The organism is Rossellomorea sp. H136, assembly GCF_056838065.1.
Window position 1 is genome coordinate 3,878,662 of the sequence record NZ_CM166371.1, and the last position, 230,686, is coordinate 4,109,347.

The 230,686-nt window shown below is 41.4% G+C and carries 200 protein-coding genes, 22 tRNA genes, 3 rRNA genes, 1 pseudogene, 6 riboswitches and 1 other annotated feature (2 of these 233 running past the window's edge); of the genes and pseudogenes, 66 read left to right on the forward strand and 160 right to left on the reverse strand.

Going from position 1 to position 230,686, the window contains the following annotated elements; genetic code table 11:
• Positions 1–170 carry the start of a pseudouridine synthase gene (locus ACYH0O_RS19775; protein WP_482630038.1) on the reverse strand. It extends 550 nt beyond the left edge of the window, so only the first 170 of its 720 coding nucleotides appear in the window; the start codon lies at positions 168–170; its stop codon lies off the left edge, out of view.
• Positions 171–321: 151 nt separating this feature from the next.
• On the opposite strand from ACYH0O_RS19775, the gene ACYH0O_RS19780 reads away from it, so the two are divergent.
• Entirely contained in the window at positions 322–549 is a 228-nt protein-coding gene (locus ACYH0O_RS19780; RefSeq protein ID WP_113969815.1) for a hypothetical protein, read from the forward strand.
• Positions 550–662: 113 nt separating this feature from the next.
• Here the strand turns inward: ACYH0O_RS19780 and ACYH0O_RS19785 are convergent, their stop codons facing one another.
• Positions 663–2,282: a putative polysaccharide biosynthesis protein gene (locus tag ACYH0O_RS19785; RefSeq protein ID WP_482630039.1), complete on the reverse strand. Its 1,620-nt coding sequence runs from the start codon at positions 2,280–2,282 to the stop codon at positions 663–665.
• Between the two features lie 204 nt (positions 2,283–2,486).
• Here ACYH0O_RS19785 and ACYH0O_RS19790 point away from each other — a divergent pair, with 204 nt between their 5' ends.
• Positions 2,487–3,749 (forward strand): BaiN/RdsA family NAD(P)/FAD-dependent oxidoreductase, encoded by a 1,263-nt coding sequence (locus ACYH0O_RS19790; protein WP_482632620.1) that lies wholly within the window; start codon positions 2,487–2,489, stop codon positions 3,747–3,749.
• 50 nt (positions 3,750–3,799) lie between these two features.
• Here the strand turns inward: ACYH0O_RS19790 and ACYH0O_RS19795 are convergent, their stop codons facing one another.
• The 6 genes from ACYH0O_RS19795 to ACYH0O_RS19820 all read right to left on the reverse strand — a co-directional run bounded on the left by ACYH0O_RS19795 (position 3,800) and on the right by ACYH0O_RS19820 (position 11,652).
• A complete protein-coding gene (locus ACYH0O_RS19795; RefSeq protein WP_113969818.1) occupies positions 3,800–3,982 on the reverse strand; it encodes a sporulation protein Cse60 in 183 nt (60 codons plus the stop codon).
• Positions 3,983–4,315: 333 nt separating this feature from the next.
• The gene (locus tag ACYH0O_RS19800) at positions 4,316–4,630 is read right to left on the reverse strand and encodes a rhodanese-like domain-containing protein (RefSeq protein WP_149157069.1); all 315 of its coding nucleotides are present in this window, start codon (positions 4,628–4,630) and stop codon (positions 4,316–4,318) included.
• Positions 4,631–4,885: 255 nt separating this feature from the next.
• Positions 4,886–7,300: a leucine--tRNA ligase gene (leuS, locus tag ACYH0O_RS19805; RefSeq protein ID WP_482630040.1), complete on the reverse strand. Its 2,415-nt coding sequence runs from the start codon at positions 7,298–7,300 to the stop codon at positions 4,886–4,888.
• Between the two features lie 86 nt (positions 7,301–7,386).
• Positions 7,387–7,609, reverse strand: a binding site (T-box leader).
• Between the two features lie 272 nt (positions 7,610–7,881).
• On the reverse strand, positions 7,882–8,658 hold the full coding sequence (locus ACYH0O_RS19810) for a 3-hydroxybutyrate dehydrogenase (RefSeq protein ID WP_482630041.1): 777 nt from the start codon (positions 8,656–8,658) through the stop codon (positions 7,882–7,884).
• A 15-nt stretch (positions 8,659–8,673) separates the two neighbouring features.
• Positions 8,674–9,996, reverse strand: coding sequence for a GntP family permease (locus tag ACYH0O_RS19815; protein WP_113969822.1), 1,323 nt, complete (start codon positions 9,994–9,996; stop codon positions 8,674–8,676).
• Positions 9,997–10,293: 297 nt separating this feature from the next.
• Positions 10,294–11,652: a sigma-54 interaction domain-containing protein gene (locus ACYH0O_RS19820; RefSeq protein WP_482630042.1), complete on the reverse strand. Its 1,359-nt coding sequence runs from the start codon at positions 11,650–11,652 to the stop codon at positions 10,294–10,296.
• Between the two features lie 174 nt (positions 11,653–11,826).
• On the opposite strand from ACYH0O_RS19820, the gene ACYH0O_RS19825 reads away from it, so the two are divergent.
• Positions 11,827–12,336 carry a cupin domain-containing protein gene (locus ACYH0O_RS19825; RefSeq protein ID WP_482630043.1) on the forward strand — a complete coding sequence of 170 codons (510 nt, stop codon included), beginning with the start codon at positions 11,827–11,829 and terminating at the stop codon, positions 12,334–12,336.
• Between the two features lie 346 nt (positions 12,337–12,682).
• Here ACYH0O_RS19825 and ACYH0O_RS19830 read toward each other — a convergent pair whose 3' ends face one another.
• The 3 genes from ACYH0O_RS19830 to ACYH0O_RS19840 form a co-directional block, all read right to left on the reverse strand.
• Complete coding sequence (locus ACYH0O_RS19830) at positions 12,683–13,870, reverse strand: MDR family MFS transporter (RefSeq protein WP_482630044.1); 1,188 nt, start codon at positions 13,868–13,870, stop codon at positions 12,683–12,685.
• A 154-nt stretch (positions 13,871–14,024) separates the two neighbouring features.
• Complete coding sequence (locus tag ACYH0O_RS19835; RefSeq protein WP_044340322.1) at positions 14,025–14,189, reverse strand: hypothetical protein; 165 nt, start codon at positions 14,187–14,189, stop codon at positions 14,025–14,027.
• Positions 14,186–14,479, reverse strand: coding sequence for a YtzC family protein (locus ACYH0O_RS19840; protein ID WP_149157063.1), 294 nt, complete (start codon positions 14,477–14,479; stop codon positions 14,186–14,188). The genes ACYH0O_RS19835 and ACYH0O_RS19840 overlap by 4 nt, the downstream gene beginning before the upstream one ends.
• 201 nt (positions 14,480–14,680) lie before the next feature.
• Here ACYH0O_RS19840 and mnmL point away from each other — a divergent pair, with 201 nt between their 5' ends.
• Both mnmL and mnmM read left to right on the forward strand, forming a co-directional pair.
• Positions 14,681–15,646, forward strand: a complete 966-nt coding sequence (gene mnmL, locus ACYH0O_RS19845) for a tRNA modification radical SAM protein MnmL/YtqA (RefSeq protein ID WP_482630045.1) — start codon at positions 14,681–14,683, stop codon at positions 15,644–15,646.
• Positions 15,643–16,215, forward strand: a complete 573-nt coding sequence (mnmM, locus tag ACYH0O_RS19850) for a tRNA 5-(aminomethyl)-2-thiouridylate-methyltransferase MnmM (protein WP_482630046.1) — start codon at positions 15,643–15,645, stop codon at positions 16,213–16,215. The genes mnmL and mnmM overlap by 4 nt, the downstream gene beginning before the upstream one ends.
• Positions 16,216–16,302: 87 nt before the next feature.
• Here mnmM and ACYH0O_RS19855 read toward each other — a convergent pair whose 3' ends face one another.
• The 4 genes from ACYH0O_RS19855 to ACYH0O_RS19870 form a co-directional block, all read right to left on the reverse strand.
• On the reverse strand, positions 16,303–17,307 hold the full coding sequence (locus tag ACYH0O_RS19855; RefSeq protein ID WP_482630047.1) for an LLM class flavin-dependent oxidoreductase: 1,005 nt from the start codon (positions 17,305–17,307) through the stop codon (positions 16,303–16,305).
• 102 nt (positions 17,308–17,409) lie between these two features.
• Positions 17,410–19,797 (reverse strand): immune inhibitor A domain-containing protein, encoded by a 2,388-nt coding sequence (locus ACYH0O_RS19860; protein WP_482632621.1) that lies wholly within the window; start codon positions 19,795–19,797, stop codon positions 17,410–17,412.
• Positions 19,798–20,140: 343 nt separating this feature from the next.
• Positions 20,141–21,214: a tetraprenyl-beta-curcumene synthase family protein gene (locus tag ACYH0O_RS19865; RefSeq protein ID WP_482630048.1), complete on the reverse strand. Its 1,074-nt coding sequence runs from the start codon at positions 21,212–21,214 to the stop codon at positions 20,141–20,143.
• Positions 21,215–21,228: 14 nt separating this feature from the next.
• Positions 21,229–22,032, reverse strand: a complete 804-nt coding sequence (locus tag ACYH0O_RS19870) for an alpha/beta hydrolase (RefSeq protein ID WP_426892726.1) — start codon at positions 22,030–22,032, stop codon at positions 21,229–21,231.
• 84 nt (positions 22,033–22,116) lie between these two features.
• Here ACYH0O_RS19870 and ACYH0O_RS19875 point away from each other — a divergent pair, with 84 nt between their 5' ends.
• Positions 22,117–22,632: a gamma carbonic anhydrase gene (locus ACYH0O_RS19875; protein WP_149157057.1), complete on the forward strand. Its 516-nt coding sequence runs from the start codon at positions 22,117–22,119 to the stop codon at positions 22,630–22,632.
• Positions 22,633–22,876: 244 nt separating this feature from the next.
• On the opposite strand, the gene metK is transcribed toward ACYH0O_RS19875, so the two are convergent.
• Positions 22,877–24,079: a methionine adenosyltransferase gene (gene metK, locus ACYH0O_RS19880; protein ID WP_149157056.1), complete on the reverse strand. Its 1,203-nt coding sequence runs from the start codon at positions 24,077–24,079 to the stop codon at positions 22,877–22,879.
• A 213-nt stretch (positions 24,080–24,292) separates the two neighbouring features.
• Positions 24,293–24,436, reverse strand: a riboswitch (SAM riboswitch).
• A gap of 325 nt (positions 24,437–24,761) precedes the next feature.
• Here metK and pckA point away from each other — a divergent pair.
• Both pckA and ACYH0O_RS19890 read left to right on the forward strand, forming a co-directional pair.
• Positions 24,762–26,351 (forward strand): phosphoenolpyruvate carboxykinase (ATP), encoded by a 1,590-nt coding sequence (gene pckA / locus ACYH0O_RS19885; protein ID WP_149157055.1) that lies wholly within the window; start codon positions 24,762–24,764, stop codon positions 26,349–26,351.
• A 270-nt stretch (positions 26,352–26,621) separates the two neighbouring features.
• On the forward strand, positions 26,622–27,839 hold the full coding sequence (locus ACYH0O_RS19890) for an IS110 family RNA-guided transposase (protein ID WP_482629122.1): 1,218 nt from the start codon (positions 26,622–26,624) through the stop codon (positions 27,837–27,839).
• 655 nt (positions 27,840–28,494) lie between these two features.
• Here the strand turns inward: ACYH0O_RS19890 and ACYH0O_RS19895 are convergent.
• Positions 28,495–29,775, reverse strand: coding sequence for an IS110 family RNA-guided transposase (locus tag ACYH0O_RS19895; protein WP_482629260.1), 1,281 nt, complete (start codon positions 29,773–29,775; stop codon positions 28,495–28,497).
• Between the two features lie 274 nt (positions 29,776–30,049).
• Positions 30,050–30,199: a lmo0937 family membrane protein gene (locus ACYH0O_RS19900; protein WP_113969836.1), complete on the reverse strand. Its 150-nt coding sequence runs from the start codon at positions 30,197–30,199 to the stop codon at positions 30,050–30,052.
• Positions 30,200–30,441: 242 nt separating this feature from the next.
• Here ACYH0O_RS19900 and ACYH0O_RS19905 point away from each other — a divergent pair, with 242 nt between their 5' ends.
• The gene (locus ACYH0O_RS19905; protein WP_482630049.1) at positions 30,442–31,230 is read left to right on the forward strand and encodes a GNAT family N-acetyltransferase; all 789 of its coding nucleotides are present in this window, start codon (positions 30,442–30,444) and stop codon (positions 31,228–31,230) included.
• Between the two features lie 41 nt (positions 31,231–31,271).
• Here ACYH0O_RS19905 and ACYH0O_RS19910 read toward each other — a convergent pair whose 3' ends face one another.
• The 8 genes from ACYH0O_RS19910 to ACYH0O_RS19945 all read right to left on the reverse strand — a co-directional run bounded on the left by ACYH0O_RS19910 (position 31,272) and on the right by ACYH0O_RS19945 (position 39,727).
• Complete coding sequence (locus ACYH0O_RS19910) at positions 31,272–31,838, reverse strand: biotin transporter BioY (RefSeq protein ID WP_482630050.1); 567 nt, start codon at positions 31,836–31,838, stop codon at positions 31,272–31,274.
• 86 nt (positions 31,839–31,924) lie between these two features.
• Positions 31,925–32,107 carry a hypothetical protein gene (locus tag ACYH0O_RS19915; protein ID WP_482630051.1) on the reverse strand — a complete coding sequence of 61 codons (183 nt, stop codon included), beginning with the start codon at positions 32,105–32,107 and terminating at the stop codon, positions 31,925–31,927.
• A 119-nt stretch (positions 32,108–32,226) separates the two neighbouring features.
• Positions 32,227–34,527, reverse strand: coding sequence for a 5-methyltetrahydropteroyltriglutamate--homocysteine S-methyltransferase (gene metE / locus ACYH0O_RS19920; RefSeq protein ID WP_482630052.1), 2,301 nt, complete (start codon positions 34,525–34,527; stop codon positions 32,227–32,229).
• Between the two features lie 152 nt (positions 34,528–34,679).
• Positions 34,680–34,864: riboswitch (cobalamin riboswitch) on the reverse strand.
• 71 nt (positions 34,865–34,935) lie between these two features.
• A riboswitch (SAM riboswitch) is annotated at positions 34,936–35,046 on the reverse strand.
• Between the two features lie 97 nt (positions 35,047–35,143).
• Entirely contained in the window at positions 35,144–35,341 is a 198-nt protein-coding gene (locus ACYH0O_RS19925) for a hypothetical protein (RefSeq protein WP_482630053.1), read from the reverse strand.
• Positions 35,319–37,076 carry a phosphomethylpyrimidine synthase ThiC gene (thiC, locus tag ACYH0O_RS19930; protein ID WP_482630054.1) on the reverse strand — a complete coding sequence of 586 codons (1,758 nt, stop codon included), beginning with the start codon at positions 37,074–37,076 and terminating at the stop codon, positions 35,319–35,321. The genes ACYH0O_RS19925 and thiC overlap by 23 nt, the downstream gene beginning before the upstream one ends.
• Before the next feature lie 150 nt (positions 37,077–37,226).
• A riboswitch (TPP riboswitch) is annotated at positions 37,227–37,343 on the reverse strand.
• An 81-nt stretch (positions 37,344–37,424) separates the two neighbouring features.
• Positions 37,425–38,117 carry a copper homeostasis protein CutC gene (locus tag ACYH0O_RS19935; protein ID WP_482630055.1) on the reverse strand — a complete coding sequence of 231 codons (693 nt, stop codon included), beginning with the start codon at positions 38,115–38,117 and terminating at the stop codon, positions 37,425–37,427.
• 129 nt (positions 38,118–38,246) lie between these two features.
• Positions 38,247–39,185 (reverse strand): ABC transporter substrate-binding protein, encoded by a 939-nt coding sequence (locus tag ACYH0O_RS19940; RefSeq protein ID WP_482630056.1) that lies wholly within the window; start codon positions 39,183–39,185, stop codon positions 38,247–38,249.
• 20 nt (positions 39,186–39,205) lie between these two features.
• Positions 39,206–39,727, reverse strand: a complete 522-nt coding sequence (locus ACYH0O_RS19945; RefSeq protein ID WP_482630057.1) for a hypothetical protein — start codon at positions 39,725–39,727, stop codon at positions 39,206–39,208.
• Between the two features lie 164 nt (positions 39,728–39,891).
• Positions 39,892–40,078, reverse strand: a riboswitch (cobalamin riboswitch).
• Between the two features lie 129 nt (positions 40,079–40,207).
• On the opposite strand from ACYH0O_RS19945, the gene ACYH0O_RS19950 reads away from it, so the two are divergent.
• Positions 40,208–40,540, forward strand: a complete 333-nt coding sequence (locus ACYH0O_RS19950) for a hypothetical protein (RefSeq protein ID WP_149157045.1) — start codon at positions 40,208–40,210, stop codon at positions 40,538–40,540.
• A gap of 39 nt (positions 40,541–40,579) precedes the next feature.
• Here ACYH0O_RS19950 and ACYH0O_RS19955 read toward each other — a convergent pair whose 3' ends face one another.
• Complete coding sequence (locus ACYH0O_RS19955; RefSeq protein ID WP_482630058.1) at positions 40,580–40,822, reverse strand: DUF2584 domain-containing protein; 243 nt, start codon at positions 40,820–40,822, stop codon at positions 40,580–40,582.
• Between the two features lie 369 nt (positions 40,823–41,191).
• Positions 41,192–41,974 carry an alpha/beta hydrolase family protein gene (locus ACYH0O_RS19960; protein WP_482630059.1) on the reverse strand — a complete coding sequence of 261 codons (783 nt, stop codon included), beginning with the start codon at positions 41,972–41,974 and terminating at the stop codon, positions 41,192–41,194.
• 218 nt (positions 41,975–42,192) lie between these two features.
• Between ACYH0O_RS19960 and ACYH0O_RS19965 the strand changes: the two genes are divergently transcribed.
• The 3 genes from ACYH0O_RS19965 (at position 42,193) to ACYH0O_RS19975 (ending at position 44,823) form a co-directional block, all read left to right on the forward strand.
• The gene (locus ACYH0O_RS19965; RefSeq protein ID WP_482630060.1) at positions 42,193–43,194 is read left to right on the forward strand and encodes an ABC transporter substrate-binding protein; all 1,002 of its coding nucleotides are present in this window, start codon (positions 42,193–42,195) and stop codon (positions 43,192–43,194) included.
• 71 nt (positions 43,195–43,265) lie between these two features.
• Positions 43,266–44,042: an ABC transporter ATP-binding protein gene (locus ACYH0O_RS19970; protein ID WP_482630061.1), complete on the forward strand. Its 777-nt coding sequence runs from the start codon at positions 43,266–43,268 to the stop codon at positions 44,040–44,042.
• Between the two features lie 28 nt (positions 44,043–44,070).
• Positions 44,071–44,823, forward strand: coding sequence for an ABC transporter permease (locus tag ACYH0O_RS19975; protein ID WP_262481793.1), 753 nt, complete (start codon positions 44,071–44,073; stop codon positions 44,821–44,823).
• Here the strand turns inward: ACYH0O_RS19975 and ytkD are convergent.
• The 3 genes from ytkD to ACYH0O_RS19990 form a co-directional block, all read right to left on the reverse strand.
• Positions 44,813–45,286, reverse strand: a complete 474-nt coding sequence (ytkD, locus tag ACYH0O_RS19980; protein ID WP_149157039.1) for an RNA deprotection pyrophosphohydrolase — start codon at positions 45,284–45,286, stop codon at positions 44,813–44,815. The two genes, ACYH0O_RS19975 and ytkD, sit on opposite strands and share 11 nt — an antisense overlap.
• 96 nt (positions 45,287–45,382) lie before the next feature.
• Positions 45,383–45,721 carry a hydrolase gene (locus ACYH0O_RS19985; RefSeq protein ID WP_482630062.1) on the reverse strand — a complete coding sequence of 113 codons (339 nt, stop codon included), beginning with the start codon at positions 45,719–45,721 and terminating at the stop codon, positions 45,383–45,385.
• A gap of 56 nt (positions 45,722–45,777) precedes the next feature.
• A complete protein-coding gene (locus tag ACYH0O_RS19990; RefSeq protein ID WP_262481783.1) occupies positions 45,778–46,167 on the reverse strand; it encodes a phage holin family protein in 390 nt (129 codons plus the stop codon).
• Positions 46,168–46,395: 228 nt separating this feature from the next.
• On the opposite strand from ACYH0O_RS19990, the gene ACYH0O_RS19995 reads away from it, so the two are divergent.
• Entirely contained in the window at positions 46,396–46,641 is a 246-nt protein-coding gene (locus tag ACYH0O_RS19995; RefSeq protein ID WP_044340349.1) for a DUF6154 family protein, read from the forward strand.
• A gap of 441 nt (positions 46,642–47,082) precedes the next feature.
• Positions 47,083–47,256, forward strand: coding sequence for a YtzI protein (gene ytzI, locus ACYH0O_RS20000; protein WP_149157036.1), 174 nt, complete (start codon positions 47,083–47,085; stop codon positions 47,254–47,256).
• Between the two features lie 47 nt (positions 47,257–47,303).
• Here the strand turns inward: ytzI and ACYH0O_RS20005 are convergent, their stop codons facing one another.
• Positions 47,304–47,777, reverse strand: coding sequence for an S-ribosylhomocysteine lyase (locus ACYH0O_RS20005; protein WP_482630063.1), 474 nt, complete (start codon positions 47,775–47,777; stop codon positions 47,304–47,306).
• Positions 47,778–48,112: 335 nt separating this feature from the next.
• Between ACYH0O_RS20005 and yidD the strand changes: the two genes are divergently transcribed.
• From yidD to ACYH0O_RS20025, 4 genes are all read left to right on the forward strand, one after another.
• Positions 48,113–48,358 (forward strand): membrane protein insertion efficiency factor YidD, encoded by a 246-nt coding sequence (gene yidD, locus ACYH0O_RS20010; protein ID WP_223145726.1) that lies wholly within the window; start codon positions 48,113–48,115, stop codon positions 48,356–48,358.
• Between the two features lie 165 nt (positions 48,359–48,523).
• Positions 48,524–49,489 (forward strand): metal ABC transporter substrate-binding protein, encoded by a 966-nt coding sequence (locus tag ACYH0O_RS20015; protein ID WP_482632622.1) that lies wholly within the window; start codon positions 48,524–48,526, stop codon positions 49,487–49,489.
• Between the two features lie 253 nt (positions 49,490–49,742).
• Positions 49,743–51,101: a cytochrome ubiquinol oxidase subunit I gene (locus ACYH0O_RS20020; RefSeq protein ID WP_482630064.1), complete on the forward strand. Its 1,359-nt coding sequence runs from the start codon at positions 49,743–49,745 to the stop codon at positions 51,099–51,101.
• Positions 51,102–51,125: 24 nt separating this feature from the next.
• Positions 51,126–52,157: a cytochrome d ubiquinol oxidase subunit II gene (locus ACYH0O_RS20025; protein WP_482630065.1), complete on the forward strand. Its 1,032-nt coding sequence runs from the start codon at positions 51,126–51,128 to the stop codon at positions 52,155–52,157.
• 247 nt (positions 52,158–52,404) lie between these two features.
• On the opposite strand, the gene ACYH0O_RS20030 is transcribed toward ACYH0O_RS20025, so the two are convergent.
• On the reverse strand, positions 52,405–52,776 hold the full coding sequence (locus ACYH0O_RS20030) for a VOC family protein (protein ID WP_482630066.1): 372 nt from the start codon (positions 52,774–52,776) through the stop codon (positions 52,405–52,407).
• 262 nt (positions 52,777–53,038) lie between these two features.
• Between ACYH0O_RS20030 and ACYH0O_RS20035 the strand changes: the two genes are divergently transcribed.
• Positions 53,039–54,319: an IS110 family RNA-guided transposase gene (locus tag ACYH0O_RS20035; protein ID WP_482629260.1), complete on the forward strand. Its 1,281-nt coding sequence runs from the start codon at positions 53,039–53,041 to the stop codon at positions 54,317–54,319.
• Positions 54,320–55,173: 854 nt separating this feature from the next.
• On the opposite strand, the gene ACYH0O_RS20040 is transcribed toward ACYH0O_RS20035, so the two are convergent.
• From ACYH0O_RS20040 to ACYH0O_RS20070, 7 genes are all read right to left on the reverse strand, one after another.
• A complete protein-coding gene (locus ACYH0O_RS20040; RefSeq protein ID WP_482630067.1) occupies positions 55,174–55,626 on the reverse strand; it encodes a helix-turn-helix domain-containing protein in 453 nt (150 codons plus the stop codon).
• Between the two features lie 208 nt (positions 55,627–55,834).
• Positions 55,835–56,941, reverse strand: a complete 1,107-nt coding sequence (gene menC, locus ACYH0O_RS20045; RefSeq protein ID WP_482632623.1) for an o-succinylbenzoate synthase — start codon at positions 56,939–56,941, stop codon at positions 55,835–55,837.
• A complete protein-coding gene (locus ACYH0O_RS20050) occupies positions 56,931–58,421 on the reverse strand; it encodes an o-succinylbenzoate--CoA ligase (RefSeq protein WP_482630068.1) in 1,491 nt (496 codons plus the stop codon). Before ACYH0O_RS20050 ends, menC begins: the two co-directional genes overlap by 11 nt.
• Before the next feature lie 94 nt (positions 58,422–58,515).
• Positions 58,516–59,334, reverse strand: coding sequence for a 1,4-dihydroxy-2-naphthoyl-CoA synthase (gene menB / locus ACYH0O_RS20055; protein ID WP_044340358.1), 819 nt, complete (start codon positions 59,332–59,334; stop codon positions 58,516–58,518).
• A 15-nt stretch (positions 59,335–59,349) separates the two neighbouring features.
• Positions 59,350–60,159, reverse strand: coding sequence for a 2-succinyl-6-hydroxy-2,4-cyclohexadiene-1-carboxylate synthase (menH, locus tag ACYH0O_RS20060; RefSeq protein ID WP_482630069.1), 810 nt, complete (start codon positions 60,157–60,159; stop codon positions 59,350–59,352).
• Positions 60,156–61,898: a 2-succinyl-5-enolpyruvyl-6-hydroxy-3-cyclohexene-1-carboxylic-acid synthase gene (gene menD / locus ACYH0O_RS20065; protein ID WP_482630070.1), complete on the reverse strand. Its 1,743-nt coding sequence runs from the start codon at positions 61,896–61,898 to the stop codon at positions 60,156–60,158. The genes menH and menD overlap by 4 nt, the downstream gene beginning before the upstream one ends.
• Positions 61,891–63,300, reverse strand: a complete 1,410-nt coding sequence (locus tag ACYH0O_RS20070) for an isochorismate synthase (protein ID WP_482630071.1) — start codon at positions 63,298–63,300, stop codon at positions 61,891–61,893. The genes menD and ACYH0O_RS20070 overlap by 8 nt, the downstream gene beginning before the upstream one ends.
• A 302-nt stretch (positions 63,301–63,602) precedes the next feature.
• Here ACYH0O_RS20070 and ACYH0O_RS20075 point away from each other — a divergent pair, with 302 nt between their 5' ends.
• Positions 63,603–64,526: a 1,4-dihydroxy-2-naphthoate polyprenyltransferase gene (locus ACYH0O_RS20075; RefSeq protein ID WP_482632624.1), complete on the forward strand. Its 924-nt coding sequence runs from the start codon at positions 63,603–63,605 to the stop codon at positions 64,524–64,526.
• 729 nt (positions 64,527–65,255) lie between these two features.
• The gene (locus ACYH0O_RS20080) at positions 65,256–66,017 is read left to right on the forward strand and encodes a TraR/DksA C4-type zinc finger protein (protein ID WP_482632625.1); all 762 of its coding nucleotides are present in this window, start codon (positions 65,256–65,258) and stop codon (positions 66,015–66,017) included.
• 38 nt (positions 66,018–66,055) lie between these two features.
• Here ACYH0O_RS20080 and ACYH0O_RS20085 read toward each other — a convergent pair whose 3' ends face one another.
• The 30 genes and pseudogenes from ACYH0O_RS20085 to ACYH0O_RS20230 all read right to left on the reverse strand — a co-directional run bounded on the left by ACYH0O_RS20085 (position 66,056) and on the right by ACYH0O_RS20230 (position 82,665).
• Positions 66,056–68,461: a glycogen/starch/alpha-glucan phosphorylase gene (locus tag ACYH0O_RS20085; protein WP_482630072.1), complete on the reverse strand. Its 2,406-nt coding sequence runs from the start codon at positions 68,459–68,461 to the stop codon at positions 66,056–66,058.
• Entirely contained in the window at positions 68,451–69,896 is a 1,446-nt protein-coding gene (gene glgA, locus ACYH0O_RS20090; protein ID WP_482630073.1) for a glycogen synthase GlgA, read from the reverse strand. Before glgA ends, ACYH0O_RS20085 begins: the two co-directional genes overlap by 11 nt.
• On the reverse strand, positions 69,893–70,921 hold the full coding sequence (locus ACYH0O_RS20095) for a GlgC family sugar phosphate nucleotidyltransferase (RefSeq protein WP_482630074.1): 1,029 nt from the start codon (positions 70,919–70,921) through the stop codon (positions 69,893–69,895). Before ACYH0O_RS20095 ends, glgA begins: the two co-directional genes overlap by 4 nt.
• A 40-nt stretch (positions 70,922–70,961) precedes the next feature.
• Positions 70,962–72,119 carry a glucose-1-phosphate adenylyltransferase gene (locus tag ACYH0O_RS20100; RefSeq protein WP_482630075.1) on the reverse strand — a complete coding sequence of 386 codons (1,158 nt, stop codon included), beginning with the start codon at positions 72,117–72,119 and terminating at the stop codon, positions 70,962–70,964.
• 16 nt (positions 72,120–72,135) lie between these two features.
• Positions 72,136–74,073, reverse strand: a complete 1,938-nt coding sequence (gene glgB / locus ACYH0O_RS20105; protein WP_482630076.1) for a 1,4-alpha-glucan branching enzyme — start codon at positions 74,071–74,073, stop codon at positions 72,136–72,138.
• Between the two features lie 534 nt (positions 74,074–74,607).
• Positions 74,608–74,891: pseudogene (locus tag ACYH0O_RS20110) on the reverse strand (transposase); the annotation flags it as partial.
• Between the two features lie 362 nt (positions 74,892–75,253).
• Positions 75,254–75,325: transfer RNA gene (locus ACYH0O_RS20115), tRNA-Glu, on the reverse strand.
• 6 nt (positions 75,326–75,331) lie between these two features.
• A tRNA-Ser gene (locus ACYH0O_RS20120) sits at positions 75,332–75,422 on the reverse strand.
• Between the two features lie 7 nt (positions 75,423–75,429).
• Positions 75,430–75,504: transfer RNA gene (locus tag ACYH0O_RS20125), tRNA-Asn, on the reverse strand.
• A 9-nt stretch (positions 75,505–75,513) separates the two neighbouring features.
• Positions 75,514–75,590, reverse strand: a tRNA-Ile gene (locus tag ACYH0O_RS20130).
• A 15-nt stretch (positions 75,591–75,605) separates the two neighbouring features.
• Positions 75,606–75,679, reverse strand: a tRNA-Gly gene (locus ACYH0O_RS20135).
• Between the two features lie 20 nt (positions 75,680–75,699).
• Positions 75,700–75,775, reverse strand: a tRNA-His gene (locus ACYH0O_RS20140).
• Positions 75,776–75,797: 22 nt separating this feature from the next.
• Positions 75,798–75,873, reverse strand: a tRNA-Phe gene (locus tag ACYH0O_RS20145).
• A 51-nt stretch (positions 75,874–75,924) separates the two neighbouring features.
• Positions 75,925–76,001, reverse strand: a tRNA-Asp gene (locus ACYH0O_RS20150).
• Positions 76,002–76,080: 79 nt separating this feature from the next.
• Positions 76,081–76,154: transfer RNA gene (locus tag ACYH0O_RS20155), tRNA-Met, on the reverse strand.
• A 36-nt stretch (positions 76,155–76,190) separates the two neighbouring features.
• Positions 76,191–76,283: transfer RNA gene (locus tag ACYH0O_RS20160), tRNA-Ser, on the reverse strand.
• 16 nt (positions 76,284–76,299) lie between these two features.
• Positions 76,300–76,376: transfer RNA gene (locus tag ACYH0O_RS20165), tRNA-Ile, on the reverse strand.
• Positions 76,377–76,380: 4 nt separating this feature from the next.
• A tRNA-Met gene (locus ACYH0O_RS20170) sits at positions 76,381–76,457 on the reverse strand.
• An 81-nt stretch (positions 76,458–76,538) separates the two neighbouring features.
• A tRNA-Ala gene (locus ACYH0O_RS20175) sits at positions 76,539–76,614 on the reverse strand.
• 6 nt (positions 76,615–76,620) lie between these two features.
• Positions 76,621–76,697 (reverse strand) — tRNA-Pro (locus ACYH0O_RS20180).
• 6 nt (positions 76,698–76,703) lie between these two features.
• A tRNA-Arg gene (locus tag ACYH0O_RS20185) sits at positions 76,704–76,780 on the reverse strand.
• Positions 76,781–76,849: 69 nt separating this feature from the next.
• A tRNA-Leu gene (locus ACYH0O_RS20190) sits at positions 76,850–76,938 on the reverse strand.
• 9 nt (positions 76,939–76,947) lie between these two features.
• Positions 76,948–77,022 (reverse strand) — tRNA-Gly (locus tag ACYH0O_RS20195).
• 8 nt (positions 77,023–77,030) lie between these two features.
• A tRNA-Leu gene (locus ACYH0O_RS20200) sits at positions 77,031–77,115 on the reverse strand.
• A 41-nt stretch (positions 77,116–77,156) separates the two neighbouring features.
• Positions 77,157–77,232 (reverse strand) — tRNA-Lys (locus tag ACYH0O_RS20205).
• A 29-nt stretch (positions 77,233–77,261) separates the two neighbouring features.
• A tRNA-Thr gene (locus ACYH0O_RS20210) sits at positions 77,262–77,337 on the reverse strand.
• A gap of 115 nt (positions 77,338–77,452) precedes the next feature.
• A tRNA-Val gene (locus tag ACYH0O_RS20215) sits at positions 77,453–77,528 on the reverse strand.
• 10 nt (positions 77,529–77,538) lie between these two features.
• Positions 77,539–77,655, reverse strand: a 5S ribosomal RNA gene (gene rrf / locus ACYH0O_RS20220).
• A gap of 298 nt (positions 77,656–77,953) precedes the next feature.
• Positions 77,954–80,889, reverse strand: a 23S ribosomal RNA gene (locus tag ACYH0O_RS20225).
• Positions 80,890–81,113: 224 nt separating this feature from the next.
• A 16S ribosomal RNA gene (locus ACYH0O_RS20230) occupies positions 81,114–82,665 on the reverse strand.
• Together the 16S, 23S and 5S rRNA genes with 21 tRNA genes alongside form the textbook arrangement of a ribosomal RNA operon.
• Positions 82,666–83,007: 342 nt before the next feature.
• Here ACYH0O_RS20230 and ACYH0O_RS20235 point away from each other — a divergent pair.
• Positions 83,008–83,184, forward strand: a complete 177-nt coding sequence (locus tag ACYH0O_RS20235) for a hypothetical protein (RefSeq protein ID WP_187443431.1) — start codon at positions 83,008–83,010, stop codon at positions 83,182–83,184.
• 64 nt (positions 83,185–83,248) lie between these two features.
• Here the strand turns inward: ACYH0O_RS20235 and ACYH0O_RS20240 are convergent, their stop codons facing one another.
• Positions 83,249–83,749 carry a GNAT family N-acetyltransferase gene (locus tag ACYH0O_RS20240; protein WP_482630077.1) on the reverse strand — a complete coding sequence of 167 codons (501 nt, stop codon included), beginning with the start codon at positions 83,747–83,749 and terminating at the stop codon, positions 83,249–83,251.
• Complete coding sequence (locus ACYH0O_RS20245) at positions 83,730–84,659, reverse strand: DMT family transporter (RefSeq protein WP_482630078.1); 930 nt, start codon at positions 84,657–84,659, stop codon at positions 83,730–83,732. The genes ACYH0O_RS20240 and ACYH0O_RS20245 overlap by 20 nt, the downstream gene beginning before the upstream one ends.
• Positions 84,660–84,761: 102 nt before the next feature.
• Here ACYH0O_RS20245 and ACYH0O_RS20250 point away from each other — a divergent pair, with 102 nt between their 5' ends.
• Positions 84,762–85,454 carry an MgtC/SapB family protein gene (locus ACYH0O_RS20250; protein ID WP_482630079.1) on the forward strand — a complete coding sequence of 231 codons (693 nt, stop codon included), beginning with the start codon at positions 84,762–84,764 and terminating at the stop codon, positions 85,452–85,454.
• Between the two features lie 42 nt (positions 85,455–85,496).
• On the opposite strand, the gene ACYH0O_RS20255 is transcribed toward ACYH0O_RS20250, so the two are convergent.
• The 12 genes from ACYH0O_RS20255 to ACYH0O_RS20310 form a co-directional block, all read right to left on the reverse strand.
• Positions 85,497–86,228 carry an MgtC/SapB family protein gene (locus ACYH0O_RS20255; RefSeq protein WP_482630080.1) on the reverse strand — a complete coding sequence of 244 codons (732 nt, stop codon included), beginning with the start codon at positions 86,226–86,228 and terminating at the stop codon, positions 85,497–85,499.
• 106 nt (positions 86,229–86,334) lie between these two features.
• A complete protein-coding gene (locus ACYH0O_RS20260; RefSeq protein ID WP_482630081.1) occupies positions 86,335–88,206 on the reverse strand; it encodes a PTS fructose transporter subunit IIABC in 1,872 nt (623 codons plus the stop codon).
• Positions 88,207–88,218: 12 nt separating this feature from the next.
• Positions 88,219–89,130: a 1-phosphofructokinase gene (gene pfkB / locus ACYH0O_RS20265; protein ID WP_482630082.1), complete on the reverse strand. Its 912-nt coding sequence runs from the start codon at positions 89,128–89,130 to the stop codon at positions 88,219–88,221.
• Positions 89,127–89,879 (reverse strand): DeoR/GlpR family DNA-binding transcription regulator, encoded by a 753-nt coding sequence (locus ACYH0O_RS20270; protein WP_482630083.1) that lies wholly within the window; start codon positions 89,877–89,879, stop codon positions 89,127–89,129. Before ACYH0O_RS20270 ends, pfkB begins: the two co-directional genes overlap by 4 nt.
• 818 nt (positions 89,880–90,697) lie before the next feature.
• Positions 90,698–92,677 carry a lipoteichoic acid synthase gene (gene ltaS / locus ACYH0O_RS20275; protein ID WP_482630084.1) on the reverse strand — a complete coding sequence of 660 codons (1,980 nt, stop codon included), beginning with the start codon at positions 92,675–92,677 and terminating at the stop codon, positions 90,698–90,700.
• Between the two features lie 415 nt (positions 92,678–93,092).
• A complete protein-coding gene (locus ACYH0O_RS20280; RefSeq protein ID WP_482630085.1) occupies positions 93,093–94,100 on the reverse strand; it encodes an ABC transporter permease in 1,008 nt (335 codons plus the stop codon).
• A gap of 1 nt (position 94,101) precedes the next feature.
• Positions 94,102–94,977 carry an ABC transporter permease subunit gene (locus ACYH0O_RS20285; RefSeq protein ID WP_482630086.1) on the reverse strand — a complete coding sequence of 292 codons (876 nt, stop codon included), beginning with the start codon at positions 94,975–94,977 and terminating at the stop codon, positions 94,102–94,104.
• Between the two features lie 176 nt (positions 94,978–95,153).
• Positions 95,154–96,602 (reverse strand): C40 family peptidase, encoded by a 1,449-nt coding sequence (locus ACYH0O_RS20290; protein ID WP_482630087.1) that lies wholly within the window; start codon positions 96,600–96,602, stop codon positions 95,154–95,156.
• Positions 96,603–96,753: 151 nt separating this feature from the next.
• Positions 96,754–98,139: a Mur ligase family protein gene (locus tag ACYH0O_RS20295; RefSeq protein WP_482630088.1), complete on the reverse strand. Its 1,386-nt coding sequence runs from the start codon at positions 98,137–98,139 to the stop codon at positions 96,754–96,756.
• 21 nt (positions 98,140–98,160) lie between these two features.
• A complete protein-coding gene (locus ACYH0O_RS20300) occupies positions 98,161–99,579 on the reverse strand; it encodes a Mur ligase family protein (protein WP_482630089.1) in 1,419 nt (472 codons plus the stop codon).
• Between the two features lie 21 nt (positions 99,580–99,600).
• Complete coding sequence (locus ACYH0O_RS20305; RefSeq protein WP_482630090.1) at positions 99,601–100,995, reverse strand: UDP-N-acetylmuramoyl-tripeptide--D-alanyl-D-alanine ligase; 1,395 nt, start codon at positions 100,993–100,995, stop codon at positions 99,601–99,603.
• Positions 100,996–101,021: 26 nt separating this feature from the next.
• Positions 101,022–101,414, reverse strand: a complete 393-nt coding sequence (locus ACYH0O_RS20310; RefSeq protein ID WP_482630091.1) for a GNAT family N-acetyltransferase — start codon at positions 101,412–101,414, stop codon at positions 101,022–101,024.
• 273 nt (positions 101,415–101,687) lie between these two features.
• On the opposite strand from ACYH0O_RS20310, the gene ACYH0O_RS20315 reads away from it, so the two are divergent.
• The 3 genes from ACYH0O_RS20315 (at position 101,688) to ACYH0O_RS20325 (ending at position 105,964) form a co-directional block, all read left to right on the forward strand.
• A complete protein-coding gene (locus ACYH0O_RS20315) occupies positions 101,688–103,685 on the forward strand; it encodes a DUF2817 domain-containing protein (protein ID WP_482630092.1) in 1,998 nt (665 codons plus the stop codon).
• A 108-nt stretch (positions 103,686–103,793) separates the two neighbouring features.
• Positions 103,794–104,837, forward strand: a complete 1,044-nt coding sequence (locus ACYH0O_RS20320) for a YheC/YheD family endospore coat-associated protein (RefSeq protein ID WP_482630093.1) — start codon at positions 103,794–103,796, stop codon at positions 104,835–104,837.
• A gap of 20 nt (positions 104,838–104,857) precedes the next feature.
• Positions 104,858–105,964: a UDP-N-acetylmuramoyl-tripeptide--D-alanyl-D-alanine ligase gene (locus ACYH0O_RS20325; RefSeq protein WP_482630094.1), complete on the forward strand. Its 1,107-nt coding sequence runs from the start codon at positions 104,858–104,860 to the stop codon at positions 105,962–105,964.
• Between the two features lie 162 nt (positions 105,965–106,126).
• Here the strand turns inward: ACYH0O_RS20325 and ACYH0O_RS20330 are convergent, their stop codons facing one another.
• Positions 106,127–107,377: an ATP-grasp domain-containing protein gene (locus tag ACYH0O_RS20330; RefSeq protein WP_482630095.1), complete on the reverse strand. Its 1,251-nt coding sequence runs from the start codon at positions 107,375–107,377 to the stop codon at positions 106,127–106,129.
• Between the two features lie 404 nt (positions 107,378–107,781).
• On the opposite strand from ACYH0O_RS20330, the gene ACYH0O_RS20335 reads away from it, so the two are divergent.
• Positions 107,782–108,984: an ATP-grasp domain-containing protein gene (locus ACYH0O_RS20335; RefSeq protein ID WP_482630096.1), complete on the forward strand. Its 1,203-nt coding sequence runs from the start codon at positions 107,782–107,784 to the stop codon at positions 108,982–108,984.
• Between the two features lie 81 nt (positions 108,985–109,065).
• Positions 109,066–109,554: a CotY/CotZ family spore coat protein gene (locus ACYH0O_RS20340; RefSeq protein ID WP_482630097.1), complete on the forward strand. Its 489-nt coding sequence runs from the start codon at positions 109,066–109,068 to the stop codon at positions 109,552–109,554.
• 69 nt (positions 109,555–109,623) lie between these two features.
• On the opposite strand, the gene ACYH0O_RS20345 is transcribed toward ACYH0O_RS20340, so the two are convergent.
• Positions 109,624–110,445: a Cof-type HAD-IIB family hydrolase gene (locus ACYH0O_RS20345; protein ID WP_482632626.1), complete on the reverse strand. Its 822-nt coding sequence runs from the start codon at positions 110,443–110,445 to the stop codon at positions 109,624–109,626.
• A 275-nt stretch (positions 110,446–110,720) separates the two neighbouring features.
• Here ACYH0O_RS20345 and ACYH0O_RS20350 point away from each other — a divergent pair, with 275 nt between their 5' ends.
• Together ACYH0O_RS20350 and ACYH0O_RS20355 are read left to right on the forward strand one after the other, a co-directional pair.
• Positions 110,721–110,954 carry a YczI family protein gene (locus ACYH0O_RS20350; protein WP_482630098.1) on the forward strand — a complete coding sequence of 78 codons (234 nt, stop codon included), beginning with the start codon at positions 110,721–110,723 and terminating at the stop codon, positions 110,952–110,954.
• A gap of 53 nt (positions 110,955–111,007) precedes the next feature.
• A complete protein-coding gene (locus tag ACYH0O_RS20355; RefSeq protein ID WP_482630099.1) occupies positions 111,008–111,751 on the forward strand; it encodes an SIS domain-containing protein in 744 nt (247 codons plus the stop codon).
• 43 nt (positions 111,752–111,794) lie between these two features.
• Here the strand turns inward: ACYH0O_RS20355 and ACYH0O_RS20360 are convergent, their stop codons facing one another.
• Together ACYH0O_RS20360 and nagE are read right to left on the reverse strand one after the other, a co-directional pair.
• Complete coding sequence (locus ACYH0O_RS20360; RefSeq protein WP_482630100.1) at positions 111,795–112,520, reverse strand: GntR family transcriptional regulator; 726 nt, start codon at positions 112,518–112,520, stop codon at positions 111,795–111,797.
• 140 nt (positions 112,521–112,660) lie between these two features.
• A complete protein-coding gene (gene nagE, locus ACYH0O_RS20365; protein WP_482630101.1) occupies positions 112,661–114,040 on the reverse strand; it encodes an N-acetylglucosamine-specific PTS transporter subunit IIBC in 1,380 nt (459 codons plus the stop codon).
• Between the two features lie 230 nt (positions 114,041–114,270).
• Here nagE and nagA point away from each other — a divergent pair, with 230 nt between their 5' ends.
• From nagA to ACYH0O_RS20380, 3 genes are all read left to right on the forward strand, one after another.
• Complete coding sequence (nagA, locus tag ACYH0O_RS20370) at positions 114,271–115,479, forward strand: N-acetylglucosamine-6-phosphate deacetylase (protein ID WP_482630102.1); 1,209 nt, start codon at positions 114,271–114,273, stop codon at positions 115,477–115,479.
• Positions 115,466–116,215: a glucosamine-6-phosphate deaminase gene (gene nagB, locus ACYH0O_RS20375; protein WP_482630103.1), complete on the forward strand. Its 750-nt coding sequence runs from the start codon at positions 115,466–115,468 to the stop codon at positions 116,213–116,215. Before nagA ends, nagB begins: the two co-directional genes overlap by 14 nt.
• A gap of 163 nt (positions 116,216–116,378) precedes the next feature.
• A tRNA-Ala gene (locus ACYH0O_RS20380) sits at positions 116,379–116,451 on the forward strand.
• A 223-nt stretch (positions 116,452–116,674) separates the two neighbouring features.
• Here ACYH0O_RS20380 and ACYH0O_RS20385 read toward each other — a convergent pair.
• From ACYH0O_RS20385 to ACYH0O_RS20505, 25 genes are all read right to left on the reverse strand, one after another.
• Positions 116,675–117,505 (reverse strand): sugar phosphate isomerase/epimerase family protein, encoded by an 831-nt coding sequence (locus ACYH0O_RS20385; RefSeq protein ID WP_482630104.1) that lies wholly within the window; start codon positions 117,503–117,505, stop codon positions 116,675–116,677.
• Positions 117,506–117,622: 117 nt separating this feature from the next.
• Positions 117,623–120,973 (reverse strand): GH36-type glycosyl hydrolase domain-containing protein, encoded by a 3,351-nt coding sequence (locus ACYH0O_RS20390; protein ID WP_482630105.1) that lies wholly within the window; start codon positions 120,971–120,973, stop codon positions 117,623–117,625.
• A gap of 10 nt (positions 120,974–120,983) precedes the next feature.
• Complete coding sequence (gene bglX, locus ACYH0O_RS20395) at positions 120,984–123,152, reverse strand: beta-glucosidase BglX (RefSeq protein WP_482630106.1); 2,169 nt, start codon at positions 123,150–123,152, stop codon at positions 120,984–120,986.
• Between the two features lie 538 nt (positions 123,153–123,690).
• The gene (locus tag ACYH0O_RS20400) at positions 123,691–125,154 is read right to left on the reverse strand and encodes a sulfatase family protein (protein WP_482630107.1); all 1,464 of its coding nucleotides are present in this window, start codon (positions 125,152–125,154) and stop codon (positions 123,691–123,693) included.
• Positions 125,155–125,251: 97 nt separating this feature from the next.
• A complete protein-coding gene (locus ACYH0O_RS20405; protein WP_482630108.1) occupies positions 125,252–126,727 on the reverse strand; it encodes a sulfatase family protein in 1,476 nt (491 codons plus the stop codon).
• A 98-nt stretch (positions 126,728–126,825) separates the two neighbouring features.
• The gene (locus ACYH0O_RS20410; protein ID WP_482630109.1) at positions 126,826–127,620 is read right to left on the reverse strand and encodes an endonuclease/exonuclease/phosphatase family protein; all 795 of its coding nucleotides are present in this window, start codon (positions 127,618–127,620) and stop codon (positions 126,826–126,828) included.
• Between the two features lie 65 nt (positions 127,621–127,685).
• A complete protein-coding gene (locus ACYH0O_RS20415; protein WP_482630110.1) occupies positions 127,686–128,966 on the reverse strand; it encodes a hypothetical protein in 1,281 nt (426 codons plus the stop codon).
• 179 nt (positions 128,967–129,145) lie between these two features.
• Positions 129,146–130,618 carry a sulfatase family protein gene (locus ACYH0O_RS20420; protein ID WP_482630111.1) on the reverse strand — a complete coding sequence of 491 codons (1,473 nt, stop codon included), beginning with the start codon at positions 130,616–130,618 and terminating at the stop codon, positions 129,146–129,148.
• 235 nt (positions 130,619–130,853) lie between these two features.
• On the reverse strand, positions 130,854–132,278 hold the full coding sequence (locus ACYH0O_RS20425; RefSeq protein ID WP_482630112.1) for a sulfatase family protein: 1,425 nt from the start codon (positions 132,276–132,278) through the stop codon (positions 130,854–130,856).
• 23 nt (positions 132,279–132,301) lie between these two features.
• Positions 132,302–133,381 carry a glycoside hydrolase family 172 protein gene (locus ACYH0O_RS20430; RefSeq protein WP_482630113.1) on the reverse strand — a complete coding sequence of 360 codons (1,080 nt, stop codon included), beginning with the start codon at positions 133,379–133,381 and terminating at the stop codon, positions 132,302–132,304.
• A 50-nt stretch (positions 133,382–133,431) separates the two neighbouring features.
• The gene (locus ACYH0O_RS20435; RefSeq protein WP_482630114.1) at positions 133,432–134,130 is read right to left on the reverse strand and encodes a carboxylesterase family protein; all 699 of its coding nucleotides are present in this window, start codon (positions 134,128–134,130) and stop codon (positions 133,432–133,434) included.
• A gap of 142 nt (positions 134,131–134,272) precedes the next feature.
• Positions 134,273–136,684 (reverse strand): beta-galactosidase, encoded by a 2,412-nt coding sequence (locus ACYH0O_RS20440; protein WP_482630115.1) that lies wholly within the window; start codon positions 136,682–136,684, stop codon positions 134,273–134,275.
• A gap of 86 nt (positions 136,685–136,770) precedes the next feature.
• Entirely contained in the window at positions 136,771–139,143 is a 2,373-nt protein-coding gene (locus tag ACYH0O_RS20445; protein ID WP_482630116.1) for a beta-galactosidase, read from the reverse strand.
• 66 nt (positions 139,144–139,209) lie between these two features.
• Positions 139,210–139,986: a sugar phosphate isomerase/epimerase family protein gene (locus ACYH0O_RS20450; protein WP_482630117.1), complete on the reverse strand. Its 777-nt coding sequence runs from the start codon at positions 139,984–139,986 to the stop codon at positions 139,210–139,212.
• A gap of 47 nt (positions 139,987–140,033) precedes the next feature.
• Entirely contained in the window at positions 140,034–141,191 is a 1,158-nt protein-coding gene (locus tag ACYH0O_RS20455; protein WP_482630118.1) for a Gfo/Idh/MocA family protein, read from the reverse strand.
• Positions 141,192–141,470: 279 nt separating this feature from the next.
• Positions 141,471–142,415 (reverse strand): carbohydrate ABC transporter permease, encoded by a 945-nt coding sequence (locus tag ACYH0O_RS20460; RefSeq protein ID WP_482630119.1) that lies wholly within the window; start codon positions 142,413–142,415, stop codon positions 141,471–141,473.
• Positions 142,416–142,427: 12 nt separating this feature from the next.
• Positions 142,428–143,294, reverse strand: coding sequence for a carbohydrate ABC transporter permease (locus ACYH0O_RS20465; RefSeq protein ID WP_482630120.1), 867 nt, complete (start codon positions 143,292–143,294; stop codon positions 142,428–142,430).
• Complete coding sequence (locus ACYH0O_RS20470) at positions 143,291–145,570, reverse strand: DUF5696 domain-containing protein (protein WP_482630121.1); 2,280 nt, start codon at positions 145,568–145,570, stop codon at positions 143,291–143,293. Before ACYH0O_RS20470 ends, ACYH0O_RS20465 begins: the two co-directional genes overlap by 4 nt.
• The gene (locus ACYH0O_RS20475) at positions 145,563–147,584 is read right to left on the reverse strand and encodes a YIP1 family protein (RefSeq protein ID WP_482630122.1); all 2,022 of its coding nucleotides are present in this window, start codon (positions 147,582–147,584) and stop codon (positions 145,563–145,565) included. Before ACYH0O_RS20475 ends, ACYH0O_RS20470 begins: the two co-directional genes overlap by 8 nt.
• A gap of 17 nt (positions 147,585–147,601) precedes the next feature.
• Positions 147,602–148,477 (reverse strand): carbohydrate ABC transporter permease, encoded by an 876-nt coding sequence (locus ACYH0O_RS20480; protein ID WP_149157631.1) that lies wholly within the window; start codon positions 148,475–148,477, stop codon positions 147,602–147,604.
• A 43-nt stretch (positions 148,478–148,520) separates the two neighbouring features.
• Positions 148,521–149,411: a carbohydrate ABC transporter permease gene (locus tag ACYH0O_RS20485; protein ID WP_262481830.1), complete on the reverse strand. Its 891-nt coding sequence runs from the start codon at positions 149,409–149,411 to the stop codon at positions 148,521–148,523.
• Positions 149,398–152,334 carry an extracellular solute-binding protein gene (locus ACYH0O_RS20490; protein ID WP_482630123.1) on the reverse strand — a complete coding sequence of 979 codons (2,937 nt, stop codon included), beginning with the start codon at positions 152,332–152,334 and terminating at the stop codon, positions 149,398–149,400. Before ACYH0O_RS20490 ends, ACYH0O_RS20485 begins: the two co-directional genes overlap by 14 nt.
• Before the next feature lie 28 nt (positions 152,335–152,362).
• Positions 152,363–153,736, reverse strand: a complete 1,374-nt coding sequence (locus ACYH0O_RS20495) for an ABC transporter substrate-binding protein (protein ID WP_482630124.1) — start codon at positions 153,734–153,736, stop codon at positions 152,363–152,365.
• 442 nt (positions 153,737–154,178) lie between these two features.
• A complete protein-coding gene (locus tag ACYH0O_RS20500) occupies positions 154,179–155,147 on the reverse strand; it encodes a LacI family DNA-binding transcriptional regulator (protein WP_482630125.1) in 969 nt (322 codons plus the stop codon).
• Between the two features lie 179 nt (positions 155,148–155,326).
• A complete protein-coding gene (locus ACYH0O_RS20505) occupies positions 155,327–156,295 on the reverse strand; it encodes a formylglycine-generating enzyme family protein (RefSeq protein ID WP_482630126.1) in 969 nt (322 codons plus the stop codon).
• Positions 156,296–156,622: 327 nt separating this feature from the next.
• Between ACYH0O_RS20505 and ACYH0O_RS20510 the strand changes: the two genes are divergently transcribed.
• Entirely contained in the window at positions 156,623–157,174 is a 552-nt protein-coding gene (locus tag ACYH0O_RS20510; RefSeq protein WP_482630127.1) for a GNAT family N-acetyltransferase, read from the forward strand.
• 52 nt (positions 157,175–157,226) lie between these two features.
• On the forward strand, positions 157,227–158,219 hold the full coding sequence (locus tag ACYH0O_RS20515) for a potassium channel family protein (protein ID WP_149157624.1): 993 nt from the start codon (positions 157,227–157,229) through the stop codon (positions 158,217–158,219).
• Here the strand turns inward: ACYH0O_RS20515 and ACYH0O_RS20520 are convergent.
• The 3 genes from ACYH0O_RS20520 to ACYH0O_RS20530 all read right to left on the reverse strand — a co-directional run bounded on the left by ACYH0O_RS20520 (position 158,212) and on the right by ACYH0O_RS20530 (position 161,431).
• Positions 158,212–158,619, reverse strand: coding sequence for a YugN-like family protein (locus ACYH0O_RS20520; RefSeq protein WP_149157623.1), 408 nt, complete (start codon positions 158,617–158,619; stop codon positions 158,212–158,214). The genes ACYH0O_RS20515 and ACYH0O_RS20520 overlap by 8 nt on opposite strands.
• A gap of 92 nt (positions 158,620–158,711) precedes the next feature.
• Entirely contained in the window at positions 158,712–160,061 is a 1,350-nt protein-coding gene (locus tag ACYH0O_RS20525) for a glucose-6-phosphate isomerase (protein ID WP_482630128.1), read from the reverse strand.
• A gap of 206 nt (positions 160,062–160,267) precedes the next feature.
• Complete coding sequence (locus ACYH0O_RS20530; RefSeq protein ID WP_482630129.1) at positions 160,268–161,431, reverse strand: iron-containing alcohol dehydrogenase; 1,164 nt, start codon at positions 161,429–161,431, stop codon at positions 160,268–160,270.
• 199 nt (positions 161,432–161,630) lie between these two features.
• Here ACYH0O_RS20530 and ACYH0O_RS20535 point away from each other — a divergent pair, with 199 nt between their 5' ends.
• Positions 161,631–161,864 (forward strand): DUF378 domain-containing protein, encoded by a 234-nt coding sequence (locus ACYH0O_RS20535; protein WP_149157620.1) that lies wholly within the window; start codon positions 161,631–161,633, stop codon positions 161,862–161,864.
• 93 nt (positions 161,865–161,957) lie between these two features.
• Here the strand turns inward: ACYH0O_RS20535 and ACYH0O_RS20540 are convergent, their stop codons facing one another.
• The 4 genes from ACYH0O_RS20540 to pruA all read right to left on the reverse strand — a co-directional run bounded on the left by ACYH0O_RS20540 (position 161,958) and on the right by pruA (position 167,791).
• Complete coding sequence (locus ACYH0O_RS20540; RefSeq protein WP_482632627.1) at positions 161,958–163,349, reverse strand: aldehyde dehydrogenase; 1,392 nt, start codon at positions 163,347–163,349, stop codon at positions 161,958–161,960.
• 220 nt (positions 163,350–163,569) lie between these two features.
• A complete protein-coding gene (locus tag ACYH0O_RS20545) occupies positions 163,570–164,814 on the reverse strand; it encodes a Glu/Leu/Phe/Val family dehydrogenase (protein WP_148970825.1) in 1,245 nt (414 codons plus the stop codon).
• A 151-nt stretch (positions 164,815–164,965) separates the two neighbouring features.
• Positions 164,966–166,159 (reverse strand): ornithine--oxo-acid transaminase, encoded by a 1,194-nt coding sequence (locus ACYH0O_RS20550; protein WP_482630130.1) that lies wholly within the window; start codon positions 166,157–166,159, stop codon positions 164,966–164,968.
• Positions 166,160–166,246: 87 nt separating this feature from the next.
• Positions 166,247–167,791 carry an L-glutamate gamma-semialdehyde dehydrogenase gene (gene pruA, locus ACYH0O_RS20555; RefSeq protein ID WP_482630131.1) on the reverse strand — a complete coding sequence of 515 codons (1,545 nt, stop codon included), beginning with the start codon at positions 167,789–167,791 and terminating at the stop codon, positions 166,247–166,249.
• Between the two features lie 299 nt (positions 167,792–168,090).
• Between pruA and ACYH0O_RS20560 the strand changes: the two genes are divergently transcribed.
• Complete coding sequence (locus ACYH0O_RS20560; protein WP_482630132.1) at positions 168,091–169,473, forward strand: sigma-54 interaction domain-containing protein; 1,383 nt, start codon at positions 168,091–168,093, stop codon at positions 169,471–169,473.
• A 265-nt stretch (positions 169,474–169,738) separates the two neighbouring features.
• Here the strand turns inward: ACYH0O_RS20560 and ACYH0O_RS20565 are convergent, their stop codons facing one another.
• From ACYH0O_RS20565 to ACYH0O_RS20600, 8 genes are all read right to left on the reverse strand, one after another.
• On the reverse strand, positions 169,739–171,205 hold the full coding sequence (locus ACYH0O_RS20565) for a catalase (RefSeq protein WP_482630133.1): 1,467 nt from the start codon (positions 171,203–171,205) through the stop codon (positions 169,739–169,741).
• A gap of 211 nt (positions 171,206–171,416) precedes the next feature.
• Complete coding sequence (locus ACYH0O_RS20570) at positions 171,417–171,749, reverse strand: DUF779 domain-containing protein (protein WP_149157616.1); 333 nt, start codon at positions 171,747–171,749, stop codon at positions 171,417–171,419.
• 1 nt (position 171,750) lies between these two features.
• Complete coding sequence (adh, locus tag ACYH0O_RS20575) at positions 171,751–173,271, reverse strand: aldehyde dehydrogenase (protein ID WP_482630134.1); 1,521 nt, start codon at positions 173,269–173,271, stop codon at positions 171,751–171,753.
• 216 nt (positions 173,272–173,487) lie between these two features.
• The gene (gene yugI, locus ACYH0O_RS20580) at positions 173,488–173,904 is read right to left on the reverse strand and encodes a S1 domain-containing post-transcriptional regulator GSP13 (RefSeq protein WP_044338107.1); all 417 of its coding nucleotides are present in this window, start codon (positions 173,902–173,904) and stop codon (positions 173,488–173,490) included.
• Positions 173,905–174,114: 210 nt separating this feature from the next.
• Positions 174,115–175,368 carry a hypothetical protein gene (locus ACYH0O_RS20585; protein ID WP_482630135.1) on the reverse strand — a complete coding sequence of 418 codons (1,254 nt, stop codon included), beginning with the start codon at positions 175,366–175,368 and terminating at the stop codon, positions 174,115–174,117.
• Positions 175,361–175,480: a hypothetical protein gene (locus ACYH0O_RS20590; RefSeq protein WP_299743848.1), complete on the reverse strand. Its 120-nt coding sequence runs from the start codon at positions 175,478–175,480 to the stop codon at positions 175,361–175,363. Before ACYH0O_RS20590 ends, ACYH0O_RS20585 begins: the two co-directional genes overlap by 8 nt.
• A gap of 52 nt (positions 175,481–175,532) precedes the next feature.
• A complete protein-coding gene (locus ACYH0O_RS20595) occupies positions 175,533–175,922 on the reverse strand; it encodes an RNA polymerase sigma factor (protein ID WP_482630136.1) in 390 nt (129 codons plus the stop codon).
• A gap of 867 nt (positions 175,923–176,789) precedes the next feature.
• A complete protein-coding gene (locus ACYH0O_RS20600; RefSeq protein ID WP_149157611.1) occupies positions 176,790–177,074 on the reverse strand; it encodes a spore morphogenesis/germination protein YwcE in 285 nt (94 codons plus the stop codon).
• Between the two features lie 346 nt (positions 177,075–177,420).
• Here ACYH0O_RS20600 and ACYH0O_RS20605 point away from each other — a divergent pair, with 346 nt between their 5' ends.
• Complete coding sequence (locus ACYH0O_RS20605) at positions 177,421–178,749, forward strand: sodium-dependent transporter (protein WP_149157610.1); 1,329 nt, start codon at positions 177,421–177,423, stop codon at positions 178,747–178,749.
• Between the two features lie 443 nt (positions 178,750–179,192).
• Here the strand turns inward: ACYH0O_RS20605 and ACYH0O_RS20610 are convergent, their stop codons facing one another.
• A complete protein-coding gene (locus tag ACYH0O_RS20610; protein WP_482629122.1) occupies positions 179,193–180,410 on the reverse strand; it encodes an IS110 family RNA-guided transposase in 1,218 nt (405 codons plus the stop codon).
• 357 nt (positions 180,411–180,767) lie between these two features.
• Between ACYH0O_RS20610 and ACYH0O_RS20615 the strand changes: the two genes are divergently transcribed.
• Positions 180,768–181,139: a helix-turn-helix domain-containing protein gene (locus ACYH0O_RS20615; protein WP_482630137.1), complete on the forward strand. Its 372-nt coding sequence runs from the start codon at positions 180,768–180,770 to the stop codon at positions 181,137–181,139.
• 177 nt (positions 181,140–181,316) lie between these two features.
• Here the strand turns inward: ACYH0O_RS20615 and ACYH0O_RS20620 are convergent, their stop codons facing one another.
• Both ACYH0O_RS20620 and ACYH0O_RS20625 read right to left on the reverse strand, forming a co-directional pair.
• Positions 181,317–182,486, reverse strand: a complete 1,170-nt coding sequence (locus tag ACYH0O_RS20620) for an aminotransferase (protein WP_482630138.1) — start codon at positions 182,484–182,486, stop codon at positions 181,317–181,319.
• Positions 182,483–182,983: an Lrp/AsnC family transcriptional regulator gene (locus ACYH0O_RS20625; protein WP_482630139.1), complete on the reverse strand. Its 501-nt coding sequence runs from the start codon at positions 182,981–182,983 to the stop codon at positions 182,483–182,485. Before ACYH0O_RS20625 ends, ACYH0O_RS20620 begins: the two co-directional genes overlap by 4 nt.
• 199 nt (positions 182,984–183,182) lie before the next feature.
• On the opposite strand from ACYH0O_RS20625, the gene ACYH0O_RS20630 reads away from it, so the two are divergent.
• Both ACYH0O_RS20630 and ACYH0O_RS20635 read left to right on the forward strand, forming a co-directional pair.
• Entirely contained in the window at positions 183,183–184,091 is a 909-nt protein-coding gene (locus ACYH0O_RS20630; protein WP_482630140.1) for an alpha/beta fold hydrolase, read from the forward strand.
• 133 nt (positions 184,092–184,224) lie between these two features.
• A complete protein-coding gene (locus tag ACYH0O_RS20635; protein WP_482630141.1) occupies positions 184,225–185,388 on the forward strand; it encodes a MalY/PatB family protein in 1,164 nt (387 codons plus the stop codon).
• A gap of 146 nt (positions 185,389–185,534) precedes the next feature.
• Here the strand turns inward: ACYH0O_RS20635 and ACYH0O_RS20640 are convergent, their stop codons facing one another.
• The 3 genes from ACYH0O_RS20640 to ACYH0O_RS20650 all read right to left on the reverse strand — a co-directional run bounded on the left by ACYH0O_RS20640 (position 185,535) and on the right by ACYH0O_RS20650 (position 187,402).
• On the reverse strand, positions 185,535–186,065 hold the full coding sequence (locus ACYH0O_RS20640) for a superoxide dismutase family protein (protein WP_482630142.1): 531 nt from the start codon (positions 186,063–186,065) through the stop codon (positions 185,535–185,537).
• A 179-nt stretch (positions 186,066–186,244) separates the two neighbouring features.
• Positions 186,245–186,448 (reverse strand): hypothetical protein, encoded by a 204-nt coding sequence (locus tag ACYH0O_RS20645; protein WP_149157603.1) that lies wholly within the window; start codon positions 186,446–186,448, stop codon positions 186,245–186,247.
• A gap of 213 nt (positions 186,449–186,661) precedes the next feature.
• A complete protein-coding gene (locus ACYH0O_RS20650; protein WP_482630143.1) occupies positions 186,662–187,402 on the reverse strand; it encodes a peptidylprolyl isomerase in 741 nt (246 codons plus the stop codon).
• 95 nt (positions 187,403–187,497) lie between these two features.
• On the opposite strand from ACYH0O_RS20650, the gene kapB reads away from it, so the two are divergent.
• Positions 187,498–187,896 (forward strand): kinase-associated lipoprotein KapB, encoded by a 399-nt coding sequence (gene kapB / locus ACYH0O_RS20655; protein ID WP_482630144.1) that lies wholly within the window; start codon positions 187,498–187,500, stop codon positions 187,894–187,896.
• A 45-nt stretch (positions 187,897–187,941) separates the two neighbouring features.
• On the opposite strand, the gene kapD is transcribed toward kapB, so the two are convergent.
• Entirely contained in the window at positions 187,942–188,562 is a 621-nt protein-coding gene (kapD, locus tag ACYH0O_RS20660; RefSeq protein WP_149157601.1) for a 3'-5' exonuclease KapD, read from the reverse strand.
• 254 nt (positions 188,563–188,816) lie between these two features.
• On the opposite strand from kapD, the gene ACYH0O_RS20665 reads away from it, so the two are divergent.
• Both ACYH0O_RS20665 and ACYH0O_RS20670 read left to right on the forward strand, forming a co-directional pair.
• On the forward strand, positions 188,817–190,028 hold the full coding sequence (locus tag ACYH0O_RS20665) for an MFS transporter (protein WP_482632628.1): 1,212 nt from the start codon (positions 188,817–188,819) through the stop codon (positions 190,026–190,028).
• A gap of 16 nt (positions 190,029–190,044) precedes the next feature.
• Complete coding sequence (locus ACYH0O_RS20670) at positions 190,045–191,892, forward strand: transglycosylase domain-containing protein (RefSeq protein WP_482630145.1); 1,848 nt, start codon at positions 190,045–190,047, stop codon at positions 191,890–191,892.
• Between the two features lie 35 nt (positions 191,893–191,927).
• Here the strand turns inward: ACYH0O_RS20670 and ACYH0O_RS20675 are convergent, their stop codons facing one another.
• Together ACYH0O_RS20675 and ACYH0O_RS20680 are read right to left on the reverse strand one after the other, a co-directional pair.
• Positions 191,928–192,503: a DUF5366 family protein gene (locus tag ACYH0O_RS20675; RefSeq protein WP_482630146.1), complete on the reverse strand. Its 576-nt coding sequence runs from the start codon at positions 192,501–192,503 to the stop codon at positions 191,928–191,930.
• A 165-nt stretch (positions 192,504–192,668) separates the two neighbouring features.
• Entirely contained in the window at positions 192,669–192,935 is a 267-nt protein-coding gene (locus tag ACYH0O_RS20680; RefSeq protein ID WP_482630147.1) for a hypothetical protein, read from the reverse strand.
• A gap of 304 nt (positions 192,936–193,239) precedes the next feature.
• Here ACYH0O_RS20680 and ACYH0O_RS20685 point away from each other — a divergent pair, with 304 nt between their 5' ends.
• Genes ACYH0O_RS20685 through mnhG form a run of 7 tightly spaced genes read left to right on the forward strand, consistent with a single transcriptional unit; the run spans position 193,240 to position 198,998 of the window.
• Entirely contained in the window at positions 193,240–195,645 is a 2,406-nt protein-coding gene (locus ACYH0O_RS20685; protein WP_482630148.1) for a Na+/H+ antiporter subunit A, read from the forward strand.
• Positions 195,642–196,070: a Na(+)/H(+) antiporter subunit B gene (locus tag ACYH0O_RS20690; RefSeq protein ID WP_149157595.1), complete on the forward strand. Its 429-nt coding sequence runs from the start codon at positions 195,642–195,644 to the stop codon at positions 196,068–196,070. The genes ACYH0O_RS20685 and ACYH0O_RS20690 overlap by 4 nt, the downstream gene beginning before the upstream one ends.
• On the forward strand, positions 196,070–196,411 hold the full coding sequence (locus tag ACYH0O_RS20695; RefSeq protein WP_044338125.1) for a Na(+)/H(+) antiporter subunit C: 342 nt from the start codon (positions 196,070–196,072) through the stop codon (positions 196,409–196,411). Before ACYH0O_RS20690 ends, ACYH0O_RS20695 begins: the two co-directional genes overlap by 1 nt.
• A complete protein-coding gene (locus ACYH0O_RS20700; RefSeq protein WP_482630149.1) occupies positions 196,404–197,885 on the forward strand; it encodes a Na+/H+ antiporter subunit D in 1,482 nt (493 codons plus the stop codon). The genes ACYH0O_RS20695 and ACYH0O_RS20700 overlap by 8 nt, the downstream gene beginning before the upstream one ends.
• 6 nt (positions 197,886–197,891) lie before the next feature.
• The gene (locus tag ACYH0O_RS20705) at positions 197,892–198,368 is read left to right on the forward strand and encodes a Na+/H+ antiporter subunit E (RefSeq protein WP_148970746.1); all 477 of its coding nucleotides are present in this window, start codon (positions 197,892–197,894) and stop codon (positions 198,366–198,368) included.
• Complete coding sequence (locus ACYH0O_RS20710) at positions 198,368–198,652, forward strand: Na(+)/H(+) antiporter subunit F1 (RefSeq protein ID WP_113968950.1); 285 nt, start codon at positions 198,368–198,370, stop codon at positions 198,650–198,652. The genes ACYH0O_RS20705 and ACYH0O_RS20710 overlap by 1 nt, the downstream gene beginning before the upstream one ends.
• Positions 198,636–198,998 carry a monovalent cation/H(+) antiporter subunit G gene (gene mnhG, locus ACYH0O_RS20715; RefSeq protein ID WP_149157593.1) on the forward strand — a complete coding sequence of 121 codons (363 nt, stop codon included), beginning with the start codon at positions 198,636–198,638 and terminating at the stop codon, positions 198,996–198,998. The genes ACYH0O_RS20710 and mnhG overlap by 17 nt, the downstream gene beginning before the upstream one ends.
• 58 nt (positions 198,999–199,056) lie before the next feature.
• On the opposite strand, the gene ACYH0O_RS20720 is transcribed toward mnhG, so the two are convergent.
• Positions 199,057–199,425, reverse strand: a complete 369-nt coding sequence (locus ACYH0O_RS20720; RefSeq protein ID WP_482630150.1) for a DUF2188 domain-containing protein — start codon at positions 199,423–199,425, stop codon at positions 199,057–199,059.
• 84 nt (positions 199,426–199,509) lie between these two features.
• The gene (locus ACYH0O_RS20725; protein WP_482630151.1) at positions 199,510–199,893 is read right to left on the reverse strand and encodes a PaaI family thioesterase; all 384 of its coding nucleotides are present in this window, start codon (positions 199,891–199,893) and stop codon (positions 199,510–199,512) included.
• Between the two features lie 177 nt (positions 199,894–200,070).
• Here ACYH0O_RS20725 and ACYH0O_RS20730 point away from each other — a divergent pair, with 177 nt between their 5' ends.
• Positions 200,071–200,457: a YuzC family spore coat inner layer protein gene (locus tag ACYH0O_RS20730; protein ID WP_482630152.1), complete on the forward strand. Its 387-nt coding sequence runs from the start codon at positions 200,071–200,073 to the stop codon at positions 200,455–200,457.
• Between the two features lie 107 nt (positions 200,458–200,564).
• Here ACYH0O_RS20730 and ACYH0O_RS20735 read toward each other — a convergent pair whose 3' ends face one another.
• A complete protein-coding gene (locus ACYH0O_RS20735; protein WP_482630153.1) occupies positions 200,565–201,881 on the reverse strand; it encodes a Na+/H+ antiporter family protein in 1,317 nt (438 codons plus the stop codon).
• A 393-nt stretch (positions 201,882–202,274) separates the two neighbouring features.
• Positions 202,275–203,780: a leucyl aminopeptidase gene (locus tag ACYH0O_RS20740; RefSeq protein ID WP_482630154.1), complete on the reverse strand. Its 1,506-nt coding sequence runs from the start codon at positions 203,778–203,780 to the stop codon at positions 202,275–202,277.
• Positions 203,781–203,937: 157 nt separating this feature from the next.
• On the opposite strand from ACYH0O_RS20740, the gene ACYH0O_RS20745 reads away from it, so the two are divergent.
• Positions 203,938–204,417: a divergent PAP2 family protein gene (locus tag ACYH0O_RS20745; protein WP_482630155.1), complete on the forward strand. Its 480-nt coding sequence runs from the start codon at positions 203,938–203,940 to the stop codon at positions 204,415–204,417.
• Positions 204,418–204,427: 10 nt separating this feature from the next.
• On the forward strand, positions 204,428–205,216 hold the full coding sequence (locus ACYH0O_RS20750) for an ABC transporter substrate-binding protein (RefSeq protein WP_482630156.1): 789 nt from the start codon (positions 204,428–204,430) through the stop codon (positions 205,214–205,216).
• Positions 205,217–205,262: 46 nt separating this feature from the next.
• On the opposite strand, the gene ACYH0O_RS20755 is transcribed toward ACYH0O_RS20750, so the two are convergent.
• The 5 genes from ACYH0O_RS20755 to ACYH0O_RS20775 all read right to left on the reverse strand — a co-directional run bounded on the left by ACYH0O_RS20755 (position 205,263) and on the right by ACYH0O_RS20775 (position 208,820).
• Positions 205,263–205,967 (reverse strand): 3D domain-containing protein, encoded by a 705-nt coding sequence (locus ACYH0O_RS20755; RefSeq protein WP_482630157.1) that lies wholly within the window; start codon positions 205,965–205,967, stop codon positions 205,263–205,265.
• Between the two features lie 257 nt (positions 205,968–206,224).
• Positions 206,225–206,542, reverse strand: a complete 318-nt coding sequence (locus ACYH0O_RS20760; RefSeq protein WP_482630158.1) for a YuiB family protein — start codon at positions 206,540–206,542, stop codon at positions 206,225–206,227.
• 213 nt (positions 206,543–206,755) lie between these two features.
• Positions 206,756–206,881 carry a YuiA family protein gene (locus ACYH0O_RS20765; protein WP_172655674.1) on the reverse strand — a complete coding sequence of 42 codons (126 nt, stop codon included), beginning with the start codon at positions 206,879–206,881 and terminating at the stop codon, positions 206,756–206,758.
• Positions 206,882–207,039: 158 nt separating this feature from the next.
• Entirely contained in the window at positions 207,040–207,522 is a 483-nt protein-coding gene (locus ACYH0O_RS20770) for an NUDIX domain-containing protein (RefSeq protein WP_482630159.1), read from the reverse strand.
• Between the two features lie 80 nt (positions 207,523–207,602).
• The gene (locus ACYH0O_RS20775) at positions 207,603–208,820 is read right to left on the reverse strand and encodes an NAD(P)/FAD-dependent oxidoreductase (protein WP_149157583.1); all 1,218 of its coding nucleotides are present in this window, start codon (positions 208,818–208,820) and stop codon (positions 207,603–207,605) included.
• Positions 208,821–209,710: 890 nt separating this feature from the next.
• Here ACYH0O_RS20775 and ACYH0O_RS20780 point away from each other — a divergent pair.
• Positions 209,711–210,709 (forward strand): NAD(P)/FAD-dependent oxidoreductase, encoded by a 999-nt coding sequence (locus ACYH0O_RS20780; RefSeq protein ID WP_149157582.1) that lies wholly within the window; start codon positions 209,711–209,713, stop codon positions 210,707–210,709.
• 281 nt (positions 210,710–210,990) lie between these two features.
• Positions 210,991–211,635: an SDR family oxidoreductase gene (locus ACYH0O_RS20785; protein WP_482630160.1), complete on the forward strand. Its 645-nt coding sequence runs from the start codon at positions 210,991–210,993 to the stop codon at positions 211,633–211,635.
• A 50-nt stretch (positions 211,636–211,685) separates the two neighbouring features.
• Here ACYH0O_RS20785 and ACYH0O_RS20790 read toward each other — a convergent pair whose 3' ends face one another.
• Complete coding sequence (locus ACYH0O_RS20790; protein ID WP_148995260.1) at positions 211,686–212,048, reverse strand: HesB/IscA family protein; 363 nt, start codon at positions 212,046–212,048, stop codon at positions 211,686–211,688.
• A 216-nt stretch (positions 212,049–212,264) separates the two neighbouring features.
• Here ACYH0O_RS20790 and ACYH0O_RS20795 point away from each other — a divergent pair, with 216 nt between their 5' ends.
• A complete protein-coding gene (locus ACYH0O_RS20795) occupies positions 212,265–212,963 on the forward strand; it encodes a DUF2225 domain-containing protein (protein ID WP_482630161.1) in 699 nt (232 codons plus the stop codon).
• A 630-nt stretch (positions 212,964–213,593) separates the two neighbouring features.
• Here ACYH0O_RS20795 and ACYH0O_RS20800 read toward each other — a convergent pair.
• Entirely contained in the window at positions 213,594–213,830 is a 237-nt protein-coding gene (locus ACYH0O_RS20800; RefSeq protein WP_482630162.1) for a YuzB family protein, read from the reverse strand.
• A 330-nt stretch (positions 213,831–214,160) separates the two neighbouring features.
• Here ACYH0O_RS20800 and ACYH0O_RS20805 point away from each other — a divergent pair, with 330 nt between their 5' ends.
• Entirely contained in the window at positions 214,161–215,228 is a 1,068-nt protein-coding gene (locus ACYH0O_RS20805; protein ID WP_482630163.1) for an NAD(P)/FAD-dependent oxidoreductase, read from the forward strand.
• A gap of 106 nt (positions 215,229–215,334) precedes the next feature.
• On the opposite strand, the gene ACYH0O_RS20810 is transcribed toward ACYH0O_RS20805, so the two are convergent.
• Positions 215,335–215,661, reverse strand: coding sequence for a YuzD family protein (locus ACYH0O_RS20810; RefSeq protein ID WP_482630164.1), 327 nt, complete (start codon positions 215,659–215,661; stop codon positions 215,335–215,337).
• Positions 215,662–216,556: 895 nt separating this feature from the next.
• Between ACYH0O_RS20810 and ACYH0O_RS20815 the strand changes: the two genes are divergently transcribed.
• Positions 216,557–216,793 carry a NifU family protein gene (locus ACYH0O_RS20815; protein WP_034763763.1) on the forward strand — a complete coding sequence of 79 codons (237 nt, stop codon included), beginning with the start codon at positions 216,557–216,559 and terminating at the stop codon, positions 216,791–216,793.
• A 48-nt stretch (positions 216,794–216,841) separates the two neighbouring features.
• Here the strand turns inward: ACYH0O_RS20815 and ACYH0O_RS20820 are convergent, their stop codons facing one another.
• Together ACYH0O_RS20820 and yutH are read right to left on the reverse strand one after the other, a co-directional pair.
• Positions 216,842–217,804: a 2-hydroxyacid dehydrogenase gene (locus ACYH0O_RS20820; protein WP_482630165.1), complete on the reverse strand. Its 963-nt coding sequence runs from the start codon at positions 217,802–217,804 to the stop codon at positions 216,842–216,844.
• A gap of 90 nt (positions 217,805–217,894) precedes the next feature.
• Positions 217,895–218,896: a spore coat putative kinase YutH gene (yutH, locus tag ACYH0O_RS20825; RefSeq protein WP_482630166.1), complete on the reverse strand. Its 1,002-nt coding sequence runs from the start codon at positions 218,894–218,896 to the stop codon at positions 217,895–217,897.
• Between the two features lie 285 nt (positions 218,897–219,181).
• On the opposite strand from yutH, the gene ACYH0O_RS20830 reads away from it, so the two are divergent.
• Positions 219,182–219,682, forward strand: coding sequence for a phosphatidylglycerophosphatase A family protein (locus tag ACYH0O_RS20830; RefSeq protein ID WP_113968983.1), 501 nt, complete (start codon positions 219,182–219,184; stop codon positions 219,680–219,682).
• Between the two features lie 328 nt (positions 219,683–220,010).
• The gene (gene sda, locus ACYH0O_RS20835; protein WP_482632629.1) at positions 220,011–220,127 is read left to right on the forward strand and encodes a sporulation histidine kinase inhibitor Sda; all 117 of its coding nucleotides are present in this window, start codon (positions 220,011–220,013) and stop codon (positions 220,125–220,127) included.
• Here the strand turns inward: sda and ACYH0O_RS20840 are convergent.
• The 3 genes from ACYH0O_RS20840 to ACYH0O_RS20850 form a co-directional block, all read right to left on the reverse strand.
• A complete protein-coding gene (locus ACYH0O_RS20840) occupies positions 220,124–220,375 on the reverse strand; it encodes a helix-turn-helix domain-containing protein (protein WP_149157574.1) in 252 nt (83 codons plus the stop codon). The two genes, sda and ACYH0O_RS20840, sit on opposite strands and share 4 nt — an antisense overlap.
• A 579-nt stretch (positions 220,376–220,954) precedes the next feature.
• Positions 220,955–221,719, reverse strand: coding sequence for a TIGR01457 family HAD-type hydrolase (locus ACYH0O_RS20845; protein WP_482630167.1), 765 nt, complete (start codon positions 221,717–221,719; stop codon positions 220,955–220,957).
• Between the two features lie 126 nt (positions 221,720–221,845).
• A complete protein-coding gene (locus ACYH0O_RS20850) occupies positions 221,846–222,283 on the reverse strand; it encodes a DUF86 domain-containing protein (protein ID WP_482630168.1) in 438 nt (145 codons plus the stop codon).
• Positions 222,284–222,417: 134 nt separating this feature from the next.
• On the opposite strand from ACYH0O_RS20850, the gene ACYH0O_RS20855 reads away from it, so the two are divergent.
• Both ACYH0O_RS20855 and ACYH0O_RS20860 read left to right on the forward strand, forming a co-directional pair.
• Positions 222,418–222,687: a DUF3055 domain-containing protein gene (locus tag ACYH0O_RS20855; protein ID WP_149157571.1), complete on the forward strand. Its 270-nt coding sequence runs from the start codon at positions 222,418–222,420 to the stop codon at positions 222,685–222,687.
• Positions 222,688–222,763: 76 nt separating this feature from the next.
• Positions 222,764–223,066 (forward strand): cytosolic protein, encoded by a 303-nt coding sequence (locus ACYH0O_RS20860; protein WP_482630169.1) that lies wholly within the window; start codon positions 222,764–222,766, stop codon positions 223,064–223,066.
• A gap of 43 nt (positions 223,067–223,109) precedes the next feature.
• On the opposite strand, the gene ACYH0O_RS20865 is transcribed toward ACYH0O_RS20860, so the two are convergent.
• Positions 223,110–223,385: a YutD family protein gene (locus ACYH0O_RS20865; RefSeq protein ID WP_113968994.1), complete on the reverse strand. Its 276-nt coding sequence runs from the start codon at positions 223,383–223,385 to the stop codon at positions 223,110–223,112.
• Between the two features lie 111 nt (positions 223,386–223,496).
• Between ACYH0O_RS20865 and ACYH0O_RS20870 the strand changes: the two genes are divergently transcribed.
• On the forward strand, positions 223,497–224,213 hold the full coding sequence (locus tag ACYH0O_RS20870; RefSeq protein ID WP_482630170.1) for a YhcN/YlaJ family sporulation lipoprotein: 717 nt from the start codon (positions 223,497–223,499) through the stop codon (positions 224,211–224,213).
• A gap of 125 nt (positions 224,214–224,338) precedes the next feature.
• Here ACYH0O_RS20870 and lipA read toward each other — a convergent pair whose 3' ends face one another.
• Positions 224,339–225,256 (reverse strand): lipoyl synthase, encoded by a 918-nt coding sequence (gene lipA / locus ACYH0O_RS20875; RefSeq protein ID WP_148970786.1) that lies wholly within the window; start codon positions 225,254–225,256, stop codon positions 224,339–224,341.
• A gap of 268 nt (positions 225,257–225,524) precedes the next feature.
• Here lipA and ACYH0O_RS20880 point away from each other — a divergent pair, with 268 nt between their 5' ends.
• Complete coding sequence (locus tag ACYH0O_RS20880) at positions 225,525–226,484, forward strand: M23 family metallopeptidase (RefSeq protein ID WP_482632630.1); 960 nt, start codon at positions 225,525–225,527, stop codon at positions 226,482–226,484.
• A gap of 47 nt (positions 226,485–226,531) precedes the next feature.
• Here the strand turns inward: ACYH0O_RS20880 and ACYH0O_RS20885 are convergent, their stop codons facing one another.
• From ACYH0O_RS20885 to yunB, 4 genes are all read right to left on the reverse strand, one after another.
• Positions 226,532–226,639, reverse strand: coding sequence for a methionine/alanine import family NSS transporter small subunit (locus ACYH0O_RS20885; RefSeq protein ID WP_082197501.1), 108 nt, complete (start codon positions 226,637–226,639; stop codon positions 226,532–226,534).
• A 1-nt stretch (position 226,640) separates the two neighbouring features.
• Positions 226,641–228,167 carry a sodium-dependent transporter gene (locus tag ACYH0O_RS20890; protein ID WP_482630171.1) on the reverse strand — a complete coding sequence of 509 codons (1,527 nt, stop codon included), beginning with the start codon at positions 228,165–228,167 and terminating at the stop codon, positions 226,641–226,643.
• A gap of 320 nt (positions 228,168–228,487) precedes the next feature.
• Positions 228,488–230,053, reverse strand: coding sequence for a Na+/H+ antiporter NhaC family protein (locus tag ACYH0O_RS20895; RefSeq protein ID WP_149156682.1), 1,566 nt, complete (start codon positions 230,051–230,053; stop codon positions 228,488–228,490).
• Positions 230,054–230,168: 115 nt separating this feature from the next.
• A riboswitch (Lysine riboswitch) is annotated at positions 230,169–230,350 on the reverse strand.
• 79 nt (positions 230,351–230,429) lie between these two features.
• A protein-coding gene (yunB, locus tag ACYH0O_RS20900) for a sporulation protein YunB (protein ID WP_148970790.1) crosses the window boundary here: on the reverse strand, positions 230,430–230,686 show its 3' portion. 508 nt of this gene lie beyond the right edge of the window; 257 of the gene's 765 nt are visible here — the last part of the coding sequence; its start codon lies beyond the right edge, outside the window — the gene reads right to left on this strand; the stop codon is at positions 230,430–230,432.

The window sequence follows — 230,686 nt, forward strand, 5'->3', positions numbered from 1 at the left end:
TACTCAACCTGTTCTCCGTACAACAACACTGTATCCTTCTCCGTATTGATATGTACTTTCCCATCCTTAATGACATCTCCATTGACTTGAAGACCGCCATCCTTTAATAATTTCTTTACTTCTTTCCGGCTGCCATAACCCATATTGGCAAGCATTTTATCTATTCTCACATTAATCACGCTCCGTTTATGTTGAGTTTCTTTAATATTGATTTTATTAGTGATTTGACTAGTCCATGGGCACTTACCCATTCATGTTTCTATTCTTAACATAGGCTACTAAAGGTAAGCAACTTTGATAAAAATAAATGAGGTGAAGCGTATGTATCCATATCGACAACAAGGTTCAGGTGGATTGTTGATCCCTATTCCACTTCCTGGAGGTGGCGGACAGGGATATCCAGGTTTCCCTGGTCAAGGATATGGCGGCGGCATCAATGACCGGTTAGACCGGCTTGAGAGACAATACGAGCGTCTGGACCGTAAAGTAGACCGCTTGGAACGAAAAGTAGAGCGACTTGAAAGACAGCTTGGATATTATAATAATTAGCCCTTTCCTATTACAATGATTGGTGAAAGGTGCATGACCCAATAAATAGAAGCTGGGCTCACTCGCCATTCAATAAAAAAAGGGATGATCGGCATGTATCATCCCTTTTTCCTTTACCCTATGCGAAGTTTACTGCGAATCCTCGTGATTTTATCCCCGAATAAACGATCTGCCAATTTACTTCTTAAGCTTAAGTAGAAGTAAACGAGTGCTCCCACACCACCACAGATGGCAACGAGGAGAATCGATTGGAACCCGGACTCAGGATTGAGGAATTGCACCAGAATACCATATAGCACTAATACCACTACTGCCATGACGGCATTCAGTGCTCCAATGAACATGGTTCTTCTCATAATCAGTCTGAATTGATATCTCGCGTATTTCTTGATGACATATAAATTGATTAGAATCGCTACTGTATACCCAATCACAGTGGCGATGACAGCACCTTGAGTTTCGAACAAGCGGATCAACGGTATGTTCAGAACAAGCTTAAGAAGCAATCCGACAAGCAAGCTGAAAATTGTAAATTTCTGCTCGTCAATTCCTTGAAGAATCGCTGCCGTAACAGCAAATAAAGCAAAGAGAATCGCAACAGGTGCATATGATCTTAAAATAGACGTTCCTAATTCATCGCTGTGATAGAACATTGTGTACGTCGGCTCAGCTAAAAGCGCAATTCCTAAAGCTGCCGGAACAGTAAGAAACAATAGAATTTGAAACGTTTGGTCGATGTTTCTACGCATCGTTTTCCGGTCGCCGCTTGTATAAGACGTCGTAATCAACGGGATCAGCGTCATAGAAAAGGCGGTTGCCAATGACACTGGAATGATCACAAGCTTATGAGTATAGAAGTTCAATACGGCAAAGGCATGATCGGAAACTTTCGCATTTCCAATCGCAGACATCGCAGTGTTAAAGGTAATCTGATCGACCAGTTGAAATAAAGGATTGGCAAGTCCTACAAAAATAAACGGAATCGAATAGGCGATGATTTCTTTATACATCGACCGTAATGAAACCTCTTCCTGACCGCGATCTTCCTCTAATAGCTCATCTAAATGAGGCTTTCGTTTAAACCAATACCAAATCAATGCCCCGAGACTTGCAAGCCCCCCGACAAATGCAGCAAATGTCGCTACGGAAATGGCCGTAGTCACTGATCCATCTAAGATATTTAATACAACATAAATCCCGCCTAATAAGAAAACAATCCGGACAATTTGTTCAATCACCTGGGAAACCGCCGTCGGTCCCATAGATTGATGGCCCTGGAAAAAGCCCCTGATCAAGCTCATAAACGGAATGATGATCAGTGCAAAACTTACTGCTCGAATGACGGTCGTCACCTGTGCGACCGATATCACCTGTTCATCACTCTTGATTGTCATCTCTGCGAATATAGGTGCAAATGCATACATAATGAGGAATGATACAATCCCCGTCAGCGTCATCAGCACCAAACCCGACTTAAATAGCCTTCGTCCAACGGCATATTCACCTATGGCATTATATTTTGAAACGAATTTCGATACGGCCAGCGGCACACCTGCAGTCGCTACAGTCAGAAAAATTGTATAAGGTACATAACCATATTGATAAAGGGAAGCCCCTTCTTCATGGCCTTTTAACAAATCATCAAACGGTATAACATAAAAAAGACCCAGAAACTTCGAAATAAAGGTCCCTAACGTTAAAATAAACGTCCCTCTTATTAATTTAGATGACATAGTATCCCTCTCTATATATCTTGTTGCTCATTAAACAAACAAAATAAATTCCAGCACTCAAAATTTACACACTATCAGTAGTTTACTACTGTACGAATCGAATGACAATTTTTTTCGAATGTTGTATTTAAAACCCATCCCATTTAAAATAAGGAGAAACTTCTTTTGAGAAACGAAAGAGCAAAACTAAAAGTTGGTGGAAAAATGGTAAAGAAATACGATGTGATTGTCATAGGTGGAGGACCGTCCGGATTGATGGCCAGTATCGCAGCCGGTGAAAACGGGGCGAACGTCCTTCTTGTAGATAAAGGAACGAAGCTTGGAAGAAAGCTTGCGATTTCCGGAGGCGGCCGCTGCAACGTGACCAATCGACTTCCCATAGAAGAAATCATTAAGCATATTCCAGGAAATGGACGTTTTTTATATAGTGCCTTTTCTGAGTTTAATAATGAAGATATCATCGCTTTCTTTGAGAAGCTGGGAATCCAATTAAAAGAGGAAGATCACGGCAGGATGTTCCCCGTATCGAACCGGGCTATGGATGTTGTGGAAGCCTTATTGAAGCGCATGAAGGAGTTAAAGGTGGATACCCGGACGAGCACAAGCGTGGAGGAAGTTCTGTACGAAAACGGCGAGACGGTCGGTATCCTCTTGAAAGACGGGGAAACGATTGCAGCAAGGGCTGTCGTCATAGCGGTTGGAGGCAAGTCCGTCCCCCATACCGGATCGACTGGTGATGGATATCCGTGGGCTACAAAAGCGGGGCATACGATTACTGACTTGTTCCCGACAGAGGTTCCTCTTACATCGGACGAGCCTTTTGTTAAAAAGAAAGAGCTTCAAGGACTTTCTTTGCGCAGCGTTGGTTTGAGCGTATTAAATCCTAAGGGAAAGAAAATCATCACGCATAAAATGGATATGATCTTTACCCATTTAGGAATTTCCGGACCGGCTGTTCTTCGTTGCAGTCAATACGTGGTAAAAGCCATGAAGAAATCGAACCTGACCCATGTTGCCATGCAGATTGATTCCATGCCTGATCAAAATGAAGAGCAGCTATTCCAGTCTATCCATAAACAGGTGAAAGAAGAAGGAAAGAAAGCCGCAAAGAATATATTCAAAGGATTGGTTCCTGAGAGATATCTGTTATTTTTATTAGACCGTGCGGAAATCGATCACGATGAAAAAGGAGACCATATCTCCTCAGAGAAAATCCGACAGTTTACCAAGTTGTTAAAACAATTCACCTTCAATGTGAATGGAACATTATCCATTGATAAGGCGTTTGTAACGGGCGGCGGAGTCTCCATTAAAGAAATCGAACCGAAAACGATGGCTTCGAAAAAGATGAACGGACTCTTCTTCTGTGGGGAAGTGCTTGATATCCACGGATATACTGGTGGCTATAATATTACTTCTGCCCTTGTTACCGGAAGACTTGCCGGCTTTAATGCGGCAAAAGTATAATTCAAAAAGAAAGGTTGATCCCATCTGCAGCTGCAGTACGATCAACCTCTTTATTTTCTGTAAACAACCATGGCCGAGAAACAATAAATCTGATCTTCTACTTCCTCCGACAATGCTGCTACATGATATTTAATATCCACGATTTTTTTATCTTCCAGTTTACTGAGAAAATGATTCATATCTTTCTCCAAATCTTTCTCATGCTCATAATCGAAGACCTTCACTTGAATCATAGAGATCCCTCCCCATTTCTGAATTGGTATTAGTATCGTCAGAATTTTTAATTTTCAAACAATTGATGAGGGATTTTTTATTTTGGATTGAATGTTTCGTTGAGTTTGGTATTTTTTTGATTTCGCTGATATATTTTGAATTTCGCTGATATATTGTCAATTTCGCTGATAAAATGAAAATTTCGCTGATATATCTCGAATTCCGCTGATAAATCACCTTATATTCCACATAGAACTCTGTAGGGAAGTCACTTTTCATCCATTTTCCACTATATACATGAAAAAAACACACCCATTTCAAAAAAAGGATGTGCTTCTTCACAGAAAAACCAATTATTTCTTCTCTGCTGTCTCCCCAGCCCAGTTCATCATGCCGCCTTCCATATTCACAACTTTATATCCTTGTTCCTGCATGTAGTGAGCAACATTTCCACTGCGATTTCCAGAACGGCAGATAAAGATGTACTCTTTGTCTTTATCAAATTGTTCAAGTGACTCAGGAATTTCACCCATTTTGATATGCTTCGCTCCAGGAATCATACCTTCTGCCACCTCTTCATCTTCACGAACATCCACTAAAAGCAGATCTTCACCACTCTTCAACTTTTGCTCCAACTCATCAGTCGTAATCGTTTTAATCGTATCCATTCCTCTCAACTTCCTTTCAACATTCATTCACCACAATTATACCAAAGCCCGTCTCCCAAACAAAAAAATCAGATTGAAAGAGGGACGGACCTCAATAGAATGCTGATTTAAAGCGATTTGCGATTAAAATCCGGCCCATATAGAGGTCCGTCCCTCTAAATAGAAAAGAGGGACGGACCTTGGTGAAATACAGAATCCCCAATTGATAGCATTTCCTAACAATCAGATGCATTTCAAGGTCCGTCCCTCACAATATTAGTTAGCTACGATGTTCACTAGTTTGCCTGGTACAGCAATGACTTTGCGAATGGTTTTGCCTTCGATTTGGCTTTTGATTTCATCGTTTTCCATGGCGGTTTTTTCTAGATCCTCTTTGTTCATATCGCGAGGGATCATGACTTTCGCCTTCACTTTACCGTTCACTTGAAGAACGATTTCGACTTCGTTGTCGACAAGCTTCGATTCATCGAATGTCGGCCATGCTTCGTAGGAAAGCGTTCCTTCGTGACCAAGCTTGCTCCAAAGTTCTTCTGTCATATGCGGAGCGATCGGTGCCAGCATCTTAATGAAACCTTCCACATAGTTTTTAGGAAGTGTGTCAGCTTTGTACGCATCATTGATGAATACCATCAGCTGAGAAATTCCTGTGTTGAAACGAAGCCCCTCGTAGTCCTCTGTCACTTTTTTCACGGTTTGATTATATGTTTTGTCCAGGTCACTGTTCTGTGCATCTGTCACTTTCGAGGAAAGTGTACCATCTTCCTCGACAAGCAGACGCCATACACGGTCAAGGAAGCGACGGGCTCCGTCCAGTCCGTTTGTACTCCATGCGATGGAAGCTTCCAATGGACCCATGAACATTTCATAAAGCCTCAGGGTATCTGCTCCGTGAGATTCTACCACCTCATCCGGATTGACAACATTCCCTTTTGATTTACTCATTTTTTCATTATTTTCACCCAGGATCATTCCTTGGTTGAACAGCTTTTGGAACGGCTCTTTCGTTGGCACTACGCCGATATCATAAAGGAATTTATGCCAGAAACGGGCATAAAGCAAGTGCAGGACCGCATGCTCGGCTCCTCCGATATACGTATCGACCGGCAGCCAATTTTCCATTTTCTTCGCATCGGCTAGGGCTTCTTCGTTATGTGGATCGATATAACGAATATAGTACCAGCAGCTTCCTGCCCACTGAGGCATTGTGTTTGTTTCACGGCGGCCTTTTTTACCTGTTTCAGGGTCTTCAACATTCACCCATTCACTGATGTTCGCAAGTGGAGATTCACCTGTACCGGACGGTTTGATTTCAGTCGTCTTCGGAAGGACAAGTGGAAGCTCACTTTCTGGAACAGTCGTCGTTGTGCCATCTTCCCAGTGGATGACTGGAATCGGTTCACCCCAGTAACGCTGACGGCTGAATAACCAGTCACGCAGACGGTACGTTACTTTCTTGGTTCCGATATTCTTCTCTTCCAACCAGGAAATGGCTTTTGTTATTGCCTCTTCCTTACCCATTCCATCAAGAAAATCAGAGTTCACATGATCTCCGTCACCTGTATAAGCCTCTTTCTCAACGTTACCTCCAGCGACCACTTCCACGATTGGAAGATCGAATTCCTTGGCAAACTCATAATCTCTTTCGTCATGAGCAGGAACAGCCATGATTGCACCAGAACCGTAGCTCATTAGAACGTAATCGGCAATCCAGATCGGCATTTTGCTTCCGTTAGCCGGATTGATCGCATAGGCGCCTGTGAATACACCCGTTTTTTCTTTTGCAAGATCTGTACGTTCAAGATCACTTTTTGACTTGATCTTATCGATATACTCATTCACTTTCTCACGTTGTTCATCCGTCGTAATTTTTTCAACAAATGGATGCTCAGGGGCAAGAACTGCATATGTTGCACCAAAGATCGTATCAGGACGTGTCGTGAAGACATCGAATGATTTGTCATGACCTTCGATTATAAAGTTCACTTCTGCTCCTTCAGAGCGTCCGATCCAGTTGCGTTGCATATCTTTAATACTTTCAGGCCAGTCTACATCTTCAAGGTCTTCCACAAGACGGTCGGCATAAGCGGTGATCTTCAGCATCCACTGTTTCATTGGACGGCGCTCCACAGGATGCCCTCCGCGTTCGCTCTTCCCATCAATGACTTCTTCATTGGCAAGGACCGTCCCCAGTGCCGGACACCAATTCACGGCAACCTCATCCACATAAGCCAAGCCTTTTTCATAAAGCTTGGTAAAGATCCATTGCGTCCATTTGTAGTAGCCCGGATCTGTCGTATTGACTTCGCGATCCCAATCATATGAAAAACCTAGTGATTTAATTTGACGGCGGAATGTATCGATATTTTTTTGTGTGAATTCTGCCGGGTCATTCCCTGTATCAAGGGCATACTGCTCAGCGGGTAAACCGAATGCATCCCACCCCATCGGATGAAGGACATTGTACCCTTGCATACGCTTCATGCGGGAAAGGATGTCCGTTGCTGTAAACCCTTCCGGATGTCCTACGTGAAGACCTGCGCCTGATGGATACGGGAACATATCCAGTGCGTAGAAATTGGCTTTCCCTTCATCTTCAGTCGCCTTGAACGTCTTGTTTGCTTCCCAATACTTCTGCCATTTTGTCTCAACACTTTTATGATCAAAACTCATATTGAGATCCTCCTTTAATTGTCATTCGAAAGGCAGGTGCCTTTCTTTTTTTCAAAAAAATAAAAAAACCCTCATCCCAAATAAATATTTGGGACGAGAGTTTGTATTAACATTCTCCCGCGGTACCACCCACATTAGTGTACGCGCACTCAGCTTCATTCATCCTTAACGCGGAAAACGGCAAGTCTTACTATTGGTTCACACTTGCAACTCAGCAGGCGAGTTCATGATGCTTCTGGTTGACTTTCACCACCCGTCAACTCTCTACGACAGAAATCTTTCATTACTACTCCTGATCAACGTTTCAATATAGGTAAACAATATATGTATTCACTATTTTAGTGAAAAATATACAGAAGCGCAAGCCTATTGTTTGGTTTGCGAGGGAGATTTTTGTGAATTTATTGAATTGGTTGGGATTACAGGTGTCGCTTATTGGGAAGCTTGGTCCTCTTTGATGAAAATTCAGCCGTTTCTCGGGAAGTCCAGCCAATACTGAAGATAATCCAGCCGTTTTACGTTTTTACCCAAACCCTTACACCCCAGAAACGACCTCCTAACAGGCCGTTTCTCTCACCAGGCTATTGAACCGTATATCCTCCATCCAACACAACTGCCTGCCCGGTAATTCCCTTCGCTGCATCACTGCACAGGAACATCGTATAGTCTGCAATTTCTTTTACATCCAGCAATCTTCTCTGCGGTACGAGAGGATAGATGACTTCTTCTATCACTTTTTCAAACGGTATATTTCGCGTTTTGGCAAGGTCCCCCAGCTGATTGCGAACCAGCGGAGTGTCCACGTACCCCGGACAAACCGCATTCACGGTAATTCCATGCTGTGCCGCTTCCAATGCCGCTACCTTCGTCAGGCCGATGACTCCGTGTTTGGCAGAATTATAGGCTGCTTTGCCGGAAAAACCGACTAATCCATTAATGGACGCCATGTTGATGATCCGTCCCGCTCCCTGCTCCTTCATGTGAGGGAGGACATGCTTTATCGCGACAAAAGGAGCGGTCAACATCACTTTTATGAGGAGTTCAAATTTCTCAGTCGGGAACTCTTCAATATGGGACACATGCTGAAGCCCTGCATTATTGATTAATACATCCAACTTCCCGTAATGATCCACCGTTTTAGCGATAGCCTCTTTTAATTCGGCTTCCGATGTCACGTCACAGCGCAATCCAAGAACATCATATCCTTCAGCCTTAATGGCCTCAGAGGCTTTTTGAACGGTATCTTCCTGCAGATCCGTCAGTATGACTTTTGCTCCGTTAGCAGCGAATTCTTTTCCGATTTCGAAGCCGATCCCTTGCGCTGCACCTGTTATGAATACAACTTTATTTTCAACCATGATGATACTCCTTTCTTAGATCCCTACGCCAAATGAGAATAAAAGAATCGCTAATGCTAATCCGATAAGTGGGACAATGACGGTTACTGCACCTACCGCACCATACGCTTCTCCATGTGATTCATTACAGATCGAGCGGATCGTCGTCACGACATATCCATTGTGCGGCAATGAATCCAGTGCTCCTGAAGATATCGCCACTACCCGGTGAAGTGCTTCAGGATTCACACCCATATCAACGTAGTGAGGAGCGAGGATCGGCAATGCGATCGCTTGACCACCGGAGGCTGAACCGGTCATCCCTGCTATCACACTGACTGCGATGGCTCCACCGATCAATGGGGATCCAGGAATATTCGTCATGACATCAACGGCTGTACTAAAGGCTGGAACGGCTTTGGCTACTCCTCCGAATCCAACGACGGCTGCTGTGTTACCGATGGCAATCAATGCTCCGACCGTACCTTCGGAAACAGCACCCCAGAAGCCTTTGAAATATTTGCGATTTAACACATAAGCCGAGATCACGCCACCTAATAAGGCTATAATAAGTGCTGATTGTTTTAAAGAATCGTGGAAAGTGAAAGCCAGAATAAGTACGACTAATAATGGAACCAATCCCATAAAAGGGTTAGGTAAAGGTCTTCCTTCATCAATGACCGGATCTTCTTCACGTGAATGGAACTTCTCTCCTTTATTGACTGCTTTGGTGATCATACGCTTTAACCACCAGTAGCCAAACACCGCCATAAACACGGCTACGATCAAGCTGACTTCCCAGCCTGCATATGGTGTTGTACCAAGATATTCAATCGGAATCCAGTTTTGGATTTCCGGTGACCCTGCAGATGTCATCGTGAACGTAACCGACCCGAATGCTAATGCCGCAGGAATGAAACGACGCGGCAGATCCGCTTGTTTAAATAAACTAACGGCCATAGGATAAACAGAGAATGCCACTACAAAGAGACTGACTCCCCCGTATGTTAAAACCGCACAGGCAAGCACAATGGCGAACACGGCATACTTCATCCCTAGTTTTTCAACTACAAACCTGGAGACACTATCAGCGGCCCCGCTGTCTTCCATCACTTTTCCGAAAACGGCACCCAATAAGAACATCAGATACCAGGCAGCGACGAAGCTTGTAAAACCCGACATATAGTTTGAAACGAGATTCGCTTCCCCTTCACCCGCTAACTGCGGAAAGAGCGGCATTCCACTCAACACTGCAACAAATAAAGCCGATATGGGACCAACAATCAATATGTTCATGCCCCTCATAGTTAAAAAGATTAATAAAATGAGTCCTCCAATAAGACCGATCATGCTTAACATGATATTTCCCCCTTTGTTCTCTAAATATGATCACCTGAAAATGAAATCGTTTACATTTTTATCTAATCTTCTTCTCTCCTTTCCATAAAATACTTTCAAATAGAATACATGCAATAATTGTGCCAACTTTCAGATTACTAATCAATCACTCATTTTCTCACGCACACATTACAAGGATTCCAGGATTCTGGACAAATTCAGCATTTTAGTCACGAAATGTACATATTTACACGAAAAATAAAACAGTCCGGAAATATGGACTATTTTCCACATTTCCGGACTTCCGGCACAACCATATCATAGAAGCTGATATTTATTTAATTTCTCATACATGCTTGATTTACTTATCCCCAGTGTCTCAGCAACCTTTCGTTTGTCGTGCTGATGAGTTTGCAGACTTTGAATCAACACGGACTTCTCCGTTTCTTCAAGGATTTCTTTTAATGTTTTAGAGTCGACATCATATAAGTTTCTAACCTTCATATAAGAAGGCAGTGACTGAAGAGATATCCAGTTTTCATTAGACAAATAGGTGGAAGCGTTAATGACATTTTCTAATTCACGCAGATTCCCAGGCCAGCTATAGGAACGAAATATCTGCATCACTTCGTTTTCAAACCCTTGGATCCGTTTCCCTGATGATTTTGTGGATTTTTCTAAGAAAAAGGCAGCTAAATTCTCGATATCTTCCTTCCTCTCACGGAGAGGCGGAATTTGAAAGGGGACTACATTAATACGATAGTAGAGGTCGCTTCGAAATCGCTTTTCTTCCATCATTTTTTCGAGTGGGCGGTTCGTGGCTGCGATGATGCGGACATCCACATGTTGCACACGGTTTGAACCGACTGCCTCGACCTCCCCTTCCTGTAAAGCCCTGAGAAGCTTCGCCTGCATGTTTAGAGGCATGTCCCCGATTTCATCAAGGAAAAGTGTTCCCTTATGAGCCAGCTGAAACTTCCCTTTTTTCCCACCCTTTTTGGCTCCTGTAAATGCTCCTTCTTCGTAACCGAATAGCTCTGATTCCAGAAGCTGCTCTGGGATCGCGGCACAGTTCACTTTAATAAAAGGTTGTCCGCTTCTTTCGCTCAGCTGGTGAATACTATGGGCGAACAGCTCTTTACCCGTTCCACTCTCACCTCTGATCAAGACCGAAATATCACTGGGGGCAATCATTTGAGCTTTGTCCTTCAATTCATTCATTCCGGGTGATTCACCGATGATATCATTCAGCGTGTATTTCACGCCGGTATTGATATCCTGGATGTAGCTTTGAATTTTCGACATCATGTTCTTTACGTGAGAACTCATTTGCATCCATTCACTCGTATCCCGGAAGATCACCGATCCAAATGCTCCTATCACCTTCCCATCAACCCGAATCGGAATTCGATTGGCGATCATATAGTTTCCTTTTATATATTGAAGGTCCGCCACTTCCTCTTTGCCACTGCCTGCAACGATATGCATACGTGTGTTTTCGATGACGTTAGTCACATGTGAGCCGATTGCTTTATCTCGTTCAACCTCAAGAAAGTGACAGTAATTGTCATTTATATAAATAATCGTACCTTCGTTATCAACGACGACCAACCATTCAAAAGCGTTCTCAAGAATGATTTCAATCATTTCGACGGATACCTTTTTTAATAAGCTCATTTCCTTTGCCTCCTCTGTTTTGAAAGAGAACATATACATCTATAGTAGCACATACATTCACTGTCGTTGCGTAAATGAATGCGTTTTTCCAATCATTTCAATTACCAGTATAGAATCGGTTTAATGTATTCGGTATTAGGGAAACTTTTTAACAATGAATGGAGGAATGAAAGGATGAAAATCGCAGAACTGAAAATATTTTACTTCGAAGACGATGGAATCATCCCGAATAGCCCGGACCTGCCCGTACTCATTTACCGGAATGCACTTGATCATCCTCATGACACCGAAGAACTCTTTAACAGAAATCAATGGCTCAATAGCTGGACAAATGGCATATATGATTACCACCATTACCATATTAATGCACATGAAGTATTAGGAGTTATGGAAGGTGAGGCAACAGTTCAATTAGGTGGCGAACTTGGGAAAGAAGTGAAGATTCATAAAGGTGATGTGATTATTCTTCCAGCCGGGACCGGTCATAAAAAATTATCCTCACGTCCCGAATTTAAAGTCGCAGGTGCCTATCCGAACGGTGATGATTATAATTTAAAAAAAGGTTCATTACGAGAACGGCCGAATGTTTTGGTTGAAATTAAAAACGTCCCCCTTCCATCATTGGACCCTGTATTTGGGGATACGGGTCCACTCATAAAATATTGGCTCAAGAAAATCGTTTAACCTAACGTTCTTCATCCAATCGTTACGTTTTTATTCGATTTTCCCATTCCTATTTTACTATAGTAATGCTTCTTAGAAACGACTATGAATAATTCTAAAACTTTCTATAATCTAAGCGATTAGATTTTTTTTTGTGAAATAGTCTTGTTTTCTTATGAGTCCTATGCTATTCTATTATAGCGATGAGCTGAATTGTGTAAGTCGGGGATCACGTCCTTGTGACAACAAACGATGTGGCGTTTGCTGATCTCTCGCCTCAATTTTTTGCAAGTGGGCTTCCGTAGGAAACGGGAGCCCTTTTTATATGGAAAAAACAAACCCCAATGAATCCTCATTGGGGTTTTCTTTATTGTTGAACCGATACGGAGACTTGGCTTTTCTTTTTCAGCGGTCGGTCATATTGACTGGTAATGACTAATGAGACCATGAAGAAAGCGATCAACGTCAGAAACAGCACCTGCATGCTGAATACGTCCACTAATACTCCTCCGATAAACGGTCCGATCATTCTTCCTCCTGTTGCTGTACTGTTGACGATTCCCTGATAGAATCCTTCTCTCCCTTTTGGAGCAAGTGAGTTAGCAATGGTAGGAACAGCCGGCCATATGAGCATTTCACCAATCGTCAGGATGATCATCGCAATGGCAAACCATTGAAATTGATCAGCTATCGAAGCCACTGCGAACGATACCATGAAAATAATCGTCCCAATCATAATTTGAAGCTTTAAATTATGTTCAAAACGCTTGATTGCTTTTGATAAAAGTGGCTGTGCAAGCACAATCAGCGCTCCATTGATCGTCCACAATAAGCTGTATTGTTTCAGGCTGATATTGATCTCCTGGGTGTACGTTGCAATGGTGGATTGCCATTGTACATAGCCCATCCAGCATAATAAATAGGCAACACAAATGAAGAGCAGGGCCTTCAGTTTCGATTTATCCTTTATCACCTTAGACTCATTCAAAACGGATGTTTGATGACCGTTAACTGAAATGTTTCGATAACCCAATAAGGCAATGAAGAAAAAAACGATATACATACTAAGATTCGCTAAGAATATATAGTTAAAGGAAAACGAGGCTACGAATCCTCCTAATGCAGCTCCAACAGCAACTCCAATATTTTGCGCCACATAGACGGAATTGAATGCTTTTCGGCCACCTTCAGGCCATACCGAACCTGCCATGGCATACATGGAAGGAAAGACGATCCCTGAGCCAAATCCAACAATGGTCAAAAAGACCACATAGTGTGGCCAGCCATGCCAAATATTCATCCCTACCAGAGCAGTCAAAGTAATGGAAATTCCTACTAATATCGAGCGGTATCCACCAAACTTATCAAAAAGTGTTCCTCCGATCAGATTTCCTATTACACTCGCTCCAGCGTTCATCATCAGCACAATTCCCGCTACAGACAGTGATTTCCCTAAATTCTCATGAAGATAAATGGTATTAAGAGGCCATAAAAAAGAGGCACCTGTCACATTCACCATCATTCCAATGACAAGCAACCATAATGATTTGGGCATGATTCTGCCCCCTTTCCACTATTTTATTTCGAGTCCCAAAAGGATTTTACTCTTTTTTGTGAAAGGGGGCAAGAATTATTTCTTAAAATAGATGTCCTTTTTTCTACTAAAAAAACCAGGTGCCCCATTATAAAGAGCACCTAGTTTCAGTCCATTATTTTCCGTTATGATGATCTGATTTAACAGGCTGTCCCTTTTTTTCGTAGCGCTTTTTTGCAGCTTTGACAGGATTGTTTTCAGCTCCGAATTCTGTATCTAAATTACGGAAATCACTGCGGGTTTTTTGTTCAGGGTTTTTTTTATCAGAACGAGTGGTCAATGTAATTTACCTCCTACTACATTTGGATCATGATCTAACAGAATCATTTCATTTTGTAAGGCCTGAAGCTGAAGTCTCATGCGATGCAATTGTTCACGCTGTTGAGAGTTTGCGCTATTGGCCAAATGAGCCACATCATTCACCGCTGCTTCAAGTTGCTGCATGGCTTGAGTGTATTCCACATCGTGGTAATGCTCTTGCTGTGTCCCTGATTTATATTGTTCTTGAGCGTAACGAATGGCATCTTCACACTTTTGAATGCATTCATCAACCGAATTTCTTGTTGCCATTTCGACTACCTCCTTGACGTATAGAATAAAGAAGAGGAAGGTCCCATCCTTACTCTCCTCCATCTTAGTTTGAACCTGATTGCCCGTTTCAGAAGTGGTAATCTTCGCCTATTTCTCTATGCAGGATACATTTGACCCCGTGTTCATGTTAAAATCTTTTTGAGCGTCATACATACTGTTACACACATTGAAACGTAGGAGGTGTTTGTCATCGAGACAAACCCATTTCCATATGCCACAGATTTAAAGCGATATCATACATGGAACTACCATTTACGAAATCACTTTGGACATAAAGTCTTTAAGGTTGCCCTCGATGGCGGCTTTGATTGCCCGAACCGGGATGGCACGGTTGCCCATGGCGGCTGTACATTTTGCAGTGTTGCCGGCTCTGGGGACTTTGCCGGAAGCAGGGTCGACTCCTTAGAAAAGCAATTCAATGACATTAAAGAAAGAATGCATAAGAAGTGGAAAGACGGGAAGTATATGGCGTATTTCCAAGCATTCACAAACACTCATGCACCTGTGGATGTGCTAAGAGAGAGATATGAATCAGTTCTCGGGCAAGAGGGAGTTATAGGTATTTCCATTGCTACCCGCCCGGACTGTCTTCCTGACGATGTGGTCGAATACTTGGCTGAATTGAACGAAAGAACCTATTTATGGGTAGAACTGGGCCTGCAAACCGTTCATGAGAAAACCGCCGGATTGATCAATAGGGCCCACGATTATCAGTGCTATGTCGATGGAGTCAATAAATTAAGAAAACACGGTATACGGGTGTGTTCTCATATTATTAACGGACTTCCTCAAGAAGATGAAAAAATGATGATGGAAACGGCAAGTGAAGTGGCCAACCTTGACGTCCAGGGAATTAAAATCCACCTCTTGCATTTGCTGAAAGGAACTCCCATGGTCAAGCAATATGAAAAAGGATTGCTCGACTTCATGGATTTCGATCATTACGTGAAACTGGTTTGCGATCAGCTGGAAATCATACCACCTGAGATGATCGTTCACCGCATTACGAGGGACGGACCTATCGACTTAATGATCGGACCGATGTGGAGCGTGAATAAATGGAGTGTATTGAACGCGATTGACGATGAACTTAAACGCCGGGACAGCTGGCAGGGAAAATTTTATAAAGTGGATGTGAAAGCATGAAATTAGATCGAATATTACCTTTTGCAAGAGAGCTTCTGGAACGGGCTGTCAAACCAGGAGATATTACAATAGACGCAACACTCGGGAATGGACATGACACCTTATTCCTGGCTAGATTAGTCGGAGAAAATGGCCGGGTATACGGTTTTGATATTCAAGAGGATGCTCTAGAAAACACTAAAGAACAGCTCATCACCCATGATCTTGCTCACCGGGTGACACTCTTTCATCAAGGGCACGAGACAGTGATGAACGTCATTCCTCCCGTGCATCACGGAAAAGTGACCGGCGCAATCTTTAACCTTGGGTATTTACCCGGCGGCGACAAGGAAATTGTCACCCGCCCGAAAACAACGATACTCGCCTTGAATCAAATCCTGGAAATGATGGCACCTGAAGGGATCCTCGTCCTTGTCATTTATCACGGTCACCCGGAAGGAGCGGTCGAACGGGACTATATCCTTCGCTACGTGGAAAAACTGGACCAAAACTACGTCCACGTACTTCGCTATCAATTCATGAACCAGCTGAATAATCCTCCATTTATTGTGGCATTGGAGAAGAGATAAATAGAAAAGCGGCAGGGCTTTGCCTAGAGGCGGCCAATAAAAATAGGGACGGACCTTTTCGAGGTCCGTCCCTATTTTTTCTATTAGTTATAACATTTCGTTTGCTATTAATTCAAATGATTTGAGTTTGTCCTGGAAGTCGTATGTGATGCTGACGAGCATGATTTCATCTGTTTGGTACTGTTCACTGAGTGAAAGTAGTTGTTCTTTCACTTTTTTAGGATTTCCGACGACCATGCGTTTGCGATTTTCGCGCACTCTCATTTCTTCAAATGGGGTGTACTGATAAGCTGCCGCTTTCTCAGGACTAGGTGTCCCGTTTGAACGCATGCCTTGCTCAATCATTAAGATCGCCAAGTCTATGCTGGATGCGACCCTTTCTGCTTCTTCATCCGTTTCAGCACAGATGGCAAACACGGCTACGATGTTCTTTGGGTCCTTCAGGTATTTGGAAGGAACAAAGTTATTTCTGTACGCCTGTGTATATTGAGGGCCGCCTTCCCCGTTAATAAACTGGGCAAAGGTATAAGGTAATCCTTTTTGTGCTGCCAGCATCGCACTGGACGGACTTGAACCAAGCATCCATACTTCCGGCATCGTTTCGATCATCGGGGCTGCCGTTAATCCTTGATAGGGATGAGTATCCGGTAATGAATCGGTTAAATACCCCAGCAGATCATCGATTTGTTCAGGATATCGATTGACGTCCCTCGGCTTCCCGTCATGCAGGGCCATCGTTGCCATCGGCATTCCGCCAGGTGCCCTTCCTAATCCTAAATCAATCCGATTCGGATTCAACCCTTCAAGCAATCGGAAATTCTCAGCTACTTTGTATGAAGAGTAATGAGGAAGCATGACCCCTCCGGAACCGACACGGATCCTTGATGTATTCTGTGCCAGATGAGCGATCAATACCTCCGGCGAGGAACCCGCAAGTCCCGTTGAATCATGATGCTCGGATACCCAGAAACGTTCGAATCCGAACTTCTCGACATGTTGTGCTAATTGGACTGTATGATTTAAAGCCTCTTGTGGGCTCATTCCTTCTGAAATGGGTGACTGATCTAAAACACTTAACTTCAAAATGGACATCTCCTTTAATTGATGTGAGTATTATTATCAATTCAGTAGTAAAAAATGTCCAATAACATGCTTAAAGGGTGACTGCCGAGATGGCAGTCACCCTTTACTTACTTATTTTTTGTAGATTAACACTTTACCGACTGTACCGTCAGCACTTTCTCCTATTACTCGGAATTTCAATCCATAGTTCGGTACATTACGTCCGGCGTCTACCATACCTTTGTTGCTGTAATCCGCACTGTCGTCAAATAATGGGTTACGTTTGGTGTGGTTATCTTTCATCGTGAAACCGGTAATATCAGAGTAATCCAAGAACATTTTCTCAGATTTATTTAAGCTGAATGCAGCATCATGAACCTGGTAACGAGTCGATCCAGCTGTACCATCGCTCCAATAGTTTGTCTTTTGGTCTGCGTCGACAACACCGACGAATCCATCTCCAGGATGAGCTCCTGTCCAGTTTTCGCTGAATTGTTTGTCAACGTACCATACTACCAGACCACCATCATATTTCATTATGCTTGCACCACGGCGGATGTTGGCAAGACCTTCATCGACACCGTTGTGGCTACGCCACTCCAGTAGGTAGTAGTGTTCAGAGCGTTTGATACCGTCGTTTTTCGTGAAGCCGTCTAAATTGAGTTTAGCATCGCCTTCAGCGTCATCAAACAATATTTCTTCCCCATCAACGACTACAGCAAGATCGTCTGCATAGAAGCCTGGATTTGAAACAGCAGCATCTGTTACATACTCGATTGCTACTTCAACTTCCTGACCAGCATAAGCTGAAAGGTCGAATGAAGCGTCAATCCAGCCATTAGAAGAACCAGTGATTCCATTTCCAAGATTAGAGTCGTTAGGATTAGTATCAGTAGTTATGTCACTCGCTACCGGCTCACCGTTAACCGTTACATATGCATAATCCCAATCTGTTTCAATGTCATACCAAGCTTTGAAATTGAACTTCGCTGAAGTAGCATTCGTTAAATCAACAGTAGTCGATAAAGAATTGTGTAGCTCATCAGCACTTCCAGAGAAGTACTCATACTCTCCGCTTGCCGGCTCATTGATGACTGTTTCTTTTTCCGGAAGATTTACTTTCACTACGTCGTTGTTTGTTCCTTTTGTGTTTGCTTCGTCGAGTAATAGTTCTGTTCCTGCTTTAGTAATGTCTTCTAAGCTGGTTTCTGTTCCAGACAACCAGTTCCCTTCAGTACCTTCATTATCCACTACTGCAGAAGACTGCAGCATTTCCTTCATATAAGGACTGAACCCTGTAGGCTGAGTTCCAGGAATATCCCCGGCCCAGCTTCCGCTTGCCATGATGGACCAGTAGCTTACCGGTTCACCTGTTCCTGTGTACTGAGTATCGTACTCATCTGGAAGACCTAAATCATGACCGAATTCGTGGGCCATTACTCCGACAGCACCGTCTTCAGGTTCGATAGTGTAGTCGTAAGCATACATTGTTCCAGCACCCCAATAATCTACTTCAGGTGTCGGAGAACCTTCGATTGGGAAAATACCTCCTAAATTCCAACGATGGGACCAGATTGCGTCTGACCCTAACGATCCACCACCTGCTTCTTCACCCACACCAGAGTGAATAACCATTAAGTGATCAACAAGTCCGTCAGGCTCAAGATAATCTCCATCTCCATCTAGATCATATCGATCCCATTTGTCATAGTCAGCAAGGTTTACATCAGGATCTGCCGCTGCTGCTGCCAAAGCTTCTTTTACAAGGCCTCGTGCATTCACGTCACTACCATCAGGTTGTGGGTCATTACCACCATATGCTGCAGCTGGCTTACTCGCTGTATACCAACCTGCAACTTCACCTTCTACAGAATAACTTCCACCCGACTGTTGTTCATAATATTGCTTCATCGAGACATAGGTTTTACCATCTGGGCCTGTCCAACCACCTTCACCAAACAGCATGTCTTGATAATGTGCTCTTGAATAAGCATCCTCATCATCGTAATACATATCAGTTTCATCCGGAGTTAATGTATTATGAGGCTTGTCTGGATAATCCACTAGAAGAACTAACACTTCATCTGTTCGCTTCTCACCATCATAAGCTTCTTCTTCTACGGAAGCTGGTGCATTCTTCTTAGCTTTTCCAAGCTTATTTCCCTTACCTGAAGTCAAGCTGTTATTCTTCATTTCTTTTTTAAGCTTAAACTTCGCTTCTGCTTCTTCACCTTCTAGTTCGCCTTCTTCTGCTTCTTTTTCAGCAGATTCCGCTTTCGCTTTCAGGAACTTTTGCAATGCTTTTTCCGCTTCAGCAGTTGTCGCATTTTGCTTGATCTTGCCTTCTTCCTTCAGCATTTCAATCAGGCGTTCGTCATTCGCAATGCCTAAATCAAAAGGCCCTCCATGTTTATGATCATGTTTCACCGCCGGCTTCGCTAACACATTTTCAGGCACTGTCGTTGCAGCTGATGCAGGTACAGCAAATGCCCCTACACTCAATGCCGCAGCCATGGCCATCGATAATACTTTACGAGATTTCAAACACGATTCCCCCTCTTTTTATGTACTAAATTTTTACACTAATTAAAATATACTCCATTATTCTGAAAAGTAAATCTTTTCAGAATACATTAGTTATTTAGCCTTACGAAATAATGGATTTTTAGATAAATAGTATGATATTCCACCGAAAATCAGATGGGTAAATTGTCGTAACCGGAAAGAAATCAACGAATATCATTTGTATAAATTTGGGATTAAAGGTCGAATTTAGTATTTTCTCATATGACTTAAGTTTGATGAAAGAGACAAAAAGAGGGACGGACCTTCGACACTAGTGTCGAAGGTCCGTCCCTCTTTTTCAGGATGTTTTTTTGCGATTTCTCCATTTTCGGTATATTTTTCCATTGATGTAGAAGAATCTGGTGATCCAGCCGGCTTGTGCGATGAATTGTTTGGAGAAGGATTGTACTTTTTCTTGTTTGTTTGCCTTGTCGTCTGACAGGTAGACGCCGATGAGTCCTTTGTTAATCAGGCGGTGAAAATGGGCATGTGGCAGTTCATGGGTGTGTTCGTCTGCTTTTTGAAGAAAATGAAGCAGCCGTTCTTTTAAATGCTCATCATCCTCGTAATAAAAGCAGAAGTTCAAGTCTCCCCCCTCATGGTCCTCATCCTGGTCAATGAAGTAATCAAGAAGGATATGTAAGCCTTGAATATATGGAAAATATCCACGTTTGATTTTCTCTGTGTGCGACGGCTGAAAATCACTTCTGCATGCGTATGACACTAAACAGAAGATGCCGAGTGTTGATCCAGAGCAGGCGGAAAACTCGTACCAATTCATTTCCGGAAGGTTCGAACGGTGAGTTTCAAACCAATTCTGCAGCCTTCCTACCCTTTCTTCTTTTTTAACATGTTTATGTATCTGCAAGTCGCAGTAGTATTCACAAAGCTGTATAAGATCCTTTTTGATGTTCTCGTAGTGATGTAATGCTTCAAGAACGGACTGACAGGTAAGCACTAAATCTCTCAGATACCCCCCGTCGTCCTGATCGGCCCTTAAAGCATAGTAATTGGTAGGCACAGCACCCACCGTAAGGGCGTCTTTCATGGATTGATGAAGAAGGGCAAAATCGTTGGGATCCAGGGAAACGCTCCGATCACAGAGATTATCCAAATAATCGCTTATTGTCTGATAGGCGACGATAAATCGAATCGTGTCTTCTTTTTTATCCAGTGCCAACAGGGAAAGGATCGATCCACCTTCACAGTGAAACGTTTTATGTTCGATACTGGCTAGGGCCTGACTTCTTAATTCCTGATTGGGGATCGCTTCCGCCCGCCTCTTCCACTCATCTAATTCTTTATGAACAATCGGAAAAACATTTCGGTATACTCTTGTCATTAACGAAAAGGGATCACTTGGGATCGACACCTTTACCACCTCTTTTACAAAATGTATCCTAGCGCTTTCAAACGACTTTCAATGAAAATATTGGAGTATTCAAAGATATCTTCTCTTTCTGGTTCATTATAGATTTCATGATAGCATTTTGGCCATTCTTTGTAATGCATTTCAGATAAAGACAGTTCGTTGAACCATTTTTTCACTGCTTTTTTATCGACAATTTTGTCATCACCAGCCTGCAACACGAGCAGAGGAACGTCAGGCATTTTCTCCAGGTTTACAAAAGCCAGTTTTATCGCTTGGGCGAGCTCCCTGTACCAGCGGACAGACACCTTGGTGATATAGAGTGAATCGTTGCTGTCGATTTCACGTACATCTGCATTTCTCGTTGCCATATCGATCGTTAACCCTGATGGAAACTTCACCATGGGAGCAATTTTATTTAAACCGTGGGACAAGAGCTCGATCGGTTTTGATGGGGTTGTGACCAAACCTAAACAAGGTGAGGACAAAATCACCCCTGCCAGGTTTACGTGAGTTTCCTGAAGCATACGGACCGCAACAAGTCCCCCCATACTGTGACCAATCATAAATACAGGCAATTCAAATTGATACGCCGCCTGTACCCAATCTTTCACTTCCACTATATAATCATCAAACGAATCAATATGTCCTCTTTGACTTCTCGATGTCATACCCTGACCTGGTAAATCCCCCATGATGACATGGAAGCCTGCTGCACGCCACATTTCAATGAGCCAACCGTACCGACCATGATGCTCCATTGCTCCATGAATGATAACGATGACTGCCTTTGCTTCTTGATCTGTTTCCCATTTCCACATGGCAATTCCTCCTTAATAGTTCTCTATGTGTATAAATTCTGCTACCATTATTATAGTAAATATTATTGAAAGGGGAAGTAAAAAATGCTCTATCCATATCATGATAAAAAACCGATCATCGCTCATTCGGCCTACATTGCCGATTATGTGACCATCTCCGGGGATGTAGAGATCGGTGAAGAGTCCAGCATCTGGTTTAACACCGTCATCAGAGGGGATGTCGCTCCAACGAGAATCGGTAATAAAGTAAATATACAGGATAATTCCATTCTTCATCAGAGTCCAAATAACCCTCTTATTCTTGAAGATGAAGTAACCGTAGGCCACGGAGTGATTTTACATAGCTGCAAAATCCGAAAAAAGGCTTTAATCGGCATGGGGTCGATCATTCTCGATAATGCTGAAATTGGTGAAGGAGCATTTATTGGGGCAGGAAGCCTTGTTCCACAAGGGAAAGTCATTCCTCCCAACACACTGGCATTCGGTCGACCAGCAAAAGTAGTGAGAGAGTTAAATGAACATGATATTAGCGAAATGAAGCGAATTTCGAGAGAATACGCAGAAAAAGGACAATATTATAAAAGCATCAAACCATTTTAATATCCTATACTTGGGATACCCCAACCTTCCTGAGAATACTCATGGAATATTTTCTTGTTTGCGGTTCCCCGTTTCGGATTTATCTGCCATTTTCAAAATATATCTGCCAAAAGTAGGTTTTATCTGCGAAAATCGCGATATACCTGCCCTTCGACACAAAAAAATAAACTTCGCCACCGCCGTCCCATATCGTAAAAAGACCAACACCTTAATAAGTGTTGGTCTCTTCTATCTCTATCTTTCCTTATTCACTCAACGCTTCTGCTTTTAATGCTTCAGCTTTGTTTGTACGCTCCCAAGGAAGATCAATGTCGTTACGGCCAAAGTGTCCGTAAGCTGCTGTCTGCTTATAGATCGGACGGCGAAGGTCCAGCATTTTGATGATTCCTGCAGGACGCAGATCAAAGTTGTTGCGAACAACGTCAATTAGTACGTCTTCTGATACTTTACCTGTTCCAAATGTATCAACGGAGATGGATACCGGTTGAGCAACACCGATCGCATACGCTAATTGAACTTCACATTTTTCAGCAAGTCCTGCTGCCACAATGTTCTTCGCTACATAACGTGCTGCATAGGCTGCTGAACGGTCCACTTTCGTTGCATCTTTACCAGAGAATGCACCGCCACCGTGACGAGCGTACCCACCATATGTGTCAACGATGATTTTACGTCCTGTTAACCCTGCATCACCTTGTGGTCCGCCGATAACGAAACGACCAGTCGGGTTGATGAAGTATTTTGTTTGCTCATCGATCAGTTCTTTCGGTACAACAGGATCGATGACATATTCTTTTAAATTACGTTGGATTTGCTCAAGCGTCACTTCAGGGTGATGCTGAGTTGAGATTACGATCGTGTCGATGCGAACCGGCTTATCGTTTTCATCATATTCAACGGTTACTTGAGTTTTTCCATCCGGACGTAAGTAAGGAAGGATTTCTTCTTTACGAACTTCAGTCAGACGACGGGAAATTTTGTGAGCAAGGGAAATCGGTAGAGGCATAAGTTCTTTCGTTTCATTACAAGCGAATCCAAACATTAACCCCTGGTCACCTGCACCGATTGCATCGATTTCTTCATCCGTCATTTGACCTTCACGAGCTTCAAGTGCCTGATCTACACCTTGAGCGATATCAGCAGATTGCTCATCGATGGATGTTAATACAGCACATGTCTCGGCATCAAAGCCATATTTCGCACGAGTGTAGCCAATTTCACGGATCGTTTCACGAACGATTTTTGGAATATCGACATACGTACTCGTTGTAATTTCACCCGCAACAAGAACAAGACCCGTCGTAACAGACGTTTCACATGCTACACGAGCATTCGGATCATTTGTAAGAATTGCATCAAGAATTGAATCAGAGATTTGGTCACAAATTTTATCTGGATGTCCTTCGGTTACGGACTCAGATGTAAACAGACGACGATTAGTTGACATCAAGGTTCCTCCTTAAGCATAATTGTTAGATTTTTGATCTAACAAAACATTAAACAGATACGGTACTCATTCCCTAAGTAGTATGAAGTAAACATGGTTTTTTTATAAAAAAATCATGCATTATGTGCATTTGATCCACTATAAACAGAAAAAACCCTTCCTCATGATTAAAGCAATAGAGGAAAGGTTTCAGATCATAGCCGCGCCTTTTCTCTCTTATCGTTCAAGGTTCATAGACCTTGCCTCAGTTTAGCACCTTCGCTTAATCGGATCTTTCAGACAGAAAGAATCCATTCACTATTTAGCAGGTTGCTGGGTTTCATAGGGTCTGCTCCCTCCACCAGCTCAGGATAAGAGTATCCGTTCAAGGAACAATAATAACGTTTAGTACAAAGGGTGTCAACTTTTTTTCAAGTGACATGTTTAACCATTCAAGCTTACTCTTATCATGATTCCAACCTATCTTGCCCTCATAAAATAACCTAATTAGGCAATGAGGCTAAACATTATGATATTTTTTTCATATATATAAGAAGATACAAGCTATATTTGGACGAAAAATGTGACAATATGAAGACACATTATAAAAATGAATAAATAGTATAGACTAATGGTTCAATTGTGTTATACTATTTTTGTGAAGCAAACGAGATCATTAAATTTATATAAAGGAAGGGTTCTAATGAATTCAGTGAGCATGTCTAATGAATTAACAGAATTACTTAACGGTCAAAACATTCAGGAACAATTATCTGTTTCCCAACTAGTTGAAAAAGTCCTTCAACGAAATGAAGGCGTTTTAACATCATCAGGTGCAGTCAGAGCAGAAACTGGTAAATACACAGGACGCTCTCCTAAGGATAAATTCATTGTAGAAGAACCATCCACGAAGGATAAGATTGAGTGGGGTTCTGTCAATCAACCAATCTCTTCAGAATCATTCGATAAATTATATACAAAAGTATTAGATTACTTAAAAGAAAAAGAAGAAGTATTTTCATTCAAAGGGTTCGCAGGTGCTGACCCAAAACATAGACTACCGATTCAAGTGATCAACGAATTCGCTTGGCATAATCTTTTCGCTCACCAATTATTCATTCGCCCTACAGGAGAAGAGCTTAAGGGTCATCAATCAGAATTCACCGTCGTTTCTGCGCCGAACTTCAAGGCAGATCCAGCAGTAGACGGAACTCACTCTGAAACATTTATCATTGTATCATTTGAAAGAAGAATTGTCTTAATTGGCGGAACTGAGTATGCAGGTGAAATGAAGAAATCGATTTTCTCTGTTATGAACTACGTCCTTCCAGAATCAGATATCCTTTCCATGCACTGTTCTTCAAATGTGGGACGTGAAGGAGATGTGGCATTGTTCTTCGGTTTATCCGGCACAGGAAAAACGACATTGTCCGCAGATCCAAACCGTCGTTTAATCGGCGATGATGAGCACGGATGGTCTCCAAACGGTGTATTCAATATCGAAGGTGGCTGCTACGCTAAGTGTATCGGTCTGACACGTGAAAAGGAGCCACAAATCTTTGATGCGATCCGTTTCGGTTCTGTCCTTGAAAATGTGGTTCTCGATGACAATTCCCGCATCGCTGATTATGAGGATAACACTTTAACAGAGAATACTCGTGCTGCGTACCCTCTTCAAGCGATGGATAACATCGTTGAACCAAGTGTTGCAGGACATCCAAATACCATTGTATTCTTAACCGCAGATGCATTCGGGGTATTACCTCCAATCAGCAAACTGACGAAAGAACAAGCGATGTATCACTTCTTGAGCGGATATACATCGAAGCTTGCAGGTACTGAGCGCGGAATCACTTCACCACAAGCCACATTCTCGACTTGCTTTGGCTCACCATTCCTGCCACTCCCTGCAACTCGTTATGCTGAGATGCTTGGGAAGAAAATCGATGAGCACAATGCTCAAGTATTCTTAGTGAACACTGGTTGGACCGGTGGAGAATACGGTGTTGGTAACCGCATGAAGTTATCTTACACTCGTGCTATGATTCAAGCAGCGCTTGAAGGGGAACTGACACACGTTGAAACAGAAACGGACGACATCTTTGGTCTGAACATCCCAGTTCACGTTCCTGGTGTTCCAGACGAAGTGCTTCAACCAAAGAGAACATGGTCCAATGAAGCAGCCTATGAAGTGAAGGCAAAAGAACTTGCCCACAAATTCAACGAAAACTTCAAGAAGTTCTCAAACGTACCATCTGAAATCGAACTTAAAGGCGGACCAGCCGTTAAATAGTCTATATAATAAACATACTAAGATTAGTGGGTAAAGTCATCGACGGATGTCTTTACCCACTATTTTTCTTTTTAGAGTTATAGTGAGAAGTGAAAGAAAGCTCGACCAAAGCCTCAAGGATTTCGAATCCGTATCAAAAACCGAGCCTCTTCACTTTCATTTTTGAATCAGGTTTAAGTATGTTGGGGCCATGAGCTCGTGTATAGGAAATTAGAATCAAAATGAATAAGTGAAGGTCTTTCAAAAGGACAACGAAGAGAGGGAAAATATTTGGAATTAGTAATTGCTTTAGATATTTCTATGGGGAAAAGCTACAAAGTGATTTACGATGGTCAAACCTGTCTTTCGGAAGGGGAATTTCTTCATAATAAGTTTGGTTTTCAAACGCTGCTTGATGAGATCGGAAACCTTTCTGAAGAACCTATTCTTGTTTTTGAATCAACAGGTATTTATTCAAAACCAGTTGAAACCTTTTGTCAAAAGAACCAATTGCACTACTCTTTATTAAACCCTCTTGAGGCAAAAAAACAACTAGAACAAGGGACTCTAAGAAGCTGGAAAACGGACAAGCATGATGCTCACAAATTAGCACAAGTTCATCAACAAAATTGCCGAGTAGAAAAAATCCAACAACCAGAAATATATAGTCGACTCCGGGATCTTTCTCGCTTTTATCAGGAAATAGAGGAAGAAAAAAAACGTATGCGAATGTACTTGCATAATGCACTACAATTAAGTTTTCCAGAGCTTGAACACTTTTTCTCGAGTAAAATGACACCCTACTCCTTAACATTGATGGACCTATTTCCTCATCCAGACTTTGTCTTAGAAAAGAGCCAAACAAAAATCAAGAACCTTTTGAAAAAAAGTACCACGAAAAGAATTTCAGAAAATCGTGCTAAACAGAAGGCAAGTCAAATAATAGAATACGCCAAGGAATCCTATCCAGCTATTTCTTCAGCGAGTATTCAAACATCAAAAGTTCAATACTATGCAAAACAACTCCTCCGTTTATTAGAGGAAAAAGAACACGTTTCTAACCAGTTGATTAACGAGGCAAAAAAGCTTCCTGAGTTTGAAGTACTTATCAGTCTCCCTGGGGTGGGTGACATTAGCGCAGGACTTTTTATCGGTGAGTTTGGTGACCTCTCTCGCTTTTCTAATCATAAAAAAGTCAACGCATTTGTGGGTATTGATATTCGAAGATATCAGTCTGGAAAATACGCAGGACAAGATCATATTAATAAACGAGGAAATCCTAAAGGACGAAAAATTTTATATCTCATTGTTCGGAACATGATCCGCCAACAAAAAGCAGGATCAAATCATATCGTTGATTATTATTACAAATTAAAAAAGCAACCTATCTCCAAAAAGGATAAGGTTGCCACTGTAGCTTGCATGAATAAGCTACTAAAATGTATATATTCCATGGTCAGGAACAATACAAAGTACGATTACTCGCACGCGGTCTCTATGGACCAATAATATGTAGTTTAGTATACCATGAATATCCTCAGTTTAAAATTATGAATAGCTGAGGTTTATTTCCTATGCATAAATAATAGTGAATAATCCTTCAACTTATGATTTAGTACTTGACTAATCGTAGGAAAGAGGCTGGGACAAAAGTTTTTTATCCTAAGTCAAACCCGAACAAACCTGCTTCTTAGTGGGCAGATTTGTTCGGGTTTATTATTTATTTTCGAATCATTTGATTTTAGCTGTTTCCAGCGGTTGATTGGAGTGCAAGACGAAGACTCCCTCGGGAAAAGTTATTATGTCAGGGCTTTGAACCGTATTATTCTCTTTATAAAATTTTTTTTGCGTGACGTTAACCAGTTTTATTCCCTTCATTTTTCATTTGTTCAAAATAAAGGGAAATATACTTACGCGTTGCGTTAAGAGACTGGAAGGATCTCCCTTAAATTCATTATGGGCACTTTTGATCTCTGCTTATTAGGTGGACTCACCCTCCCATATCTCCTGGCATCTTGTGCCTACATTCCTTCGTTGGGTCTTTCCCTAACGCAGAGGCCGGCGTATGCTCCTGCATGGACTGATCAATAGATCGTCGAAAGTCGTGTATGGGCCGGCTTCTCAGTGTCTGGGTTGTAGAAGAACTACGTTTTATATCAGTAGTTTATGCTGCTTTATAAGGAGCGAGAAAAGGCATATCTTGTATCATTCGTTCGGCATCAAATTTCGTTTCATACTGGCTAAGACCGTGACAGATTTGAAGGAGTTTGCGACAAAGAATCACAAGTGCTTCTTTTTTCGTTACCGGCTTCTCTCGGTTTTCACTGTAATACTCATAAAGTGTCTTAAAGGCCGGATTGGCGTGAAGTAATGGCAACATCGCTTTGTATAATAGGGACCGAAGCCTTCTCCTCCCTCGCTTAGAGATTCTTTTTCTGCCTTTTGATTCACCGGATGAGTTGGTTACGAGTGTAAGTCCCGCGAGTTTGAATAGTTGGCGTGGATCTTTATAACGTTTCAATGAACCGGTTTCGGAAAGTAGCTCTAAAACGGTCGATTCGCTGATACCAGGAATGGACAAAAGGTAATCAAAATCAGTCAGCTCACGGGCAAGAGCGATAAGATTTTCAGTTAACGAGTTTATCTGTGATTCATACATGGACATTTGATCAAGTAACATCCTGATTTCCATGCGCGCCATCTCCGGACTGTCTTGAAGTCCAATTGAATACTCCGCTACTTGGAGTAGTCGTTCTACTTTCCTTTTCGACAGATAGCGAATCCCCTTTTCCTGAAGAAAACCAATCAGTTCTTCGGGAGAGAAAATCAAGAGATCTTCCGGTAAAGGCGCATATTTCAAGATAGCCTGAGCCTGTTTACCAAGCCCTTTGATTGCGGAGGTAAACTCAGGGAAGTAAAGATCGAGCCAGCGTCGGATGCGGTTTTGAATGGAGGCCGATTGGTCTTTTAAACGGGCTCGAAAGGCCGTCCCCCGGCGGAGTTCTGAATCGATTTTCGTCATTTCCCTTGGCAAACTATAATACCCTTGAGGCATCATCTTAGCGATGACACGGGCATCCTTTAAATCATTTTTACTCTGCAGGTTATCGTCCAACTCTTTGGATTGTTTTACGTGCAGAGGATTAACAAGGACGAATGGGATGCCTTGATTCGTTAGAAAAGCTGCGAGGTTCATCCAGTAATGACCGGTAGGTTCAAAGCCTATGATGACCTCTTTCTTACCATGTGTCTCCATTAACTTCATGAGAGTCGCGTAAAAGGTTTCAAAGCCGTTAAGCGATTGACGAATGACAAAGCTTTTCCTAAGTTCACGTCCGCGTTCATCTACGGCGCACGCATAGTGGTTGCGCTTGGCGATGTCGATGCCAATAACTAGTGTCGTTTCAGAAATTTGATTAATACGTCGATTTCGATTATCATGCATGTGAAGATCCTCCTTAGTTATGAGCGATTGGTTAGCACCTGCATCATAACGGAGGGTCTTTTTTTATGCAATAGTGACATTCTTATCTCACAGGAATAGCTCCTGCGGGAAAGTAGCTTATGTGAGACCCCGCAGGCTTGCCGAGGAGGCTCACGGGCTACCCGCGGAAAGCGTAGTCTTGCACGGAAATCATTAGCGGTATGAAGAACCTACACTTCTATTGTTCGTATTTATTTCGTGGTTTTTTAGTTTTGTCCCAGCATCTTTATTATCATTATAATCCTTTCTTACGGCCGGTGATTCTGTTAAATAAAAAGACAACAATGGCAATAACAAGTAAAACGTGGATGATGGCTCCTCCGATTTTAAAAATCAATCCGAGTAACCAAAGGACTAAAAGAATTCCAATAATGGTCCAAAGCATGAGTTTCCCTCCCAGTAACTGTGTTTGATGCTAAGATTCCCTATTTCGATGAATTTAAAACTACACATGATATTTCACCTGAAAAATTTTTCACCTATTCTTAACTTCTGTTAGTCCATATGAATTTATACAAATGACATTTTCACTGGCACTATCTGTTATCGAAATACCTCAAAAAATAATACTTTACTAAATATTTCTAATTTTGGTATGATAATGATTATTTACAAGGGGGGAACAAGATGATCAGACAGCTAACGGAACAGGATCATGATATTTGCCAGCAGCTCATTCAGCAGCAGCCGGCTGAGAATTTGTTTATTATCGGGGATATTGAAGCCTTTGGGTATGAACAGGATTTTCAGAAAATCTGGGGCGACTTTGATGCGGAAGGGAAATTGAGGGGAATCCTCCTTAAGTACAGAGAAAACTTCATCCCTTTTTCCATGGGGGAATTTAATGCGGAAGGATTTGCCGCAATCATTAATGAGACTGAAGACTACAGCATCGTTTCCGGATTAAAAAGGATCGTCACGCAGGTTGAACCCTTTTTATCCAGAGAAATTAAATCAATAAGACATATGCACTATGCGAAATGTGACAGCACGGAATCAATGGATCGACAAGACCTGCCTCATGTTAAACAGGCTACCCTCAATGATTTACCTAAACTTGTTGATCTTTTGAACTCTATCCCTGAATTTAGTGGTGGCGATTTTTCTATAGAAAAAAGAAAACATAGCATGGAAGCCGGAGTTTCGAGAAGCTATTACGTAGAAGAAGACGGGAAATTTGTTTCTTCTGCTTCCACAACCGCCGAAAACAGTATGTCTGCGATGATTGTCGCTGTCTGTACACATCCTGAGTATAAGAAAAAAGGATATGCGACCGAGTGCATGACAAAGCTTTGTCGAGACGTACTAGAAGAAGGAAAAGAATTGTGCTTATTCTATGATAATCCTGAAGCAGGAAAAATTTATAAGCGAATCGGATTCAAGGATATTGGATATTGGTCTTTGTATAAATTTTAGTCATAAAAAAGTTGACTCCCAAAAAAGAGTCAACTTTTTCATTATGCAGCTGCTTTCCGATTCCCGATTAACCTCGCCTGAACCAATCGTTGTCTTACAGTGATCCCAATCCAGCTGGCCAGGAATGCTTTGATAAGTCCAACTACGATAAATGGATATACACCTGCTGCCATTGCCTGATTCCAGCTAAGATCGGCTACAAATTTCAGTTGAATGGTACCCAGGATCAACGTAATGATCATTCCAACTGTATTGGCAATCATCGCCATTGGAATGGTGAATTTGGTTTTTTCAAGGATGAAGCCTGTAAAGAAAGCCGCTACGATAAAGCCGAATATATAGCCTCCCGTAGGCCCGACCAGTACCTGTGCCCCTCCACTGAAGCCTGCAAATACAGGAACACCGACTGCTCCCAGGGCTGCATAGCATATCATGGCAAACGCTCCATATCGGCTTCCAAGAATTGTCGCTGTAATTCCTACTGCTAATGTTTGCCCACTGATTGGAACGAGTGGCAGTGGAATCTCAATCTGAGCGAAAATCCCCGTAATCGCAGCAAAGATAGCACAATGAATGATCACCCTTAGTTTTTCTCCGTTCACTTTCAAATCCCCCTTGTGTATGTAAACTATGTATAACATTAAGTTAACACAATTCGAAGGATTTTGGGAAGCTTATTTTTTTCTCCCTTCCTTTAACTGGGAGCATAGACATTGCATATCTTCTCTTCTGCCTGCCATTCTAAAGCGGTTTTTAATGAAATCCTCCCTTGGGGGAACTCATCAATCCCCTTATCACTCACCAAATACAGGATGGTGCTATTTGGCTGATATTCATTAAATACTTGAATGATTCTTCCTATGGCTATGTATGGCATTTTCTTTTCTCTCCTTATGAGCAGGACGCAAATTTTTCAACTGCGTCCTGCGTTTTGAAAAGGAATCAATCGAACGTAATCACCTACACTCGATCATACTTCTCTCCGTTTCCCGTCTATTAACTTTCCTTTTTAAGCAGCATCTCTTCACGCACTTGTTCCGCCGCTTCCACCATTGTTTTAAGCGCTGATACCGTCTCATCAATTCCACGTGTTTTCAAACCACAATCCGGGTTGACCCAGAATAAATGGGGATCCAGCACTTCAAGAGCCCGATGTATATTACGGATTAATTCTTCACGCTTCGGCACCCGGGGGCTGTGTATGTCATATACCCCCAGACCAATCCCTTTGTCATACGTATTGTCTTCAAAAACATGGATTAATTCCCCATGACTTCTTGATGTTTCAATCGAGATGACATCAGCATCCAGATCATTGATGGCATCTATAATGTCTTCAAAATCCGAATAGCACATATGTGTATGGACCTGGGTTTGGTTCTGTACTGATGAAGTGGCTAATTTGAAAGCGTAAACGGCAGCCTTAAGATATTGCTCCCAATTTTTATTTTTTAAAGGCAGTCCTTCCCTAAGTGCCGGTTCATCGACTTGTATCATACGAATTCCATTGGCTTCTAATTCCTCTATCTCTTTTTGGAGAGAAAGCGCGATTTGATTAGCTACTTCATAACGTGATACATCATTCCGAACAAATGACCAGTTAAGAATTGTGATAGGACCCGTTAACATCCCTTTAACCGGTTTATCCGTTAATGATTGAGCGTATACGGTTTCTCTAACGGTCATGGGTTCTTTAAAATTCACATCACCATATATGAGTGGTGGCTTCACACATCTGGAACCGTATGATTGTACCCACCCATACTTCGTAAATTGAAAACCTTCTAATTTTTCACCAAAGAATTCAACCATGTCCGTCCGCTCGAATTCACCATGTACAAACACATCAAGGCCGATTTGTTCCTGAATTTCAACCCAACGTTTGATTTCTGCATGAATATATTGCTGATACTCCCCATCAGAAAGTTCTCCCTTCCTCCATTTCAACCTTTGCCTTCTCACTTCCTGGGTTTGAGGAAAACTGCCGATTGTAGTGGTGGGTAGAAAAGGTAATGAAAAGTACTTGGCCTGTTCCAGTTTACGAACTTGGAAAGGATCCTTTCTCCCGACATTGTCGGGATGCAATTCTTCAACCTCTTCCTCCACCTCCCTATTATTACGCAGCGGAGATTCATTTAAATTCTTAATCGCCGTTACACTTTGAGCGATATCATCTTCTATTGATTCAGCTCCATTACGTATCCCCTTTGTTAAAACAGTGATTTCATGTAATTTCTCATCAGCAAATGATAGAGCGTCAATGAGGGGGGGGCCAAGTGTTTCTTCATTCTGCAAGGTTACAGGTACATGTAGTAAACTGCATGATGGTTGTATGATCAACCGATCACTTGGAACATATCCTGCAATGAACGAAAGAAGTGAATGGGTATCCGCAAGATTACTTCTCCAAATATTCCTGCCATCAAGAATGCCGGCAGCCAAGAATTTATCCTTAGGAAAACCAAATTTCTTCAGCGCAGCCAAATTTTCTCCTCGATCATACACAAAATCTATCCCTATGCCATCTACCGGGAGTGTCAACACCCGCTGGTACCTTTCCAAACTATCATAATAGGTTTGAAGGATGATCTTTAACCCGGGGCAGGATTCTTTAAGTGTTTGATAGACTTCTTTGAATTGATTTATCTCCTCATCCCCGATGGATGTGCACAATATCGGTTCATCCATCTGTACCCACTCAACACCTTCTTCCTGTAATTCACGCAATACTTCAGCATAAAGAGGGACAAATTGATCAACATGGGTTTTATAATCCCCGGTTTCGTACCCTTTAGACAATTTCACAAAAGTGAAAGGACCTAAGATAACCGGTTTCCCTTTTATCCCTGTTTTTTCTTTTGCCTCTCTATAAAAATGCAGGGGACGATTTTCCACTAACTGGGGTACGATCCCATCAAGTTCAGGAACGAGATAGTGATAGTTGGTGTTAAACCATTTTGTCATTTCTAATGCCACCGCGTCCTTTGAGCCTCTAGCCATTTCAAAATACGTTTCAAGAGAGACCTTACCCCCACTATAATGAAACCTCTTGGGAACCAAACCGAACATGACGGCTGTATCAAGCACATGATCATATAGGCTGAAATCTCCAACCGGAACTAAATCAATCCCCTGATCTAATTGCTTCTTCAAATGGTTGACTCGTATTTCCTCCATTTGCTCTAAGAAGGAATCCTTTTCAATCTTCCCTGCCCAAAATTGTTCCAGCGTCTTTTTCCATTCACGCTTTTCACCGATCCTTGGATATCCTAAATTCGAACTGATCACCTTACTCATTCATTCCTCACTCCTTATCTTGATTTGATTGTCATCAACAAAAAAATCTCCCTTTCAAATGAAAGAGAGATTCATACGTATCACTAACTAGAGTTGAGACCAACTTGTATTCTCAACACGTATTCCTCACCCCTCTCTATATCCACGTAGAGCATAAGCGCATACAACAGGCAGGTCTCCTGACTTAGGTTCACAGTTCCTTATCCCTTCCCATTTCAACAGAAATAGTGGTTGAATGATAAGTCACTCCCCATCACAGTGGCGGGACCGTGCCGGATTTTCACCGGTCTTCCCTTTTAGCTGAGCATGACTCAGCACCTATTGCATTTTTCTATTAAATTTTTCTTTCATAAAAACGAAAAACCCTCTCTAACTACCATAGAGAGGGTTTCATGTTATTAGAATCCTCTCTTATTTTCCAAAGCAATTTGCTTTGCAGGAATTAGCACCTTTTCAACACATCGGTTGAATGGTTGCCGGGTTTCACAGGGCCAGTCCCTCCACCTCTCTCAATAAGAGTTACATACATATTCATCTACTGTTTCGAAATTTGTAATAATCGTAGCACGGTACATATGAGCTGTCAAAAGAAATTTAATCAATAACTTACACTTTTCTAATAATAGGTACTTTCTACATAATGACATTTGATACAAGACCTTGTTACATCAGTCTCATAGAAGACATGCCTGCAGTTTTCCTGAATGCTCTTCACTTCTTTTTCGAGTTGAATGATTCTCTGATTGAGTGTTACGATATCATTCTTCAATTTGAGTACATGACAGCTCGGTTTATCGATAGATGTTTGATCCATTTTCCACAAACTCCTTCGATTTTTCTATCAATCCTCTTTCTATATCCTTTTGGACATCGTCAAGATCGGTTGCCTTCATGCCCCTGATATCGTGTGAAATTCTCATTGAACAAAACTTTGGTCCACACATTGAACAAAAGTGGGCCGTTTTTGCCCCCTCAGCAGGAAGAGTTTCGTCATGAAACTCTCTTGCACGCTCAGGATCCATGGATAAATTAAACTGGTCATTCCATCTAAATTCAAACCGAGCCTTAGAAACGGCATTATCTCTAATTTGTGCCCCTGGATGCCCTTTCGCTAAATCTGCTGCATGTGCTGCGATCTTATAAGCAATGACACCTTCTCTCACATCATCTTTATTAGGTAATCCCAGATGCTCTTTCGGTGTTACATAGCACAGCATGGCTGTTCCAAACCAGCCAATCATGGCAGCCCCTATGGCAGAAGTAATGTGATCATACCCCGGTGCAATATCTGTCGTTAAGGGACCCAATGTATAAAAAGGAGCTTCATGACAGATTTCCATTTGCTTATCCACATTTTCTTTAATCATATGCATCGGTACATGACCAGGTCCTTCAATCATCACCTGTACATCATGCTTCCAAGCAATTTTGGTTAGCTCACCTAATGTTTCAAGCTCTGCAAATTGTGCTTCATCATTTGCGTCGGCTATTGACCCCGGCCTTAATCCATCTCCTAACGAAACGGAGATATCATAGGCTTTTAAAATCTTACATATATCTTCAAAGTGTGAATAAAGGAAGTTCTCCTTATGATGGGCAAGACACCATTGTGCCATGATTGAACCTCCACGGGAGACGATGCCTGTTGTGCGAGTAGCCGTCAGATGAATAAACCGCAATAATACACCTGCATGAATGGTGAAATAATCAACCCCCTGCTCCGCCTGTTCGATCAATGTATCCCTGTACACATCCCATGTAAGATTTTCTGCAATCCCGTTAACCTTTTCAAGTGCTTGATAAATCGGTACTGTACCTACAGGGACAGGAGAGTTTCGAATGACCCACTCCCTTGTTGTATGAATGTTTTTTCCTGTTGATAAGTCCATTATTGTATCGGCACCCCAACGAGTTGCCCACGTCATTTTCTCCACTTCTTCTTCAACGGAAGATGACACGGCCGAGTTTCCGATATTCGCGTTTATTTTCACATGAAAGTGACGACCGATGATCATCGGTTCACATTCAGGATGATTAATATTAGCAGGAATGATGGCCCTGCCATTTGCTACTTCTTCTCTGACAAATGAGGGTTCAACATTTTCCCGGATAGCGATGAACTCCATTTCCGGTGTAATGATTCCTTTTTTCGCATAATGCATTTGAGTCACATTACGACCCGGTTTTGCCCGCATCGGTGTACGTTGGATAGTAGGGAACGACTCTACGTTTGCACGAGGATCTTTTCCTTTATAACCGTTATCTTCCGGTTCGATTTCACGTCCCGGGTAAGCCCCGACATCCTGACGTTCCAGGATCCACTCTGTGCGAACGGAAGGTAATCCTTTATTAATATCGACTTGGTAATTCTCATCTGTATAAGGTCCGCTTGTATCATATACACGAACCGGTTCATTCTCTTCCACACCCAAGGTAACATTCGTCCTACTCAGTTCAATTTCTCTCACTGGTACATTTATGTCAGGCCTTGATCCACCAACATATACTTTTTTACTGTTTGTAAATTGCGATTTCAACTCGATTGCCACTTAACTTCTCCTCCTTTTGATTGGATCTTAGAAGTTACTGCGCCAGGCATTCCCCATTGTTCATAAAAAAGGACATGAAGACACAAAAAAGGGTCCTGAATAATCAGAACCCGAAATGTCAAAAAGTAGTATGCGCTAAAATACAGAAAAAACGCATCCGTACTACTTCCCTACGCTGGTATCATCCAGATCAGGTTCAAAGGGTCAAAGAACTTATGCGTTCTTCTCTCAGTCCAAGCAATGTATCGGACTCCCCTAGTAGAAATATTGATATTATTATGTTGTATTACATACTATTTTTACCATAATTCCTTCTTTTTTCAAATAGTCTTATAGTAACAAATCAAATTATGATGTGATCACCCGTTTGATTTTCATTACCTTTTCAGGGTCTATTCCTAAGTCATAGCTCCCGTCTTTACGAACACCTGATCCAACATGATATTCCCGTGCTTTTAGCTTATTGTGTATTTCTCCTATATTTTCCACGGTCAACCCTGATCCAGGCATGATAATGGGGCCGCCCACCTTTTCTATTTCCCTCATTGCACTAATCATGTCCAGCCCCCCGGTCACTTCAGGTTTTCCTCCAGATGTTAGGATTCGATCAACGTTCAAACCTGATTGGAATAATTCTTTGCATAAGTCTAATGGACCACAAGACACATCGATAGCCCGATGATAAGTAATCGATTGACCCTTCGCAGTTTGTACGATTTCCTTTAAAGCATGGGAATCAAGTTTCCCTTCCTTGGATAAAGCACCAAAAACGATGCCAGTGGCCCCTATTTCATTTATGGTTTTTACTTGGTCCATCATGATGTGCAATTCTTCGGCATCATACGAGAAAGATTTACTATGTAAACGAATCATAACCTGAACAGGAATCGATACAGCCCTCAATACGTTTTCTATCATTTGATATTCAGGAGTTAATCCTCCCTCGTGTATGTCAGATACCAATTCAAGTCGATCTGCTCCGGATGCTTCTGCAATTTTGGCATCTTTCTCATTCAAGACAATGACTTCCAGTTTGCTCATGTTGATTTCCCCTATCGCGATATTGTTACGTTTACTTTATCATAATGGCTCGAAAATTGTATAACTTGAGATAAAAAAGACAATGATTCCACATACAAATCACTGTCTTCTCCAATCTAATATCCTACTTTATTCAGAAAATAAATCCGGATACACCGTTTTTGCAGTTAGCAGAACGGCTTCTCCAATACGTGGTCCCGGTCTTGACATAATATCTGAATCCAGGAAATGAACCTGATCATTTTTCACTGCCTTTACATCTTTCCAGCTTTCCCGGGACTTGATTTCAGCTGTCGGCTCGTCGACATACCCCACTGTCGTTAAAATCATATTAGGATTCCGTTTAATGATTTCTTCTTCGCCTACTTTCACCCAGCCTTTTTGGTCTACAAAAATGTTCTCGACCCCAGCCGTTTCCAGTATTTCTTGCTGAAACGTTTCTGCTCCTGCTGTATAGATATCCGGGGAGGGACTGATTTCAAAATATACTTGTTCTCTTTCCTTTAACGTACTTACTTTTCCTTTCACATCTGAAATCTGTTGCTTGATGCCATCTACCAATTCGTCCCCCTTCTTCTCTACTCCCATTACCGTTGCAATCTGTTCAATATCCCCATAAACATCTTCAAAGGTTTGGGCAGATTGAATAACGAATACGTTTAATCCCGCCTCTTCAAGCTGCTTCACTCCGGCATCATCTCCAGTAGTATACGCAATGACAGCATCTGGCTTTAGCGCAATGACCTCTTCAGCATTGACCGTCATGGAATCCGATACTCTTTTAATCTTTTTCGCTTCTTCAGGATAGTTGTCGAATTCAGTTGCCCCGACTACCTTATCCCCAGCTCCTATTGCAAAGAGAATCTCTGTGTTACTCGGCTGTAAGGAAATAACGGTTTCCGGTACTTTCTCAAAGCTAATCTCTTCGCCCCTGTCATCGGTCACAGAATAAGACTCATTATCAGACTTAACTTCCTTTGTGGATGTTTCCCCTTCCCCATTGCTGCACCCTGCGAAAACAACCAGGATGAGTGATAGTAGTAAACTATTTAACCATAACTTTTTCATATTTCATCTTCTCCGCTTCTCTATATTTTGTCTTTATACGATTTACTCACAAAAGGAATTTCTTCAATCCCTTCACATTTATTCACATACACGGCCATCACAAACAGGACATTTGCCAGTAAATGAGCGTATTTAAATAAAATGCTCTCCACTTTCATTTCAGTACTGACTTTATGTAAGGCACGGACGGACTTTTTTGCTTCACTGCGGCAGGTATGAAGCACACATGCAGCTGTCGAGCCCTGTGGAAGGACAAAGGTTTGGATTCGGTCCTCGACTTCCAACACATAACGATCGTACATTTGGCTCAATGTATTTAAGTCCTCTTCCTTGATGGCTGTCATTCCACGCACCGACCCATTAAGATGGTACGACATCTCAGCTAAATACAGTAAATCATCGTTCACTTTCGGTAAGTGCTCCGTCAATGATGACGCGAGTCCGATTTTAGTCGACAGTGAATCGGTCCGGATCTCAAAATCTACGGTTGAAACAGATTCACGCATATAGGGATAACATAAGTAGCGGAAATCCTTTGCCATCTGTAAACTCCTCCTTTCTGAATAATGTTTGTGAAGCACCTATCGTATTTCCAGGGAGGATAAATAAACACAAAAAAACCACCCAAGAATATTGGCCGGCAGTTGTCATCCATAAAAAAAGAGATGTTAAATAGCCGCACCATACCCCTAACTTCCGAAGAGCATAATACGATGAAAAAAAGGCAGGTATCCTGGCTTGTGCGTCAGCCTACTCTAAGAACCTTCCCATTTGAATGTTCAAATAGTGGTTTTCTTCTTATTTCGTCAGCACTTACAGTTGCGGAAACAGCTTCGGACTCACACCGAATTCCCTTTAAGCTAAAGATCAGCACCTAATTTCTGCGGGAATTATTCACTTAAGGAACATTATACCACTTTATCCATTTCAAAGTTGATGAAGTTTTGCATAAAAAACAAACATGTCGGCGTACAAGCTTGAATATCTTTTGAGTATGTGAAGAAATGATAAGGAGGAATAACATGAAGCGATTGGTTGTATTGCTATTATGCGTATTTTTGTTAAGTGCATGCGGAGACAAAGAACCTGCATCCTATGAATTATGTGGATATGGGGATATGATGGTAGTGAACAAGAAGGAATATGTGAAGGTTTCTGAGGAGAAGAAGCTGGTCCTGGATGAGAAGCTCGGGGCTATTAAAGAAAAGATTGAGAGTCAATATCACCCCGTGAATGATTTTACGGCAAATACACTGAAAAAAGGGACTCCCATTTATAGCGTGAAAGATCACAGCAACTATCTAATCGCACAGACTGAGGATAATCGCTATATTTTATATGAGGAAATACAATAAAAGGAGGGCTGTAAGCGGATGTTTACAGCCCTCCTTTATTTAGTTCGTGGAATTCAAGGAAATCAATCGATACAGAATCATCGTTTTCTCATCCGTCCACTCCATCTTTTCGATCTTGCCGTAACCACTGGGATCACTGTGTTTCGTCTTTCTCACATCTATCGGAATATGCATAGGATAAAGCCGATATCCATCCTTTTGGAGCTCGAACAGGTTCTCTTCTTTCCTCACTTCTTTTCCTTTTGTCACAATCATCGTGTTTAATTCCAAGCCCATGCCCATTATGCTTAACCTCAATCCTTTTTTATTAAGTCGCTCTTTTCGTATACTTTGTTGCTTTTGAAAAAGAGAGTAGTGGTTGATTTTAGCTTGTATAGTGAAATATTGTTTCTTTCAATTGTTATTTGGCATAAATAAGCTCTGTCAAGAAAACTCTTAAAGATGGTGAGAGGAACCGCGTAGACTCCTGCGAAAGTACGGTCGTGCCGAGACCCCGTTCGGTAAGCTGAGGGGATTCCGTCGAACGCTAGCTGCAAGTGAAGCAGTTCCCATGACCATCCCGCACAAACTGGTTGGCAAGGTCCTGGCAGATTCTATGTTAGAAAACAACAATCTTTGCGAAAAGAGCTTTATTTAATCATACACCACTGTCTATTGATTTTTCATCCATGTGCATAACATGGAGACAATCTGTTGGTTCTTTCGTGGTGGAAAATAATGCGTAAACTCTTTGAAGTATCGGGATGAAACAGATTTCTCCAACTCTTTCAGTCTTTTTTCTAATCTATATGCATGCTCCACTGAAACGTTCTGATCCTTTTCACCGTGAATGATCAATACGGGAGCTTCAAGGTTTTCTAATTCGTATAGTGGGGTACGCCATTCGTATCGTTCCGGAACTTTATTGGGACTTCCTCCTATGACTCGTTTCATCATTCTCCTGAGATCCTTCCGTTCGTCATATGTTAAGAACATATCGGAAACGCCTCCCCATGTAACAATGGAGGTAACGTCACTGCGCTGGATGCCTGTCAGCAGCGCCATTACTCCTCCTCGAGAAAAGCCGAACACATGAATCCGGTTATCTGCCACTCTGTGATAGCTTTTGAGCAATTCAAGACCCGAAATGGCGTCTTCACGATCATCCCCCGCAAAATCTTCATTTCCTTCTCCTCCAAGATTGCCGCGATAATAGGGAGCAAAAACAATGAACCCGTGAGAAGCAAATTGAGCGATTCTCGCAGGGCGGACCATGCCGACGCCTTTGATCCCGCCTCTCAAATAGAGGAACCCGTCATACTTCCCAACTCCTGCAGGTTCAGCCAATAATCCTTTCACCCGGAGGCCACCGGATAGATAGGTAATTTCATATAGTTCCACACGAGGATTAGGTGAAGGAAACAATGTTTTCTTCACAATCGTTCCGTTTTTCATATTCTCTTCCTTTCAAAACGTGCTCTGGGTATTCACACATTTTTTATACTCTACATAGGATATTTTAGCAAATCTCATCATCAGCAGATGATTCAAGACCCTGCCTTTATGACCATCCTACCCTTTTAATATGGAAAGATAAACAAGGCAAAGAGAGATGCACTCATCCCCATTCTATCGATAAACGAGTTTCACAAAGCTTAGAGGAGGAATAGTGAATGAAAAAATGGCTTCGTAGTGGCTTTGCCGTATTACTCATAGGCATGTTGGCAATCGGGTTGACAGCATGTGGAGAAAAAGAAGAAATCGTACAGAAAGTTCGTGTAGCAGAAGTAACCCGCTCGATTTTCTATGCTCCTGAATATGTCGCAATCGAAAAGGGATTCTTCAAAGAGGAGGGGCTCGACATTGAACTAACCACTACCTGGGGTGGTGATAAGACAATGACCACCTTGCTATCCGGCGGTGCTGATATCGCCCTGGTCGGTTCAGAAACTTCGATCTATGTTCATGCACAAGGTTCGAATGATCCAGTCATTAACTTTGCTCAATTAACCCAAACCGATGGAACATTTCTCGTCTCACGTGAAAAAGTGGAAAACTTTGAATGGGATCAATTAAAAGGTTCCACCTTCCTAGGTCAGCGTAAAGGCGGTATGCCACAAATGGTTGGGGAATTTGTCCTGAAGCAGAATGGCATCGACCCGCAAAACGATTTAAACCTCATCCAAAACATTGATTTCGCGAATATCGCGAGTGCCTTTGCATCTGGTACAGGGGACTACGTTCAGCTATTCGAACCAACGGCATCCATTTTTGAACAGGAAGGAAAAGGGCATATCGTAGCTTCCTTTGGAACAGAATCAGGTCATGTTCCCTATACAACGTTCATGGCCAAAGACAGCTACATGAATGAAAACAAAGAAACCGTAGAGAAATTTACGAAAGCTCTGTACAAAGCTCAGCAATGGGTGGCGGAAAACAGTGCAGCAGACATCGCGAAAGTGATTGAGCCCTATTTTGAAGACACAGAACTTTCATTAATTGAAACGGTTGTTGATCGCTACAAATCACAAGGATCCTTCGCGACAGATCCGATCCTTGACGAAGAAGAGTGGAATAATCTCCAAAACATCATGGATGAAGCAGGAGAGCTTCCACAGTCCGTTGATCATGAAACGTTAGTGAACACTTCGATCGCTGAAAAAGCAGCAAAGTAGAACGATTCGGGGCTGACTTCACATGTCAGCCCTTCACTTATAGAAAAAAAGAAAATGGAGGCTTAAGTACAGTGAACTTTCTATCTTTAGATTCGATCCATCACACCTACTTTTCACCCAAAACGGCCACCCATGCTCTCTCAGACATAACGCTTGCAGTGAAAGAAGGTGAGTTTGTCTCGTTTATCGGTCCAAGTGGATGCGGGAAAACCACGTTACTCTCCATTATTGCAGGCCTTATCCAGCCGACAGAAGGAACGATTCTATTAAACCAACAACCAATTCGAAAAATGAAAGAGAAACTGGGATACATGCTGCAGCAGGATTATCTGTTTCCGTGGAAGACCATCGAAGAAAATATTTTTTTAGGTTTAACCATTACGGGGACCCTGACAGAAGAAAAGAGGAAAGAAGCACGTGCCTTGTTGATTGAAATGGGGTTAGAAGGTGTAGAAACATCCTATCCAAGGGAACTATCGGGAGGAATGCGTCAAAGGGTGGCGCTGATTCGAACTCTCATCACAGAACCCCAATTACTTCTCTTGGATGAACCTTTCTCAGCACTCGATTATCAAACCAAATTGAAGTTAGAGGATCTGGTGTACTCCACATTAAAGTCTTTTGGAAAAACAGCCATCCTTGTGACCCATGATATAGGCGAAGCCATCTCCATGAGTGACCGTATCATTCTATTCGGGACGAAACCAGGGTCTATACACACGATATTCGAGGTTCCGCCCCCGTTAAAAGAGTTGATGCCCTTTGAAGTTAGAAATCATGAGGTATACCCGGGATTTTTCCAATCCATATGGAAGGAGCTTGAGAAACTTGAATCACGAATCGATTAAAAAAAAACACCTTGAATACATTCAATCGATGAAGAAAGAACAGCGATGGGTCTGGTTTTATCAAGCGCTTATTTTCTTTGTGTTTTTCTCTCTCTGGGAGCTCGCGAGCCGAAGCAGCTGGATCGATCCACTCATCTTCAGCTCACCCTCAAAAATATGGAAACTGTTTCTCGTAAAACTGGGAGACGGAAGCCTTCTAGCCAACCTGTCTGTCACACTCGGTGAAACCATCATCGGATTCATTCTCGGCACCTTGCTTGGAACCCTATTAGCCGCTTTATTATGGTGGTCACCATTTCTTTCTAAAGTATTGGACCCTTATCTTGTGATCCTCAATGCCATGCCAAAAGTAGCGCTCGGTCCGATATTAATTGTGGGGTTGGGACCCGGCTTCACATCCATCATTGCCATGGGTACCGTCATTTCCGTCATCATTACCACGATTGTTGTGTATACTTCCTTCAGGGAAGTGGACCCGAATTATTTGAAGGTGATGCAGACCTTCGGAGCAAGAAGGGGGCAAATGTTCAAAGAGGTCATTCTTCCCGCCTCTTTCCCGACCATCATCTCCACACTGAAAGTCAACGTGGGCTTATCATGGGTCGGAGTCATTGTAGGAGAATTCCTGGTTTCCGCCAAGGGGCTCGGATATATGATCATTTATGGATTCCAAGTCTTTAACTTTACCCTTGTCCTGCTATCCCTGCTTGTCATTGCCGTATTCGCTACCATTATGTATAAGCTGGTTGAACAGCTCGAAAAGAAGTTGATCAAATCATAAGGTTGAGATCCTTTATTCTTTTGAGAGCCAAGTCCACCACTTGATCTTTCATGATAAAGCTAAAGGAAGGATCGTCATGAATGCTGGAGAAATCACCACTCCAAAGGACGGCTCCTTCTGTTTCCAGATAATCTTCCTTGTTTATGATCTCCTCAGCTTTAGCAAAGAAAATCGTTTTAATAAATGGTGAGTGATCATATACCTTATATTCCCCTATGCAAAATGGCTCCTTGATCACTCCTCCTGTCTCTTCATACGTTTCACGTACCGCAGCTTCCTCAAGGGTTTCTCCTTTTTCCCGCTTCCCCCCAGGAAACTCCAGACCTCTTTTTTTATGCCGTGTTAATAACCATTCCCCTTTGTAGCGGCATAGAACTAACACATGGTATGATTCTTGTTGAAACCTTCCCTTTTCAAAGGATATTTCTACTTGCTTCCCATTTTCATCGATAAACTGTTCCATCTGACTTCACCTCATCCGTACACACTTTCTTTCATCTAACCATAAATAAAAAGCATTGGTCCACAGATATCTCTTCTGAACCAACACTTTTAATCATTATTTATGATCCTCATAAGGCTCTGAATTCAAGATGCCTATACTCTCAATGAATTTCTTCGCTTCATCATCTCCAAGTCGATGAATCATTTCATACACTTGATGCAGGTTTTCATCATATGCATCATTTTCCCGGTCGAAATGATATTGAATATAAGGGACATGCGCACGATAGAAGTTCTGCCAATCGACTGAGTGATTGGAATCGAACACTTCCCTCAGCTGGGTGATTTCTTCATCAGTTGCAGATATTTTAAAGTTCCATGGCGAATCCGTTGAGCTTCTTGAAATCTCACCCGTGGCTACTTCAATATAATAATCGTGTCGTTCTTCGTTCATCTTCCCACTCCTTATCTGTGCTTACCCTTCATTTTCCTCAATTGACGAAATTCTATTCACTTTGATTTCTTCTTCAACACTTCAACCGCTTTCCGTAAAAACTCCGGCACCGGGACTCCCGCTCTACCGACATTTTCAATGATTGAAATCATTTCATTACATAAATAAAAAATAATCGTGGCATTACGAATAAAGTGTTGATTTGTTAGTATAGTATCAATAAGGTGGGCAACCGTGACAAGGGAGAAAATCAGCACTTTCCGGCCAATTCCTCTTAAACCGAATTTGCTGGATAACTTTCCTTCAATCCCACTTGCAATCATCCCGGTGAAATAATCCAAAGTCACGGCAATTAACAAAATAGTCAACAGCGAATTCCATTCTCCAAATAAATTTAAAATAATTGCACCCAGTCCCGATCCAACGATCAGCATACTTTTTTCCAAATAAAGCATCTCCTTTTTCTAATGGTTGGCTTTGTATCAAGTGAAGGGGAAACCAGGACTTCATCAGCTTTTGTAGCTGCTTTTGTCAAAAAGTGAGCAAATACCGTTTTATAGCCCCTGGTTAATAAGTCTTATAAAGGGTAAAGACAAATAAGAGTTGTCCTAGCATAATATGTAGAGTAATTCATAAACGTTCATGGTAAAATGAACGAAAGGGAGGTGAAGCGCATGAAGTTAATCGAAGAAATTTATGAAATGTACCGAGGAAGGATCAAAGGTACCGACGAAGACTTAGACCTCATTGCCCTTACAATCTTAGAAGATACCTCTAGGAACGAGCTACTGGAACTTATTCAAGAAATGGAAACAGAAGAATTACAATACTTCTTCCGCTTATACATATTCGAAACACTTAAAGAAAAATGGTCCAACAGTGAAGAACGAGTGAGACTCGAGAAAAAGAGCTTGCACTAATCGAAATTTTCAAACTGAAAGAAGAAGCCTTGATCCGAATTTTCCGGAACAAGGCTTCTTCCCATTTCATCCCTTCACATCAAGGACATGTCCTTTATCGGGATGCGGCGCAGGCTGACTGACCTACATTTCTTTCATCATTACGGTCACTTGAGCCGTTTGTGTCGCCATCTGGCTTTTCAATAAGTTCATACTGAGTGTTCGTTGAAGCTCAGCGACTTGCTTACCCATCATTGAAGAAACATCCATGGTAATTTCCCTCTCGTTTCGTTTATCAAAGCTGGTACATACTATAAAAAATTCATATACACCTTTGAGGATACCAAATATTACTAGTCATTAGTAGATAAACCTGCGTATTCACGTCATAAAAATGTTGAATTTTGTCCATGAACATCCCGTTTTTCTATGGTAAAATAGTGAAAAAAAGGGGGTTGCATAATGTCAGTAACTCTTGTTCTGATCATTGCTGTTGCTATATGTATTTTAGTGATATTCGTGAGTGCCCTTACGACTTCCAAAGCATATACAACGGTTAAACATACAGTAGATCCACTTGAAGATAATCCTCATTTGGAGAAGATGAAGCAAGAAGAGAAAAAGGAAGACAACTAAAATAAAATCCACCGTTCTAATGTAGAACGGTGGATTTTTTAATGTTTTTATGCAAAAACCTGCTTTAGCTCTTCATTACTTTGGCTGAGCCAGAAACGCATTAGTTTCTTTGCGCCTTCTAAATCATGGAGCTTCGCTTGGCCGCATTGTTTTTCATTGGCTGCCGGAATCTCTTCGATTTCTACAGCTTCTTTCATGGTTGCATTTAAGAGATCGATGATTTCTTCCACTTTCGGCTCTCCGCTTACAACTAGATAGTAACCTGTCTGGCATCCCATCGGGGAGATATCAATAATATCGAAATGAGCATATGACTCTGCATATTTACGGATGGTGAAGGCTAATAAATGTTCAAGTGTATGAATGGAATCAGGCTTCATCGCTTGCTTGTTAGGCTGACAGAAACGAATATCAAACTTGTTGATAAGTCCATCGCTGCCTACTTTATGGACACCGCAATGTCTCACAAAAGGTGCTTTCACTGCATTATGATCTAATTCAAAGCTTTCTACTGAAGGCATTAAAATCACTCCCATTAAGTTTCTAGTTATAAGTATAACGTAAATTCATAGTTATTTCATCAACTTAATCTGAATTAGGATGAAAACCTGTTTTTTTACAGGCTCTTTTCGCAAAGATTGTTGTTTTGTAACATAAGATCAGCCAGGGGCTCTGTCAACAAGCGTGTGCTGGATGGTGAGGGGAACCGCTCTGCTTGCAGCTAGTGTTCAAAAGAAATCGCAATTACATCGGAATATCCAGCTTGTGTGAAACTTGGACTAACAATAAGTCAAAAACGTTTTAATCCCTTAATCAGTTTTGATATAGTAAAAGAAAATCAATCAGGAGACAGATTATGAAAAGGTTATTGTTATTTGTATTTAAGGTGTACCAACGGGTCATCTCTCCTCTCAAGCCTCCCACTTGCCGGTTTTATCCAACCTGTTCCCATTATGGCGTGCAGGCAGTAAGTCGGTTCGGTGCATTACGCGGAGGATGGTTAACAGTGAAGCGGATTTGCAAATGCCACCCTTTTCATCCTGGTGGCATTGATCACGTGCCCGATAAATGGCCTTCTAAAAATACGAATCATTCCGACTAACTCCTATCCGGAGGTAGTCTTTCTTTTTTTAAAAGATAAAAATTAAAAAATCCATCCATTTATCTTGCTTATTCCCCATAACGGTAGTAAAATAACCTTTGTGCTAAATCGTAATCATTACAGTTATTAAACTATTACCTTAAAGGAGGATTCCTCTTGAACTATATTCGTATGAGTTTATTTTTATTATTGATTTTAGTATTATCCGCTTGCGGAGCCTCTTCAGATCAGGAAGAGGCTGAAAAGAAAGATAAATTGGAAGTGTACACAACCGTTTATCCACTGGAGGATTTCACGAAGAAAATCGGCGGTGAACACGTGGATGTGGAAAGTATTTACCCTCCAGGTGCCGATGAGCATACGTTTGAGCCTTCTCAAAAAGATATGATTAAAATGGCTGATGGAGATGTTTTCTTCTATATCGGAATGGGACTTGAAGGATTCGTTGAGGGATCGAAATCGATTCTAGAAAACGAAGATGTAGTCGTTGTACCGACGAGTGAACATGTTGAATTGAATCATGAAGAAGGTCATGGTGAAGAGAGTGCTGAAGAGCATGAAGAACATGAAGACTCTCATGAGGACGATCATGGCGATGAGCACAACCATGACGTTGATCCACACCTCTGGTTAGACCCGGTGTACTCTAAAGAAATGGCGAAAACCATTGCAGATACACTATCAGAAGAAATGCCGGAACATAAGGAAGATTTCCAAGCGAATCTGGATGCATTATCGAAAGATTTAGATGCGCTGGACGCTGAATTTAAGGACATGGCAGAAAATGCGCCAAAGAAAACCTTCTACGTTTCTCATGCTGCTTACAGCTATTGGGAAGAACGCTATGGACTGCATCAAGAAGCCATTGCCGGATTGAATACGGCTGATGAGCCATCACAGCAAGAGCTCAAGAAAATCATTGAAAAAGGGAAGGAAGACAATGTTCAATACATTCTCTTTGAACAAAACGTCTCTTCCCGTCTAACAGAAGTCGTACAAAACGAATTGGGTGCAAAAGCCCTGCACCTTCATAATCTTTCTGTTCTTACTGAAGAAGACAGAAACAATGACGAAGATTATTTTTCTCTCATGAAGAAGAACATAGAGACTTTAAAACAGGCATTACAATAGAACATTTTGATTGAGAGCAGCTGGTGAGCTGCTCTTTTTTAGTTTTTGCGATTAAATTTTCTGCTACATTATCGATTTTTCTAATTTATTATCGACTTTGCCTACAATATTATCAACTTACAAAAATCGACATTCCCTTGCAGTATTTTTAGATCTACACTCAAACTTTCTCCCCCTATTAATAATCATGAATATTATTTTCCATTAAGTGGACAATAAGGAAATGTTAAAGACTAGTAAGGGAGACATGAGAATGGATGAATTAGTAATTGCTCGTTCCTTGTTTGGTACTACAATGGCCTTTCATATCATTTTTGCGACACTTGGAGTCGGTATTCCGTTAATGATTCTTGTTGCAGAAATTATGTATCAGCGGACGAATGATCTGGACTATTCCGTGATGGCAAAACGCTGGACGAAGGCGTTCGCCGTGCTGCTGGGGGTAGGGATTCCAACAGGGACGATTGCAGGTGTTCAATTGTCGCTACTGTGGCCTGGATTCATGGAGGTTATCGGACGGGTGATGGCGCTGCCGTTCCAAATAGAAATCTATGCGTTCTTTGTTGAAGCGTTATTTATGTCTATCTATGTGTATGCAGCCAATCGGATCGCTCCCTGGATGAGAATCGTGAGCCTTGTACTAGTCGCCATCGGTGGACTTGCTTCAGCTGTATTAATCACGAATGTGCATGCGTTTGAAGGGACACCTGCTGGATTTGAAATGGTGAACGGAGAAATCACCAACGTGGATCCTTGGAAAGCTTTCTTCAATCCAAGCTTTTTCGTAACAGCGGGGCATGTAGCTCTATCTGCTTATGTAGTGGGGGCGTTCACGATTGCTACTGTTTCTGCCTTTAAAATGCTCCGAACCTCATTTGGGTCAAGGATTTATAAATTTCATCAAAAGTCCCTGATGATTTGTTTATTAGTCGGGGGTATCTTCTCCTTTTTCACAGCGATTAATGGACATGAATCGGCTCAAATGCTCCATGAGTATCAGCCTGAGAAACTGGCTGCAGCTGAGGGATTGTTTGAGACCCAAACCCATGCCCCGCTTGCGATTGGAGGATTCACGGATCCTGATGAGCAAGAAGTGAAATGGGGCATCGAAATTCCTTGGGCCCTTAGTTTCCTTGCTGGAAACAGCTTCGATACAGAAGTTATCGGATTAAACGACTTCCCTAAAGAATATTGGCCGCCTCTCTTCGTTCATACGTTATTCAACGCGATGGTGGGAATTGGATCTTTACTCATTTTACTTTCCCTCATTGCCTACGTATGGAATAAATTATTGAAAAAAGACCGATTCCCAAAATGGTTGATGTGGTCGTTTGTAGCCGGTGGTCCCCTATCGATCTTAGCCATCGAATTCGGATGGATTTTCGCTTGTACCGGCCGTCAGCCTTGGACGATTTACCGCATCCTGAGTACAGAAGACTCGGTTACCACGACAGGAAACTTGGCCGTACTGTTCGTTTTGTTCGTTTCCGTTTATGCGATTTTAGCCGTGTCCGTGGTTCTTGTTCTCTTGTATTACTTCAAACGGAATCCACCTGAAAAAGATATCAACAAAGCGGAAGGAAATCATAAGGATATTCCTCTATCCACATAACCAGCAAGAATTGGAGGTGAAGTAATGACACAAGCATTGATTGCCATCACAATATTATGGGGGTTCGTCTTTATCTATGCCGTCATGGCAACGATGGATTTCGGAGCCGGCTTTTGGTCGATGATCTATATTAATCATGACAAAACAAAAGCAACCAATATCGCCAACCGGTATCTGTCACCAACCTGGGAGGTGACGAATACGTTTATTGTTGCCCTGGTAGTGGCAGTGTATAGTATGTTTCCGGGTGCTGCCTATTCATTAGGAACGGTGTTGCTCATCCCGGGGAGTTTAATCCTGCTGCTTCTGGCTCTTCGAAGTGCATTTCTCGTCTTCTCTCATGTGGCAGATGATTACAGAAAGCCGCTGACCTATGTGACGGGAATTACAGGCTTGCTGATACCTGGTCTGCTCATCAGCGTACTGCCAATCTCTCACGGACCTTACATCGATTTTGAAGACGGACAAACTCTTCTTCTGGGGAAGTTGTTTACGAGTCCACATGAATATGCCTTCTTCGGATTTGCCGTTGCCAGTACGTTATTTCTTTCATCCTTACTTCTTGCTGACTACTCCAAAGCTTCCAAGGAATTTGAATCCTTTAAAGTGTATCGGCGAGATGCCATGATCATCGGTCCAATCTCTGTGGTCATGGCGTTCCTGATTATGCTCACCATGAAAAATGAGGCGTCATGGATCTATGAAAGAATGATGGAAGATCAGATTTTGTTATGGGTCTCCTTATTTGGGTTCCTGGTTGCCGGGGGAGCATTATTTCTACCCACCAATAAAGAGGGCATGAAGGGAATGCCCCGAGTAGCTGTCATCGCCGTGACATTTCAATATGTACTGGCAAGCTATGTTTACGGTAAAGCCCACCTGCCCTATATCATCTACCCGGAAGTTACGATCCAGTCCGGATTCACGGATCCCAACTCGTTTAAGGCTGTGTTCATTACCTATATTGTCGGATTCATCATTCTATTTCCAGGGTTTGTGTACTTTTGGAGTTTGTTTATGAATGATAAACGATATTTGAGGCAAAAAAGTGAATGACTGCACGATAGCTTCGATAATCTCGGAGCTATTTTTCTACCTTCCGAATAGATCAATTATTTGCTTATCCACTCCCCTAGCCTTAGACTAACGGTAGAAATTAACCGAACATATGGTTTCTCAGCTGAAATTATACCCTCGCATCTTTATCAAGCAGTCCCTGCAGTTGGCGACAAACCCTTTTTAATAAACAAGAAAGAAGAAAAGCTCAGATTCAGCTCTGAGCTTTTCTTTTCCACCATATTTTTTATCTATGTTGATCCACAAGAATCGGATTGCCATCAGGATCTTCAATTGTTAAACTTGCAGGGCCTTCGCTTGATTCATCTGCTTCAGACAATATTTTTACCCCTTGTTCTTTCAGCTGCTTTTGAAGGTCCCGAATGTCCGTAAATGAATCCAGATTTTCGGCATTTTGATTCCAGCCTGGATTAAAGGTCAGAATGTTCTTTTCAAACATGCCTTCGAACAGACCAATTACAGTACTTTCATTCTTCATGATAAGCCAATTTTGGGCAATGTCCCCTCCCAAAGTTTGAAAACCAAGTTTTTCATAAAATGCTTTAGATTTATTAATGTCTTTAACACTTAAGCTTACAGAAAATGCACCTAGTTTCATTTTTCCTCCTTATAAAAGGCTCTATTCGTAAAGTTTGTTGCTATTGTAGAGGAGAAAGTAATAGTTGATTTCCGCTACAGGATGCTCGCTTTCCGCGGGGCTGGCGGTGAGCCTCCTCGGCTGCGCCTCCGGGGTCTCACCTGTCCAGCTATTCCCGCAGGAGCTATTCCTGTGAGATAAGAATGTCACTATTGCATAAAAAAAGACCCTCCGTTATGATGCAGGTGCTAACCAATCGCTCATAACTAAGGAGGATCTTCACATGCATGATAATCGAAATCGACGTATTAATCAAATTTCTGAAACGACACTAGTTATTGGCATCGACATCGCCAAGCGCAACCACTATGCGTGCGCCGTAGATGAACGCGGACGTGAACTTAGGAAAAGCTTTGTCATTCGTCAATCGCTTAACGGCTTTGAAACCTTTTACGCGACTCTCATGAAGTTAATGGAGACACATGGTAAGAAAGAGGTCATCATAGGCTTTGAACCTACCGGTCATTACTGGATGAACCTCGCAGCTTTTCTAACGAATCAAGGCATCCCATTCGTCCTTGTTAATCCTCTGCACGTAAAACAATCCAAAGAGTTGGACGATAACCTGCAGAGTAAAAATGATTTAAAGGATGCCCGTGTCATCGCTAAGATGATGCCTCAAGGGTATTATAGTTTGCCAAGGGAAATGACGAAAATCGATTCAGAACTCCGCCGGGGGACGGCCTTTCGAGCCCGTTTAAAAGACCAATCGGCCTCCATTCAAAACCGCATCCGACGCTGGCTCGATCTTTACTTCCCTGAGTTTACCTCCGCAATCAAAGGGCTTGGTAAACAGGCTCAGGCTATCTTGAAATATGCGCCTTTACCGGAAGATCTCTTGATTTTCTCTCCCGAAGAACTGATTGGTTTTCTTCAGGAAAAGGGGATTCGCTATCTGTCGAAAAGGAAAGTAGAACGACTACTCCAAGTAGCGGAGTATTCAATTGGACTTCAAGACAGTCCGGAGATGGCGCGCATGGAAATCAGGATGTTACTTGATCAAATGTCCATGTATGAATCACAGATAAACTCGTTAACTGAAAATCTTATCGCTCTTGCCCGTGAGCTGACTGATTTTGATTACCTTTTGTCCATTCCTGGTATCAGCGAATCGACCGTTTTAGAGCTACTTTCCGAAACCGGTTCATTGAAACGTTATAAAGATCCACGCCAACTATTCAAACTCGCGGGACTTACACTCGTAACCAACTCATCCGGTGAATCAAAAGGCAGAAAAAGAATCTCTAAGCGAGGGAGGAGAAGGCTTCGGTCCCTATTATACAAAGCGATGTTGCCATTACTTCACGCCAATCCGGCCTTTAAGACACTTTATGAGTATTACAGTGAAAACCGAGAGAAGCCGGTAACGAAAAAAGAAGCACTTGTGATTCTTTGTCGCAAACTCCTTCAAATCTGTCACGGTCTTAGCCAGTATGAAACGAAATTTGATGCCGAACGAATGATACAAGATATGCCTTTTCTCGCTCCTTATAAAGCAGCATAAACTACTGATATAAAACGTAGTTCTTCTACAACCCAGACACTGAGAAGCCGGCCCATACACGACTTTCGACGATCTATTGATCAGTCCATGCAGGAGCATACGCCGGCCTCTGCGTTAGGGAAAGACCCAACGAAGGAATGTAGGCACAAGATGCCAGGAGATATGGGAGGGTGAGTCCACCTAATAAGCAGAGATCAAAAGTGCCCATAATGAATTTAAGGGAGATCCTTCCAGTCTCTTAACGCAACGCGTAAGTATATTTCCCTTTATTTTGAACAAATGAAAAATGAAGGGAATAAAACTGGTTAACGTCACGCAAAAAAAATTTTATAAAGAGAATAATACGGTTCAAAGCCCTGACATAATAACTTTTCCCGAGGGAGTCGAGCATCCTTCCGCTCCAATCAACTTTCTGAGCATGTATCCTTAATGGAAAACAATAAAAACAAGAATTTCAGCAAACAATCTCATTTAAGGTAAGTAGAGATTGATTTCCCTTTTAAGAAAGAAGCATTTTTTTGGTTTCTTTGTTTTCTTGCACACCTCGAAGATCTGTCAAAAAATTCTGTTAAAGATGGTGAGGGGAACTGCGCAGACTCCGGCGGATTTCGGGCGTGACGAGACCCCGTTCGGCTAAGCTGAGGAGGCTCGGCAAACCCTAGCTGCAAGCGAAGCAGTTCCCCTCACCATCCAGCATAAACTGGTTGATAGAGCCCTGGCAGATTCTATGCTAGAAAACAACAATCTATGAGAAAAGAGCCTTATAAAAAAATAATAATGAAGATTTAATTCATAGATTAAGTATAGTTCCAGATTTGGAAAAATACAACATTCGCCAGGGGATATCTGACGTATTAATCTTCTATATATTTTTCTTTAAGAATATCCGTACCGACCCCGCCACCTATCATTAAAATCAACGGTCCAAAATTCCAAATAAACGCATCTCCAATCATAGGTACATCAAAAGCAGTAAATTTATTAAGTAGAAAAATTCCTATTTTGGCCAACAAGAAAACAACACCAATTAAAAATAGTAATTCAAACATCGATTTTAGTTTTGGATGCGCCAATTGCTTACTATCCTTGATTACTTTCTCTGTCAATTCCTCATCACTCCTCAACAATTCATCGATTGTCACTCCGAATAGATCACTTACTTTAATGATGATTTCAATGCTGGGATAATTCTGACCAGTCTCCCACTTTGAAACCGATTGCCGACTGACAAAAAGCCTTTCTGCTAACTCTTCCTGGGACCAGCCTCTACCCTTTCTCTCACTTTTTAACTTCTCTCCAAAGATCATTCTACCAATCACCTTTCATTCATCTATCATTCATTATTGCCAATCACTATGTAAAAAGTAAAGATAACCATGGTTGCACCGCACCGCAACTACTGGTTGCCCCCTTTAAATAAAGTTACAATAATCATTAAATTGAACAAATAAGCAGGCCCTCGGACGGAACCTGCTTATTTGTTCGTTCGATTAATATTTTTTTGATTGGGGGTAATTACTGGTTAAACATTTCTTTACCGATTGTCACACTACTTAACCGTTTTCTATTCAACTCCACACCTATCCCAGGACCATCCAAACGATCCACAACACCATTTTTCACGACGATAGGAGAAGTAATGATATCTTCTTCCCAATATTTCGAGGAGGAAGAAATATCCCCGGGAATCGAGAATCCCTCGAGAGTGGCAAGAGTCAGATTATGTGCCCGGGAAACCCCAAACTCGATCATGCCTCCGCACCATACTTTGATGTGATTCTCCTGGCATAACCGGTAGATTTCCAAAGCGCTTGTGTAACCCCCGACTCTGCCAAGCTTGATATTGACCACTCCGCAGCTATTTAAATAGATAGCGCTCTTCATATCATGAGGGGTTACGATGCTTTCATCCAAACAAATCGGAGTCGACAACTCTTTTTGCAAAAGAGAGTGTTCCACTAAATCGTCAACTCCCAAAGGCTGTTCGATCATCTCCAGCCCAAACTCATCCAGTGCTTGAAGCCCGATTTTGTCTTCAAGGGAATAAGCTGAGTTCGCATCTGCCAGAAGAGAAAGCGAAGGAAAATGGTCACGCAATTCTTTTACAATCTCCACATCCGCTCCAGGAGAGATTTTCAGCTTTATGCGTTGATACCCTTCTTCCACTAGTTCGCCTGCCTGCTTGATCATTTCGTTCAAGGAGTTGGCACCTACGACTGCCCCTGCAAGAATTTCAGAACGCGTCCCCCCTATCATCTCCGAGAGAGGAACGTTATGCTGTCTGGCATAGAGATCCCATAAAGCCATTTCAAGTGCAGCCTTCGCCATAGCATTTCCCCTTACAGCTTTGAATCTTTTTCCGATTTCTTTAGGGTGTTTAAACGGGTTACTGTTCATTAAAGGAATTAATACATCTTTGAGCATATGATAGGATGTTTTCACGGTTTCTTCTGTATACCACGGTGTGGAAAAAGCAACCCCTTCTCCCAATCCAATCAATCCGTCGGCATCTTGAACCTCAACAATGATCCCTTCCCGTTTTTCAACGGTTTGCAGATGGGTCACAAACGGCTTTTTCAATGGCATCGATATGATGTGAAGCGTAATGGATTTAATCTTCATCGACATACAGTCCTTTTTCCCACTGATCTCTGAGCACTCTTCTCAGCAGTTTGTTCGAGGCATTTCGTGGTAACTCATCTACAAAGATTATTTTTTTCGGCTGTTTATATGATGCCAGATTATCGCTGCAGTAATTTAAGATCTCTTCACTTGGAAGACGCTCTTTCTTAACGATAAACGCACAGGGAATTTGCCCCCATGTGTCATTTGGAATTCCAACCACCCCGGCATCCACTACCCCGTCACAGCCTAACAGCACACTTTCAATTTCCGCAGGATACACATTTTCTCCCCCCGAAATGATGAGGTCTGATCGCCGGTCCAATACAAATAAGAATCCCTCTTCATCTACATAACCGATATCCCCTGTATGGAACCAGTCATCTTTAAAACTTTTCGCATTGGCTTCCTCTCTTCGGTAATAACCGTTCGTTACATTCGGGCCTTTCACCAGAATTTCACCCTCTTGATTTGCTTTAGCTTCTCCCTTTTCATTCTTGATTCTTAATTCGGAAGGAAAGAGTGGTTTTCCCGCTGAACCAAGCTTCGTCATACTGTATTCAGGTGATAACGTCACGATTTGAGAAGCCGTTTCCGTCATTCCATATGTCTGAAATACGGGCACTCCTTTTTCCTTACAAGCCTGAAGTAATGGAAGTGGTGCAGGTCCGCCACCTAACAGCATACAGCGGAAATCCGGATGATACATTCTGTGGCCCATGTCATTCAACAACCGCTGAAGCATATTGCTTACAACCGACATGATCGTGACCCTTCCACTTTCAAGCTCCTGATTAATCCCTTTCACATCAAAAGTTTCAAACAGTCGTACCTTCATTCCATAAATCAAACTTCTCATAAGGATCGAATATCCGCTTATATGAAAGAGAGGAACCGAGCAAAGCCAGGCATCATTTTCACTTATTCCGAGATTCAAAGAAGATCCAATGGCACTCCACCAATGGTTACCATACGATTGAAGAACTCCTTTGGGGGCTCCGGTCGTTCCTGATGTGTACATAACCGAGCAAGCTTGGTCTAACTGAAAATAATCCTTTACTTTAAAGCTTGTTCGGGCTGTTTGCAGCAACTGAGAGAATGGGATTCCATCAACGTCTTCCCCTAGAAAAGACAGCTTCCCTTCAAACTCATCGTCATAAATGACCGTCGATAACTCCATGTCCTGTACTTGAAAAGATAATTCATTCGAACTCAGTTTGTTGTTTAATAGTACAGTCGTGAATCCAAGTTGTTGAATAGCATGAATGACCAACACAGATTCCACTTTATTTTTAATCATGAGTCCCACAAAAGGATGTGCAGAAGATTTCACTATGGTATGAAGCTGCTCACCGATATGAATTGATTTTTCCCAGAGCTCTCCGAAGGTATATTCCACATCACCATTACTTATAGCCATCCGATCAGGGGTTAAAAACGCTCTTTGTTTTAGCCAGTTAGGCAGTTGCTGTGTAGTCATCCTCTCATTCTCCATTCCTTTCTTGTTTATGCTCTTTATAGCCTTTATAAAAAAAGCCTGACGAATCCGCAAAGATTCATCAGGCCACCTTAGATCAAGGGAAACGAGGGAATTGTCCAAAGTCCGGTTTACGCTTTTCTTTAAATGCGTCGCGGCCTTCCTTGGCTTCTTCCGTTGTGTAGTATAGAAGTGTAGCGTCTCCTGCAAGTTGTTGCAGTCCCGCTAATCCATCTGTATCTGCGTTGAATGAAGCTTTTAAGAAACGAAGGGCAGTCGGACTTTTTTCAAGCATTTCTGATGCCCACTGAACCGTTTCCGCTTCAAGCTGCTCATATGGAACGACTGTATTGACAAGACCCATTTCAAGCGCTTCTTGTGCGTTATACTGACGGCACAGGTACCAGATTTCTTTTGCTTTCTTGTGACCGACGATGCGTGCAAGATATCCTGCACCGTATCCTGCGTCGAAGCTTCCTACCTTAGGACCAGTTTGTCCGAAGATTGCATTGTCAGCAGCAATCGTAATATCACATACGACGTGAAGAACATGTCCTCCTCCGATGGCATAACCTGCTACCATTGCGATGACCGGCTTAGGTATCACTCTGATCAGACGCTGTAAGTCCAGTACATTCAGTCGCGGAATTTCATCTTCCCCGACGTATCCGCCATGTCCTCGTACTCTTTGGTCTCCCCCTGAACAGAATGCCTTTTCTCCAGCACCTGTTAAAACGATGACACCGACTTTGGAATCGTCACGTGCATAAGCAAATGCATCGATTAATTCCATTACAGTTTTAGGACGAAAAGCGTTGCGAACTTCTGGTCGATTGATCGTGATTTTTGCGATTCCATTATATGTTTCGTACAAAATATCTTCGTAGTTTCTTTCTGAAACCCATTCAAAAGCCATTGGTTTGTTCCTCCTTTATGTAGTTAACAGTAGATCCTCTATTATTGTACCAAACTTTCGCGGTTCTTCCACATGAATTGCATGACCTGTGTTATAAATTGTCATGATTTGAAAGTCTGGATTGAGTTTTTTCATTTCTTCCGCAATATAAACAAACTTTTGATCCAGCTCACCTACAAGTAAATGGACTGGAAGAGAGAGCTCACCCAGCTTGTCCCACCATGAGGCTTGAGCCCCTGTCCCCATTCCTTTTAAGCTATTGGATAAGCCTAAAGGAGACTGAGCAAGGCGCTGCTTACGAATCTTGGCACGCTCATCTTCAGTAAGTCTTTTTTGAGAAGCAAACAAAGGGATTTCCTCCCAAAAGTCGACAAAGGCTTCCATTCCTTCTCTCATGATCCTGTCGGCTAACGCATGGTCTTTTTTCCGCCGTTCCACTCTTTCTTCACTCGTTTTCAACCCGGGAGAAGCACTTTCAAGAATCAAACTCTTCACTTTTTGAGGATACATCATAGTGAAGTGAAGGGCCGTCCGACCTCCCATGGAATAGCCGATCAAGATCGCCTGGTCTACTTCAAGTACAGACAAAATGGAATCAAGATCATTTGATACATGATCCATTGTATATCTTGATGGGTCTTCAGGGGATTCTGTTCGGCCATGACCAATCAAATCAATGCTTATGCACCTATACGCAGTAGATAACTGATCGGTGATTTTTGACCATGTCGTCGTATCCCCGGTAAAACCATGAAGAAAAACCAAAGGCTCTCCTTCTCCTTTAACTTCTACGAAATAGCGAATATCATTCACCTGAAGAATCAATGATTTTCACCCTTATACTTCTTCATCATTTCCCGGGAAACAAAATTCCACAAATTACGATGATTTGCCACATTTTCTTCACGGTTCGTCATCACTTCAATGATTTTCAAGCCATTTCTGTGCTGTGCTTCCGTTACAGCAAGTGCAAATTCTTCTTCTGATTCCACTCGGAAATAACCGGTTTCGTAAAGCTTGGCAGCATGGGAAAAATCCAGATCCATCGGCGTGCCGAACAGATCTTCAAAGTATTCACCTTCACTCGCTTGCGGAAGGTAGGAAAAGATTCCCCCACCATTATTATTAAGGACCACTATGGTCAGATTCAGCTTATATTTTTTCCCAACGAGGAGGCCGTTTAAATCGTGGAAGAAAGCAAGATCACCTATTAATAGATACATGGAATCTGAGCAGGTGCTCATCCCAAGTGCTGTCGACACCACGCCGTCAATTCCGTTCGCTCCCCGATTGGCATAGATACCGATTGAGCGATCATTACTAAAGAAAAACGTATCGATGTCCCGTATCGGCATGCTGTTGCTGACAAATACATTCGACTTTTCTGGCAAGTGTTGAATAAGTTCACTTACTGCCATCCCTTCATCCCACGTCTGATGACCTTTAAGAAGCAGTTCCTTTGTGGAATGATTCACATTCTTCCAGTGATAGATCCATTCATTAGAACCATCACGACTCGCTTCATTGATCATGCTTTGACAGAATAGGCCCTCATCACAATAGATGTATTCCGTCCCTTTCGATATGGGATCCTGCCACTCTTCACCCGGACTCACGATCCAGTATGGGATTCCTGAAAGATTTTTTAGAAACAACGTGAGAGGTTTTGAAACAGGCATGGCTCCGAAACGAATCACGATTTCAGGATGCAGGCTCTCCTTTACTTCATCAATCTTCAGGAACGTATCATAGGTATCGATAATATGTGCCTTTGAATGAGAACCGCTCCTCATTTGGGAGAGGGGGTCAGCTGCGATTGGAAAACCGAATTGCTCGCTAAATTCAACGATGGAGTTGATCGAATCATGATTGAGGCCCGGCCCGCAAATTATCAAACCTCTCTCTTTAGTTCGGAGTATCCCTTGAAGCTCTTGAGAGACAGCGGGAGACAGGGTCCTTTCTCCGTGAAGAACCCTTTTTACTTTTGAACCTGTTGAATAAGAAACGTTCTTTAAATCAGGAATTAACGGTTCTCTAAATGGAAAGTTAAAGTGAACGGGTCCTTTCGGTTCTCCTAATGAAAGTCCTATTCCTCTGGATGCTGAAGATCTTGCATATTCAAGCATGGACGGACTATTTTCCGGCAGTGCCATATCCACTGTCCATTTCACATGTTTTCCATATAGATTCAGCTGATCAATTGCTTGCGGGGCACCTACCTCACGCAGCTCATGGGGACGATCAGCCGTCAGCACGATCAATGGCACTTTCGCGTAGCGTGCTTCAATAATCGCTGGATAATAATTGGCTGCTGCCGTTCCGGATGTACAGAGGATGGTGACCGGCTTTTTCTTTGCTTTCGCAATGCCTAGAGCAAAGAAAGCAGCAGAACGTTCATCTACATTAATGTACGTTTTCACTTCAGGATGATGGGCGAATAACAAAGCCAAAGGAGTAGAACGAGAGCCAGGGCTAATGACTACTTCATCTACTCCATTTCCAACCAATTCTTCAATAAATGCCACTAAATAATGAGTTAACTTCTGCTGATGTTCATCAATCATGTACGTTTCCCCCTAATGCTCTTAGCATCGGTCGAAATTTCATTTGTGTTTCTTTAAATTCACTTTCAGGTTCGGAATCTGCCACAATTCCACACCCTGCATATAAATAGGCCTTGTCTCCCTGAAGGAGACCTGAGCGAAGGGCAACGGCATACTCACCATTTCCATAGCCATCGATCCAGCCTACGGGACCTGCATATAATCCCCGATCCATCTCTTCCTCTTCCCTGATTACGTGCAATGCTTTATCCCTCGGAACTCCACCTAATGCAGGAGTCGGGTGTAATTTCCCCACCAATTCCAAAAGGGATGTATGTTCAGATGCCTGTCCAGTGACAGGAGTATATAAATGCTGAATGTCTTTCAGCTTCATCAATTGAGGCGATGTTGGAATCGTCAACGACTCACAATAAGGTGCAAGAGCGTCATGGATGCTATCAACAACAAGCTGATGCTCGTAACGGTTCTTCTCATCCTGAAGGAGCTCCGTTCCCAGTTTCTCATCGTTTTCCAACGTATCCCCTCGTGCGATGGATCCTGCTAAACAGGTGGAAAGAACATCATCTCCTGTTTTCTTGACAAGTCGTTCAGGTGTGGCTCCAATAAAACAGCTTTCTTCCCTTTCAAAACTGAAAACAAAGCTATCCGGCTGCTGCTTCCACAAATTATCCAATACAAAGTCAGATGACACTTGCGTATTAAACGCCACTTCACATTTTCTGGCAAGCACTACCTTATCCATCTCACCCTGTTTTAAACGATTCACCACATTTTGAACAGAATCCTTCCATTCTTGAGGCTTCATATCCCTGTTTTGCAGCCATCGGGGCTGTTCAGGTATAATTGGCATCCCCGCGTTTTCAAGTAGCTCTTCTTTGATCCTGAAAAGGTCATGGAATAAACTTTCTTCCGAATCTTCCGGATGGCAAATGAAATTCATCGTTAAATAATTGGTTTTCCCCGGCTTTGTCAGCATAAACATTGGTAATTGAAACGTACCGTTCGAGAATTGCTCCCACTCTTCTCCGATATCATTAAGCGGATCAAAGCTAAAGCCCCCAAATAACAAAGGTCCTGTGCCTGTCCATTCTTCCCCGGTCACAATCACTGAATCTTCAATTAAGCGCTTCCACTCTTTCTCAACCGTAAAAAATCGGTCATTTATATCATTTGCAGACATGATATGAGCTGCTCCAAGCCCTACCAGCGAGATGGTATGATCACGGTCCTTCCATAAAAAACGCTCTCCGATAAAAGAGCTTCCACCATAATAAAAAGAAAGAGGATCCACTGCATCTACTTCCTCCACTATGCTGAGAAGGACGGGGTGTTGTATTTGTTTAGCCTTCATTTTGGCTGTATCATATGCTTTTTCAATTTTGGTTTTATGAATGGTAACCAATTGAATTCCCCCAAACAAAATCACGTACGATATTCAAACTTATTTTAAGATACACCTGTCTTTAAGGTGTGTCAACGAAGTTTAAGACATGATACAATTTTTATCCTTATTATATATAATAAACCCTTTTTCCCCTTTTGAGAAACCAAAAGCGTTGTAAAAGTACTCAATTACTGGAAAATAGCACCTTCACGGATTTTGAGAAAATGATTGACAGTCCTCTTCCCTTTACCTACACTTTAATCTGTAAAGGAATTGTAATGTTTTCTGAAAATTCCTTATTGCGTAAGGGAGAGAGTATGATGGAACAACAAGCATCCAATGTTTTGGAATCAGATAAAGGGTGGAAAATCTGGTGGCAACTTACAAGGCCACACACTCTAACAGCAGCATTTGTACCTGTTTTACTAGGCACTGTTCTTGCACTGCAATTTTCTACGGTAAGCGTATCATTATTTGCCGCCATGCTTATTGCATGTTTGCTTATCCAGGCTGCTACCAATATGTTCAACGAGTATTATGACTATAAGCGAGGCCTGGATACAGAGCATTCTGTCGGTATCGGGGGAGCAATTGTCCGGAACGGAGTCAAACCCTCCACGGTCATAAACCTCGCCTTTTCACTGTACGGAATTGCACTTTTATTAGGAATTTATATATGTCTTTATAGCACATGGTGGCTGGCACTCATAGGTATAGTGTGCATGGCTGCGGGGTACTTTTATACTGGAGGACCTATGCCAATTGCTTACACGCCTTTTGGAGAAATCGTCGCAGGATTCTTTATGGGACTTGTGATCATTCTCATATCGTTTTACATTCAAACTGGTTATATCAATGGCGACAGCATCCTATTATCCGTTCCAGTATCCATTTTAGTCGGCGCCATACTTCTGGCTAATAACATCCGCGACCTGGACGGGGATAAAGAAAACGGTCGAAAAACCATCGCCATTCTTTTAGGAAGAAAAGGAGCCATTATCCTTTTGGGCGGCATGTTTGTCGTATCCTATGGCTGGATAATCGGGCTGGTCCTTGCTGGCGTTTCATCACCTTGGCTATTCGTTGCCTTTCTTAGCATCCCGAAAGCCATCAAGGCCACGACAGGATTCATCGGAAAATCACAGCCGATCGAAATGATGCCCGCTATGAAAGCCACCGCACAAACGAACACCATCTTTGGATTCCTGCTATCCATTGGACTATTACTTGCATATATGCTTTAAAAAACGTGAGTCGCCCCTCTATTTGGGGTCGACTCTTTTTTATTGGTGTTTTAAATAAGGTTTATGTAAGTACCCTGGATGATCCCACTGGCCGTGCATTGTTGTAAATGAAATTCATTAAGAGTATAAATATTACTACGTAGCAAAAAAGATAATTTACCAATATGGTTATTGGTTGTTACCATTTTCCCATCAGTTTAGCTACCGTTCTAAAATCTACTTCTTTTTTCGGTGACTAATTACTGATTTATCTTGAGCTTACATAATGTGTTTGATTAGTGCTCAATTCTAAAGTTTGTTTCAGGAAACATACTGGCTACAATAGGAGCTTTTTTGTGTTTGCCTATCCATAAGCAGGCAAGTCAGAATCTAGAAGCACAGAGTGGATTGCAGCGGAAGGCACTTGACTCCGGCGGGAAATAGAGGAAAGGTCGAGACCCCGCAGGGCAAAGCCCGAGGAGGCTCGACTTCCTCCCCGCGGAAAGCAAGTGCCTGGAGCGGAAAGGAACGGTCCATATTTTACCACTACCACTCATACAAAAGGTGAATAAACTATTATGGAAGTAATACATAGCAAGTTGGTGAACCACAAGTGGAAGGGAATCCTGTAGAGGCAATCAACCACTACTCTCTTTTGGTAAAATAGCATTGTGTTTTTTTATGTTTTAACATCCCCACTTTCGGATAAAGTATGGTTAGTACATTATTTAAGCGAACATAATGAAGGATGTGAAGAAATTGCTAACAAACAGCCAAAAACAGAGACTAAAACAAGAATTGGTTCAACAGGAAAAACAGTTACAAGAACATTTACATCAGGATTTAGATAATCTTCACCATACAAATGAACGTGATAACTCAGGCGAACTCTCCCTTTACGATAATCATCCTGCCGACATGGGAACCGAGTTATATGAACGTGAGAAGGATTTCGCCATAGATGATCACGCCAAACTGGAACTAAATAAAATTCACAACGCCCTGCAGGCGATCGAACAAGGAACTTATGGACAATGTAAAGAGTGTGGTCAGGAAATTCCTTATGAACGTTTGGAAGTCATTCCAACGACACTTTATTGTAAAGATCATTCACCGGAACAATCGACACCTCAGGATAGACCCGTAGAGGAAGATGTGCTGCAGCCGCCTGTTGATAATGAATTCAGGCACGAAACAGACGGAAATGTCCGGGATGATCAAGACAGCTTTCAGGAAGTAGGCCGTTTCGGTACATCCGAAACCCCTTCTGACTTCGAAGGTGATTATGAAGATTATTCGGGATTGTATCAGGATGAAGACACATCAGAAGGATTTACCGAGGATTTCGAGTCCTTTGTCGGAACCGACATGAAAGGCTCCAACCGCAAGGCATATCCTTCGAAAACCCATGAAGAATACGAGGATATGCTGGATGAAAACAATATGGAATCCACAATAGGTGATATTCCGTATAAAGATGGCGACAGTTATATTTCAGATAAGAAGAAATAATTTAAAAAGCTTGGGGAAACTTTTCCCCAAGCTTTTTTCTACTTTATTAAACTGCCCTGTGCGATGCCCCATATGTCCTTCGCATACTGCTCAATCGTCCGGTCACTCGAGAAGTAGCCGGAGTTAGCGATATTCTGCAAGCACATTCGTGACCAATGCTCTTTATTTTCATACGCTTTTCCTGCTTGTTCTTGAGCCCTGACATAGGAGTCGAAATCCTTCAGAACAAAGAATTGATCGTTCTCGGTTAATAAAGAGTCATAAATAGTTTCAAAATGGTCACCAGCATCAGGAAGTGTATCGTCAATCAATTGATTCAACACCCTCTTAATGCGGGTATCATAGTGAAAATACTCCATTGCATAATATCCACCGTGATGCTGATATTTCATCACTTCATTCGCCGTTAAACCAAATATAAAAATATTCTCTTTTCCTACTTGCTCAAGAATCTCAATATTCGCCCCGTCCAATGTTCCAATGGTCAAGGCTCCGTTCATCATGAATTTCATATTTCCAGTACCGGAGGCTTCCTTGCTGGCTGTAGATATCTGTTCTGACAGATCAGCTGCTGGAATGATTTCTTCAGCTAATGAAACCCGGTAATTTTCCAGGAATATGACTTTAATCCGCCCTTTTACAAGCGGGTGGTCATTCACCAGATCCGCTACAGAATGAATCAACTTAATGATTTTCTTCGCATAATAGTAACCCGGGGATGCTTTTGCTCCAAAAATAAACGTTCGCGGATGAAAATCAAAGCTTGGATCTTCCACACAGCGATTATATAGGTGAAGAATGTGTAAAACATTCATCAACTGTCGTTTATACGCATGTAGCCGCTTCACTTGAATGTCAAATATCGAAGTAGGATCCACTTTAATTCCATTACTTTCAAATATTCGATCTGCGAGCTTCTGTTTATTTTCCTGTTTTACATCATACAGGTCCTTAAGAAACGCCGTATCATGATGATACTTTTTCAAGTCCGCTAACTTACTGGGATCTTTAATCCACCCATCCCCGATGGAAGAAGATATCAGATTCGACAGGGACGGGTTGCTATTCAGCAGCCATCTTCTATGTGTAATGCCATTTGTCTTACTATTAAATTTATCAGGATAATATTGATAGAATAAGTTCATTTCTCTTAGCTTTAAGATTTCAGTATGAATCTTTGCCACTCCATTCACACTAAAGCTTCCTACGATCGCCAGATGAGCCATTTTCACTTCATCGTGGGAGATTATCGCCATATCCTCTATCCGCTTCCAATCACCGGGATACTCCTTCCACAGCTCCTGACAGAATCGCTCATTGATTTCATTCACGATCATATGGATGCGGGGGAGCAGGGGTTGGAAAATACGGATCGGCCATCTTTCCAATGCTTCTGATAGAGTCGTGTGATTCGTATAGGCAAATGTATTCGTAGTGATTTTCCACGCTTCTTCCCATTCAAAGTAATATTCATCAAGAAGGACCCTCATTAGTTCTGGTATCGCGAGGACTGGATGAGTATCATTGATATGGATTGATATATTCTCATGCAGTTCCTTCAGGTCCCCATTTCTATAAAGATAGGAATCAAGAATCGAACGGATGCTCGCTGATACCAGGAAATATTGCTGTTTAAGACGCAGGATTTTCCCTTCTTCATGGGTATCGTCAGGATAAAGAAATTCGGTGATCGCTTCAGTATCACGCTTATACTTCATCATATCTTTACCGGCTTTATAGGCAGCAGGTTCAGCACTCCATAATCGTAGAGTATTGACCGTCGACGTTTCATATCCCACAATAGGCATATCATAAGGAACGGCCGCTACTACTTCTGCATCCACATGGCGAAACTTCAATACATCATTTTCTGTATAGGACTCCACCTTACCCCAGAAAGGAACTTCGACGGTAAGATCTGACTTTCGAACTTCCCATACATGTCCATGACGCAGCCACTGCTCCGGAAGCTCCATCTGAAAACCGTTGACAATCTTTTGTTCAAACAATCCATGCTTGTAGCGGATCCCATAGCCATGACCAGGTAAATTAAGGGAAGCCAGTGAGTCCAGGAAACATGCAGCCAAGCGACCCAGACCACCGTTTCCGAGTCCCGCATCGTGCTCAACCTCTTCCATTTCAGCAAGGTCTATTCCCAGGTCCTTCAATCCCTTATCCACAATATCGTAGATTCCTAAATTCATCAGGTTCTGGCGAAGCAGGCGTCCCAGGAGAAATTCAATCGACAAGTAATACACCTGCTTTTGTTTACTGAACCGGTACTGCTCATTCGTATGAATCCAGTTCATCGAGATGTATTCCCGTATAAGATGACCCAATGTAAAAAACTGATCCTGACTGGTGGATTCAGGAAACGTCTTTCCATACATCATTTCAAGCTTCTTCAGAAACATTTCTTTAAATTCAATTGGATCAGAAAACATGGCTTTCACTCCTTGATACCAGGTCAGCATATAGTTGATTATACTTAAAGGCCGATTGGGCCCAACTATAATCTTTATTCATTGCAGTTCGTACAATATGATTCCATGTTTCCGGATCTTCGTAGAAATACGATAGAGCTCTGCGATAAGTGTAGAGCATATCGTGAGCATTAAAGTTCTTAAACGAAAAACCGTTCCCTGTCTTCGTTTCTTCATTATAGGATTCAACTGTATCGTTCAATCCACCGGTCTCCCGGACAAGTGGAAGGGCTCCATATCTCATGGCAATTAATTGACCCAGTCCACACGGCTCGAACTTAGAAGGCATCAGGAATAAATCACTGGCAGAATAGATCTGTTTTGCCAGTTCCTCATTAAATCCGATTTGCACTCTGACCTTATCCGGATACGTCCATTCCATCTCCCTGAAGAACTGTTCAAACTCCCAATCCCCTGTTCCCAACAGAACAAACTGAACATTTTCCTGGATCATTTCATGAAAGACGCCCCTGACCAGCTCAAGGCCCTTTTGGTTCGTTAACCTTGAAATGATGGATACAAGAGGGATACCTTCATTCTCCTCCAGTCCCAGGCTTTTTTGCAGATGGCGCTTTGCCTGCTTCTTTCCATGAAGGTTACCGCTGAAATAAGGAAACTCTCCCTCATCAGGATTGTACACTTCATCATCGATCCCATTCAGGATACCCAATAATTGGTTATACCGTTGACCAAGGATGTTATGAAGCTTTTCTCCATAATAAGGCGTGAGGATTTCCTCTTTATATGTAGGACTCACAGTTGTGACAAAATCCGAAGAAATGAGCGCACCTTTCATGAAATTGATGTTTCCATAAAACTCTAGGTATTCATGATGAAAATACCTCTCGGGGATGTCTAACAAGTCAGTCACCACCTGTTTAGGGTAAATTCCCTGAAATTGAAGATTATGAATCGTGAACACGCTACGGATAAATGAATAGCCAGGTCTCTCCTGATACTCGCTTCTCAATAAGAACGGAACCATGCCAGTGTGCCAGTCATGACAATGAATCACATCTGGATAAAAATCAAGAACAGCGATACTTTCCAATACGGCTCTTGTAAAGTACGCGAATCGCTCCCCATCATCAAAATAACCGTATAGACGATCACGATTAAAATAATATTCATTGTCGATAAAATAATACGTTACTCCATTTTCATTGTACTCTTCAATACCACAATACTGATTTCGCCAACCGACTGACACGAAAAACTCTTTCTTTCGTTTCATCTTTGAACGAAACTCATGAGGGATTCCACCGTATTTAGGCAGAATTACCCTGACATCCGTCCCTAAACTTCTTAACTCCTTAGGCAGGGCTCCTGCAACGTCCGCTAAGCCTCCAGATTTAATAAAAGGGACACACTCGGATACTACAAATAACACTTTCACGAATTCATCAGCGCTCCTTGAATCATCCCTTTGCGAATGACTATTGGGTTGTTTGGATCTCCGATAAGCTTTACTCCATCCTCAATTTTCACATCTTTATCTAAGATCACATTCTCTAGTACACAGTTATCTCCAATTTGGCTCTTCTGCATAATGATGCTGCCCGAAATCGTTGTGTTTTTTCCAACCTTGACCGCTCTGAACATCGTAGAATTCTTCACTTGGCCTTCAATGAAGCATCCATTGGCGATGATGCTATTTTTCACACTTGCAGCTGATGTATAGCGTGTAGGCGGCTCATCCTTCACCTTTGTATAGATCGGCATATCTTTCTTGAACAGCTCTTTCCAATAAGATAAGTTCATTAGCTTCATGCTGGCATCATAGTATTCTTCAATGCAATCAATCGTTTGAACAAATCCATCATGCTCATAGCCGCACACCTTAAAGCCGCTATCCATGTCCTCTACGACATCCTGCATACATGTATAGCCTGTTTCACGTCGTTTCTGGATCAAATCAATGAGCGTATTCGTTTTTACCAAGTACATGTCTAAAGAGTTTCCGTTATGACGCATTTCCGTTATATCACAGCCGATTCTTATATGGCGCTCCAGGACCGGTTGGTAGTCAATATTACATAACGTAAAGCAATTGCTGATCAACGCGTATTCCTGTGTACTTCGATTAAAATAGTCCAGGTGATGTGCGAAGTGATTAAATGCCCCCACACCCTCTTCACTTGCTTCCAAGCCTGGTGCCGGGAAGAAGAACAAGCCATCACGCTTTCGGTTCAGATCCCAGTTCTTCCCCGATCCAAGATGGTCCATAAGGGAACGGTATTGAAACTTAGGGAAGATCGCAACGGAACCAATATCTGAATTCACCATATTGGAGAGTACAAAGTCGATCAAACGGTATCTGCCCGCAATCGGAAGGGCTGCTAATGAACGATGTAACAGTAAATCCTCTAACGAATCATAGTAACTAGTAGCATCAATAACTCCAAGCATAGTATTTTTCAAAACACTTCCTCCTCTTATGTTGTAATGTGGTCCTCAACCTTTACACTTTTTCTTGTTCCAGTAGTGTTTCAATGAATGATTCCGTTACCAAAATGATTTCATCCGATTCTTCTTCGGGCATGATGCATAGACCGCTCGGCACCTTGACATTCGACGGTACGATCGCCTGCTCGATATAGGCATTTTCCCCAATGACAGCATCCGGCATAATGACTGAGCGACTGACATACGCTCCCTTTTTCACTGTGGTTCCTTGGAACAGGACGGATTTGCGGATGGTACCCTCAATCGTACATCCTTCGTTCACAAGAGATCCCTCAACAGAGGCTTCTTCAGAAATATATTGAGGCGGCTCATTTGGATTTACCGAATACACTCTCCAGTCGTAATCGAACAGATTCAGCTCATTTTCCTCATCAATCAAGTCCATATTGGCTTCCCATAGGCTCTTAACCGTCCCGACATCTTTCCAGTACCCTTTAAACGGATAAGCCATCAGCTTTTTCTTCTCATCAAGCAGCAAAGGGATAACATCCTTCCCGAAGTCATGGCTGGAATCGGGATTTCGCTCATCCATCTCCAAGTAATCTTTAAGCACTGAATAGTTGAAGATATAGATACCCATCGAAGCTAGATTACTCTTAGGAAAAGCCGGTTTTTCCTCAAACTCCGTGATTCTCATTTCTTCATTCGTGTTCATAAGACCGAACCTGCTTGCCTCATCCCAGCCTACTTCAACCACAGAAATCGAGACATCCGCTTTCTTCTCAATGTGATAATCCAGCATTTTGCTGTAATCCATCTTGTAAATGTGATCTCCCGATAGAATCAATACATATTCAGGATCATATTGCTCAAGATAATTCATATTTTGATAGATTGCACTGGCCGTTCCCGTATACCAGCGCATCTCAGATGATTCCGCATAAGGCGGCAGTACGGTCACTCCACCATTTTTACGATCAAGATCCCATGCACTTCCAATCCCGATATAAGAATTCAGCACTAATGGTTGGTACTGAGTAAGGACACCTACCGTATCAATCCCGGAGTTTGTACAATTGCTCAATGTGAAATCAATGATACGGTATTTCCCTCCAAACGGTACGGCTGGTTTTGCCAGGCTCTTCGTCAATGAGCTTAACCGGCTCCCTTTTCCACCTGCTAATAACATCGCTACACATCTACCTTTTCCCATCCTTCTCTCTCCCCTTTCAATCTATTGGTTTTAAATAAACGGCTGCGTATGGTGGAATCGTCATTTCCACATATCCATCTCTTCCGTGGTACGACTCATTGTGCACAATAAGAGGCAACGGATTCACCTGATGAGAACCACCAAATCGTTCATCATCGCTATTCCAAATTTCTTCATAAGAAGAAACCTTATTTACACCCACCTTATAATGATGATACACATGAGGGCTGAAATTACAGATCACTACAAGATGATCCCCCTTCTCTTTCCCATTTCTGATAAAAGAGAAAATCTGCTGCTCTCTATTATCCACATCCACCCATTCAAATCCTTCTGAACGGTGATCCATTTGGAATAATGGTTCAGCACCTTTATATAAATGCATTAGCTCTTTAAAATATGAATTGAATTTGTGATGAAAATCGTAATCCAATAAATGCCAATCTAATTGCTCTAAATCCTTCCACTCTGAAAACGGGGCAAGTTCACTCCCCATAAACAGAAGCTTCTTCCCTGGATGAGCCATCATATAGCTCAGGAGCAGCCGGTATTGAGCAAATTTCTGCCAGTAATCACCAGGCATTTTATTCAATAATGACTTCTTCCCATGTACCACCTCGTCATGGGAAAATGGAAGCACATAATTCTCTGAATACGCATATAACAATGAAAATGTTATAAGAGAATGTACATGCCTTCTTTCAGACGTATCTGTTTCCATATATTTAAGGACGTCATTCATCCATCCCATATTCCACTTGTAATTAAAGCCAAGTCCTCCATAATGAACAGGGGACGTCACCTGAGGCCAGTCTGTAGAATCTTCTGCTATCATCAAAATAGAAGAGTCATACTCAAAAACGGCCTTATTCAAGTTTTTTAAAAACTGTAAGGCTCCCTCATTAGGAGCGAGCTCTCCCTGGTTTGCCCAGTAAATAATATTGGCCACTGCATCAATCCGGAAACCATCAATATGATACAGATCCATCCAGAAACGTGCATTCGAAATCAGGAAGCTTCTCACTTCCCCTTTACCTAAATCAAAATTTGCCGTTCCCCACGTATAATTCTCACGGTCACGTTCCTCTCCATACTCATAAGCAAACGAACCATCAAATTCATATAACCCGTGGGCATCTTTACAAAAATGACCCGGGACCCAATCCAGAATCACGCCGATATTATGTAAATGACATTCATTCACGAACGCCATCAATTCATGAGGTGAGCCGTAGCGACTAGTCGGAGAATAATAACCAGTACCCTGATACCCCCATGAACGATCAAACGGATGCTCCGTGATAGGAAGCAACTCAATATGTGTAAATCCTTGTTCTTTCACATGAGGAATTAATTGCTGAGCTAATTCCTTATAAGAAAGAAACTTACCCGCTTTCTTCTTCCATGTGCCCAAATGCACTTCATAAATCGCCATAGGCTTGTCATAGACCGTCGAACTGGCTCGATTCTCCAGCCACTTCTCATCCTCCCAAGAAAATCCCTGCAGCTCATACACCACGCTTGCAGTATTTGGACGCTTCTCAGAAGCAAAACCGTATGGATCCGCCTTCAGCTTCTTTAAACCTGATAGAGTGATAATCTCGTACTTATACGTTTCTCCCGATAGGTCCTCATCAATGCGAATTGTCCATAAACCTTCGTTATTCCGCCGTGCAAGTTCATACCCGGCTCCATTCCAATGATTAAAAGATCCAACTACTGAAACATGTCTTGCTTTCGGTGCCCAAACGCAAAATTCTGTATAGGTCCCAGTGGAATCTCTTCTCACATGTGAACCCATAAACTGATAGGCCTGCTGCAAATTTCCCTCATGAAACAAAAAAACATCATAATCTGATATGGTCATTGCGTTCATCATCTCACCTACATTTTTCAATCTACTTACTACATTTCTTTGAACTTCATCAAAATCCTCTTTATTATCGTCGCTCAATTACGACAATTTCCTACATGCTTATGATAAAATGGTTCACTTTTGGAAAGTCTTACTAAATGGTAAGGTTTACATTGGAAGAACATAGGGGAAACGTGTTGAATTCATAGCGGAATTTGTCGAAAGTTTTTAAATTAAAAAAAGTGAAATTTGCTGTAAATGCAGAAGGATTCCGTTATTATGTATCGCTATTGGCTGGTTGTGAGGAGCATGGCGATGTCGAATTGAGGAGTAATTAGGAATGGATGATAAATATGCAAGCTGAATGCTTAGGGTGAATGAACTTTTTCTAATGAATCATAACGGGTAGCTGTGGAGAAATCATGCATAGTGTAATCTTTGTAGGCGGTTGGGGTAGTGAATACCTGGAGAAGATTAATGGAGAGATTAAGAGGTGATTGCTGCTTTTTACTCTTCAATGACAACTGAATGAATGTTTACTCAAATCCTCACATATTGTATTGAAAAATTGAGATGAAAAGTATAGTGCTGAAGTTGATAATAAACAAGGGAATGTTGAAAGTATAATGATGAATGTCGATAATATATCCCTCGTATCCTACTTCTCACACCATCAAGTACCCAATATTTATAGCGAACAAAGTGGAAGCGATCGGCCACAATGATGGGCTTACCCAGAGCTTGTTGTACAGCTGGCTTAAACGATTGGCTCATATCCATTACGACCACCTCCACTTGAGAACCATATCTTCTTAGGTAGTGTTTAATGGTGTTTTTATTACAATTGGGAAGGATATCGATCGGTTCTCTGGTAATCCCATCCCGATAATGAGCTGTTATTTCCCTTCTTTTGTATCCAGTAATCATGAACTTTCATTGTGCTGGTCGCACATTCTGGACATATGTGTGACTTAAGAGGAAGCTCTATATGTAAACAAAGTCGCACATCCACTTCTTCCATCTTCGTGATGTTTACTTCTTCAAAACCAGGCAACAATATGGTAGAATTCATTATGCACGAATCTCCAATCTTTACTTGTTTCTCGACAATTCAAGTATAAAAGGCTGGGCGATTACGTGCATTTATTGTATCTTCTAATTGTGTAAGAACCCCAACAAATATTATAGAACCGTTTTTATTCTATTTTTAATAAAATGACCACCATTTCTACTTTGTACAACAAAAAAAGACTATCAAAAATGATAGTCTTTTTTCAGATGACCCATACGGGATTCGAACCCGTGTTACCGCCGTGAAAGGGCGGTGTCTTAACCGCTTGACCAATGGGCCATAATATGGCGGAGAAGGAGGGATTTGAACCCTCGCGCCGGTTGCCCGACCTACACCCTTAGCAGGGGCGCCTCTTCAGCCACTTGAGTACTTCCCCGTATTATTGGCTCCGCAGGCAAGATTCGAACTTGCGACCGATCGGTTAACAGCCGATAGCTCTACCACTGAGCTACTGCGGAATAATGAAATGGTGGGCCTAAGTGGACTCGAACCACCGACCTCACGCTTATCAGGCGTGCGCTCTAACCAGCTGAGCTATAGGCCCATTAAGAGTAATAATTGGAGCGGGTGAAGGGAATCGAACCCTCATCATCAGCTTGGAAGGCTGAGGTTTTACCACTAAACTACACCCGCACAATTTATATAAGAAAATATGGGGCGACTGATGGGAATCGAACCCACGAATGCCTGAACCACAATCAGGTGCGTTAACCACTTCGCCACAATCGCCATAGTATCTTCAAATAGAAAATGGTGGCTCAGGACGGAATCGAACCGCCGACACATGGATTTTCAGTCCATTGCTCTACCAACTGAGCTACTGAGCCTTACTTAGAGTAAAATATTTAATTATGAACCATAATCTTATTAAAAGAAAATGGCGGTCCGGACGGGACTCGAACCCGCGACCTCCTGCGTGACAGGCAGGCATTCTAACCAACTGAACTACCGGACCAAAGTTTTTTGACGACAGTCAAAATAACTATCCATGCGTGACTTATGAAGGGAAATGCTACCCTAAGTCAACAATGGTATTGCGGGGACAGGATTTGAACCTGCGACCTTCGGGTTATGAGCCCGACGAGCTACCGAACTGCTCCACCCCGCGACGATATAAATATGAAATTTCCCATAAAAGGAAATATGGAGGAGGAAGGGGGATTCGAACCCCCGCGGGCTATGACACCCCTGTCGGTTTTCAAGACCGATCCCTTCAGCCGGACTTGGGTATTCCTCCGTATTGAAATGGAACTTGGTGGACCTTGTAGGACTCGAACCTACGACCGGACGGTTATGAGCCGTCTGCTCTAACCAACTGAGCTAAAGGTCCCTTTTGGTAGCGGCGGAGGGGATCGAACCCCCGACCTCACGGGTATGAACCGTACGCTCTAGCCAGCTGAGCTACACCGCCAAGATACATTTAATATCAAATTAATTGATAGATGGATTTCTCAAATATTACTTAAGTTTCTTTTGCTTTAACAAAAGAACTTGGTGGAGCCTAGCGGGATCGAACCGCTGACCTCCTGCGTGCAAAGCAGGCGCTCTCCCAGCTGAGCTAAGGCCCCAAGAAGTGGTCGGGAAGACAGGATTCGAACCTGCGACCCCTTGGTCCCAAACCAAGTGCTCTACCAAGCTGAGCTACTTCCCGATAATATGGCGCGCCCGAGAGGAGTCGAACCCCTAACCTTTTGATCCGTAGTCAAACGCTCTATCCAATTGAGCTACGGGCGCATAATTCTATTATTGCTCCTTATTTGCTGATGCAAATTAAGGAAGATTATTTTGCTCTCGCAAAAATCTTGGTGCCGAGGACCGGAATCGAACCGGTACGGTAGTCACCTACCGCAGGATTTTAAGTCCTGTGCGTCTGCCAGTTCCGCCACCCCGGCAAAGTCTTCTGGAGCGGAAGACGGGATTCGAACCCGCGACCCCCACCTTGGCAAGGTGGTGTTCTACCACTGAACTACTTCCGCAAAATGATTGGTGCGGGTGAAGGGACTTGAACCCCCACGCCTTGCGGCGCCAGATCCTAAGTCTGGTGCGTCTGCCAATTCCGCCACACCCGCATGATGTAAATGGTAAGATATTCTGCTTATGCAAAAATCTATGGTGAGCCATGAAGGACTCGAACCTTCGACCCTCTGATTAAAAGTCAGATGCTCTACCAACTGAGCTAATGGCTCATCTGAAAAGATGATATTTAAAACCGAAATGGTGCCGGCAAGAGGACTTGAACCCCCAACCTACTGATTACAAGTCAGTTGCTCTACCAGTTGAGCTACACCGGCATATTCACTTTCATATGAAGTCTTAATGGAAAGTTACTTCACAGAAGCAGTTCAAGGAAAGATATTTTGCTGGCGCAAAATAAAATGAAGTTTATTTTACTTTCGTAAAAAAACTTGGTGGAGGATGACGGGATCGAACCGCCGACCCTCTGCTTGTAAGGCAGATGCTCTCCCAGCTGAGCTAATCCTCCAAGATATAAAGCCTGGCGACGTCCTACTCTCACAGGGGGAGATCCCCCAACTACCATCGGCGCTGAAGAGCTTAACTTCCGTGTTCGGCATGGGAACGGGTGTGACCTCTTCGCCATTGTCACCAGACTATTTCTTGTCTCTTTTTTAAGGACAAGTACTATTATATCGCGTAGATATATTTTTTCAAGGCTTTTTTATATTTTCGTATAAAATTTATTCCCTGAAAACTAGATAAAGAATTGATGTCAAGAAAGCCGAATATCGACCAATTATTGCATCTACTTCTTCAAGTAGATAGCATTCCAGCTCCGGCGGCTAGAGACTCGAGGTCATTTCAGTTCAATCAGCTGAGGGTAAAAGGCACCCTCTTCTGATTGCTCAGAAATGCTTGTCGTCTCTGTTCAAGCCGCCTCCGCTTTATAGTGTGGTTAAGTCCTCGATCGATTAGTATCAGTCAACTCCACATGTCGCCATGCTTCCATCTCTGACCTATCTACCTAGTCATCTTCTAGGGATCTTACTCACATACGTGATGGGAAATCTCATCTCGAGGGGGGCTTCATGCTTAGATGCTTTCAGCACTTATCCCTTCCGCACATAGCTACCCAGCGATGCCTTTGGCAAGACAACTGGTACACCAGCGGTGCGTCCATCCCGGTCCTCTCGTACTAAGGACAGCTCCTCTCAAATTTCCTGCGCCCACGACGGATAGGGACCGAACTGTCTCACGACGTTCTGAACCCAGCTCGCGTACCGCTTTAATGGGCGAACAGCCCAACCCTTGGGACCGACTACAGCCCCAGGATGCGATGAGCCGACATCGAGGTGCCAAACCTCCCCGTCGATGTGGACTCTTGGGGGAGATAAGCCTGTTATCCCCGGGGTAGCTTTTATCCGTTGAGCGATGGCCCTTCCATGCGGAACCACCGGATCACTAAGCCCGACTTTCGTCCCTGCTCGACTTGTAGGTCTCGCAGTCAAGCTCCCTTGTGCCTTTACACTCTGCGAATGATTTCCAACCATTCTGAGGGAACCTTTGGGCGCCTCCGTTACTCTTTAGGAGGCGACCGCCCCAGTCAAACTGCCCACCTGACACTGTCTCCCACCCCGATAAGGGGCGCGGGTTAGAATTTCAATACAGCCAGGGTAGTATCCCACCGATGCCTCCACCGAAGCTGGCGCTCCGGCTTCCAAGGCTCCTACCTATCCTGTACAAGCTGTACCAAAATTCAATATCAGGCTACAGTAAAGCTCCACGGGGTCTTTCCGTCCTGTCGCGGGTAACCTGCATCTTCACAGGTACTATAATTTCACCGAGTCTCTCGTTGAGACAGTGCCCAGATCGTTACGCCTTTCGTGCGGGTCGGAACTTACCCGACAAGGAATTTCGCTACCTTAGGACCGTTATAGTTACGGCCGCCGTTTACTGGGGCTTCGATTCGCACCTTCGCTTGCGCTAAGCACTCCTCTTAACCTTCCAGCACCGGGCAGGCGTCAGCCCCTATACTTCGCCTTACGGCTTCGCAGAGACCTGTGTTTTTGCTAAACAGTCGCCTGGGCCTATTCACTGCGGCTCTCTCGGGCTTGCACCCTACCAGAGCACCCCTTCTCCCGAAGTTACGGGGTCATTTTGCCGAGTTCCTTAACGAGAGTTCTCTCGCTCACCTTAGGATTCTCTCCTCGCCTACCTGTGTCGGTTTGCGGTACGGGCACCTTTTTCCTCGCTAGAGGCTTTTCTTGGCAGTGTGGAATCAGGAACTTCGCTACTATAATTCGCTCGCTATCACAGCTCAGCCTTCACGATGATGGGATTTGCCTCATCATCAGCCTAACTGCTTAGACGCACATATCCAGCAGTGCGCTTACCCTATCCTCCTGCGTCCCCCCATTGCTCAAACGGAAAAGAGGTGGTACAGGAATATCAACCTGTTGTCCATCGTCTACGCCTATCGGCCTCGACTTAGGTCCCGACTAACCCTGAGCGGACGAGCCTTCCTCAGGAAACCTTAGGCATTCGGTGGATGGGATTCTCACCCATCTTTCGCTACTCATACCGGCATTCTCACTTCTAAGCACTCCACCAGTCCTTACGGTCTAGCTTCGCAGTCCTTAGAACGCTCTCCTACCACTGACACCTAAAGGTGTCAATCCACAGCTTCGGTGATACGTTTAGCCCCGGTACATTTTCGGCGCAGAGTCACTCGACCAGTGAGCTATTACGCACTCTTTAAATGGTGGCTGCTTCTAAGCCAACATCCTGGTTGTCTAAGCAACTCCACATCCTTTTCCACTTAACGTATACTTTGGGACCTTAGCTGGTGGTCTGGGCTGTTTCCCTTTCGACTACGGATCTTATCACTCGCAGTCTGACTCCCATGGATAAGTCTTTGGCATTCGGAGTTTGTCTGAATTCGGTAACCCGATGAGGGCCCCTAGTCCAAACAGTGCTCTACCTCCAAGACTCTTACACATGAGGCTAGCCCTAAAGCTATTTCGGAGAGAACCAGCTATCTCCAAGTTCGATTGGAATTTCTCCGCTACCCACACCTCATCCCCGCACTTTTCAACGTGCGTGGGTTCGGACCTCCATTCAGTGTTACCTGAACTTCATCCTGGACATGGGTAGATCACCTGGTTTCGGGTCTACGACCACATACTCAATTCGCCCTATTCAGACTCGCTTTCGCTGCGGCTCCGTCTCATCGACTTAACCTTGCATGGGATCGTAACTCGCCGGTTCATTCTACAAAAGGCACGCCATCACCCGTTAACGGGCTCTGACTACTTGTAGGCACACGGTTTCAGGTTCTATTTCACTCCCCTTCCGGGGTGCTTTTCACCTTTCCCTCACGGTACTGGTTCACTATCGGTCACTAGGGAGTATTTAGCCTTGGGAGATGGTCCTCCCAGCTTCCGACGGGATTTCACGTGTCCCGCCGTACTCAGGATCCACTCAAGAGAGAATGAAGTTTCAACTACAGGGTTGTTACCTTCTTTGACGAGCCTTTCCAGACTTCTTCGTCTACTTCATTCCTTTGTAACTCCGTATAGAGTGTCCTACAACCCCAAGAGGCAAGCCTCTTGGTTTGGGCTACATCCCGTTTCGCTCGCCGCTACTCAGGGAATCGCAATTGCTTTCTCTTCCTCCAGGTACTTAGATGTTTCAGTTCCCTGGGTCTGCCTTCCATACTCTATGTATTCAAGTAAGGATATTGTTCCATTACGAACAATGGGTTCCCCCATTCGGAAATCTCTGGATCAAAGCTCACTTACAGCTCCCCAAAGCATATCGGTGTTAGTCCCGTCCTTCGTCGGCTCCTAGTGCCAAGGCATCCACCGTGCGCCCTTCATAACTTAACCGAATTGGTTGTTACATCAGGTTTAAAACCTAAAATGGCGATACTCGGTAATTTCTTGACTATCAATTTATCTTTATCTAGTTTTCAAAGAACAAACACATTTTGATCTCGTAAGAGACAAAAAGTTTTGATGGATGGTTATTTTGCTTTCGCAAAAAACCTTATTAAACCATCAAAACTGAACAAAACTTCGACGTGTCAAACGTTTAGTTAAATCTTCCTTAGAAAGGAGGTGATCCAGCCGCACCTTCCGATACGGCTACCTTGTTACGACTTCACCCCAATCATCTGTCCCACCTTAGGCGGCTGGCTCCAAAAGGTTACCTCACCGACTTCGGGTGTTACAAACTCTCGTGGTGTGACGGGCGGTGTGTACAAGGCCCGGGAACGTATTCACCGCGGCATGCTGATCCGCGATTACTAGCGATTCCAGCTTCATGTAGGCGAGTTGCAGCCTACAATCCGAACTGAGAACGGTTTTATGGGATTGGCTAAACCTCGCGGTCTTGCTGCCCTTTGTACCGTCCATTGTAGCACGTGTGTAGCCCAGGTCATAAGGGGCATGATGATTTGACGTCATCCCCACCTTCCTCCGGTTTGTCACCGGCAGTCATCTTAGAGTGCCCAACTGAATGCTGGCAACTAAGATCAAGGGTTGCGCTCGTTGCGGGACTTAACCCAACATCTCACGACACGAGCTGACGACAACCATGCACCACCTGTCACTCTGTCCCCCGAAGGGGAAAGCCCTATCTCTAGGGTTGTCAGAGGATGTCAAGACCTGGTAAGGTTCTTCGCGTTGCTTCGAATTAAACCACATGCTCCACCGCTTGTGCGGGCCCCCGTCAATTCCTTTGAGTTTCAGTCTTGCGACCGTACTCCCCAGGCGGAGTGCTTAATGCGTTAGCTGCAGCACTAAGGGGCGGAAACCCCCTAACACTTAGCACTCATCGTTTACGGCGTGGACTACCAGGGTATCTAATCCTGTTTGCTCCCCACGCTTTCGCGCCTCAGTGTCAGTTACAGACCAGAAAGTCGCCTTCGCCACTGGTGTTCCTCCAAATATCTACGCATTTCACCGCTACACTTGGAATTCCACTTTCCTCTTCTGCACTCAAGTTCCCCAGTTTCCAATGACCCTCCACGGTTGAGCCGTGGGCTTTCACATCAGACTTAAGAAACCACCTGCGCGCGCTTTACGCCCAATAATTCCGGACAACGCTTGCCACCTACGTATTACCGCGGCTGCTGGCACGTAGTTAGCCGTGGCTTTCTGGTTAGGTACCGTCAAGGTACCGCCCTATTCGAACGGTACTTGTTCTTCCCTAACAACAGAGTTTTACGATCCGAAAACCTTCATCACTCACGCGGCGTTGCTCCGTCAGACTTTCGTCCATTGCGGAAGATTCCCTACTGCTGCCTCCCGTAGGAGTCTGGGCCGTGTCTCAGTCCCAGTGTGGCCGATCACCCTCTCAGGTCGGCTACGCATCGTCGCCTTGGTGAGCCGTTACCTCACCAACTAGCTAATGCGCCGCGGGTCCATCTGTAAGTGATAGCTAAAAGCCACCTTTCAACATTTCCTCATGCGAGGAAATGAGTTATCCGGTATTAGCCCCGGTTTCCCGGAGTTATCCCAGTCTTACAGGCAGGTTACCCACGTGTTACTCACCCGTCCGCCGCTGACTGATGGGAGCAAGCTCCCATCAGTCCGCTCGACTTGCATGTATTAGGCACGCCGCCAGCGTTCGTCCTGAGCCAGGATCAAACTCTCCGATAAAAGTTTGAATAGCTCTTTAAAAATAAATCTAGAATTAACGTTGACGTATTGTCTTGTTTTGTTCAGTTTTCAAGGTTCAAGGCTTGTCCGCTCCGCTCCGAAGCGACTTTACTAATATAACATATCTTCTATTCTCGCGTCAACAACTTTTTTCATTTGTTTTTTTCGAAATGATGTTTGCTGCATCAGCGACGTTTATAAATATAACATGCCGTTAATGTTATTGCAATATATTTTTAAGTGAAACTTTAAAAACTTAATCAATCACTTCTGTTGTTCTGTTTAACAGTAAACCTTCATATACATTATTACTACGCATTCCTGAAAGGAGATTTATTAATCATGCTTTCTAACGTCGCATTATCTCTATCCTTCATCATGGCTGTGTATCTGTTTGCGTATTCATATGTACAAGCTCTTAAGATAAGTGAAAGCACTACACCTGTAAGAGGAATGACCTTCATCTTTTCAGTCGTCATGGCGTTTGTATTTTCTGGTTTTACATACGTATTTTCTTAAAGAGGCTCTGGTAAAGTGAATAAAGTAAAAAGGAGTAAAGGAGCCGTCACTCCTCTACTCCTTTTTACTGCAGTTCCAGCAGCAACCCTTCTTCCTGGTGCGACTCACCACCAATCGTTAATACCTCTTCCTTAATGAGTGTAGGTTTTAAGGCATAATAGAAATGTTTCGATGGATTCTCCTTTAGCACCCAGATCCACATAGAGTTGTATCCTAGTTTTTTAAGACCTGTAGCGGCAATTCCGAAGAGCTCTTTCCCGATGCCTTTACCTTGGTATTCTTCTAGAAGATAAATGGCATACAATTCCCCTTCGTATTCCCCAGAACGCTCTTTCCCAAATGAAACAAAGCCAATGATTTCCCCATCATCTACTTCACATACATACGTATGATGAGATCCGGACAGGATTTGTACCCACTTTTGTTCTCTTTCTTCTATTGATAAAGACTGAAGATATTCTTCTGAAACGATTCCTTTGTACGTCGTTCTCCAGCTATGGACGTGTACGGATGCTAACCCGGGAGAGTCTTGAAGGTTTGCCTTTCTAATGCGGAAGTTCTTCATTCTTTTTCACCTCGTTGACTTTTTGGACCATCTTTTTTAATTTCCTTTCTTCTATTAAGAAGAAGGTAACGCCGATGATAATAACAAGACCTCCAACCACTTGAGTCATCATCACTTTTTCAGCTAAGAGCCAATAAGCAAGGATTGAAGCTCCTATTGGTTCAAAGAGGATGGCCATCGAGATGGTTGAGGTGCTTAACCACTTCAGGGACCAATTGAATAATGAATGACCTAATAGTGTCGGGATAATGGCAAGTAATAGAAAGTAGATCCAATCCTCTCTCGGATATGGCCCAAGGCTTTCGGAACGCATTATGACATATAAGAATAAAACGACTGAGCTTATCGCATAGACCAAGTACGTGTAGGTAATGAGGGATAGCCGTTTCCTTATTGTCTGCCCGAATAACAGGTATCCTGTTACAAGAGCGCACGCCACCAAGGCTAAAATATCTCCCCATAGCGCGCTTCCGCTTATTTTAAAATCTCCCCAGCTTATGATGAAACTCCCACTAACAGCTAAAACCGCCGAGATGATGGCTCTCCCTGTTATTTTTTCTTGAAAGAACAAGTAAGCCCCGATAAAAGCGAATAATGGCTGCAATGTAACGAGTACCGTAGAGCTGGCAACAGAAGTATAATTTAAGGATTCAAACCAGAGTATGAAATGAAAGGCAAGAAAGACCCCGGCTAAAATTGAAAACATCCAATCTCTTAGAGTAATAACTTTCAGTTCCCTCACATACTTTAAGAAAAATACAGGGGACATTAATAAAACTGTGAAAAACAACCGATAAAAGGCCAAAACACCTGCTGGTGCACTCGATACCTTTACCAGGATGGCAGAGGTTGATACTGAGATGACTCCGATTGCGAGTAAAAGGTACGGATTAAACTTCGTGTCCGACATGACAAACCTCCTGATATGTATTCTTTGCTCCTATTTTATAATCAGCATGGTTAAATTACTACATGAATTTTCAGGGATATTCGTTGAACTGGAGGGGGCTTGATGGAACTATTAGATACGACATTTATGATAAAGCTGGGTGTATCTGCGGTATTAGGGTTAATTATTGGGCTGGAGAGAGAATTAAAGCGAAAGCCTGTAGGTTTAAAGACGTCTCTCGTTATATGTATCGTGAGCTGTTTATTAACAATTGTCTCTATTGAGTCTGCTTATATTTCCGAGGGATCGGATAAAGTAAACATCACGATGGATCCATTGCGACTGGCAGCTCAGATTGTTTCAGGGATTGGCTTCTTAGGGGCAGGTGTCATTTTACGAAGAGGAAATGACAGCATTTCCGGGTTAACGACTGCAGCTATGATCTGGGGAGCGGCAGGAATCGGAATTGCTGTTGGAGCGGGCTTCTATATGGAAGCTACAGCAGGTGTGATTCTCTTGATTGTCTCCGTTGAAGTGGTGCCTATTATTATTACGTATTTAGGTCCGAAACGATTGCGGGAAAAAGAGCTGTCCCTACGTGCTACGATTTTGGAAAAACAAGAAATCAAATCGATTATTGAACGAATAAAAGCTGAGGAAATTTCTATTGAAAATATCCGGATCAAAGACTTGAAAAATCAGCAACACCTTCTGGAATTGAAAATCATTGTGGACTTCAGAAAAAAGACGGTAGACATTTACTATACGATTTCAGAAATCGAAGGGATAAAAGATGTAGAAATTGAAAGCTTATAAAAGTTAAGGAATGAGGATGAATGAACACCCTAGTTCCTTAACTTATTTTTTGTGAAGCTGGAATTTTTTCACACACTCTAAATCTTGGACAACTTCCAGTATTTCATTAAACTGAAGGGCACTTGGTGTTAATATAAGAAGGGAATATTTAAAGGCATCCACCCCCTCCATTTTATCTCCTTCTTCAATTTGGTATTGAGTGATCTCGATTCCATGATCATGAAGTGCGTCATTTATAGACGTGATATTACCCTTCCCCTTTTGCACGATCAGACTAAGGAGTAGGAGCTTCTTATGCTTCACTTTTTCCTTGTAAAAGCTTTCCAGGTTGTTCAAGAAAAATAACGTCACGACGATTATCAGTGTTGTAAAGATGGCTAAATAATACATCCCGATGCCGACTACCAACCCTAAGCCTGCAACAACCCAAATACTGGCGGCAGTGGTTAAGCCTCTAACCGTCACACCTCCATGGGCCATAATTGTTCCCGCACCTAGAAAGCCGATTCCGGAAATGACATAGGAAGGAATCCGACTTGGATCAAAACCAACTAATTGAGGGTGTTCGTCTAAAAACGGTTCAAATCCATATAGGGAAACAAGCATTAATAAACAAGAGCCGACACCCACAAGAATATGAGTGCGTAAACCAGCTGGATGATTTTTAAATTCCCTCTCTATACCAATTAAGCCGCTCAGTAGAACGATTAACATAATACGAATAAGAGCAGTGTAAAACTCATCTGGAATCTCCAGAAATTCTATCATCTCCATTGCCTTTCCCCTCCCCATCATCTACCTATACTTTTTACCTGGAATGAACCTTTTAAAACTCAAAAATCAAAAGAACCAGGTGGAGATCACCTGGTTCTTTCATTTATCATTTAATCGGTTTCTTTAATAACCCAACCATCACGGCTGTAATGACAGAACCAATCAGTACTGCTAACAGATATAAGAACGGATTCCCTTCTACTACCGGGAATACGAATAATCCACCGTGGGGGGCAGGTAAACCAATCCCAAAGAACATCGCTAGCGCTCCTGCAACCGCTGAACCTGTCACAATAGAAGGGATGACCCGAAATGGATCGGCTGCAGCAAACGGAATAGCTCCTTCAGTAATAAAAGATGCTCCCATAAAATAAGCCGCGAACCCAGCTTTTCGCTCATTATCATTGAACTTCTTCTTGAATATTGTCGTTGCTAGGGCCAGGCCTAATGGCGGCACCATACCTCCGGCCATAATGGCAGCATGGGGAGCAAGGTTTCCTCCTTCAATCATGGCAATGCCGAAAGTAAAGGCCGCTTTGTTGATCGGACCTCCCATGTCGATTGCCATCATTCCCCCAAGAACAAGTCCGAGTAAAATCAGGTTCCCTGTCCCTAATCCATCCAACCAGTTTTGTATACCCGTGTTGACTGCACTTAGAGGCTCCACCAAGAACTGAAGCATGATGAATCCAGTAATGAAAATTCCCAGTAGCGGATAGATCAATACCGGTTTGATCCCTTCCAATGAAGGAGGGAAATTGTTTGTTAAACGCTTGATTCCGAGAACTACATAACCTGCTAAGAAACCGGCGATAATTCCACCCAAGAATCCACTTTGACCAGTTGCAGCAATCAATCCACCCACCATACCAGGGGCAAATCCAGGTCGATCCGATATACTCATGGCAATGAATCCCGCTAAAACAGGAACCATTAAGTAGAAGGCATTATCTCCGCCGATTTTCATTAACATGGCGGCAAATTCATTGTACTCAGGAGAATCAGGATTGGCTGACTGAATGCCGAATAAGAACGAGATCGCAATCAGGATACCTCCACCTACAACGAATGGAAGCATGTTAGAAACACCATTCATCAGATGCTTGTAAAAGCCTGTCTTTTGTTTTTTCTCAGGACCAGCCCCAGTCTCACCAGATTGCTCTCTACCTTTATATAGAGGAGCATCTTGTTTCATAGCCTGATTCAATAATTCTTCAGGACGTCTAATCGCTTCTGCCACAGGAACTTCAATCACATGCTTTCCTTTAAAACGATTCACTTCCACTTTAGTATCGGCAGCTACGATTATAGCTACGGCATTTTCAATTTCTTCAGAAGTTAAGACGTTCTTTGCTCCACCAGAACCATTCGTCTCTACTTTTAGATTCACACCAATTTCTTTCGCTTTGGCTTTCAAAGCATCTGCCGCCATATACGTATGAGCAATCCCTGTAGGACATGCTGTTACAGCCAGGACCTTTCCTTCGTTTGTGGAAGTTTCAGCAGGAATCTCTTCCTCGTCCTCCCGATCATGAACATTAATAATCTCTAAAACTTCTTCTTTTGATGAAGCATTCACTAACGCTTTGCGGACCTCGGAGTCCATCAGCATAGAAGAAAGACGGCTTAATGCTTCAAGATGTGTTTGATTGGCCCCTTCTGTTGCTGCAATCATGAAGAACAAATGAGCAGGAGCCCCATCGAGAGATTCATAGTCTACTCCTTGTGCTGATTTGCCAAATGCAATCGCAGGTGCTTTAACGGCCGATGTTTTCGCGTGAGGAATGGCGATCCCTTCCCCAATACCCGTTGTACTTTGTGCTTCACGGTTAAGAATCGCTTGCTTGAATTCTTTAGGGTCCTCTAGCTTCCCACTTTTATCTAATACGGAAACCAATTCGTCAATAACGCCAGTTTTTGATATAGAAGTTATATTAATCTGAATTGTATCTTTCGTTAGTAATTCAGTAATTCTCATGTTTGTTCCCCCCTATTTTTTCGTAATCTGAATTTCTTCAAATAAGCTTTCCACTTTTTCCAATGAGCAAAGACCGATTGAATAAGCTGTGGCAGATCCAGCCGAGGTTCCTAAGCGGAATGCATCCTCAATGCTCCAGCCCCTTGATAGTCCCGCAAGAAATCCGGCAACGGTAGAATCTCCTGCACCGACCGAGCTTTGCAACTCTCCACTTGGTACGGAAGAATACAAGGTCTCTTTACCAGTCAGTAAGAGGGCACCCTTTTCCGCCATTGAAACCATCACGTTTTCAATCCCGTAATCTTTCAACTTCTTTCCGTAGTGAACCGCATCATCAACTGACTCAATCTTCACACCAAACATCTCCCCCAGCTCATGATGATTCGGTTTGATCAAGAAGGGATTCAAGGAAAGAACTGGTTGAATCAAGTTCTTCTCGGCATCGATAATCACTTTCGTTCCTTGTTCCTTACATTGTGCAACAATCTGCTGGTAAAATGATTTTGGTACCGATCCAGGTATACTCCCCGCCAGAACGATCATGTCTTCTTCTGTTAATGAAGATATCTGCCCAAGTAACTGTTGTATATGTTCCACGCGAATCGATGGTCCACTACCGTTGATTTCCGTTTCATCATCAGACTTAACCTTTACGTTAATCCGTGAAGCTTCTTCAACTTCTACAAAGTCATTTTGTATTTTTTCTTTCTTTAAAAAATGTTTAATGTACTCACCAGTAAATCCTCCTGCAAATCCAAGAGCAACGCTTTCTACATTCAGTACATGTAAAACACGGGAGACATTGATTCCTTTACCTCCGGGAAATGCACTTTCTTTCTCACTTCGGTTTAGACCGCCTTTTTGAAAGGAGTCAAGTTCCATAATGTAATCGACAGAAGGGTTAAGTGTTAAGGTATATATCATGGTGTCACAACCTTTATCGTAGTTTGTTTCATCATTGCCATGTCATGTTCGCCGTCCAGTGCGTTCGTTATAATAATGGCTTTATCGAGATCCACTATTTTGCTAAAAGCAATTTCTCCAAACTTGGAGTCATCCGTTAAGAACATGGCTTCTCTTGATAATTCAATGGCCATGCGCTTTACTTGAGCCTCCTCGGGATCCGGAGTCGTGAATCCATATTGAGCATGAACCCCGTTCGCCCCCATAAATGCTTTATCAAATCGATACTGGCGTAAGGATTCCATCGCTCCACTTCCGACCATCGCTCTTGTCACCGGCTTTACGTATCCGCCGATCATATACGTTTTAAATCCTTTTTGAATGAGCGCGTCCACATGGGTCAACCCATTGGTCACAACCACAATATCCATTTCCGGAAGATGGTCGATGAGACTCAATGTCGTTGTACCGGCGTCCAAGAAGATGCAATCGCCCTCTTCTACCAGGGAAGCAGCATATTGACCGATGGATTGCTTTTCATGAAAGCTTTTGGATGATTTTTCAGAAACGCTCAATTCCTTCAGTTTCCCTTGAAGCCTCGCAGCCCCACCATGTATACGTTTCAGAAATTTCTCTTGCTCGAGCTGTGTTAAGTCCCGGCGAATCGTTGACTCAGAAGCGTTCGTAACATCCACAATCTCTTGGATTTTTATCGCATCTTTCTCCTTCAATAAGTCTAAGATGATTCGATGTCGTTCCTCCGTTAACATAGCATTCTCCTACTTTCTCCGTTTCTTGTTACTTTCATTATAATGAGAACGGTTACAAAAATCAATCATTTTTAATCAAAAATAATCATTATCTATCATAAAACATTCAAAATCGATCAGATGTTTATCTTTTAATAACAATGTACCTTTGGCAAAGATTGTTGTTTTTTAACCAAAAGTCTGCTTCGGCTCTGTCAATTAGTATGTGTTGGATGGTGAGGGGAACTGCTTCGCTTTCCGCGGACGTTCGGCCGAGCCTCCTCAGCTTCGCTTCCGGGGTCTCGGCACGCCCGTATTTCCGCAGGAGTCTACGCAGTTCCCCTCACCATCTATAAGAGAATTTCGTGACAGAGCTTAAAGGTTACAATAGAAAAGGGATCACTACTCTCTTTACAAGTAGTTATATACCCGGTGAGATAATAGGACATTCTATAGATAAGATTGTTTGAACTTATTTTTTGTCATTCAAGGTCCCATATGCCTTGGGGATTGCTGCTCCATACAAAGACAAACAATACGAGCATTTTGTGTTGATTTTCTATACGTTTATTTGCAGTAAGAATGTAATAGCACAGAGTGGATTGTAGCGGAAGGCACTTGACTCCTGCGGGAGATAGAGGAAAGGTCGAGACCCCGCAGGGCAATGCCCGAGGAGGCTTGACTTCCTCCCCAGGGAATCTTGTGCCTGGAGCGGAAAGGAACGGTCCATGTTTTTCTCTGTGTAAATAGCAACAATGTTTACGAAAGAGTAAACAACAAAAAAAACAAGCTCCATCTCACCAAAATAGGTGGATGGAGCTTGCTTAAAGTTACTTATTTTATTCGTGGTTTTCTTCTTGTGAAGCTTCAGGATCTTCTGAGCTCTTTGGATTTGGATTATTATACTGATAATCTGAACGATCTATCGGTTTATATCCTTCAGGTTTATAGAAGCGAAGTAGATCTTCATAAACCACTTTATCGGAAAGCTCTAAACGCTTGTTTGCTTCCTTACTTGCTTCTTCACATGAATTATTTCCTTCTTCTACAGGTTGACCTGTTTCGTTATCGTAGCAGACTCCTTTAATTTCAGAGTACTTATCTGTAATGACATCACCATTACGGAAAGGTACGATTTGCTTTCGCTCTTCAGAAAGCAGGTCCTGACCAAAGCTTAGATAATCTTTTGTCTCTTCTCCAAGAAGGTGCATAATTGTAGGGCGAAGATCAATCTGTCCGCCATACGTATTGTTAACTCCACCTTCTGCACCAGAGTTAAGAATGAACAATGGCACTCGTTGGAGCTGAGCACTTTCGAAATTATCCACTTCTTTACCCAGTACCTCAGACATCGCTTTATTATGGTTATCAGAAATACCATAGTGATCACCATAAAGAACAATCATTGTATTATCATATAAACCTTTTTCTTTTAAATCGTTCACAAAGTCTTCCAATACTTGATCCATGTAATGTGACGTTTGGAAATATCGGTCCACTACACCGTTACCTGTTTCACCCTGAGGGAAATTAGCATCTTCCTCGTGGCGGTCAAACGGGAAGTGATTGGATAACGTAATGAATTTTGTGTAAAAGGGTTGTTTTAAGCTTTCCAGCATCGGAATTGAATCTTCGAAGAACGGTTTATCCTTTAACCCATAAGGAAGCTGTTCTTCTGGATTACTCATATCATAATACGTTGCATCGAAAAATTCGTCATACCCCATTGAACGGTACATCTCAGAACGGTTCCAGAATGTTTTGTAGTTACCGTGGAATACCGCTGAAGTATATCCTTTTCCCTTTAGAATCGAAGGAGCTGATTGATACGTGTTGTTAGCATGTGTCATGAATACAGCACCTTGGGGAAGAGGGAATAATGAGTTTTCAATAATAAACTCAGAATCAGATGTTTTCCCTTGACCTGTTTGATGGAAGAAGTTATCAAAGTACATAGCTTCTTTACTATCCACTAAAGAGTTCAAGAATGGTGTAACTTCCTCTCCATTTAACTCTCTGCCAATCATAAATGTTTGCAGGGATTCCATGGAGATGTAGATAACGTTTTTCCCTTTTGCTTTACCAAAGTATTCAGGATTTGGCTCTACTTTATTTGCTTTTACGTAATTTTCAACTTCTGAAACTTCATTACTGTCGGCCATAGCACGTTTTGCAGACGTTTTAGAGTTTTGAACAATATCATAAATCGTAAAGTTGTGAGTTCCAAGATACTTCACCAGATAGTTACGGTCAAAACTACGAGTCAATAATTCAGGACGATCAATGTTAGCTAACCCTAAGTTCAATAAGAACACAAGGACTGCAGATGTCATGACCGCAAATACTGAACGGAAACGCAATTTCTCTTGCGGCTTAACTTTCTTAAGAACCATTAATCCAATAATAATGAATAGATCTAAGAAATATAAAATATCAAGCGGACTGATTAACTCAAGTGCACTGCCACCAAGACCGTTATTTGTTTTAGCCTGTAAAATAACAGGTACTGTAATAAAGTCATTAAAGAATCGGTAATACACGACGTTTGCGTATAAAACGAAGGACATTAACAAATTAATAACGATAAACGCAATATATCGCCCTTTGCCTTTCCAGAATAATGCGAAGGCAAAGAATAATAGTGCAGAACTTAATGGGTTAAAAAATAAAAGAAAATGCTGAAGCGCATTTTGTATTCCCAGGTTAAATTCTGCTAAATATACGGCATAAGTCTTAATCCAAAATAGTATAACGACTGTAAAGAAGAACGATAACTTCCCAGTACGCATATCATCAAACTGTCTTTTAAAGAAGTTCATGCTTCATCACCTTTTTAATTAGAATTTATTTAAAACATGTATGACTGAAAATTTATTAAGAATTTGTTTAGCAAATGTAAATTCATTTGAATCAACAACGAGTATTATAACAAAAAATAATTTCATGTGTATAACAATTTGTTGTGAATCGTAACAAAAATATTTCATGAAAATTCGACATTCCGTAACAAACAAGGCAGGAAAGCTTGAGCTGTCAAGGCTTTATCCATTTTGAACGATTCGTGAACAACCCATACTTTCCCAATCTTGTGGATATATATACTAGAAATGTTAATAATGTCTCAGATTGTTTACTCAGTGTAAACTTATTCCCCGAAATACTCTTATACAAACCTAAATGCACTATGAATTTTTTACCATGTTTTCTTCCTCTATTATTATGCAACAAACCTTACTACATTTTTATCTTTTCAAAGTCAGCCTGCACCGGTGCATTTTTTCTTTCATTAAAGGGGTGAAAGGCAGCTTTGAATTTCCTTTTATAATACGAGTGACCGCTCGTTGCCTGGACATACCCCTCTATCATCAATGAAACAGAGAGCATTGTGGCAGAAAAGAATAGAATCGGTGTCAGTGGAACCCATGGTGCTCCTTGAAGGTATCTGAAGGAATCCCCGATCAGCCCCGACCATTCGTAGGTGATGGATCTTGGAGGGTCTTTGATCATTTGATAGTCCACAGCAGTTCCCCCGAGGAAAAGGGTCAGTAATCCTAAATGAATAAAGATGATCAGGGTCTGCATGAATTGCTGTCCAAATACGATCACAAGCTTTTCTTTCATTCCGGGTAAAATATGTTTGAAAATGATCCGCCATTTTCCCGCTCCAAGTGTTTTCGCACTCATGATGAATTCCTGTTTGTAGAGTATAGAGACTTCATTGCCAAAAAGAGCTGACAATATGGGCACAATAAGGAAGGTCAAAATCAGTATTTCAATGATGAAGCGTTCTACGATAGAATTAGGAAACCCATCAAATGGTTCCCAAAGAATCGGTTCCAACAAAAAATAGGCAAGAATCGTTAAGGGGATGTAATGGAAGGAATCGATCCAGCCATTGATGTATTTCTTATACTTCACAAGAAATGTCCCGAGAATGAGTCCGATCGGGATCGCTAATAATACTCGTAGAAAGGCAATCACTAATGCGGTTAAAATCGTGTACTTTGCTCCGATGATGATTTTACCGACCATATCAAGCCCCTGTGGATCGGTTCCAAATGGAAATAGCCATTTGGGTGAAATCGGGGAGGATTCCACGACAACACCATCAACACTAATGAAATACAATCTTCTTACTTCATTCCCCCACACCAACGAATACATAAAGCTGGCCACGAGCATGAGGGCAATAAACGTAAACCCGATAAGAAATAATGGATTTTTCCACACACTTTTCTTCATATTATATTTTCTCTCCCTTATTCGCTTTTTTAGAGAGAACAATTTCTCCCACCGTGTAGAAGACAAACAAAGGAATGAAAATGGAAAGAACTGCAATCGTAAACATTTTCGGTTGCAAAGTCGACATTAAGAAGCGGGTTATTCCGGAGATATTGAAAATCAGTTCCAGAACAAATAAATTAGAGAGCATAAACCAGATGGTCTTTTTTGACTGAAAGAACACGGAGATAACCGCATTCCTTAAAATATGAAAGGTCAAAATCACCAGTTTCCCGAGTCCAATGGATCGTGCCAATGTGACATAGTCTTTTCTTTCTTCAGTCTCAAATGAATGAATAGAAATCCTGAACAACTGAACTGTTGGCAAAATCGTCAATACAAGGACAGGAAGTAGGAATGCGCGTTCATTGCCGACTGAGGCAATTTCAAAAAACAGGATGTCAGTTTGCTTATACAGGGAGAGTACAAACAACTGTGAAAGCAAAATTACCAGAACATCAGGCACCGATTCGAACAAATAAAAGATGAACTTGATCCGGTCTCTGTTTTTTTGAGAAAACAACATGGTGAGGATCGTGAGGAGAATACTTAAGGAGCTGGCCAAAAGAAAGGCAGAAAACAACACGAGTAACGAATAGGTGATCGGCTCCCAAAAATAAGGAAACAAGTCGCGTTCCCTTTGGCCCCCGATAATGACATATGTTAAATCCCCCGGGTGAAACAGGGCAAACACGATTTCCTTAATGGACTGCCAATATGCCTGCAACCTTAATTCACGATGGCCTATGCCGGAAAGGAGAACGGGCAGTCCGCCTATAAAAATAATGCCTACTATAGAGAAGAAAAATTTAAGTAAAATACCGCCAATACCCCTCAATGGATTGTCCTCCTGTTGGATTATTATTTTTAATAGTATCATAGATCACCGATTTATATACATATTTTTCCTATTTAAAAAAACAAAAAAATGACCGAAATCCTTTAAAGGACTCCGGTCATTTTAGATTTAGACTTTGGAAAAGCTCTTGGAACACAAACTTTTCGAAGCTTTTGCTATTGAATAATTCTGCGGGCAGTTACGTAATTTTCTTGATACCAGCTTCTATCCAGGTTTCGCTTAACTACCCCCACGCTTTTGCCGGCAGACATGATTACTTCATTGTTGCCTACGTAGATCGCGGTGTTAACAATTTTTCCATTACTTGAAGAATTCGAGAAGAACACTAAATCGCCTTTCTCCAATTGGGATTTGCTGACGCTTTTGCCTTTTGTTGCTTGACCTGCTGCCGTTTTATCCTGAAGATCGATTCCGTTCTGTTTAAAGACATAATAAGCAAGTCCCGCACTGTTGAAGCTCATTGTACTTTCATCATAAGAATACCCATATTGAGCCTTACCCATTAGATCTTCAGCCAGGCTTGATACTTCTGTGCCTTTATCTTGAGCAGGGGCAGGCTTGTCTTCCGTGTTCTCCGGTTTTTCCTCAGGTTGAACATCAGTCTCTGTTTCAGGTTTTTCCTGAGGGACAGAAGGTGCTTCAGGTTCTGTCGTTTCAGGTTGATCTTCTGTATCGGCCGCTTTCACATCAATCACCCGGCGAGCTGTAACATAATGTTCGTCGTAGTAGCCGTTAAGAATAACACTCTTCTTGATTCCTGATTGAGAACCGGCAGCGTGGACGATTTGATCATTCCCGGCATAAACACCTACATGAACAATCTTTCCGTTACTTGAATTATTTGAAAGGAACACAAGGTCACCTTTTTGAAGGTCTTGACGTTTAACCGGTTCACCCAGTTTTGATTGTTCACTGGCTGTTTTTGATTTAAGATCGATTCCTACTTGCTTAAACGAATAATAAGTCATTCCTGCACCATTGAATGTCAAGGTTTCTTCATTATAAGGCGTGCCATAGGAAGCTTTTCCAATTAAACCTTCCGCAATTTCAACTACCTTTTCTCCAGTTGAGGAAGCTGCTTGATCAAACATAAAGGAAGGAAGTACACGGCGTGCTGTTTTATAGTTTTTCTGATAATATTCTTTTCCGTCTAAGTCTGAGATAAGAATATCATTCTCTTCGTCTGCCATATGAATGATCTTGTTATCGCCTATATATATTCCATTATGAGTCACAGGATCATTATCATTCGGATTTGAGTCAAAGAAAACAATGTCTCCCTTTTGAAGCTGATCCTTTGGTACATACTCACCTAATTGAGCCTGTACGTTTGTATCTCTTGTTGCAAGGTCGATACCGTTCTGTTTGAAGGCATAGTAAATGAATCCACTGCAGCCAAATTGATGTGGCGGATTATAAACATACCTTTCGTATGTCGCTTTACCTATTAAACTTTTTGCAGTCGATATGATATTATCAGCTTTCTGCTCTACCTCAGCTTGTTGGGGAGCTGTTGCTGCATTTGCTTGCTGCACAAGCGGAATAGACACAGAGCTGAACGTCAAAGCAACTGTGCAAACCGCTGTTGTCATTAATTTCTTCATGTTTCTACCTCCTGTGAATAAAGTGAAATTTTCTAATAATTATCCACAGAAAGTATAACATTGATTTTCACCCAAAAATGGATGTAATAATTGCCAAGGAAGCATTGTAATACATACAGGGGTAAGTGAATAGGTCTTTGTTCCCACCCGTTTATTCTTTCATTTTAAAAGACCTAGCAAGCCCTATTAATTCTGTATCCATCATAGAACCCTTAACTAAAAGAATGGTTTTTTCATCTAGCAGACTTTCAACATACTCCTTTACAAGAACGACAGAAGCCGTTGTATACACTCTTCCTTTAAACCCATATTTTTTCGCCTGATTTGCTAAATGCATTGTATTTTCCCCGACTGCAATTAAGATATCGATTTTTGTAGAGGCAATTAATTTTCCTAAATCATGATAAATTTCCCTTACATGACTTCCTAAATAGGCAATATCTCCTAATAACAAAGCGTTTGTTTTATTATTTCCCAGAGTTTCCAATACTTGAATGGCTGCTGCGACTGATGTGGGATTTGAACTCCACGTGTCATCGATGATCATAGAGGCATTGATGCCCTCTTCAACCTGGAGATGCCGTTCCAGATTTTCAAAAGCCTTCAATCGTATCACTGCCTTCGTAAGGTTCAACCCGATTTTATGGGCTGCTGCAAGAGCAAACAGCGCATTGTAAATCTGATGCTCACCATATCCCGGTAAATAGGTTCTATAAGTCTTCTCTTTATGGTGCAAAGTAAATGACATTCCGTTCTTTTTGTAAACGATATCACTTGCCCTATAATCAGCACTTTCACTTTTTCCACAATAAATGATATCTCCGGTGAAACCTGTGAGAGATATTTTTTTTGTGTTTTCATCCTCGCTGTTTAGGATAAGAGTGCCACCTTTCCTTACTCCTGATACGATCTCGGATTTTGCTTTAATATATCCGTTTAACGTCCTGCACTTATCCAAATGATCGACACCGATCGTCGTAATGATTCCAATCGTGGGCTGAAACACCTTGCAATGATAGTGAAGATTGCCCGGACCGTTCAGACCCGTTTCAAATACGGCAACATCTGTATTTTCATCGATTCCCATGAGATATTGGAAGGATTTCCTGGTGGAATTCCTGCTTCTGATGGTGGATTGAATGGAGTGTGTGGAGGATAAAAGGTGGGAAAGCATTTCTTTGGTAGTGGTTTTTCCACATGTACCTGTAACCGCGACGATCGGCAGTTCAAATAAATGCCGGTAATACCGGGTAAAAGCCCAGTAGGCGTCATCTGCATTTTGGACCCTTATCATACCGGCAGCTTCTATATCCTTCAGTTCTTCATCGCTTTTATCGGTTACGATGACATAAGGCGAATATCTTTTCACCTTATCAATGTGAAAGGCTTTGCGTTTCTTTAAAAAAATTAACGTATGTTTCTCTTTTATTCTGTGTAAATGTAAAACCATTGCATCCTTCACGATGAAATTTTCATCCCCGTATATGAGCTCTCCGTTCATCACACCGATCAATTCTTTCAGTGGCAGAGGTTTCATTGTCTCACTCCTGTCCTAAGGTTATCGTTCATCATGATGCTTCCTTTCCATTTCACCTTTCTTGATAATTTGTTCTTTAAGGCCCATTAGATCAATATCTGTATTTGAACACTTAAACAAACATAAACTATCAGGCGATAATAAAGAGCTGACCTTTTGATAGACGTCATGTATATTTAAATATGGGTATACTTGGATGTGCGTGTTTTTTTGTGTTACTCTTTCAGCAACTCTTTTAGCGTTATGTCCATAGGTGATCAGAACATCTATGTCTTGTTCCGAGATCATCTCCCCAACTTCTAAATGTGTTTTTATCGTATGATCTCCCAAGCGGCCGATATCTCCAATCAACACAATCTTCTTCTGGTTGTACGCAATGGATTGCAGAACTTTCAATGCTTCTTTTAATGCCCCGGGAGTTAAACTCCATGAATCATCAATGATGGTAGAATCATTGATCCCCTGCTTCACTTGTAAGTGTTTTTCCAGTACATTTAACGATTGTAATGCGTTGATGGCATTGGTGATATCCACACCAACATCCAGTACAGCCCCTATAGCTGCCAATGCATTATAAGCCTGATGCTCACCGAGACAAGGCAGAACCACGGGATATTGTTTATATTCATAAGTGACCGTGAATTTGGTTTGACTTGAATCCATTTTAATATTAGTAGCTCTCAAATCTGCCACTTCAGATTTCCCAAAGGAAACCAGCTTCCCCTTATAGTCTTTTAATGGAAGTGTTGCTATATTTTCATCGTCTCCATTTACCAGTAAAGTCCCTTTATTCTTTAAACCCTCAATAATTTCTCCCTTTGCCATAGCATAATTTTCCAACGTTTTACATTTATCCAAATGAAAAATTCCTATGTTCGTGATGATTCCGATGGTAGGCTGGAAAATATCACAATGATATCGAAGATTCCCGGGAGCCCCCAAGCCGGTTTCGAATACACCTACTTCTGTATTCTCATCGATTCCCATCAGATATTCGAAGGACTTCCTGGGCGCATTTCTGCTTCTTACAGTGGACTGAACGGAATACTGCTTTTTCAAAATATGAACAATCATGTCCTTTGTCGTTGTTTTACCATTCGTTCCAGTAATGGCAATAACGGGAATGCTGAATAAGCTTCTATAAAATTCAGCAAATGCAAATATGGCCTTTCTGATATTTTCCACCTCAATCACCGCAAAGGCTTCCTGATATTTCTCCCTGCTATTCCTTGCATCACTAATGATGACAAAGGGTTCCAGATGTTGTATTTTTTCATAGTTGAATGGCTTCCTTCTATCTAAAAAGATCATTGTGTGGCTCTGAATGATGGGATGGAGATGATAAATGACTGCGTCTTTCACCACTACATCCTTTGAACCATGAACCAAGCGCCCTCCCACCACCTCTATTACTTCCTTTAGTTGTAAACGTTTCACCATTCACCCCTCCCTTTTCCATTCTTACTCAGATTCCATCAAGCGTTTTCTTAATCTCATCAAGGGTCTACTGCCGGCCCGGCACTTCACCAACACGTATGTGTCTTCATCAAGATGATTCAAAATCGTTTTATCCATCCCTTTTATACTGGTAAAAGGATACACGATGATATCTTGACTCTCCTTTGCTGCCTGCTCCGCTATATACTGCGCTTTCTTTCCATACGTGATCAGGACATCAATGCCATATTCCACCACGTATTTTCCGATTTGCTTGTGTACATCCTTTGTTTCTGCGCCAAGCCTTTCGATATTTCCAAGAAGAGCAACCCGTTTCTTACCTTTTCCGATAATAGAAAGTGTTTTAATAGCTTCTCTTAAAGAGGTAGGGTTGACGTTCCACGTATCATCGATGATGGTAGAACCTTTCCGTCCTTTACGCAGTTCAAAATGTCTTTCAATATTTTTAAAGCTACTTAACCTTCTGATTCCCATTTCAATGTCTTCCCCGAGCTCCATCGCTGCCCGTAAAGCAGCCAATCCATTGTAGACGTGATGCTCCCCGATTTCAGGGATAAAGGCAGGGTATTCTTTGCCGTTTGCCTGTAAGGTGAAACGGGTTCCTTCTTCACTGATGGATATTGAGGTTCCCCTGAAGTCGGAATGCTTATGGATACTGAAATAATGAACGGTTCCTTTATACTCCTCCAAGCTGATTTTAGAAATGTTCGGATCATCTGCATTGAGCAATAGGGTGCCTTTATTCTGCAGTCCTTCAAGCATTTCCGCTTTTGCTGCAAGGTATCCTTCGAAGGTCTTGCAACGATCAAGATGGTAACTTCCGATGTTGGTAATGACCCCTATGTCCGGTTGATAAACGTTACAGTGATAGCGTAGATCACCCGGTCCGCCCAAGCCTGTTTCGAATATCCCGAAGTCTGTGCTTTCATTTATCTTCATCAGGTATTCAAAAGACCTATGGGGGGCGTTATCATTCCACTCCGTTGAAGTAACAGAATGATTCTCCTCCATAATATGTGTGAGCATCTCCCGGGTCGTTGTTTTCCCGCATGTCCCCGTGATGGCAACAATCGGGAGTGAGCATATTTTCCGGTAGTAACGTACAAACTCCATAAAGGCTTCTCTTACATTTCTCACTTGGATGATGGTCAATCTCTCCTCCCCGTTTACAGCATCTTGATCATGATCTGTTATCACGGCACAAGGAGCATTTCTGATCATCCTCTTCCATTTTTTCTCATTGATCGCCTTCCTTTTATCCATGAAAACCAGTGTATGACTCCTCTTTAACTTATGCTGATGGAATATGATCGCATCATGGATATCCATATTTTCTGAACCACTTACCAGTCTTCCATTCAACAGCCTTCTAATATCCGTTAATTTCAGCGTAATCATTTCGTTCCTCCTGCTCATCTAGTAATCTAATCTACAAACATCAAAACATCTGTATATTTCCTTGACCTGCTTTCTATTTTCTTAAAACCGTAAGATAAGAAGCACTCTAAAGACATTTTCGTACAGGAAGCTTTAATCTTTCTCACATTGAATTTCTTCACGTAGTTCAATCTCGTTTCAAAAAGTTTTCGATAGATGCCTCTCCGTCTGTATTCCCCCCGTACATAATCACTTTTAAATACCGCTTTTCCATGCTTCTCTCTTATATAACAAGAAACAAAGCCAGCCATCTCTCCATCCACTATTGCACAAAACCACACGGAGCCCGGTACGTCATTAACCCTCATTCCATCTTTACCAGCAAGTAGAATGAGAGGCTCCAGCTCCTTAAATGTAGATGTCTCAATCGATATATTCATGGGGATGCACCTCTTTCTAATCTGTTAATCCACTTATATGTATTAGTGTATGTACAAGTTTTCACTGAGGAAACGGCTAAAGGCTATTTATATAAGGCTGTTATCACAAGATGCTGTCCCTGATGGTTGTCAAGAAATCGACTGAGTAGAAGAGCGGGGGAGGTTTGCCAAGTCATCCGGCAGTGAAAATGCATCATTTTGTCCTAAAGGGACACTTGTCCATAGCAGAATACCATTCTCCTGAATTAACTATAGAAAGGAGGCTATGACTACATGGGAAGTACTATACTTTCTTATAGAAAACTAGAAGCATTAATAGAGAAGAAAACGAAACAATGTCCATTCCTTTCCCTCTCCTCAATCGGCAAGTCCATTGAAGGGCGGGACATTTGGTGTGTTACGATTCAAAAGCCTGCCGATTCCGGAACAAAGATAGTCCAAACAAGGAGAAACTCTTTAGGGGGACGCAAGAAAACACCAATCGTTATTACCGCTTCCATTCATGGACATGAAGCCACCGGATCGACAGCATTACTGCGTTTTTTGAATAAGATTCAAAAAGATGGCGATAGCACGAAATGGCTGGATGATTTGATTATATTTTGTGTCATTTGCTGTAATCCCGATGGATATGTGCATAAGACACGCTATAATGCAGAGGGCTTTGATATAAACAGGGATTTCATTACACAATCACAGCCTGAAACAGAGAGCGTCGTCAATCTCATTGTGAAAGAAAAGCCTGCCGTCGTTTTGGACTTACATGGGTATGTATGGAAAAAATCCACTCACATTGGATTGATCGAACCCTGTACCCCACCTCACAACCCGGCTTATGAATATGATTTATATCTGAAAGGGGCACTGCCTCTAGCTCAGTGCATGGAAGCCTTTCTAATTGAAGAAAAGGAAAGGTTTTCTTCAAAGAGGTTTAAATCGATAAAAGGGACGTACATTCCTTACCGTGATGGAAAAGGGGGATGGGATGACTATAGTCCATATGGCTGTTCGATGTATTCCATGCTGCATGGTGCCCTCGGGATTACCATTGAATCACCGAGCCGTTCAGAGGATGGGATCACCTGGCTTCTTTTAGCAATTTCAGCTGCTCTTACCCATATTTCAAAGCACAAAGAGGAACTAAACAAAAATCAAGCTGCCTTTTTCCAGCGTGGAATCAAGAATGTTCATCCCACTCACCCACATGACTATTTTCCAAAATACTACGTACTCACAGAAAAGAACGAACGCCATTCAGAGTTCAGTAAACTTACGCGACATCTCCAGAAGAATGGAATAAAGCTATACTCCTCTACGAAAGATTTCACGTATGAAGGACATTCATTTCCAGCTGGCTCCACCATTGTTCCAATGAATCAAGCACGGGCGAATATAGCTTACTGTTTCCTCACAAAAGGGGAAGATCTCTCGTCAGGATCTGAAAGAATATCCGAACTTTGTGCCTGGAGTCTTCCATTAAGCTGGGGAGTCAACTGTCAGCCTGTATTTGAAAAAGTAGATGCAGGTATGAAGTCTTTCAAATCTATGGAGAAAGACTCTAAACCCGAAGAAGCAGGTGCATCTGTTTCTGTAGGCATTCTCATAGATGACGGCCTTTTTCACAAAAAGGCCCATTCAGGGCTGAAGCTTGCCCTGCAGCAAATGAATATCCCGTTTCAGGAATTTAGGGCAAAGGATTTAGCTTCAGAAAAAGCATTATCCTCTGTGAATGTTCTTGTTTACAACGGGTATGAGCACTTATTTTATCCTCCATTAGAAATAAGAAGTGTTTACCGTGATTTCGTACTCGATTCCCCTGCTCAACAGGAAGCCTGCCGTAATCATCTACATGCCTTTGTACAAAAGGGTGGAAAAGTGATCGGAATAGGAGCTGGTGCTTCTAAGGCGTTGACCTCTATTCTTGAGCTGAGTGAATCTGAGGTTCATTCAGGCGGCTGGAATAAAAATGCATTATTGCAGATCCACTATGAGAACCACCCCATAACCAAAGGATATCACGCTGAAGATACCGGTTTTGTATACCGGCCAGCTTGGTTTACGAATACCGGCAATATGAAAGTAGTCGCAAGATTCAAGAATGACCCTGATTCGTTACTTGCAGGCTACTGGCCTGACTATCATCAAGCACAAGGAAAGGCTGCCATCATCGCAAGCCTTTCGGGAAATGTCATTCTCTTTGGGATGGAGATATGCTTCAGGGGACACACAAGGTATCTCTATAAACTTTTATGTAATGCCATCTATTCATGAGTTGAATGGTGTAAAAAAGGCGAAATTCCGCATCACAAGTGTCGTTCCCTAAACAGGACGACCATCATTTACTAGTAAGGAAGAAAATACTTTAAGGAGGTTAGTCAATTGATTCGAATTGGAATGCTGCACCACCGAAAGCATCCTGATAGTGTAATTAAATCATACGCTTATGCAGCTGTTGCCAAGGCAGAAGGAACGCAGATGGTCTATTTTTCTCCAGGTGGAGTAAATTTAATAACGAAAACCATTTCCGGATTTGAATATAAAGACGGAGAGTGGGTGGAAGGAACCTTTCCGTTTCCTGATGTTATCTATAACACAGGAAGCCCTGAAAAGCTTGCTAAATCCAATGACGTTATTCAGAAGCTGAAGAAGACTATTCCATTTACCACTCATTCGATCGGCAATAAAATGGCGGTATATAAACGACTGAAGGAAGCTGGAGAGTTCACACAATATTTGATTCCCTCTGAGGTCGTAAGAGGGACGAATCACTTTTTTTCTTTTTTGGAAGCCTATCGGAAGATTGTCTTTAAACCTGTAAACGGCCGTAAAGGTATCTCTATCATTTATATTGAACGTGTCGGAAATGATTTTAGATTGTTACTAAACACGGACGATCATCTTTATTCCTATGATGAATTAAAGGCATTTGTTTCAGATAATATTCAAGAAGAGGAATTTCTCGTCCAGCCTTATATCAATTGCCGGACAAAAGATGGAAGCGTATTTGACTTTCGGCTTCACGTTCAAAAAGACGGTGATGGGAAATGGGTCATTACCTCTATCTATCCGAGAATCGGCGCACCGGGAACGATTGTCTCAAACATTAACAACGGTGGTTCGATGAATTATCTGGTTCCTTTTTTGAAACAGGAATTTGGAGATCATGATTACTTTAATATTAAGCGCTATTTAGAAAACTTTTCTTTGATACTTGCCCGGCATTTGGACGAATTGCAAATGGAAAGGTATTCAGAAAGTATTGATGAGCTTGGAATTGATGTTGCTTTGGATGACCTGGGAAAAATATGGATCTATGAAGTGAACTGGAGACCAGGATGTCCCCCGACCTTTTATCTTGAGATGGATGTTGTCAAAAACACCATACATTACTGCATCTACTTAGCCAAGAAAAAATCCGAGTAAATAATGAAAGGAGGATTACTATGGATAAAGATTTCTCCGTTGAAAGACCGATCATTGCTGTAACCGGAAGCTCAGGTAAAACAACAACCAAATCATTCATCGCGTCTATTCTCAGAACCCGCTGGATTATCTTCGAATCCAGTGATTATTGGAACCGGACTGATCATACTGAAAAGCACCAGGATGAAATCAACTTCATTCATCGGGCTATTGTACTTGAATATGGAATGGCGTTTCCCGGCGTAATCAAAAAGCATTGCAAGATAATCCAGCCTAACATAGGAGCAATCACCAATATCGGTACTGCCCATATCGGTAACTTCAATGGCGATATCAGAGGAATAGCTGCAGCTAAATCGGAGCTCATTAAGGGAATGGATCGTGATGGTCACTTATTCTTGAATGGAGATGACAAGAATTCAAAGCTTCTTCATACTAAGGGTTTCTCAGGAGTACTGAAAAAGGTCAGCATTCATTCCCCTTCTGATTATCAGGCAAAGAATCTGCGGTACAGCGTGGAAGGTATCAGCTTTGACCTAAAGCTTTCTGGTAAATCACATACCTTTTCCATTCCATACCATGGAGAATTTTATGTTTACAATGCCCTTCTTGCCATCGCCATTGCGGACCTTCTCGGCTTTAAGCCTGAAGAAATTAAACAAGGTATGAATGAAGTTAAAAAGCCAAAGCACAGGCTTGATGTTATGCAGCTGAAAAACAATATCACGCTGATTGACGATACAGTCCATGCTTTTCCTGATGCCATGAAAGGCGCACTCGACGTACTTACGCAATTGGAGGGTGAAAAGAAAGTGGCAGTTCTGGGTAGTATGGCAGGCTTTGGAGACAAACATGAAGCCGTTCACAAAGAAATAGGAAGATACGTAGCTGAGAAAAAAATTGATTACCTCTTTACCTATGGCAACCTTTCCAAAAACATTGGAGCTGGCGCCAGGGAAGCTGGTATGAACAAGCAGCGAATCTTTCACTTTAACCGACATTATATGAATGAATTAAATGCGAAACTAGAAAAAATCATCCAACCAAACTGGACGATTCTGATTAAAGGAGCCAGCGGCCTGGAGATGGTGGATACGGTGGAATATTGCAAGAAGAATTTTGGTTAACAGCCTCCAGATTGAACACCATCACAAGAGAAAAAAATTGATATGAAAATGAAACGCCTTGCTTAAAGCCGTAAAAGCTTAAACAAGGCGTTTTAATTATTAGGTAAACATTTTTTGACTTATACGTAATAAAGGGAGGAAAATGTACACCCTCCCTTTTTCTTATTTAATGATCGTTGTAATCTTTTCCTTTGGAGACTCTTCAATCCAAAATTGAATTTCCGCAGCTGCCTTCTTCGCGTTCGCCTCGGCTTCTATTGCTGTATTTCCAATAGCGGTTACATACGCATATCGGTGTCCCATTGACAATGGTGGTGTAATCACTGATCCTTTACGGGGCTTGACGTAAACCTCTACTACGCCCTGGGACGCAAGTGCCTTGTTTTTTCCTGTGACTTTCTTAAGCGTCCCTTTTTTCTCCACCGTCACGTATTGCATGTACACATTCTTTTGAAACTTAGGCTTTAAATCCGGATCTTTTCCCAGTGCCATTTTTAACATTTCTTCGACCAAATTGATTCCATAGGCTGCTTTAATCATATTGTTCATTCCGGCACCTGAAATACGTGCATTTATTTCAATCAACTTCCACTGATTTCCTTTGCGGCGAAGCTCCAAATGACAAGGACCGGTCTCCAGTCCATGCTTAGCAACTATAACTTTTATCGCTTTCATCAGACCGTTAGAAAAGTTTATCCCTGGATTCAGTAATAATTTATACCCCATCACGATAAAGCGACGATTGTATTGAATATCCTGTTTGATGACTGCCATAATATGAACCTTTCCTTTGTGAACCACCACTTCCACCAGATATTGAGGTTCAGGGAGGTATTCTTCTATTAATATCGGCTGATTTTCATAGAGGTTAATCAACGTATTATATCGCTTCCGATACTCTAATAGATTTCCAACCTTATATACATCTTTTGAGCCGGTAGATTGGGGGGATTTCATGACCAGAGGGAACTTATTCTTGATTTTCGGTTCTAATGCCTCACTTTCCTTCTTTGTTGTAACTGTCCAATATGCTGGAGTAATTAATGAGTTCTTCAGCAGTTCCCGTGTTTGAATTTTATTTTGAATATTTTTCATTCCTTCAGTTGAAAAATGATTAATATTAAATTGATCGGCAAGAGTACATGCTGTGTAGCTATGCGGATCGACATAGCTCACAATAGCCGAAATTTCTATCCCTTTCAAAATCAGTGCTTTTACTTCCTTTTGCAGCACATTCATATCACTGAGATCACATAATTTCATCAAATGAACATCGGGAAATTCCTCCCTCTTCGCCACAAAATTAGGTCTTTCAGTAAACAGGACGGTATAAAATCCAAGTCTGTCTGCCGTCTTAATTGCTTCCCTACTTGAACCTGACTTAGTGGTTTCTATAAAAATGATAGACTTCATTCAAGGTACGCTCCTTCATTTATCATATTCTCTTTCAAAGCTCAGGATGGGTACGAGCATTGCATTACTGTACAGTTTATTCTGTTGATACTTGGGGGGTGTAGGCTGATTCAATGATGATCCCCCTAAATATTTTATGTATGTGAATAGTTTCTTCCCTCCTATTCACCATATCCTGACAAGGGCGGATCAAGCGGTTTCCATTATTGACAGAAGTCTAGTAAATGCCCTTCCAATCATCAGTGGCTAACATAACAAAGACAACCGGCGAAAAACACTCACTGTGTAATCTTTGTTCGAGGTTAGTCCAATTATCTGTTTTCACCTTTAATTGCCCATACTTATCCTAAAACAGCTCATATACTGAGTAGAGACTAAACACATAAAGGAGCTGCTTTTCCCCCATGAATGAACACATCATCTATATAGGTACAAACCAATCAGGCTCCTCACGGGACGGAATTGAAGCAGGGAAAAAAATGGGCTATTCTACTATTCTATTTACTAATCGCAGGAAGTTTATAAGAGAAAGAGAACTCTTTCAGGATGTCGACGAAATGTACGAAGTAGATTTAAGACATGAAGAAGCAATCAGGAGAGAAATATCTTCACTTCAGCAGGATGGAAAGAAAATAGCGTGCATCATCAGTTTTCTCGATTCTTACGTTTATGTAGCAGCCCGGCTTTCTAATGAATTCTGTAGAACCGAAATTTCCTTGGAACCGATTCGTGATTGTATGGATAAAACAGTGCTCCGCAAGAAACTGGCCGGAAAAGATTATTCTTCTGATTTCATGAAAATGGATCCTCCCTTTTCTAAAGAGAGTGTTAAGACCTTTTCCTATCCTGTTGTATTAAAATCACCCGTTTCTAACGGGTCAAAAGATGTCCTCCTTATTCGTAATGAGGATGAGCTGAAAGCAGGCATAAAAAAATTAAAGCGGAAAAAACCTCTAAGTCTTCTTGTAGAAGAATTCTTAGAGGGACCTCAATACTTAATCGAAGTGGTCATCAAAGAACGCAAGCCCGTGATCACAGTGGTCGTCAAACAGCAAATCGACTATCATAAACGATTCATTGTCACCGGGTATAGTGTTTCACCCGTTTACCATTATCCGGTACTAGTCAGAAAGGTCGGAGAGATTGTCAATGACCTGGGATTTGTGAACGGAAGCTGTCATTTAGAAATGCGGCTTGTAAAGAATAGATGGAAACTCATTGAAGTCAATCCCCGAATCTCCGGGGGAGCAATGAACAAAATGGTTGAAGAAGCATATGGACTGAGCATAGTGGAAGAAACATTAAGGGTATACCTTAAAAAGTCTCACCACAGCGAACGCAAATGGGAAAAACATATCTACACCTACTACATTACTGTCAACAAGACTGGCAGACTGTTAAAAGTGATTGGCAAAGACAGGGCAGAAGAACAAGAAGGCATCATTGAAGTTTATATAAAACCGAAAAAAGGAAAAACACTTCACACTCCAACTTCCATGGGGCATCGCTACGGGTATGTTATGGCGAGTGGGGAATCCGTGCAGGAATCAGAGAGGCGTGCAAAAAATGCCGCTAAAGACATTCAATTTTATTTAGAATCAATTTAATCCGTTATATATGCACTACACCACTTTTACAGACAAAAATACAATAATGGTAAGAGACAGGTGAAAGGAGGATTTGAGGCGATGATTTGTCATCACAATAGCTGTATATGCGAAACACTGAATGAATTATTACTGGAACAATTCCAATTGGCCACTCAAAAATTTAAGTTCATTTGTCAATACGACAAGGTAGACACCATTCCTTTTATTATATATACAAAGGAAGATAACGAGCCGTTTCGTGCACACTTACATTCTAACTGCACCATATTCTTTAAGCTCATCGATATCGATGATGGCTGTGCCACACTGCGGTTACTGGCCGGACTGGATATAGACGGATACATTACCGACGAGGTCGATGAATTATTTGCCCTATATCAAACCGACAAATGTATCAGCATCGACTGCAACTGTTTTCTCGGAATTCAGCCCCTTCCTCCGAAACTCGTTAACCGGAAGCTTCCGGATATCGATGGGGGATGCCCTAAAGAAAGCGGTTCAAGTAGGGAGCGGGGAATGGTTCCAGAGTATGGTTCGGAGTTTGATCGGGAGTGCGATCATAAGTAGGGGTTGGGGGTGAATCTGATTTTTGGGTTTGGCTCTTTTTTGGGGTGACCCTGAGCCACCCCTGGATCCTTAAACGCGGGATAATCTGTTCAATACAAACTCCTCAACTACTTCTGCTACGCCATCTTCCATATTAGAGGTTGTTACAAAATCAGCTTTCTCTCTAATATCTCCCGGAGCATTTCCCATTGCGACGCCAAGGCCGGCGAATTCAATCATGGCAAGGTCGTTATAGCTGTCTCCGATGGCGATGACCTCTTCCGCTTTAATACCCATTGGCTTGATCAGGTAGTCCAGGCTTGCCCCTTTCGTCACGCCAAGCTGCGTAAATTCCAGGAAGAATGGTTTGGAGCGCATCACACTCAGTTCACGATCCAGTTCGGTTTGAAGTTTTTTCTCGACCTCTACCAATCGATCGGCTTCTTTTAACATGAGTGCCTTTACAACAGGCTCCTTAATCGCTTCTTTAAAGTTGGGAACGACCTTTACAGGCAGCCCAGTCAGTTCACCTTCAATAGAAGCAAATTCACTTGATTCTTCTACAACAATCGCATCATCAGCATATGTCAGAATGCCAACGCCTTCCCGTTTACTCAAATCGTATAAGCGATGAACGGTTTCAGCTGATAATGTTCGACTGTATTTCTCTTCGTTTGTCTTGCAATCTATTATTTTCGATCCATTGAAAGAAAGAATATAGCTTCCGTACTGGTCCAGCTTCAGTTCTTTTGCAACCCATCTCATTCCATACGTTGGGCGGCCGGATGCAAGAACAACCTTCACTCCCGCTTCCTGTGCTTGAAGCAAAGCATCTTTTGTACGCCCCGAAATCGTTTGGTCATCTCGTAATAAAGTATCATCTAAATCTAATACAATCATTTTATAATTCATCATGAAAAATCCTTTCAGGAATTCTGATTTTTATTATCTTACTATAACATCTATCGACACTTTTGAAAAAAGAAATAGACCTCCTCAAGTTTACATGGTTTAGATCCCGTTTTCTAATGATCAAACCGAGCTCCGAAACGTACATATCTTGTTCTTCCACACGCTTGTTCACAGGCTTTTATTTGCAACTTCTCATCTCTTGTCATTCAAAACCATTAATAATCATGGAAATAAATGTTACCATAGTCTTATCTTCCGAGTCAGGGGTGAATTTCATGCTGTTTAAGGTAAGAATCCTTTTTTCCACAATCGCTATCACTTTTGCCCTATACGGGTTGTTAAGTGAGGATTCACCCGAGTTCATTACGACGATTATGTTTCTTTCTTTAGGAGCCATGATGCTTGTGATGGGACTTTCAGAGTTTCAGGCAAAAAGAAAAGCTTCTGCCTTTTTAACATTTATTGCAGCAGCCTTCATCACGTTTGTCAGTATTTACTCCCTTTTCTAAGACGTTCACAAGAAATATGATATGCTGAAAGAAAAAATGAAAGCGGGAAGAAAATGATTTCTACATATTTTGAAAAAATCCAGGAAAAGTTACATGTTGTTCATACCGAAGAAGCTGAAAAAATGGCAAAGCTTGCTCAAAAGATATCTTCTTCCATCCAACAAGATGGCATCATTCAGCTCTTTGGATGCGGTCACTCTCACATCCTTGGAGAAGAGGTATTCTACAGAGCAGGTGGACTGGTTCCGATCAATCCGATTTTGATTGAGCCTCTCATGCTCCATGAAGGAGCCGTACGATCTTCTCAGTTAGAAAGAGCGAAAGGGTTTGCGGGTGAGTTTATGAATGCCCAAGATATTCAGCCCCATGATGTGGTGATCGTCCTCTCCACTTCTGGAAAAAATCCCGTTCCCATCGAAGTAGCTCTTCACGCGAAAAAATGTGGCGCTTATGTTGTGTCCATCAGTTCCTTTGATTATGTAGAGAAGGAAACGTCCCGACATCCCAGTGGAAAATTTCTGAGTGAAGTAGTGGATCATGCCATAGATAATCACTCCGTTGTAGGTGATGCAGTACTGACTGATCCAAGAGTGTCTGTTCCGTTCTCTCCATCTTCAACTGTCATCGGCGCGGCAATATTGAACAGCGTCATGGCAGGTGCCATTGAAAACATGGTGAAAGACGGATTTGAACCGCCTATCTTCATCAGCGGAAATGTGGACGGCGCAGATGATCATAACGAACGGTTAATCGAAAAATATCGTAAGCGTATTCCTCTGTTAACAAAAGGATTATAAAAAAGAGTAGGAGCCCATAATAAAATGGGGTTCCTACTCTTTTTCAAAGTCTGTCCAAGTTGATTTTGAATTTATATTTATCAGCTCGATAAATCGATCGTACTAACTCAAAAGGGGTACCGTCTTCTAAGAATGAATCACGCTGGATGAGCAACACCGGCTCCCCGCTCTTCACCTTTAGATGCTTCATATCCTCTTCCGTCACAATTGCCGCTTCCACTGATTGCGTGGCATGACTGATGTGAAGGTTCAACTCGCTTTCAATATAGTGATACAGTGATTTTGCCAATATTTCCTGATTCAATCCTGGCAGCAGCTTCACCGGAATATAACTTGTTTCCAGTGCCATCGGTTCATCATTCGCAAGACGGATTCGTTTCATTGTATACACAAGTTCATCTTCTTCTAACGAAAGAAGCTCCTGAATATCCTCAATGGCCGGGGAAACTTCGAAATGCAGTAACTTATTCCCGGGCTCGAGTCCCCGACTCTTCATATCTTCACTGAAGCTTGTTAACCCTTGGAGGCTTTGCTCGATTTTGCGATGAGAGACGAATGTCCCACGCCCTTTTTCTCTATATAACACATTTTTATTCACAAGATTGGTAATCGCCTGCCTCACGGTCATTCTGCTGATTTTGAACGATTCAGCCAGCTCCCGCTCAGACGGAAGGGCATCACCTGGCTTTAGCTCTTCAGACTGTATTAGATGTTTTAGGTGCTCTTCTAACTGATAATACAAAGGAAGAGGAGAATTTTTATTTACCACGAACGCTTCTCCTTTCGAAATAACGATTTATCTTTTATTTTAGTATATACACCCTGTTTATAACAGACAATTATCCGAGATCTATATGAAAGTGGCAGACAGATTTTGCCAAATGCGACAAACCCGTCTGCTCTCTCCGTTTATTTTAACTTTTTCAATTCATCGGCAACAAATTCCACATCTGTCCCGACAATGACTTGAAGGTTTTTATTGTTTACCTTCATCACACCTTTAGCCCCGTGTGCTTTTAACGCTTTTTCATCTACAAGTGTGACGTCATTGATTTGTAATCGTAATCGTGTGGCACAGTTATCGATGACTGCCAGGTTTTCTTTCCCGCCAAGATCCTTCAGGAAATGTTCAGCCATTATTTCATATTTACTATTTCCGCCTGATTTCTCATCTACTACTACATCTTCATCATCTTCACGACCTGGAGTTTTCAAATTAAACCTCTTGATCAAGAAGGTGAATATGAGGAAATAGATGATTCCATAAAGAATGCCTACCCCTAATAACAGCCAAGGTTTTTGGCCGATGTTGAAATTTAAGATGTAATCAAAGGCGCCTGCTGAGAAGCCGAAACCGTGATGGATGCCAAGTACATACGTGATGACCATAGAACTTGCTGTTAATACAGCATGAATTCCATAAAGAACAGGAGATAAGAACATGAAACTGAATTCAATCGGCTCAGTGATCCCTGTTAAGAATGAAGTGACAGCTAACCCGATTAACATCCCCGATACATTGGCACGTAAATGTTTTTTCGCGGTCACGATCATCGCAAGACACGCTGCAGGCAGACCAAACATCATGATAGGGAAGAAGCCTGTCTGGAACGTTCCCGCTGTCGGATCTTTTGCGAAGAAACGTGGAATATCTCCCTTCACAATTTCTCCTGCTGCATCTTTAAATGTCCCAAATTCGAACCATACAAGTGTATTCAACACGTGATGCAGACCGACTGGAATCAAGAGACGATTCAGTAGGCCGAACACACCGACTCCTGTTGCTCCGGCACCTATGATCCATTCACCAATGGAGTTGATCCCGCTCTGGATCGGCGGCCAGACGATTCCAAATATGCCTGCGAGTGCAACCATGGACGCAGCGGTTACGATTGGAACGAAACGTCTGCCCCCGAAGAATCCCAGCCAGGCCGGAAGTTTAATATCATTAAAACGGTTATATAATAAACCTGCCACGACTCCGGAGATGATCCCCCCGAAAATCGCCATATTGGAATCCGGATCAAGGGCTTTTAACCCGCCAGTTAATACCAAATAACCAATGGCACCGGCTAATCCGGCAGTACCATTTCCATCTTTCGAAAATCCGATTGCCACCCCGATGGCAAAGATTAATGCTAAATTTTTAAATATGGCATCTCCTGCTTCGGACATGAACGCGATTCCTAATAGATCATCCTGACCTAAGCGCAGCAATAATGCAGCTGCAGGAAGCACCGCGATTGGAAGCATGAGTGATTTACCGATTCGTTGTAAGAATCCTAACATATCATTCTCTCCTTTTGTTTCAATTGAAAGCGTTTAACCTGTACATATCATATCATCATAAAGGAATAGATGTCTATACCAATTTTATGAATATACATTGAGATTTGTTGAGTTTATAGTGTTGAATACAATTTATATTAAAAAATAAACTGTTCAAACACAAACTGGTATAGACATCTATACTATCTGGTGTTATGGTAGAAGTGTAAAGTACTCAAGGAGTGATTTCAGTGACCTCAAGTATAGAGAAACTACTTATCCTAGATGGAAACATCTATGCAGAAGATACAGTTTATGAAAAAGGGTTTATCAAAATAGAGAATGGAAAGATCACCGAAATGGGTGACCGTTCCCAGTTAACCGATTCAGAAGAGTACAAAGTGATTTCACTTCCCCATGGATATAGTGTTGTCCCAGGAATGATAGATATTCATATCCATGGAGTAAATGGAGCCGACACAATGGATGCCACCCGGGAAGCTCTTGATACGATGACCGGGACACTTCCAAAAGAAGGAACCACGAGCTTCCTTGCGACAACCATGACGGAAGCATCCGGTGCAATCGAAAAAGCCTTGAAGGCAACGGCAGACTATATGTCAAACCATCAAAGAGGCGGTCAGGCAGAAATACTCGGCCTTCATTTAGAAGGACCATTCATTAACCCGGATAAGGCAGGAGCACAGCCTTTGAATCGTATTCAAAAGCCAAATGTCGAAGTGTTTAAAAACTGGCATGCTCTTTCAGGAGAGAATATTAAGTTAGTGACCCTTGCCCCTGAACTTGATGATGAATACGAACTGATCCGTTACTTAAAAGAGAACGGGATTGTCGCTTCAGTCGGTCATTCCAGTGCAACCTATGATCAGGTCGGGAAAGCCATCGATGCAGGCCTGTCCCATGTTACCCACCTGTTCAATCAAATGTCGGGACTTCACCATCGGGAGCCTGGGATTGTCGGCGCATCATTCCTTCGAAAGGAATTAATGGTGGAATTGATTTCAGACGGCATCCACGTTCGTCCGGAAGTGGTCCAATTAGCATTCGATCAAATTACAGACGAGCGATTAATCCTCATCACTGATTCCATGAGAGCAAAATGCTTAAAGAATGGCCAGTATGATCTTGGCGGCCAGATGGTGACGGTTAAGGACGGGAAAGCTTTATTGGATGAAGACACTTTAGCAGGAAGCGTATTGAAGATGAGAGACGCCTTTACAAATATCCAGGAATTCACTACGGGAGATATAAGAAGTGCAATCAAAATGACCGCTGAAAACCCTGCAAAACAATTAAATGTTTTTGATCGAAAGGGCAGCCTTGCTCCCCGGAAAGATGCAGATATCGTCATATTAGACGAAAACAAAGATGTATACACAACGATATGTAAAGGGAAAATAGCATATATTCGAGAGGATGATACTCATGAAACTAATTGAAGTGAAAGACTACCAGGAAATGAGTCAAGTCGCTGCAGACTATCTATTATCCAAGGTGAAAAAATTCGATAAGCTGACCCTTGGATTAGCTACAGGCGGAACACCACAAGGGCTTTATGAGGCATTGATAAATGACCATAAACAGAACATGACGTCCTATCAACATGTTTCCTCGTTTAACCTGGACGAATACATCGGATTGTCAGATAAGCACCCTAACAGCTACTATCATTACATGAATGACCACCTATTTAAACATATTGATATTAATTCAGAAAACACCCATATTCCTTCAGGAAAAGCAGTCGACCTCGAAAAGGAATGTGAGGCATATGATGAAAAGATCCGTTTACATGGCGGAATCGATCTTCAAATACTGGGAATTGGCAGCAACGGACATATCGGATTTAATGAACCAGGTACTTCTTTTGATTCCAACACCCACATTGTCGAGCTTGCTCAATCTACGCGTGAGGCTAATGCCCGTTATTTTGACTCAATTGATGAAGTACCTGCCCAAGCCATCACGATGGGGATTTCTTCGATTATGAAGAGCAAAGAAATCCTTCTTCTGGTTTCAGGAGAAGCTAAACAAGTGGCCATGAAAAAGTTAGTTGAAGGAGAAATCTCTGAGAACTTCCCCGCTTCTATTTTGAATCGCCACGAACACGTCACGGTGATTGCTGATCAAGAAGCGTTGGCAATGGTGAAAGGGTTAGAGTTGTTGAATAGATGAAAGGATGAAGATGTGGAGTGATCAGATTTTGTCCACATCCGAAAGGCGTCGAACCATTTGTTCGACGCCTTTTCAAGTCATTTCACATTCCAGTACAAAAAATAGTAAAAAAATGATTGACGAATGCCTGGTACTTTTTTATAATTAATCATGACCGATTCACGGGGCATTAGCTCAGCTGGGAGAGCGTTTGGCTGGCAGCCAAAAGGTCAGCGGTTCGATCCCGCTATGCTCCATACCACAATGTTTTTATTTATAAAGACCACCATTCAAAAAAGAATGGTGGTCTTTTATTGTTGTTTCAGCTGATAAAAAATGGATTTTCAAGGTTTAATTTACAAAATTTACAATAACTTACAAACCTTTTAAGCGTTTTTACGAAGTGATGAATTGAGCTTACACAGGATTTAAAATCTTCCAAAATCAACGTTCCTCTTATAAAACTAGATTAAATGTTCCTTATTTCCACTCAGCCCCAATAGTATGCAATAACTCCTTTAAGCTTTTTGATGCAACTTTAAATAATTCAGGACCGCTGAACCCCGAGAATGTCCCTTCAGCAGCTAGATGTGGTTCAAGTGACATAAATCCAGAGTATCCACTTTCGTATAATGCTTTATACATATCTTCTAGTTGTCCATCTCCTTTTCCAGCGGGAACCACCATACCGTTGGAAAATAGAGCATCTTTCACATGAACATACTTGATATATTTTTTTAGTAAAGGATAGGCTTCAGTAAAAGGTTTTACTCCACATTGAACAAAATTGGCAGGATCGAAAGCTGCACGGAAATTAGGTGATTGACAAGTAGTAAATAAATCTAAACACCGTTCTGCGTCACTTCCATATATCCCCTTTTCATTCTCATGAAGGAGGATCACCCCTTCTTCCTCTGCCCTTTTTACAAATATTCCCATCCTTCTCATCACTTCGTCCCTATAGATGTTAGGGTCTTCTGCTTCCGGGATAAAAAAAGAAAAAATTCGAATAAAACGTGTATTAAAATAATGGGCTGTATGTATGATTCGCTCGAACTCTTTAAGATGTTTTTCAAAATCGTCGTGAATCCCGATCTTTCCTATTGGTGACCCGATGGCTGATACTTTGATCCCTCTGCTACGCAGTTCTCCTTTCACTTGAAGTAACTCTTGATCATTTAGATGAACGACATTTTTCCCCCATAGACTCCTCAGCTCCAGAAAATGAATATTTTCAGATTCGAGGACGCTCAATTGTAAGTCCATTTCGGGTGAAATTTCATCAGCAAAACCTGTTAATTTCACAATCATCTTTTTATCTCCTTAAATTAGCAGAAAGGGAGCGATCACCAATTTGACGACCGCTCTTTTCATTCTGACTATCATTATAATTTCTTCTCTTCGAAACAGAAACTGTGCTATTTAAAATTAGAGATATACTTCGATTGAATTCAGTTCTGAGCTTAATTTACTTTCAACTTCTGCTTTAGAAATGCATATTCCACCTTGACGATATCGATTCTTGATTGTTTCTGTAGCTTTTAGTTCTTCACCATTGATAACCACACGGCGACCGGTATCCTTGCAAAGATGATACACGATTGAAACAGACTTTCCGTAAATCGTATAATCAAATGTCAGTCCGTTAAAATCTTCAGGCAAAACAGGATCTATCACTAAATCGTCTGCTGTTGGACGAATACCCAAACAATTTGAAATCAGCTGATTCATATAAATACCAGGCCCGCTAGAATAAATACGCCATCCGCCTTTTACTGGTACTGAACCATCTTTTAACTTATTAAATTGTTCCTGTGCCTCATAACGTGTGTTAAATTTTCCGTCAGAGCTGCTGAAGTATGCATTACTTTGGCGTCTTTCCGCATTCGGCACAACATCCTGAATACGAATCGGATTAATTTTTGATAATCCGCTCCATACTTCGTCTACTTTCCCAAGCTTAGCCATCGCTTCCACAAAACGAATATGTGCATGGACATACTGCAATCCAATCTCCCGTCCAAAGTTCGATGAAGTCTCAGCCCGTTGAAAGTGGGTACTGATACCACCCTTATAGTTGGCTGGCCGATTCATTAAACGAACGCCATCCGGGCAATATAAGGTTTCTTTTATCAATTCATAATGTGCCTCAGCCTGTTCCCTGGTAAACAGCTCACTAATGATACTCCGCTGCATTGGCAGCAATCGATAATGAATCCCTGTTTTTTCATCTGTCGGATGAAGCATCAATTCGGTTGTATCAGGATTCTCCATATATACAAAGCCTGGAATCACGCCGGATTTCAACATATATTGATTAAAATCAGCTTCAATTCCAGATGCTAATTGTGCAAGTTCAAATGCTTCCTTTCCATCTACTTCTTCTAGGACAACAGATAAATTACGGATAGCCTGATAGGTTAAAGCAACCGTCCAACTACTGACCATATACTGCTTCAATTTTGCATTCGCCGGCTGCAGGGTATCATCCCAATCTCCATCTCCGTAAGATGATAAATGTGTGTCATGTAGGAAATGTTCTTTAATATAGTTGATTTCCCTTTTTGCATGGTCATAAATCGTTTCCGCGTCATCCGTAAGTTTAAAGCCATTTCCACGCTTAGTGTAAGGCACTTTCTCTTGTAAAATTTCGTAGTCCCTCGTAACAGCTAAATAATCACCTAATACCTTTAACGGCCAAACGATGATGTCACCATGGCTCTCACCTGCTTGGATATGAGAATACTTATCAAACATAAACCATTGCGGCCAATTCCCATCATCCTCGAATTGATGTGTATAAACGGTTTTTATAATATCCTTAACAGTTTCATATTTTTGCGTAGCCATGAAGTATTCCATAGGACCTTGGCAAACATCCCGTGTCCCCCATGCCGCTCCACTATATTGTTCCAGACCGTGCGGAACAGAAAAATGTACAAGCATATTGTGGGTATACCACCAGGCAAGAGCGTTTACTTTGTCTAATTTTTCTACGGTTTCGCCTCGTTGTGATAAGTGAAAGCCATTCATTAGTTGACGGAAATAATCACGATAACGCTCAATTTCTATGGAGACATCCCGCTTCGTAAACGGGTACTCTTCACCATGCAGAAGACCTTGCATCTTCATTTCCCACACCGCTGTAGAATTTAATTCGAACACAACGACAGATGCAGAATGAGGCTCTGCGTTTGAGATAAGCTTACTTTCATTATCTAAAGTAAATTCAGTCCCTTCAACACGGATCCGATATTTCAGGTCGGGATAAATAACTGCAGAATTCGATTCAGCATCTGCGGTGAAAGTTACTGTTTGGCCATCCCTTTCATAATGAAATGGTACTTCGAGTTCATTACCATTCATGGATACTTGATTCGTTACGAGATACCGGTATGCATTCCCGCTTTCAGTTCTGACCTGCAGATGTATTTCCGGTGTATCGACCATGGAGAAATTTGTAATGATGAATGTTTCATCGCTGGTTTTATAATACCAGCGAGTATAGTTAAACCCCATTTCAAAAAGAGAAGGCATCGTCAATAAATGGTACACACCGCCTATTTCCACATAAATGCGCTGCCCGGATGTTTTCATTACGTTTAAGGCATTCCGTGCATTCGTTAAAAGCTTATTGAATGAAGTATTTCCCACGACAAGCTGAGAATTAAAGATTCCATACATGAATGAAGTGGATGAAAGTACATTTTCTTTTATTTTGTCATTTTGCCCAGTCATGAGTATATGGCCGTGCGGTCGTTCGACAAGTCGCTCTTTTTCCTTTAAAACGACGTGCTCATATGTGTCTGTAAAGAATGAAAGTAAGGTATCTCCATCCCATTCTTCTTGGTGACGATCAGGGTATAAATTCGAAATGTCTTCCATTGTCATAGAATCAGTAACCAAAGGTGTTCCGAATTTAGGTGTTCTACTAACTTTTTCAAGAGGCTGGGCGGAATATTCTCCGTGATTATTTACTTCTTCCCAGGCAACAGCTATATCTTCGCCATACTCTAAAGAGGTTACTGAATCAGGATGATTTTCTTTAAATAAACCATAGAAAACAAATTTTGTTTGTCCTGCTAATGTTATCCGCTCTGATTGTAGTGCTGTATAAGCAAACTCGTATTGGTAAACTTCATTTGGAAGAGAGTCTTTATACAATACCTCAGGTTGATTTGTTTCTTTATAAGTCAAACCGAAGAACTGGAAACCATCTGTAGAATAACCTACTGCTTTTGTTAATGACCCTTGTTGTAAGTATGGAAAACCTCCTGGCTGCTTCTGATTTTGACGGGAACATACAACATATCCCTTTGTTTCATCCTCAAAAACTTTGTGATCGATATATTGAGAAACATATGCTTCATTATTTCTGACAGCACCTTTACTAGCCATCCCTAAATCTTGTCCATAAACCACATCTACTTCAACGTCATGACCGTCAACAGTAATATCCCAAAACCAGATACCTTGTTCAGTCAAGTGGAAAATGACTTGATAGTTAACCTCATCAATGTTTCCTTTCCATGTCACATGAGAACCGGAAAACTCCACTTCACTTTTTGACTGTACACCCAGTAATGGAAAAACTTTAATCCCATCTGAACGAAAGATTCGCAAATATAAATTATTTAGGGATCCATCAACAGGATTGGACATCCATTGATTAATCATAATGTGTTGATGAGTCGATTGAAGAATATCGCCGCTGTTTAAAAAAGAAAAAAGTATGTCACCTGCTTTTACTTCAAATGTTAAGTCCTTTGTCAAAGTCATCTTATTCCCCTCAATCCTTTTCATTTGTCAATTCAAATGCAAGTTCTGTAACATCATTGCTATTTGAACCGACATAAACAATAAATTCTCCCGGATCACTCTTGAACTGTAGGTCCGAATGATGGTAGTGAAGCTGCTCCTCTTTTAAGATGAACAAGACTTCTTTCTCTTCACCCGGATCCAATGCGATCTTTTTGAAATCTTTTAACTCTTTCAATGGACGTATAACCTCACCTACGACATCTCTCACATATAACTGAACGATTTCATCCCCAGCAACGTTCCCTGTGTTTTTCACCTTAACAGAAACCGTAATGGATCCTCCTGGACTCATTGATGTTGCAGAAAGAGATGCATCACTGTATGCAAAAGTCGTATAACTTAATCCAAACCCAAAGGAAAGCAGAGGTTCATTAGGGATATCTAAGTACTTTGAAACATATTCAGTCACCGGTTCAACTTTCGGACGACCTGTATTGAAACTGTTATAATAAACCGGAACTTGGCCGACAGAATATGGGAATGACATCGTTAATCGTCCAGATGGATTCACATCTCCATACAGTAAGTCTGCCACAGCAGCTCCGCCTTCTGTTCCTGGAAACCAGGCTTCTAATACAGCATCTGTTTGATCGATTACACCATGTAAATCGAGAGGACGACCGTTAAACAATACGGCCACGATTGGTTTTTGTAATTGTTTCATTTTTGAAACTAAGTCAAGCTGAACTGCTGGTAAACAAATATCTGCACGGCATTTAGCTTCTCCACTCATATTTGAATGCTCACCTAACGCCAGCACAATGACATCAGCATCTTTGGCAATTTGGAGTGCTTCCTCCAGCTGCTTTTCTGTGCCTGACTCAACATCACACCCTTGAGCGACGAAAAGATGAGACGCATCCGTTTTCATTCGAAAACCTTCATCTACTTTGATTGCATCTTCTTTCGATCCTTGCCAAGACCATGGACCTAAAATGTCTCCATTTTGGGCAAATGGTCCAATCAATGCCACCTTTTGATCTTTATGTAATGGCAGGACATGATCATTTTTTAATAGTACACAAGATTTTGTCGCAAGTTCCCTGGAAACTTGACGGTGATCTTCACATAATATAATCTCTTTCTCCAGCTGTTCATCTGCTCCGCGATATGGTTTTTCAAATAATCCCAATTTCTCTTTTAGTTGCAATATACGAAGGACTGACTCATCGATCAAGCTTTCAGAAATGGAACCGTCTTCAACTAATTGCTTTAAGTTCTTAACATAGCAAGCTGTCATCATTTCGATATCGACACCCGCTTCGAGCGCCTTTTGGGCGGCTTCTTTTTCATTTGCGGCAACTCCGTGAGGGATAATCTCCTTGACTGCTCCCCAGTCAGATATAATAACACCGTCAAAGCCCCATTCATCTCGAAGCAAATGGCGCATTAATCTTTTATTTCCGGTTGCAGGAATACTATCGACAGTGTTAAAAGAAGTCATAACCATTTCACAGCCTTCATCAAGCGCTGCTTTATACGCAGGTAAATATGATTCGCGGAGCATGCGTTCTGACATATCCACTGTATTATAGTCCCTGCCTCCTTCTGCTGCTCCATATGCAGCAAAGTGTTTGACACACGCTGCAACTCGATATTCATCGTTTTCTAAATCCGATCCTTGAAATCCGCGGACAAATGCCTTTGCAAACTCTGCATTTAAGTATGGATCCTCACCTGTAGACTCCATCACTCTTCCCCAACGCGGATCGCGGACCAAGTCGACCATCGGTGCAAAAGTAACGTGGACTCCGGAAACAGATGCCTCTTTTGCAGCGACTTCAGCACTTTTTTCAGCCAATTCCATATCCCATGAACAACTGATTGCTAAAGGAACCGGGAAAATCGTTTTAAACCCATGTACGATATCAGCCATCATCAGTAAAGGAATTCCCAGTCGATTTCCATCAAGGTGGGCTTTTTGGATATTCATTGTTTCTTTTGCTCCTGCTCCACCAAGTACTGAGCCGCTGTTATGCACAACGTCTTTATTAATCCCCATATTCTCCATTGGACCTGTAATTTTCCCTTGATTTGAGGAACCTTCATAAAACAACGTAGCTAACTGCATTAATTGTCCGATTTTTTCATCCAATGTCATTTGTTCAAGTATGATATTCGCATGATTTTTAGTCATTATGTCCTCCGGTTGTGTAGAGTAGTCGTAATGATGTTTGAAAACACCTTAGACATTTCTACATGATTTTTTTCTTATAAAATCACAATGCCAAACCTTTATTAAACAGCAATTGAAACGTTACAATAAAAATATAAAAAAAAGTGGATGACACTAAATTACTATATTTTTATATTAGATTTATATGTAGGGAAACTTTTTTCAATCTGTGAATGGTTCGTGATACTTAAAAATAGTAACACGTTAAATATCAATATACGTATCAATTGAAACGTTTCAATACAGATATTATAAGACTAAATGTATACGATTTCAATATTAATAGACTATTTTCTAAAATCCTTTTTGGCGATTGTTCTATTGGACATGCACCAACTGGATTAAGCGACTTGAAATGTCCTTAGAAAGCCTGCAGATAAAGCTATCAATCACTTTCTCCTTAACTTTTCCCCCTGATGACTAACAATTTCGTGCAAAAAAACTAAAGCAGCAGTTGTAATCCAGCTGCTGCTTATTATCTTATTTATAACAAATAGCTTTATTTAAACTCATTGGGGTGACGTTGCTTTAGTTCTTCTACTGCATACTCACGGCCTGTCCTCTCCAAATGTTGAATATATCTTGGTAAATTCCCTTTGGCGTGGAATGGGCCGCCTTCTCGCATCACTGTCCATAAAGGGTCTACATCTGATGAACTGGTATGCATCATTTCCTCATGCCATTCGTTCAGTCGGTACACGGCTTCTTTGCAAATATGTGGATTTTCCTTTGCCACATTTTGAACTTCATGAGGGTCATCCTTAATATTAAAAAGCATTTCCTTATCAAATAAATGATAACCGTCATGGTAGGTCCGAATATATAGCCAATCATCAAACCTGACGCTGCGCTGGCAAACATGTGCACATTGTGAAACTACTAAATAATCACGACCTGAGCCTGTTTCACCTTTTAAGGCTGGAGCATAACTTTGTCCATCCCACCCCGGTGCTGGTGCCCGATTGAAAATTTCGGCCAGGGTCGGATTTAAATCTAAATGATAATGCAGTTCATCATCCACATGACCTGGTTTCGTTACTCCCGGCCAGCGAATAATCATAGGAATGTTACAAGTCGCGTGGTCTGCTGTACCATGTTCACCGTATATCCCTAACTCCCCCATATTCTCGCCATGATCGCCGGTAATGATAATTATCGTTTCTTCCATGATCCCCAAATCCTCTAAAGACTTAAATACTTTCCCTAGGTTCTCGTCCATCCAGCGTACGCCACAGTCATAACCATCTATCATCTGTCGCAATCCAGCCATGTCCTTTATTTCACCTGGAGATCTTGGAAAATCAGGGTTTTGTTTATTATCATACATATTGATCTCACTGGCACTATGAGGACCGACTTTCTTTTTATGTTCTTCAAGTACTTCTTCTGTGATCCATTCAGGAAGCGGATCGTTCTCGAACGGATTTCCAAATTCCTCCGGAGCACGATATGGGGTATGGGGATCCCAATAATTCACATAGAGAAACCAATTATCCTCCTGAGCATTATGTTCGAGCCATTTCAGAACTTCCGGTGTCACCTCTTCTGCTGACTCTATCCCAGCTTTACCTGTATTATGCATTTCCCGAAATCCCGCATAAAAATTCCATGTACCGTGCCTCTGTGCAAATGGGCTAATTAATACAGGCTTCAAACCAGCTTGATCTAAAAACGATGGAAGGCTCTCCAATGCAAGTCGATCAGAAAAATCCCTCTTTGGTCCATCATGACGTACATCGCCTGCTGTTCCTCCATGGTTTACCAGCCCATTGTGTATACCAAGCTGCCCTGACATAAGTGCGGATCTAGAAGGTGCACAGGGTGCGTCAGATGTATAATAGTTTGTGAACCTTACCCCCTCCTCACAAATACGATCGATATTAGGTGAAGTGTCACGATGATAGCCGTAGCATCCCAAGTGATCCGGTCTTGTTGAATCTAAATCTAACAAAAGAACTCTCATCTTTATTTCCTCCTTTGATCATTCAATCTGTAAATTTGATTATTTTTTGGTTCAAGGTATTCCTTTAGAAGGATGATGGATGAAAAGAATCCTTCTATTAAGCGTCTGATTCTGTTTCGAATTTTCCCGGACGGTATCGGCGTTCCAATCTGTCAGCCGCAGCATTTCGATCTTGGTTACGTAGCTTTTCTAAATAAGAATCAAGATTCAAATCGTCTCTTGTGTGGAAAGGTCCGCCTTCATGAATGACATTCCACATCGGGTCTACTGGGGAATCAGACGTCACCATTTGTTCTGCCACCCATTCATCTAATAGTCGCAGACCTTTTGCAACAATTTCTGGTTTCTGATCAACTAAATTATTTGTTTCGTGCGGGTCATTTTCGATATCAAATAACATTAATTCTGGAAATTCCTTCAATCCGTCATGATACGTACGTATGAACATCCATTTATCGAAACGTACCCCACGTTGGCAGCTCCAGGCACATTGACTAACGACGAGATATGGACGCCCTGCCGTTTTTCCTTCTGTGAGAGCAGGCAAAAAGCTGACCCCATCCCATCTATCCCGCTGTACACCGCCAACTAACTCCGTCAAGGTAGGTCCAAGATCGATCTGGTAGTGGAAGTCTTCATCGACATGGCCCTGTTTAATTCCAGGACCTGCAACAATACAAGGGATGCGGCTTGTGATATGGTCTGCCGTCTGGTGGTCCCCGTAAACATTCAATTCTCCTTGGTTCTCCCCATGATCTGAAGAAATAATGATAATTGTCTCATTTAATATGCCTTCTTCTTCAAGGGTCTGAAGGATTTTTCCGACATGATCGTCGACATGTCGAATAGCGGTATCATATCCGTCGATCCACTTCTTAAAATCTTTTCTGCATGTAATTTCTTCTGGTATTCCCGGCCACTGTCTGACATTCGGCAAATCTCTTGCACTATAAGGACCATAGCTTTCACGATGCTGAGCGATCATCTCTTCCGTCAGCCATTCGGGAGCAGGGTCATTTTCAAAAGGATTTCCAAATTCCTCCGGTGTTCGATATGGTGTATGCGGATCCCAGAAATTCAGATAAAGGAACCAGTCTTCCTTTTCACTTCCTCTTTCTTTAATCCAGCGTAAAGCTTCTTTAGAAACATCTCCTGCTGTTTCTCCTGCGTGCTTTCCTGTGTCATGAGCTTCTAGAAAGCCTTGTAGCATATGCCATGCGGAATGACGCCCCGGAAAAGGACTAATAATGGCTGTGTGATGTTTTTTGAATCTGAGAACATCGACCCAAGATTGATATTCGGTATGGTGATAATTAAACGGGCGATCCTTTCCGATTGGGCGCATATCAGCCTGTAAACCGCCATGATTTACAACTCCTGTATGGATTCCATATCGAGAACTGAATAAGGCAGTACGAGACGGTGCACATGGTGCATCAGAGGCATAATAATTGGTAAAGTGGGCACCTCGTTCTGCAATGCTATCTATATTCGGTGATGTATTTCGTTCATAGCCATAGCACCCTAAGTGGTCGGGACGCAATGCATCTATATCGATATAAAGAATTTTCATATTCTTTTCATCCTCTTTTATTTTTTTAATTATTTCATCCAAAACATATAGTTTTCTCAGCCGTCATCTTTAATGATAACGGCTACAATAATGGTCACTTAATTGATTTCTAAAGTAGAAATGATTGGATAGTGATCGGATGGATAAACATTATCTACCGTGCTTCTGTCCACATCTGTTTGTAACACCTTTATTTCAGGGCTCGCGAAAATGTAGTCAATTGGTTCTCCTTCCGTTCCTCCATTAAAGCCATGAAATGTCCTGCCTATAGGCTCATTCAATACTATAAACGCATCTTGTAGATTCACTGTTTCATCCATGATAGCTGCTTCCCCCCGCAAGAAACGGACTACAGGATTGGAAGGTTCACTGTTAAAATCTCCTGTCAAAATTATGGGGATTTTTTTCTTATCATAATGATTTAAAAGCCTTTTCCAGATTAAGTGAATACCATTTTCTCTGGCTTCTTGACTAATATGGTCGAGATGTGTGTTATAGACAATAAACTCAGTACCATCATTCTTGAACCGGAAATGTCCCCATGTACAGATTCTTGGGAAATCACTTTCCCAGCTGATACTGTTTGGAGTATCTGGTTGTTCAGACAACCAAAATTGACCCTTTTCAACTACATCCAGTTTTTTATCATGATAAAAAATAGCACAAAATTCATCAGCCATACCGCCGCGCCTCCCGTTTCCGATCCATCGGTAATCCGGCAAGTCTTCTTCGATATCTTTTATCATCCGGAGCAATCCTTCTTGTGTACCGATAATAGCAGGCTGGTGATTGTTAATGAGTTGAGTAACTTTTTTTGCTCGATTCTCCCAGGCATTGCTTCCATCCTGAGGGATATCTACCCTTAGATTGAACGTCATCACTTTATGGACCATCTTTCCATCACCTTTTTATAAAAAAATAGATTCACTCACATAAGATGTTTCACAAAAACATGCCGTCATACACTTTTCTCTAACTTAATAAGCCGTTCAGTGAAAAAAGACATTCCTCGTTTAAAAGCTGCCATCCCATACAACATAGAACTCCAATCAATCAAGGTTACCTTGGTTGGATAGCATCGTTTCTGTTGTTCAAGATGCCACCATGAATATCTGTGCAATCCATATTGATAGGATGCACGGAATTTTTTTTCGTCTTCTTGATCATTAGGGTTCGTATATACATCATAAGGGATATGGAGGCGATATAACGCGTACAAATCATAAATCCCGGCAGGGTAAACAGGCAAAAAGCCCGCTACAATATAGGCAGATGCTATATCCCCTGGGGAATTATTGATTTTATCCGCATGGTATCCTCCATGAAATCCATCATTCGGGCCAGCTCCATATCCCCATACATACGACGGGACATCATATAGCTCTTTCCATTTTGAACGATCCGCCATACAGGCATTAGCGAAAAAATCTCTGTAAATTGGACTTTCAGCATACTCAGGTACAAGGAAAAATGGAAATTGATGGACAAATGAAGACAAAAAGTTTTCCCCTGCTCGATCAGTAAGAACCGGAATATCACGGTAATGAACTTTTGGCAATTCGTCGATTTTATCTTCAGCAAAATTCTTATACCACAAATCTTGGATATCCTCATTTTCCGGCTGCCCCAGTAAAGCAAGATAAGCAACCAGCACATATTCATTATATGCAGGTAATGGAAGTGTCCCCTGACCATCTTTGACGACCATGTTTATAACACCTTTTTCTTTATCTGCCACAACGACACTCCAGTCAATCCCTTTTAACAAGTCATTCGCCATTTCTGCAATTTGAGGTACCGTTTCTTTGAAGTGCCGACCTGCGAACAGTGCTCCTGCCACTACAAGTGAAGTATCGATTGTCGAGATTTCCGATTTCAAGTTTTCTCCTGTTTCCATGTCTACAAAATGGGCGAAAAACCCTGTGTCTTTATCGCGAGCAGGGCTGCATCCATCTACTTCTCCCTTAAGAGCTTGAAGTGTTACGATTGCTTTCTTTTTTGCATCGTCGTCCCATCCTTCCATATCGGCTACTGCAAGACCAATCAGACCTACTCCTGTTGCTGCGATAGAGCATCTCCGATCCGGATTATTTCCTAATGTCATATAAGCATCTGCGTAAAGTCCTGTTTGCGGATGACGCGAATCATCGAGTAATCGATACGAATCTTGATACTGACGATCAAAAAATGCTTTCACATTATCAGGCAATTTTTCATAAAAATCTGTAACATGACTCATGAATAAAAACAACCCTTCCTATGATTGATGATAATTGACACTTTATTCAACGACCTTGTCTTCATCAGACATTCTTAGCCAATCCCTTTGGTTTTTTCATTCCTCTTCCATCCATACATTTAGTGGAAGTTACTGACCATTAATTGGAGATGAATCTTTATTTAACTTACAAGTTCTGATTATCCGTTCAATTTATCATAAATTTTATTGAATTTTTCATGCCGGCTTTCCAGTCTATCCGCTGCTTCATTTCTTCCTTGATTTCTCAACTTCTTTATATATTTTCCTAAGTTTCCCCTTGTATGGAATGGACCGCCTTCTTGGATGACATTCCACATTGGATCCGACGGATAATCTGAGGTTGACATTTGTTCAGCCACCCATTTGTCAAGGAGTAGTAAACCCTTTGCAACCACTTCCGGACTTTCTTCTACTAAGTTTGTTGTTTCATGAGGGTCATTTTCTATGTCAAATAACATTAAGTCAGGGAAATCTTTCAACCCATCATGGTAGGTTCTAATTAACATCCAATTATCAAAACGAACTCCTCGCTGACAACTCCATGCTGCTTGACTGACAACGAGATAAGGACGACCGGCCGATTCACCCTTGGTCACGGCAGGTAAAAAACTTATACCATCCCATTTTTCACGAAGAGTCCCTCCTGCCATTTCAGTTAATGTCGGCCCAAGATCAATCTGGTAGTGAAAATCCTCATCGATATGCCCTTGACGAACTTCCGGTCCAGCCATAATGAGCGGTATCCTGCTAGTAATATGATCCGCGGTTTGGTGATCACCGTAAACGTTAAGCTCACCTTGATTTTCACCATGATCGGCTGAGATAATAATCGTAGTCTCTTCTAATATTCCTTCTTCTTCTAATGCTTTAAGAAGCATTCCTACATGATCATCGACATATCGGATTGCCGTATCGTAACCGTCAATAAAGCGTTTAAAATCCTCTCGAGAAGTGATCTCTTTTGGAAGATCCGGCCATTGGTTACCAGCAGGCACTTCACGCGCACTCATTGGACCATAGCTGTCACGCTGCTTGGCAATGATCTCTTCTGTCAACCATTCTGGTGCAGGATCATCTTTGAAAGGGTTACCGTAGGAAAGAGGTGTCCGGTAAGGAGTATGCGGATCCCAGAAGTTAAGATATAGGAACCAATCCTCTTTGTCAGTGCCACGGCCTTTAATCCATTTAAGTGCTTCGGATGTTACGTCTTCCGCGGTTTCACCGGCGTGCTTCCCCGTATCATGCATTTCAAGAAATCCTTCAAGTACATTCCATTTTGCATGACGCCCCGGGAAAGGACTTATCACTGCCGTATGGTGGCCACGGAATCTAAGGACATCAACCCATGCTTGATATTCTGTGTGATGATAGTTAAAGGGACGATCAATACCAATTGGACGGGTATCTGCATCCAAACCTCCATGATTTACAGCCCCGGTATGAATACCAAACTTTGAGCTGAACAATGCATTGCGAGAAGGGGCACACGGGGCATCTGAAGCGTAATAATTTGTGAATGTTGTACCTCTTTTAGCGAGACGATCAATATTAGGCGATGTATTACGATGATAGCCATGACAGCCTAGGTGGTCGGGGCGCAAGGAGTCGATATCTATGTAGAGGATCTTCATTTTCATCTCCCTTTCTTATTCAAATTAGTAGAATGACAGATTTCTTTATACATTGCTGGAAGGTTTAACAAATAATCATGTAATTGAAACGTTTCAATTACATTTTAAAGTGATGTAAGCGTTTTTTCAAGGTTTTTATAGATGACTGGGCTTCATTTACCTCAACAGGTACTTTAGGACGGTTACATAAGTGCGCCACAGAAATGTAAGGTATTCAGGCAACAATTCTATTCTATTAATCTTTTATAGCTTGAATAAATTGTTCCATTAGATCCGTTCGACCTATTTTTTGAAGATGATTTTTCCACATTTGTTTTGAAATATATTTAAAAGGTCCTGTTTCTACTACAAGTGGAAGGGGATCTGGTTTTTCAGATGGACCAATTTGTTCTTCATACCATTTTTGCAATAAATGATCTAGCTCTTTGATGATGTCTGAGCATTGATCTGCAATGTTATTTGTCATAAAAAGGTCTTTTTTCATGTTGTACAATTCAATCGGTTCGAGAGGTACAACACCTGGATGATAGGTCTTCATCATTAACCATTCATCTGTTCTGACAGACCTGCTTACACTATACAACCCATGGTCCCATACGAGGTATTCTCTTGATTTATATGGTTCTCCTTGAATAATGTTTGCAAACGATTCACCATCCCACCCTTTTGGTACTTGAATACCAAGTAAATCAACGATTGTAGCAGTTAAATCCACATTATATACAAGGTCTTCACGCTGGATACTTTTCAGCTTGCTCCCCGGCCATTTTACAATCATTGGAATATGATGCACAGCTTCGTCTGCACATACATGGTCACCATAAATACCATGTTCTCCCATAGCCTCGCCATGGTCACCACTTAAAATAATTGCTGTATCTTCCATAACCTCTAAATCCTCTAACGTTTTAAACAATCTTCCTAATTGCTCGTCCATATAACGAATGGAACCATCATACGCATCCACAAATGATTTAAAGTCTCCCTTATTTCGAATCCGGTCAGGTATTGCAGGAGAATTACTTTTATTTTCTCCATGTGGAAATAAGTTCAATGCGCTAAATGGTGCGTAATTATTTTGATGCTCTTCAATCGCTTTTTCATCTGGCCACGCAGGCGGTGGTGTATCCTTGAACATTTCCTGATATTTGACAGGCATTGTGTAATTTCTGTGGGGATCCCATAATTGTATATGCAAGAAATAATTTTCTTTCATCGCATTTTTTTCTAACCATGGCAGCACCGCTTCCATTACCTCGTCGGCGTCTTCATTTCCTTTTTTCATTGTATGGGTATGAACTTCATTCCAGCCGGCCATAAACCAAAAAGCATCATGACGGTCCGCAAAAGAGGAAAATGTAGCAAGTTTGTAGCCATGATTTCTTAACAGCCTGATAAACATGGGGCGATCAAATTGATTTCCTCCTTGAAAATCACATCCCGCCCCCCAGTGCGTGACCACTCCAGAATGGATTCCAAATAAACCGCTCGCAAATGCTGCCCTGGAAGGAACGCAAGGAGAACTTGCACAATAGGCTCTATTGAAACGTACGCCTTGTTCTGCAATTTTATCCATATTAGGCGTTGTATTTCTGTGATACCCATACGTTCCAAAATGCTTCGGGCGCATTGAATCAATATCGATATAAATGATCTTCATGTTACTCCCCCCACACATTTTTCCTATATTACTTCAAGGTCATCGTTTCCGGGTAGTTCAGGAAAAGGTCCATGCGGTTCAGCCTGATACCAATAGGCTACAGACGCGATATCATCTTTTCTTGATTCGTATCGTCCTCCTGACCTCCACCCTAGCGCTTGAATGGTCACTGTTAAGTCTTCTTCAAATCGGATAGGGTCCATAATATGCCAACGATACATCCCAAACCGTTGATTAGCATGGTAAAGACCGTCCGGTTTGATGACTTGATGCAACCCTAGAAATGGAGTTGAAAATGTCCCATATTCTCCTTTAGGCTGTTCGAAGTTCCAAGCTCCTCCGAAATAATCCTCGGTTCCAGTACCACAGATGGTTGGAAATTCTTTATCGCCATCCATATAAAATTTTATTTCACCTTCTCCCCACCAACCATTGGAGTTCACTTGCCACGCCATATAAGTTCCTACATAATGTCCTTTTCCTTTAATACCGTTAATGAGGGTATGAACTTCTTTTTCTTTTAGTGGATTACTTCTTCGCCACTGGGCATGAAAATATGCCATATCTTCAGGAATGTCTGTTAAAGCATAATCAATTTGATAATAAAGAATAATATCGCGGTCAGATCGATTCTCCATAACAATTTTTGCTGATTTTCGAAAAGGCATCTCCCAGTAACTATTAAAACCGCCTGCAGGGTTTACTGAAATCGGAAGTGAATTAACATTCGAGCGTTCACACCATCCATTGCAGAAGAAGTCTCCAAGAGGCACTTTAACCGATGGCTCTTTTTCATCGTCCCAGTAAATTGTAAAAATAAAGTCCCTCCATGCATTTGGTGCACAAGTCATCCACATATGTTGAATAACACCGGGGCCCTCAATCACGGCCATCGTACAAGAACTATTTGCCGGTATATTTACTGATGGTGAAACCTTCCATCCTAGTCCCAAATCTCTAGCTGCCTTAGCTCCGGTTCCCTCAGTCGCCATGCCTGCTTTACCTTTTTCTCCAGAGATATTTTCAGCACTGATTGATCGTGTTTGAGCATTTGACAATCTTGATAAATTTCCAAGTCCCATTCCTAGCCCGTCGAACGTCATGATTAAAAATCCCCCTTGAAAGTTAATATTAAATAAATTGATACATCCAATTATTTAGTTTCTTGGTTTAGAAACCATATATATAGCTGCTCATTTTCATAAGTTTCTGTCCAAGAATCATGACCGACTCCTTTATATACAGTTAATTTTACGCTTCCACCTTGTTTTTTCAGGGATTGAATGACTTTTTGAGCGGCCTCAATCGGTACAATATCATCCTGGTCACCATGAAATGCCCAAACCGGAAGATCTTTTAACCTCTTTAGTCCAACTAATAATTGATTCACGTTATTTGTTATCTGCAATTCTTCTCGTCTGAATTCTGGTATTGAAAGTGCTCCACACACCGGAGCAATAGCTGCAAAACGTTTTGGATTTGCTATTGCAAGATGCCAAGCACCAATCCCTCCCATACTTAGTCCGGTAAGATAAATCCGAGCAGGATCTATTGGATATTCCCGGACAATTTCATCCAGCAGTGCACTCAATGATTCAAGCTCATTGACCCAATAGGAGTCAGCAGGGCATTGGGGAGAGACTACGATAAAAGGGAATTCTTCCTGATATTCAACTATTTTTGGGACCCCATGTTTCTTGACTAATTCCATGTTTTCCCCACGTTCCCCAGCGCCGTGAAGAAATAAGATCAACGGCCACTTTAGTGAGCCATTCTGTTGAAATGAATCCGGTAAATATAAAAGATAGTTCAACTTATAATCTTTCACATCAAACCTAAGCTCTTTTTGCATAAAACTATGCCCCTTTCAATAGAAAATGATTATGTTGAAAACTAAGTTGATTATGCTAGATAAAGTGAAACGATAACTTTAAGGAAAAGGAATTAAAGTACATGACGACTCCTTTTTATCTTAAAGAAGCCGTCATTTAAGTTTATATAAAACGAAGAGTCAAGCGATCATCAATTTTTCCATGTTTCTTGGAAATAACGTAGGTTATATTTTCTCTTTTCTGTACATGATAGTCATCACTTTGGACAATTTCACGATCCGTCTCTATGGCGATGACATCTTCAGCTTGGGTTAGACGAAACTCGATCGTATCCTTATTTACATTTGTCACTTCGGCTGTCGAATACACAATTTTCACATCATTTAATGTGACATTGATCGGAATCATCAATCCATCTTTACTTTGGAGCATAATCTTGCGTCCATCTAATAGTTTTGATTCATTTTCATAAAGGTGTATATCTTTATCGAATCCATCAAGATTCAAAATATGAATGAATCTTTCCCCTTCTTTTGTAGCAGTAGATGTCATAAAAATACCGTGATAGTTACAGTCGTGGCGAAGGGATGCATGTGCACCCAGCTTTTCCAAGGCTTCTTTATATAGTTCAATGTCAGTATTATAAGCTGTGGCCATTACGATCGCTTTCCCATTACCTACCTTAGTATCAAACCCACAGACTTCATCGGTCCCATAAATCCGGAAAATCGCCTCAGCGTCTCCAACTTCAAGTGCCTGTGCTTTGTGCGTACGAATCTCAGGGCGTTGTTTTGCCCAACCATCGGCATAAACAGACAGTTTATAATTAAGGTTTGCTGTACGAACTTCTTTTGGTTGAACGCCAAGAGCATCAGCAAGAATCGTACAAGGTTTGGCTTCCATATCATGTGTGGGAACTTCACCATAGAGAAGGATGCCTCCTCCGGCATGTAGGAAATCAACCAGTTTTTGCTGAACTTCCCTATGTAAGTAACGGGCTGATGGTACAGCAAGGACAGGTGTTTCTTTAGGATCAACTGGCTTATTTTGAATATCTACTGAACCGAATCGGTATCCTGCAAGTAACATGGCACGTGCCATGTTATCCCATGCACTACCAGCTCGGTTTGCTTCAATGTTTTGGTACATTTTCTTCATATTTTCACTATGAGAATAGCAAGACTCCGTCATGTAGTAATCTGGGATGAACGCAAACGCAACCGAATCACGTTCTTCTTCCATTACTGCAAGCTTATCTGAAACAGCCATAATCGTCTTGATTGAACGTGCCATTCTTGGGAACGTGTAATTTAGTTCACCTTCCGGGCTGATCGGAGCTGCAAATCCGTGTCTTTCTCCTGTATGGGCTATTCGATCATTTCCATCGTTGTATTCATTATCCATCCGATAGTTTCTTCCACCAGTCAATAGATAATAGTTTAGTAGTCGATTTCCTTGAGCAATACACATTCTTGTTTTGAAATCTGCAGCGGAAGGATCTAAACGGCCACTGAAATTATTACCGAAGTTTCCGTCACCGCAATTAAATTCCACTGACGTCAAAGGCTGATCCTGATTGTGAACTGCATCCATAAAACCATTGATCAAGTAGAGATCCTGAAAAGTCGCCATCGATAGATCCCCAAAATATATATCAGACCCAGAAATATAACCAGGTGCTTGTGTATACGACTCATATAGCTGACTGATACCAATAGGAAATCTTAAAGCACGACCTCCTCCTGTCCCATGAATATTTACGACAAATGGAACATCTTTTACACCAAATTCTTCAGAATAAGCTCTTAATGTTGCTACATAACGGGCGAAACGGTTTCTCATATAATAACCAAGATCGAAGTGTAGTTCAGCTGAGTACTCTTCTTTAGGTGAGCGAATGGCTTCTTTTCTTCCTTCAACATCATTGATATCAAATGGGTATCGGGTAGTAAGGGCATCAACGTCATAACGCTCTTTCAACCATTGAGAAAAATCCCTCAGAACATTGTCTGTTAAATCAGGACTATTACTTACCCATGAGAGCATTCCAATCTCATTATCAAGTTGTACAGCTATGATATTTCCACCATTTGTATGCAAACGTGGTACAGAAACAGCCATCACGGCTTCAAACCATTTCTTTGTTTCTTGTAAAAAACCCGGAGCCATATAATCAAGCGTGTGGGCTAAAGTCTTCTTTCCATCCCAAGTCAGGGGTACTGTTTCTGGATGCTTTTCAATGACCCAATGAGGAATTCCTTCATTTTTCATTTCAGCCATAATAAACGGTCCTGGTCGCAAGAAGAAGTAAAGACCATTTTCTGCACATAAATCAATGAAGCCTATTAAGTCCAGTTCCGGTCGGGTCTTCCCAACCAAATCGATTTCGCCCTCAACCGGTTCATGACATAGCCACGGTACGTAAGAGGCAACAGCATTACATCCTGCAGCTTTCAATTTATCAATACGGTCCTGCCATTCATCACGATCTAGACGAAAATAGTGGATTTCCCCTGCCATGATGATTTTTGGCTCACCATCTATGAGAATTTGCTTGTTTTTGATTTCAATCAATTTTTTTCCCTCCTGTTTACTATATCTTTTGTTCCTATCATTTAGATAAAAGAGTTCTTATAACTGTTGAAAGAATTTATTTCCTTTTACCTCATAACCGTTTCTTTTAACTTGTTAATTTTTATCGTTGTAGGCTTGCAAATATTTTTCACTTCAATCGTATTCACTTTCGTCGATTCATTCTCTTCCGATTCCCATTTACCATTTGTATCCACTTTTAGCATACCTGTAGATCCAATCGGTTTCAGTGTTATTTCGATTTGATCTTTTGTTTCATAAAGGCGAGTGACTTCAGCTGTTGTGAAATCGATCGTTAAGCCATCCGTTATTTCATAGTTTCTTACAATCATGACTGAAGATCTCGGAGGTAAATTAATCGCTTCTCCATCAAAAAGCGGTTGTCCATGTTCATAAATCACACCTGATTGCTCGACTTCATCATAGTTTCCTACAAATAAGAATGATTCCTTTCCATTCGTGCGTTCAACTAGAGAAAGATCTGCATTTGTTGAGCTTAAGTGTCTTTTTATTCCAAATTGTTCAGCGATTTCTGTGATAACATCTATTTGATAGCTGTAATCATGCCCCATTAATATTCCCAGGATTAAGATTTCTCCCATTCCGATTTGTTTTTTATAGGAAGCTACCTGATTTTCACCTGTACGTGTAAACGTGGCAATCGGTTCACCGTCAAATGTTGTAAAGTGCATTCGTTGTCTTATATTAACCGCATCAATGCCAAGTACATCAATATAATCAGGGGGTCCACCCACAACTTCCCATTCGCCTAATTTCAACTCATCTGCCAGAATTCGACAAGGTTTCCCTTGCACATCCTCAGTTGGAGCCTCCGGATAGATAATGAGCTTACCGCCTTGTTTAACATATTGTGCAAGACGTTTTTGTAGTCCCGCATCCATTTTTTTGGTTGAAAACACCCATAATGAAGGAACTTCAGCAACAGATAAATCCTTCAATAAATCAATCGCTTCATACTGGATATTCGCAGCCACCAATAATCGAAGAATACCATCAAAAGAAGCTTGCTCCCGTTTCCCAATAACTTCCCCCAGGAGAACCCGATCACGATCTTCAATCACTTCCGTCATATAGTCATTTGGATTAAATCCAACAAATGTGTGGACTTTTTTAGGTGATTCAATTAATTTCTTGCCGATTGACTGGAATACTTCTCCAAGATGGCGTGCCTTTTCATAGTTTGGACGTAATTCTCCTTTAGAATCAATTGGTGCCTGCCATTCATGTCTTCTGCCAAACAGTCCGATGTTTTCGTAGTTTTCTCCCCCGACAAACATATAATAATTTAATGCATTCATCCCATGGGCAACACAAGTTCTGGTATTCAAGTCCAAATCTTGTGGATAAAGTCTCGGCCGATCGGCCAAACGCCCGGATTGAAATTCTGCTGAGAATATCGGTTGATCTTTTTGGGAAATGGCTCTTGTGTATGTAGTTGCCAATACTAAATCGTGATAATTATCGTATCCAATACGTCCTGGATAAAAATCTCCTGCAATCACAACATCATCAAATTCAGCCGTATCATACAATTGTGACAGACCTATTGGATAATCAACCCCGCGACTATAGATTGAAAAGTCTTTAAAGCCATGAACATTGATGATAAAGGGTACGGTTATCCCGGTTTCTTTTGCAAACCCCCTCAAGTCCCCTGTATAGTCTTTAATATATTTCCTTCTAAATTCACTCCATTCATAATGAAAGGAAGGATATTCTTCAGGTAAACCTTCTTTAAACGTTTTGACAAATTCTGAAAAGGAATCTTCATTTACTTCATATTTCTTGTTAAAATGTTCGATTGATCCATACTTGGCTGAAAGATACCCTATAAATTTCTCCAAGGTTTCTTGGTTATAATCTGATGTATTGCTTACCCAGTGGAGCATTCCAATTTCATTACATAACTGATACATGATGATTGATCCACCATGACTGACCTGTTCTGGAGCAAGCACCTTATTCACTTCTTCATACCATTTTTTTGTTTTTTCAAGGAAAACCGGATGTCTGTATGATACAACCCGGGTAGGATGATCTTTTCCATCTCGTTTTTTTGCAATTACTTCCGGGTACGTATTAAGCAACCAATCTGGCACACCATGAAATCGAACTTCAGCCATAACATATGGACCTGGGCGAACAATACAATAGAGTCCAAATTCTTTAGCCAACGCTAAAAATGACACTAAATCACGTTCTCCCCTAGTTTCCCCGGTAAAGTCATAAATGCCTTCCTCAATTTCATGCCAAACCCATGGAACATATGAACTGACTAGATTACATCCGGCTTCTTTTAGTTTCGTCAGACGATCTCTCCATTCATTTTTCGGTACACGATAATAATGTAATTCCCCGCCATATAGAAATTCTTCTTTCCCATCAATGACAAATTTACCTTGTTTCATAGCTACTGACATGATAAGTTTCCTCCCACTTTTTTGTTTTGGTATGTGTCTCTGTTTCACTAAAGGATTTATCTGCTATCATCGAACTGATTTTGAATTCAGCCTGTCTATCATGTCATGTAGATTGTTTAAACTGATTTGTAAACTCTTCAAAGGATCTCCCGGACACTCATCCTGTTCAACTGCGTACCACTCTATTCCATTTTCTTCTCCCCATAATAAAATCGGCTCGAAAGCAATCATGCCTGTGCCTATTTCGGCAAATGATTGCGCTTCATCGTCTGCCATATCCTTTAGATGAATAATGGGAAGGCGGCGAGTGTAATTCTTGATGAAACTTAGTGGATCATATCCGGCTTTTTTAATCCAATAGACATCAATTTCAGCCAGAATACGATTCTCCTCGACAGGATCAAGGATATATTCCAACGCACTCTTTCCATCTATTGTTGTCTCAAATTCAAAATCATGATTATGATAACTGATCCGATATCCATTTTTCCGAAGTTTACGTGCGATCTCATTTAAGTCGCTTCTAATCGCTCTATAACTTTCTTCATTTCTTAGTTCTTCAGGGATGTACGGGCATACAATGTCTTTCGTTCCAAAGAGGTCAGCTTCTTCCACAACTGTCTGCAAGTCCCCTCGCAAACTATCAATACTAGCATGAATCCCTGCCGTTCTTAAACCCGTTTCTTCTAATACCGATGCAATTTCCTCTTTTGAATATCCAAATAATCCGCTTATTTGTACACCGCTCCATCCCATATCCTTTAAATCTCTTAAGACTCCAGGAAAATCATCCTTCACTTGATCTCGTAATGTAAACAATTGGGCAGCCAGTTTCTGTTTCATGGAAAATACTCCTCCTAATGCATGTAGATTTTTATATAAATCCTATTCTAATAAGTCCCTTTAACATCTAGAATCTTAGTAGCGGAAGTTTGTTTGTAAAAGACAGAGTTGTTCATTCTTTCTTTCAAGTTTTCATAAAACAAATCTTCATCAAGAGGCAAGTCTACCCAGGAGTCGGTCCATGAAGATAAGTGCATTGCATTCGAAAGTGTCAATCCCTTTATTCCTTCTTCTCCAGGGGCGATTAACGGTTTATCATAAAGAATAGCCTCGATCCAATTGGTTATGATTCCTTTGTGACCGCTTTCAGAACCGTGGACAGGAATCTCACATTTCCAATTTTCCGGCATTCCAAATCCACCTTTCCATTCTTCATTAAATTGTCTTTCGGGAATACGATTTCTCCAAAATGTAATTTTATTGTCTTCAACGACCAGCTTTCCTCTGTCACCATAAATCTCAAAGCGATTCGTTTCCGGTGCGATTCCGGTAGAAGAAATAAATAGACCAGTTGCACCGTTTTCATATTCAACATATGCCGTAACATCATCTTCCACTTCAATATTGTAATACTTGCCATAACTGCAAAATGCCCTTACTCGCTTTGGCATCATATTGGTTGTCCATTGCCACAAATCAAGTTGATGAGGGTCCTGATTTAATAATACCCCTCCACCTTCTCCAGCCCATGTCCCCCTCCAATTTCCGGAATCATGGTAGCTTTGCGAACGATACCAGTCAATTACCCAAATGGTCCGTTTTATCTCACCTAATTCACCAGACATTACTAAATCCCGAACTTTTTGATAGACCGGGTTAGTTCTTTGGTTATACATGATGGAAAACACTTTATCAGTTTTTGCTGCTGCATCATTCATTTCCCTGACTTGTTTCGTATAGACGCCAGCAGGTTTTTCACAAAGGACATGAAGTCCATTTTCAAATGCTTTGATAGCTATTTCAGCATGATCAAAGTGCGGGGTTGCAATAATCACACCATCGACCGAATCAGAAGTCAGTAAATCATCCGGATTGTCAAAAACCTTCACATTCGTCAGATTTTCTTTCGCCCATTTTTTTCTTTCTTCCGATTGATCTGTGACGGCCGTTAGTTCAATCCCGTTAATCTGTTCATTTTGTATGATTTTTAGATGACTTGTGCCCATATTTCCAATTCCAATGATCCCTACGCGAACCTTGTTCATTTTTTTCCCCCCATACTTTTTAGCTTTTCGAATATCGTTTGTTATTCCTTCCAGCGCGAATCCCGATCTTGCTGGTGACAGCCCCGATATTCCAGAAAGGCATCTACCAAATTCGATTTCTGTATTGTAACGTTCCAATGAGGAATATAAAAGCAGTCAGCAACCCTTTAATAAATGGATTACTGACTTTACTATGCTTCTGTCATAAACATTCTTCAGTATACTGTTGCAATGTTTTCACTATGATTGTAATTTTGGATGCGCATGATATACCAAATATTATTCTCCTGTAATACCGGAACGATCAATACCTTCAACAAACCATTTTTGTGTTAGGAAATAAACCACTAGGAGAGGTAAGATTGTCAACATCGTACCCGCCATTCTTATTCCTTCATTAATTGTGTCTCCAGTAGCTTCATCTCCGCCAGCAGAATACAATTTTTGATAAGTCGCAACAAACTTATTTAGCTCGAGTGGTAAGGTGGTTAACTCATTTCCAAAATATAATGCAGCTAGATAAGTCTCATTCCAGTACCATACAAATGAGAATAAGAATGAAATAATGAACGCCGGAATAGCCATTGGAATGGCAATGACAATAAACACACGTAAAAATCCTGCACCATCCAGCTGAGCTGCTTCCTCCAGCGACTTGGGAATCATTCTGAAAAATTGATAGAATATAAGGATGAATATGGCACTATTCAGTCCTTGTCCTAACATTGCCGGCAATAAAAAGGATTGAATATTCCCCAAGAACCCTAATTCATTAAAGAATACATACCTTGGAATCATCGTTAACTGCGGCGGTATGATAAAAGTTGCTAAAACAAAAACCAATAAAGTCTTCTTAAAAGGAAATTCAAATCTTGCAAATCCATATCCTATTATAGAAGCAACAGCTGTTTGCACGATTGCAGGCAAAGCTGTAACATATAATGTCTCTACTAATGTCGGCAAAAAACTGAGGACTTGATCGGCTTTTGAAAAATTATCAAAGTATAGTTGTGTTGGAATCCAATTCACCAGTGGGTTCAAAATATCATCTAATGATTTTAAGCTATATGATCCCATATAAAGTAACGGATATAAATATACAAATCCGATTCCAATTAAAAGAATGTATACGAAGCTTTTAAACAATAATCCGTTTTGACCCCGATTACCAATGGTAAAACTCATAAACCCATTACTGATTTTTTTTGCCGTTTCCTTCATCATGTTCACCACCCTTTATCCATACTTTTTATTGACTCTCAATGTAAGTAATCCGACACTGATACCTAAAACAATGGCAATGATCAGAAAATAGATCCATGATAGTGCAGATGCATAACCAAGACCCGTTTTAATTTCAAACATATTGATTTGAATATGTTCAATGACAGGATTCAATGCAAAGATTGAATACATAACGATGGTATAAATTGTATTCACAATAACCATTGGCGTTAAGCTTGGGAGAGTTACTTTCCAAAAAAGTTCCCAAGTCGATGCACCATCGATCTTTGCAGCTTCATATATTTGGTGATCTACCTTTTGTAAACCAGCTAAAAATATTAGTATTTGTACCCCCGAAAACCAAAGGATGAAAATCAAATTATCCATTAAATAAATGATCAAATCATTCAAAAAGCCCTCAGTACCGGACATGATCATTTCAAAAATTGCATATTGTTCGATCGATGGAATCGACGTTACTCCCTGCTCCATTAATTCCTTCATGACTGGTCCACTTGCAATGATCACCGGAAGGAAAAAAATGGTTCTGAAAAACCCTTTAAATTTGATTGGCATGTTCAGCAGCAAGGCAATGATAATTGAAAATACGATGATGATGGGGACAGATAGAACCAATTCTTCTAAGAATGTCAGTATCTTTTGGGTAAAAAGAGTATCCACTGCAAATGCAAATGAAAAGTTGTCAAAATTCACGTTTTCTGTCTGAATTCCATCAGTTGTCACTTTTACCTTCTGAAAACTTAGAAATAGAGAATAAAATACTGGGAATGCTGTAAGAACAGCAAATCCCAAAATCCAAGGTGAAATAAATGCATAACCAATCAAACTCTTTTTGGTTTTCATAGAAAGTGGTTTCATGAAGCGTGATCCCCCTTGTTTATTACCTTGAACCATTTGGCCTTAACCTCTATACCATCGATCACATAAGGTTCGTTTGTATAATTGACAATAATTGATTTACCATTTGAATAAGATACTTCCACAACACCTGTTTCATGTATAAACCGACTATTTATCGTAGCACCCTCAACTTGTCCCAAACTTTCTTGAACAATAGCGTATTGTCTTACAATTTCATCTTCCCATTTATCAAATTCAGAAGTATATAAGTCTTTCGAAGGAGTGTTCATCAATAATTGAGAAGAATGAGTCGTTAAATAAAATGATGGGTTGGCACCATATTCAACCATTCTTAGCACTTCTTCATCTCTATTAAATTGAAAATTTGAAAATGGGGCATAGTATGGTATATATCCTTTTAGCACGATTTGAATAAATGGTACGGTATCAGTTACAAAGCTGTAGTTCGAAGAATACATGGGAATATCCAAGTAACGCTCCATCTCTGACCACAAATAATCATTCGGTTGATATAAGGATAGAGATCCCACCTCTTTATTAAGCAATTCATGCATGTTTGTGTAAAAATCCACCATTTCTGGACGAGTAGCAGATTTGTCTGAATTAAAATCTGAAAACAGGACATTGGTACTCGTGTCCAATGCTAAATTTGAAATGCTGTTTTCTTTATAATCATCAATTTCTTTCTGCGCCAATTCTAGTGAATCTTTCGGACTTAAATAAAAATAGTTTCGGTCGAAAGTAGAAAACTTCATTGTTTCCCCATTTTTTTTCCTGGCTACATCAGTGCTTCCCGAAAAACCGCCTGCTCCTTCATAAGCCTTTGTATAATCAGTATAGAAGTAAAGGGGGATATCCTTCTTTTTAAATTCAAGAATAGTGTCTTTAAAATCGGCTTTACTTCCTAATTCCTTTTCAATAGGGAATTTTTCAGGAAGTGTACCTGTTAATCCCCCGGCCGTCCAGCCACGATAGACAATATGCATGTTTTCAACATTTTGTTGTTGAAGTTGACGAACATACTTCGGAAGGTCACTTATTCCGGTCATCTTTAATACTGAGTCCCATAATAGTCCTTCTTTAACTTCCCCGCCTAAAAACTCTAGACGAACATCCACTTCATCATTTCTTTGAGAGAGTTTACCAGACTCCACCAAGTAATGTTGATACGACTTAGCCATTCCGACATAGTCGGCATCTTCCTTGACTAAAAAAGTGGTTCTTTCCTTGATATCAAACTGATTCCGATTCTTCTGATATGTGTTGTAGCCACTCATGCTCCGGCTAGTTGGTTGAAAATATTGATATCGATAATGATAATCTGAAGTGATCCAGTTAAAGTTCGTCGATACACCCGATGGGTACGCTATGAGTTCACTATATTCACTTCCATTCTCTAATACAGTAAACAGCCCATTTTTTTTAGCTTCATGTACGATACCATACACCGGCATCGTTATTTTATGAGGAGGACTAATCTGATCCTGAGTATCCTTCTTGTCTTCAACTGACCTTGTAAATCCTTCATCGTTCCCATAAACCGATGCCTTGTAAGGTGAATTAGACCTTGAGTTTTCATCAAATCTAATTAAGGCTCCACTTCCATCAGGGATAAACATATATCCGTTGATTTCATTTCCTTGTACTGCCCCTAGAAAAGGATATAGACGCAATGATACAAGTTTTCCATTTTCACCTTCTACAATTTCACTTTCAGGGATATGAACCACTAAATCATCTCCATCCAGTTCAACCTCTAACTGGAGTGCGATATCCGCTTTCTTAAAGTCAATCACTGCTGAAAATCCATTTTCTTCAACGTTTAATTCAGTAGTCGTTTCTTTTGAGAAAACATTTTCGTCACGCTCTTTATTTTTAGCATCTATATAAGTAATGGTTACTGCAGAGTTCGCCATATCTCGCCATTTGTCATTTAGCTTATATTCCCGATTTTCTGCTAATCCAGAATTCCATATATAACCTGTTCTTTTATCAATGATTTTCAGGGCAAGTGAATCGCGGTTGACATAAAGTTCTAATTTGTCATTTTCTGCAACTTGTTCAAAGTTAGCCATTGCGGTATCAACTTCTATTGACTTACTTTCTTTTTCAGGCTGTGTAAATTGATTGGAGGAAAAACGTAAAGTTTGCTTAGAAAGCTCTTCTTGTACCTCTGATACTTCCGTTTCTGGTTCCTCTTTAGAAGAAGATGTTGCAATTACCTGAATAGGAAAAAACAAAACGATAAGAAGAATGGCCCATTTCTTATACACGAAGAATCACCTCCTGAATGATCGTTAATACGAATTCATAAACTTGATCGAGCAAGACATAAATGACAAATAATACCAGTAACATGATAATCATCGCAAAAAATGTCACTAAAATATTGCGGATCGTTTCAACAAACTTATAATCATGTATTTCTTGAATCATGATGAACAAGATAATAATTGACCATACAATAATAATTTGCATAGAGAAAGTAAAGATAAATGACTCATTTATCGTTAAGATGTTAGATACGATCGTAATGGGTACTATAAATAGTAGAATGGGTGCCAATGAATAAATGGTACCTATATAAATATCTCGAAATCTTCCGGAACCATCCGTAATTGTACTAACTAAGTAGTTTGCGACAATAAATAGAATGATTGGAATGAACAAAGTCGCAGCTTCCAAGAATATGTTAATATCCTCAACACTTTTATATGAGAATAAAAAACCAGTACAATATAAAACGATCAAATATTCGACAAATAGAATGATATACAATATGGTAGCTGACAAAACAGATACTTTCTCTTTTTTTGGCAGATAATAAAAACTATCGATCGGATGCTTAAGAAACCTAAGTAAAAACAATAACTGTCCTATAAGTTTGATGTTTTTCACCTTACTGAACCATTCCCTAAGCGGCTCTAGTATCTTCTTCTTTCTATCCATATACCTGACTGCTACCCATAAAATGAATAAACTTAATAGGATAGCCATTACTGTGCTTAAATGATCCTGCATCCATTTTTGGCGTATCTCCCAAAATGCGTCTGAATATCCGATTTTATTATTCGCCAGCTTAAATTCATTTAATGAATTATTATATTGCTGTTGTTTGAAATAAGCTTGACCCATCGCAGTATGAGCCAGCCCAAAAGATGAATTCAGGTTGAGAATTTCTTTCCAGTTTTTTTGACTTTCAATATAAAAACCTTCTGCATATAAAGAGAGTCCTTTATGCAGAATTGCGGTAAAGTCAGTAGGTTCAAAGATTTGGACCGTCCCTTTTTCACGGTCGGCGACAAAAAGTCTCCCCATATTATCTACCTCTATACTTGTTGGCTGCATAAAAAGGCCATTACGATTAAGTCCATCGTCTCTGCCCCCAAAAACAAAAAGCAGATTACCAAATCGATCATATTCGTATATCTTCCCATCTAAACCAACCGTATAAATGTTTCCAATAGGACCAATCGCAATATCTACTAAATTTTTCGTTGAAGATATGTCACTAGGTAGCATGTTGGATCCTGCGATATTTAATTTCCGAATAACTTCCCAGTCCGTGCCAGAAGTAACGGTATGAACCAGACCTTGTTTATCAAGTGCTATGTTGGTGGGTGCCGGTGGTACTTTCATAAATAAGCTCGCTTTTTGTCTTTGGGTTGTTATCATATCTTGCAGAAAAGTCATGATTGTCGGCCTGGATGTATTAACACCGTAAAACCCTAAAAATTCTCCAGCCTTGTTTAACTGGATGATACCATTCGTAGAACCTTCCCCGATTATATAAAGATTCCCCCTGGGATCGACAGAAATTTTTTGAGGTTTATAGGGTGATTTTTCTCCAAATAATGGCGAATCCGGTCTTTCGTATTCTTGAATCAGTTTCCCTTCTTCAGAAAAACGGAACACCTTTTCAGCAGAATAATCGGCAACATAAACATCATTTGCTTGATCGACAAATACACCTAACGGCTGCTTTAATATCCCTTCTCCAAAGATGAGCTTCACATTTCCATTTTCATCAAATTTTGTTACTGATTTTGTACCCGAATCAGCAATATAAATATCGTTATTATCATCGATAAAAATATGCTCCGGGGTTGCAATTTCTATTTCATTTTCAAATATCCCAATGGGAACATACGCTGTTTGAGTTTCGATAACATTTCCATCAGCCGATAAAGTTTCTGTCTTATATGGAACAGAAACGGAAGCAGAGGAATGTATGGGAAACAATCCTGATACCCAAAGGCAAAACAAGATGATGAACGTTTTCCTCATTTCCCTTCCCCCTTACGTTACTTAATGCCTGAATGCGCCATTGTATTCATAACTTTACTTTGTAAGAAAATGAAAATAATCAAGTTGGGAATGAACATAATTAATGAGGCTGCCGCTGCCATTCCCTGGCCTGCTACAGTGTTGCCTGATTCTCCGGCTAATGTTGACATGTAGAAGGCAAATGTTTTCAGATTTTCATCATTAACATATAATACGGATGTTTCCGCATTGTTCCACACCATTTGGAAAGATAGAATAGCAATCGTTGCAATTGCAGGTTTTACTAAAGGTATAATAATAGAAGTAAATATTCTATAATCTGATGCGCCGTCCATTTGAGCCGCTTCAATCATTTCATTTGGAATTTGATCAATAAATTGTTTCACTAAAAACAGACCTACCGGCATTGCAAGTAATGGAAAAATATGAGCAAAAAAGCTGTCCAGCAAGCCTATCTCTTCGATCAATAAATAGCGGGGAATCCCAACCGCAGCAGGCACAAACATTAAGGCAAGGGTATTGATTTCGAAAATCGTTTTCTTTAACTTAAACCTTTTCTTTGACAGCACATATCCAGCCATGGTGCTGATCAAAACTGTGAGAAATACGACAACCAGTGTAATGGTTATACTATTAAACAAGTATCTGGTTATCGGTACGCCAGTTGCATTTGTATTAGTAAAGAGATCATAAAAGTTTTGCACTGTCGGTTTATCCACAAAAAACCTAGGCGGATATGCGAATAACTCATCAATTGGTTTAAAAGCATGAGAAATGATATATACGATTGGCATTATCATAAATACTGCTAAAGGGATCAAAACGATATAAAACTTCATTTGACTGCGATGAAATCGATCAGGATTCATTTTCGTCCCATGAAAAGATGACATAATTACCACATCCTAATTTAGAGTAGATTATTATTACAGTACCCTAGTCTTTTTCGCCAAATAATTGCTTTGCTACCTTTGCAAAAAGATAGATAAACAGTAATAACAATACAGATATCGCCGCAGCATATCCCATCTCATAACGAATAAATCCGAAATCTTCTAAATGATTTACCATTAATTGCCCGGCATATTGCGGCGTAGGATTTGCACCAGATAATTCCACACCGATTGCTCCTGCTTGGAATGTACCAACAACAGCCATAACCGCCCCAAATAGCATTTGAGGCTTCATGGATGGAATGGTGATGTAAATGATTTCTTGTAAACGATTGCTTATCCCGTCAATATATCCCGCTTCATATATTTCTCTATTAATATTCAAGACGCCGGATAACATAGCCAAGAAACCAACACCCATGCTTCCCCAGAGTGTTACCACAATCATGATCGTCATTAAGAATTCCGGAGACTGAAGCCATTGGACGGGTTCATATATGATTCCCATTCTGATTAACACACTGTTTAAGTAGCCGACTTCGTCACCACTGAAGATGATTTTCCAAACCACCCCCATGGCAACACCAGCAGTCATGGAAGGGGAATAAATAATTAAAGCAAGGATAGTTCTCGGGACTTTTGAAATTTGCGCAAGCATCCAAGCCAAAATGAATGAAAGGACGTATCCTCCAGGACCTACAATAAATGCAAAGGTCAGAGTATTAGGCAGTACATATTGCATGAAAACAGCATCCTGCGTAATCACATTTACATAGTTGGCTAATCCGATAAAGGTTGGCATCTCAATTGCATTAAAGTACGTAAAAGATAATGCAACGGCTGCAACAACTGGTAAAATAATAAACGTGAAAAACATGATCATATAAGGCGCCAGAAAAATTGAAGTACTTAAATGCTGCTTATTTTTCATCATCGGATTCTAGCCACCTTTCAACCTTTTCAATGGTTGGAATTCGATAAGGCTTTACAACTTTCCCATTTTCTATATAACCGAATTCCTCTAATTTTCGCCGCATTTCACGGTCAATTGTCACAACAGAATCATCTACCGCTGAACGGGCATTCTCACCATCAAAAACTACTTCATTCCAAACATTACTAATCTCTCTTTCTACCATATAAGAATAAGGAGTTTTCGGAACTTCTCTTAAATACTCCCATTGTGCCAATATTGTTTCTTTGAAGTTTTCAGGCCATGGTAATTGACTGAAAGCATTTAGATTTGCCGTATTCCACATGTATTCAGGTCCATATTGAGTTTGTAAGTTTCTGGCGAATTCTGTTTGAGTTTCTTCTGACATCCACCATTTCAACACTTGCCAAGCCTCGTTCTTATGATCTCCTTCAAATACCATGGATGCCTGAGCAGAACCGGTCGCCCACCTGTCCACTGACCCATCTTTTTGTTTCACTCCAGGATGAAGCGATATGTCCCACCATCCTGAAATTTCTGGAGCGGCAGCTGTAAGCTGAACAAATTCGTTAAATGAACCAATTCCGATTGGTAATGTTGAATACCTGAAATGATTATAGAAATTCGGTACTTGTAACGGAGTACTATAAATCGTATTTAATTCAGTCATGAATTGAATGCCACTCAGGGATTCTTCACTATCGATCCGGGTACCGATTCCATCCTCTTTGTATAAATCTCCACCGAATTGGTAAATATACGGAGCTGTTGCCTGAAAAGGCTTAAATGCAACCGCACCAGCGATAGGAGTGTAATAGTTCATACCATACCGCTGAAGCTCAGGCAGGATATTTACTACGTCATTCCATGTATCAGGGACTGGTATGTCCAGAGAATTTAATATGTCTTTCCGGTAATATTGAACAAAGAAGTCTTGTGTTTCCGGTAAAGCATATATTTCTTCGTCGACAATAAGCGGAAGAAATGCCCCAGGGGAAAACTGTTGTCCCACTTCAGGAAAATCTTCAAATTGCCTTAAATCGACAGCAGCTCCACGAATGGCCAGCTCATAAGGGAGCCAGTTACTTATACCAAGGGCTAAATCCGGCTGAGAATTCGCTGCACTAGCTAAAATGAGCTTTCTCTCATCCGGCATCAGAGAGAGCTTTACTTTTATTCCAGTTTCTGGGGTGAACTTTTGATCAAGCATATTTTGTAATAGATCTACATACTGTCTGGGTCTATTAACCCAAACTTCAATTGTCCCCTCTTCTACTTCTGTTGTTGCTAGATTTTCTCCTGAGAATGATTGAATAAAATTCGTTACAGTATTCTTCAATTTAGCAAAGATACCAGCACTTACCTCAGGAAGTTCTTGCTCCCCATGAATATAGAAACGATCTAATAGGAGTGGTTGTTTCTGTAAATCTATCATTAGTTTTCCTAATAATTGTGCAGCTGAGTTGGATCCTTCTGATAATTCAGATAATCTGTACGGGATTTCGTCTGAATTTTCAGATAACGAAATTAATTTGTCTGCACTTATTTGTAAAGAAACACTTTCTGTCGATTCCTGCCCACCACTTACTTCCTCTAGGTAATCGTTTTCTTTTTCCAATAATTCCGCCCATTTTTTCAATTTCTCTTCAATCCCTGGAATGTATTCACTAATATTCCAATCCCGGTTTTGATCAAGTTGATTTCCAGTTAGCTTTCGAATTGATAAAGAAAGATCTTCGATACCTTTCATGACTTCGTCTATTGTAAATATAGTTCTCCCGAAAGGTGATGCGTCAGCCTTTAGAGTAAGTGTGTTTTTTCCTTTCTTTAAATAAAACAAATACGGGTTTCCGTTCTCATCGCTAAATGTTTCATTATACCATTTTTTACTATTATTAAATCGATAGTGTTCTACTTCTTTAAAGGGTATAGATCCATTTATTAATAGTGTGCGGAAAACAGGTGCTCCTGTTGATTTATTGTTAAATGCTTTAAACGAAAGATGATGATATCCCTCTTCTTCGGCATTTATTTCCCAAGTTACGGTTTGTCCTGATTCACTCCACGATTCCCCTCCAAAAGAATTCAGAAGGAGTCGTTTTGAATCATATGGAACAATTGATATTTTATCTGTGGCAACAGGGCGGATATATGAGCTGTTTTTTTTCAACGGATGTTCTGCTTCATACGTTTGTAAACCTGAAACTGCTGTTTCGTCTGTTGAACCTATGTATTCCTCATAATCAGGTACATCTTCCGGTGAGGTAATGGACACTTTCCCTAGAAGCATTTCTCCTCTCAGGTTTGTTAATGAAAGTGTGTTTTCCCCTTCTTCTAAATAAAATTTGAGCGGTCTTGAATAGTAATGATTGGTGTCTGCTGCCTTTATATGGTTCCACTCTTTGATTGGTTGTTGATTTGGAATAATTTCATTTCCATGTCTGTCAGTTTTAAATTTCTTGGTTTCATTTTCCCAGTTGACCGGAAAAACAATGCGTCTACTTTCGAAATATGGATATTCCCCATTAACTTTGATAGCACCTTCTATTGGCATTAGCAAATCACCAAGCGGAAAATAATCAAACCCTATTTCATACAATCCTGCCTTATCAACTTCCACTTTTAAACTTACCGTTTCATCATTATCCCAATAGACTACACGATCACCGTAGCCATAGCTTTCTGAATCAGATAATAGCTGATCTTCATCTATATTTTCAAATGAAGTGGGAGAGATAGCACGCTCAAATTGAGCAGTGCTATCAATATTATTTCTCTCCCATTCGTTGAGGATAAGACGATAATGAGGCTCTATTAATTGTTCAGGCGACTTTTTTAAAACCTCATTCTCAGCAGCATGGATAGACGTGTGCGGTAACAATAAAAGTAGGAATAGTGCCCCTAACAAAGCCTTACATTTCATATCATTACCTCCCTCAACCTGTTATCACTTAATTAAGTGCATCTGATCCTTCTTGAAGTTTTTTGTTTGCCATTTCATTGACTTGAGAAATGTAATCTTCAATTTTCACTTCTCCTTTTACACTTGCATCGATCAGTTGACCGATTGTTGCATTTGGTATCTCGCCACTGATTGAAACTCCTGTTGGGGCATCCCAACGTGCATCCGTATATCCTGGAACTATTTTTGGCAAGTTAACAACTGCATCATCGATATTTTCATACGCCTTAAGTACTCCAGGTACATCCATTCTTGAGAAAAACTCATCAAGAATTTCTTGATCTGTCGAAATTGGCAGCGAGCTTAATGTGATGCCTTTCTCATCAGCAATCTCTAATCGTTTCATAAATCCTTCTTTGCCGAATGTCATGAATTTAGTAAATAGATAGGCTTCTTCTGGATGTTCAGTAGATTTAGAAATTCCCATAAAATCATTTACAACAATTGTTTTCCCACCAGGGATCCCAATGAAATCCCACTCAAAGTCAGATGATTCATTAATCGCATTTACAGCCCAAGTACCATCCCATCTAAGTCCTAAATCACCTTGTCCCCAAACTTCAGCTGGATCCTTACCATTAAAGCTTGATTTTTGATCATCTGTTAATGAAGTAAATACATAATTATTAGAAACAAGACTATTGGCAAAATTCACACCACTGATAAACTCATTGCTATTCAAGTTAACTTGACCATCTTTAAACGTGTAAATTCCCATATCTTCATTGGCTGCTACAGGATACCATTCAACAAGAGAGAATGGTTGATTTAATCCAATAACCCCATTGTTAATATCTGAAATTTCTCTCACAGAATTCGAAAACTCATCCATCGTCATACCATATTCTGGTGCATTCAGGTTGGCTTCATCGTAAAGACTTTTATTCACATAATAACCTAAGAAATGTTGGCCAGAAGGAAGAGCAATGACAGAATCACCATGAGTAAGGCTTTCTCTTACCGATTCAGAAATTTTATCGAAGTCTTCATCTCCTTCTACTAGATCACTTACATCGTATAACCAGTCATTTGCCAATGAAACTGGAATACTTGAAATTTCAAAAACATCCGGTAGCTTACCTGCACTTGCAGCAGTTGCTAAAGAGTCATTCCATGGATCTGCAATCGACTCATCAATTTCAACATTGATATGTGGATATTCTTCTTCAAATGCTTTTATCATCTGTCTCTCAAGATTATTATCTTCCTCAGGTCCCAATCTCCAACTTGCAACAGAAATCGTGACTTCCTCTTTGTCTCCCGAATCCTTCTTATCCTTATCATTTGCTGACTTATCTGAAGTACAGGCACTTAAAGTTAAATAAAGAGATAAAACTGTTAGTAATAGAATCAACTTTTTCATCTAATTGCACCCCTTAATAATTTTTTACTGTACATCAATTAGCTAAGGCTAATTATTACTAATTTAAAACAGTTTATATTCTAATGGCACTTAAGTATTTAAAACTATGTCTCTATTAAACAGAAAATTGCCATGAAAGATTTAAAATAACACCTCCATTCAATAGATCTATGGCATTTGTGGCTGTCAATAAAGAAATAGAATACTACGATAAAAAATTACAATATTCAGGATGTTATCTAAGGTCAATCATTCTATTGAATCGTTTCAATAGAATGCCGATATAAAACCTCCACAAGGCGATATACTCGAGATTTAATAGATTTGAATATACGCAACTCCAATAATAGTGAAGGCGTTTTCAATTCCACCTAAAAAAAATCTCTAAATCTTGAATGTACACTCTGCCTTGATAGAGGTTATTGGTAAAATTCACCGCCATTTAGCTTGATGAGCGGTGAATGAATTCTATTGGGATTTCAGGAGGTTCAAAATCATATTGCTTATCCAGCATTTTAAACAAAACTTCGGCAGCTGTCTTACCCCATAATTTTTTTTGTATACGCACCGTAGATAAAGGAGGATTAAAATGTTTTGACAGGGCAATATCATCAAAACCTACTATAGCAACATCATTTGGAACACTAATACCGTTCTGCTGTAAAGCCTTGATTGCACCCATGGCCATTTCATCGTTGGCACAGACAAAAGCAGTAGGGTAAATGTCATTTTTTTTGATATAATCATCCATAACGAGCAAACTACTAATTTCAGTAAATCTTGCTCGAATGACATCTTCTTCATTAAACGGCACGTTATATTTTTTCAATGATTCTTTATAACCCGCCAATCGCATTTCTCCATCGAATGAATCATAAGATCCGCCAATAAAGCCTATTCTTTGATGTCCATTATCAACCAGGTGTTTAACTGCAAGTTCAATACCTACTTTATTTTGCAATAAGACATTTTTAATATGCGGGTTATTCATTTCACGATCTAATGCAACAATAGGCATTTTCTCATTCGCAAGAAAATCAATCGTATGATCATCCACGTGGAAATTCAAGATAATGGCCCCATCTACATAGCTTTCAACCAATAATCTATGTTTACTATTAGATGCACATACTACCATCTCATATCCATTCTTGATGACAACATCCTGTACACCCTCTAATATTTCGTTAAAAAAGGGACCTGTAAAACCACTCAGGAAAAAGCCGATAATCTCACTTTTATTTTTTTTTAAATTTTTTGCACTTGCATTAGGGCGGTATCCAATCTTTTTAGCAGCCGTCAGGACTTTTTCCCTGGTTTCTTTAGTTATAAGTGAGCTGCCGTTAATTGCATACGATGCTGTCGATACACTTACGTTCGCTTCTTTTGCTACATCCTTTAAAGTAGGCAATTCGTTCATTCCTTTTAATCAGTCAAGTTACATTTCCCAACTAAGATTGTTATATCTCTACATTTGAAACGTTTCAATGATTTTATTCTAATTCAAATTGAAAATGATTACAATATCATATTATAAATTGTTTGAAAATTAATAATAAAGCACTAATAAGTAAGTAATAGGAGATCTAATTAAGATTGTAAATCTGCTGCACATCTAAACCCAATGTTACCAGTTGAGCTATCAGGAGTATTGGACGTCCTTGCTGCAACTCGGTAACGATTACAATAAGATTGATGACAAAGGTAAGATCCGCCTTTCATTATTTTAGCCACCCCTTTATCAGGTCCATTTGGGTTGATCATTTCTTTAGCTTTCGGATGTTTATTGGTAAACCAGTCTCCGCACCACTCCCACACATTTCCTGATACATTATAAAGGCCAAATCCATTCGGTGAATAGGCATGAACGGGAGCTGTAGATATGTATCCATCTTCTGCAGTATTGGTGATTGGAAATTCACCTTGCCAAATATTACATTGATGCCCACCATTCAAGTGGAGATCGTCACCCCAAGGAAATCTCTTATTAATCAAACCACCTCGTGCCGCATATTCCCACTCTGCTTCTGTAGGCAACCTTTTTCCAGACCATTGACAATAAGCATGTGCATCATTCCATGAAACATGAATAACAGGATGATCCATCCGATCATCTATGGATGAATCCGGTCCTTCTGGCTGTTTCCAATAAGCACCTTCTACAACAAACCACCATGGTGTCTCTTTGACAGAGTTGACTACTCGTTTTTTTACCTTTTCTGAAACAAGCAAGTGGAATACAAAAGACCAGCCGAAACGTTCTGCTTCTGTGACATAGCCTGTCTCATCAATAAATTCTTGAAATTGGCTGTTCGTCACAGAATAACGATCAATGGCGAAAGGTTTCACAAATACTGTTCGAAGTGGACCCTCCCCATCATTTGGATAGCCAATTTTTTCATCAGTTCCCATCAGAAATTTCCCACCTGGAAGATTAATCAACTCTTCACCATGTCGAAGCTGACTTGCCCCCTTAGGTGCAAAAATACTTTCATTAACATTAGCAGTATTGTCTCCCCTTTTACCTCTCGATGCTGCACAACAATTTTCAATTTTCATGAGACACCCCTCCATTTTTCAAAAAGTCCAATTATCTTCCTATTTAGGATATATTATTTTATAAAAATTAACATCCCTTATGGTCATTTGCAACTTCTTTACAACACTCCTAAATCCTGATTTCCATTTATCATTCATAATAAATAACGGTTTATATTACATACTTCACATGCATGATAATTACCATAAGATTCTTTATATCATGGCTCTTTTCGCAAAAATTGTATCAGTAGAATATGACCTAACGGATCTAGGCTATGAAACTTTTCTTCCCCTCGATAAGCCTTTTCCATGATATACTTTCATATACAAAAGGGGTTGAAAATAATGGATAAATATCCAGTTTTAGAAACCGAGAGATTAATACTAAGACAGCTCACAATGAAAGATGTTGATTTTCTTTATGAGCTTTATACTACTGACGACGTTCTCCGCTATTTTGGTATGAGTCCGATCGATTCAAAAGAAGTAGCCTTTAGTATGGTTGAGAACTATGAAAAGCACCTTGAAACAGGCGGCCCCATGCGCTGGGCCATCGTGGAGAAGCATTCGAATAAAATGATCGGGACATGTGGGTTCCACGGCATTTCGAAAGCGTATAAGCGTTGTGAAATCGGATACGATCTTAGCCCTGATCACTGGGGTAAGGGAATCATGGGTGAGGCACTCTCCCCGTTACTCAGCTACCTATTTGCAGATAAAGGAATGAACCGTGTAGGGGCAGTGATCGTCCCATATAATAAAGCTTCTTCAAGGGTGGTTGAAAAGCTTGGTTTCAGGCAAGAAGGGTTACTTCGAGAGTATATTCTTCAAGATGACCATAAATATGATGCGCATATGTACAGTTTGTTGAAGAAAGAATGGCTTTCTGAGTTTTAGAAGAACCCGAATAGGCAATAATGGTCAGTGCAGATGAAAAGGAGCTGGTAGAATGGTTCAGCTGATGTTTCAGGGGTTTTTGCGCTGGCCTTTAGTTGTTCGGATATTTTTGATTGCGATTACACTGATGCTCTCTTTTGGAACGATTATTCATTTCCTCGAGCCCGATACCTTCCCTTCCTTATTCGATGGGATCTGGTGGGCAATTATTACGACTTCCACTGTGGGGTATGGGGATTTTGTTCCCACTTCGTTTGAAGGCAGACTGATTGGCATAATTCTCATCTTAGTAGGTGCAGGTTTTCTTTCTACTTATTTTGTCATGCTTGCAGCGGAAACGGTCATGACACAAAATGCGTATTTGGAAGGCAAAGCAACGTTCAAGGGGAAGGAACATATAGTAGTCGTAGGGTGGAATGAACGGACCCGGGAAGTTATTAATCAACTTACTTCCCTGCAGTCTCAATGTGATATCATTTTGGTCGATGAAACCCTTCAAAGGAATCCATACAATAATAACCATATCCACTTTGTGAGGGGAACCCCTTTTAGAGATGCCATTTTAAAAAAAGTAAATCTCCATGAAGCATCGATCGCCATCATTACCGCTGATCAAAATAAAGATGAGATAACGGCAGACATGAATTCTGTCCTGACTCTCCTTGCCATTAAAGGGAATCACCCTGATTTATATACTGTCGTTGAAATCCTCCAGAAGGATCAAGTGGCCAATGCCGAGCGGGCAGGAGCCGATGAAGTGATTCAAACGAATATGCAAACAAGCTATGTGATGATGAACAGTATCATTTCTCAAGGAATGTCTAAAACCATCTTGAAATTATTGAATCATTTAAAAGGAAACAATTTAAAGCTGATACCTGTTTCAGAAGAACACATCAATAAGAGCTTTCATTCTTTAAGTACAAATCTTTTAAAGAACAATATTATCCTTTTAGGCATAAAAAAAGGAGAAAACACGACTGTGAATCCTCCTTTGACGACTTTGGTTGAAGAAACGGATGAACTGCTTGTGATCTCTAACTAGAGAATAAAACGTTCTCCAGCTCTTTGACAAGTTCTTTTCCAACTTCAATATATTCTTCCGGGAAGCTTGCATCAGGATCTTGTGGTTCGGAAAATTGATTGACTGAGCCTGAGAATGTTCCGGTTGATGCGTAATCGTCCAAGCCACGCTTGTATTTATGAGAGAGAAGGAACGGCTTACCGAATTCAACGGTTGCCCCCCTTGAATCCAATTGCCCGTCAACAGACGTAAACGGTACTCTCAAATACTGATAGCCCACTTCATCATCAATTTTGTAATCGAAATAGCCATGATCATAATCCCAATTGCCACCTATCGAATATCCAAGCGGCTTTAATAGCTGTTCAAGCTTATACAGTTGATAATGCTGTCCTTCAATGTTAGATGAAAGCTCAATCACGTGGATCCATCCCCTTTCTTTTAGGGATAGTTTCTCCTAAAGTGAAAGAAAAATGTAAAAAGAGCACTGAGATTTCCCTCAGTGCTCTTTCCTTATTTAAGGCGTTTTTCAAGCTCCGCTTTCTTCTCTTCAAAGCCTGGTTTTCCAAGAAGGGCGAACATATTTACTTTGTATGCTTCCACTCCCGGTTGATCAAATGGATTCACACCAAGTAGATATCCACTCATCGCACATGCTTTCTCGAAGAAGTACACCAGGTAACCGAATGTGTATGCATCCATCGCAGGGATTTCCACGATCAGGTTTGGTACGCCACCATCTGTATGGGCGAGCAGTGTCCCTTCAAACGCTTTGTTGTTTACAAAATCAACCGTTTCACCAGCTAAATAGTTTAAGCCGTCCAAATCACTGTCAGCCTTCTCGATTTTCAGCTCATGACGTGGCTCTGAAACCTTGATGACTGTTTCAAAAATGTCACGGCGTCCTTCTTGAACATATTGTCCAAGAGAATGAAGATCTGTTGAGAAGTTAGCTGAAGAAGGATAAATTCCTTTTTGGTCTTTCCCTTCACTTTCTCCAAACAACTGTTTCCACCATTCAGAAAAATATTGTAAACCAGGCTCATAGTTAATGAGCATTTCGATTGTTTTTCCTTTATTATATAGCGCGTTACGAACCGCAGCATATTGATAAGCAGGATTCTCTGTAAGCTCAGACTTGCTGAAATCCTCACGGGCCTGAGCAGCGCCGTTCATCATCGTCTCGATTTCCACTCCGCTTACAGCAATCGGAAGGAGTCCAACTGCTGTCAGAACAGAATAGCGACCGCCGATATCATCAGGAACAACGAATGTTTCATAGCCTTCGTCAGATGCCAATGTTTTAAGGGCACCCTTCGATTTATCCGTTGTGGCATAGATGCGTTTGCGAGCCTCTTCCACCCCGTACTTTTCTTCCAGCATTTTACGGAAGATACGGAAAGCTATTGCTGGTTCAGTCGTAGTACCGGACTTCGAAATCACATTGATGGAGAAGTCTTTTCCATCAAGAAGGTCCATTAAGTCTCTCATGTATGTGGAGCTGATGTTTTGTCCAACAAACAGGACCTGTGGAGTGGAACGCTTTTCTTTCGGAAGAGCATTGTAAAAGCTGTGGTTCAGCATTTCAATCGCCGCACGGGCACCCAAGTAAGATCCACCAATCCCGATGACAAGAAGCACATCGGAATCACTTTTAATTTTCTCCGCTGATTTCTGAATGCGGGAAAATTCTTCTTTATCGTACTCAACAGGAAGGTCGATCCATCCCAGGAAGTCGTTTCCTGCACCTGTTTGTTCATGTAACGAGTGATGAGCAACCTTAACGGCATCACTTAAATATGTAAGTTCGTGTTCTCCAAAAAACGATAACGCTTTTGAATAATCAAAACGAATGTGTGTCATAACCATCCTCCGATTAAAATATTTTCTTCTATCTCACTTTATCGAAAGCTGACCCGAGAATCAAGAAAGCTCCCTCTATGTAAGCGTGTGCATTGAAAACTTTTTTCAACATCTGTTCTCACCCGCTTATATTCCCCTAATTATTGGCGTACAAACCAATAAAGAGGGACGGACCTTGTTCAAGGTCCGTCCCTCCCAATATCGTTTTAAAGAGATGCTTTTAATATAGCAAGAACGTCGTCTTTGTTTAATTTATTGAAGTTACCGAATTCGCCGTTCACCATCGCTTTGTCGGCCATCAGGTCCAGTTGACTGTCGTCGATATCATAGTCTGCTAAGCGGGAAGGAGCTCCGATGCTCGTCCAGAATTCACGAAGCTTTTCGATTCCTTCCAGTGCCACTTCCTCTTCTGACTTACCGGCAGGGTCGACATTGAATACTCGTTCTGCCAGTTGAGCAAATCGCGAAGGATTCACTTTCATGTTATGCTTCATCCAGTTAGGGAATAGAATCGCGAGTCCCCCTGCATGTGGGATGTCATATACAGCCGACACAGCATGTTCAATGTTATGACTGGCCCAGTCACCGTTGTAACCCATTTGCAGCATTCCATTAAGGGCAATTGTTCCAGAGTACAGAATCGTCTCACGCAGCTCATAGTTTTCAAGATCATTTAGCAACTTCGGAGCTGTTTCAATAACTGTAGTCAGAACAGACTCACACATACGGTCTTGTAGAGGTGTGTTGGTTGCATTATTGAAATACTGTTCAAACACGTGACTCATCATGTCCACCATTCCGTAGATTGTATGATCCTTCGGTACTGTGAAGGTGTTTACCGGATCCAAGATAGAGAATTGCGGGAATGTCACCGGGCTGCCCCAACCATATTTCTCATTCGTTTCCCAATTCGTGATAACAGATCCCGCGTTCATTTCAGAGCCGGTCGCTGCAAGAGTCAGGACTGTTCCGAATGGAAGAGCTTCTTTCGCAAAAGCTTTCTTCGTTACAAGATCCCATGCGTCACCATCATATTTTGCACCAGCAGCAATTGCTTTTGTACAGTCGATGACACTTCCCCCACCGACAGCTAAAATAAATTCAATATTATTTTCTTTACTTATCTCTACACCTCGTCTGACTGTGGAAAGACGTGGATTCGGTTCTACTCCGGAAAGTTCGAATACTTCGCGATCAATTTCTTTCAATACAGACATTACCTGATCGTATAACCCATTACGCTTAATGCTTCCGCCACCATACACGACAAGCACTTTTTTACCATATTGAGGTACCAATTCTTTCAGTTGTTCTACTTGCCCTTTTCCAAAAATCAATTTGGTTGGATTATAAAAAGTAAATTCATTCATTATTTGTTACCTCCTTGTATTTTATAAGGGCCGAACTATTTCGTTACCCAAAATGTCTACAACACATTTCCTATTATCGAATATATCATCCCCAAAATGCAAAGAACTTGCATAAGAAAATTTTGTAGTAGTCAAACTGAATAGGAATAAGCGCAATGGGAAACTTATAGATGAGCCATTCAATAAGGAGGAAAACAACATGAGTACAATTCAACGTATTGCTTTGGTTCTTACCATTATTGGTGCTGTGAACTGGGGACTTATCGGCTTCTTTCAATTCGATCTTGTTGCAGCCATCTTTGGTGGTCAAGATGCCGCTCTATCCCGTATCATATACGGTTTAGTTGGTATTGCCGGTCTAATTAATCTTGGACTGTTATTCAAACCAACTGAAGAGCTTGAAAGAGAACCTCATACTGAACCAACAAGATAAATGATGCTCAAGCAGCATTAACATTAACGAGGATTACACTTCGATCCCTCGCTTAAAAGTCAAAAAGGTGACCCATCCTCTGGGTCACCTTTCTTATTTCAATAACTTCTTAATGATCTGCATACCAAATCTTCCACTTGGATAACGGAAGCTTAAGTCAAACTTCGTCGTCTGTTTCAAGATGCTTTTATAATGTGAGAAGGTTGAGAAGCTTGATTCTCCATGGTAATTCCCAATCCCACTCTCCCCTACTCCTCCAAAAGGAAGATATGGTGTAACGATGTGCATAAGTGTATCATTTACACAACCGCCACCATAGGAAATCGATTTGTTGATTCTCTCTTCTGTAATTGGATTGCTAGTAAACAAATAAAGGGCCAACGGTTTCGGCCGCTCTGTTACAAAATCAATGACTTCATCAAGCTCCTCATATTCTATGACTGGGAAAACCGGGCCGAATATCTCATCCTGCATCACCGGCACAGTAAAGTCTCTCGGCTTCATTAAAGTCGGTTCTATTTTTAAGCTCCCAGAATCCACATTTCCCCCTAAGAGGATTTCTCCCTCTTCCAAGTAGCTTGTTAAACGATTGAAATGACGCTCATTTACAATCCGACCAAATTTTTCACTCTTTAATGGTTCTGTTCCATAAAATTCAATGACCGTTTTTTTAAATTCAGTGATAAATTCATCTTTCTTGCTTTTATGAATAAATAGGTAGTCAGGTGCAATACACGTTTGTCCGGCATTCGTCACTTTCCCGAATGCGATACGCTTTGCAGCCAGAGGAATTTCAGCCGTTTCATCCACGATACACGGACTTTTCCCGCCCAATTCAAGAGTGACAGGAATCAACTGCTTTGCCGCTGATTCCATCACTACTTTTCCGACGGGAACGCTCCCGGTAAAAAAAATATAATCGAATGGCTGTTTCAGGAGATGCTGTGTTGTCTCCACTCCTCCTTCAATCACGAAAAGCTGTCTTGGGTCAAAATGAATATTGATCATTTCCGCTAATAAAGCAGATGTAGAAGGAGTTAATTCTGACGGTTTAATGATGGCTGTATTCCCGGCTGCGATCGCTCCAATGACAGGGGCCAGTGCAAGTTGGATCGGGTAATTCCAAGGTGCGATGATCAGTGTAACCCCATAAGGCTCCGGGACAGTATAGGCTTTCGAGCCAATATGTGTTTTCGCCGTTTTGACCTTTTTAGGTTCTGCCCATTCGTCGATATTCTTCAGAACGAATCGAATTTCTTCAAGCAGGATTCCGATTTCTGTCGCATACGTTTCCATCTCGGATTTATTTAAATCTTTTTTCAATGCATCGATGATTTCTGCTTCATGATTTTTTATGACTGCTGAGAACCTCTCTAACAAGTCTTTTCTATATTGCAGCGGCCGCGTAACCCCGGACTTAAAAAAATGCTTTTGATGTTGAAGTGTTGATTCAACCGCTTCAAGAGAAGCTTCCTCTATAATCATTTCAGTTGACAAATGAATCCCTCCAAAACGTTAATGTTTAATAGTTTAAACATAAGAACATAAATATCGTACGATGATTCTCATCCGATGTCAATTTCAATGATTTTACCCAGAATCGATGCTCTCTAATCATTTCGATACCAAATAGAAAATTCCTTTACAAACCGAAAAAGAACGTACCCCCAATATATTGAGAATACGTTCTTATTTTATGCGATCGTTACACCCAACCTCTGAATCTAGAGGCTTCAGCCATTTTGCGTGCGCCGACCATGTATGCGGCGAGTCGCATATTCACTCGACGATTCTGAGATGTTTCATATACATTGTTGAAAGCTTCGACAAGTTTAGCATGAAGCTTCTCGTTTACTTCTTCTTCCGTCCAATAATACCCCTGATTATTCTGAACCCATTCGAAATATGAAACCGTTACTCCACCAGCACTTGCTAGTACGTCTGGTACAAGCAGGATTCCTCTTTCAGAAAGAATTCGAGTTGCTTCAAAGGTAGTCGGACCGTTTGCAGCTTCTACCACAATGGATGCTTTAATATCATAGACATTCTCTTCAGTGATTTGGTTTGAAATCGCTGCCGGAACAAGAATGTCACACTCAAGCTCCAATAATTCCTTATTTGAAATCGTGTTTTCAAATAGAGTCGTTACTGTACCGAAGCTATCTCGACGATCTAACAGATAATCAATATCCAAACCAGCCGGATCATGAAGGGCACCATGGGCATCGGATATGGCGATGACCTTTGCACCGGCATCGTGCATGAACTTCGCTAAGAAACTGCCGGCATTTCCAAAACCTTGGATGACGACGCGTGCACCTTTGATGTCGATGCCACGTTTCTTTGCAGCTTGGTCAATACAGATTGTAACACCTTGAGCTGTTGCCTTTTCACGACCTTGGGAACCACCAAGAACAATCGGTTTTCCTGTAATGAATCCTGGTGAGTCATTTTCACGAAGACGGCTGTATTCATCCATCATCCAAGCCATGATCTGTGAGTTTGTGTACACATCTGGTGCCGGTATATCCTTTGTAGGGCCAACAATTTGACTGATGGCACGAACATAGCCGCGGCTTAGCTTTTCCAGTTCAGTGAAAGACATCGTTCTTGGATCACAGATGATCCCGCCTTTTCCTCCACCGTATGGTAAATCAACAATACCGCATTTCAAGCTCATCCACATGGATAAAGCCTTTACTTCCTCTTCATCCACTTCAGGATGGAATCGTACTCCACCCTTGGTAGGTCCGACTGCGTCGTTATGTTGAGCACGGTAGCCCGTAAATACTTTGATACTGCCATCGTCCATTCGAACCGGGATACGAACGGTCAACATACGAATCGGTTCTTTCAGAAGTTCATACATTTCTTCCGTATACCCTAGCTTGGATAAAGCATCATTGATGACATGCTGTGTAGAAGTAAACAGATTAAGGTTTTCTCCCATTGTAAACATTCGCCTCTTTATTATGTGATCTGAAACGTTGTAATTGTAACATATTACCGTATCTTTAACCATTGACTGGGGAAAGAAATAATTTTTATTTTCATGCCTATTCCAGTCGATTTAAGAAAAAAACTTTTAACTCCAGCTGGAATTAAGACAACACTTTTTTGATTCTTTCGATTGCCCAATCCAGGTCTTCTTGTGAGATGACAAGTGGTGGAGCAAAACGAATGACTGTATCATGTGTTTCTTTACAAAGCAGCCCTTCTTCTTTCAGTTGTTCACAGTATTTACGGGCTGGTTCTTTCAGTTCCACTCCGATAAATAATCCGCTACCACGAACTTCCTTAATCATAGGATTATCTATCTCACGAAGTTTACTCATAAAGTATTCTCCCATTTGAAGAGAACGCTCTGCCAGGTTTTCATCGATCAATACATCCAGTGATGCGACAGAAACCGCACATGCCATTGGATTCCCTCCGAAAGTAGAACCGTGGGAGCCAGGGTTGAATACGCCTAATACTTCTTCATTGGCCACAACACATGAAATCGGGAACACTCCGCCTCCAAGTGCTTTTCCTAAAATGTACATGTCAGGATCAACATCTTCCCACTCACATGCAAACATCTTCCCTGAGCGGGCAAGCCCTGCCTGAATTTCGTCTGCAATGAATAGAACGTTGTTTTCTTTACATAATTCGTGTGCTGCTTTCATGAATCCTTTAGGAGGAAATACGATCCCTGCTTCCCCCTGGATCGGTTCGATAAGGAAAGCGGCTGTATTTGGAGTGATGGCTTCTTTTAACGCCTCCAGATCACCGTATGGAATCAAGTTGATTCCTGGAAGCATCGGGCCGAAACCACGCTTGTATTCTTCTTCTGAAGATAGGGAAACAGCTGTCATCGTTCTTCCGTGGAAGTTCCCGTTACACGCGATGATTTCCGCACTATTTTCAGCAACCCCCTTCACATCATATGCCCAGCGGCGAGCTGTCTTGATCGCCGTTTCCACTGCCTCGGCACCTGTATTCATTGGAAGAGCCATGTCTTTACCAGCCATCTTACAAATCTTCTCATACCAAGGGGCTAATTGGTCGTTGTGGAACGCACGTGACGTCAGTGTCACACGGTCTGCTTGATCTTTTAACGCCTGGATGATTTTTGGATGGCGATGTCCCTGGTTGACTGCTGAATAAGCGCTAAGCATATCCATATACTTATTGCCTTCTGGATCTTTAACCCATACACCTTCCGCTTCTGAAATAACGATTGGAAGTGGGTGATAATTTTTTGCACCATATTTTTCTGTTTGTTCAATAATCGAATGAGTACTTACTGTCATATAGATTCCTCCTTACGTAATGAAAAAAAATGTTATATACAAGGATGGAGCCCCTGTCAACAAAGGCTCCTTCCCGTTTTCATACCCTTAAAGTGTTTCAGATGTTGTTTTTGCTTGAAGGTGAAGCAGAAGATAATCCGGTCCGCCCGCTTTGGAGTCGGTACCCGACATGTTGAATCCACCAAATGGTTGGTAGCCAACGATTGCTCCTGTACAGCCTCTATTGAAGTAAAGGTTCCCAACATGGAAATCTTCACGAGCCTGTTCGATCTTCGCACGGTTATTGGTGATGACTGCACCTGTTAAACCGTAGTCTGTGTTATTCGCGATCTCAAGTGCATGATCAAAGTCTTTTGCTTTCGAGAATGCGACAACCGGCCCGAAGATTTCTTCTTGCATCAAGCGAGCATTCGCATCAAGATCAGCAAAGATAGTTGGTTTTACGAAGAAGCCTTTTGAATTATCCCCTTCTCCACCAATCATTAACTTACCTTCTTCTTTACCGATTTCAATATAGCTCATGATTTTATCGAATGACGCCTGGTCGATCACAGGACCCATGAAGTTATCACGGTCTGTAGGATCTCCAACCGTTAATTCTTTCGTTAATTCCACTGCGCGCTCAAGTACTTGATCGTAAACATCTTCTACAACCACGGCACGTGAACAAGCAGAACATTTTTGTCCGGAGAATCCGAATGCGGAAGCAACGATTGATTTAGCCGCTAATTCAAGATCTCCTTCACTATCCACAACGATTGTATCCTTACCGCCCATTTCAGCGATAACACGTTTCAGCCATTTTTGACCCGGGTTCACTTTTGCTGCTCTTTCGTAGATACGGATACCAACGTCACGAGAACCTGTGAATGAAATAAAACGTGTCTTTGGATGATCAACCAGGTAATCACCAACTTCAGCCCCACTTCCAGGAACGTAGTTGATTACCCCTTTCGGAAGACCTGCTTCTTCTAATACTTCAATGAATTTCGCTGCCACAACAGCAGTCGTTGAAGCTGGTTTTAGAAGAACCGTGTTACCCGTAACGATTGCTGCTACTGCTGTACCAGCCATGATCGCAAAGGCAAAGTTCCAAGGTGAGATGACAACTCCGACTCCTAATGGAATGTAGTTGAATTGATTATATTCACCTGGACGGCTTTCAACAGGGAACCCATCTTTCAAACGAAGCATTTGACGAGCATAATACTCCATGAAGTCGATTGCTTCTGCGGTATCAGCATCTGCTTCATTCCATGGTTTGCCTGCTTCTTTGGTTAATAAAGCAGAGAACTCATGCTTACGACGACGAACAATAGCGGAAGCGCGGAAAAGGATATCTGCGCGAGTTTCAGGCTTCACTTTACGCCAAGTTTGGAATGTATCAAAGGCAACATTCATCGCTTTTTCAGCTAAATCCTGATTTGCTTTTGATACACGTCCGATGATCTCTTCTTTGTTTGCTGGGTTTACAGAAACCAGTTTATCATCAGTTGTTACCCGCTCTCCGCCAATCACTAATGGATAGTCTTGACCTAAGTAACTTTCTACTACCTTTAGACCTTCATTAAATGCTTTCTGATTCTCTTTCTCTGAGAAATCTGTAAACGGTTCGTGTTTGTAAGGAATCATTTGGGCACTTCCCCCTTTAAACAAAGATTTTTTATTCATCCTCTAGTGACGAGGTTAGTTAACAGGTATGCAAAAAATATTTGCATTTAGAAAACCCTTACACTTATAATAATGCAAAAGATAGTTGCGTTTTTCAAGAGTTTTTTTAAAATTTTTTATAATTCCACTCTTTTTGCGATTTCATTTGCTACTAAGTCATAAAACAAACAACAAAATGATGGAAAATTTGCACAAAAAGAAGACTATAGACGATACATTTTGCAGTAAGATCTAACAAAAATGAAGAGGAGAGAGACAGCATGCTGGAATCCGAAAAGCGTTTGTATATGTACGAAAAAGTCGCTGAACATCTTGAATCAGGCGTTCATGTCATCGATTCTACCGGGAGAACCATCATCTACAATCGTAAAATGCGTGAAATCGAAGGCATGGAAATTGAGGACGTCCTGGATAAAAATTTGTTGGATGTTTTCCAATTTCACTCTGAAGAGGAAAGTACCCTTCTTAAAGTTCTAAACACAAAGGAACCAACCCTCAATGTGAAGCAAACTTACTTTAATATAAACGGTATCGAAATCACGACGATGAACGATACTTTCCCTATTTTTCATGATGAGGTGTTGATTGGAGCGATTGAAATTGCCAGGGACATCACCAAGCTCGAAAAAGTGATGAGAGATCATATACATAAACGTCCGAGCAGCTTATATACCTTTGATAGCATCATCGGTCAGCATCACCGTCTGAAGGACGCTATCGAAACCGGAAAGCGGGCGACCAGGACTTCTTCCCCTGTGTTGATCTGTGGTGAAATCGGGACTGGCAAGGAACTTTTCGCACAAAGCATCCATAACGACAGCGCCCGTGCCAACCGTCCCTTCATCACCCAGAATTGTTCATCATTACGTGATGATATGCTTGAAGAAATCCTGTTTCATGAGGAGCGGAAAGGCAGCAACCCGGAAGATCACCGACCATCCCTCTTCCAACAAGCCCAGGGAGGAACGCTCCTGCTCGATGAAATCAACTCCTTAACCCCTTCCCTCCAAGAGAAGCTATTAAAATTCTTTTCCCGAGGGACGGACCTTCCATACGATGTACGGGTGATGGCCACGGTGAACGAGGATCCCATTGACGCCATCGCAGAAGGACGGTTATTAAAGGACCTCTATTACAGACTGAGCATTGTTTCAATCTTCATCCCCTCTCTCCGTTCGAGAAAAGAAGATTTACCGGAGATTGTGAACTATTTCATTGACCAATTCAACCACCATTTTGCCATGAGTATTAAGGGGATTTCGAATGAAGTAAGGGAGATTTTTCAGCATTATGACTGGCCAGGCAATGTGAGGGAACTTGAGCATGTCATCGAGGGAGCGTTTAATCTCGTTGGCTTTGAAATGGAGATCGGTTTCAATCATCTTCCATTTGGTTTCAGGCAACGCATCCACCACACAGCTGTCGGAGAAGAAAACCAGGATGAATCGGAGTTCCTCTACCAATCTGGAACAGAGATCAAACCACTGGAGCTTTTCATTGAAGAAGCCGAAACCTATTATATTCAAAAATCTTTGAAATACCATGACTTTAACATCACCAAAACGGCGAAGTCCCTTGGGATGAGCCGGCAGAATTTGCAGTATCGGATTCGGAAGTACGGGATCGAACGGAATTCGTTTTGATGGTGGTGGCCACTTTCTATTTTTTTTGGGAGTGGCTTTTTGTTTTTTTGGGTGATGGGGTTGTTTGGGGTTGAATGGCAATGCGATTTTTGACGTTTTTGGGAATATGGCAGTTGTTGAAGACTATTCAATGTTTAGAATCCTTCCTCTCCCTCATCATTAAATCTTCACACCCTCACCCAAATTCCCCAAAACATAAAAGAGCACCACCCCCTTCATCAGTGCACCTTCACCGACAAAAAGACCAGTACTCAATCATCCATACTTATTCCATATGCTGCAAATAAGGGGTCAAATCCACCCCAATACGTTCCGCCAACCTCTTACCGAGCTCTACATCCGCCCGGAAGAAATTACACACTGCGCGCAAGGCAATTCTTTCGTTGATTTGTGATAGTTCACTCGAAATATTTTTCACTACTTGCTCTTTAACTTCATCCGGGTAGCTTCTGTAAATGCGTCCAGCCTGACCGAAATCATCTGTCTTCCGGATCTTCTGTCTTCCTCTTTCACCCGTCATCGGCTGATGTATTTCCGTATATCCCCCCACTTCTTCCGGTGTATCATCGAAGCTGTTCGGCTCATAGTTCACTGAGCCCGTCTGCTGCTTGAATGGCATATGTCCGTCCCTCTGGTTATTCGCCACTTGAGCAAATGGACAGTTGATAGGGAGTTGCATGTAGTTGGCACCGATTCGATAACGTTGTGTGTCTGAATAAGAGAATAATCTTCCTTGTAACAACTTATCTTCGGACGGAAGCATTCCGTTCACCAGCACTCCAGGATTGAAGCCCACTGATTCCGTTTCCGCAAAGATGTTTTCTGGATTTTCATTTAAAATCATCGTACCGACAAAGTGAGATGGAATGTCATCTTCCGCCCAAGCCCAATCCTTCGTTGCATCAAGAGGATCGAAATCAAGGGTATCCATGTCCATTGGATCCAGTACCTGAACATACAGATCCCATTCCGGGAAATCACCTTTTTCAATCGATTCATAGAGATCACGGCTTGCATGGTTAAAATCTTTCCCTTGGATTTCTGCTGCTTTTTCTGAAGATAGATTCTCAATGCCTTGCTTTGGTTTCCAGCTCAACTTCACATACACGGTATTCCCCGCATTATTCACCCATTTATAGGCATGCACACTGGATCCGCGCATTTGTCTATAGTTAGCTGGAATCCCTTCATCCGTATAGAGATGCAGGAGCATATTGGTAGATTCCGGAGTCAAGGACATGAAGTCCCAATATCTCTCAGGTTCTTGGATATTCGTTTGTGGATTCGGCTTTAAAGAATGAACCATATCCGGGAACTTCATAGCATCACGAATAAAAAAGACAGGAAGGTTATTCCCCACAAAATCCCAGTTTCCTTCTTCTGTATAAAATTTCACGGCAAATCCACGGGGATCCCGTAAGGTTTCAGGAGAATGCTGTCCATGGACGACAGTGGAAAAACGGGCAAATACAGGTGTTTCTTTGCCAGCTTCTTGAAAAAGTGCGGCTTTTGTATATTTTTTCATGCTGTTTTTTGTAATGAATGTACCATGCGCTCCCGCTCCTCTGGCGTGAACGACTCTTTCAGGAACTCGCTCTCGATCGAAGTGAGCCAATTTCTCAATTAGCTGATAATCTTCAAGCAGTGCAGGTCCTCTTTCTCCAGCTGTAATCGAGTTCTGGTTATCGCCGATCGGGGAGCCTTGATTCGTTGTAAGTTTTCTGTTATCCACTAGAAACACTCCTTAGATTATAATAATTATTAAATGATTATAGTTTTATTTTAACTATTTGAGAATGAAAGTCAATCACAAATTATAATTATTTTAAATTAGTAATCATTTAAAATAATAAAATCAGGCATAAGAAAAGAGACAACCTATACAATAAGTTGTCTCTAAAAATATTATCGAGTTTGGAAGAGTAGAACCAAAACCTTCACGTTTATGATTTGATCAATTTAGAATCCGTGATAAAGCGGACGCCTTCAGTAGATTCCAAAGAGAACACTCCTCCCCTTCCTTCTTTTACATCCAATATGATCCGGAAATGCTTCCAATACTCATATTGTTGTTCGTTCATATAAAAAGGACAGTCGGCTACAGTACCTACTAATACATCACTGTCACCGATGATCAAATCATCCTGACTTAAACACATAGGAGAACTGCCATCACAACATCCTCCTGACTGATGAAATAGGAGGGCGCCGTGCTTGCCTCTTAACGTTTCAATCAGTTGAAGGGCTTGTTCTGTTGCCTCTAGTCGCTGTTCCATTTTAGAAGAACCCTAACGCTTTAGGACTATAGCTAACTAGTAAATTCTTCGTTTGTTGATAGTGTGATAGCATCATTTTGTGGTTTTCACGACCGATACCGGACATTTTGTATCCACCGAATGCCGCATGTGCCGGGTATTGGTGGTAACAGTTAGTCCATACACGTCCTGCTTGAACCTCTCTACCGAAACGGTAAGCCGTGTTCATGTCACGCGTCCATACACCTGCTCCAAGTCCATAAAGAGTATCATTGGCGATTTCAAGGGCTTCTTCTTTCGTTTTGAATGTTGTAACGGAAACAACAGGGCCAAAGATTTCTTCTTGGAAAATACGCATTTTGTTGTTGCCTTTGAAGACGGTAGGCTTCACATAGAAACCGGCTTCCTGATCCCCATCCAGTGAATTTTGCTCACCACCGATGAGTAATTCCGCTCCTTCTTCTTTTCCAATTTCAATATAGGATAGAATCTTATCCAATTGTTCTTGAGAAGCTTGGGCACCCAGCATTGTATCTGAATCTAACGGGTTCCCCTGTTTGATTTGTTTCACGCGTTCGATCGCACGCTCCATGAACTTATCGTAGATCGATTCTTGGATTAGCGCTCTTGAAGGACATGTACACACTTCTCCTTGATTAAGTGCAAACATCACGAAACCTTCAACTGCTTTATCCAGGAAATCATCATCCTGATCCATTACATCTTCAAAGAAGATATTAGGTGATTTACCACCAAGCTCCAATGTAACAGGGATAATGTTTTGAGAAGCATATTGCATGATCAGGCGACCTGTTGTCGTTTCACCTGTGAAGGCTACTTTTCCAACACGCTTACTTTGCGCAAGAGGTTTCCCTGCTTCTACTCCAAATCCTTGTACTACATTCAGTACACCTTTAGGCAGCAGGTCTTCAATCAGTTCAATCAGAACCATGATGGAAGCAGGTGTTTGCTCAGCCGGCTTCAAGACAACACAGTTTCCTGCAGCAAGGGCAGGGGCAATCTTCCATACACCCATCAGAATCGGGAAGTTCCAAGGAATGATTTGGGCTACAACCCCGATAGGCTCATGGAAATGATAAGAGACCGTATCATTATCAATCTCACCAAGAGATCCTTCTTGGCCTCTGATACATCCGGCGAAATAACGGAAGTGGTCAATCGCAAGGGGTAAGTCTGCCGCTAATGTTTCACGAACCGGCTTACCATTATCCCATGTTTCGGCTACAGCAAGCATTTCTAAGTTTTCTTCCATACGATCCGCGATTTTATTTAAAATAATGGATCTTTCCGTAGCAGAGGTTTTACCCCATGCGTCTTTCGCTGCATGTGCTGCATCTAATGCCTTTTCGACATCCTCTTTGTTTGAACGGGCAATTTTCGTGAAAACTTTCCCTGTTACAGGTGATACATTTTCAAAGTATTCTCCACTTGCTGGCGGCACATATTCTCCACCAATGAAGTTCTCATACTTGTCTTTAAATTGTACCAATGAACCTTCAGTATTCGGATTATTATAAAGCATCTAAGATCCTCCTGTATTTATGTATTTTTCTGTTAATTAAGCGCTTTCATTGTTATTATAGGTCATTTATGAGGTACGGACAAGTGTATTGTTAAAAAATTCTTTATTTTTCGTTAATTCACGATAATTTTTTAGGAAAAAAGTAGCGATAAACTTTACGAAATGATACAAAAAAAAGACCGCCCTTAAAGAAAGGCAGTCTTCTTAATAATTGTATTATTTCTTGATTAGATCTTCACGTTCTGATTGCTCGATCCACTCTTCAAGCTTGTCTTTAAGAGTGTTAAAGCCAGCTGGTGTTGTTTCTTCGTTTGCTTGCTTTACACTGCCTTGACCTTGACGGCGAGGTTTTTTCGCTGCTGCAGGTTTTGCTTGTGGTGCTGCAGGAGCTTCCTCTGTAGCACGGATAGAAAGGCTGATTTTACCAGCTGCTTCGTCCACTGATAATACTTTAACCTTTACTTCGTCGCCTACTGAAAGGTGCTCGCTAACGTCTTTAACAAAGCCGTGAGTAATTTCAGAGATATGAACTAATCCTTGTGTTTCTTCGTCAAGTGCAACGAACGCACCGTATGGTTGAATGCCTGTAACTTTACCTGTTACAACAGTTCCTGTTTCGAATTTTGTAGTCATGGTAACACTCCTAGTATATATATTATTTTTCGTCTTTACACGCAATTGTAGATTATATCATAGAGTCCGGGATTCGGCAAAAGTTTATTTCTATTAAACCTATGAAACAAGCTCCATTTCCCTTCGACTTTTCACCTATAATTGCTTTCTCACTAGTTATGCTTCCCAATTATTAAAATTATTAAAACAGTGTAAACTTAGCACTCTTTATTAGTCTTTAAATAGTTCTTCTGTCTCTGAAGACAAAATGACCGGTGTCGTCTGAACCCAACGAACTGGCTTAACGAAATTTACGCGTCTTAACTCCTCATATACTTCTTTCAGATGGAGGGATGTTGTGTAATCTGGGTACTCTTTCAGTATATATCGATAGGTTTCTTCAACATGTGATTTTAATTCATCACTTTCATCAAAGATGGGCTGATACACATTTCCATCTGTAAAGTATTGATAGAGAAGGTCGTATTCATGCTTCACTTCTACCCTGAACCTTGAGTTATCCGGCAGTTCCTTTAATATCTTTTCGTAGTCCATCAGGCGATCAGCTGCTTCTTTCCAGGTTCCTGTAAATTCACCTGCTTTAATGACTGGATCAAAACAGGTAATCATATACAATTCATATCCTTCCGGTAAGGCTTCACGATTCGTGATCATCCTGAAGTACTCCACATCCAATGTAGTTTCAAGCCGGTCCGTCCCACTGTTATACAATAGCTTAACTGCATTATTGAATATTCCATCCCGTAACAACAATAGTTTGGGGGGATAGTCGTTTTTCATATGGTTGAACTCCTTCATATTGAACTCTCCATTCTCAACATGAGGCTTCCAATATTCACTATACTCATTTAACTCGTCCTCATATAGCGGGAGGATATCTTCTTCCTTTTTAATAAAATCATTCACCCATACTTCTGCTTCTTCCTTCGTTAAAGGAGCTTTCAGATTTTTCATCATCACATCAGGAGTAGCCAATATCTGATCCAACTCCTCACTCGCTCTCTGGACCCACTCCACTTTTCTTTCATTTGTGAAGTCCCGCTTTGGAATGGACTCGATATATGTGAGGTGCCTCCCTGCATCCCGGGCGATCACAGTCGAATTAAATATGCCTTCTGTAAACCCGAGCCGCTCCATTGCTTGAGTCTTCCTTAAATCATATTGAGCTTTCGCATCTTCTATTTCCCTTTGAAGTCGTTGGTCTGCTTCACCAGCAAAATCAGCTTGATTCCCATTCTGCCTAGCCGGTTCATCCATCGTAAGCTGCAGGATGAGAACTGCACCGATCAGAAATACACCAATGAAACTTGCGACGTATGGCCAATGAATAAGTGTTCGCTTCTTTTGGGATTTCCCTTCTTGTTTTATGGCTTGTATAATGTCTGAGGGATTGGTCTGATCCGGAATTTTCTTATACGATTGATTCAATAATTCCATGCGTTTTTCAAGCATCTTGTCATCCATTCAATCTCCCCTCCCTTTTTTCAGCCTCTTCCAGTTCTTTTTTCAAGAGGTTTTTCCCTCTTAAAAGTCTTGTTTTGACAGTAGATAAATTGATTGACAGTATTTCAGCCATTTCTTCATACTTCTATTCATGAAAATAAAAGAGGATGATTGGTATTTGATATTTACCATCCAGTTTTTGAATGCATTCGTGGAGCATACGATCCTCTTCCTGCCTCAGGATACGTTCTTGAGGCGTAATGACGTTTTCTGTAGGTTGGTTCATTCCCGATTTTTTTCACTCGATTGTTATGCTGATTTTCTTTTCGTTTAAAGTCCCTCGACACATTTAAAGTGATTTTATAAAGCCAGGTTGTAAACTTCGCATAAGAGAACCCGTCCAGAAACCTGTATACACGAATGAACACTTCCTGGGTGATATCTGGTATATCAGCGATAGAATTCCCCATCTGATAGGCAAACCGTTGAACGATGGGAGAATAATATGTGATTAAATGGCTATATGCCTGCAGATCTCCTTTTTTCGCACGTTCGATCAAGTACTCATTTTCCACTCGCGACTTCCCCCTTTCCCTTCAATGGCTTTCATTTATGTAACGATCATAAAGTGGATTTTGTTTCATTTATTTACCATTGAATACATTCTTTTAAAATTGTTCTTTTTGCAAAGATTGTTGTTAAATTACATAGGAACTGCTTTGGCTCTGTCAATCAGTGTGTGCTCAGATGGTGAGGGGAACTGCTTCGCTTTCCTCGGACGTTCGGCCGAGCCTCCTCAGCTTAGCCGAACGGGGTCTCGGCACGATCGTACTTCCGCAGGAGTCTACTCAGTTCCCCTCACCATCTATAAGAAAATTTCGTGACAGAGCTTAAAAGTGACCCAAAAATCTTTAGAAAACGGGTCACTGCTCTTTTTACAAGTGGTTATATACCGCGGGAGCAATAAAGATGTCTACAGCTAAGATTTTTATTCGATCTTATTTTAATCATTAAAGGAAAGCATAGGCAGTCACGGTGATAAACATTTAGTTCCATATGCCTTGGTGCTCCATACATGAATAAACTATAGGACCCTTTTTGTATCTATTTATACTTACTATACTTAAAGGCAGTAAGAATGTAGTTAGCACAGAGTGGATTGTAGCGGAAGGCACTTAACTCCTGCGGGAGATAGAGGAAAGGTCGAGACCCCACAGGGCAAAGCCCGAGGAGGCTTGACTTCCTCCCCGCGGAAAGGAAGTGCCTGGAGCGGAAAGGAACGGTCCATGTTTTCATTATCTGCGCATAATCAGTGGGAGAGACCCAAAAGACCGGTGTGGAAGCTCAACCGCCGTACTTTCTCTGTTTAATAGCAACAATGTTTACGAATAGAGCGTTTAATAGAACAAAAAAAAGCCTAACCCAATTCTAATTGGATCAGACTAATTCTTTACAGTGATTGATTTCTTCTTTCGTTGCTTTTGAATAAATGGCAAGGCATATAGCATGAAGGCTGCAATATGGGCGAATGCAAGGTTTGCAACAAACAGGCTCCACAAGGTCACATGTCCCCATCCTCCAAGTTCCGGAACGGCTACGTAATAAATAAATGCTGCCCATAAGGCTATAACAAATGGGATATGAAGAACCGCCCACTTACGATGTTCAATCCAAAGAAATAGCGGGGTAGCCGTTGCGATAAAAAGATACACAAGAAATACATCCATATTAAAATTCCTCCAATCCGGTAGTAAACGCTTTCAATTATGGCGAAAAAAAGAATAATTTGTGAACGTTTTGTTACAATTAGTATACTACATAGTAGAGAAATTTCCAGCCCATTCATCATGTTTTTGACTACTTTTCTAGATATTAGGTAAATTGTAATGTTTTCAAACGTTTTCACACATAATAAATGGAAATACATGTGGCCATATTTGTTCCCTAACACTTATTTGATGGCATTCACCCCCATATTTCTTATATATTGAAAATTTAAAAATCCGGTGTACAGAGGGTGTAAAACATAGTACGATTGAAAAATCTTATTTTTTCGAAAGGAGGATCTTAATCTTGGCCAAAAAAGAACAATGGACTTCTAAGATTGGATTCATTTTGGCGGCTGCCGGTTCTGCTATAGGGCTCGGTGCCATTTGGAAATTCCCGTATATGGCAGGTGCAAATGGAGGGGGTGTCTTCTTCTTACTCTTTATCCTTTTCACCGTTTTGATCGGTGCACCCATTCTTCTGGCAGAGTTTGTCATCGGAAGACGGGCGGGAGCCGACGCCATTACTTCCTATAAAAAATTGGCACCTCATTCTTATTGGCATTGGATCGGATATTTAGGAACGGTTGTTTCTTTTATCATATTGTCCTTTTACAGTGTTGTAGGCGGATGGATCCTTTCTTATTTGGCCCGGAGTGTGACAGGCTCATTAATCGGGAAATCTCAAGAGGAGTACGGAATTTTATTCGAGAGTATCATTGCAAATCCAAAAGAAGTGCTGATTGCACAATTCCTCTTTATTGTCATTACAATACTTGTCGTACAAGGCGGGATTCAAAAAGGGATTGAACGGGCAAGCCGTTATATGATGCCGGCATTATTTATCTTATTTATTATTTTAGTGATCAGGTCCCTTACCTTGGAAGGTTCGATGGAAGGTGTCCGCTTCCTGTTATTGCCTGACTGGAGCTATTTAAATGGGGAAACGGTTTTACTTGCGTTAGGACAAGCGTTCTTTGCACTTACGGTTGGACTTTCTGTCATGGTGACGTATGCATCCTATCTTTCAAAAGAGGACAGCATGCCAAGATCCGCCATCAGTGTATCCGGATTAAATATCTTTATTTCATTATTGGCAGGATTGGTCATTTTCCCTGCTGTGTATGCCCTTGGTTTTCAACCAGATGAAGGACCGGGAATTGCCTTTGTAGTTCTACCAGCCGTGTTTAATGAAATTGCATTTGGTGGCATTTTCTTAACAGTGTTTCTGATTTTACTGTTGTTTGCAACCCTGACTTCTGCTTTCTCCATTCTTGAAATCGGAGTCGCTGCCCTGTCGAAAGGGAATCAATCGAAACGAAAGCCATTTACATGGTTAATAGGAATCCTTGTGTTTTTTGCAGGTATTCCAAGTGCCCTTTCATTTGGTGTATTCGGAGATTTCCTCATTCAAGGAAAGAACTTCTTTGACTTTGCCGATTATATTACGAGTAATTTTGGATTGCCGATCGGGGCATTATTGATTAGCATTTTCGTCTCCTACCGATTAAAGCGAGAAGATGTATGGAGCGAAATCCAATCTGGTTCGTCTATATCACCGGCCCTGTTCAACAGCTGGATTTTTCTATTGCGCTACATCGTACCAGTAGCCATTATACTTGTTTTCATATCATAAATGAGGCGACTGGGACAAAAGTTTTTTAGTCTAAGTCAAACCCGAACAAACCTGCTTCTTAGTGTGCAGATTTGTTCGGGTTTATTATTTATTTTCGAATCATTTGATTTTAGCTGTTTCCAGCGGTTGATTGGAGGGCAAGACGAAGACTCCTACGGGAAAGTAGCTTATGTGAGACCCCGCAGGCTTGCCGAGGAGGCTCACGGGCTACCCGCGGAAAGCGTAGTCTTGCACGGAAATCATTAGCGGTATGAAGAACCTACACTTCTATTGTTCGTCTTTTTATCGTGGTTTTTTAGTTTTGTCCCAGCCTCTTTTCCTACGATTAGTCAAGTACTAAATCATAAGTTGTAGGATTATTCACTATTATTTGTGCATAGGAAATAAACCTCAGCTATTCATAATTTTAAACTGAGGATATTCATGGTATACTAAACTACATATTATTGGTCCATAGAGACCGCGTGCGAGTAATCGTACTTTGTATTGTTCCTGACCATGGAATATATACATTTTAGTAGCTTATTCATGCAAGCTACAGTGGCAACCTTATCCTTTTTGGAGATAGGTTGCTTTTTTAATTTGTAATAATAATCAACGATATGATTTGATCCTGCTTTTTGTTGGCGGATCATGTTCCGAACAATGAGATATAAAATTTTTCGTCCTTTAGGATTTCCTCGTTTATTAATATGATCTTGTCCTGCGTATTTTCCAGACTGATATCTTCGAATATCAATACCCACAAATGCGTTGACTTTTTTATGATTAGAAAAGCGAGAGAGGTCACCAAACTCACCGATAAAAAGTCCTGCGCTAATGTCACCCACCCCAGGGAGACTGATAAGTACTTCAAACTCAGGAAGCTTTTTTGCCTCGTTAATCAACTGGTTAGAAACGTGTTCTTTTTCCTCTAATAAACGGAGGAGTTGTTTTGCATAGTATTGAACTTTTGATGTTTGAATACTCGCTGAAGAAATAGCTGGATAGGATTCCTTGGCGTATTCTATTATTTGACTTGCCTTCTGTTTAGCACGATTTTCTGAAATTCTTTTCGTGGTACTTTTTTTCAAAAGGTTCTTGATTTTTGTTTGGCTCTTTTCTAAGACAAAGTCTGGATGAGGAAATAGGTCCATCAATGTTAAGGAGTAGGGTGTCATTTTACTCGAGAAAAAGTGTTCAAGCTCTGGAAAACTTAATTGTAGTGCATTATGCAAGTACATTCGCATACGTTTTTTTTCTTCCTCTATTTCCTGATAAAAGCGAGAAAGATCCCGGAGTCGACTATATATTTCTGGTTGTTGGATTTTTTCTACTCGGCAATTTTGTTGATGAACTTGTGCTAATTTGTGAGCATCATGCTTGTCCGTTTTCCAGCTTCTTAGAGTCCCTTGTTCTAGTTGTTTTTTTGCCTCAAGAGGGTTTAATAAAGAGTAGTGCAATTGGTTCTTTTGACAAAAGGTTTCAACTGGTTTTGAATAAATACCTGTTGATTCAAAAACAAGAATAGGTTCTTCAGAAAGGTTTCCGATCTCATCAAGCAGCGTTTGAAAACCAAACTTATTATGAAGAAATTCCCCTTCCGAAAGACAGGTTTGACCATCGTAAATCACTTTGTAGCTTTTCCCCATAGAAATATCTAAAGCAATTACTAATTCCAAATATTTTCCCTCTCTTCGTTGTCCTTTTGAAAGACCTTCACTTATTCATTTTGATTCTAATTTCCTATACACGAGCTCATGGCCCCAACATACTTAAACCTGATTCAAAAATGAAAGTGAAGAGGCTCGGTTTTTGATACGGATTCGAAATCCTTGAGGCTTTGGTCGAGCTTTCTTTCACTTCTCACTATAACTCTAAAAAGAAAAATAGTGGGTAAAGACATCCGTCGATGACTTTACCCACTAATCTTAGTATGTTTTTTTTAACATTTTGTTCACGAGAATCCGGGCTATTTTTTTCCATATGGTGATAAACTGTAGATATAAGGAAGGTATTCTATGGGGAGGGAATTAAGCATGTCACACTTTGGTGAGAATTTAAAACGGGTCCGCGAAGAGCGCAAACTATCTCAACAGGAGCTTGCTTTAAGGGCCAGACTAGGCACAAAGACGATTGAAAAGTATGAATCCGATCTTCAGATTCCCGATACACAAACGATTCTAAAGCTTTCTACTGTACTTGATATACCTGCTTCTGAACTATTGGAACGGGAAGTGAAAGATCATCCTCCAACAGGGGTTGACGCTGAAATGGAGCAACTGATCAAAGAGTTGGGGCCCAAAAGAACAAAGCTGATCCTCCGTAAGGCAAAGGAATTCTCTGAAAAAGATTTCCTGCGTGTGATGCAAATGATGTATGAACTGAAATATGAAAAGAGCGAAAGCTAAAAATTTTTATGAAATAATGTATAGACAGTGAAAAAAGGGGTCATACTGAAAATAAGCTTTCTAAGTATTCCCCCTTTTGTTTTCATTTGTTGGACGATATTTTATCGTCCTATTTTTTTTGCCCAAATAAAAGGTGCCAGGCACAAATGTTCTTTTGTGCCTGGCACCCTTCATTTTCTAACTATGATTCTCAACAAACCGCTTCATCCGTTTCACGGCTTCCTGCAGTTGCTCCATACTTGAGGCATAAGAACAACGAATATATCCTTCTCCACCTTTACCGAACACATTACCGGGTACAACCGCAACTTTTTCTTCCAAAAGAAGCTTTTCAGCAAATTCCTCTGAAGACATTCCTGTTTTTTTAATGGAAGGAAACGCATAGAATGCTCCTCCTGGGGTGTGGCAGGTTAATCCGAGTTCATTTAGGGAGTCAACAAAATAGTGTCGTCGATGACGATAACTTCTCTTCATTTCCATCACATCTTCCATCCCTTTATCGAGTGCCTCCACAGCAGCATGCTGAGCAGGGGTTGATGCACACATCATGGCGTATTGATGAATTTTAAGTAAGGATGAAGCGATTTCTTCAGGAGCACAAATAAACCCCAGTCTCCAGCCCGTCATGGCAAACCCTTTTGAGAATCCATTGATTACAAGGGTTCTTTTTCTCATGTCCTTTAAAGAAGCAATGGACACGTGGCGATGATCATAAGCAAGCTCAGAGTATATTTCATCTGAAAGGACAACTAGATCATGCTTCCGAATCACCTCTGCTAATTCTTCCAGGTTCTCTCTTTCAAGGACCGTCCCCGTTGGATTATTAGGAGAACATAATAAGACGGCTTTTGTACGCGGAGTGATGGCAGCTTCGAGTTCTTCGGCTGTGACTTTAAAGTCATTTTCCGGCTTGGTTCCGACCGTTACAGCTACTCCACCTGCCAATTGAACAAGAGGTACATAGGAAACGAAGCCAGGTTCCACCACAATGACCTCATCTCCTTGATCAATGATTGCCCGCATACTGATATCAAGGGCTTGAGAGGCACCGACCGTCACAATGATCTCATCTTTAGGATCGTAGTCTACGGAGTAGCCCTCTTTCATATACGCGGCAATCTTCTCCCGTAGTTCCAGTAGGCCTGCGTTCGCTGTATAGGAGGTATAGCCTTGCTCCAAGGAAAGAATCGCAGCTTCCCTAACCGTCCAGGAGGTAATGAAATCAGGTTCCCCAACCCCTAACGAAATGACCCCTTCCATATTTGCTGCCAAATCAAAGAATTTCCGGATACCGGAAGGCTTTAAGTTTTTCACAGATTGAGATATGTAAGATGTCTTTGTTTTCATGGAGACACCACAATTCGTTTATCTTCACCATGATCACCAAAGATGGTGCCGTCATGTTTGTATTTCTTCAATTGAAAATGAGTTGTTGTAGATAAAACGGAATCCAGAGTAGATAGTTTTTCAGAAACGAATGTAGCAACTTCATGCATGGTTCGGCCCTCCACCGTTACAGAAAGGTCATATGCCCCAGACATTAGATAAACACTTTTCACTTCTTTGTAACGATAAATACGATGGGCCACTTCATCAAATCCCACTCCCCTTTTCGGAGCTACTTTCACATCGATCATCGCCGTTACCCCTTCATGACCTTCTACTTTGGACCAATCCACAACGGAACTGTATCTCACAAGAACATTGTCTTTTTCAAGCCTTTCAATCGCATTCTCTATTTCCTCTGTTGTTACTTGAAGCATTTTCGCTATATTCTCTGTGGAAATCCTGGCATCTTTCTGTAAAATCCTTACTAAATCAAGCTCCATTTCTCTTAGTTGCATTCTGCTTCCTCCTCATCACCACTAAATGTTTTTATTATATCAGAAGTAACTGTTATGAAAAGAGGCATCCTCACTTTAAGTCTATTTTCCCCATTACATCCATAATTACAATTGGATATGAGACAACTTTTGAATCGGGGTGTTAAATGCAGAAATAGGGGTAAAATATCTGTAAACTAGTAGAGAGGAGTGACGAAGTATGCAAGAACAGGATTTTGCAAAGGTGGTTCAGGTGAATGGTGCCAATGTTTATTTTGAACATCATCAGCATCCTACAGCCACGGAAACCTTCGTCCTTCTTCATGGATTTCTATCATCAACCTTTAGCTTTAGACGGCTTACGCCTCTTTTGAAGGAAAGGTATAATGTCATTTCCATCGATCTACCTCCCTTTGGGAATAGCGAGAAAAATAATCGATTCATCTATTCTTACGATAATCTGGCCAACACGGTTATCGCCTTGTTAGACCACTTGAATATAAGCAATGTCCACTTAACGGGTCATTCAATGGGTGGTCAGATCGCTCTGAACGTGATGAAAAAAGCACCTTCCCTAGTCGAAAAGGGCGTACTCCTGTGCAGTTCCGGCTATCTCAAGAAAATGAAGTGGCCTGTCACGATGCTAAGTCATATTCCTTTTTTCCATCTGTATGTAAAACTTTGGCTTACACGCTCAGGGATACGGAATAATCTTGAAAATGTTGTGCACGATTCAAAAATGATCGATGACGAAATGATGTTCGGGTATCTGAAACCATTTCTGGAAGATGATATTTTCAAGGCATTGACGAGGATGATTCGAGATCGTGAAGGAGATTTAACGGGGAACGATTTGCGCAACATTCAAACACCTTGCCTCCTTGTTTGGGGAGAACATGACAGAGTGGTCCCCTTATCCACTGGACATAAGCTGAAACAGGATATCCCGAACTCGAGGCTGGTGGTTTTAGAAGAAACAGGCCATCTCGTCCCTGAAGAGAAGCCTAAAGAAGTATTGGAACACATTCATCAATTTGTAACCGCCCCTCTTGAAGGAATTAATGAGGATTCTCAGACACAGTCGCTATACAAAAAAGGACTTTCCCAAACGCTCATATCTGAAACGTAGGGAGAAGTCCCTTTTTTATGTTAGATGTTAAATCTACACGATCCGCTATAAGGATAAACAAATCATTTTCATCTTTTTCGATTACATCATATGATTATATTAGGCATTACATATTTAGAAAGGGGACAAATTGATGAGTAAATTCGAAGATATCATCAACCGAAAAGGGTCTTCCTCCGTAAAATGGGACCTGACGAAGACGGTGTTTGGGAGTGACGATGTTCTGCCCATGTGGGTGGCAGATATGGATTTCTTGCCGCCACAAGATGTTTTGGATGCCCTGCAGGATCGGCTGAAACACGGGATATTTGGTTACACCTTTGTTGGGGATAAAACGGCAGCAAGCATTAAGGAATGGGTCCAAAAACGTCACGACTGGGACATTGAGAAAACGTGGATCCAATACAGTTCAGGAGTCGTGCCGGCGATTTCGACCATTATTCAGGCACTTACTGTTCCGGGAGATAAAGTCCTCGTACAATCCCCTGTCTATACTCCTTTTTTCAGCCTGGTGGAGGATAATGACCGGGAAATTGTAAATGCTCAACTGGATTATGGTGACGGAAGCTATTCTATCGACTTTGGTGTGTTTGAAGAATCTTTAAAAACAGGTGTAAAGCTCTTCTTATTATGTAATCCACACAATCCGAGCGGTCGGGTATGGAAGAAAGAAGAGCTAATGAAAATAGCTGAATTATGCCATCAGTACAATGTCGTGATCGTGTCGGATGAAATTCATTCAGATCTGGTTTATGAAACTCATACCCATATTCCACTCGCATCTCTTAATGACTCGTACAGAGATATCACGATCACGTGCATCGCACCAAGTAAAACCTTCAACCTTGCAGGATTACAGGCTTCAGCCATGATCACTCCCAATCCGGCTCTCCGGGAAAAAATCGCCGCCATTCATAAAAAACAGGGCTTCTTCACTCTCAATACGTTTGGGATTGTCGGAATGGAAGCAGCCTACCGCTATGGTGAAGCATGGCTGGAAGAAATACTTGCGTACCTGCAGCAAAACGTGAGGGTCACGAAGGAATTCATTAGAGATCACCTGCCTGACCTCCAATTGGTGGACCCTGAAGGAACCTATTTGCTCTGGATAGATTGTACAAAGTTGGGACTCTCTGATGAAGAGCTGAAGGAGCGTCTATTGGCCAAAGGAAAACTCGCATTGGAACCCGGAACGAAATACGGACCAGGCGGGGAAGGCTTCGTACGTATGAATATTGCCTGTCCACGAGGTACGTTGATGGATGGTTTGGAAAGATTGCGAAAAGCTTTAAGCTAATGTAAAAAACGGGAAGATGCGACTTTTGTCGGCTAATCTTCCCGTTTTTTTTGTTCTGTAGGGGTGAAGTATCGTTTTTGCCAATGGGCTTTATTTTCACATTTACTTGTACCAGATACACACTATATTACAACTTAACACTCATTCTACTTCTCCTTATCACTCACAATCTCCCCGCAGGCAATACGTTTACCGGAATCGCCTGAAGGCTGGGTCATCCCATCGTCTTTGTTTTCATCGATGATCAAAGAAGTCCCCTCTTTAGTGAAAAGAGATGTCTTCCCTTTCGTCAAGGTGACTCCACCTGCCATCAGCTTGACTTTTGCAATGCCATCATCCTCGACAATGATGTTAGGAAGATCTCCTCCATGTGCTCCCTCAGGATGAAGAAGTCCATGTTTTTTATCATCAGGATTGAAGTGATTCCCTGCAGTTACAAAATCCGGTCGTTCACATACACCTTTTTCGTGGATGTGAATCCCATGTTCACCTGGCGGCAAACCTTCCAGATCCAAGCCGACTTCCACTCCATCTGATTTCTCTTGCAGGGTGGCTTTTCCGAGTGAATCCCCGTTCTCATTTTTCAATTCCACTTCGACCTTTTTTGGATTTTCGATGGCACATGCCCCAAGTAATATACTTATCATGATCATATATAATAGTGATGATTTTTTCATTGCGCACTTCCTCCAAATTTTGCATACTCTTCCACCATTGTTGACGTTTGAGGGAAAAAGTATTCCTCTTTTTCACCTGAAAAAGAAGCTATTGGTTCGGAGGCGGTTTTAGATAATAGTCGTGTTGAATCAGCACAACAAAAAAACACGCCTATACATGTAAGCGTGTTCCACTCTTTTTATTCTGTTTCCCTTTTGTGCTGCCCCGCTTCCTCTTCCATCTTCTTCGTTTTCAATTCTTCACGTTTTGAAACCTTTATAATTAAACGGAACGTCAATAAGGCAGCTATTAAGAAGATGGCCATTGTAATGCTTGCAGGGATATATTCCGACTTATCTTCAGGAAAGTATAGAAATAAATTTAATACATAATAAGAAAGCATCGTAAGCTCCTTTCAAAAAACAAACTCTTCGTCTATTATACCAACACTGTAAAGGACAAACCAACTTGAAATCGCTACGTTTTTAACGATTTATTGAACAGGCTATGAAACAAGCCTCGACAATTTCCGAGGAAATATCCGTTTACCCCTTATAGAGCTTTCATCCAAAAAAAGAGCCCTAAACCCCAAATAGGGTTTAAAGCTCTCTCACTACTATTTTACAACCTTAATATTTTCAATCACGACATCTTCTTTTGGAAGATCATTCGCACCTACTTCTACATTGGCAATTTTATCGACGATGTCCATTCCTTCAACCACTTGACCAAAGACCGTATGTTTTTGATCAAGCCAAGGGGTTCCACCATTCTCCATATATGCTTCAATGATTTCTGCAGGGAAACCAGCTGATTTCATTTGCTCTTCAAACTGTGGGTCGATGTCATCCTTCTGCACGATGAAAAATTGACTTCCATTCGAATCCGGGCCGGCATTTGCCATGGACAGGGCACCACGAAGATTGAATAATTCAGGTGAGAATTCATCTTCAAAGGATTCACCATAAATACTTTCCCCACCAGTACCGTTTCCGTTCGGGTCTCCCCCCTGGACCATGAAGTCTTTGATCACGCGATGAAATTTAAGTCCGTCATAATAGCCGTTTTCACTATGAGTGATAAAGTTTTCGACGGTTTTAGGTGCCTGTTCAGGGAAAAGCTTGATCTTAACCGTTCCCATCGAGGTTTTCATTTCTACCAATTTTTCGTTTTCAGCAACTTCTGTTGTAAGCTGAGGGTATGTCATTGTGTCATCTCCTTTGGAATCTTCTGCCGTATTCTTGTTTTCTTCTGTTTGTTTCGTTTCATCTTTAGTGGTATCTTCCTTCTCTGTTTGTCCACAAGAGGCAAGTACTAAACCTAATAAACACAGGGTCACGATCATCAGACGCTTCATATATGTACCTCCACATGTTACCTTTATAGTAGTTCTTTCAACATTCATTCCGCTTTCATTATAATAAAGATTGAAGTATTAGAGGAGGTTTTTTTATGAAAAACATACAAATTGGTGATTATGTCACAGCTTTTTATAAAACGGGCAAGTATATCGGGGAAGTAACAGGAGAACGGCCAGGAGCCTATGTGGTGAAGATTCTCTCCGTCTTGAAGCATCCACGGCAGGGAGATTTACACAATCCTCAGGAAGTGGACGTTCCACTGTTTCACGAACGAAAGGCTCTTGCACACCGCGAGCAGGCGAATATGCCGGAAAAGATGGTAAAGCCGTTTGACGGGAACATTCCAGATTATAATGAATCACTGGTCTCTGCATACTTTACACTGAAGAAAGAGCTGGAAGAAAACCCAACCCCTCACGCCCGAAAGAGCCTCGAAGTGCTCCAATCCATCCAAAGAGAATACGAACTGATGTATAGCCTGACATTTTAAACATAAATGAGGGACGGACCTTCCTTAGGTCCGTCCCTCATTTCGTTATGCAAGCTGGTTGTAAAATTTGGACAGGTCAATTCTTTCCCCGATGGTGGTTGGCTCCGCTTTATCGAGGTATTTTTTGTCTTTTTCGACCAGATTGTAGATATGGTGGGTGGTGAGGGCATCATCTAAAGCTTTATGATGCTTTCCGACTCCTTCCCTCCCGTATTCCTGGACTGCTTTCCATAGCCCGGTTTGGTTTTGATCACCAAAGAATCGTTTATATTCCATGGACAAGTCGACGAATTGAGCTTGGAAAGGAAATGGAATGCCGGACTGTGCACAGTTATCACGCAGAACCTTCATATCCATGTTTCCCCACGTCACTACTTTGTCGATCCCTCTTGCATTCAACCCGGAAAAATAGTCAATCAAACATTGAAATGAGATTCCCGAATCGACTTCCTGCTGGTTAATCGATAAGAACCGTTTACAGCGGTTGGTCAGTTTGGGAAACGCAGTCGGTTTCACATAAGATGAAAACGAATTGGACACTTTCCCTTTCTCAACCACCACGACACCGGCTTCAATAATCTCAGGAAAAAAACCTTTGGGGACTCTATGTCGTTCCGGCATAGAAAACTCAAAATCTATAAACACAAGTTGTTCCGGTTTCGCCACTATACTCCCTCCTCAAAATCTAGATAAGACCCCAATTTATCTATAATAAAAAAATTCATCTTAAAAATAAAATCGAAACTTACTCCTATTTCCCACACTTCTTATTCTTACATTATATCATGATGAACCTATAAATTATGACTAATTCCCGGTTTTACCCGTGAATAAATGTTATTGGGTGGACTCGAGTCCCAATCTTTAATAAAATGAATATTTAGGTATACGAAATAAAATTCATACAGAAGGTGTTAATCATTTCAATCAAAAAAAAGAATTTAACGATTATGCTTGTGGCCAATTTCTTGGTTGCGGCAAGCGCGACGATGGTTTTGCCGTTTTTGTCTCTTTATATTGAAACCTTTGGTACGTACAGTCATGAATACGTTCAACGCTGGTCAGGATTTGTGTTCGGGGTTACATTCTTAACGGCTTTCTTTATTTCTCCTTTATGGGGACGGATCGGAGACCGCTTCGGCTATAAACCAATCCTTCTTATTACAGGGTATGGAATTGCCACGTCGATTTTTCTAATGGGCTTTATGGATTCCGTTTGGGGGCTTTTCGTCCTTCGTATGATCATGGGTGCGGTGACAGGTTTCATTCCCACTTCGATGGCCCTTATTTCGGCCCAGACTCCAAAGGAAGAAGCAGGACGTACGCTTGGCACCCTGCAAATGGGAACTGTTTCAGGAGGTCTATTCGGTCCAGTTATCGGTGGTTTACTTGCTGACAATGTAGGCTTTTCCTACACATTCATTTTCACCTCAATCTCCATTGCCATAGCAGCAACCGTTGTTTTACTTGGCATTGACGAGCAACGGAGCAAAGAGCAACGGAACCAGCGAAACAAGTATTCAAGTATTGAAGTGCTTCAGCATATTTTCAGTCACAAATTATTAGTGACGGTTCTCTTATTGTCATTCCTTATTCAAGTAGCAAACTTTAGCATTCAACCCCTTCTCGCCCTCTATGTAGATGAACTTACCTCTTCTACGAATCTGGCATTTCTGGCGGGAATTGCATTCTCTGCGACCGGAATTGGTAATTTACTTGCGACGCGACGATGGGGCCAGCTTGGTGATAATATTGGTTATGAAAAGGTGTTATCGATTCTCCTTGTCCTGGCCGCCATTTTCATCGTCCCCCAGGCACTCGCTGTAGAACTGTGGCAGCTCGTCTTGTTCCGATTCTTGTTCGGCATCGCGATCGGCGGGATGATTCCATGTGTGACCGCTTATATCCGCCAGGAAGCCCCCATAAGTATGCAAGGGGAAGTGCTCGGGTATAATCAAAGCTTTCGTTTTCTGGGGAACGTGGTCGGACCTGCTTTTGGAGGGATCGTGTCAGGATATATTGGTATTTCTTCCGTTTTTTATGTAACAGGTGCTTTATTCTTATGCGCTTTTGGATTATTATGGTGGAGTATGCGTCATTCTGATACAACCAGCCATGTGGAAGATTACTAGAAAAGTAGAGTGAGAAATGAGAATTTTCGCAGGTTATATAACGGTAATTAGTGTTATGTTCATCTTTTTTACCACATTATTTTTTACAACGGATGAATGGAACAAAGTACAAAGCTTTCAAAATGAATTAGAACACTCGGTTAGTACCGATAACTTAAATCTAAATCGCACCAGTTTACTGCTGGATCAGAATGGGAAGGTATTTTCGGAAGTGAACCGTCCATACCGATTATATATTCCGGATGAACAGATCCCCCCTTTTATGAAGGACATTCTTGTCGCATCAGAGGATCAGCATTTTTATGAACATGTCGGATTCGATGCCGGAGCGATTCTTCGGGCTGTCGTTAAAAACTTGGTGTTCACCCACATCCAACAGGGTGGGAGCACGATTACACAGCAACTTGCAAGAAACCTGTATCTGGGACAGGAAAAAACGTACAATCGTAAATTGACCGAGTTATTTTATGCCCATGAAATTGAAAAATCGTTATCAAAAGAGGAAATATTAGAGCTTTACCTGAATGTTATTTACTTCAGTAATGGCGTTTACGGGGTTGAAACAGCGTCACAGTATTACTTCCAGAAGAGTGTAACGGAACTCAATCAGGCAGAGATGGCATTCATTGCATCGATTCCCAATAACCCGGGCAAATATGATCCCATCGATCATTTTGAACAAACGAAAGTTCGTCAGGAACGTCTTCTGGATATTCTCGTCAGTACGGGTAAGCTATCCAAAGAAGAAGCGGATAAAATGAAAAAAGTACCGATTAGCTTAAACGTTCGTAAAAAGATCGATTTATATCCTGATTATGCTTTTTATGTGGAAAGTGAATTAAAAGAGCTGATTTCGATTCACGAGGGCTACAAAGTGGAACTGGCAAATGCCGCCTCTCCAGAGGAAAAGGAGAAAGTGGCACAGAAGCTCGATGAACGTTTCCAACAAGTGATCTCTTCAGGAATTCAAATTCAAACCGGACTGAATCCTGAGCTGCAACAAAAAAGTGTGAAGGCTTTAAATGGACATCTTCAGAAAGAATTACAAGGGGCCACGGTCACCATCAACAACAAGACAAGGACCATCGCGGCTTTGACCGGGGGCAGGAACTACCAGAAATATAACTTCCATCACGCATTTCAAGCTTTCAGGCAACCTGGATCAGTTATTAAGCCACTTCTCGTATATGGTCCGTATATCGAGAAATACCAGGCTTCCGTCACTGAAAAAGTAAATGCCAACCGGTATTGCATCGGTGGCTATTGCCCTATGAACTATGGAGGGGTCCAGCCCGGGGCCGTGACGTTACAACATTCCTTAGCACAATCGTATAACGCCCCGTCATTGCGATTGATGGAAAAAGTAGGCATTGAAGAAGCTTTCAAATCGTTATCCCCTTTTTCATTTGAGAAGGTGATAAGCGAGGATCAAACCTATGCGGCCTCCGTAGGGGGATTCACCTATGGGATGAGCCCCCTTGAAATGACGGATGCTTATACTTCCTTCATTGATGGGAATTACCAGGAAAGTCATGCGATCATTCATGTAAAGGACAATAAAGGAAATATCCTTTATCAATGGAAGAATGACCTGAAGTCAGTATGGTCCGCAGATACAACCTCTAAAATGAGAAAAATGCTTAGCGAAGCCGCTACTTCCGGAACCGGGAGAGCAGCTTACGTCTCAAAGCCCTATGTTGGGATTAAGACAGGAACCACCAATAACTATCATGACTACTGGGTTATGGGAATAACAGATACTTTCACTACCGGTGTATGGGTCGGGCATGACATTCCCCGTAACATGAGTCAAATAGAACAACAGCGACCAAGTCATAAGATTTGGAAACAGATCATGGAATGATAAAGAGTCTGCAGTAAGTTCTGCAGACTCTTTATCTATAACTTCACCTTCGACATAACCGGCAAACTCGCCATCACGCCATTGTATAATTTCAAACACACAAAGAATATCGTTAAAAATAAGGATGACCATGAAAACACCTGTAAACCAACGACTCCGAAGATCCCCATTTTCGAGAGGGACGGACTTATTTTATAAACAAAATAAACAAAATACACGACCGAGCTCAACGCAAAGATAATCAACAATCCCAAGAAGGATTTCAGGCTCAGTACAGACACAAGGCCACCGATAAAATAAATCATCGATCCTGTTCGAAGGTGATTATACAATTTCCCATCTGAATCCATGGAGAAAAACAGCATCGAAATACCATTGATCGTCTCCGCTATCAGCTTCAAGGCAGCAAACACCATAAAAAAAGCAACCATTAATAGTATCAAAATTGCGAGCTTTAATTGCATATCCGATAAAAATTCCCTCATTCCGGGATACACACCAATTTTCTTAAAGATGTCTACGAATACTTCCACACCATAAACGGAAAATGTAAGGCTGAATAATAATATAGAGAAAAGAGGCAAATAACTTGTTAAGTATGTATTTTTCACTAATAACTCTCCCATAACGATTCTTTGACCACTCTCATCATAATCGTTTATGAGTATCTTGAAAAGGGTATAGAAACAGAAGGAGCCATGACTATTTGCCTATCACTTGTTTCACGGAAAGCACAACAAAACTGGCCCTTCTATGATTACAGAAAGGACAGTCATTTATTGCTGAGGATTGGAATGTGGCACGACACGGATATATTCTCTCGATCCAAATGGTTGTCTTTGTCGTATGGGGTCTTTCGTTATTTCTTCTTCCACTTCTTCCACTTCTTCCATTTCACCATATTGAACAGGCCTGATGTTCATACTGGTCGGGTCTTCCATTTCAATCATTCCTCTATTAAACCGATCTTGTGATTCAATTAACCACGCAAAGCCAAAAAAAGTAAAGAATATGGTCGTAACCGCTACAGTTTTCTTTTTCATAACTTCACCACCTTATGGATAGGATTCTCCAATTTGACCGAAACTATTCTATAATCGGTTCAGTTGCCTGAAAAAAACCAACAAAATTCCGACGGTATTTTCCGTCTATCTACATATTTAATACTTCATGAACAATCTGATACGAATGGAATCCTGAGTAATGCAAGCATTTATTTTTTACGTTATAATGCTCTTTGAGGTTCAGCTTCGGTCGAGGTTTTTGAAAGAAGATGCATGTTTAAAAACAGAAAAGACATTAGACCATGCTTTAGAATAAATGTATTTTACATGAGGGGGGTTTTATATGACTTTGTTACATTGGGCTATTGTATCGCCTTTTTTATTTGCCATACTCATTCCATTTCTTTATAAGGCATTTCGGAATGTACATACTGGTTGGTTCGTATTACTGCTTCCAGTCGCTTTATTCACTTACTTTTTCCAATTCATCTCCATCACTAAGAATGGAGATACCGTCAAGGAAACCTTGGAGTGGATGCCGTCCTTCGGGATCAACTTTATCGCCTACGTTGACGGACTGGGATTACTGTTTGCCCTGCTTATCTCAGGAATCGGTTCACTGGTTGTCCTGTACTCGATTTATTACTTAGATAAGAAGAAAGAACAACTACATAATTTTTATGTATATTTAATGATGTTCATGGGAGCGATGTTAGGAGTTGTTCTATCCGATAACTTGATCGTTCTTTATATGTTCTGGGAGTTCACTTCCATATCCTCATTCTTATTGATCGGATACTGGTATCACCGTGAGCGCTCTAGATACGGTGCCCAGAAATCCATGCTTATTACAGTATTCGGTGGATTGAGCATGCTTGGAGGATTCTTACTTCTCTATCTGATGAGCGGGACCTTCAGCATCAGGGAATTAGTCATGCAATCCGATCAGCTCATGACAGAAGCTCTTTTCCTTCCAGCATTACTTCTGATCCTGTTGGGTGCTTTCACGAAGTCCGCTCAATTCCCGTTCCACATTTGGTTACCGGATGCCATGGAGGCACCGACACCGGTCAGTGCGTACCTGCATTCTGCCACAATGGTGAAAGCCGGAATTTATCTTGTTGCCCGCATGAGCCCTGTATTTGCTGAATCAAGTGTATGGTTGTGGCTAGTTGGAGGATTCGGTATCATTACACTATTCTGGGGTTCCTTTAATGCAGTGAAACAAACAGACCTTAAAGGAATACTGGCATTTTCAACCGTAAGTCAACTTGGTCTAATCATGTCTTTATTGGGCGTCGGCGCAGCTGCTCTTCACTACAGTCAATTAGATGAAAATATTTATATGGTTGCTACCCTTGCTGCCGTTTTCCATTTGATTAATCACGCCACCTTTAAAGGAAGCTTGTTCATGGTTGTCGGAATTATTGATCATGAAACAGGCACCAGGGATATCCGTAAGCTTGGCGGGTTGATGAATTTCATGCCGATTACCTTCACCATTGCGATCATCGGAGCCTTCTCAATGGCAGGACTTCCTCCATTTAATGGCTTCCTTAGTAAGGAAATGTTCTTTACAGGAATGGTAAGGGTCCTTGAAATGGATATATTCAACCTGGATACAGTAGGTATGATTTTCCCGATCCTCGCCTGGGTTGGTAGTGTGTTCACGTTTATTTACAGCATGATTCTTGTGTTTAAAACCTTTACTGGTAAGCATCAACCGGAGAAACTCGAAAAGAAACCACATGAAGCTCCACTTGGAATGCTGATTTCTCCAATTATCCTGGCTTCACTTGTGATTATTTTTGGTTTCTTTCCAAATATCCTTTCAGAACGAATCATCGCTCCGGCAGTAGCTTCCATTACTCCAAGCCTGATTCAGGAAGGACATGCAGTCGAAACTCATATTTCATTCTGGCATGGCTTTACGCCTGAACTGTTTATGACATTTGGAGTCATCCTATTTGGAATTCTGTTATATCTCCTACTTCCAAGATGGAGAAAGATATACACTTGGATACCGGAACGTTTCACGTTGAATTCATTTTATGATGGCGGGTTAATCGGTAGCGAACGAGGAGCATATAGCTTTACGAAGGGTTATATGACAGGCTTTATCCGTTCGTATCTCGTATATATCTTCTCCTTCTTAATCGCCGTACTGTTGTTTAGTATGTGGTTCAAAGGTGCATTTGTGATCAATACGGAGGAATTGGCTCCGATCGGAGTCTATGAGGTGGCTATAGCACTTTTACTTGTTATCAGCTCGGTTACCATCTTGTTTGCAAAGTCTCGATTAACATCCATCATTTCGTTGGGAGCTGCCGGATATACGGTTTCTCTATTCTTCGTATTATTCCGTGCTCCAGACTTGGCTCTGACGCAGCTTGTGATTGAGACGGTGTCCGTTGCTCTATTCTTACTCTGCTTCTATCACCTGCCTCCATTAAGCAGGCATGAAGAACGAATGAGATTTAAGCTTGGAAATGCATTGATTGCGATAGGTGTTGGTCTAGTCGTTACCTTATTTGCAATTTCTGCATACAGCACAAAACTTTTCGATTCGATTTCAAGCTATTACATCGAGAATGTGTATGAAGAAGCCGGCGGTAAGAACATGGTAAACGTCATACTCGTTGACTTCCGTGGATTTGATACATTATTTGAAATTTGTGTGTTGGCGATAGCCGCACTTGGTATTTTCTCCATGATTAAATTGCGTCTGACAAGGGGGAAAGAAGGATGAAAACAAAAACGAATGACGTCATCTTACAAACCGTAACGAACGTTGTCGCATTCATCATTATCCTGTTTTCTCTGAGACTTTTCTTCGCTGGGCACTATACCCCGGGTGGAGGCTTTATTGGAGGCTTGATGACTTCGGCTGCGCTTGTACTACTGTTGTTGGCGTATGATATCAAAACGGTAGTTAATATCCTGCCGGTGGATTATAAAATCATTACTGCTATTGGTTTACTCCTGGCAGTAGCGACTTCTGCGGGGGCACTTCTGTTTGATGTGCCTTTCCTGACTCATGCGTACGATTATTTCCATCTTCCGCTGTTAGGGAAGACATCCCTGCATACAGCCGTCTTATTTGATACGGGAGTGTATCTGGTTGTGATCGGTGTCACGATGACCATTATTCAAACGATTGGGGTGAGCGAATAATGGAAATATTAATGGCCATTGTTGTCGGAATCCTTATTACGATCGCCGTTTACTTAATGTTATCCAAAAGCTTGCTCCGAATCATCATTGGAACAGCATTGTTGAGTCACGGCGCGCATCTTTTACTTCTTTCCATTAGTGGTCTAAAAGGAGGAGCTGCACCTCTTCTTGGAGAACACGCAAAATCTTATGTCGATCCGTTACCACAAGCATTGATTTTAACAGCGATTGTTATCAGCTTTGGAGTGACAGCTTTCTTCCTTGTTCTTGCTTATCGGGCATATCAAGAGCTTGGAACGGATAATATGGATCAAATGAGAGGAAACGAAGGAAATGACTAACTTATTAATACTACCTATATTAATCCCGTTATTTACGGCGATTATCTTAATGTTTGTCAGCAAATATGTGAAAGTACAACGTGGAATTTCAGCCATTTCGACTCTGGCTACCATTGCAGCATCCCTTGTACTCATTAACACCATCTACAATGATGGAATACAAACGATTAACCTAGGAAGCTGGGTGGCCCCTTTTGGGATTACACTCGTTTCTGATATGCTCTCTGCTTTACTGGTGACGACAACAAGCATCATCACACTTGTCGTGTTACTGTATTCCTTTAAGTCGATAGGGGCAGATAGAGAACGATTCTACTACTACCCTGTTGTTCAGTTCCTATTGGTGGGAGTGAACGGGGCATTTACAACCGGGGATATCTTTAACCTCTTCGTCTTTTTCGAAGTGATGCTGATGAGTTCATATGTTCTGCTCGTTCTAGGCGGGACGAAGGCTCAATTGCGTGAGGGAATAAAATACATTCTCGTGAATGTCATCTCCTCTGCTCTATTCGTCATTGCCGTGGCGTACTTGTATTCCGTGGTAGGGACATTGAATATGGCAGATATTTCGAGAAAGATTGCTGAGGTGAATCAGCCGGGGATACTTACAGCGATCGCTATCATGTTTCTCTTAGTCTTTGGACTTAAGGGTGCGATTTTCCCTCTTTACTTTTGGTTACCAGGCTCGTATTACGCACCACCAACACCCGTACTTGCTTTATTCGGTGCCTTGCTCACGAAAGTGGGGATCTATTCGATTTTACGAACGTACACGTTATTCTTCTATCATGACATCGGGTATACACATGAAATCCTGAGTATTTTAGCCATCCTGACAATCGTCCTTGGCTGTATCGGGGCCATCGCGTATTGGGATGTTAAGAAGATCATCATCTACAACATCATCATTGCAGTTGGTGTGATCTTGTTCGGGGTGTCAACCATGAACCCTGAAGCATTAGAAGGGGCGATTTACTATCTCGTTCATGACATGATTATTAAAGCGGCCCTATTCCTCCTGGTTGGAGTGATGATTGCCATAACCGGCACAACCAACCTCAAGAAAATGGGCGGTCTCATTAAAGAGTACCCGTGGCTCGGCTGGACGTTCCTCGTGGCAACCTTCTCCTTGGCAGGTATCCCTCCTTTGAGTGGGTTTATAGGGAAACTATTAATTCTAAGAGGAAGCTTTGCTGCTGAAGCCTATGTAGGTGCTGGTGTCATTCTGGCATCAAGTCTAATGGTACTGTATTCTGTTATCAAAATCTTCCTGAACGGTATATGGGGAACTCCGAAAGAATACAACGGAGTTTCCAAAGGTCATGCTCGTTATTTATGGATGACTTCCGCAATACTCGTCGTGTTAGCCGTATGTTACGGCTTTGGTGCCGAGGCGGTCCGTCCTTTATTCTCACAAGCAGCAGAAGTACTGGTGAATCCGAATCTCTATATAGACGCAGTGTTAAAGGAGTAATGTAGAATGGCATTTCAAATTTTATTAAACTTTTTCCTGGCCTTTGTCTGGATGTTTCTTTCGGTATCCTTTACTTCTCAGTCATTTATTATTGGCTATTTGCTAGGATTGCTTGTGATTTTTGCATTCAGAAGGTTTTTCAACTCACGATTTTATTTATTACGCGTGGCTGCCGTGATCAATTTATTCTTCCTGTTTTTAAAAGAACTGATCCTTGCTAACATCTCTGTCTTAAAAACGATCCTGAGACCGAAGCTGGATTTTCAACCGGGAATCTTTGCATTACCGACAGACTTAAAAACAGATTGGGAGATTACCTTATTAGCTAATCTCATTACCTTAACACCCGGGACACTCGTGATGGATGTATCGTATGATAATAAGATCCTTTATGTCCATGCCATCGATATCCCTGATGTGGATCAAGCCATTGATGAGATTAAAAATTCCTTTGAAAAAGCCATTATGGAGGTGAGTCGCTAATGTTACACACGATTTTCCAAATCACACTGCTATGCGTCTCCCTATCCATGCTGGGACTTGTATACAGGGTTGTGAAAGGGCCAACCACCCCCGACCGTGTGGTAGCCTTGGATGCAATCGGTATCAATCTGATTGCCATCATCGCCCTCGTATCCATGATGCTCGATACTTACGCCTTCTTAGAAGTTATTCTCCTTCTTGGGATTCTAGCTTTCTTAGGAACCGTTGCCTTTTCAAAGTTCTTAGAGAAAGGGGAGATCATCGAACGTGAGCGAGATCATTAGATTTTTCATCGGGTTTTTCTTAGTAGTAGGAGGGTTTCTCAGCCTGGTCACTGCCTTTGGTTTGCTGAGACTCCCAGATGTATATACGAGAAATCATGCGGCTTCTAAAAGTGCGACACTGGGCGTGATGTCGATTCTTTTGGCAACATTCCTTTACTTTTATTTGGAGCATGGACACTTTAATTCAAGACTGATTCTGACCATCGTCTTCATCTTTGTAACGGCACCTGTTGCTGGACACCTCATCTCAAGGGCTGCCTATAATTCCGGGGTTAAGCTCTGGGATAAAAGTGTTCGGGATGATCTGAAAAATAAAAAAGAATACGATCGTCAAAACAGCCAATAAGAAACATACAAAAAGGCTTGACCATACGAGGATTTCCTCGGGTGATCAAGCCTTTTTCTTATTGTTGATACAAATGATTTTCCACGCTTCCATCCTGTTTGTGTACAACAAGCGTGCCGGAATGATCCGTCACATAGTCCTTCGCCTTTGACAACAGCTTATCCTTTGTCTCTTCTACCAGGATGGCACGGTGTCCGTCTGCTTTCTTTAACTGCCAGCCGTCGTCATGTGGACTGACATGATATTCGGTTTTATCCGAAGCATTTCCTTCTTCGGACTTATGAGCCCTATCAGTGGCAATCGCAATCGCCCGTCCCTCTTCATACCCTTCATCGAGAAGAGCATTGGCAATCTCAATGGCTTTGTTCCGAACATCCGCAGGCAGGTTCTTCAGTGAATCAGGATAATCATTTTTTGTCCAACTCATTAAATAAAGCCTCCTAATCTAATGGTTAGTTATTGATTTCCCATTTATTCACTTTTTAAACATTCGGATATGTAAGATTTCCATTTAGCGTTTTGGCACAACTGCCATCGTACATCTTGAAACACAGATCAATTGATCTTCCTCATCTGTGATCTTAATCTCCCAAACCATTGTGGTTCTCCCTTGGTGCATCACCGTTCCTGTGGCAGTAACAAGGCCTTCACGCTTTGCTTTAATATGATTGGCATTGATCTCCAAACCGAAGCAAATCTCCTTATCAAGGTCGATTAACTGCACCGCCCCGACACTCGCAACCGTTTCTGCAAGTGCCACTGATGCTCCTCCATGAAGGAATCCGAATGGCTGCCTGGTGTTTTCGTTCACCGGCATCGTCGCAATTACTTTCCCTTTCCCAAGTTCCACAAACTCAATCCCTAATGTACCGATTAATGTATTTTCCATATTCATGTGCATCACCTCATCATAATATCCTTCTATACTATCTTTTCGAGAGAGGTTGCGAAAATCCTTTATTTTCCCTAAAAGGGCTTCCCCGCTCTCCCCTTCTCCCTTTTTATTTCATGAATAATTCCCTCTTCCTTTTCATACATTTCCTTAGAGCATTCCTAAGAAAGGGGTTATGTTATGTATCGGTACCATCCTTTTTACCCGCCTGTTCAACGCCCCTACCCGCCTATTTATTCAAGGTCACAACCTGTTTTTTCATTTAATCGCAACTATCCTCCTGTTGATAGCGACACGTTTATGTCTTCAGCAGGTAAAACGTTAAGCTTGATGGATGATGCCCAAAAGGTGCTGCAACGAATTAACAACTCTAAAGATTATTCAAAGAAGTTTATGAGTGCTGCACAGCAATCGAACCTCCCTGAAGTACATAAGCTACTTCAAACCATCGACACAAAAGTACAGCCTGTCGTCTCATTTAACCCTGATGGTGTGCGTTTAGTCTTCGATGAGAAGCTCGGTCAGGTAGATTGCTGTCATTTGATTGTGATTGTCCGGTGGATGTAGTGTATGGGCTTTGGAACATTCCATCCTTGTTACCATAACGAAAGAACAGCAGTGTCTTAGGAGACACTGCTGTTCTCGTTATTCTAAGGGCACTTGTCCCTTGCTTTTTATAGAATAATGGCTGCAACCCAGCCGAAAAGTATCAGCGGAATATTGTAGTGTAAGAATGTTGGTACACACGTGTCCCAAATGTGATTATGCTGTCCATCCGCATTTAATCCGGCTGTCGGTCCTAACGTACTGTCCGATGCCGGCGAACCTGCGTCACCAAGTGCCCCTGCTGTCCCGACAATCGCAATCGTTGCGAGCGGGCTGAATCCAAGCTCCATGGCAAGTGGTACGAAGATGGCTGCGATGATCGGAATCGTAGCGAATGAAGATCCGATGCCCATTGTCACCAGAAGTCCGACGATCAACATGATCAGAGCAGCTAATGCCTGGTTTCCGCCGATTACGTCAGCAGTCGCTTCAACCAATGTTTCGACATCTCCAGTGGCCTTAACCACTTCAGCAAAGCCTGATGCAGTGATCATCACAAAGCCTATGAATGCCATCATTTTCATTCCTTCATTCAGTAACCCGTCGGCCTCTTTCCATTTAACCGATCCTGTGATATAAAGAACGGCAATACCAGCTAATGCACCGAAGATCATTGATTCCAGCTGAAGCTGAATATATAAAGCGACTACGATGGAAACGAGAGCGAAAATCATGGCTCTTTTATTGTACACGACCCTTTCTTCTGTGATCACTTCTTGTGGTTCAATGTAATCCCTTGGTTTACGATAGCTCACAAACACGGCGATAAGTAACCCAATCACCATGCCCCCTATTGGGATTAGCATTGCCTTCGGAATATCACCCAATGCAATTTCCATACCGCTTGAGCCCATGTTTTGAGCAATAATTTCATGAAACTGCAAGCCGAATCCTACTGGCAAAAGAATATAGGGAGCCGTTAAACCAAACGTAATCACCGATGCGATTAATCGTCTGTCAATACGCAACTCTGTCATCACCTTCAATAAAGGTGGAATCAAAATAGGAATAAAAGCAATATGAATCGGAATCACATTTTGTGAAAAACAAGCCATAAATAAAATAGATAAAACAATAAGTGCTTTCGAAAGGGCTGTTTTTCTAGAATCGCCTTTTTTCCCAACTACCTTAAGTACCCAGTCAACAAGCAGATTCGGGATTCCCGTGTAGGAAATCGCCACCGCGAATCCACCCAGTAATGCATAACTCAAGGCGATACTTGCCCCGCCGCTGATTCCTTCAGTAAATATGGATATCGTCTCGTTTAATCCCAGCCCACCAGTCAATCCTCCGACTAACGCACCAGTGATCAGGGCGAATACAACATTCACGCGTACCAGGCTTAGTACAAGCATGACAAGAACCGCTATAACAACTGCGTTCATAACTACCTTCCTCCTCAAAATCCTCCATACAACGATATATCGATTTACTTTAGTTCGCTAAATTGGTAGAGTAATAAAATCACGATTTCAACTTTAACAAGATAAAGAGAGTTTGTCAACACTTTAGCAGAGTAAAAGGGGGCGTGAAAGATCGAGACAGTTATCCATTAAATGTCAATTGACCGGATTCTGATCAAAACCGACTGAATTCTTCTCCTTTTAGGCTGGATTCTGAAGGTAAACGGGCGGATTACCAGTTTACCCTCAACTTAATTCCGATATTTACCACATTTTCGTCACCCATTCATTCCAAATCATGAATTCTCACAAAAAAAGCCTTCTTTCAGTGTCATCATGCTTAAACACTGAAAAAAGACTCACCATTCCATCACATTATTTTTCTATAGGCACAAAGCGCTCAACTAATAGCGCAAGCGTTCTTGCCATGACACCCGTTCCGCCTTTCGGACCGAGTTCATAGCTACCTTTACTAGTAGCCGTACCGGCAATATCAAGGTGTACCCAAGGAAGACCTTCAGCAAACTCTCCGACAAATGCCCCACCCATGATGGCATGACCTGCTCGTCCCGGTGAGTTGTTCAAGTCGGCAATATCACTTCCACGAACGCGCTTCTTGTCGTTTTCCGTATAAGGAAGCTGCCAGATATATTCACCCGATTCCCCTGACGCTTCCAACACTTGCTCGAAGAACGCTTCATTATTCGTGAGTGCCCCCGTTTTGTCTTCACCCAAAGCAATAATGACTCCACCAGTTAAAGTTGCAACGTCCACTAAATAATTTGCTCCTTGATGCTTTGCATAGGTCATACCGTCAGCAAGTGCGAGACGGCCCTCAGCGTCTGTATTTAACACTTCAATGGTTTTACCGCTCATTGATGTAATCACATCGTCTGGCTTGAATGCAGAGCCGCTCACCATATTGTCTGTTGAAGGAATGACGGCAACGACGTTTTGTTCCGGTTTGATTTCGCCGATGATTTCCATGGCACCCAGAACCGCTGCAGCTCCACCCATATCTGTTTTCATTCCGACGATTCCATCTTTAGGCTTAATGGAATAACCGCCTGTATCAAAGGTAATTCCTTTTCCAACCAAACCGATGACATCTTTCCACTCATCTTTCCCGTTGTACTTAAGAACGATCATTTTGGGAGGTTCAACCGATCCCTGGTTTACAGCGAGCAGTGCGCCCATGCCCAGGTGCTCCATTTCCTCTTTATCCAAAATTTCAACTTCAAAGTTATATCGTTCCGCTAATTCAAGCGCGTATTCAGCTAATTTAGTGGAGGTTAATAGATTACCAGGAGTGTTCACCAGCGTACGAGCTGAATTGACTCCGTTTCCAAAGGCGGATCCGATATGTAAGGCCGTCTCTACTTCTTTAGAGTCTGCGCTTGTAAAGAACTCAATCGACTCTACGTGTACTTCCGGTTGATTTGATTTCTTCTTATAGCCGTGGAACTCATATGTAGACATCGTAAAGGCTTCCATAAATGCATGAGCTGCATCTGTTGCTACCATTTCTTCAGAAATAAACGTATCCAGTGCCACTGAAAAAGAAGATACCTTCATCTGCTTTAAAGCTTTTGATGCTACCCCTAACGATTCTTTTAAAGAATCAAACGTAAGCTCTTTTTGTTTTCCTAGACCAACGAACAATAATCTCTTTGTTTTGAGCTTTCCAAACGTATGTACTTTGGTTACTTTCTTTGCTTTTGAAGATATGTCCCCGTCTTTTACCAGCTGTGTAAGATAGCCCTCGAACTTGTGGTCAAGCTCTTTCAGCTTCCCTTCAAATGTTGGCTGAGTGTGAACCCCAACAACCAGGCACTGCTGATTAGCAGCTGTTATTTCATTATGATTAATCGAAAATTTCATTTATCCGACACCTCCACCCTCTATTATAGCGAAAATGTCCCATTATTTCGACTTTCTAACAAACCGATCCACAAAGTTAATTAAAGAGGTAAATAGGGTATGATATAATGAGAACATTATTTTTATTCAAACAATTGAAAGGGTGGCATTTCACAGCATGGAAGTATTTTTAAATTTTCCATTATGGGCATCTTTATTTTCAATCTTTTTTGCTCAGTTTGTTAAGGTTCCCATACAGTTTATCGCGACCAGGGAATTAAATTGGTCATTAATCACCTCAACAGGCGGGATGCCGAGTTCCCATTCAGCTGCCGTCACGGCATTATCTACTGGAGTAGCCTTGGAAGTAGGCGTGGATTCACCAATCTTTGCAGTTTCCGCCATGTTTGCCATCATTACAATGTTTGACGCAACGGGTGTCAGAAGACAGGCAGGAGAACAAGCCATTGTCCTGAATCGATTGATGGTCGATTTCCAAAGGTTCATGTCAGAAGCAAAAGGCTGGCAGAACAAGCCTGAACAGGAAAAGCGCAAGGAGTTAAAGGAATTACTCGGACACAAACCCATTGAGGTGTTCTTTGGTGGACTTTCCGGGATTATTCTGACCCTTCTTCTTCATTATTTCTTTTATGCATAGGAGTGGCACGATGAGAATTGTTTCAATCTGTCCAAGTAATACAGAAATAATCGATTACCTCGGATTAACTTCACTCCTCGTAGGGGTCGATGATTACTCCGATTATCCTGAAGAGGTCCAATCACTTCCCAGGCTTGGACCGGATCTCTCCATTAATATGGATAAATTAGAGTCCTTGGAGCCTGATTTGGTGTTTTCTTCATTAAGTGTACCAGGAATGGAAAAAAACATAGAAAATCTGGTTAAGCGGAACATCCCCCATATTACGTTAAATCCTCAGAGCTTTTCTGATATAGCAGAAGATTTTTTAACGGTTGGAAAAGCGTGTGGATCTGAAGAACATGCCATGAACCGTCAGAGTGAATTTCTGCAAACCGTAAAACGCTTAAAAACGATTAGTTCCGGGGTTCAACATCCTCCCTCTCTCTACTGGGAATGGTGGCCAAAGCCTGTTTTCACCCCTGGTAAGATCAACTGGTTAACCGAGTTGAGCGAGATGATCGGTGCACGGAATCTCTTTGATGATGTGGATCTGGCGAGTGTTCAAACGGATTGGGAAGATGTACAAAAACGCGACCCCGACTATATCTGTCTTGCCTGGGTCGGCGTTCAGCAGAAACGGGTTAAACCTGATATCGTGAAGAAGCGTCCAGGATGGAACGACTTGAGAGCTGTTCAACAGGATCGAATTTTTGTCCTGGAAGAAGCCCTCTATTGCAGGCCGTCCCCTCTGCTATTAAAGGGAGCTGTCAAGCTTGCCAGGATGCTTCATCCAGAATTGTATAAAGAGGTCCAATGATGTTAAAAAAGCACGCAGTTCATCATGAACTGCGTGCTTTTCTTGATTATTCTTCTTTAGGCGATAAAATCTGCTGTCTAAACACCTGCATAGATTTATTTTCATTAAGAGCTACTAATTGCTGTTCGGATAACTTACCTGCACCCATCTGGATCACATATACATCCAGTGTCTGTTTACCCCATTCATTATACACATCATCGACTGTCTCATAATAGAGGTCCAGTCTATTCCCCTTAATAGCGCTCCCTTTATCGGCTACAACCCCATATCCATATTGGGGGATAAAAAGAATGGTACCAATAGGATAAACGGAAAGATCGGCTGCAATCGTAGAATATAAATCACGTTTCACTTTCACTCCTGAATATGTAATTCCGTAAAGGGGGTGCCCAGGATTCTTCCCGGTCGATTCAATCCCGGCTGTATAGCCTGTGGCTACAACCTTATGTTTGGTATATTGATCCCAATCAACGGACTCTTCCAACGTCCTCGGTTCAACGGGTGTACTCGCGGATATCTGAGTTTCAAAGCCTGCTAGCCTCTTAAGAAATTTAAATGACAATCCTAAACGATTTGTCTGATGTTCTTTATAATTCAAACTGTTTTGATCACGGCCACCCTTGTCCATCAACCAGGTTTTAAAGGTTTGAGCCTCTACTCCGGAGACTGATTGAAAAGTGGTTCCCAGTGCCAGGATGAACAAACTAACCATAACGAATCTCTTCGTCCATGTTTTAAACAAATTCATGTATTCACTCCTCCCACCTTTAATACTTCCCAACCAGGAGGATATATATGCATAAATTGAGAAAAAAATCGAATAGTTTCAATATTTGGAAAAAATTCAAGTTATAGCTATAAGCGTTCCCTTTAGATGAATTTCACCGCTCATAGGCGACATTGCAGTGGATATAACCTACTTCAACTAGTATGTACAATTTCCGAAAAAAATCATAATAAAAAACCGTTCAACTTAGGGGAGATCCCTCGGTTAAACGGATGCTTTTAAAACATTCGATATCCTTTTGCTCTTAAAATTCTCATCACGACTCCTGAAAGAATCGCTCCTGCCAGCCCACTTCCTAAAATCACAAGATCAGCTACAGCCAAGTTGCTGATTTTCGTACCTAACTCAGAAAACGACTCGCCGGCATTTCGGAAATAATCTATAAAACGAACATCATCCACAATAAAAATGACGACAATAGGATAAATGATGGCCATAATCCACGTCATACGCAATAACATATTTAACAGAAAGCCTATTCCGAAAAATAGAACAAAAAATAGAAGCATTGAAATTAACATCACATGTATAGGCATTTTACCGTTTACACCTCCATAAACACTAAAGATTAGTGTACCCCGAGTGTAATGAAAGCGTCAATATTTTCAAGAAGATTTCTAGCTTATTCACAAAATAAACATATGTTTCTTATCAGGTGACCATAAAAAAACAGACCCAAATCAGGATCCATACCTCTAATAGAAGTATCCACCTTCTTCAGGTCTGCCTCTTGATCTATCTCTTAGGGTTTATTTCTGTTTCCCACTGCCTCCGCAACACGGACACGTTTCAGAACCACCCAATACTAACTGAAAGTATCCTTTTCCTGAACAATAAAGACAATATTTCGTTTTAGTACTTGCAGTAGCTCTCATAATTTTCTCTCCCTTTTCTTTAATTTCTTAATTTTCTGATAATATATCATCTATCTCCAATAAAGAAAAGGGACATTATAGGGGATGTACCGCTAAGAAAGCGAATACATTTTAGTTTTTCTTTCATTATCTCTCTTTTTCTTAAAATTCACAGAATTTTATAAAAATAATGTGTACTTCGTGTAGGCGAATTGGTCCCCTGGGTCGATCCCTTCTATCGGGCTTAATATGTTTTGAACAGCCAATTGTTCAATCATCTCATGCACCATGACGGATGTTTTTTCATCTTCCAATAATTCGTGAGGTGACTTCCACGCAACCTCCCACAATTCTTTTTCTTCGATTTGAATAGAAGAAGTTTCCTTGCATTCCAACAGAAAGATCAGCATGTTATCGCTGACATCATCTTGGATGACCCCTGACCGGACTCCTACAATGCCTTTGACGCTTGAATGTAATCCTGTTTCCTCTCGTACCTCTCTCATAACCGCATCATCTACTGCTTCTCCGGCATTGACAAAACCAGCAGGCAGGGACCACATTCCTTTCAAACCGCTGTATTTCTTCTTCACCACAAGCCATTTACCGTTCTCACCTATGACCAGTCCTGCCACCGCAAGCCAAACATTCCCTCTTTTCACTCTCGAACACCTCCGTAACAATTCCCCACAATAAAAAGCAGAGCGGAATCCACCCTGCTTTTCATTTTATTCATTAGAGCTTAAAAGAATTTGAACTTTCCTTTTTTGAAGACAAGGGATGGTCCACCAACCATGTAAAGCGCACGGTTATCGACTACCTTCTTCATGAAAGAAGCTTTTGTTCCAGTGATTTTCTTACCGTAAACGACACCGATTGCGTCGTCTTCACCCAGTGAACATACTGTTCCTTTGATGTCTGGAGTGAATTCTTCCAAGTGATCTTTATCGTGCAGTAAAGAAGCAATATTGCGGGCACATACTTCACCTTGCTGCATCGCGATTTGTGCAGTCGGTGGGTATGGACGTTCTGTTTCTTCATTGATCATAAGTGAACAGTCACCGATGATGAAGATGTTGTCATGACCTGGAGCGCGAAGATCTTTGCTGATTTTCACACGGGCACGCATGTTTTCGATTCCAGCTCTTTCGATGATGGAGTTACCACGTACACCTGCAGCCCATACGATCGTACCAGCCTTGATTTCTTCTACTTCATCTTCACCTTTAGCGATTAGGACGCTGTCAGCTTTCGCTTCTTTAAGTGGAGTTCCGATATGGAATTCAACACCTTTTTTCTCAAGCTTGGCACGCGCGTATTTCACTAGTTCAGGATCGAATCCTGGAAGAATCATAGGTGCAGCTTCCACACACACAATGCGAACTTTTTTGCGATCGATATCATATTCATGACAAAGTTCAGGAACGCGGTTCCCTAGTTCACCCAAGAATTCGATTCCAGTGAATCCTGCTCCACCTACAACGATTGTAAGTCGGTCATCTTTCTTTTCTTCTTCGTTTTTATACGTAGCAAATTGTAATTCAATATGCTCACGGATTTGACGGGCAGAGTTGATGTTCGAAATCATGAATGCATGCTCATGAAGACCCTGGATACCGAATGTCTCAGATTCTGCACCTAATGCAACAACAAGGTAATCGAATTCTACTTCACCGTCACTTGTGATGACTTTCTTTTCTTCTACTTTAATATCTTCAACAGTAGCTTGTAAGAAGTTTACTTTGCTTGTGTTGACAACATCTTTAATGTTGTATCGTACACGATCATGATGAAGTGTACCTGCAGAAGCTTCGTGTAACCAAGTGGTTTCGTAGTGATAATCATTTTTATTAACTAAAATAATTTCTGCTTCATTTGTACCTAATTGCTTTTGAAGACGAGTTACCGTCATTAATCCACCATAACCTGCACCTAATACAACGATTCTTGGCTTTCTCAACTGAATCACATCCACCTTTTTTGATAAATTTGCTTTGGATACTCTTAGAGTCCTCCACATCATGCTTTTTTATCCCGTTCAATCTGATGCCATTACCTTTTTCCCTATAGACAAGAAACTGAAACAAATCAAACGAGATGTTTTCCTTCATTTAAGAAGAAAATATTTTATGAAAAATAAATAAAAACGATAAACAAGAAAGTATGTGACGTATTTCACGAACTACTACATACTTATGCGAGAATTGTCATAAATTCTTAACATTATGCCTACATTACATAATATTCTTTTTACCATGCATTTTCAAGATATATATAGGAAATTGAAAACTTAAGAATATTTAAACAATACAACGAAAAGCGGAGGTGGCTCGTCCAGAGGCGACAAGCATAAGACGAACCAGCCGGAAAGGCGTTCTTTGCCTTTTTGGCTGGTTTGACTTATGACCTCGAGCCTCTAGCCGCCGGAGCTGGACATCATCGAAAAGCGGAGGCGGCTTGCTCAGGCGCGACAAGCATAAGGCGAGTACACCGGAAAGGCGTTCTTTGCCTTTTTGGTGTACTTGACTTATGACCTCGAGGGTCTAGCAGCCGGAGCTGGACATCATCGAAAAGCGGAGGCGGCTTGCTCAGGCCCGACAAGCATAAGGCGAGTACACCGGAAAGGCGTTCTTTGCCTTTTTGGTGTACTTGCCTTATGACCTCGAGGGTCTAGCCGCCGGAGCTGGACAACTCGAAAAACGGATGAGTCTCCATCCCCCAAAAGTATGAAAACCAATCACCAAAAAGACTGATTATTTCCAATAATGATTTCAATAATTGTGAAGAATCGATGGCTCTGTGATAGAATAAATTAAAGTGAAATACATCTTAATTGTTGGAGGGATCTAGTTGAAGGAAGATCAAAAAGTGTATGATATTACGATCATAGGCGGCGGTCCTACAGGTTTGTTTACGGCGTTCTATGGTGGCATGAGAAAAGCATCAGTTAAGATTATTGAAAGTTTACCACAACTCGGGGGCCAGCTGGCTACTCTATATCCTGAGAAATACATATATGATGTTGCCGGTTTTCCTAAGGTGAAAGCCCAGGATCTTGTAAATAATTTAAAAGAGCAGATGGCAAAGTTTGAGACGACGATTTGTCTTGAGCAAGCTGTGGAAGGTGTAGAAAAACAGGCTGATGGCATGTTTAAGCTCACTACCGATAAAGAGATTCATTTTTCCAGAACGATCATCATCACAGCAGGAAACGGTGCCTTCCAGCCTCGCCGTCTGGAACTCGAGCATGCGTCTGAATTTGAAGGTAAGAATCTTCATTACTTTGTTGATAACCTGGAACATTTCAGAGGCAAGAAAGTTGTCATTTGTGGTGGTGGTGATTCTGCCGTTGACTGGGCCCTTATGCTTGAGCCGATCGCAGAAAAGGTCTACCTCGTTCATAGAAGAGATAAGTTCAGAGCCCATGAACATAGTGTGGAGAATTTGCACAATTCAACCGTGGCACTGAAGACTCCGTATGTTCCTTCAGAGCTCGTTGTCGATGAGAACAAAATCAATCAGCTGATTTTGGAAGAAACCAAGGGGGATGAGAAGGAGATTCTTGACCTCGATGAGTTGATCGTTAACTTTGGCTTTGTTTCATCTCTTGGTCCGATCAAAGATTGGGGACTAGAAATCGAAAAGAATTCAATCGTCGTTAACTCGAGAATGGAAACAAATATTCCAGGCATTTATGCAGCAGGTGATATCAGTACCTATGATGGGAAAGTCAAACTCATTGCCAGCGGATTTGGCGAAGCACCGACAGCGGTTAATAATGCCAAAGCTTATATGGATCCAAAAGCAAGAGTCCAGCCGATGCACAGTACATCCATGTTTACAGACTAAAGATTACCATGAGAGAGGTTCAGGATATTTATACCTGGGCCTCTTTTTTATTTGAATGTAAACCAACAGTGGGCATATAGAGTACACTCCAAATGAAAACAGCAAAATGATTCCCACTCTTATGAAATAGAATATCCAATCGAAGAAATAATGTGTCAAACATCCCTCAGCTTTAAACATCCATCCAATTCACACTGACCCAATCTAATTGTTTATTTCAGCAGTGAATGGGTAGACCAATAATAGGATAAAAAAACTTAGATAAAGGATATGATGGATACATGAATGTACTGGTTATTGGAGCAAACGGTCATACCGGCCGACACATAGTGAAAGAACTTTCAAACAGCAGTCAACATTTCGTGAGAGCCCTGATTCGAAAAACAGAACAAGCGAAGGATATGGAAGACTTAGGGGCAAGACCGATTGTTGCAGACCTGGAGCAGGACTTTTCTTACGCTCTTGAAAATGTAAATGCCGTTATTTTTGCAGCAGGAAGTGGCGGATCTACTGGTGACGATAAAACTCTCGCCATCGATCAGGAGGGTGCGAAAAAAGCGGTCGACTATGCGAAGAAGATGGGGATTGAGCGCTTTGTGATGCTTAGCTCAATGGGTGCAGATAACCCGTCAAGCGGCCCGGATTCACTACAGTTTTACTTAAAAGCAAAAGGAGCAGCGGATGCCCACTTGAAGGAAAGCGGTCTGAATTTCACAATCGTCCGGCCCGGCTCCCTTTCATTCGATGAAGGGAAAGGAAAAATTGAAGCTTCTACCTCCATTGAAGACAAAAGCAGAGACATATCACGTGAAGATGTCGCGAAAGTACTCGTCGACTCCTTGACCATCGAAGAAACGAACCACAAAGTATTCGAAATCCTGAGCGGTGACACCCCTGTTGAAGAAGCGCTAAAAAATATCCATTAATCATGAAAAAGGGACGGACCTCCAAAATGGAGGTCCGTCCCTCTTATTTATCAGCAATTCTCCGGCGTACCCTTATTCGTCGCCGTCACGAATGATGATCCGCATCCGCATGATGCGATGGCGTTCGGATTATCGATGGTAAACCCGCCGCCCATCATGGACTGCTTGTAATCTATTTTGGTACCGTTCAAAATTGCAGCATCATTTTTGGCTACAACAAGCTTGATTCCATGCTGTTCCAGTGTTGTATCTCCATCTTGAAGTTCATGTTCAAATCCCATTCCATAAGAAAGACCGCTACAGCCTCCCCCTTTAACCGCTACTCGCAACATGGCATCTGTTTCCTCATGTTCCTTCATCATATCTTTAATCTGAAGGGCCGCGGCTTCTGTCAGAATGACTACTTCACTCATTCATTACACCCCCAACCTTTTCATTTCTTACATCTTAGTATACTCCTTTCTATTTTACTACTCAACCAAAGGGGCTTTGGTGAATGATTGGAAGGAAACTTTTTATTCATATCAATGAACCGTGACTTTTTTACTTATCGTCATTAAAAACACTGGTCCTTTATCCTTCCATCAAGGTATAATGAGGAAAATAGTCCCGATTATGAGGTGGTATTCATGACGGTAGTGACGCCCTTTTATGATAAAAAAACACAGTGTCTTTCGTGTAAACACTCGTATAGTACGAAAAGAATCAGATCCCGTTTTGTGAAGGTAGTAGGATACGACAGTGACTTTTGTCCCCTGTATGATTCAAATGAAGTGAACCCTTTACTCTATAATGTTTCTGTTTGTCCAAAGTGTGGATTTTCATATACAGATGACTTCATAGCATACATACCTCCTGTTCTCAAAGCAGATCTGGAAAAGAAAATCAGCCTGCACTGGCAGCCACAGGATTATGGAAAGCTGAGATCATATGACGATGGTATTAATACATATAAATTGGCTGCCTACTGTGGCCTTATTAAAAAGGAGAAAAAGGTGACCATAGCAGGGTTATATCTCCGGACAGCCTGGCTTTATCGAAAGACCCAAGTAAAAGAACAGGAAAGACGATTCATTAACCTTGCTACTCATGAATACATTGATGCCTATTTGACAGATGGCGTATCAGGTTCTTTGATGTCCGAAACTAAACTCCTGTATATCATCGCGGAATTATTGAGAAGACAGGATAAAATCGAGGAATCGGTCGCTTATTTATCTAAAGTCATTAGTAAACAGCATCTCTCCACCGAACCGAAGATTGTTGAAATGGCCAGAGAGAGCTGGTACGAAATACGGGATCGTTATAAAGAAGCAAAGTCTTTGTAAAAGGTTCTTTTCGCAAAGATTGTTGTTTTCTAACATAGAATCTGCCAGGGCTCTGTCAACCAGTTTGTGCGGGATGGTCAGGGGGAACTGCTTCGCTTGCAGCTAGTTTTCGACGGAGTCTCCTTAGCTTACCGAACGGATCTCGGCACGACCGTACTTTCGCAGGAGTCTACGCAGTTCCCCTCACCATCTATAAGAGTTTTCTAAATAGAGCTTCTTTATGCCAAATAACAATTGAAAGAAAGAAACAGTATTTCACTATACAAGCTAAATTCGACTGCATACTTTGAAAAATGTTGTACTTAAACGTGTATGATATTTTTATTAGTCTACAGTAAGAAACTCACACTTAGAAAGTTGATTTTCGCTGCAGGTGCTCGACTCCTGCGGGAATAGCGGGAAAGTTGAGACCCCGCAGGGCAAAGCCCGAGGAGGCTCAACTCACGCCCCGCGGAAAGCGAGCACCTGGAGCGGAAATCAACCACTACTCGCTTTTTCAAAAGCAACAAAGTTTACGAAAAGAGCGTTATAAAAGGAAACTAGCGGTCACTCCCCTGGTTTCTTTACATTCCAGAACACATACACAGTTAAAAAACAAAAAAATAAGCCAGTCACAAGACCAGCTTTTCTTTAGAACATCGGATTATCTTCAAGAAATTGATAGATATGATCCACCAGCTCTTCAGGTGTATCCCCTGTTACGACTTCACCATTGACGAGAGCATAAAAGGATTGGGCGCATTTTCCACAGTAACCCAGGCATCCATACTCAATTACATCAAGGTTTGGGTCTTTCTCTAATATCTCAAGCGCTTTTTGCGCACCACTAGCAAGATTGCTTATACAAAATTCTATAATTGGTTTCAATTCTATCACCTCACTATTCTTTGTTATGCTATCTTTTTTTATCATTATCGTCAATCATTTGATTCCATGTAATGGTATAACAGATTGTGAACATTTTCGCTTATTTCTGTTGTGAAAACGCCACTATTTCGATATACTTTTAATGTTAATAGGTTTACTAATGTAATAATTGCGCGAAGTATGCTTCATATTGAAAATGCTTACTTTTTCAGGACCCGTTTCGACGTGAAAGTCCTTTCAATCCCGTCCCATACTATTTATGGGATATAAATCACATACAAACACACTATTTCATTCATAATGTAGAGTGCAAAAAAGGGGAAATTTTTCATGAAACAATTAGTGCTGCTTGGCGGAGGATATGGGAACATGCGCGTTCTTCTTCGCTTATTACCCAACCAATTACCTGAAGATGTATCGATTACCCTGATTGATCGAAATCCTTACCACTGCCTTAAGACGGAATACTATGCTTTAGCCGCTGGTACGATTTCAGATCAACATGTACGCGTATCATTCCCGGAACATGCCCGTTTATCCTATGTGTACGGAGATATTTCCGGAGTCGATATGGAGAACAAACTCGTTCATATGAAAGATCAAGACCCAGTGCCTTACGATGATCTAGTTATTGGACTTGGTTGTGAGGATAAATATCATAATGTACCTGGTGCAGATGAACATACGTATTCCATTCAAACGATTGAAAAGTCCCGTAAGACATACCAAACCCTATGTAACCTTCCGGCTGGTTCCATCGTAGGAATCGTTGGAGCCGGTTTAAGTGGGATAGAACTTGCGAGTGAGCTTCGTGAAAGCCGTTCTGATCTGAAAATTAAATTATTCGATCGCGGCCCCCGCATTCTCAATGCCTTCCCTGAACGTCTAAGCTCTTATGTTCACAGTTGGTTCGATGAGAATGATGTGGACATTGTCAATGGCTCGAATATTACAAAAGTGGAGCCAAACACCCTTCATAACCATGAAGAACAGATTTTCTGTGATGCCATCGTCTGGACGGCGGGGATTCAACCAAGTAAAGTCGTTCGTGATATGGATGTTGAAAAAGATGCAAGCGGTCGCGTCATTCTGACAAAGTATCATAACCTGCCACAGGATGAAAATGTGTACGTGGTTGGTGACTGCGCAAGTCTTCCTCAAGCTCCAAGTGCTCAACTAGCTGAGGGACAAGCAGAACAAATCGTGACAGTTTTACTTAAACGTTGGAAAAACGAAGTGCTCCCTGCCGAATTACCTAAGATCAAACTAAAAGGAATTCTCGGTTCACTCGGAAAGAAACATGGTTTCGGCCTGGTAAACGAGCGCTCCATTACAGGTCGTGTCGCTCGATTGTTGAAATCCGGTGTGTTGTGGATGTATAAGTATCATAATGGATGATGTAAAAAAGAACCGCGATTGGGTGCGGTTCTTTTTTTTGGGTGCAGCTCTATAACCATTGAAAAAAATTAACCCAATCAGAAAAGCCTTTTTCAATCCCCACCAATTAAACCGCTTTATACCCATACTTTTCAAGCTCAGAGTAAATCGTTTTTAGACGGGGATTCCCTTCGCCGATAATATTTCCTTCTAACAGGACAATCGGATAAAACATATCCTCTTCGATCACTTTTGAAGCAAATTGCTTCACGACTTCATCTTCAGGAGGATTGTGAATATCTACATATTTAATCACGAAGGGCTGGTTTGGATACTTTCGACTGACAGCAGCCTCAAGCCATTCGTACGTTTCTTTCGATGATGGTAAATTCACGCAGCTTGGACAAAGTATTTCTGCCCCATATACGTAAAGTTCAACAGGTTTACGATTCATTTCCCTCTCCCCTTTGTTTTCCTCTCTTGTTTATTTTACAAAAAAAGCAGCCTGGTTGGAACGATAATATGTGAATTTCTGTACTGGAAACTGTATTTAGACCATTTATTAAGGCTCTTTTCGTAAAGTTTGTTCTTTTTATAACATGAAACTGCTATGAGCTCTGCCATCCAGTATGTGCTGGATGGTGAGGGGAAACGCTCCGCTTGCAGCTAGCGTTCGGCCGAGCCTCCTCATCTTCGCTTCCGGGGTCTCGGCACGCCCGAAATCCGCCGGAGTCTCCGCAGTTCCCCTCACCATCTATTGAAGATTTCGTGACAGAGCTTATAAGAAAGTAAACGGTCTAATTTAAATTTTCTCTAAGTGATTTTTACACTTTTCTAGAACAAAAGTGGAAATCAAACACTGCTTCCTTTTAAAATTGTTCTACAAATGTATTTTAGTTTTCATTTCGTTATTAAGGACAGACCCATGTAAAAAAAATGATTCTCCCTGAAGAGAATTGACTGACATAGGTCTATTGGGGTAACACTGGGGAAGCTTGATATGGGTCGTATCGACAATGTGAAGTTTTCTGAGATTCAAAAATACCTGAAAATTAGAAGCACAGAGTGGATTGTAGCGGAGGGCACTTGACTCCTGCGGGAAGTAGAGGAAAAGTCGAGACCCCGCAGGGCAAAGCCAGAGGAGGCTCGACTTCCTCCCCGCGGAAAGGAACGGTCCATGTTTTTACACTACACTCATGGTAATTTCACTTTTCTTGGAGTTACTCAAAGTCAGTGGGATTTCCGTAATAAACCATTCCCAAAAAAAGAAATTCCCAATAGTTTGCAGGTTGATAGATTTTTTGTGAATATGTCATTATAATAGAGAGTAAGGAAAGGAGTAGATAATTATGGCTGAAAACGAAATGATTGCACCAGTTCAGGAAGTATTAGATAAATTACGTCCGTTCCTACTTCGCGATGGTGGAGACTGTGAACTAGTGGACGTTGAAGACGGAATCGTTAAATTACGTCTTCTAGGTGCTTGTGGAAGCTGCCCAAGTTCAACAATCACGCTAAAAGCAGGGATCGAACGCGCTTTAGTGGAAGAAGTTCCAGGTATCGTTGAAGTAGAGCAAGTATTCTAATTCAATTCACGTTAAAGCCTAAATCCTTCATCGGATTTAGGCTTTTTTTCATTGTACTTCCGTCTTCGGTTGATCTCCTTTTAAAACTGCCTGAATGTTCTCCACGCATAAGGCCATCATTTCATAACGCGTCTCTTTCGAGGAACTGCCGATATGGGGGATGGCGACAACTTGATTTAATGCAAGAAGAGGATGATCGGCATCAATCGGCTCTTCTTCGAATACATCCAATCCGGCACCTGCAATGTCACCCCTCTTCAATGCTTTTTCTAATGCCTCTTCATTTACAATCGCGCCACGAGCTGCATTGATGAAAATTCCTGTTTTTTTCATCATAGTGAATTGTTCTTCCTGGAACATGCCTTTTGTTCCCGCATTCAGTGGAGCAAGCACAACAACGAAATCCGACTGGATTAAAAGGTCTTCAAATGTTGAATATTGTACTCCAAGGGCTCTTTCCGCTTTATGCTTCCTGGAACGATTATGATAAAGAACATTCATATTGAACCCCTTGGCTCTTCTGGCTACCGCTTCGCCGATGCTTCCCATTCCGACGATGCCAATGGTTTTGTGGTGAATATCCATGCCAGAAAGAAGAAGGGGTGACCAGCTTTTCCACTTTCCTTCTTTAATATAGCGATCCGCTTCAACGATTCGTCTTGCCGTCGCCATTAACAGAGCAAAGGTTAAGTCAGCCGTAGTTTCCGTTAGGACATCCGGCGTGTTGCAAATGGTTACGCCAAATTCCTTTGCCTCTTTAAGATCTATATTGTCATAGCCCACCGCAAGATTGGCCACGACCTTCAAAGAAGGAGATTTCTGCAATAGCTCCTTGTCTATCCGGTCCGACAGCATAGTAAGTAAGGCAGTAGCTCTCTCTGCTTTACGGAGAAGAATATCCCTTGGCACCGGAACATCCCCATGTTCCCACATGTCGACTTCAAATTCGCTCTGCAATGGTGTAATCACTGATTCAGGCAATTTTCTCGTAATGTATATGGATGGCTTCATATGTATCCCCTACCTTCACTTCACTTTCCTCCAGTTTAGCATAAAAGTGAAGGTATAGAGGGGGAGTAAAGTCTGCGAAGACATTATAGTTTAAAGCCATGCAACAAGGGGAATTCCCCATTTTTTCACCGGAACTTCGGACATATGATAAAAGTCGGACAGAAATGACTCATATTGATGAGAATTTTTCAGATAGTTCTCCAGCTTCTCTTCTACTACCTTCTTCTTCTGCTCAGAATCTGAAATATAATATTCCTCGATGCATTCGAAATAATGAAGGGGAAACAGAAGTCGTGAATACAACAGTCTCCATGAGAATGGTGAAAGTGGGGTAATGGATTCATACTCTCTCATAAATTCCTGAAGCTCAGGATGAAACGTTTGGCTTTTCATGAAATATCTTTCTCTCACCCACTCCGCTATGTCCCGGCTGCAGTGATCGAACACCCACTGAAACGGAAAATGAATGCACACCTCAGTCCCCCATGTGGATTGAAGAAAACGTTCATGGCAAATTGTGCCTGCATCCTCTTGCTCCGGGTCCTCATCAAGCTCCGTATCCACCAAGTACTGAATGGCGTTTTCTGACAAAGCACTGTAATAAGGATAGCTCTCAACAAAACGACGCTCAAACTCATCAGCAGGCTGATCCTGGATAACCTGATAGTACGCTTTCTCCAACTGGGCCAGCCGCTTTTCCCACAGACTCTTCCACTGGCCCATACGATTTATTTTCTCCACCTTTTCTTCAAAGGTCCGTCCCCTGAAATGGAATTTGCTTAACTTTCTTCCCAACTTTTTATCCGGGGGGGATTGGATGCTTTCATTTCGCAGCACCACAAAGTCTTTATCTTTTTCTACAACAAGAAATCTTCCTTCGTTGTTAGGGACGAAGGTTGAAACATGGCGATCCCCCTGACTTTTAAGGTGCCCTGCCAATTTGTAGAGTTCCACTAAGGTTTCTTGTTCCATATTCGTTACGCCGACAATACTATATACTAACCCCCCAACCAAATAGCGATTCATCATTCCATCAAAGAATGCCCGCTCTGGATGCAATCCAAAATGATTGATTAATATTTCTTGAGACATGTTGATCTCTCCTATCTAAAGTGACCGTCTTTTTCTTTTTTTGCGGGGTGATCTGTGTCAAAGAAATTCTTTTTCATATTGTCATTTTCCTTCACTTTGAAGGACACACATTATATGAATATAACCTTTAAAGACATTTATGAATATCTGAAACTGGAGATGGGCAAGAATGAGAGTAGGAGCTATTATTATGTCTATTTTTTAAATAGGAATCATATGTGTAAAACAAAGCTTCGTCTAATCGAAATAGGGGTTTTATAATCTTTCAAAGAAAAGGTGAATAGGATGAAGGATAAAGAATCAATGGATTTATTAGAGAAAACGGCACGTAAATGGCTGCATGAAAGAGGAGTGGAGATTGAAGATATCGCTCAATTGGTCATGTACCTTCAACAAAAATATCATCCTGATCTTGAACTAAAGGAATGCGTCTATAATGTTGAACGTGTGTTAACGAAGCGGGAAGTACAGAATGCAATTCTGACAGGTATTCAACTTGATATATTGGCTGAAAAAAAGATGCTTGAAGAACCGCTTCAAGCGATTATTGAAGTAGATGAAGGACTATACGGTGTGGATGAAATCCTGGCCTTTTCGATTGTGAATGTATATGGATCGATCGGATTTACAAACTACGGATATATCGACAAGCAAAAACCTGGAATTCTGGAGAGGCTAAATGATAAATCATCTGGTATGTGTCATACCTTCCTGGATGATATTGTAGGAGCTATTGCCGCGGCTGCTTCCAGTCGTTTGGCACACAGGGCGAAATGCGCAGAATGAGGTTGAATAAGTATCCAAATCAGACGACATGGGTCGTCTGATTTTTTAGTGATAGAAGAAGTGGATAAATACGCTAACAAAATAATCATACTGTATTCCCTAAAAGATTACATACTACATATAAATAGATCCTTTTAACTAACTTTATATTGCACATCGATGAATAGTTTTATATAATTACAACTATAGTTGTAATTAACATCAATATAGTTGTAACAAGACCTCTGAATGAATGAACAAACACCAGATAAAGGCAATCACTTTTATTAGATTCGACAGAATTTCACATACTACATACGAAGAATAATTGAGGTGAAATCCTATTCGTATCCTAAGTGACCAAACCCTTATTGATGCCTATAAGAAAGCAAAACAGTTAAAACTCAGTAATGAATTTATCATTCTGATCGAACAAGAAATTAAAAAGAGAAAATTAGTTCATTAAAGAATCGTTTGGTTGTAGATGTCTTCGTGTTCCTCGCATGTCGGCATGATGTCTTCCCACTGTATGTCCAAAGCGCACACGATGGCATTCAGCTTGTTCAGGGACGGGTTCGCCTCTCCCTTTTCAATCAACGAAATATAATTAACCGTTAATCCACATTTGTGACTTAATTCTTGTATGGTAATCTCTTTTGCTCTTCTATGGTGCCTTATTTTCTTTCCGACAAGTCCTGTAACTGTGATACTCATTACCTCACTACCCTTTTAAAAATTCTTTAGAAATGACGTGGAATGTTTCGAAAATCAATTAAGAAACAGTGACTTTCATTCTTAAAGTTGCTTGCATTCGTAAAGAATAGTTAGAAATTGAAAAGGTATCAATGCTAATAGTTCCCTACTATCTTAGATGTTTACCCTAGTTGCATACCTTTACACTTCATTTCGTAATATTTTTCAAGAAAATCTTTATATTCTTATTATTTTTCAAATCCTGTCTTTCTAGTCCTTCTGAGTACTCAAATATGTGTAATGGAAAAGTTAGTTAGAGGAAAAAACACATAATACTTTAGGAGTATAATTTTCGTTCCTGCTATTATTTTACACACCCACTATCTATAGAGGCATAGATAGTAGTAAAAAAGACCATTACAAAGGTCCTTAAGTATAAATAGTATTTTGATTACATCTTTTAACACTAGTTCTATTTTACTTATACGAACGAGGGTTGTCTATTATGAATATGTTACTAATTTTAAGACATTTTTTCTAGTTGAGTACTCAGAAGGGTTTAGAGGAAGTGGAGGCTATAAATACGCCCCCACTTCTTTATTATATATCCCATTCATCTAACGTTTCAATTGCATAGGTTGGCTGAATATGCTTCGAACTCAAAGCTTCTTTGGTTGTTACACCTGTATGAACAAGCAGTGTATCAAGTCCGGCGTTTATCCCGGCTAATATATCTGTATCATAATTATCCCCAACCATTAACGTATCTTTCTTAGGCACCCCTAATACAGATAGCGCCTGCTCCATAATGATCGATTCAGGCTTCCCGATAAAGATCGGTTCAGTTTGTGTGGAGACTGTGACAACTGACGTAAGGGAACCGTTCCCTGGAAGCAACCCTCTTTCAGTCGGAATCGCGATATCTCCATTGGTTGAAATAAAGGTAGCTCCATTTCTCACACCTAAACAAGCGAGAGATAGCTTCTCATAATTAATATCACGATCAATACCCACTACCACGAAATCAGGTTTCTCATCCTGAAGAGTGATGCCGTTCTCTTCCAGTGCCGAACGGATTCCTTCTTCACCGATGACATATGCCGTTCCATTTGGCTTTTTCTTCGCCATATATTGAGCTGTCGCCATTGAAGTAGTAAATACCTGTTCCTTCGTGGCAGGGATATCAAATGACTGCAATTTTTCCGCAACCTGTTCCGGTCTTCTCGAAGAATTATTGGTGACAAACAGATAAGGTAATCCCTTTTCTTGTAATCGTTTAACAAAATCTCCTGCTTCTTCGATTTTCTCTTTTCCTTTATACATTGTGCCATCTAAATCAATTAAGTAACCTTTATATTCTTTCATTGTGTACCTCCATATGCTTGTGTATAGTATGTCCAAATACCGGTACTGCCTTTGCTATTTCCGGTAAAATGTATTCCATAAATAAAACAAAACGCTCCCTATGAAGAAAGCGCTGTCAAATGCTGATTAATTTTTAAATGCAGACACAGGTCCCAGTTCATTTTCAAGGTAGCTGCGAATCTGTTGGGGAAACTTCTCTAATGAGTGGAATACCTCGTTTAAAATCGTATGTAATTGCTCATGATGAATGGCTGTATACTCTTGAACAAGGACCTTACGCTCTGCAACAAGTCGTTTAAGATCCTCACTCATTTTGTCACAAATTACCTTTTCATCCAGAAGTATATCAATAATATCCTCATAGCTTCCTGGATCTCTCATAATGAAACCGTCTATCATACTGTTTCCTACATCGAGTACAGATTCAATAATCGTATGAGTCATTCTCTCCAAAGCTAATTTTTCTAATGTCCCGCCCCATTGGTCATGTTCACTAACTGTCTTTAACTGCTCATTCATATACAATAATATTTCCTCTATCTTTTCTCTATCTACGAAATACATGGTGCACCCCTCTCTATGAACGATATCCTCCCCTTTATTTTAACATATTTCCCTCACTGTCATACATATACATCCTGCATTTCTCAGCTCAGTTTGTTATGATGAGATAAGCAAAAAAAGAGGAGGACATCGGCATGAGTGAACGATTTTATTTATACGATGATACAGAACATACAAAAACACGCTTTGTGAGTTTTATGGGAGAAAATCAGCGGTACGACTTAGCGATTACACAAACAGATCGCTATTACGGGAAATCTTTAGTATTAGACCTTCAAGGCAGTCGATTTGCGATCGTCGGCAGGGATGACCTTGATGAACCTGGATATGTAGAGAGTGTATTCAAGCTAACGGAGGAAGAAGCCGATGAATTGAGGGACTTCCTAGGAGAAATCATTATGTAGTCGTTCTAACAGCGCACTATTAAGAATGAAGTCCACCCCACTCTCACATACTACAAGTATGAAAGGTGGGAGATATATGAGTAAAGAACCAAGAGATAAGGAAGAAGAAGTATATAGTGACTTTTCCAACGTTGAAACATACCGCAACTTTGTCGTGCCAGAAACATTGCCAGAAGGGCCATATGGCTCTCCCCGAGGAAAGCATACTCCCGTTGAGAACAAAAGCACTCCTTGGAAAGAAGGACAGCGATATTACAGTGCTTTCAACTATGAAAATAAATCACTTCATCAGGATATCCCACGTCAGGAGCCTGGATCACACCCTGTTCATGCAGATCCCGATGTGAATGAGGAACCTCCATATACTGAAAATAAGTAAATAACAAAAGGAACAAACTGGACGGTTTGTTCCTTTATCACCATTATTTATTGACTTTTTTCACAAGAAAATAAGCGCAGCCAAAATTACAGTATTCATACAAGTAATCCTTATGTGTACTCACCTTTGTGTCAAAAGAGGCTTTTTGATTATGATCATCAAAGAATCCTTTTAAGCGAAGCTGGCCATATCCCCAATCCCCAAGGATAAAGTCGTATTTACTTAAGATGTCGCTATATCTTTCCTTAAATGCTTCCTCGTTGAATCCGTCTCTAAATTCCTCAACGATTTCGTAGCATGTATTCTGCACACAAATCATCTTGTCCACCCACTTTCATTTCCTTATCTTAAATTATAACGGATTGTCCATTAATTACTATGAAAAATTGTCATAAGACATGGTCACCCTATCAAATAGGGGGTGTTTAACTTGAATAAATTCATTCTGGGTACAACTGTACTGAGTATTGCACTAATCGGAACTGCTTGTGATGGAATTGACACGGCCAATGAAGAAATGTATCACGACAATGGAAATACCATAAACGTGAATGACCGGGAGGACCTGTACAACGAAAATAGTTGGACGAAAAAAGGAGCTCACCGCGGTGAGGATTTCGGATATGTTCGCCAACAGAAAAGTCCCACAGGTGGTCAAACCATTTCCACAAAGGATATGTACAGCATTAATCGAGAACAAGTAGCCGACACAATCAGCAAAATGAGTGTCTCACTTCCAGACGTCAAGGATTGTTCCACTCTTGTCACTGATGAAGAAGTGCTGATTTCATACGTGACGGACAAAAAGGATAAAGATGGCCGCTTTGAAGTAGCCGACCAAGTAAAGAAAACAGCCATGTCGGTTATTCCCCGTTGGTACCATGTATATGTGACCGATGACAAGAGCCTGATGCGCAATGTAGAAAACCTGGCAAAAATGGATAGCGATAGCCGTAATGCCAACACAGCCATTGATGATACCATCAATCTTATGTTGCAGGATTCTCCTCAGGGAAGAAATGTAGACGCAGGTGAAAATCCAAATGGTGAAATGACATCTGAGAAATACGAGATGCAGGATGACGATGTCCACAAAATCAATAAAGACCGCCAAAAGCGAATAGATAACACAGAAAATGTCGATTAAATAGAAGACAGTGGAGACAGGTATCATACCTTGCAGGGTTTGCGTCTCATGTCATACTCTTTGCTACAAAAAGGACTGACTGTTAGAGATCTTCTCCTTCAAGTCAGTCCTTTTATATATGAAAATTATGCCTTTTGAACTTCTTGCTCACCGGCTGCTTGTCTTGCTTTGGCAGCTGCATTAACTTGCTCATCTGCATGGTAGGAAGAACGAACGAGTGGTCCTGCTTCACAGTGACTGAAGCCTTTTTCCATCGCTGCTTCACGTAGTTCAGCAAACTCATCAGGGTGATAATATTTCTGTACCTTCAAGTGCTTCTTAGATGGTTGCAGGTATTGACCTAAAGTCACAATATCAACATGATTTGCACGCAGATCATCCATTGTTTCAAGAATTTCTTCCTTCGTTTCCCCAAGACCAACCATGATACTTGATTTTGTTGGGATTTCTGGATTTAATTCTTTTGCACGACGCAGGAATTCCAATGTGCGATCATAAGTTGCTCGGGCACGAACTCTTGGAGTCAAGCGACGAACGGTTTCGACATTGTAGTTCATGATGTCTGGCTTTGCATCCATCAATGTCTTTATATTATCGAAAACTCCACCCATATCGGATGGTAATACTTCAATGGAAGTAAACGGGCTCTTACGACGAATGGCACGAACCGTTTCAGCAAATACTTGCGATCCACCATCTTTCAAGTCATCACGTGCAACAGCTGTAATAACTACGTGCTTCAGGTTCATTAATTGAACAGAATCTGCAACGCGTTCTGGTTCTTTCAGATCTAATTCAGTTGGAAGGCCTGTCTTTACTGCGCAGAAACGGCATGCTCGTGTACAAATATCTCCAAGAATCATGAAGGTAGCTGTTCTTCTAGTTCCCCAACATTCATGAATATTAGGGCAACGAGCCTCTTCACATACCGTGTGAAGGTTGTTTTCACGCATCATTTTCTTCAAGCCCATATAGTTATCATTCGTATTCAGCTTAATTTTAAGCCAATCCGGTTTACGAATGTGTTCATCTTTCTTACTCATACCCCTCATCTCCAATCCTAAATAATTCTGACTTAGGCAAAGAGTGAAACGCTTTCTAAATCGTTCATCTTATGTAAAAAAAGCCATCATCAATATACTCCTTTTGTCACTTTATCATACTAAAAAAGTGAAAACAAGCATGTGATACCCTATTACCATTTATTGATGATTATGAATCCCGATGAACGATACAAACTAGAAGTAGGCCCCTAAAAATGGAGGGATTATTTTGAACAAACGATTGGTCTTAGCCTTTGTGGCTTTTTGCATGTTGATAAGTCCTTGTCAAACCTTTGCTGCTGAAAAACTGACAGACGAACAGATTCACACGAAAAGGATGGAGTTATTTCAGAAAAGCGAGGCGCTGACTCATATTCCCTGGTACTATCTTGCCGCTGTTGATCAGTACGAACGCAGTCTACGGTTTGCCCGCAAAGATAGGGAAAAGCCCTCTTCACTTATATCGATCTATATGGAACCGGAAAAATGGATCGGCCCACTGAATCCTAACCGGGAAGATGACAATCCTGAAACGATAGCTCTATTCAACGGGATTGGCCGGGATGGAGACTTCGATGGAAAAGCCAGCCTGAAGAGTGATGAAGATATACTTGCTGCTTTGACAGATTTTATATTACGGTACGGAATTGACCGGGATAATTTCAAGCTTGCTCTGTGGGACTATTACAAACGTGATAAAACGGTCAGTATCATCATGGGAAATGCGAAAATCTATAAACAATACGGGACCATCCATTTAAACCAGAAAGCCTTCCCCCTTCCCCTCAGATTCAACTACAGTTACCGAAACACTTGGGGTGATGCCCGTGGTTGGGGAGGAAGACGTATTCACGAAGGGACGGACCTCTTTGCTGATTATGGTGTACCTGTAAGAGCAACATCGTATGGAATCATTGAGATGAAAGGATGGAACCGATATGGAGGCTGGCGTATCGGCATTCGGGACATTAATAATACGTATCATTATTTCGCCCACCTTAGTGGTTTCTCTAAAGATCTTCATATAGGTCAAGTGGTAGAACCGGGAATGGTTATTGGTGGTGTCGGGAGCTCTGGATACGGCCCCCCTGGAACATCAGGGAAGTTCCCTCCTCATCTGCATTACGGAATGTACAAGGATAATGGTTTAACGGAATGGTCCTTTGACCCTTATCCTCACTTACGAATGTGGGAACGTCAAGACAGAATCAAAAGCAAAAAACGTTAAAAAAGCAGACAATGGTTAATCCATCGTCTGCTTCATCTTTTTACTCTTTATACCTGTTTTTTGGATTTGGAAACAGCGTTCATGATACTAGCTGCTAATCCACCCCAGATGATGACCATTCCTACAACCATCATTGTAATAGCGCTACCTGTCATGTTAGCTTACCTCCTTATAGCTATCAGCTTCTGTTTTGGCATGCCAGCGTTTGAATGAGAAGGCAACACCTGCAAGGATTGCGAATCCTGCAACAAACCATCCACTGTAAAGGATGAAGGCATCTGAGTAACCTCCATAGTTCCCGGTTTCAGTTTCAAATTCTCTTAATAAATTCATTTTGAATAAGCCGAACATCATCCACCCTAGAACGATTGGTGTGATGACACCTAAGCATACCTTCCACCAGGCACCAAGCTGAATATCCGAGATTCCATTAGCGTGAGATTGGAAAGCACCTAACTTACGCAGGAACCATGCAATCACTACTACTTCAACTAATCCCACGAATGCTACACCAAACTGGTTGATAAAGTAATCTGCCGCATCCAGGAAGAGTAATCCGCCCTGAGTGGCAAATAAAATTGAGATGATCGCAGAAAGACCTCCACCGAATAGAACCGCTTTCGTACGGGAAATTCCGAACTTCTCAGAAACCCCTGCTACATAAGTTTCTGTAATCGAGATGAGTGATGATAGTCCTGCTAACACCAGGGAAGCAAAGAACAAGAATCCGAATAAACCGTTAAGAGCCGGGAATTCGTTAATGATTTGCGGGAATACCACAAACGCCAATCCAACTCCACCGCTTACTACTTCCTGCACCCCTACACCTTGAGATTGAGCCATGAAACCTAAAGCAGCAAATACCCCAATACCTGCAAGTAATTCGAACCCTGAATTACTGAAACCTGTGATGAATGCATTATTTGTAATATCCGATTTCTTCGGAAGGTAACTGGAGTACGTAATCATAATCGCAAACGCAATGGATAAACTGAAGAAAATTTGTCCATATGCCGCTACCCAAACACCCGGGTCAGCTATTTTGCTGAAATCCGGTTTGAAGAAAGCGTCTAAACCATCCAATGCTCCAGGCAATGTTAAAGCGCGAACAACAATTATTAAGAATAAAATAACTAGTGCCGGAATAAAGATCTTATTCGCTACTTCTATTCCCTTCTTTACACCTTTGAAAAGAATCCCTAATGTAATCACCCATACCAATACAAGTGGAATGAATACTCCAGGAACGATACTTCCTGTCTGACCAGGATCAACCGTAAGCTTCAAATAGTCGTTGAATAAGAATGACTCTGTATCCTTCCCCCAACCTAAATTGAAAGAAAATACACTATACGACATCGCCCATGCGATAATGACGGCATAATAGGTAGAGATGACAAATGCGATTAATACTTGCCACCAGCCAAGCCACTCAAATTTCCTATTGAGACGGAAATAAGATAGTGGTGCCGACCCACGGTACTTATGACCTAACGTAAATTCAAGCACTAATAATGGAATACCTGCTGTAAGAAGAGCGAATAAATAAGGAATAAAGAATGCTCCTCCACCATTTTCATACGCTACTGCTGGAAAACGCCATATGTTTCCCAAACCGATTGCTGACCCGACAGCAGCTAAAATAAATCCTGCTCGTGTTCCAAACTGGGCACGTTTCTCCATGTTGGTCCCCCCTAGTTCTTTCCAACTACCATAATAAGGTATTTGAAATTTTTATATTTTCAGATTATTTATAATCTAAAGTCAGTATAGCTAGTTCCACGCCAATTGTCAAAGCTATTTTGAAGCTTTTAAAGAGATTTTTTAAAATTGGAGCAGGTACTATTTCACTATAAGGATTTTGTCGAAACATGAAGGATTGATGATCGGAAAGATTTAGTTGGGTTTTGGGATACCATCACAGGTTTTTAATAATACCTAACATCAAGTACGAATGCATAATAAAAAACCAGAAGCCAATGAGCTCCTGGTTTTTTATTTTATTATTGTTCTGAAACAGCTGGTTTTGCTTTTTCACCAAACAGAAATGCGAATGCGACGATTAAGATAATCACAACACCGAGACCGAATAGAGTGCTTCCAGTGAATCCTAATACAAGATATCCAATTGAAGCAGCAACCGCTCCAATTATTGCATATGGAAGCTGTGTAAGAACGTGATCGATATGATTGCTTCCTGCTCCTGTAGAGGAAAGGATGGTTGTATCCGAGATTGGAGAACAGTGATCTCCCAATACGGATCCTGCTAATACAGCTGCCATAGCAGGAAGTAAGATACTTACATCTGTCGCAGCAGCAATTTCCCCGGCGATCGGAAGTAAGATTCCGAAAGATCCCCATGAAGTTCCCGTCGAGAATGCCATGATTCCCGCAACTAAGAACAAAATGACTGGAAGTGCCTGCATCGGTAAGCTTGATTGTTCAACCAGACCCGCAAGATACGTACCTGTTTGCAATTGATCGATCAATGTGACGATCGTCCAGGCGAAGATAAGGATGTATACGGCCGGTAACATGGATTTGATCCCTTCCACTACCGCTACTCCAACGGCTTTCCCCTCGATTCCTTTCAAGCTTACCTGACGAATGAAGAAGATCAGCGCAACAAGGAGACCGAATAATCCACCATATAATAATGATTTCGTTACATCTGTATTTTCAAAAATCGGCAGGATGTCAAATGATCCGACGGCTTGATATCCTGTCCAGAGCATCATTCCAATTGTACCGATAACAAGAGCTACGATCGGCCAGACAAGATCACCAACTGATCCTTTCGAGCTGACAGGCAGATCATTTTTCAATTCGCCTGGAATCTCTTTTTCAGGATCATAAAGGGCTCCCGTCTCAAGGGCTCTTACTTCATGCTCTTTCATCTTTCCAAAGTCCAAGCCTTTAGCAGCAACCATGATGACAAGCAGAACAGCTGCCCAGACATAAAGGTTCATTGGAATCATTTGAACGAAGGCTGAAAATGCTGTGTACTCTGTGATACTATGTGTAGCAAGAATTGAACCGATGATACCGATGATGTACGCTCCCCAGCTTGAGATGGGTGAAACGACACAAATCGGTGCCGATGTCGAGTCAATGATATAGGCTAGTTTTGCACGTGAAATTTTGTGACGATCCGTAATGGGTCTCGAAACCTGTCCAACAGCAAGGGCATTAAAATAGTCATCAATAAAAATTATGATACCTAAAACGGCTGAAAGAAGCTGTGCACCTTTTCTCGTTTTCACACGTTTCATCGCCCATTCTCCGAATGCGCGGCTACCGCCGGAAATATTCACAAATGCTGTGATGACACCAAGAATGAGTAAGAAGAAAATAATATAGACATTCCAGGTGTTGAGCGCTCCATCTGCGACAAAAATGCCTTTAAAGGCGTCCCACATAAAGCTGAATGTTTTCGTAATTGAGAAATCTGCTAACAGAAATGCAGACGCAACGATTCCTACTCCCAGTGAAAGTAGAACCCGTCTCGTAAGTATAACCATAAGAATGGCTAAAAGGGGTGGTAATAGTGAGTAAATCGTGTTTTCCATAGTGTCCTCCTCCTATTTGATAGGGGGGAACCATCGTAGCATGATAGAGGATAATAAAAAAAGGCAACGATAGAGAAGCTATCATTACCTTAGTAAGTAATTTAAGTGCTCCATCACGATCTGTAGCTCCCCATTATAGAGATTCCCTATAATGACAGTGTTATCCTTCTTCAAGATAACCCCAGCAACTACACATTCGACATGCATAATTACTTCGGCAAAAGTTCCCTTTCATCTGTTCTCACAGTTGTCATTCTCAAACAGCTTACTCTTGAACTCTGCGCCTCTACCCCATCGGACTGATGATGTGGTGTGTTATAAAATTTTCTTTATTAATATAACAAACTATCATTCTTTTGACAACTTTTTTTCCTGACTAATTTGTGGGAATTTCAATAGAAGGACTGGATTCCCCTCCACCATTGTTATAAAACTGCGGTACATCCAGGTGAACGGTACCCATGGCAACCAGGATATCCTGCTTGATGGTTTCTGTTTTCGTTGCAAATGGGATGATGATCTGGACATTGACTTCAAGCTCGACAAACACTTTTACAACGGCATTATTAATCCCGAATTGCTCTACCGTAGTTTTAATATCAGAACGGACATCTCCGATCGAGTGAAAGCGGA

Coding starts and splice junctions, on each gene's coding strand:
- ACYH0O_RS20645 (WP_149157603.1), bottom strand. CDS start 186,448: ATGCTTTCTTATTATGTATTAAATTTATTTCTATACTTTCCTGAAGAT.
- ACYH0O_RS20485 (WP_262481830.1), bottom strand. CDS start 149,411: ATGATGAAAAATAAGCAGCATTTAAGTACTTCAATTTTTCTGGCGCCT.
- ACYH0O_RS20240 (WP_482630077.1), bottom strand. CDS start 83,749: ATGAAGAACTTCCGCATTAGAAAGGCAAACCTTCAAGACTCTCCCGGG.
- ACYH0O_RS20690 (WP_149157595.1), top strand. CDS start 195,642: ATGAAAACAAAAACGAATGACGTCATCTTACAAACCGTAACGAACGTT.
- ACYH0O_RS20425 (WP_482630112.1), bottom strand. CDS start 132,278: ATGAAGATCATTTATATCGATATTGATTCAATGCGCCCGAAGCATTTT.
- ACYH0O_RS20300 (WP_482630089.1), bottom strand. CDS start 99,579: ATGGTGAAACGTTTACAACTAAAGGAAGTAATAGAGGTGGTGGGAGGG.
- ACYH0O_RS20250 (WP_482630079.1), top strand. CDS start 84,762: ATGGAACTATTAGATACGACATTTATGATAAAGCTGGGTGTATCTGCG.
- ACYH0O_RS20890 (WP_482630171.1), bottom strand. CDS start 228,167: ATGGAGAAACGTGCCCAGTTTGGAACACGAGCAGGATTTATTTTAGCT.
- yutH (WP_482630166.1), bottom strand. CDS start 218,896: ATGTCTCAAGAAATATTAATCAATCATTTTGGATTGCATCCAGAGCGG.
- ACYH0O_RS20725 (WP_482630151.1), bottom strand. CDS start 199,893: ATGAATATGGAAAATACATTAATCGGTACATTAGGGATTGAGTTTGTG.
- ACYH0O_RS20325 (WP_482630094.1), top strand. CDS start 104,858: ATGGATAAAGATTTCTCCGTTGAAAGACCGATCATTGCTGTAACCGGA.
- ACYH0O_RS20545 (WP_148970825.1), bottom strand. CDS start 164,814: ATGGGAGAAAACCTTAATCTGTTTACTTCTACACAGCATGTCATCAAT.
- ACYH0O_RS20700 (WP_482630149.1), top strand. CDS start 196,404: ATGACTAACTTATTAATACTACCTATATTAATCCCGTTATTTACGGCG.
- ACYH0O_RS20710 (WP_113968950.1), top strand. CDS start 198,368: ATGTTACACACGATTTTCCAAATCACACTGCTATGCGTCTCCCTATCC.
- ACYH0O_RS20750 (WP_482630156.1), top strand. CDS start 204,428: ATGAGAATTGTTTCAATCTGTCCAAGTAATACAGAAATAATCGATTAC.
- ACYH0O_RS19785 (WP_482630039.1), bottom strand. CDS start 2,282: ATGTCATCTAAATTAATAAGAGGGACGTTTATTTTAACGTTAGGGACC.
- ACYH0O_RS20635 (WP_482630141.1), top strand. CDS start 184,225: ATGAGTAAATTCGAAGATATCATCAACCGAAAAGGGTCTTCCTCCGTA.
- ACYH0O_RS20490 (WP_482630123.1), bottom strand. CDS start 152,334: ATGAAATGTAAGGCTTTGTTAGGGGCACTATTCCTACTTTTATTGTTA.
- ACYH0O_RS19860 (WP_482632621.1), bottom strand. CDS start 19,797: ATGGCCATGGCTGCGGCATTGAGTGTAGGGGCATTTGCTGTACCTGCA.
- ACYH0O_RS20805 (WP_482630163.1), top strand. CDS start 214,161: ATGAAACAATTAGTGCTGCTTGGCGGAGGATATGGGAACATGCGCGTT.
- ACYH0O_RS20785 (WP_482630160.1), top strand. CDS start 210,991: ATGAATGTACTGGTTATTGGAGCAAACGGTCATACCGGCCGACACATA.
- ACYH0O_RS20895 (WP_149156682.1), bottom strand. CDS start 230,053: ATGGAAAACACGATTTACTCACTATTACCACCCCTTTTAGCCATTCTT.
- ACYH0O_RS20550 (WP_482630130.1), bottom strand. CDS start 166,159: ATGACAGTAAGTACTCATTCGATTATTGAACAAACAGAAAAATATGGT.
- ACYH0O_RS19905 (WP_482630049.1), top strand. CDS start 30,442: ATGATCAGACAGCTAACGGAACAGGATCATGATATTTGCCAGCAGCTC.
- ACYH0O_RS20735 (WP_482630153.1), bottom strand. CDS start 201,881: ATGAACGCAGTTGTTATAGCGGTTCTTGTCATGCTTGTACTAAGCCTG.
- ACYH0O_RS20310 (WP_482630091.1), bottom strand. CDS start 101,414: ATGAATATATCGATTGAGACATCTACATTTAAGGAGCTGGAGCCTCTC.
- ACYH0O_RS20400 (WP_482630107.1), bottom strand. CDS start 125,154: ATGAGAGTTCTTTTGTTAGATTTAGATTCAACAAGACCGGATCACTTG.
- ACYH0O_RS20850 (WP_482630168.1), bottom strand. CDS start 222,283: ATGTATTTCGTAGATAGAGAAAAGATAGAGGAAATATTATTGTATATG.
- pckA (WP_149157055.1), top strand. CDS start 24,762: ATGAATTCAGTGAGCATGTCTAATGAATTAACAGAATTACTTAACGGT.
- ACYH0O_RS19800 (WP_149157069.1), bottom strand. CDS start 4,630: ATGGATACGATTAAAACGATTACGACTGATGAGTTGGAGCAAAAGTTG.
- ACYH0O_RS20650 (WP_482630143.1), bottom strand. CDS start 187,402: ATGAAGCGTCTGATGATCGTGACCCTGTGTTTATTAGGTTTAGTACTT.
- ACYH0O_RS19965 (WP_482630060.1), top strand. CDS start 42,193: ATGAAAAAATGGCTTCGTAGTGGCTTTGCCGTATTACTCATAGGCATG.
- ACYH0O_RS20855 (WP_149157571.1), top strand. CDS start 222,418: ATGAGTGAACGATTTTATTTATACGATGATACAGAACATACAAAAACA.
- ACYH0O_RS20025 (WP_482630065.1), top strand. CDS start 51,126: ATGACACAAGCATTGATTGCCATCACAATATTATGGGGGTTCGTCTTT.
- ACYH0O_RS20270 (WP_482630083.1), bottom strand. CDS start 89,879: ATGTTAACGGAGGAACGACATCGAATCATCTTAGACTTATTGAAGGAG.
- bglX (WP_482630106.1), bottom strand. CDS start 123,152: ATGACTAAAAATCATGCGAATATCATACTTGAACAAATGACATTGGAT.
- ACYH0O_RS20880 (WP_482632630.1), top strand. CDS start 225,525: ATGTTGATAAGTCCTTGTCAAACCTTTGCTGCTGAAAAACTGACAGAC.
- ACYH0O_RS20005 (WP_482630063.1), bottom strand. CDS start 47,777: ATGCCTTCAGTAGAAAGCTTTGAATTAGATCATAATGCAGTGAAAGCA.
- ACYH0O_RS19895 (WP_482629260.1), bottom strand. CDS start 29,775: ATGCATGATAATCGAAATCGACGTATTAATCAAATTTCTGAAACGACA.
- ACYH0O_RS20295 (WP_482630088.1), bottom strand. CDS start 98,139: ATGAAACCTCTGCCACTGAAAGAATTGATCGGTGTGATGAACGGAGAG.
- ACYH0O_RS19950 (WP_149157045.1), top strand. CDS start 40,208: ATGAAGCGATTGGTTGTATTGCTATTATGCGTATTTTTGTTAAGTGCA.
- ACYH0O_RS20885 (WP_082197501.1), bottom strand. CDS start 226,639: ATGACAGGTAGCGCTATTACAATGATGGTTGTAGGAATGGTCATCATC.
- ACYH0O_RS20530 (WP_482630129.1), bottom strand. CDS start 161,431: ATGAATGAATTTACTTTTTATAATCCAACCAAATTGATTTTTGGAAAA.
- ACYH0O_RS19825 (WP_482630043.1), top strand. CDS start 11,827: ATGAAAATCGCAGAACTGAAAATATTTTACTTCGAAGACGATGGAATC.
- metK (WP_149157056.1), bottom strand. CDS start 24,079: ATGTCAACTAATCGTCGTCTGTTTACATCTGAGTCCGTAACCGAAGGA.
- ACYH0O_RS20670 (WP_482630145.1), top strand. CDS start 190,045: ATGAGAATTTTCGCAGGTTATATAACGGTAATTAGTGTTATGTTCATC.
- ytkD (WP_149157039.1), bottom strand. CDS start 45,286: ATGGAACAGTTTATCGATGAAAATGGGAAGCAAGTAGAAATATCCTTT.
- ACYH0O_RS20235 (WP_187443431.1), top strand. CDS start 83,008: ATGCTTTCTAACGTCGCATTATCTCTATCCTTCATCATGGCTGTGTAT.
- ACYH0O_RS20100 (WP_482630075.1), bottom strand. CDS start 72,119: ATGGGAAAAGGTAGATGTGTAGCGATGTTATTAGCAGGTGGAAAAGGG.
- ACYH0O_RS19795 (WP_113969818.1), bottom strand. CDS start 3,982: ATGATTCAAGTGAAGGTCTTCGATTATGAGCATGAGAAAGATTTGGAG.
- ACYH0O_RS19945 (WP_482630057.1), bottom strand. CDS start 39,727: ATGGCAAAGGATTTCCGCTACTTATGTTATCCCTATATGCGTGAATCT.
- lipA (WP_148970786.1), bottom strand. CDS start 225,256: ATGAGTAAGAAAGATGAACACATTCGTAAACCGGATTGGCTTAAAATT.
- ACYH0O_RS20600 (WP_149157611.1), bottom strand. CDS start 177,074: ATGGATGTATTTCTTGTGTATCTTTTTATCGCAACGGCTACCCCGCTA.
- ACYH0O_RS20305 (WP_482630090.1), bottom strand. CDS start 100,995: ATGATTACGCTGAAATTAACGGATATTAGAAGGCTGTTGAATGGAAGA.
- adh (WP_482630134.1), bottom strand. CDS start 173,271: ATGCTTTATAATAATCCGAATACTGAAGGTTCATTGGTACAATTTAAA.
- ACYH0O_RS20510 (WP_482630127.1), top strand. CDS start 156,623: ATGGATAAATATCCAGTTTTAGAAACCGAGAGATTAATACTAAGACAG.
- ACYH0O_RS19935 (WP_482630055.1), bottom strand. CDS start 38,117: ATGAGCAAACTGGAAGTCATTGTCTTGAATGAGAAAGATGCCAAAATT.
- ACYH0O_RS20020 (WP_482630064.1), top strand. CDS start 49,743: ATGGATGAATTAGTAATTGCTCGTTCCTTGTTTGGTACTACAATGGCC.
- ACYH0O_RS19960 (WP_482630059.1), bottom strand. CDS start 41,974: ATGAAAAACGGAACGATTGTGAAGAAAACATTGTTTCCTTCACCTAAT.
- ACYH0O_RS20475 (WP_482630122.1), bottom strand. CDS start 147,584: ATGAGGAAAACGTTCATCATCTTGTTTTGCCTTTGGGTATCAGGATTG.
- menB (WP_044340358.1), bottom strand. CDS start 59,334: ATGGCTTTTGAATGGGTTTCAGAAAGAAACTACGAAGATATTTTGTAC.
- ACYH0O_RS20450 (WP_482630117.1), bottom strand. CDS start 139,986: ATGAAACAGAAACTGGCTGCCCAATTGTTTACATTACGAGATCAAGTG.
- ACYH0O_RS20340 (WP_482630097.1), top strand. CDS start 109,066: ATGATTTGTCATCACAATAGCTGTATATGCGAAACACTGAATGAATTA.
- ACYH0O_RS19830 (WP_482630044.1), bottom strand. CDS start 13,870: ATGCCCAAATCATTATGGTTGCTTGTCATTGGAATGATGGTGAATGTG.
- yugI (WP_044338107.1), bottom strand. CDS start 173,904: ATGACTACAAAATTCGAAACAGGAACTGTTGTAACAGGTAAAGTTACA.
- ACYH0O_RS19995 (WP_044340349.1), top strand. CDS start 46,396: ATGAAGTTAATCGAAGAAATTTATGAAATGTACCGAGGAAGGATCAAA.
- ACYH0O_RS20515 (WP_149157624.1), top strand. CDS start 157,227: ATGGTTCAGCTGATGTTTCAGGGGTTTTTGCGCTGGCCTTTAGTTGTT.
- ACYH0O_RS20795 (WP_482630161.1), top strand. CDS start 212,265: ATGACGGTAGTGACGCCCTTTTATGATAAAAAAACACAGTGTCTTTCG.
- ACYH0O_RS20345 (WP_482632626.1), bottom strand. CDS start 110,445: ATGAATTATAAAATGATTGTATTAGATTTAGATGATACTTTATTACGA.
- ACYH0O_RS20540 (WP_482632627.1), bottom strand. CDS start 163,349: ATGATTATAGAGGAAGCTTCTCTTGAAGCGGTTGAATCAACACTTCAA.
- ACYH0O_RS20355 (WP_482630099.1), top strand. CDS start 111,008: ATGATTTCTACATATTTTGAAAAAATCCAGGAAAAGTTACATGTTGTT.
- ACYH0O_RS20495 (WP_482630124.1), bottom strand. CDS start 153,736: ATGAAAAAGTTGATTCTATTACTAACAGTTTTATCTCTTTATTTAACT.
- ACYH0O_RS20730 (WP_482630152.1), top strand. CDS start 200,071: ATGTATCGGTACCATCCTTTTTACCCGCCTGTTCAACGCCCCTACCCG.
- ACYH0O_RS20765 (WP_172655674.1), bottom strand. CDS start 206,881: ATGAGAGCTACTGCAAGTACTAAAACGAAATATTGTCTTTATTGTTCA.
- ACYH0O_RS20315 (WP_482630092.1), top strand. CDS start 101,688: ATGGGAAGTACTATACTTTCTTATAGAAAACTAGAAGCATTAATAGAG.
- ACYH0O_RS20570 (WP_149157616.1), bottom strand. CDS start 171,749: ATGGAACAGCGACTAGAGGCAACAGAACAAGCCCTTCAACTGATTGAA.
- ACYH0O_RS20050 (WP_482630068.1), bottom strand. CDS start 58,421: ATGACTACACAGCAACTGCCTAACTGGCTAAAACAAAGAGCGTTTTTA.
- ACYH0O_RS20085 (WP_482630072.1), bottom strand. CDS start 68,461: ATGTTTTCTGATCCAATTGAATTTAAAGAAATGTTTCTGAAGAAGCTT.
- ACYH0O_RS19855 (WP_482630047.1), bottom strand. CDS start 17,307: ATGTCCATTTTGAAGTTAAGTGTTTTAGATCAGTCACCCATTTCAGAA.
- ACYH0O_RS20615 (WP_482630137.1), top strand. CDS start 180,768: ATGTCACACTTTGGTGAGAATTTAAAACGGGTCCGCGAAGAGCGCAAA.
- ACYH0O_RS20245 (WP_482630078.1), bottom strand. CDS start 84,659: ATGTCGGACACGAAGTTTAATCCGTACCTTTTACTCGCAATCGGAGTC.
- kapB (WP_482630144.1), top strand. CDS start 187,498: ATGAAAAACATACAAATTGGTGATTATGTCACAGCTTTTTATAAAACG.
- ACYH0O_RS20420 (WP_482630111.1), bottom strand. CDS start 130,618: ATGAAGATCCTCTACATAGATATCGACTCCTTGCGCCCCGACCACCTA.
- ACYH0O_RS20415 (WP_482630110.1), bottom strand. CDS start 128,966: ATGAGTCATGTTACAGATTTTTATGAAAAATTGCCTGATAATGTGAAA.
- ACYH0O_RS20740 (WP_482630154.1), bottom strand. CDS start 203,780: ATGAAATTTTCGATTAATCATAATGAAATAACAGCTGCTAATCAGCAG.
- ACYH0O_RS20680 (WP_482630147.1), bottom strand. CDS start 192,935: ATGAAAAAGAAAACTGTAGCGGTTACGACCATATTCTTTACTTTTTTT.
- ACYH0O_RS20255 (WP_482630080.1), bottom strand. CDS start 86,228: ATGGAGATGATAGAATTTCTGGAGATTCCAGATGAGTTTTACACTGCT.
- ACYH0O_RS19985 (WP_482630062.1), bottom strand. CDS start 45,721: ATGAACGAAGAACGACACGATTATTATATTGAAGTAGCCACGGGTGAG.
- ACYH0O_RS20585 (WP_482630135.1), bottom strand. CDS start 175,368: ATGGATGACAAGATGCTTGAAAAACGCATGGAATTATTGAATCAATCG.
- ACYH0O_RS20790 (WP_148995260.1), bottom strand. CDS start 212,048: ATGAGTGAAGTAGTCATTCTGACAGAAGCCGCGGCCCTTCAGATTAAA.
- pruA (WP_482630131.1), bottom strand. CDS start 167,791: ATGATTCCTTACAAACACGAACCGTTTACAGATTTCTCAGAGAAAGAG.
- ACYH0O_RS20525 (WP_482630128.1), bottom strand. CDS start 160,061: ATGACACACATTCGTTTTGATTATTCAAAAGCGTTATCGTTTTTTGGA.
- menD (WP_482630070.1), bottom strand. CDS start 61,898: ATGATTGATGAACATCAGCAGAAGTTAACTCATTATTTAGTGGCATTT.
- leuS (WP_482630040.1), bottom strand. CDS start 7,300: ATGAGTTTTGATCATAAAAGTGTTGAGACAAAATGGCAGAAGTATTGG.
- ACYH0O_RS20405 (WP_482630108.1), bottom strand. CDS start 126,727: ATGAAAATTCTTTATATCGATATAGATGCATTGCGTCCCGACCACTTA.
- ACYH0O_RS20755 (WP_482630157.1), bottom strand. CDS start 205,967: ATGAATTTGTTTAAAACATGGACGAAGAGATTCGTTATGGTTAGTTTG.
- ACYH0O_RS20385 (WP_482630104.1), bottom strand. CDS start 117,505: ATGATTGTGAAATTAACAGGTTTTGCTGATGAAATTTCACCCGAAATG.
- ACYH0O_RS19975 (WP_262481793.1), top strand. CDS start 44,071: ATGAAGAAAGAACAGCGATGGGTCTGGTTTTATCAAGCGCTTATTTTC.
- ACYH0O_RS20720 (WP_482630150.1), bottom strand. CDS start 199,425: ATGAGTTGGACAAAAAATGATTATCCTGATTCACTGAAGAACCTGCCT.
- nagB (WP_482630103.1), top strand. CDS start 115,466: ATGAAACTAATTGAAGTGAAAGACTACCAGGAAATGAGTCAAGTCGCT.
- ACYH0O_RS20830 (WP_113968983.1), top strand. CDS start 219,182: ATGAAGGATAAAGAATCAATGGATTTATTAGAGAAAACGGCACGTAAA.
- ACYH0O_RS20455 (WP_482630118.1), bottom strand. CDS start 141,191: ATGAACAAGGTTCGCGTAGGGATCATTGGAATTGGAAATATGGGCACA.
- ACYH0O_RS20620 (WP_482630138.1), bottom strand. CDS start 182,486: ATGAAAACAAAGACATCTTACATATCTCAATCTGTGAAAAACTTAAAG.
- ACYH0O_RS20410 (WP_482630109.1), bottom strand. CDS start 127,620: ATGGTCCATAAAGTGATGACGTTCAATCTAAGGGTAGATATCCCTCAG.
- ACYH0O_RS20840 (WP_149157574.1), bottom strand. CDS start 220,375: ATGAGTATCACAGTTACAGGACTTGTCGGAAAGAAAATAAGGCACCAT.
- ACYH0O_RS19925 (WP_482630053.1), bottom strand. CDS start 35,341: ATGGATCAAACATCTATCGATAAACCGAGCTGTCATGTACTCAAATTG.
- ACYH0O_RS19940 (WP_482630056.1), bottom strand. CDS start 39,185: ATGAAAAAGTTATGGTTAAATAGTTTACTACTATCACTCATCCTGGTT.
- ACYH0O_RS20040 (WP_482630067.1), bottom strand. CDS start 55,626: ATGATCTTTGGAGAGAAGTTAAAAAGTGAGAGAAAGGGTAGAGGCTGG.
- ACYH0O_RS20505 (WP_482630126.1), bottom strand. CDS start 156,295: ATGAAAATTGAAAATTGTTGTGCAGCATCGAGAGGTAAAAGGGGAGAC.
- ACYH0O_RS20350 (WP_482630098.1), top strand. CDS start 110,721: ATGCTGTTTAAGGTAAGAATCCTTTTTTCCACAATCGCTATCACTTTT.
- ACYH0O_RS20845 (WP_482630167.1), bottom strand. CDS start 221,719: ATGAAAGAATATAAAGGTTACTTAATTGATTTAGATGGCACAATGTAT.
- ACYH0O_RS20465 (WP_482630120.1), bottom strand. CDS start 143,294: ATGAAACCACTTTCTATGAAAACCAAAAAGAGTTTGATTGGTTATGCA.
- ACYH0O_RS20335 (WP_482630096.1), top strand. CDS start 107,782: ATGAATGAACACATCATCTATATAGGTACAAACCAATCAGGCTCCTCA.
- ACYH0O_RS20815 (WP_034763763.1), top strand. CDS start 216,557: ATGGCTGAAAACGAAATGATTGCACCAGTTCAGGAAGTATTAGATAAA.
- ACYH0O_RS20030 (WP_482630066.1), bottom strand. CDS start 52,776: ATGAAACTAGGTGCATTTTCTGTAAGCTTAAGTGTTAAAGACATTAAT.
- ACYH0O_RS19875 (WP_149157057.1), top strand. CDS start 22,117: ATGCTCTATCCATATCATGATAAAAAACCGATCATCGCTCATTCGGCC.
- ACYH0O_RS19790 (WP_482632620.1), top strand. CDS start 2,487: ATGGTAAAGAAATACGATGTGATTGTCATAGGTGGAGGACCGTCCGGA.
- ytzI (WP_149157036.1), top strand. CDS start 47,083: ATGTCAGTAACTCTTGTTCTGATCATTGCTGTTGCTATATGTATTTTA.
- pfkB (WP_482630082.1), bottom strand. CDS start 89,130: ATGATATATACCTTAACACTTAACCCTTCTGTCGATTACATTATGGAA.
- ACYH0O_RS19900 (WP_113969836.1), bottom strand. CDS start 30,199: ATGCTTTGGACCATTATTGGAATTCTTTTAGTCCTTTGGTTACTCGGA.
- ACYH0O_RS20640 (WP_482630142.1), bottom strand. CDS start 186,065: ATGAAAAAATCATCACTATTATATATGATCATGATAAGTATATTACTT.
- ACYH0O_RS20695 (WP_044338125.1), top strand. CDS start 196,070: ATGGAAATATTAATGGCCATTGTTGTCGGAATCCTTATTACGATCGCC.
- yidD (WP_223145726.1), top strand. CDS start 48,113: ATGAAAAGGTTATTGTTATTTGTATTTAAGGTGTACCAACGGGTCATC.
- ACYH0O_RS20535 (WP_149157620.1), top strand. CDS start 161,631: ATGAGTACAATTCAACGTATTGCTTTGGTTCTTACCATTATTGGTGCT.
- ACYH0O_RS20560 (WP_482630132.1), top strand. CDS start 168,091: ATGCTGGAATCCGAAAAGCGTTTGTATATGTACGAAAAAGTCGCTGAA.
- ACYH0O_RS20865 (WP_113968994.1), bottom strand. CDS start 223,385: ATGATTTGTGTGCAGAATACATGCTACGAAATCGTTGAGGAATTTAGA.
- ACYH0O_RS20760 (WP_482630158.1), bottom strand. CDS start 206,542: ATGCCTATACATGTGATGTTAATTTCAATGCTTCTATTTTTTGTTCTA.
- ACYH0O_RS20280 (WP_482630085.1), bottom strand. CDS start 94,100: ATGAAGAAAAGTGTGTGGAAAAATCCATTATTTCTTATCGGGTTTACG.
- ltaS (WP_482630084.1), bottom strand. CDS start 92,677: ATGAACTTCTTTAAAAGACAGTTTGATGATATGCGTACTGGGAAGTTA.
- nagE (WP_482630101.1), bottom strand. CDS start 114,040: ATGTTAGGATTCTTACAACGAATCGGTAAATCACTCATGCTTCCAATC.
- ACYH0O_RS20075 (WP_482632624.1), top strand. CDS start 63,603: ATGGAACAACAAGCATCCAATGTTTTGGAATCAGATAAAGGGTGGAAA.
- ACYH0O_RS20590 (WP_299743848.1), bottom strand. CDS start 175,480: ATGGCTGAAATACTGTCAATCAATTTATCTACTGTCAAAACAAGACTT.
- ACYH0O_RS20745 (WP_482630155.1), top strand. CDS start 203,938: ATGGAAGTATTTTTAAATTTTCCATTATGGGCATCTTTATTTTCAATC.
- ACYH0O_RS20685 (WP_482630148.1), top strand. CDS start 193,240: ATGACTTTGTTACATTGGGCTATTGTATCGCCTTTTTTATTTGCCATA.
- ACYH0O_RS19955 (WP_482630058.1), bottom strand. CDS start 40,822: ATGGGCATGGGCTTGGAATTAAACACGATGATTGTGACAAAAGGAAAA.
- ACYH0O_RS20810 (WP_482630164.1), bottom strand. CDS start 215,661: ATGAATCGTAAACCTGTTGAACTTTACGTATATGGGGCAGAAATACTT.
- ACYH0O_RS20035 (WP_482629260.1), top strand. CDS start 53,039: ATGCATGATAATCGAAATCGACGTATTAATCAAATTTCTGAAACGACA.
- ACYH0O_RS20820 (WP_482630165.1), bottom strand. CDS start 217,804: ATGAAGCCATCCATATACATTACGAGAAAATTGCCTGAATCAGTGATT.
- ACYH0O_RS20430 (WP_482630113.1), bottom strand. CDS start 133,381: ATGACGTTCGACGGGCTAGGAATGGGACTTGGAAATTTATCAAGATTG.
- ACYH0O_RS20480 (WP_149157631.1), bottom strand. CDS start 148,477: ATGTCATCTTTTCATGGGACGAAAATGAATCCTGATCGATTTCATCGC.
- ACYH0O_RS20260 (WP_482630081.1), bottom strand. CDS start 88,206: ATGAGAATTACTGAATTACTAACGAAAGATACAATTCAGATTAATATA.
- ACYH0O_RS20860 (WP_482630169.1), top strand. CDS start 222,764: ATGAGTAAAGAACCAAGAGATAAGGAAGAAGAAGTATATAGTGACTTT.
- ACYH0O_RS20705 (WP_148970746.1), top strand. CDS start 197,892: ATGGCATTTCAAATTTTATTAAACTTTTTCCTGGCCTTTGTCTGGATG.
- ACYH0O_RS20390 (WP_482630105.1), bottom strand. CDS start 120,973: ATGACTTTGACAAAGGACTTAACATTTGAAGTAAAAGCAGGTGACATA.
- ACYH0O_RS20435 (WP_482630114.1), bottom strand. CDS start 134,130: ATGCAAAAAGAGCTTAGGTTTGATGTGAAAGATTATAAGTTGAACTAT.
- metE (WP_482630052.1), bottom strand. CDS start 34,527: ATGAGTAAGGTGATCAGTTCGAATTTAGGATATCCAAGGATCGGTGAA.
- ACYH0O_RS19815 (WP_113969822.1), bottom strand. CDS start 9,996: ATGTTAAGCATGATCGGTCTTATTGGAGGACTCATTTTATTAATCTTT.
- mnmM (WP_482630046.1), top strand. CDS start 15,643: ATGAAATTAGATCGAATATTACCTTTTGCAAGAGAGCTTCTGGAACGG.
- ACYH0O_RS19840 (WP_149157063.1), bottom strand. CDS start 14,479: ATGGCAACAAGAAATTCGGTTGATGAATGCATTCAAAAGTGTGAAGAT.
- ACYH0O_RS20330 (WP_482630095.1), bottom strand. CDS start 107,377: ATGAAGTCTATCATTTTTATAGAAACCACTAAGTCAGGTTCAAGTAGG.
- ACYH0O_RS19870 (WP_426892726.1), bottom strand. CDS start 22,032: ATGTGGAAATGGGAAACAGATCAAGAAGCAAAGGCAGTCATCGTTATC.
- ACYH0O_RS19810 (WP_482630041.1), bottom strand. CDS start 8,658: ATGGTTGAAAATAAAGTTGTATTCATAACAGGTGCAGCGCAAGGGATC.
- ACYH0O_RS20625 (WP_482630139.1), bottom strand. CDS start 182,983: ATGCAACTAAGAGAAATGGAGCTTGATTTAGTAAGGATTTTACAGAAA.
- ACYH0O_RS20630 (WP_482630140.1), top strand. CDS start 183,183: ATGCAAGAACAGGATTTTGCAAAGGTGGTTCAGGTGAATGGTGCCAAT.
- ACYH0O_RS20460 (WP_482630119.1), bottom strand. CDS start 142,415: ATGATGAAGGAAACGGCAAAAAAAATCAGTAATGGGTTTATGAGTTTT.
- ACYH0O_RS19780 (WP_113969815.1), top strand. CDS start 322: ATGTATCCATATCGACAACAAGGTTCAGGTGGATTGTTGATCCCTATT.
- ACYH0O_RS20445 (WP_482630116.1), bottom strand. CDS start 139,143: ATGTCAGTAGCTATGAAACAAGGTAAATTTGTCATTGATGGGAAAGAA.
- menC (WP_482632623.1), bottom strand. CDS start 56,941: ATGAAGATTAAATCCATTACGCTTCACATCATATCGATGCCATTGAAA.
- ACYH0O_RS19820 (WP_482630042.1), bottom strand. CDS start 11,652: ATGAGCTTATTAAAAAAGGTATCCGTCGAAATGATTGAAATCATTCTT.
- ACYH0O_RS19915 (WP_482630051.1), bottom strand. CDS start 32,107: ATGCCATACATAGCCATAGGAAGAATCATTCAAGTATTTAATGAATAT.
- ACYH0O_RS20290 (WP_482630087.1), bottom strand. CDS start 96,602: ATGAAGAAATTAATGACAACAGCGGTTTGCACAGTTGCTTTGACGTTC.